Source organism: Marivirga salinae (assembly GCF_030503855.1).
Taxonomy (GTDB): Bacteria; Bacteroidota; Bacteroidia; order Cytophagales; family Cyclobacteriaceae; genus Marivirga; species Marivirga salinarum.
Genome location: NZ_CP129971.1, coordinates 814,170 through 1,044,855 on the forward strand (window position 1 = coordinate 814,170; position 230,686 = coordinate 1,044,855).

The 230,686-nt window shown below is 34.4% G+C and carries 198 protein-coding genes and 1 tRNA gene (2 of these 199 only partly in view); 107 read left to right on the plus strand and 92 right to left on the minus strand.

Features of this window, described 5'->3' with window-relative positions; all coding sequences use genetic code 11:
• The 5 genes from QYS49_RS03475 to guaB all read right to left on the minus strand — a co-directional run.
• Positions 1-270: the 5' portion of a M3 family metallopeptidase gene (locus QYS49_RS03475; RefSeq protein WP_308350246.1), read on the minus strand. It extends 1,773 nt beyond the left edge of the window; 270 of the gene's 2,043 nt are visible here — the first part of the coding sequence; it begins with the start codon at positions 268-270; its stop codon lies beyond the left edge, outside the window.
• Positions 271-635: 365 nt separating this feature from the next.
• The gene (locus QYS49_RS03480) at positions 636-1,055 is read right to left on the minus strand and encodes a nuclear transport factor 2 family protein (RefSeq protein WP_308350247.1); all 420 of its coding nucleotides are present in this window, start codon (positions 1,053-1,055) and stop codon (positions 636-638) included.
• An 85-nt stretch (positions 1,056-1,140) separates the two neighbouring features.
• Positions 1,141-2,055: a hypothetical protein gene (locus QYS49_RS03485; RefSeq protein WP_308350248.1), complete on the minus strand. Its 915-nt coding sequence runs from the start codon at positions 2,053-2,055 to the stop codon at positions 1,141-1,143.
• Between the two features lie 14 nt (positions 2,056-2,069).
• A complete protein-coding gene (locus QYS49_RS03490; RefSeq protein ID WP_308350249.1) occupies positions 2,070-3,278 on the minus strand; it encodes a hypothetical protein in 1,209 nt (402 codons plus the stop codon).
• A 184-nt stretch (positions 3,279-3,462) separates the two neighbouring features.
• Positions 3,463-4,935, minus strand: a complete 1,473-nt coding sequence (gene guaB / locus QYS49_RS03495; RefSeq protein ID WP_308350250.1) for an IMP dehydrogenase — start codon at positions 4,933-4,935, stop codon at positions 3,463-3,465.
• Between the two features lie 111 nt (positions 4,936-5,046).
• Between guaB and QYS49_RS03500 the strand changes: the two genes are divergently transcribed.
• Complete coding sequence (locus QYS49_RS03500) at positions 5,047-6,675, plus strand: carbon starvation CstA family protein (protein WP_308350251.1); 1,629 nt, start codon at positions 5,047-5,049, stop codon at positions 6,673-6,675.
• A 28-nt stretch (positions 6,676-6,703) separates the two neighbouring features.
• On the opposite strand, the gene QYS49_RS03505 is transcribed toward QYS49_RS03500, so the two are convergent.
• The 11 genes from QYS49_RS03505 to QYS49_RS03555 all read right to left on the minus strand — a co-directional run bounded on the left by QYS49_RS03505 (position 6,704) and on the right by QYS49_RS03555 (position 21,133).
• Positions 6,704-8,137, minus strand: a complete 1,434-nt coding sequence (locus QYS49_RS03505; protein ID WP_308350252.1) for a hypothetical protein — start codon at positions 8,135-8,137, stop codon at positions 6,704-6,706.
• Positions 8,138-8,427: 290 nt separating this feature from the next.
• Positions 8,428-10,239, minus strand: coding sequence for a tetratricopeptide repeat protein (locus tag QYS49_RS03510; protein ID WP_308350253.1), 1,812 nt, complete (start codon positions 10,237-10,239; stop codon positions 8,428-8,430).
• A gap of 349 nt (positions 10,240-10,588) precedes the next feature.
• Positions 10,589-12,514, minus strand: a complete 1,926-nt coding sequence (locus QYS49_RS03515) for an Ig-like domain-containing domain (RefSeq protein WP_308350254.1) — start codon at positions 12,512-12,514, stop codon at positions 10,589-10,591.
• Positions 12,511-13,395, minus strand: coding sequence for a class I SAM-dependent methyltransferase (locus QYS49_RS03520; protein WP_308350255.1), 885 nt, complete (start codon positions 13,393-13,395; stop codon positions 12,511-12,513). The genes QYS49_RS03515 and QYS49_RS03520 overlap by 4 nt, the downstream gene beginning before the upstream one ends.
• A gap of 2 nt (positions 13,396-13,397) precedes the next feature.
• Positions 13,398-15,263, minus strand: coding sequence for a tRNA uridine-5-carboxymethylaminomethyl(34) synthesis enzyme MnmG (mnmG, locus tag QYS49_RS03525; protein WP_308350256.1), 1,866 nt, complete (start codon positions 15,261-15,263; stop codon positions 13,398-13,400).
• A gap of 91 nt (positions 15,264-15,354) precedes the next feature.
• Complete coding sequence (gene ybeY / locus QYS49_RS03530) at positions 15,355-15,783, minus strand: rRNA maturation RNase YbeY (RefSeq protein WP_308350257.1); 429 nt, start codon at positions 15,781-15,783, stop codon at positions 15,355-15,357.
• On the minus strand, positions 15,783-16,184 hold the full coding sequence (locus QYS49_RS03535) for an ATP-binding protein (protein ID WP_308350258.1): 402 nt from the start codon (positions 16,182-16,184) through the stop codon (positions 15,783-15,785). The genes ybeY and QYS49_RS03535 overlap by 1 nt, the downstream gene beginning before the upstream one ends.
• Positions 16,181-19,594: a DUF4175 family protein gene (locus QYS49_RS03540; protein ID WP_308350259.1), complete on the minus strand. Its 3,414-nt coding sequence runs from the start codon at positions 19,592-19,594 to the stop codon at positions 16,181-16,183. The genes QYS49_RS03535 and QYS49_RS03540 overlap by 4 nt, the downstream gene beginning before the upstream one ends.
• 51 nt (positions 19,595-19,645) lie before the next feature.
• The gene (gene xth / locus QYS49_RS03545; RefSeq protein WP_308350260.1) at positions 19,646-20,413 is read right to left on the minus strand and encodes an exodeoxyribonuclease III; all 768 of its coding nucleotides are present in this window, start codon (positions 20,411-20,413) and stop codon (positions 19,646-19,648) included.
• A gap of 23 nt (positions 20,414-20,436) precedes the next feature.
• The gene (locus tag QYS49_RS03550; RefSeq protein ID WP_308350261.1) at positions 20,437-20,790 is read right to left on the minus strand and encodes a hypothetical protein; all 354 of its coding nucleotides are present in this window, start codon (positions 20,788-20,790) and stop codon (positions 20,437-20,439) included.
• Positions 20,783-21,133 (minus strand): carboxymuconolactone decarboxylase family protein, encoded by a 351-nt coding sequence (locus QYS49_RS03555; RefSeq protein WP_308350262.1) that lies wholly within the window; start codon positions 21,131-21,133, stop codon positions 20,783-20,785. The genes QYS49_RS03550 and QYS49_RS03555 overlap by 8 nt, the downstream gene beginning before the upstream one ends.
• 202 nt (positions 21,134-21,335) lie before the next feature.
• Between QYS49_RS03555 and QYS49_RS03560 the strand changes: the two genes are divergently transcribed.
• On the plus strand, positions 21,336-21,893 hold the full coding sequence (locus tag QYS49_RS03560; protein WP_308350263.1) for a ComF family protein: 558 nt from the start codon (positions 21,336-21,338) through the stop codon (positions 21,891-21,893).
• A 30-nt stretch (positions 21,894-21,923) separates the two neighbouring features.
• On the opposite strand, the gene QYS49_RS03565 is transcribed toward QYS49_RS03560, so the two are convergent.
• The 3 genes from QYS49_RS03565 to QYS49_RS03575 all read right to left on the minus strand — a co-directional run bounded on the left by QYS49_RS03565 (position 21,924) and on the right by QYS49_RS03575 (position 24,105).
• Positions 21,924-22,781 carry a substrate-binding periplasmic protein gene (locus QYS49_RS03565; RefSeq protein ID WP_308350264.1) on the minus strand — a complete coding sequence of 286 codons (858 nt, stop codon included), beginning with the start codon at positions 22,779-22,781 and terminating at the stop codon, positions 21,924-21,926.
• A gap of 327 nt (positions 22,782-23,108) precedes the next feature.
• A complete protein-coding gene (locus QYS49_RS03570) occupies positions 23,109-23,474 on the minus strand; it encodes a hypothetical protein (RefSeq protein ID WP_308350265.1) in 366 nt (121 codons plus the stop codon).
• 10 nt (positions 23,475-23,484) lie between these two features.
• On the minus strand, positions 23,485-24,105 hold the full coding sequence (locus QYS49_RS03575; protein WP_308350266.1) for a nucleotide-binding protein: 621 nt from the start codon (positions 24,103-24,105) through the stop codon (positions 23,485-23,487).
• A gap of 86 nt (positions 24,106-24,191) precedes the next feature.
• Here QYS49_RS03575 and QYS49_RS03580 point away from each other — a divergent pair, with 86 nt between their 5' ends.
• The 6 genes from QYS49_RS03580 to QYS49_RS03605 all read left to right on the plus strand — a co-directional run bounded on the left by QYS49_RS03580 (position 24,192) and on the right by QYS49_RS03605 (position 29,792).
• On the plus strand, positions 24,192-24,782 hold the full coding sequence (locus tag QYS49_RS03580) for a nitroreductase family protein (protein ID WP_308350267.1): 591 nt from the start codon (positions 24,192-24,194) through the stop codon (positions 24,780-24,782).
• Positions 24,783-24,980: 198 nt separating this feature from the next.
• The gene (gene pheS / locus QYS49_RS03585; protein ID WP_308350268.1) at positions 24,981-26,006 is read left to right on the plus strand and encodes a phenylalanine--tRNA ligase subunit alpha; all 1,026 of its coding nucleotides are present in this window, start codon (positions 24,981-24,983) and stop codon (positions 26,004-26,006) included.
• A 25-nt stretch (positions 26,007-26,031) separates the two neighbouring features.
• Positions 26,032-26,889 (plus strand): 3-hydroxyacyl-CoA dehydrogenase NAD-binding domain-containing protein, encoded by an 858-nt coding sequence (locus QYS49_RS03590; RefSeq protein ID WP_308350269.1) that lies wholly within the window; start codon positions 26,032-26,034, stop codon positions 26,887-26,889.
• A 34-nt stretch (positions 26,890-26,923) separates the two neighbouring features.
• On the plus strand, positions 26,924-27,340 hold the full coding sequence (locus QYS49_RS03595) for a Rieske (2Fe-2S) protein (protein ID WP_308350270.1): 417 nt from the start codon (positions 26,924-26,926) through the stop codon (positions 27,338-27,340).
• 194 nt (positions 27,341-27,534) lie between these two features.
• Complete coding sequence (locus tag QYS49_RS03600) at positions 27,535-28,323, plus strand: CPBP family intramembrane glutamic endopeptidase (RefSeq protein WP_308350271.1); 789 nt, start codon at positions 27,535-27,537, stop codon at positions 28,321-28,323.
• 122 nt (positions 28,324-28,445) lie between these two features.
• A complete protein-coding gene (locus tag QYS49_RS03605; protein ID WP_308350272.1) occupies positions 28,446-29,792 on the plus strand; it encodes a deoxyguanosinetriphosphate triphosphohydrolase in 1,347 nt (448 codons plus the stop codon).
• A 1-nt stretch (position 29,793) separates the two neighbouring features.
• Here QYS49_RS03605 and QYS49_RS03610 read toward each other — a convergent pair whose 3' ends face one another.
• The 4 genes from QYS49_RS03610 to QYS49_RS03625 are packed head-to-tail and all read right to left on the minus strand — an operon-like array spanning position 29,794 to position 32,865.
• A complete protein-coding gene (locus tag QYS49_RS03610) occupies positions 29,794-30,717 on the minus strand; it encodes a Brp/Blh family beta-carotene 15,15'-dioxygenase (RefSeq protein ID WP_308350273.1) in 924 nt (307 codons plus the stop codon).
• Between the two features lie 42 nt (positions 30,718-30,759).
• A complete protein-coding gene (locus tag QYS49_RS03615) occupies positions 30,760-31,203 on the minus strand; it encodes a hypothetical protein (protein ID WP_308350274.1) in 444 nt (147 codons plus the stop codon).
• A 2-nt stretch (positions 31,204-31,205) separates the two neighbouring features.
• The gene (locus QYS49_RS03620; RefSeq protein WP_308350275.1) at positions 31,206-31,871 is read right to left on the minus strand and encodes a hypothetical protein; all 666 of its coding nucleotides are present in this window, start codon (positions 31,869-31,871) and stop codon (positions 31,206-31,208) included.
• Between the two features lie 40 nt (positions 31,872-31,911).
• The gene (locus tag QYS49_RS03625; protein ID WP_308350276.1) at positions 31,912-32,865 is read right to left on the minus strand and encodes a threonine ammonia-lyase; all 954 of its coding nucleotides are present in this window, start codon (positions 32,863-32,865) and stop codon (positions 31,912-31,914) included.
• 92 nt (positions 32,866-32,957) lie between these two features.
• Here QYS49_RS03625 and QYS49_RS03630 point away from each other — a divergent pair, with 92 nt between their 5' ends.
• The gene (locus tag QYS49_RS03630; protein WP_308350277.1) at positions 32,958-34,214 is read left to right on the plus strand and encodes a hypothetical protein; all 1,257 of its coding nucleotides are present in this window, start codon (positions 32,958-32,960) and stop codon (positions 34,212-34,214) included.
• 45 nt (positions 34,215-34,259) lie between these two features.
• Positions 34,260-34,673 carry a response regulator gene (locus tag QYS49_RS03635; RefSeq protein ID WP_308350278.1) on the plus strand — a complete coding sequence of 138 codons (414 nt, stop codon included), beginning with the start codon at positions 34,260-34,262 and terminating at the stop codon, positions 34,671-34,673.
• A gap of 10 nt (positions 34,674-34,683) precedes the next feature.
• On the opposite strand, the gene QYS49_RS03640 is transcribed toward QYS49_RS03635, so the two are convergent.
• From QYS49_RS03640 to QYS49_RS03650, 3 genes are all read right to left on the minus strand, one after another.
• Positions 34,684-35,343, minus strand: a complete 660-nt coding sequence (locus tag QYS49_RS03640) for a Tll0287-like domain-containing protein (RefSeq protein WP_308350279.1) — start codon at positions 35,341-35,343, stop codon at positions 34,684-34,686.
• A gap of 3 nt (positions 35,344-35,346) precedes the next feature.
• Positions 35,347-37,266 (minus strand): GAF domain-containing protein, encoded by a 1,920-nt coding sequence (locus QYS49_RS03645; protein ID WP_308350280.1) that lies wholly within the window; start codon positions 37,264-37,266, stop codon positions 35,347-35,349.
• Positions 37,267-37,362: 96 nt separating this feature from the next.
• Positions 37,363-37,881: a YfiR family protein gene (locus QYS49_RS03650; protein WP_308350281.1), complete on the minus strand. Its 519-nt coding sequence runs from the start codon at positions 37,879-37,881 to the stop codon at positions 37,363-37,365.
• 256 nt (positions 37,882-38,137) lie between these two features.
• Here QYS49_RS03650 and prfA point away from each other — a divergent pair, with 256 nt between their 5' ends.
• The 3 genes from prfA (at position 38,138) to QYS49_RS03665 (ending at position 42,058) form a co-directional block, all read left to right on the plus strand.
• Entirely contained in the window at positions 38,138-39,208 is a 1,071-nt protein-coding gene (prfA, locus tag QYS49_RS03655; protein WP_308350282.1) for a peptide chain release factor 1, read from the plus strand.
• A complete protein-coding gene (locus QYS49_RS03660; RefSeq protein WP_308350283.1) occupies positions 39,177-40,577 on the plus strand; it encodes a beta-helix domain-containing protein in 1,401 nt (466 codons plus the stop codon). Before prfA ends, QYS49_RS03660 begins: the two co-directional genes overlap by 32 nt.
• Before the next feature lie 341 nt (positions 40,578-40,918).
• Positions 40,919-42,058: an acyl-CoA dehydrogenase family protein gene (locus QYS49_RS03665; RefSeq protein ID WP_308350284.1), complete on the plus strand. Its 1,140-nt coding sequence runs from the start codon at positions 40,919-40,921 to the stop codon at positions 42,056-42,058.
• Positions 42,059-42,156: 98 nt separating this feature from the next.
• Here QYS49_RS03665 and QYS49_RS03670 read toward each other — a convergent pair whose 3' ends face one another.
• Genes QYS49_RS03670 through QYS49_RS03700 form a run of 7 tightly spaced genes read right to left on the minus strand, consistent with a single transcriptional unit; the run spans position 42,157 to position 51,965 of the window.
• A complete protein-coding gene (locus QYS49_RS03670; RefSeq protein ID WP_308350285.1) occupies positions 42,157-43,257 on the minus strand; it encodes a hypothetical protein in 1,101 nt (366 codons plus the stop codon).
• Between the two features lie 7 nt (positions 43,258-43,264).
• On the minus strand, positions 43,265-44,821 hold the full coding sequence (locus QYS49_RS03675; RefSeq protein ID WP_308350286.1) for a GH3 auxin-responsive promoter family protein: 1,557 nt from the start codon (positions 44,819-44,821) through the stop codon (positions 43,265-43,267).
• A gap of 5 nt (positions 44,822-44,826) precedes the next feature.
• On the minus strand, positions 44,827-45,573 hold the full coding sequence (locus QYS49_RS03680; protein ID WP_308350287.1) for a hypothetical protein: 747 nt from the start codon (positions 45,571-45,573) through the stop codon (positions 44,827-44,829).
• A gap of 18 nt (positions 45,574-45,591) precedes the next feature.
• Positions 45,592-47,247 (minus strand): B12-binding domain-containing radical SAM protein, encoded by a 1,656-nt coding sequence (locus tag QYS49_RS03685; RefSeq protein WP_308350288.1) that lies wholly within the window; start codon positions 47,245-47,247, stop codon positions 45,592-45,594.
• Positions 47,244-48,296 carry an aromatic ring-hydroxylating dioxygenase subunit alpha gene (locus tag QYS49_RS03690; protein ID WP_308350289.1) on the minus strand — a complete coding sequence of 351 codons (1,053 nt, stop codon included), beginning with the start codon at positions 48,294-48,296 and terminating at the stop codon, positions 47,244-47,246. The genes QYS49_RS03685 and QYS49_RS03690 overlap by 4 nt, the downstream gene beginning before the upstream one ends.
• A 2-nt stretch (positions 48,297-48,298) precedes the next feature.
• Positions 48,299-49,153 carry a fatty acid desaturase family protein gene (locus QYS49_RS03695; RefSeq protein WP_308350290.1) on the minus strand — a complete coding sequence of 285 codons (855 nt, stop codon included), beginning with the start codon at positions 49,151-49,153 and terminating at the stop codon, positions 48,299-48,301.
• 34 nt (positions 49,154-49,187) lie between these two features.
• Positions 49,188-51,965, minus strand: a complete 2,778-nt coding sequence (locus QYS49_RS03700; protein ID WP_308350291.1) for an FG-GAP-like repeat-containing protein — start codon at positions 51,963-51,965, stop codon at positions 49,188-49,190.
• 921 nt (positions 51,966-52,886) lie between these two features.
• Here QYS49_RS03700 and rpsU point away from each other — a divergent pair.
• From rpsU to QYS49_RS03725, 5 genes are all read left to right on the plus strand, one after another.
• Complete coding sequence (rpsU, locus tag QYS49_RS03705) at positions 52,887-53,078, plus strand: 30S ribosomal protein S21 (RefSeq protein ID WP_013454531.1); 192 nt, start codon at positions 52,887-52,889, stop codon at positions 53,076-53,078.
• Between the two features lie 80 nt (positions 53,079-53,158).
• The gene (locus QYS49_RS03710; RefSeq protein ID WP_308350292.1) at positions 53,159-54,040 is read left to right on the plus strand and encodes a tyrosine-type recombinase/integrase; all 882 of its coding nucleotides are present in this window, start codon (positions 53,159-53,161) and stop codon (positions 54,038-54,040) included.
• A gap of 24 nt (positions 54,041-54,064) precedes the next feature.
• A complete protein-coding gene (gene hpf / locus QYS49_RS03715; RefSeq protein WP_308350293.1) occupies positions 54,065-54,364 on the plus strand; it encodes a ribosome hibernation-promoting factor, HPF/YfiA family in 300 nt (99 codons plus the stop codon).
• Between the two features lie 174 nt (positions 54,365-54,538).
• A complete protein-coding gene (locus QYS49_RS03720; protein WP_308350294.1) occupies positions 54,539-55,708 on the plus strand; it encodes a tetratricopeptide repeat protein in 1,170 nt (389 codons plus the stop codon).
• A 138-nt stretch (positions 55,709-55,846) separates the two neighbouring features.
• Positions 55,847-57,040 carry a hypothetical protein gene (locus QYS49_RS03725; protein WP_308350295.1) on the plus strand — a complete coding sequence of 398 codons (1,194 nt, stop codon included), beginning with the start codon at positions 55,847-55,849 and terminating at the stop codon, positions 57,038-57,040.
• 3 nt (positions 57,041-57,043) lie between these two features.
• On the opposite strand, the gene QYS49_RS03730 is transcribed toward QYS49_RS03725, so the two are convergent.
• From QYS49_RS03730 to QYS49_RS03750, 5 genes are all read right to left on the minus strand, one after another.
• Positions 57,044-59,476, minus strand: coding sequence for a TonB-dependent receptor domain-containing protein (locus QYS49_RS03730; RefSeq protein ID WP_308350296.1), 2,433 nt, complete (start codon positions 59,474-59,476; stop codon positions 57,044-57,046).
• The gene (locus QYS49_RS03735) at positions 59,473-60,807 is read right to left on the minus strand and encodes an HTTM domain-containing protein (protein ID WP_308350297.1); all 1,335 of its coding nucleotides are present in this window, start codon (positions 60,805-60,807) and stop codon (positions 59,473-59,475) included. Before QYS49_RS03735 ends, QYS49_RS03730 begins: the two co-directional genes overlap by 4 nt.
• Positions 60,797-61,912, minus strand: a complete 1,116-nt coding sequence (locus tag QYS49_RS03740) for an imelysin family protein (protein ID WP_308350298.1) — start codon at positions 61,910-61,912, stop codon at positions 60,797-60,799. Before QYS49_RS03740 ends, QYS49_RS03735 begins: the two co-directional genes overlap by 11 nt.
• Positions 61,913-61,918: 6 nt before the next feature.
• The gene (locus QYS49_RS03745) at positions 61,919-63,016 is read right to left on the minus strand and encodes a DUF4856 domain-containing protein (RefSeq protein ID WP_308350299.1); all 1,098 of its coding nucleotides are present in this window, start codon (positions 63,014-63,016) and stop codon (positions 61,919-61,921) included.
• A 313-nt stretch (positions 63,017-63,329) separates the two neighbouring features.
• The gene (locus QYS49_RS03750; protein WP_308350300.1) at positions 63,330-63,467 is read right to left on the minus strand and encodes a hypothetical protein; all 138 of its coding nucleotides are present in this window, start codon (positions 63,465-63,467) and stop codon (positions 63,330-63,332) included.
• Positions 63,468-63,676: 209 nt separating this feature from the next.
• On the opposite strand from QYS49_RS03750, the gene fumC reads away from it, so the two are divergent.
• The 5 genes from fumC to QYS49_RS03775 all read left to right on the plus strand — a co-directional run bounded on the left by fumC (position 63,677) and on the right by QYS49_RS03775 (position 69,069).
• Positions 63,677-65,077 (plus strand): class II fumarate hydratase, encoded by a 1,401-nt coding sequence (gene fumC / locus QYS49_RS03755; protein ID WP_308350301.1) that lies wholly within the window; start codon positions 63,677-63,679, stop codon positions 65,075-65,077.
• Between the two features lie 74 nt (positions 65,078-65,151).
• The gene (locus tag QYS49_RS03760) at positions 65,152-65,802 is read left to right on the plus strand and encodes an SPOR domain-containing protein (protein ID WP_308350302.1); all 651 of its coding nucleotides are present in this window, start codon (positions 65,152-65,154) and stop codon (positions 65,800-65,802) included.
• Between the two features lie 132 nt (positions 65,803-65,934).
• Positions 65,935-68,400 carry a bifunctional UDP-N-acetylmuramoyl-tripeptide:D-alanyl-D-alanine ligase/alanine racemase gene (locus tag QYS49_RS03765; RefSeq protein ID WP_308350303.1) on the plus strand — a complete coding sequence of 822 codons (2,466 nt, stop codon included), beginning with the start codon at positions 65,935-65,937 and terminating at the stop codon, positions 68,398-68,400.
• A 102-nt stretch (positions 68,401-68,502) separates the two neighbouring features.
• Positions 68,503-68,721: a hypothetical protein gene (locus QYS49_RS03770; RefSeq protein ID WP_308350304.1), complete on the plus strand. Its 219-nt coding sequence runs from the start codon at positions 68,503-68,505 to the stop codon at positions 68,719-68,721.
• A 12-nt stretch (positions 68,722-68,733) separates the two neighbouring features.
• On the plus strand, positions 68,734-69,069 hold the full coding sequence (locus QYS49_RS03775) for a hypothetical protein (RefSeq protein ID WP_308350305.1): 336 nt from the start codon (positions 68,734-68,736) through the stop codon (positions 69,067-69,069).
• Between the two features lie 4 nt (positions 69,070-69,073).
• On the opposite strand, the gene QYS49_RS03780 is transcribed toward QYS49_RS03775, so the two are convergent.
• The 5 genes from QYS49_RS03780 to QYS49_RS03800 all read right to left on the minus strand — a co-directional run bounded on the left by QYS49_RS03780 (position 69,074) and on the right by QYS49_RS03800 (position 74,081).
• Complete coding sequence (locus tag QYS49_RS03780; protein ID WP_308350306.1) at positions 69,074-69,559, minus strand: endonuclease/exonuclease/phosphatase family protein; 486 nt, start codon at positions 69,557-69,559, stop codon at positions 69,074-69,076.
• Positions 69,537-70,133 (minus strand): endonuclease/exonuclease/phosphatase family protein, encoded by a 597-nt coding sequence (locus QYS49_RS03785; protein ID WP_308350307.1) that lies wholly within the window; start codon positions 70,131-70,133, stop codon positions 69,537-69,539. The genes QYS49_RS03780 and QYS49_RS03785 overlap by 23 nt, the downstream gene beginning before the upstream one ends.
• Positions 70,134-70,282: 149 nt before the next feature.
• A complete protein-coding gene (locus QYS49_RS03790) occupies positions 70,283-71,611 on the minus strand; it encodes an ABC transporter permease (protein ID WP_308350308.1) in 1,329 nt (442 codons plus the stop codon).
• A gap of 18 nt (positions 71,612-71,629) precedes the next feature.
• Positions 71,630-72,559, minus strand: coding sequence for an ABC transporter ATP-binding protein (locus tag QYS49_RS03795; protein ID WP_308350309.1), 930 nt, complete (start codon positions 72,557-72,559; stop codon positions 71,630-71,632).
• Positions 72,560-72,692: 133 nt separating this feature from the next.
• Positions 72,693-74,081 carry a GAF domain-containing protein gene (locus QYS49_RS03800; RefSeq protein WP_308350310.1) on the minus strand — a complete coding sequence of 463 codons (1,389 nt, stop codon included), beginning with the start codon at positions 74,079-74,081 and terminating at the stop codon, positions 72,693-72,695.
• 276 nt (positions 74,082-74,357) lie between these two features.
• Here QYS49_RS03800 and QYS49_RS03805 point away from each other — a divergent pair, with 276 nt between their 5' ends.
• From QYS49_RS03805 to QYS49_RS03830, 6 genes are all read left to right on the plus strand, one after another.
• Positions 74,358-74,915, plus strand: coding sequence for a YceI family protein (locus QYS49_RS03805; RefSeq protein WP_308350311.1), 558 nt, complete (start codon positions 74,358-74,360; stop codon positions 74,913-74,915).
• Between the two features lie 30 nt (positions 74,916-74,945).
• Positions 74,946-76,241 carry a hypothetical protein gene (locus QYS49_RS03810; RefSeq protein ID WP_308350312.1) on the plus strand — a complete coding sequence of 432 codons (1,296 nt, stop codon included), beginning with the start codon at positions 74,946-74,948 and terminating at the stop codon, positions 76,239-76,241.
• A gap of 196 nt (positions 76,242-76,437) precedes the next feature.
• Positions 76,438-77,013 (plus strand): YceI family protein, encoded by a 576-nt coding sequence (locus QYS49_RS03815; protein WP_308350313.1) that lies wholly within the window; start codon positions 76,438-76,440, stop codon positions 77,011-77,013.
• A 53-nt stretch (positions 77,014-77,066) separates the two neighbouring features.
• Positions 77,067-77,588, plus strand: a complete 522-nt coding sequence (locus tag QYS49_RS03820; RefSeq protein WP_308350314.1) for a hypothetical protein — start codon at positions 77,067-77,069, stop codon at positions 77,586-77,588.
• A 3-nt stretch (positions 77,589-77,591) separates the two neighbouring features.
• Entirely contained in the window at positions 77,592-77,798 is a 207-nt protein-coding gene (locus QYS49_RS03825; RefSeq protein WP_308350315.1) for a helix-turn-helix domain-containing protein, read from the plus strand.
• A 32-nt stretch (positions 77,799-77,830) separates the two neighbouring features.
• The gene (locus QYS49_RS03830) at positions 77,831-79,024 is read left to right on the plus strand and encodes a DUF4221 family protein (protein WP_308350316.1); all 1,194 of its coding nucleotides are present in this window, start codon (positions 77,831-77,833) and stop codon (positions 79,022-79,024) included.
• An 87-nt stretch (positions 79,025-79,111) separates the two neighbouring features.
• Here the strand turns inward: QYS49_RS03830 and cysQ are convergent, their stop codons facing one another.
• Positions 79,112-79,879: a 3'(2'),5'-bisphosphate nucleotidase CysQ gene (gene cysQ, locus QYS49_RS03835; protein ID WP_308350317.1), complete on the minus strand. Its 768-nt coding sequence runs from the start codon at positions 79,877-79,879 to the stop codon at positions 79,112-79,114.
• 177 nt (positions 79,880-80,056) lie between these two features.
• On the opposite strand from cysQ, the gene cysC reads away from it, so the two are divergent.
• The 4 genes from cysC to QYS49_RS03855 all read left to right on the plus strand — a co-directional run bounded on the left by cysC (position 80,057) and on the right by QYS49_RS03855 (position 84,391).
• Positions 80,057-80,653, plus strand: a complete 597-nt coding sequence (cysC, locus tag QYS49_RS03840) for an adenylyl-sulfate kinase (protein ID WP_308350318.1) — start codon at positions 80,057-80,059, stop codon at positions 80,651-80,653.
• 104 nt (positions 80,654-80,757) lie between these two features.
• Positions 80,758-81,663, plus strand: a complete 906-nt coding sequence (cysD, locus tag QYS49_RS03845) for a sulfate adenylyltransferase subunit CysD (RefSeq protein WP_308350319.1) — start codon at positions 80,758-80,760, stop codon at positions 81,661-81,663.
• Positions 81,664-81,723: 60 nt separating this feature from the next.
• The gene (gene cysN, locus QYS49_RS03850) at positions 81,724-83,016 is read left to right on the plus strand and encodes a sulfate adenylyltransferase subunit CysN (RefSeq protein WP_308350320.1); all 1,293 of its coding nucleotides are present in this window, start codon (positions 81,724-81,726) and stop codon (positions 83,014-83,016) included.
• 358 nt (positions 83,017-83,374) lie between these two features.
• Positions 83,375-84,391, plus strand: coding sequence for a peptidase associated/transthyretin-like domain-containing protein (locus tag QYS49_RS03855; RefSeq protein WP_308350321.1), 1,017 nt, complete (start codon positions 83,375-83,377; stop codon positions 84,389-84,391).
• Between the two features lie 135 nt (positions 84,392-84,526).
• Here QYS49_RS03855 and QYS49_RS03860 read toward each other — a convergent pair whose 3' ends face one another.
• From QYS49_RS03860 to QYS49_RS03870, 3 genes are read right to left on the minus strand one after another with little or no spacing between them, the layout of a single operon-like run.
• On the minus strand, positions 84,527-85,000 hold the full coding sequence (locus tag QYS49_RS03860) for a regulatory protein RecX (protein ID WP_308350322.1): 474 nt from the start codon (positions 84,998-85,000) through the stop codon (positions 84,527-84,529).
• Between the two features lie 25 nt (positions 85,001-85,025).
• On the minus strand, positions 85,026-86,174 hold the full coding sequence (locus QYS49_RS03865; RefSeq protein ID WP_308350323.1) for an aminotransferase class V-fold PLP-dependent enzyme: 1,149 nt from the start codon (positions 86,172-86,174) through the stop codon (positions 85,026-85,028).
• 45 nt (positions 86,175-86,219) lie between these two features.
• A complete protein-coding gene (locus QYS49_RS03870; RefSeq protein WP_308350324.1) occupies positions 86,220-88,568 on the minus strand; it encodes a glucosidase family protein in 2,349 nt (782 codons plus the stop codon).
• A gap of 325 nt (positions 88,569-88,893) precedes the next feature.
• Between QYS49_RS03870 and QYS49_RS03875 the strand changes: the two genes are divergently transcribed.
• Positions 88,894-90,336, plus strand: a complete 1,443-nt coding sequence (locus QYS49_RS03875; protein ID WP_308350325.1) for a hypothetical protein — start codon at positions 88,894-88,896, stop codon at positions 90,334-90,336.
• 55 nt (positions 90,337-90,391) lie between these two features.
• Here the strand turns inward: QYS49_RS03875 and QYS49_RS03880 are convergent, their stop codons facing one another.
• Entirely contained in the window at positions 90,392-90,712 is a 321-nt protein-coding gene (locus QYS49_RS03880) for a hypothetical protein (RefSeq protein WP_308350326.1), read from the minus strand.
• A 186-nt stretch (positions 90,713-90,898) separates the two neighbouring features.
• Here QYS49_RS03880 and QYS49_RS03885 point away from each other — a divergent pair, with 186 nt between their 5' ends.
• The 4 genes from QYS49_RS03885 (at position 90,899) to QYS49_RS03900 (ending at position 100,127) form a co-directional block, all read left to right on the plus strand.
• The gene (locus QYS49_RS03885; protein ID WP_308350327.1) at positions 90,899-92,659 is read left to right on the plus strand and encodes an AMP-dependent synthetase/ligase; all 1,761 of its coding nucleotides are present in this window, start codon (positions 90,899-90,901) and stop codon (positions 92,657-92,659) included.
• 140 nt (positions 92,660-92,799) lie between these two features.
• The gene (locus tag QYS49_RS03890) at positions 92,800-93,915 is read left to right on the plus strand and encodes a PQQ-dependent sugar dehydrogenase (RefSeq protein ID WP_308350328.1); all 1,116 of its coding nucleotides are present in this window, start codon (positions 92,800-92,802) and stop codon (positions 93,913-93,915) included.
• Between the two features lie 224 nt (positions 93,916-94,139).
• Complete coding sequence (gene gltB / locus QYS49_RS03895; RefSeq protein ID WP_308350329.1) at positions 94,140-98,663, plus strand: glutamate synthase large subunit; 4,524 nt, start codon at positions 94,140-94,142, stop codon at positions 98,661-98,663.
• Positions 98,664-100,127: a glutamate synthase subunit beta gene (locus tag QYS49_RS03900; RefSeq protein ID WP_308350330.1), complete on the plus strand. Its 1,464-nt coding sequence runs from the start codon at positions 98,664-98,666 to the stop codon at positions 100,125-100,127.
• Positions 100,128-100,204: 77 nt separating this feature from the next.
• Here QYS49_RS03900 and QYS49_RS03905 read toward each other — a convergent pair whose 3' ends face one another.
• Complete coding sequence (locus QYS49_RS03905; RefSeq protein WP_308350331.1) at positions 100,205-101,146, minus strand: TlpA family protein disulfide reductase; 942 nt, start codon at positions 101,144-101,146, stop codon at positions 100,205-100,207.
• A gap of 370 nt (positions 101,147-101,516) precedes the next feature.
• Here QYS49_RS03905 and QYS49_RS03910 point away from each other — a divergent pair, with 370 nt between their 5' ends.
• Positions 101,517-101,921 carry an STAS/SEC14 domain-containing protein gene (locus QYS49_RS03910; RefSeq protein ID WP_308350332.1) on the plus strand — a complete coding sequence of 135 codons (405 nt, stop codon included), beginning with the start codon at positions 101,517-101,519 and terminating at the stop codon, positions 101,919-101,921.
• Here QYS49_RS03910 and QYS49_RS03915 read toward each other — a convergent pair.
• The gene (locus tag QYS49_RS03915) at positions 101,914-102,405 is read right to left on the minus strand and encodes a hypothetical protein (RefSeq protein WP_308350333.1); all 492 of its coding nucleotides are present in this window, start codon (positions 102,403-102,405) and stop codon (positions 101,914-101,916) included. The genes QYS49_RS03910 and QYS49_RS03915 overlap by 8 nt on opposite strands.
• Positions 102,406-102,602: 197 nt before the next feature.
• On the opposite strand from QYS49_RS03915, the gene QYS49_RS03920 reads away from it, so the two are divergent.
• The 3 genes from QYS49_RS03920 to QYS49_RS03930 all read left to right on the plus strand — a co-directional run bounded on the left by QYS49_RS03920 (position 102,603) and on the right by QYS49_RS03930 (position 109,565).
• The gene (locus tag QYS49_RS03920) at positions 102,603-103,886 is read left to right on the plus strand and encodes an acetyl-CoA hydrolase/transferase family protein (protein WP_308350334.1); all 1,284 of its coding nucleotides are present in this window, start codon (positions 102,603-102,605) and stop codon (positions 103,884-103,886) included.
• Positions 103,887-104,100: 214 nt separating this feature from the next.
• Complete coding sequence (locus tag QYS49_RS03925; RefSeq protein ID WP_308350335.1) at positions 104,101-106,272, plus strand: bifunctional alpha,alpha-trehalose-phosphate synthase (UDP-forming)/trehalose-phosphatase; 2,172 nt, start codon at positions 104,101-104,103, stop codon at positions 106,270-106,272.
• A 296-nt stretch (positions 106,273-106,568) separates the two neighbouring features.
• Entirely contained in the window at positions 106,569-109,565 is a 2,997-nt protein-coding gene (locus QYS49_RS03930) for an endonuclease (protein WP_308350336.1), read from the plus strand.
• A gap of 406 nt (positions 109,566-109,971) precedes the next feature.
• Here QYS49_RS03930 and QYS49_RS03935 read toward each other — a convergent pair whose 3' ends face one another.
• The 6 genes from QYS49_RS03935 to QYS49_RS03960 form a co-directional block, all read right to left on the minus strand.
• Positions 109,972-110,187 (minus strand): hypothetical protein, encoded by a 216-nt coding sequence (locus QYS49_RS03935; RefSeq protein ID WP_308350337.1) that lies wholly within the window; start codon positions 110,185-110,187, stop codon positions 109,972-109,974.
• On the minus strand, positions 110,187-111,731 hold the full coding sequence (gene gltX, locus QYS49_RS03940) for a glutamate--tRNA ligase (protein WP_308350338.1): 1,545 nt from the start codon (positions 111,729-111,731) through the stop codon (positions 110,187-110,189). Before gltX ends, QYS49_RS03935 begins: the two co-directional genes overlap by 1 nt.
• A gap of 106 nt (positions 111,732-111,837) precedes the next feature.
• Positions 111,838-112,338, minus strand: coding sequence for a DinB family protein (locus tag QYS49_RS03945; RefSeq protein ID WP_308350339.1), 501 nt, complete (start codon positions 112,336-112,338; stop codon positions 111,838-111,840).
• 59 nt (positions 112,339-112,397) lie between these two features.
• Entirely contained in the window at positions 112,398-113,063 is a 666-nt protein-coding gene (locus QYS49_RS03950; RefSeq protein ID WP_308350341.1) for a hypothetical protein, read from the minus strand.
• A gap of 26 nt (positions 113,064-113,089) precedes the next feature.
• Positions 113,090-113,776: a DUF2490 domain-containing protein gene (locus QYS49_RS03955; protein ID WP_308350342.1), complete on the minus strand. Its 687-nt coding sequence runs from the start codon at positions 113,774-113,776 to the stop codon at positions 113,090-113,092.
• 69 nt (positions 113,777-113,845) lie between these two features.
• Entirely contained in the window at positions 113,846-114,736 is an 891-nt protein-coding gene (locus tag QYS49_RS03960; protein WP_308350344.1) for an SMP-30/gluconolactonase/LRE family protein, read from the minus strand.
• Between the two features lie 57 nt (positions 114,737-114,793).
• Between QYS49_RS03960 and QYS49_RS03965 the strand changes: the two genes are divergently transcribed.
• Positions 114,794-115,486, plus strand: coding sequence for an arylesterase (locus tag QYS49_RS03965; protein WP_308350346.1), 693 nt, complete (start codon positions 114,794-114,796; stop codon positions 115,484-115,486).
• A 52-nt stretch (positions 115,487-115,538) separates the two neighbouring features.
• Here QYS49_RS03965 and QYS49_RS03970 read toward each other — a convergent pair whose 3' ends face one another.
• Positions 115,539-115,862 (minus strand): DciA family protein, encoded by a 324-nt coding sequence (locus QYS49_RS03970; RefSeq protein ID WP_308350348.1) that lies wholly within the window; start codon positions 115,860-115,862, stop codon positions 115,539-115,541.
• Positions 115,855-116,955, minus strand: coding sequence for a DNA replication/repair protein RecF (recF, locus tag QYS49_RS03975; protein WP_308350350.1), 1,101 nt, complete (start codon positions 116,953-116,955; stop codon positions 115,855-115,857). Before recF ends, QYS49_RS03970 begins: the two co-directional genes overlap by 8 nt.
• 109 nt (positions 116,956-117,064) lie before the next feature.
• Here recF and pdhA point away from each other — a divergent pair, with 109 nt between their 5' ends.
• From pdhA to QYS49_RS03995, 4 genes are all read left to right on the plus strand, one after another.
• Positions 117,065-118,084 (plus strand): pyruvate dehydrogenase (acetyl-transferring) E1 component subunit alpha, encoded by a 1,020-nt coding sequence (pdhA, locus tag QYS49_RS03980; protein ID WP_308350351.1) that lies wholly within the window; start codon positions 117,065-117,067, stop codon positions 118,082-118,084.
• 170 nt (positions 118,085-118,254) lie between these two features.
• The gene (locus QYS49_RS03985; protein WP_308350352.1) at positions 118,255-118,953 is read left to right on the plus strand and encodes a tetratricopeptide repeat protein; all 699 of its coding nucleotides are present in this window, start codon (positions 118,255-118,257) and stop codon (positions 118,951-118,953) included.
• An 81-nt stretch (positions 118,954-119,034) separates the two neighbouring features.
• Positions 119,035-119,523 carry a 6,7-dimethyl-8-ribityllumazine synthase gene (gene ribH, locus QYS49_RS03990; protein WP_308350354.1) on the plus strand — a complete coding sequence of 163 codons (489 nt, stop codon included), beginning with the start codon at positions 119,035-119,037 and terminating at the stop codon, positions 119,521-119,523.
• Positions 119,520-120,839: an aspartate kinase gene (locus QYS49_RS03995; protein ID WP_308350355.1), complete on the plus strand. Its 1,320-nt coding sequence runs from the start codon at positions 119,520-119,522 to the stop codon at positions 120,837-120,839. The genes ribH and QYS49_RS03995 overlap by 4 nt, the downstream gene beginning before the upstream one ends.
• A 57-nt stretch (positions 120,840-120,896) precedes the next feature.
• Here QYS49_RS03995 and QYS49_RS04000 read toward each other — a convergent pair whose 3' ends face one another.
• From QYS49_RS04000 to QYS49_RS04010, 3 genes are all read right to left on the minus strand, one after another.
• Positions 120,897-121,904: a potassium channel family protein gene (locus tag QYS49_RS04000; protein ID WP_308350357.1), complete on the minus strand. Its 1,008-nt coding sequence runs from the start codon at positions 121,902-121,904 to the stop codon at positions 120,897-120,899.
• Positions 121,905-121,931: 27 nt separating this feature from the next.
• Positions 121,932-122,213, minus strand: coding sequence for a DUF427 domain-containing protein (locus QYS49_RS04005; protein ID WP_308350359.1), 282 nt, complete (start codon positions 122,211-122,213; stop codon positions 121,932-121,934).
• A gap of 115 nt (positions 122,214-122,328) precedes the next feature.
• Positions 122,329-122,565, minus strand: coding sequence for a hypothetical protein (locus tag QYS49_RS04010; RefSeq protein ID WP_308350361.1), 237 nt, complete (start codon positions 122,563-122,565; stop codon positions 122,329-122,331).
• An 83-nt stretch (positions 122,566-122,648) separates the two neighbouring features.
• On the opposite strand from QYS49_RS04010, the gene QYS49_RS04015 reads away from it, so the two are divergent.
• The 5 genes from QYS49_RS04015 to QYS49_RS04035 all read left to right on the plus strand — a co-directional run bounded on the left by QYS49_RS04015 (position 122,649) and on the right by QYS49_RS04035 (position 129,231).
• A complete protein-coding gene (locus tag QYS49_RS04015; RefSeq protein ID WP_308350363.1) occupies positions 122,649-124,697 on the plus strand; it encodes a protein-disulfide reductase DsbD family protein in 2,049 nt (682 codons plus the stop codon).
• A gap of 60 nt (positions 124,698-124,757) precedes the next feature.
• Positions 124,758-126,554 (plus strand): ABC transporter ATP-binding protein, encoded by a 1,797-nt coding sequence (locus QYS49_RS04020; RefSeq protein ID WP_308350364.1) that lies wholly within the window; start codon positions 124,758-124,760, stop codon positions 126,552-126,554.
• Between the two features lie 7 nt (positions 126,555-126,561).
• On the plus strand, positions 126,562-127,473 hold the full coding sequence (locus tag QYS49_RS04025; protein ID WP_308350366.1) for a lysophospholipid acyltransferase family protein: 912 nt from the start codon (positions 126,562-126,564) through the stop codon (positions 127,471-127,473).
• Between the two features lie 78 nt (positions 127,474-127,551).
• Positions 127,552-128,283, plus strand: a complete 732-nt coding sequence (locus QYS49_RS04030) for an LOG family protein (protein WP_308350367.1) — start codon at positions 127,552-127,554, stop codon at positions 128,281-128,283.
• A 24-nt stretch (positions 128,284-128,307) separates the two neighbouring features.
• Positions 128,308-129,231 carry a lytic transglycosylase domain-containing protein gene (locus QYS49_RS04035; protein WP_308350368.1) on the plus strand — a complete coding sequence of 308 codons (924 nt, stop codon included), beginning with the start codon at positions 128,308-128,310 and terminating at the stop codon, positions 129,229-129,231.
• On the opposite strand, the gene QYS49_RS04040 is transcribed toward QYS49_RS04035, so the two are convergent.
• Entirely contained in the window at positions 129,228-129,854 is a 627-nt protein-coding gene (locus QYS49_RS04040; RefSeq protein ID WP_308350370.1) for an outer membrane beta-barrel protein, read from the minus strand. The two genes, QYS49_RS04035 and QYS49_RS04040, sit on opposite strands and share 4 nt — an antisense overlap.
• A 43-nt stretch (positions 129,855-129,897) precedes the next feature.
• On the opposite strand from QYS49_RS04040, the gene gldB reads away from it, so the two are divergent.
• Both gldB and QYS49_RS04050 read left to right on the plus strand, forming a co-directional pair.
• Positions 129,898-130,911 (plus strand): gliding motility lipoprotein GldB, encoded by a 1,014-nt coding sequence (gene gldB, locus QYS49_RS04045; RefSeq protein ID WP_308350372.1) that lies wholly within the window; start codon positions 129,898-129,900, stop codon positions 130,909-130,911.
• Positions 130,912-131,021: 110 nt separating this feature from the next.
• Positions 131,022-132,275, plus strand: a complete 1,254-nt coding sequence (locus tag QYS49_RS04050; RefSeq protein ID WP_308350373.1) for a hypothetical protein — start codon at positions 131,022-131,024, stop codon at positions 132,273-132,275.
• Here the strand turns inward: QYS49_RS04050 and QYS49_RS04055 are convergent.
• The 5 genes from QYS49_RS04055 to rfbB form a co-directional block, all read right to left on the minus strand.
• Entirely contained in the window at positions 132,272-133,240 is a 969-nt protein-coding gene (locus QYS49_RS04055; protein ID WP_308350374.1) for a TerC/Alx family metal homeostasis membrane protein, read from the minus strand. The two genes, QYS49_RS04050 and QYS49_RS04055, sit on opposite strands and share 4 nt — an antisense overlap.
• A 279-nt stretch (positions 133,241-133,519) precedes the next feature.
• Complete coding sequence (locus QYS49_RS04060) at positions 133,520-134,092, minus strand: collagen-like triple helix repeat-containing protein (RefSeq protein WP_308350375.1); 573 nt, start codon at positions 134,090-134,092, stop codon at positions 133,520-133,522.
• A gap of 478 nt (positions 134,093-134,570) precedes the next feature.
• Positions 134,571-136,319: an ABC transporter ATP-binding protein gene (locus QYS49_RS04065; protein WP_308350377.1), complete on the minus strand. Its 1,749-nt coding sequence runs from the start codon at positions 136,317-136,319 to the stop codon at positions 134,571-134,573.
• A gap of 60 nt (positions 136,320-136,379) precedes the next feature.
• Positions 136,380-137,249, minus strand: a complete 870-nt coding sequence (rfbA, locus tag QYS49_RS04070) for a glucose-1-phosphate thymidylyltransferase RfbA (protein ID WP_308350379.1) — start codon at positions 137,247-137,249, stop codon at positions 136,380-136,382.
• Between the two features lie 91 nt (positions 137,250-137,340).
• The gene (gene rfbB / locus QYS49_RS04075; RefSeq protein WP_308350380.1) at positions 137,341-138,396 is read right to left on the minus strand and encodes a dTDP-glucose 4,6-dehydratase; all 1,056 of its coding nucleotides are present in this window, start codon (positions 138,394-138,396) and stop codon (positions 137,341-137,343) included.
• A 122-nt stretch (positions 138,397-138,518) separates the two neighbouring features.
• Between rfbB and QYS49_RS04080 the strand changes: the two genes are divergently transcribed.
• Positions 138,519-139,598 carry a hypothetical protein gene (locus QYS49_RS04080; RefSeq protein WP_308350382.1) on the plus strand — a complete coding sequence of 360 codons (1,080 nt, stop codon included), beginning with the start codon at positions 138,519-138,521 and terminating at the stop codon, positions 139,596-139,598.
• On the opposite strand, the gene rfbC is transcribed toward QYS49_RS04080, so the two are convergent.
• The gene (rfbC, locus tag QYS49_RS04085) at positions 139,566-140,117 is read right to left on the minus strand and encodes a dTDP-4-dehydrorhamnose 3,5-epimerase (protein WP_308350383.1); all 552 of its coding nucleotides are present in this window, start codon (positions 140,115-140,117) and stop codon (positions 139,566-139,568) included. The genes QYS49_RS04080 and rfbC overlap by 33 nt on opposite strands.
• Positions 140,118-140,196: 79 nt before the next feature.
• Between rfbC and QYS49_RS04090 the strand changes: the two genes are divergently transcribed.
• The 7 genes from QYS49_RS04090 to QYS49_RS04120 all read left to right on the plus strand — a co-directional run bounded on the left by QYS49_RS04090 (position 140,197) and on the right by QYS49_RS04120 (position 146,490).
• Complete coding sequence (locus tag QYS49_RS04090) at positions 140,197-140,862, plus strand: heme exporter protein CcmB (protein WP_308350385.1); 666 nt, start codon at positions 140,197-140,199, stop codon at positions 140,860-140,862.
• A 3-nt stretch (positions 140,863-140,865) separates the two neighbouring features.
• Complete coding sequence (gene ccsA / locus QYS49_RS04095) at positions 140,866-141,531, plus strand: cytochrome c biogenesis protein CcsA (RefSeq protein WP_308350387.1); 666 nt, start codon at positions 140,866-140,868, stop codon at positions 141,529-141,531.
• A complete protein-coding gene (locus QYS49_RS04100; protein WP_308350388.1) occupies positions 141,518-141,772 on the plus strand; it encodes a CcmD family protein in 255 nt (84 codons plus the stop codon). The genes ccsA (QYS49_RS04095) and QYS49_RS04100 overlap by 14 nt, the downstream gene beginning before the upstream one ends.
• Positions 141,773-141,822: 50 nt before the next feature.
• Entirely contained in the window at positions 141,823-142,224 is a 402-nt protein-coding gene (locus QYS49_RS04105) for a cytochrome c maturation protein CcmE domain-containing protein (RefSeq protein ID WP_308350389.1), read from the plus strand.
• A gap of 15 nt (positions 142,225-142,239) precedes the next feature.
• Complete coding sequence (ccsA, locus tag QYS49_RS04110) at positions 142,240-144,771, plus strand: cytochrome c biogenesis protein CcsA (RefSeq protein WP_308350390.1); 2,532 nt, start codon at positions 142,240-142,242, stop codon at positions 144,769-144,771.
• Entirely contained in the window at positions 144,768-145,553 is a 786-nt protein-coding gene (locus QYS49_RS04115) for a Rossmann-like and DUF2520 domain-containing protein (protein ID WP_308350392.1), read from the plus strand. Before ccsA (QYS49_RS04110) ends, QYS49_RS04115 begins: the two co-directional genes overlap by 4 nt.
• Positions 145,554-145,635: 82 nt before the next feature.
• The gene (locus QYS49_RS04120) at positions 145,636-146,490 is read left to right on the plus strand and encodes a geranylgeranylglycerol-phosphate geranylgeranyltransferase (protein ID WP_308350394.1); all 855 of its coding nucleotides are present in this window, start codon (positions 145,636-145,638) and stop codon (positions 146,488-146,490) included.
• A gap of 1 nt (position 146,491) precedes the next feature.
• Here QYS49_RS04120 and QYS49_RS04125 read toward each other — a convergent pair whose 3' ends face one another.
• On the minus strand, positions 146,492-148,159 hold the full coding sequence (locus QYS49_RS04125; RefSeq protein ID WP_308350396.1) for an AsmA family protein: 1,668 nt from the start codon (positions 148,157-148,159) through the stop codon (positions 146,492-146,494).
• 84 nt (positions 148,160-148,243) lie between these two features.
• Positions 148,244-149,236, minus strand: a complete 993-nt coding sequence (locus QYS49_RS04130; RefSeq protein WP_308350398.1) for a M28 family peptidase — start codon at positions 149,234-149,236, stop codon at positions 148,244-148,246.
• A gap of 429 nt (positions 149,237-149,665) precedes the next feature.
• On the opposite strand from QYS49_RS04130, the gene QYS49_RS04135 reads away from it, so the two are divergent.
• Entirely contained in the window at positions 149,666-149,800 is a 135-nt protein-coding gene (locus tag QYS49_RS04135; protein ID WP_308350399.1) for a hypothetical protein, read from the plus strand.
• 81 nt (positions 149,801-149,881) lie between these two features.
• On the opposite strand, the gene QYS49_RS04140 is transcribed toward QYS49_RS04135, so the two are convergent.
• From QYS49_RS04140 to QYS49_RS04150, 3 genes are all read right to left on the minus strand, one after another.
• Positions 149,882-150,346: a MaoC family dehydratase gene (locus QYS49_RS04140; protein ID WP_308350400.1), complete on the minus strand. Its 465-nt coding sequence runs from the start codon at positions 150,344-150,346 to the stop codon at positions 149,882-149,884.
• Between the two features lie 151 nt (positions 150,347-150,497).
• Positions 150,498-151,220, minus strand: a complete 723-nt coding sequence (locus QYS49_RS04145) for an SIMPL domain-containing protein (RefSeq protein WP_308350401.1) — start codon at positions 151,218-151,220, stop codon at positions 150,498-150,500.
• 138 nt (positions 151,221-151,358) lie between these two features.
• Positions 151,359-152,363 carry a hypothetical protein gene (locus QYS49_RS04150; protein WP_308350402.1) on the minus strand — a complete coding sequence of 335 codons (1,005 nt, stop codon included), beginning with the start codon at positions 152,361-152,363 and terminating at the stop codon, positions 151,359-151,361.
• A 119-nt stretch (positions 152,364-152,482) separates the two neighbouring features.
• On the opposite strand from QYS49_RS04150, the gene QYS49_RS04155 reads away from it, so the two are divergent.
• The 5 genes from QYS49_RS04155 (at position 152,483) to QYS49_RS04175 (ending at position 158,007) form a co-directional block, all read left to right on the plus strand.
• Positions 152,483-153,409, plus strand: coding sequence for a M20/M25/M40 family metallo-hydrolase (locus tag QYS49_RS04155; protein ID WP_308350403.1), 927 nt, complete (start codon positions 152,483-152,485; stop codon positions 153,407-153,409).
• A gap of 69 nt (positions 153,410-153,478) precedes the next feature.
• Positions 153,479-155,266, plus strand: coding sequence for a glycoside hydrolase family 15 protein (locus QYS49_RS04160; protein ID WP_308350404.1), 1,788 nt, complete (start codon positions 153,479-153,481; stop codon positions 155,264-155,266).
• A gap of 113 nt (positions 155,267-155,379) precedes the next feature.
• Positions 155,380-156,081, plus strand: a complete 702-nt coding sequence (locus QYS49_RS04165; protein ID WP_308351568.1) for a zinc-dependent peptidase — start codon at positions 155,380-155,382, stop codon at positions 156,079-156,081.
• A gap of 131 nt (positions 156,082-156,212) precedes the next feature.
• On the plus strand, positions 156,213-157,100 hold the full coding sequence (locus QYS49_RS04170; RefSeq protein WP_308350405.1) for a YihY/virulence factor BrkB family protein: 888 nt from the start codon (positions 156,213-156,215) through the stop codon (positions 157,098-157,100).
• A gap of 244 nt (positions 157,101-157,344) precedes the next feature.
• Positions 157,345-158,007, plus strand: coding sequence for a tetratricopeptide repeat protein (locus QYS49_RS04175; protein WP_308350406.1), 663 nt, complete (start codon positions 157,345-157,347; stop codon positions 158,005-158,007).
• Positions 158,008-158,223: 216 nt separating this feature from the next.
• Here the strand turns inward: QYS49_RS04175 and QYS49_RS04180 are convergent, their stop codons facing one another.
• From QYS49_RS04180 to QYS49_RS04190, 3 genes are read right to left on the minus strand one after another with little or no spacing between them, the layout of a single operon-like run.
• The gene (locus tag QYS49_RS04180) at positions 158,224-158,820 is read right to left on the minus strand and encodes a lipoprotein signal peptidase (protein WP_308350407.1); all 597 of its coding nucleotides are present in this window, start codon (positions 158,818-158,820) and stop codon (positions 158,224-158,226) included.
• A gap of 2 nt (positions 158,821-158,822) precedes the next feature.
• A complete protein-coding gene (gene ileS, locus QYS49_RS04185; protein WP_308350408.1) occupies positions 158,823-162,185 on the minus strand; it encodes an isoleucine--tRNA ligase in 3,363 nt (1,120 codons plus the stop codon).
• 2 nt (positions 162,186-162,187) lie between these two features.
• Positions 162,188-164,626 (minus strand): efflux RND transporter permease subunit, encoded by a 2,439-nt coding sequence (locus tag QYS49_RS04190; RefSeq protein ID WP_308350409.1) that lies wholly within the window; start codon positions 164,624-164,626, stop codon positions 162,188-162,190.
• Positions 164,627-164,782: 156 nt separating this feature from the next.
• Between QYS49_RS04190 and QYS49_RS04195 the strand changes: the two genes are divergently transcribed.
• Entirely contained in the window at positions 164,783-165,910 is a 1,128-nt protein-coding gene (locus QYS49_RS04195) for an NAD(P)/FAD-dependent oxidoreductase (protein WP_308350411.1), read from the plus strand.
• Between the two features lie 204 nt (positions 165,911-166,114).
• Here the strand turns inward: QYS49_RS04195 and QYS49_RS04200 are convergent, their stop codons facing one another.
• Positions 166,115-168,346, minus strand: a complete 2,232-nt coding sequence (locus QYS49_RS04200; protein WP_308350413.1) for a M1 family metallopeptidase — start codon at positions 168,344-168,346, stop codon at positions 166,115-166,117.
• A 149-nt stretch (positions 168,347-168,495) separates the two neighbouring features.
• On the opposite strand from QYS49_RS04200, the gene QYS49_RS04205 reads away from it, so the two are divergent.
• Together QYS49_RS04205 and QYS49_RS04210 are read left to right on the plus strand one after the other, a co-directional pair.
• Positions 168,496-170,844, plus strand: coding sequence for a TonB-dependent receptor (locus QYS49_RS04205; protein ID WP_308350415.1), 2,349 nt, complete (start codon positions 168,496-168,498; stop codon positions 170,842-170,844).
• An 83-nt stretch (positions 170,845-170,927) separates the two neighbouring features.
• Entirely contained in the window at positions 170,928-171,494 is a 567-nt protein-coding gene (locus tag QYS49_RS04210; protein WP_308350416.1) for a hypothetical protein, read from the plus strand.
• 128 nt (positions 171,495-171,622) lie between these two features.
• On the opposite strand, the gene QYS49_RS04215 is transcribed toward QYS49_RS04210, so the two are convergent.
• Entirely contained in the window at positions 171,623-172,798 is a 1,176-nt protein-coding gene (locus QYS49_RS04215) for a PAS domain-containing sensor histidine kinase (protein ID WP_308350418.1), read from the minus strand.
• A gap of 577 nt (positions 172,799-173,375) precedes the next feature.
• Positions 173,376-176,612 (minus strand): VPS10 domain-containing protein, encoded by a 3,237-nt coding sequence (locus QYS49_RS04220; RefSeq protein ID WP_308350420.1) that lies wholly within the window; start codon positions 176,610-176,612, stop codon positions 173,376-173,378.
• 407 nt (positions 176,613-177,019) lie between these two features.
• Here QYS49_RS04220 and QYS49_RS04225 point away from each other — a divergent pair, with 407 nt between their 5' ends.
• Positions 177,020-180,310 (plus strand): T9SS type A sorting domain-containing protein, encoded by a 3,291-nt coding sequence (locus QYS49_RS04225; protein ID WP_308350421.1) that lies wholly within the window; start codon positions 177,020-177,022, stop codon positions 180,308-180,310.
• A gap of 7 nt (positions 180,311-180,317) precedes the next feature.
• Here the strand turns inward: QYS49_RS04225 and QYS49_RS04230 are convergent, their stop codons facing one another.
• The 6 genes from QYS49_RS04230 to rimP all read right to left on the minus strand — a co-directional run bounded on the left by QYS49_RS04230 (position 180,318) and on the right by rimP (position 187,994).
• Positions 180,318-180,794, minus strand: coding sequence for an SgcJ/EcaC family oxidoreductase (locus tag QYS49_RS04230; RefSeq protein WP_308350422.1), 477 nt, complete (start codon positions 180,792-180,794; stop codon positions 180,318-180,320).
• An 84-nt stretch (positions 180,795-180,878) separates the two neighbouring features.
• Positions 180,879-181,664, minus strand: coding sequence for an SH3 domain-containing protein (locus tag QYS49_RS04235; RefSeq protein ID WP_308350423.1), 786 nt, complete (start codon positions 181,662-181,664; stop codon positions 180,879-180,881).
• Positions 181,665-181,827: 163 nt separating this feature from the next.
• Entirely contained in the window at positions 181,828-183,009 is a 1,182-nt protein-coding gene (locus QYS49_RS04240) for an extracellular catalytic domain type 1 short-chain-length polyhydroxyalkanoate depolymerase (protein WP_308350425.1), read from the minus strand.
• Between the two features lie 172 nt (positions 183,010-183,181).
• Positions 183,182-186,226, minus strand: coding sequence for a translation initiation factor IF-2 (infB, locus tag QYS49_RS04245; protein ID WP_308350426.1), 3,045 nt, complete (start codon positions 186,224-186,226; stop codon positions 183,182-183,184).
• Between the two features lie 51 nt (positions 186,227-186,277).
• The gene (nusA, locus tag QYS49_RS04250; RefSeq protein WP_308350428.1) at positions 186,278-187,519 is read right to left on the minus strand and encodes a transcription termination factor NusA; all 1,242 of its coding nucleotides are present in this window, start codon (positions 187,517-187,519) and stop codon (positions 186,278-186,280) included.
• A 1-nt stretch (position 187,520) separates the two neighbouring features.
• On the minus strand, positions 187,521-187,994 hold the full coding sequence (rimP, locus tag QYS49_RS04255) for a ribosome maturation factor RimP (protein ID WP_308350429.1): 474 nt from the start codon (positions 187,992-187,994) through the stop codon (positions 187,521-187,523).
• A gap of 192 nt (positions 187,995-188,186) precedes the next feature.
• Here rimP and cysS point away from each other — a divergent pair, with 192 nt between their 5' ends.
• The gene (gene cysS / locus QYS49_RS04260) at positions 188,187-189,674 is read left to right on the plus strand and encodes a cysteine--tRNA ligase (protein ID WP_308350431.1); all 1,488 of its coding nucleotides are present in this window, start codon (positions 188,187-188,189) and stop codon (positions 189,672-189,674) included.
• 252 nt (positions 189,675-189,926) lie between these two features.
• Here cysS and QYS49_RS04265 read toward each other — a convergent pair.
• Positions 189,927-190,000 (minus strand) — tRNA-Asn (locus QYS49_RS04265).
• A 267-nt stretch (positions 190,001-190,267) separates the two neighbouring features.
• Here QYS49_RS04265 and QYS49_RS04270 point away from each other — a divergent pair.
• The 4 genes from QYS49_RS04270 to QYS49_RS04285 all read left to right on the plus strand — a co-directional run bounded on the left by QYS49_RS04270 (position 190,268) and on the right by QYS49_RS04285 (position 194,570).
• Complete coding sequence (locus QYS49_RS04270; protein WP_308350433.1) at positions 190,268-190,708, plus strand: Hsp20/alpha crystallin family protein; 441 nt, start codon at positions 190,268-190,270, stop codon at positions 190,706-190,708.
• A gap of 122 nt (positions 190,709-190,830) precedes the next feature.
• Positions 190,831-192,309, plus strand: a complete 1,479-nt coding sequence (locus tag QYS49_RS04275; RefSeq protein WP_308350435.1) for a trypsin-like peptidase domain-containing protein — start codon at positions 190,831-190,833, stop codon at positions 192,307-192,309.
• Positions 192,310-192,504: 195 nt separating this feature from the next.
• On the plus strand, positions 192,505-194,055 hold the full coding sequence (gene amaB / locus QYS49_RS04280) for an L-piperidine-6-carboxylate dehydrogenase (RefSeq protein WP_308350437.1): 1,551 nt from the start codon (positions 192,505-192,507) through the stop codon (positions 194,053-194,055).
• 107 nt (positions 194,056-194,162) lie between these two features.
• On the plus strand, positions 194,163-194,570 hold the full coding sequence (locus tag QYS49_RS04285; RefSeq protein WP_308350438.1) for a response regulator: 408 nt from the start codon (positions 194,163-194,165) through the stop codon (positions 194,568-194,570).
• A 74-nt stretch (positions 194,571-194,644) separates the two neighbouring features.
• Here the strand turns inward: QYS49_RS04285 and QYS49_RS04290 are convergent, their stop codons facing one another.
• Positions 194,645-195,064: a nucleoside-diphosphate kinase gene (locus tag QYS49_RS04290; RefSeq protein ID WP_308350440.1), complete on the minus strand. Its 420-nt coding sequence runs from the start codon at positions 195,062-195,064 to the stop codon at positions 194,645-194,647.
• Positions 195,065-195,258: 194 nt separating this feature from the next.
• Here QYS49_RS04290 and QYS49_RS04295 point away from each other — a divergent pair, with 194 nt between their 5' ends.
• From QYS49_RS04295 to QYS49_RS04365, 15 genes are all read left to right on the plus strand, one after another.
• Complete coding sequence (locus tag QYS49_RS04295; protein WP_308350441.1) at positions 195,259-196,302, plus strand: DHH family phosphoesterase; 1,044 nt, start codon at positions 195,259-195,261, stop codon at positions 196,300-196,302.
• Positions 196,289-197,224: an FKBP-type peptidyl-prolyl cis-trans isomerase gene (locus tag QYS49_RS04300; protein WP_308350442.1), complete on the plus strand. Its 936-nt coding sequence runs from the start codon at positions 196,289-196,291 to the stop codon at positions 197,222-197,224. The genes QYS49_RS04295 and QYS49_RS04300 overlap by 14 nt, the downstream gene beginning before the upstream one ends.
• A 1-nt stretch (position 197,225) precedes the next feature.
• On the plus strand, positions 197,226-197,765 hold the full coding sequence (locus QYS49_RS04305) for an FKBP-type peptidyl-prolyl cis-trans isomerase (protein ID WP_308350443.1): 540 nt from the start codon (positions 197,226-197,228) through the stop codon (positions 197,763-197,765).
• A 15-nt stretch (positions 197,766-197,780) separates the two neighbouring features.
• Positions 197,781-198,287 carry an FKBP-type peptidyl-prolyl cis-trans isomerase gene (locus QYS49_RS04310; RefSeq protein ID WP_308350444.1) on the plus strand — a complete coding sequence of 169 codons (507 nt, stop codon included), beginning with the start codon at positions 197,781-197,783 and terminating at the stop codon, positions 198,285-198,287.
• A 4-nt stretch (positions 198,288-198,291) separates the two neighbouring features.
• Entirely contained in the window at positions 198,292-198,870 is a 579-nt protein-coding gene (locus QYS49_RS04315; protein ID WP_308350445.1) for a non-canonical purine NTP diphosphatase, read from the plus strand.
• Positions 198,871-198,899: 29 nt separating this feature from the next.
• Complete coding sequence (locus QYS49_RS04320; protein ID WP_308350446.1) at positions 198,900-199,517, plus strand: uridine kinase family protein; 618 nt, start codon at positions 198,900-198,902, stop codon at positions 199,515-199,517.
• Positions 199,514-200,206, plus strand: a complete 693-nt coding sequence (locus tag QYS49_RS04325; RefSeq protein WP_308350448.1) for a potassium channel family protein — start codon at positions 199,514-199,516, stop codon at positions 200,204-200,206. The genes QYS49_RS04320 and QYS49_RS04325 overlap by 4 nt, the downstream gene beginning before the upstream one ends.
• 155 nt (positions 200,207-200,361) lie before the next feature.
• Positions 200,362-200,787 (plus strand): hypothetical protein, encoded by a 426-nt coding sequence (locus QYS49_RS04330; protein ID WP_308350450.1) that lies wholly within the window; start codon positions 200,362-200,364, stop codon positions 200,785-200,787.
• Between the two features lie 112 nt (positions 200,788-200,899).
• Entirely contained in the window at positions 200,900-201,814 is a 915-nt protein-coding gene (locus QYS49_RS04335; RefSeq protein ID WP_308350451.1) for a patatin-like phospholipase family protein, read from the plus strand.
• A complete protein-coding gene (locus QYS49_RS04340) occupies positions 201,792-202,409 on the plus strand; it encodes a class I SAM-dependent methyltransferase (protein WP_308350452.1) in 618 nt (205 codons plus the stop codon). Before QYS49_RS04335 ends, QYS49_RS04340 begins: the two co-directional genes overlap by 23 nt.
• A gap of 178 nt (positions 202,410-202,587) precedes the next feature.
• Positions 202,588-204,276, plus strand: coding sequence for a sensor histidine kinase (locus QYS49_RS04345; protein WP_308350453.1), 1,689 nt, complete (start codon positions 202,588-202,590; stop codon positions 204,274-204,276).
• A gap of 51 nt (positions 204,277-204,327) precedes the next feature.
• Positions 204,328-205,806, plus strand: a complete 1,479-nt coding sequence (locus QYS49_RS04350; protein ID WP_308350455.1) for a glycine--tRNA ligase — start codon at positions 204,328-204,330, stop codon at positions 205,804-205,806.
• 119 nt (positions 205,807-205,925) lie between these two features.
• A complete protein-coding gene (locus QYS49_RS04355) occupies positions 205,926-206,237 on the plus strand; it encodes a thioredoxin family protein (protein WP_308350457.1) in 312 nt (103 codons plus the stop codon).
• The gene (locus QYS49_RS04360; RefSeq protein ID WP_308350459.1) at positions 206,218-206,475 is read left to right on the plus strand and encodes a DUF6952 family protein; all 258 of its coding nucleotides are present in this window, start codon (positions 206,218-206,220) and stop codon (positions 206,473-206,475) included. Before QYS49_RS04355 ends, QYS49_RS04360 begins: the two co-directional genes overlap by 20 nt.
• A gap of 242 nt (positions 206,476-206,717) precedes the next feature.
• Entirely contained in the window at positions 206,718-207,584 is an 867-nt protein-coding gene (locus QYS49_RS04365; protein WP_308350461.1) for a substrate-binding periplasmic protein, read from the plus strand.
• Between the two features lie 92 nt (positions 207,585-207,676).
• Here QYS49_RS04365 and QYS49_RS04370 read toward each other — a convergent pair whose 3' ends face one another.
• The gene (locus tag QYS49_RS04370) at positions 207,677-207,985 is read right to left on the minus strand and encodes a hypothetical protein (RefSeq protein ID WP_308350463.1); all 309 of its coding nucleotides are present in this window, start codon (positions 207,983-207,985) and stop codon (positions 207,677-207,679) included.
• 609 nt (positions 207,986-208,594) lie between these two features.
• On the opposite strand from QYS49_RS04370, the gene QYS49_RS04375 reads away from it, so the two are divergent.
• From QYS49_RS04375 to QYS49_RS04385, 3 genes are all read left to right on the plus strand, one after another.
• On the plus strand, positions 208,595-209,914 hold the full coding sequence (locus QYS49_RS04375) for an NAD(P)/FAD-dependent oxidoreductase (RefSeq protein WP_308350464.1): 1,320 nt from the start codon (positions 208,595-208,597) through the stop codon (positions 209,912-209,914).
• Between the two features lie 91 nt (positions 209,915-210,005).
• A complete protein-coding gene (locus QYS49_RS04380) occupies positions 210,006-211,040 on the plus strand; it encodes a sensor histidine kinase (RefSeq protein WP_308350466.1) in 1,035 nt (344 codons plus the stop codon).
• Positions 211,041-211,059: 19 nt separating this feature from the next.
• Positions 211,060-211,779: a LytR/AlgR family response regulator transcription factor gene (locus QYS49_RS04385; protein WP_308350468.1), complete on the plus strand. Its 720-nt coding sequence runs from the start codon at positions 211,060-211,062 to the stop codon at positions 211,777-211,779.
• On the opposite strand, the gene hemW is transcribed toward QYS49_RS04385, so the two are convergent.
• The gene (gene hemW, locus QYS49_RS04390) at positions 211,776-212,906 is read right to left on the minus strand and encodes a radical SAM family heme chaperone HemW (RefSeq protein WP_308350469.1); all 1,131 of its coding nucleotides are present in this window, start codon (positions 212,904-212,906) and stop codon (positions 211,776-211,778) included. The two genes, QYS49_RS04385 and hemW, sit on opposite strands and share 4 nt — an antisense overlap.
• On the opposite strand from hemW, the gene QYS49_RS04395 reads away from it, so the two are divergent.
• From QYS49_RS04395 to porN, 8 genes are all read left to right on the plus strand, one after another.
• Positions 212,890-214,548 carry a BamA/TamA family outer membrane protein gene (locus QYS49_RS04395; protein ID WP_308350470.1) on the plus strand — a complete coding sequence of 553 codons (1,659 nt, stop codon included), beginning with the start codon at positions 212,890-212,892 and terminating at the stop codon, positions 214,546-214,548. The two genes, hemW and QYS49_RS04395, sit on opposite strands and share 17 nt — an antisense overlap.
• 30 nt (positions 214,549-214,578) lie before the next feature.
• Positions 214,579-215,664, plus strand: a complete 1,086-nt coding sequence (locus QYS49_RS04400; RefSeq protein WP_308350471.1) for a DUF4271 domain-containing protein — start codon at positions 214,579-214,581, stop codon at positions 215,662-215,664.
• 25 nt (positions 215,665-215,689) lie between these two features.
• Positions 215,690-216,469, plus strand: coding sequence for a uroporphyrinogen-III synthase (locus QYS49_RS04405; protein ID WP_308350473.1), 780 nt, complete (start codon positions 215,690-215,692; stop codon positions 216,467-216,469).
• Positions 216,470-216,582: 113 nt separating this feature from the next.
• Positions 216,583-217,539 (plus strand): PorP/SprF family type IX secretion system membrane protein, encoded by a 957-nt coding sequence (locus tag QYS49_RS04410; protein ID WP_308350475.1) that lies wholly within the window; start codon positions 216,583-216,585, stop codon positions 217,537-217,539.
• Between the two features lie 169 nt (positions 217,540-217,708).
• Entirely contained in the window at positions 217,709-218,746 is a 1,038-nt protein-coding gene (gene porK / locus QYS49_RS04415; protein WP_308350476.1) for a T9SS ring complex lipoprotein PorK/GldK, read from the plus strand.
• 58 nt (positions 218,747-218,804) lie between these two features.
• Entirely contained in the window at positions 218,805-219,617 is an 813-nt protein-coding gene (gene porL, locus QYS49_RS04420) for a type IX secretion system motor protein PorL/GldL (RefSeq protein ID WP_308350478.1), read from the plus strand.
• Between the two features lie 30 nt (positions 219,618-219,647).
• On the plus strand, positions 219,648-221,231 hold the full coding sequence (porM, locus tag QYS49_RS04425; RefSeq protein ID WP_308350479.1) for a type IX secretion system motor protein PorM/GldM: 1,584 nt from the start codon (positions 219,648-219,650) through the stop codon (positions 221,229-221,231).
• Positions 221,232-221,252: 21 nt separating this feature from the next.
• A complete protein-coding gene (porN, locus tag QYS49_RS04430; protein WP_308350481.1) occupies positions 221,253-222,140 on the plus strand; it encodes a type IX secretion system ring subunit PorN/GldN in 888 nt (295 codons plus the stop codon).
• A gap of 34 nt (positions 222,141-222,174) precedes the next feature.
• Here the strand turns inward: porN and uvrC are convergent, their stop codons facing one another.
• From uvrC to porW, 3 genes are read right to left on the minus strand one after another with little or no spacing between them, the layout of a single operon-like run.
• On the minus strand, positions 222,175-223,983 hold the full coding sequence (uvrC, locus tag QYS49_RS04435; RefSeq protein ID WP_308350483.1) for an excinuclease ABC subunit UvrC: 1,809 nt from the start codon (positions 223,981-223,983) through the stop codon (positions 222,175-222,177).
• An 11-nt stretch (positions 223,984-223,994) separates the two neighbouring features.
• The gene (locus QYS49_RS04440) at positions 223,995-226,277 is read right to left on the minus strand and encodes a penicillin-binding protein 1A (RefSeq protein ID WP_308350484.1); all 2,283 of its coding nucleotides are present in this window, start codon (positions 226,275-226,277) and stop codon (positions 223,995-223,997) included.
• Between the two features lie 46 nt (positions 226,278-226,323).
• A complete protein-coding gene (gene porW / locus QYS49_RS04445) occupies positions 226,324-228,927 on the minus strand; it encodes a type IX secretion system periplasmic lipoprotein PorW/SprE (protein ID WP_308350485.1) in 2,604 nt (867 codons plus the stop codon).
• Positions 228,928-229,041: 114 nt separating this feature from the next.
• Between porW and QYS49_RS04450 the strand changes: the two genes are divergently transcribed.
• The 4 genes in view from QYS49_RS04450 to QYS49_RS04465 are tightly spaced (at most 23 nt apart) and all read left to right on the plus strand, a layout consistent with a single transcriptional unit that may run on beyond the window.
• A complete protein-coding gene (locus QYS49_RS04450) occupies positions 229,042-229,893 on the plus strand; it encodes a M23 family metallopeptidase (protein ID WP_308350486.1) in 852 nt (283 codons plus the stop codon).
• A gap of 23 nt (positions 229,894-229,916) precedes the next feature.
• Positions 229,917-230,357: a bactofilin family protein gene (locus QYS49_RS04455; RefSeq protein WP_308350487.1), complete on the plus strand. Its 441-nt coding sequence runs from the start codon at positions 229,917-229,919 to the stop codon at positions 230,355-230,357.
• Positions 230,335-230,547, plus strand: coding sequence for an AtpZ/AtpI family protein (locus QYS49_RS04460; RefSeq protein WP_308350488.1), 213 nt, complete (start codon positions 230,335-230,337; stop codon positions 230,545-230,547). The genes QYS49_RS04455 and QYS49_RS04460 overlap by 23 nt, the downstream gene beginning before the upstream one ends.
• Positions 230,548-230,553: 6 nt before the next feature.
• Positions 230,554-230,686, plus strand: partial view of a DUF6168 family protein gene (locus QYS49_RS04465; protein ID WP_308350489.1) — the 5' end (the start) only. Its footprint extends 248 nt past the window's final position; the window shows 133 of its 381 coding nt (coding positions 1-133); the start codon lies at positions 230,554-230,556; its stop codon lies off the right edge, out of view.

Consider the following 230,686-nt stretch of genomic DNA (forward strand, 5'->3'; position numbering starts at 1 on the left):
GGCTACTTCTTGAATTTTTTTATTGGTTTCCGCGCTGTTGAGGTTGAATAAAATGGAAGTTACCGAGCTTAATTTTTCACCTGCTAATTCCATTGCTTCCAAAGTATTTTCAAAAGTAGGCGCTGAACTTTGTGAGGTGATATCCTCAATTTCTTGCTTGGCTTCTTTAATGGCAACTTCTATAGCCGGCATAAAATACTCGGACTTTATTTTATCAAATGGTGGTGTTTGATGGGGAGTATCAAAGTTTTTTAATAATGGGTTATCCATAAATATATTTTCTTGTTAGAATTTCGAATGCAAACTTAAGTTGTTTATTACGGAATTGGGGGATGAGAAGATTAAATTATAGGGATTGATTTAATGTTTTTCCTCTTGCATTTGTGAAAACAAGTCTGCACATGCTGTCAGAAATTCAAAACTAATATATGAGTATTATTTTCGCTAAAGCGAAAAACCTTTTGTTTTCTTTTGTCTCTTTTGTGGTTAAATAATTATGTTTTTTAGTCCCATTATAGGTAGCACTTTTCCACCACAAAAGTAACAAGAGAACTCAAAAGAAAATAACCAAGGTTATTTTTTGAGGATTTCAGTAAATGACTCGTGTTTAAAATTTCATTAATCAACTTGAGTTTCTACTTCGACAATTTCTTTTTTATGGTTCGGATAATGGCTCCCAAAACAGGAATGTTTTCGTAGAACAGCTCCCCGGTATCAAAATAATCTCTTTGTCTGATTATTTTATCTTCAATTATTAGGACTGAAATACCTGATGCTTTCACATTCTTTTTCGGTCTTTTTAATTTGAGATTCATTTCCCAGCTTAAATAGGCTTTATTGTCAACAATGGATTCATCGGTAAATAGAAATGAACCTTCAATTAGATTTTCATTTAGTTTGTTGAAGTATGCTTTGAGATTTTCAATTCCATGAATTTCGTGAATTGGGTCTTTTAAAACTATATGATCTGAATAGATTTCATTCAGAACAGAATTATTTGTGAAATCTATTTGTGAGAAGTAATTCTTAAACTTTTCAAGGATTATAGCTTTCATGATTATTTGGTTAAAGGAAGTCCTTAGATTAGAGCTATTTACTATAAATCTAACAAAATTAATTTAAAGATTAGTGCAAGAAATTTTACTCCTTAACCAATAACCACTCAATTAAATCATCATTATCCACTATGCTCCAGGAATGGGGATGCCTTGAATTGTTTGGTTTTCGATACCCTTTGTTTTCTGTTAAAATAAGATCTGCTTTCTCGTTTCCTAGTCTATTGAGCTCATTAATAAAGGCTGAACATTCGGTAACATTCATACTAGTTAAATCTGCATCTCTTTTTTTTAGCCACCATTGAACATCGGGTTCTGAATAAATTCTGAGTGGTATATTCCCAAATTTTTTAACTGCTGATTGGGCGGTATCGGAAAATGAATAAGGAGAAATTTTATGGAAATTGGATAATGCTGTGTTGGGTGTTCCATCGAATACTTCTTCTATTCTCTTCACCATATAAACATTTTCTTGGCTGGGTTCTTTATCAACGGAAAGCCTAATATCTCTTTTGCTAGAATTATAAAATCGTTCAAAATCTAAAGGTGGGTCAATTCCAAAGACCGCCTTTGGTTTTACGGTTGCATTTTGTGCATATTTTATGGCAGCGCTTCCGCCAATTGAAAATCCCCCGATATAAAAGTTTTGTCCTTCGAGATAATGTGTGTTTTTTACATCCTGAATTATATTCTCCAATGATTTTTGGCTTGAATTGTCCACACCAAAAGATAGCACACCATCTTGCAAAGTTGGGATAATGGTAAGCAATCCATTTTGGGCTGTTAGTTTTGGTAAATTGGTTTGCTCTAAAACTCTTTCAGCATTTTGTCCAAAGCCTGGGAGAATTATAATGTATCCTTTCCAGTCTTGCTCTGCTGGGTAAATTATGGTGTAGCAATTTCTAGAAGAGTCGTTTTTATCGAGATATACTTTCTCCATTTCCTGTCCACATAAATTGGTCAGAATGAAAAGGGTTAAGATGGATAGTATAAGTTTCAATTTTGGTGAATTAGTTATTCCACTACTCTTTCAAATTTGAACGATTTAAGTTTATTAGTCACCACAATTTCATAAGCTCCTTTTTCTAAGGCAAGATGAGCGTTTTCTTTTTTATCCTCTATTTCCGTAATATCCATTGGAACCGCCATATTAATATCTTCTCCTTTTTTGTAAGCCAAAACCATAACCGGAAACTCAATTGGAATATCCTTTAATTCTAGTGAAATATTTTTGTTTCCATTTTCAAATAACCAATTAGGTCTACCATCAACGTAATCAGTATTTGGATGCAGAACTGCAATGTCAGCCCAAGCTTCATCCTTTTCATACTTTAATGGATTATCATCTTTATCTATCAAAACAGACGATTCTTTAATATCAAGTGCCTTTAAAAGTGGGTGGTTATATTCTGCTTTACTTCTTTCGCTATATTCAACTTGATTTATCGTTAATGGATTGATGCCTGTATATTCAGTCAATCTTCCAGCCATTGCTTTTTCCCATCCGCTATAATTCCCCTCCATCAGATGAGCAAAACCACAATGAATTAGAAATTTTTCGTTTGGTTTTGATTCAATTACTTTCTGTATGTTTTTAGCTTGTCCAATTTCTCTATTTTTTCCAAAATCAGTTCCAAGTCTTTCATAGGCAAATACTTCATAACCAATCTCTATTGCATCTCTTATCAAATCTCCAAATTGAGGGTCTTGAGTATAATAGCCTGTTTTTTGAACAGGGTATCCGCGTCTATTAAGTGCTGAATCGAGATTGTTCCCAATATCTAAAGCTTCTAAGCCGAGATTTTTGTACCCATTATCGAATAGTCTTTGAAGCAGTGATTTAGTAAAAGCTCTATGCATGGAATTATGATGCGCTTCATTAATCATCACCACCTGATTTTTCTGAGCCTCTTGAATAATATATTCCGTTGCATTTACAACAGAATATTTTGAATTGATAGAATCAATTTCTGATTTTGTGTAATTCCTATCTTGAGTTGGCATTCCCATATCCCAGTGAATTAAGGCATTTTTATAATCTCCTTTTTTAGCAAAGTCAGCAGCTGAAATTTGATATTTCCACGGAATAGTATCCGTTAGTATTTGCTCTTCTATTTCAGAAGAAAATTTATAGTCTGTGGAAAAATCAATTTGTTGAATTTCTCTTTCTGTACAGGAAACCAATAAATAAATGCTTATTAATAGTGCGATTGATTGTTTCATAATTTTGTAAACTTTAAGCTTTTTCACTTTTAAATCCATCGAAAAATAATTTACAATCTAACCAAAAAATTAGTTATTTTAAAATGGTCAAAAAAATAGCGTCAGTTTCCCAACGCTATTTTTAATATTTTATTTACAAATGGCGCAAGCAACAATAGCGCAAGCGTCTACTTGTGCTAAAGTTTTATTTCCTACTATAATTCGGTGCTTCTCTCGTTACATGCACATCATGCGGATGACTTTCGGCTACTCCTGCTGCGGTGATTTTTACAAATTTCGCTTCTTTCAATTGTTCAAGGTTTCCTGCTCCGCAATATCCCATTCCAGCTTTTAGCCCGCCTATCATTTGGTGCAATACTTCAGAAACCAATCCTTTAAAAGGAACTCTACCAGTAATTCCTTCTGGCACTAATTTTTTGATATCATCTTCTGCATCCTGAAAATAACGATCTTTACTTCCCATATTCATAGCTTCTACAGAACCCATGCCTCGGTAAGATTTGAATTTTCTTCCTTCAAATAAAATCATTTCGCCTGGTGCTTCTTCTGTTCCCGCTAAAAGCGAACCAATCATGACGCTATCAGCACCACCGGCTAAAGCTTTCACTATATCACCGGAAAAACGAATACCGCCATCGGCAATAATTGGAACTCCAGTATCTTTTATAGCTTTATAAGTTTCATAAACTGCTGATAATTGCGGTGCTCCCACTCCAGCTACTACTCTTGTGGTACAAATACTTCCTGGACCAACACCCACTTTTACGGCATCTGCTCCAGCTGCCACCAATGCTTTGGCTGCTTCTGGTGTAGCAATATTTCCTACTATCATTTCCAAATCAGGATATGCCTTTTTGATTCGGGTTGCGGTATCAATCACTCCTTTACTGTGCCCGTGAGCAGTATCAATGGTCACCACGTCTACTCCGGCCTTCACCAAGGCATCAATTCTCTCTTCGATGTCTCCTGTAACTCCAACTGCTGCGCCTACTCTCAGCCTTCCGAATTCATCTTTACAAGCATTGGGTTTATCTCTTTTTTTAAGGATATCTTTATAAGTAATCAAGCCCATTAAAATTCCCGATTTATTAATGATCGGCAATTTCTCGATTTTGTGCTCCTGCAATACTTCTTCAGCACCTTCCAAATTAATGCCCTCTTCTGCGGTAATTAAATTACCGCTGGTCATTACTTTTTCTACCGATACTTTTCCGTCTTTCTGGAATCTTAAATCACGGTTGGTCACAATGCCTAATAATTTCTTATCGGAATCTACTACCGGAATACCTCCGATTTTATTTTCCCTCATAATTTTTAAAGCATCTCCTACTGTGCTGTCGATATGCAAAGTGATAGGATCTAAAATCATCCCACTTTGAGACCGCTTCACTTTTCTAACCTCCATCGCTTGTTGCTCAATGGTCATATTTTTATGAATAAATCCAAGACCACCTTCTAATGCAATAGCAATAGCCAAATGATGTTCCGTTACAGTATCCATCGCAGAGGAAACCAAAGGAATGTTAAGCGTTATATTTCTGGTTAATTTTGTGGAAGTGTCAGTGTCTCTCGGTAAAACTTCTGAATATCCAGGAAGCAATAATACGTCATCGTATGTTAAAGCCTCGTAAACGAATTTGGATGTGTCTAAGCTCATAATGCAAATAATTAGCTGTGATTATTTGCAGGGCAAAAGTACGAACATACTTTCATTATCGGAAATTTGTTGTTAATATTATTTTCTTAAGTGTCCATAAATTTTATCTATATGAGTTTACCGCTTTTATTACTTCTTTCGGCAGTTATTCTGATAGTAGCTTATTTCACTTATGGTCGATTTATTAGTAGGAAATTTGATATTAAGAATGATAAACCTACTCCAGCTCATGCTCATTCAGATGGAGTAGATTATGTGCCTTCTAATAAACTGGTAGTTTTGGGTCATCATTTTGCCTCCATTGCAGGGGCTGGTCCTATAGTCGGACCCATTATAGCCGTTACTTTTGGTTGGATTCCAGCTGTTATCTGGATTTTAATTGGTGGAATTTTCTTTGGAGCTGTGCATGATGTGGGAAGTATGGTCGCTTCTTTGCGACATAAAGGAAAATCAATAGGCGTAATTATTCATCAATATATCGGAACAAGTGGAAAAAGACTTTTTTTAATTTTTAGTTTTTCCACCTTAATTCTCATCATTGCTGTTTTTGCGGATATCATCGCCAAAACTTTTGTGAAAAATCCTGGAGTGGCTTCCACTTCTGCTTTCTTTATTTTGCTAGCTGTGGTTTTCGGTTTTTTCAATAGAAAATTCGCTCACAAAAAATCAGCCTTTGTTTGGCTTTCCATCATTGGAGTTTTCTTGATGTATTATTTTGTGATTCTTGGAAACAACATACCTTTTGAACTCAATTATGTTTTTTGGGTAGGATTATTACTGGCTTATGCATTTGTGGCATCGGTTACCCCCATGTCGGTTTTACTTCAACCCAGAGATTATCTTAGCAGCTTTTTATTATACGGTTTAATTTTATTGGCAATTGTGGGTGTAGTAGTAGCCAATCCTGAAGTAAAAATGGACAATGACATTATATTCAAAAGTGAAGATATTGGCTATTTATTTCCAGTGTTATTTATAACCGTGGCTTGCGGTGCCATTAGTGGGTTTCATTCTTTGGTAGCTTCAGGTACCACTTCCAAACAACTCAATAAAGAAAGCGATGCAAAAGTGGTGGGCTATGGTGGAATGTTGATTGAATCATTTTTGGCTATAATTTCTGTTTGTGCTGTGATGGTGATTAGCAGAACCGATTATGCCAGCAGCTTAAATGCGGATGGGCCCGTCAATATGTTTGCCGATGGAATGGGTTTTGTAATTTCATCATTGGGAATTGAAGAAGGCTTGGCCGTGAATTTTGTGGCGCTTACGATTTCAGCTTTTGCTTTAACGACTTTAGATACTTGCACACGCTTGGCGAGATTTACTTTTCAGGAATTTTTTGAGGAAACCGAAAATCAAAAAGTTCGAGACATTACTCAAAATAGATTTTTATCTACCACAGTAGTGGTGGTTTTATCTTCTCTTTTTTTATTATCTGGCGAATTCACTACACTTTGGCCAATCTTCGGGTCTGCCAATCAATTGCTAGCTGCATTGGCATTATTGGCCGTGTCGGTTTGGATGATAAAATCGGGCAAGAAAGCGGGTTTTTTGTTAATCCCGATGTTTTTCATGTTTGTTGTTACGCTTAGTTCATTATTTGTTTTGGCTTTTCAGAATTTTGAAAAAGGCATTTACAGCATTTCTATAATTGCAGGATTATTATTTGTTCTGGCAATTGTATTGCTTGTATTAGCTAAAAGATGTTTAAAAAAGGAGGATGAGGCTTTAAATGTTTAGCATGAGCTTCAGTGTTAGTACAATTTCTTTACTCTTCTTTTTCCTCATCATAAACAATATTGATTATCCAGTTATAGTCTTTTTCCAAAATTGCTAATTTTGTCCAAGCATCTTCTGAAGGGGGCCCTACTATTTCATCAAAAGTTATATTACCTATACTTATATACCCATTGATCCTGCCACTTGCTATTACTGAGTTATAGATAGGTGTAATAATTTCATCTAAATCTGCTGTTGATATTTGATTAGGCCCATCCATATCTAATAAGATGACTACATTATTATTTTTAAATTTGATCGTCTTCAGAGGGTGGCAAACCGAAACATCAATTTCCGTCAGTTTTGGATTATTTAAAAAGTTCAAAACCTCTGGACAATCGCTGAATCCATTTCGATAACTCTCTAAATTTGGTAAGTGCCAAAGGTTGATTTCCTTAATGGGGCCGTCACCATAATAGGAAGTAAAACCTGTAATTTTATCAATATCCCCGGTGATACTGACAAAATACTCTGAATTATCACCATATTTATGAGCAAAACTTGCTCCGTAGGAATTTGATGTTTTGGTTTCAATTTGGCCATTTCCCCAATCAATAGTAAGCTCACCCTGATAGTTAAGTGTAAATTGAAAATCGAACTCAGCCTCATCGTCCCCATATGAATTAGGTAATGCAATAAAAGTTAATGCAGGCTCTAATTGGATGTTGAGCAGGCCGTTTTCGTGAAGATTGAATAGGCTTTCAATGGTAAAAGTTTCGCTGTACTTAGCATATCCCTTTTTAATGAGCAACAAGGTAAATTCTTCGTTTCCAAGATTGGAAAGGGCTACAGTGTTGATTTCGGGTTTTGCGGTGAAGCTCTTAATAGTATCTTCATTATGAATGATATATCCTTTTGCATAGGTTAAACTACTACCTTTTGAATCAAATTTAAAAACGCTCAAAAAGAAAAAGTCTGTGACTGTAAATGGAAAGGATACGTAACCGATATCATCGGGAAGCAACAGGGACACATTGATGACCTCTAGTGGCAACTGAAGCGAACTACTTTCCGCTATTTCAAAATGAAGAGGCAGGGAATTACCCACTAAATCAGCTTTAGGTGATTCTGACATTGGCGTTGCATAGAGCACTTCATCTTCAGGGCTGATTACCATGAATTTTGTTAAGGAGTACTCACCCACACTTACCTCTAGAGCTTCGCTTACATAATTCCCATTGAATGATAAAATTTCTATAGTTTCATCTTCAAGCACTGGTTCCCCTTCTACTGTTTCTATACTAATATGCAAATAGGACCCGGCCGGTATGGCTAGAACTTGGCGCGACTGACCATTTTCATTGCTTAGGGATAAGTTAAAATTAACTTTCCCTATCAGGTCATCTTTTACATTTTCTGGTTCAGGGCTGCAGCCTATTAATAGCAGAGCAGCGAAAAGTACTGCGGTTGATAACGTTTTCATATTATTTTAAATTAAGGTTCATTAGCCTTAACGGAAGAAATACTTTTTTGTACTTTTTTAATAGAACTATTATTATTTATCGGAAAAGATCTACACTGATTGGATTTAATAGTGTTTTTGGCTATTAATAAGAAAAATGATTTGCTTAATTTTTTCTTTTATAGGTAATTAGAAATCTGGGTGGGTTGATAAAAATATCTAATGAAATGATTTCAAATTAGGTATGTAATCTGTTGAAAAGTTTTAAACCATGAAATTTTGAAGAATGGAGATATTAAACTTATAAGTAGTTATTGATTCACAAAATCACCTCTAAGATTTCGAAATCTTTTTCGCGCTTCGGCAACAAAAATGCTACCCGGATAATCTGTTAGTAATTGTTGGTAATATTCTTGGGCTTTTGCAGGGTCTTCAATTAATTCTTCATAGATCAATGCCATTTCAAAAAGAGCATCATCAGTTAAAATACCATAAGGCATATCAAAAACTATTTGATTCAATAACTCAACCGCTTCCACGTATTTCCCTTGTTCTTTATTCATTTTTGATTTTAACCATAGAAATTCATCAAGAATTGGATGTTCTTCATATTCTCTGATTAATGAATCAAGTGTTTGATTGGCTTTTTGTTTCTTGTTCTGATAAAGCATTAAATCCACATCCGCATAGGCGCGAAGCGCCTTTTGCGTACTATCGAGTATCGTATTATTTTTTATCAAAATACTTAGATCCATTGCGTCATTGGCAATTTCACGTCTCGTTGCTTTTTTCAAAATATCTAGATGTTCTTGAGCTAATTCGAACTGTCCTCTGTAAAAAGAAAGCTTTGCATTTTTCAATTTAGCTTCTTCCCCTAAATTTTGATTTTTATGGCTTTTCTCAACTTGGTAATAAAGCAAAACGGATTCCCAAGGTTCTTCCTTAATAATATATATATCTCCTAAGTTCAATTTTGCTTTGGCAATAAGATTTTGCTCAGCATTGGGATAATTAATAATTTTCTTTAGCATTTCAACTGCTTTATCGGTTTCATCTAGATAAAGAGCATGAAGCAAAGCTTTTTGTCGATAGGCTTCCAAAGTATAATTTGATAATCCAATTTGATCAATTAAATCTTGATATGAAACAGTTAAATTTCTTATGGCGGAAGTATCTATTGGGAAATGATTTTTGATTTTCATTTCCTGCGTTTTTATCAATTGCTGTTTTGCTTGGATGAAATTTTTGGAGTTAGGAAAATTATCAACAATATAGGAAAATATCATTTCTGCTATATCATATTCTTTGTTTTCAAATGCCAACTGACCAATTTCCATACTATTCTCTCCTTCTAGTTGATTTCTTTTATCAATTGCCCTAGCTTGAATAAATGCAGCATAGAAATTTTCAAGCTGTAGATTTGCCCAAATTAAAAGATCACCGTATAAATCTTTATCATCATTTTTTTGCATATTTTCCATCACCATTGCTACAAAAGATTCCAGCTCATCTCTTTCCTTTAAAGACATTTGAAGCATATTCTTGACATATCTTAAATTACCGGGTCGTTCTTTAGCATATGTTAAGTATTCTCTAACCATTTTATCTTTCTGGTTATTATACCTATAAAGTGTAGCAAGCTGAATAGCAAATGCATTTGGATCTTGCATTCTTTCCCTTGCAGATAAATACAATCGCTCCGCAAATCTTCTGTGTTGTTTATTAATAAAAAATTGAGCTGCTGATCTGAGATAACCCAAATTTTGAAGCACTTTTTCTTCTACTTCTTCATAATATTTTTCTGCCGTGGAACTATCATTAACGGTTATATAATAATCGATTATATCCACATCATATTTAATATTGCTTGATGACCATCGCCTAACTTTTTTTAGATATTTTTCTGTCTCCTTATTAAGTTGTTTGGTATATAAAATTTCTAAATAGTTATTGTGAATAAATGAGATGTTTTGCGGGTCGTCAGCCAACTCTCTATAAATTGTTATGGCTTTATCCAATTCACCTTTTTGATAATAAGCATTAGCCAAAGAAATTTTTTGATTGCTTTGAGAAAATGCCAATAACGACATAAAGAAAAAATATGTAAAAAATATAATTCTCATTTCAATTCATTTAGATATCCACTTTCTCCACACACATAATAATATATTATTTAACTATATATAAACTATTATCTATTGTTAAGGCTGTGGATATGTGGATAAAACCTCATTCATTACTTCACTTTTATTTAAACTTAAATAAATGTGCATTACTTTTAACGTTGTTAACTTATAATCAATTGAAATTTAATCAATTAACAATCTAAGCTCTTTATGTTAATAAGTATTCCATCTTTTTATTTTTTATTTTCTCTGTGGATTAAGTTGTCGATACTTTAGACTTATCCTAAGTTATGCTCAGACTTTTGTTACTTAGCTAAGGATGTTACTAATTGATGTTAGTGAATGTTTATAAATCACTAGTTTCTTCACCTTCATCCACATCGTTATCCACACTAAAATCAAAGTTTTTATCTATCACTTCCCAGTTCGCTTTAACTGTTATTAATTCATCTAGATAGTAAATATTTTCAGCTGGCTTTAATGTTAGTGGATTACCAGCATCCCATATACCGTTTCCATTTTCATCTTCTATTAACCTTATTCGATAATTGCCAGGTTCTACATAATTAAATTGAAATTCATTTTGATTTACTAGCGTGTCTTTAAGTACATACTTTTCAGATATAAGTTGAATAATAAAATCTGATTCCATATTGATTACCTTTCCTTTTATTATTCCGTAATCTTCTGGTTTTTTAAAACTTAGTTTAGTGGTATTTTGAGAAGTAGAATCTTCTTCTATTCCAATGAATGATCCTTGTCCAATATATATTTTTAGATCATATGAACTTATATTTTGATTGGAATTTGAATTTCCACGTGAAACATTTGAGTCATTTGGTAAAGAAGATTCAGGAGATTCATTTTTTGTTTTTTTGTTTTGAACTCCTTTTCTATCTATTCCTTTTTGATTAAGTAATGAGTCTTTATCTGCTATGTCAATACTGTCCTTACGGAGATTTATACTATCAGAGAAACTTTGTACGGAGTCTTTGTAATTTTGTATGCTGTCTGATATTGATTTAAGACTGTCAATTATTTCATTAATATCTGTTTGATTAAGGATCGTATTCAGATTTATTTCTTTTCTATTAAAACTGAAACTGATCTCTTCCTTTGTAAATTTTTTAATTGGTATTGTATCTATTCTTAATTGAATTGAATCATAATTAATATCTTTAACAGGTTTACTGAAAGTATATTTAAATTCTTGTGGACCAGTTAGTATTTTCCCATTTGGTGTATTCGTAATTTTGATATCGTCATTTGTTATTCTACTTTCTCTTGTCATGAAATAAATTGTATCAAGTCGACTATGATTAATAGAATCCTTTACTTCCATGAATAATTTTATTGAATCTGTTTCATAACCTAATTCAGGAAAATTTTCTTTATAAATTTTTATGTATTTGGAATCTTCCACATCATTTGCATATATATGTTGGCTACTATCTTGTGGATTTGTAATGAAATAGTTTGCTATTCCTTTATTATATTGAATTATAAAATCCTTACCAACAGGGCTGTACTTTTTTAATTTTAATGTGTCTTCGTTTCTTTGATAAGTTGAAATGGATAATGATGGTAAACTATCGTATAGATTTAAAGTATCAGGATGGAAACCAAATGCTTCAGACTCAGAGTTATTGATTAAATTATCATTCTTGTCTTCAAACGCATATAAAAGATAATTACCTGCCTTCAAATTTTGCATCTTGAAAGTTCCTTCTTCATTTGTTGTAGTAAAATAAACAGGCTTTCCTTGTCTTAAGTTAGCAGTATCTGCTTTAGCGTCATAAAGACCAACCACAAAGGAGTTGGCGGGTTCTTGATTCATCAGCTGAGTTACATTTCCTTCAACTGTTAGTGAATCAAGATAACTCCCAGTACTAAATGCAATTATAGGACTTTCCCATAAGTTACCTTCAGTTATATCTTTTAAAGCTTTTCTAAAATTGAATGTATATGTAGTTGAATCTTTTAATGGCTCATTCAATTTTATAATTAATTCTTGTTTCTTTAGTGTTGATTCAAATTTAATATCTTCTCTAGGAGTGATGATCAATTCTTGATTAAGTTGTTCAAGTTTCATCCATTCATTAAAGTAAAGTTTTATTTCTTTTCCTTTAAAGTTTATAGATTGATCTTTCGGATTAGATTCATATAGAATAGGTGCTTTTTCATCCTTTTCCCCTCCTGTTGGGCTCTGCACAGTTGCACATGCATAAACTATAATAAGAATGAATAGTAAGGATAGGTATTTTCTAATCATTTTTTGATGATATAAATTAAACTTGAGTAATTATTTTTGTTTAAATTAGCATAACTATTTGATTTATAACCAGTTATGAAAGAATTTAAAAATTTATTTTTATTGAATTTATATTTATTACTTAAAAGACTGACATAATAGGAATCCAATTTCATAGGATATATCTTTTTAATCTTAAGCCCATGTTTTAGCATAAGTGTATTCATTGTATCCTGACTAAAATGGTATAAATGACGTGGGACATCATATGCAGCCCATTCTTCTTCAAACACTTTCTGTTCGTAACTTTCTATATTAGGAACAGCAATTACGATTTTTCCTTTTTCTTTGAGAATCGTCTTTAGAATCTTGATTGTTTCATTTAAATTATGGATATGTTCTAATACATGCCAAAGTGTAATTACATCAAACTTCTTATTCTTTAATTTTAATTCTTCAATACTTTCCTGGACTTTGCCTTTAGTGTTAGCAATTTCTCTAGCAGAATCGTTTGGTTCTATACCATACGTTTTCCAACCATTCTTCTGCATTGTTTCAAGAAAATATCCTGTACCACAACCATAATCTAGTAATCTTCCTTTTTTATCTTTTGTTATTGAATTGATCAATTTTCTTTTTGAAGCTAATGCATATTTTCTAGCTACTTTATATATAAAGTTTATAGGAGAATTAGCTTTATCAGAATGTGATATATATTCATCCGATTGATAATATTTAGCTATTTCTTCTTCGTTAGGTCTTGGATTAGTAAATTGAAAATTGCAATTATCACAAATCATTATGTTAAAGCTTTCTTGACTTACAGAATGATCCTTTATTACCTTATGATTTTTTAAATTGGAAGCACTACAAACAGGGCATTCGCTAAGTTTTTCGTACATATTTATCTACCTAAATAAACCATTAAAATTGAAATATCTGCTGGAGTTACTCCACTTATTCTAGAAGCTTGTCCTAATGTTTGTGGCCTAACTTTTCTAAGCTTTTCTTTTGCCTCAGCTGATAATGCTGGAATTTGATTGAAGTCTAAAGAATCTTTAATTTTTAGATCTTCAAGATTCTTCATTTTTTCTATCATTTGATTTTCCTTTTCTATATAGCTTTCATACTTGATATGAATTTCAGAAGCTTCAATTACCTCTTTGCTATATCCATTTATCATTTGATTTAAATCCTCTTCTATTTGTTGTAATTCTTTAAAGCTTATTTCTGGCCTTTTTAATATGCTATATGCATTGGTCTTTTCTTTGATAGGAGATGAATTTACTTTACTTAAATTTTCATTAACAGTAGTTGGTTTAACTTTATGAGATTTTAAGTTGTCAATGAATGCATCTATTTGTGATTGTTTCTTTTCTACGTGCTTCATCCTTTCATCCGATGCTAGACCAATTTTGTTACCTAGCGGAGTTAATCTAACATCTGCATTATCTTGTCTCAGTAAAATTCTATGCTCAGCTCTAGAAGTAAACATTCGGTATGGTTCCTCAGTACCTTTATTAATTAAGTCATCAATTAGTACTCCGATGTATGCTTCAGATCTACTTAATATAAATGGATCCTTTTCATTAATTTTCAAATGAGCATTTATTCCTGCCATCAATCCTTGACAGGCAGCTTCTTCATAACCAGTAGTTCCGTTTATTTGACCAGCAAAATATAAGTTTTCGACTAATTTTGTTTCAAGAGTGGTCTTTAATTGAGTTGGTGGGAAGAAGTCATATTCAATTGCATAACCAGGACGAAACATTTTAACGTTTTTAAAACCTTCAATTTCTCTAATTGCTTTATGTTGAATATCTTCAGGAAGAGAAGTTGAGAATCCATTGACATAGACTTCTACTGTATCCCAGCCTTCAGGTTCTACAAATATTTGATGCCTGCTTCTCTCAGCAAATCTATTTATTTTATCTTCAATAGAAGGACAATATCTCGGACCTAAACCTTGAATTCTGCCATTGAACATGGGAGATTTTTCAAAGCCTTCTTCCAATATTTCATGCACTAGAGGGTTTGTATATGTGATGTGACAACTTCTTTGCCTCTCCAAAACTTTAGTCTCATTTGAGAAGGAGAATTTTTCAGGATGCTCATCCCCTTTTTGTTCTTCTATATTTCTGTAATCGATAGATCTTCCGTCTACTCTTGGTGGAGTACCGGTTTTCATTCTACCTGACTCAAAGCCTAATTCTTCTAATTGTTCGGTTATACCTTTAGAGGCTCTTTCCGCAGATCTTCCACCACCGAATTGTTTCTCCCCTATATGTATCAAACCATTAAGGAATGTTCCATTGGTTAAGACTACAGATTTAGCCTTTATCTTCAAACCCATGCTAGTTTCAATGCCCACTACCTTATGGTTTTCTACTATTATTCCAGAAACCATTTCCTGCCAAAAATCGAGATTTGGAATTCTTTCGAGTTGTAATCTCCACTCTTCAGCAAATCGCATTCTATCGTTTTGTGTCCTAGGACTCCACATTGCAGGGCCCTTAGACTTATTCAGCATTCTAAACTGAATCATAGATTTGTCTGAAATGATCCCTGAATATCCGCCTAAGGCATCGATTTCTCTAACTATTTGCCCTTTTGCAACACCACCTACGGCTGGATTGCAAGACATTTGTGCTATGGTATTCATATTCATGGTGGCTAGTAAAACCTTCGAACCCATATTTGCAGCCACAGCCGCTGCTTCGCAACCTGCGTGCCCTCCTCCTACTACAATTAAATCGTAATCTTGAAACATATTAATGTTTTATTATTGAGTGTTCCACGTGGAACATTTCATATTTGTATTTCCTTTTTTATTAAGTGTTCCACGTGGAACACATAAATATCTATAATAATTCTATTGCTTTATCTTCAGCTAATCTCATTTCCTTTTTTTCTTCATCGGTTTTATCTTTGAAACCAATCAAGTGTAACAATCCGTGTGCCATAACTCTTGCTAGTTCTTCTAAGAATTTTGAATTTAAGTTATTGGCGTTTTCTTTGACTCTCTCTATGCTGATGAAAATATCAGATTCTATATTGTGACTTTCGTCAGCTTCTTCTTGCAAATCAAAAGTGATTATATCAGTATAAGTATCATGATCTAAGTATTCTAAATTGATCTTATGCAAGAAGTCATCTGAACAAAATATGTAATTCAGTTCTAAAATCTCATAATTATAGTGGTTTGCTAGCCTATTAAGCCAAGCTTTATGTTTTTTTAGTTTCCTTAAATCAAACTGGCAATCCTCTTTAAAAAAGTAAATGTTATCCATTAATTAATGTAGAAGCTTAATTTTACTTTTTTACCATCATCTTCAAAGGTAAGTTCATCGCTTAATGCTTTCATTAGGAATATTCCTCTTCCACCAGGCTTGTCAATGTTTTCTGGCGCTGTTGGGTCAGGAAGTGAGTTGTAATCAAAGCCTTTGCCTTCGTCTGAAATATTAAAGACAATAGAGTTGTTTTCCATATTTAATGTTAGAAAAACATTTTTATCCTTATTGCCTTCGTTGCCATGGATAATAGCATTATTGACAGACTCAGTTACAGCAATCATAATGTTGCCATAAATGTCATCATTTAACTCAAACTTCTCTTTGGCATTGTCAATAAAGCTCTCAACTATTCTGATGTTCTCACTAAGAGACGGAATACTTATACTGATTTCACTCATCGTATTAGGTTTTCTTTAGATTTTAATCGATTATAATACTTATTAATTTCATTCTTGTAATAGGGAGTGAAATTGGGCGGTACATTTCTTAACTGCTCAATTTCTTTTTCTTTCTCTTTTATATACTCTTCAAAAGCATTTGGGATTCGCTCTCTCTCATATTCTGTAGCGGTTTCTCCTTTTCTTTCATCCTTTTCTTCTTGTTCTTCTCTTGCCTTTTCTGATTCTAACAATCTTGTTACAATCTTTTGTTGTCGTTCTATTAACCTGCGATCTAGTCTTTTATTTACCAAATCTTCCTCAATTTTCTCCATTTCCTCTGAAATATCGCCAGCATTCCCTCCATTTTCTTTTCCGCTTTCTTCCCCGTCCTTGCCTAATTGCTTCTCAAGCTCTTCCATCATTTTTCTGATCTTGGCTTGTTCTCCTGCTAATTCACCAAGTTTCTCAGAAAATTGTCTACCCTCCTTTTGTCCTTGGCTAAGTTCTTTGGTTTTTTGATTAAGGGACTTCTGCATTTCTGAGAGACTTGGGGTTTGTTGGTTTCCTTGTGATTGTTGCCCCATTCCCATGGAAGACTGCATTTGCATTTGCATCTGTTCTAAAACATCATCTAACATGAGCGCAAGATTATTCATGGATGTCATGGCAAATTGTTGCTCTCCAATGGCCTTTCCATTTTCTCGTTCTCTTAAAGCATCTATACTGCTTTGCATAGATTCATTCATCTTACCCATTTCTTTCGTGATAAAAGACTCCAGTTGAAATACTCGTTGAGCTAAAGCAGTTAAACTATCTTCAATGATTTTAGCATCATCTTTCATAGCTAGTTGCTTTTCTGATAATGTAATAAAGCGAGGATCGCTCGGATTTACTTTCTTAAAGTTATTCATCAATTCTTCTTGTCTAAAAGAGAGTTTCAATAAATTGTCTACTATATCTTTTAAATCGTCTATGTTTTCTTGCAGCATCTCCATTTCCATGCCCATTTCCATAGAAGAGAGCATTTCAGACATTTTTTTCATCTCTTCAGATGATTTCTTTTGTTGCTCACTAGCTCCGCTTTTATTATTTTCTTGTATTTCTTGTAAGCTATTTTGCTGTTTTAAATCAATTTCAGATTCTTGCTCTTTAGTGTCGTTTAATGGGTTTGGTTGTTTTAAAGACTGATTTCGTTTTTCTATTTCTCTAAGTTCTTTTTGTATTTTCTCGAATTCTTCATTGACCTTTTTCTGCTCTTCTAAAGCTTTTTGTCTTTCCTCTTCTGAAGAAAACTCACCATATTCTTTATTATCTGACTCACTTTCATTGGAATTTGATTCCTCCTTTTCTTCAGAATCAGTATTTTTCTCTTCTGAAGTATTTTCTTCAGCTAATTCTTTTTGCTCCTTTTCTAATTTTTTTAGACTCTCCCCTACTTGCTTCATGTCGTACTGAATCTCCATTCTTTTAAATAGCTCCATCATACGTTCCATTTCCTTAAGCTTATTCTTTTCTTGTTTTTTAAGGTCTTCTACAGATTTTCTAAATTCATCAGATTGGTCTTGCTCTTCTAAAAGGGATTTGATTTTTTCCATCAGCTCCTCATTCTCATCTTGGAGCATTTCTTCCATTAAACTTTCCAATTGCTCGGATTTTTCCTTCAAATCTGGATCATTTTTGTTAAACCGATCTCTCTTAGCTTGGTTCTTTTCTAATTCTCTTTTAATATCTTCAAGTTGTTTCTTTCTTCTTTCTTGTTCTTTTAGTATCTCCTCTAATAGCTTTTTATCTTCCCAGTTTAAATTTCTTTTGCTTTTAAGAATTTGTTCTAGTTCTTCTAGTTTTTGATTTGATCTTTCAGAAGACTTAATACTCATATCTAGTTGATCTTCAGTGTTTTGTCTTGTATTTTTTATTTCCTCTTCTACTTCAGATTCATTGGGTAATTCAAATCGAAAGGTTGCGCTTTTTGAAGTTTTAGCCCCATTGAAACCATCATTGTCTGCAACTTGTACATAGTATTCTAGAATACTCCCTTCTTCGTTTAACAAAGAATCTACTTCCCAAACTTTGAAATATTTCTGATTTCTGGCATCTGAATTAAAAGAAATTGGAATTCTTCCTGTTTGTTGAATTTGATTGCCTTTCCTTTTGGTATAAATCAAATTTAAACGAGAAAAACCATAATCATCACTTATTTCCCCAGCTATTGCTACTTGACGGAAATATATGCTGTCATTAATAGGTTGTAAATTTATCTCAGGGTATTTATCTTTAATTACTTCAATTGAATAGTCAATTTTTTGAATATATGAAGCTTTGTCATTAAATAAATTCAATTTATAATAACTTGATTCTGTCAGACTTTTTTGAAGTCTAAAGGTATTTTTACTAGCCTTTTCAAATAAAAGACTGTCGTTTAATAATTCAATACTGATTTTATCACTAGAAGCACTTTGGATTAGCCATTCTGCTTGGGTTCCTTCTGGAACAATCAAATTTCCAGAATTATTAATTCTTTCGGAAGTAGTGCCTATATAATCAGGATAATCTAAACTGATATTCATATTTTGAATTCTTGGCTTCTCAAATACTAACAATTCATATTGAGCAGAATTGAATCCGGCAGCTTCCAGTTGAAATTCCATATCCTTTTGAAGATTTTTCAAATTGAATTGGAAACGATTATTACTAAGCTTTTCAAACTTTTGCTTTACGCCATCTTTTTGAATGAATAATTCATTTGGTAATTCATCCCCGTTTAGTTCTGCCGTAAGCGTAAAATTTTCTCCTTTAAAAGCTTTTAATTCATTATTTTTAATTGAAAAGCTAAATGGAGCTTTTGGAATAAATTCCTCATTAAATTTAATGATCCTGTAACTTCCTTCTGTGATCATATAAGGGGCAAACATCAATATTAAGCCCACAATAATTGCTGGAATTACTACATAAGGCAAATAGTTAGCATTGGTGGATTTTATGCTAATGCTATCCTTAAAATTAAGAATGGAAATTTTTTCTGACTTTTGAATTATACTAGCCGCTATTAAACTGTTCTGCTGACTGCTCAATTCATTTAACTGAATGATATTCAGAAGCTTATCATCAATTTCTGGAAAGTATTTCCCAATTTGTTGGGCAGCTTGTTTATCACTTAATGCTTTGCCATTAGTGAGTAAATGATAAATGGGAATGAAAATGTATCGACTTATGAAATAGAGAAGAGTTATTCCAATAACACTAAAAACAATGGTTCTTGAAATACTGCTCATTTGCAATTTGTATTCAAGCCAGCTAGCAGTTAGGAGCACAAAAAGAAAAATAGCCAAGCTGATCAATAAACCTTTTATCAATTTATTGACATAGTATTTCCTTTTATACTCATTGAGTTTTTTAAGGATTTCAGCTATATGGTAATTTTCGCTCACTTTTCTTGTAACGTGAATTTGAAAACAATGATTTCCAATATTTTATGGATTTTATGATACATCCAATTCCACTTTAATTGGACAATGATCTGAATGTTTTACATGCTGTAAAATGTTGGCTGATTTTAATTGATTCTTCATGTTTTCTGTAATCATATGATAATCAATTCTCCAACCTTTGTTCCTGTCCCTAGCTGCTGAGCGATAACTCCACCAACTATATTGATCGGGTTCTTTATTTAAATGTCTAAATGTATCAATAAAGCCATCACTTAAAAAATCAGTCATCCACTCGCGTTCTTCTGGCAGAAATCCAGAACTGTTTTTGTTCCTTACCGGATCATGAATATCAATTGCCTGGTGGCAAATGTTATAATCACCGCATATTAAAAGTTTGGGAATATCTTTCTTTAAATCTTGAACATAGTTTTTGAAATCGGCTAGCCATTTCATTTTAAAATCTTGTCGTGGGTCACCGCTTGATCCGCTAGGCATATAAGTGTTCAGTACGGAGAAATCTTCAAAATCTGCTCTTATAACTCTTCCTTCTCTGTCGTAAATATCCATATTACAACCTATCTCTACATTTTGCGGCTTTACTTTCGTAAAAATACCAACTCCGCTATATCCTTTTTTCTCTGCCGAATGCCAGTGGATATGGTACCCTAAATTTTCAAAAACAGAAAGATCTACATCAGATTGATTAGCTTTTAGTTCTTGCAAACAAAGAACATCAGGGTTTTCCTCTTCCAGCCATTGGCTTAGCCCTTTTCGCTCTGCTGCCCGGATTCCATTTACGTTATAAGAAATGATTTTCATAATCTATAAAGATAAAACAATTTTTATAAGCCTATTTCTTCCTCAAAATAATCAATTACATGCATTTTAAGTAATTTTTCTTGTTCCAACAGATCAAAATGAGGAAGCGGCTTCACCAATTTCCAATGTGGCCAGCCCGCTTCATCAACTCCTTCCAATTCGTAAAAACCAGAAAGGCTTAATACTTTGCAAATTGCAATATGCATTAAGTCTTGTTTTTCTTCCTTGCTGAAAGTGTGAGGACCTTTGCCCAGTTCCTGCACCCCAATCAAAAACAGCACAGCATTCATATCCTTTGGCTTTTTGCCTAAAGCATCTTTAAGCTGCAGCCTTAATGCTTGCCATTTTCTTTCGAGTTCAAGATCTTTTTTAATCATTGCCGTTTTCTTTCAAATATTCCCAATATTCTACAGCTCTTCTCAAATGAGGAATAACAATAGTGCCACCAATTAAATTGGCTATCGAAAATATTTCAAATACTTGATCATCGTTCACTCCCAATTCAAAGCATTTGCCTAAATGGTAACGAACACAATCATCACACCTCAAAACCATGGAAGATGAAAGCCCTATCATTTCCTTGGTCTTTTTATCTACACTACCTTCTGCAAAAGCATTGGTATCAAGATTAAATATGCGCTTGAGAATTTTATTATTGCTCCCTACAATTTTATCATTCATTTTTGCGCGATACTCGTTGAACTCTTCTACTTTATTCATATATTAACCTATCAATCAATAAATAGTAAATTAACCTGCAAAGTTAGCCGTTGTGAAGCTACGAACCCAAAACTTTTACGTAATAGTGTCGGATTTTCTGTCATTATTTTTCCCTAACTACTGTGCTGCCTGTAATTTAACTCTCAGTAAGTCTGAAAATCTAGTTTGCAGCCATTGTTTATCCTCAATTCATCAAACTTTTATGCATAAAGATCAGCCAAATCAATTGCATAGACGCTTTTTTGAAATTCCTAATTTGAAATATGCCATGGCTTATGCCTGGTTTCAAAAGGGAAGCGTTATTCAGCAACTTTTACATCAGCTGAAATATGAGGGAAACGAAGCTATGGGTGTTTTGTTGGGCGAAATTTATGGAGATCAACTATTAGATTTTTATGCGGGAAAATGGGATCTGATTACCGCAGTTCCCATCCATATTAAAAAACATAGAAAAAGAGGTTTTAATCAAAGTCACAGAATAGCTGAAGGCTTGAGCCAAAAACTATCCATTCCATTTATGCCTTTATTAGAGAAATCAGTTCATAAAAAAAGCCAAACACGGAAGCACCGAATTCAACGATTTGAAAATGTTGATTCTACTTTTCATTTGAAAAAACCATCCACAAGCTTAAAAGGCAAAAGAATTTTACTTGTGGATGATGTTTTAACAACAGGCGCTACAGTTCAAGCTTGCAGTGTGCCGCTTCAAAAAGCTGGAGCTGAAATTTCTATTGTGACAATTGCAGCTACTAGAAATTAGATGACAAGAATTCCATTTGGACTTTAATTACTATTCATTAATAGCATCTAACATGGAAACCACATGATTACCCAATGAATTGGCCACTATCTTTTTATATTCTGTTGTATTAGTAAAGCCACCGTTTCTATTGAAAAATTCATTCATCACGGGCCCCCAATCACTATTTTTTGGCATAATAAAACCAAATTCTTCGCCTGTTTTATCACCTGCTGGATGTCTCTTAATATTTCTCGCATCCTCAATTGCTGATAGATAGGATGAGAAATCTAGATAGGTAAAATAATTATCATTTTGATTTACCATTTCATAGCATTCTTTAAATGAATTAACAGATTCGATTTTTAAAGAAGGAAATGAGCTAGCTTTTAATTCTTTAGCTCTTTTTTCATGTGTAGTTCCACTTTGAACAATTATAGTCATTCCACTAAATTCAGAGCCTATGTTATTAAAATCGCTTAGATCAGGAACAGCTTTATTGGTTAATAAAATAGATACATTGGAAAAGAATGAAGGGCTAAATTGAACCTCACTTTTTCTGGCTTGGGTAATGGTGACATCAGCTAATCCAAAAACACCACCTTTTCCGTTTTGAACACTATTGTAAAACTCGGAAAAATCCACCGCATCTTTGGGCTGATGTACATTTACTTTTAAATCTACATTATGTGTGTTTTCTACATATTCCACAAACTTATCCCATATTTTGATGCACAAACCATCTAATTCATTTCCGTTGTCATAGATAAATTTACCTGAGTAATTATAAGTAATAGTGACTTCCCCACTACCCTTAGATTTGGTGGCCTTCCAACTATCCCCTGATAGTTGAGCACTAGCCGTGATACTAATAAATATTGCTGCGAGTAGTAATATTAAATTTTTCATATCTGTCAGGTTTAAAAGATTATTCTGAATATTAATTATATTCAATTTAAACAATTCTATTTTTAACTAAAACAGATATTAAATTCTTTTTGTTCTATATATTGAAATTATCCGCTTTTTTGTGACTTAGAAAAATCTAATTTTATGTAAGTTATAAAGAGTTATTTCTATTTCAAAAAGGCAAATATTTTTCTTAAAAGAAATAAATATGACGTTGGTGTGTCAAAATGTTAAGATAGTCGAAATCACCTCTAATTTTAGATTGCGTGATTTTGATAGAAAGATAGCAGAAAAGAAATTATGATAATGTGAGCTCTACGGAATGATCTATTTAAGCTTTTCCATTATTAAATCTTGATGCTGGAGATAGAGCACCATATTTTCAAGCATAATATCTGCGCCTTCTTTACTTTCTAATTGATCCAAGACTTTTTCACAAACTTTATATAGAACTTGTCTATCACTAATTTGATGGGTATTGGCTACTTTTTTAATGAAACTTGCAATTTCATCTTCATTTAAAGATCCGTCAGGAAGCGTATTTAGTTTTTGAACTTCAGATTTTAAAGATTCCACTTCTGCCAAATTTGTTGGTTTTTTGCTAATGAAGTCCTTGCTATCACCCTCTTCTTGAGGCGATTGACTTTTCATAAATTCATTTAAATCTTTTAAGGTATCTTTTTTCTTAGCCATTTCAGTTAATTTAAATATGAGAAAGGATTGCTTTTGCAATAGGTAAAAATTCTTTTTCAGCTAAAATCGTACTGAAATTAGCAAAAATATTTTTTGCTGGTACTTTAACTTCTAAAATCTTTGCATCCAATTCAGATAAAGCTTCTTTAACAGTATCAATTTTAGTGGCAGAATGCACCCTGTTAGGTAAAACCAAAATCTTCAACTTTTTATTTTCATTCAAGGCAGGCTTAATATCTTCTACTGTTTGATAAGTCACCAACAAATCATTAGGTGTTAAACTAGTAGGCACAATGACTAAATCACTTTGGATGCTCAATCTTTTTATATGCTCATCAGTGGTTTTACCCGCACTGTCAACTATTATAAAATCAGGTTTTTTAGCTTTAATTTGCTCAATATCTTCCAGAACACGGTGATCTTCGGAACCAATAATTGGAAAAACAGCTGATTCTTTTGCTCCGGTTTTATACAATTCCATTTTTCTCAATGTATTGAGAGTATAATTGGTATCAGTTTCCAGCATCACCAGTTTATGTCCTAAACTGTGTAACATGGTGGCAAAATGAATAGCGCTGGTGGTTTTTCCAGTCCCGCCTTTTCTTGAGATAAATGAAATTATTTTCGTCATAGCAAAAATTGAATATCAATAAAAATACATAGCTGTAACCCTTTTTCCAAATGTAGGTTAAATTTGCAAAAAAGATAATCATAAAAATGTATAATACTGCGGAGATTAATAAGCTAATTCAAACAAGAAGATCAATTTATCCTGCTCAATATTCGGGAGAAAGAGTGGATGATAAAATCATTCAACAAATGTTGGAAAATGCTAATTGGGCACCCAACCATAAACATACCGAACCTTGGCGATTTATTGTTTTTACTGATAAAGGGCTTGATCAACTAGGTAAATTCCAAGCTGATATTTATAAAAAGGTAAGTACAGCTAAAGGTAATTTTGATGAATCCACTATGGAGAAATTAAGGAATAAACCACTTACGGCTTCTCATGTAATAGCTATTGGCATGAAAAGGGATGAAAAACAAAGTATTCCTGAAGTAGAAGAAGTTTCAGCCGTAGCAGCAGCAGTTCAAAATATGCAACTAACCGCAAGTGCTTATGGAGTTGGTTGTTATTGGGGATCAGGAGGAATTACTTATATGGAAGAGGCCAAAAAAGCTTTAGCTCTTGAAAAAGAAGATAAATTATTAGGCTTTTTATATGTAGGAATGCCCAAAGAAGGATTTTGGCCAGAAGGAAAACGCAACCCAATAAATGATAAAATTAATTGGGTTAGAGAGTAAACCACAAAGTAACAGCTTAGCCTGAATTTAACTTTGTGCATCTTAGTGAAAGCCTTTGTTAAACTCAGTGGTTAAAACAATAGTAGCCTTTGGCTACCTTTTGTTTTCTTTGAAGTGTTGATGTTACGTTGGTTTATTTAAAATTCCGCCATTTTCGTTTAACTTTGTTTTTTTAGAATAAAACTGATTCGAAATTCAATGTCTGAAAAGATAAAAGCATTAAAAGCTGAAATATCAACGGCAACAGCAAAAACTCAGGAAGAGTTAGAGGCTTATAGATTAAAATTTATAAGTCGCAAAAGTGTATTAGGTGATCTTTTTGCCGACATCAAAAATATAGCTCCGGAAGACCGAAAGGCTTATGGACAAGAAGTGAATGAAGTAAAGCAATTAGCAGAAGAAAAATTTCAAGAGCTGATTGCCGGATTGGAAAGTACTGATTCAGGAAGCAAATCTTCTGCTCCTATTGATTTGACACTTCCACCAAATATTAACTTAGGGACTGTTCATCCTTTGACTTATGTGCATAACCGCATAGTGGAGATTTTCCAAAAAATTGGCTTTAACGTAGCAGATGGTCCAGAAATAGAAGATGATTTCCATAATTTCACAGCTTTGAATTTCCCTGAAAATCACCCAGCTCGTGAAATGCAGGACACTTTCTTTATTGAAAGTAATCCAGATATAGCCTTGAGGACGCATACTTCTTCCGTGCAAATAAGGGTAATGGAAAACCAGAAACCTCCATTTAGAACATTGGCTCCTGGACGAGTTTATAGAAATGAAGCGATTTCAGCACGAGCTCATTGTTTCTTCCATCAAGTAGAAGGCTTTTTTGTAGATAAAAATGTGGGTTTGGTAGATTTGAAACAGACTTTATATTATTTCGCAAAAGAGCTTTTCGGACAAGACACTAAAGTTCGTTTTCGTCCTTCTTATTTTCCTTTTACTGAGCCAAGCGCAGAAATGGATATTTCTTGCAACATCTGTAAAGGGAAAGGCTGTAATATTTGTAAATATTCTGGTTGGGTAGAAATTTTAGGTTCAGGTATGATTGACCCAAATGTGCTAGAAAATTGCGGAATTGATTCAGAAGAATATACAGGCTTTGCATTTGGTATGGGAATTGAACGAATTGCTATGCTAAAATTTCAAGTAAATGATTTAAGGTTGTATTCCGAAAATGATGTTCGATTCTTGAATCAGTTTAAGCATTTGAGTTAATCAAAATCAATATTTAAAAAAGATTATGCAACTAAAAGACATCAAAAGTATAGGAATAGTTGGCGCAGGAACTATGGGTTCTGGAATTGCCCAAATGAGCGCTATGGCCGGTTATCAAACCATTATTTTTGATATTCAAGAGGATGCTTTAGATAAAGCCAAAACTGCCGTTAGCAAAAACCTGGAAAAAGGAATTGAAAAAGGCAAAGTAAGTCAGGAACAAAAAGAGGCTTGTCTTCAAAACATTAGTTTCATATCTAAACTGGAAGAGCTAAAAGCAGATGTCATCATTGAAGCGGTAGTGGAAAAACTACAGGTGAAAATTGATATTTTCAGTCAGCTCGAAAAAATCAATTCTGTAAAAACCATCTTAGCAACCAATACTTCTTCTATTCCTATCACGCAAATTGGCGCAGGACTTCAAAATCCTGAAAGATTGGTAGGCATGCATTTTTTTAATCCTGCTCATATAATGAAATTGGTAGAGGTTATTTCTGGAGCCGCTACAAATCCTGAAATTGCGGAAACTACCAAGGCTTTAGCTGAAAAAATGGGCAAAAAAGCCGTGATGGCAAAAGATTCGCCTGGTTTTATCGTTAACCGTGTGGCACGTCATTTTTACGTGGAATCCCTAAAAATAGCTGAAGAGAATGTAGCTGATTTCGAACAAATTGACAGATTAGTGGAAAGTTCGGGATTTAAAATGGGACCTTTTCGGTTAATGGATTTAATAGGTGTGGATACTAACTTTTCAGTAACCAAGTCTATGTTTGAATCATTTTACTATGACAGCAAATTCAGACCAAGTAGAATACAACAACAAAAAGTGGATGCCGGCCACCACGGAAGAAAAAGCGGCAAAGGATTTTATGACTATAATTAAGAAATTATCTTTTCTATTATTTTTTCCTCTAATAATGCTTTTAAGTTGTGCGGAAGAAAATCCAGAGGTCTATGTGGATGAGTTGCCATTACCCGATCCTTTTCAATTATCTCTTAATTTGGATTTAGTTAGCTATCAAAGTTTGCAGTTTGAAAAAAATGTGATTTTACCGGATGTCGGTTTAAAAGGAGTGATTGTAGTTAAAAGAGCAGAAAATGACTATGCGGCATTTGAAAGAACCTGTCCTTTTGAGCCTGAAAAAGACTGTTCCATTATTTCCATGAATGCAGGCCAACAATATTTGGAATGTGAATGCGGAAACTCTTTCTATAATTTAAGTGGTTACCCCACCAATAGTCCTTCCCCCAGAAAATTAAGGGAATATTATACTAGCCTTTCAGGAAGAAATTTATATATCGATAATACTATCACTAGAAGTGAGAATAGATAGTTATAATAGCTAAAAGTGAGTCGTTTGCTCAAGAATTTTAGGTCTAATGAGGACAGAGCACTAGCTGGAAAGCTCTCACCTTAAATCGTAAACCATACATATTCCGAGTGAAAAACATATAATTTCATATTCTCAGTATTTTTTAATCATAAATATATATTATTGCTTTTCTGTGAATCAACCTTAATTGAAGTATGAGTATTCTTAAGGCTCTATTATATACTATTCTGCTTTTTGTTATAGGGGTAATTTTATCAATTGGTTTTCAATCTGTAATCTCAATTTTAGATTTAAATCCAGAACATTTAATTCATTATAATTCTGTTGCCAGAATATTGATGAAAATATTACAATATTCTATTATTCTTTTTTTAGTCTTTAAACTGTGGTTTACGCCAAGCGATCTTTTAATAAAACTAAAGAAGATTAATTGGGAAACGCTACTCTTGATACTTATAATAAGTATCGGTTTTGAAATTTTCACTAAGATATTTTTAGATATAAAATTACTTATTAACACGTATGAACCTGAAACTATTAATCGTTCGGATTATAGATTTAAATATTTATGGACTTATGACTTAATACGTGCTGTAATTTTTGCGCCCATTTTAGAAGAATTATTTTTTAGGAAAATCTTATTCACAAGATTGTTAAAAAAACATTCATTTGGAGTGTCTGCAATTGTTTCTAGCGTACTTTTTGCCTTAATTCATATCCCGAATTGGCTAAACTTATTCCCAATATTTTTATTTGGTATTATTTCTTGCTGGATATATGTAAAAACAAAAAACATCCTATATCCAATTCTATTCCATTTTGCAGGAAATCTGATTGTTTCACTATCATCGTTTTACAGTCAACAAATATCCAGCTTCTTTCAGGAATTAAATTATAATTGGGTTTATGGGTTAATACTTATATTCGGAGTTGGAATAACTCTATTTGGATTAAGAAAACTAAAAAAAGCTCCCATAGATTAATTAGATTGATCGGCATGTGTTTTGAAAAGCGAACTGACTATTATTTTAGCCTTTTATCTTAAATCTCTAAGTCTTAAATCAGTACTTTCAATTCTTTCCATTAATTTTAAGCTATGGAAAAAATGAACTGGCTAAAATTACTGAACCCCAATCGACTAGGTCAAAGCACCAATACCAACCAATCTTCTGCACGCTCATTTTTTGAGCAGGATTATGACCGAATAATTTTTTCTCATCCATTCCGTAGGCTGCAAGATAAAACTCAGGTAGTTCCTTTACCCGAGGAAGATTTTGTGCATACAAGGCTTACCCACAGCTTGGAAGTCAGTAGTGTCGGAAGATCTTTGGGTAAAAAAGTAGGAGAATCCATAGTGGATAAATACCAGGAATTAAAAGAATCAGGCTTTTCATCTTTTGATTTTGGGGCAATTGTAGCAGCCGCTTCCTTAGCGCATGATATAGGAAACCCACCATTTGGTCATTCAGGTGAAGATGCCATTTCAGCATTTTTCAAAAACACGCCATTAGGCAAATGGATTCAATCTCAAGTTTCTGTAGAAGAATGGGAAGATTTAATAAATTTTGAAGGAAATGCTCAGGGCTTTCGCTTATTCAACAGACCCGATAATCAAGGTATAAAATTAACCTATAGCACTTTAGCGGCATTTAGTAAATATCCTCGAACCGCTCATCTTTTTGAAAAAGACAGCAGCAGAAAAAGCCAAAAAAAATATGGCTTCTTTCAAGCGGAAAAACAATATTTTGAAGAATTAGCTAATGAATTAGGCTTAATTCGTTTGTCTAATGAAATGAGCTGGGTTCGCCACCCGCTTACTTTTTTGGTGGAAGCTGCAGATGATATTTGTTATCATGTAATTGATTTGGAAGATGGTTGCCGATTAGGCTGGGTTCCTTATGAGCAAGCCCGTGATTTGCTGGCTAATGTATTGGGGGATTCATATCTGCCCGAAAAGCTAGAAAAAACGAAAGGCAAAAATGAAAAAATAGCCTATTTACGCGCATTATGTATCAATAAACTCATTAATGAATGTGCGGAAGTATTCATGGAAAATGAAGATGATATTTTGAGTGGAAAATTTGATTCCGCACTAATGAGCAAGGTTCCTTCAAAAAGGGTTTTGAGTAATATCATAGAAGTTTCCATTCAGAAAATCTATCGGTCTCATTTGGTATTGGAAACGGAAGTGGTAGGCCACAGAGTTTTAGAAGGCTTATTAGAAGAATTTCTCGGAGCAGCTATAGCCCAAAAAGGCATAGAGGAATCCAGCAAAAAAGATTTAACGGTTTTTAGATTATTGCCGGAGACCTATCAAGAATTGATTACTGATACAGCAAGCCTTTATGAAATCAGCTTGTTATGCATTGATTATATCAGCGGAATGACCGATCGATATGCCATTAATCTTTATAGAAAGCTAAAGGGCATTAGTTTGCCAGGAATGAAATAAATTAGGCTTTGTTTTGAAATTTTTGGTACCAATTATCCATTACTATGCTATGGGGTAATGTTAAAACCGATAGAAAAATAATGGTGAGGAAAAAGGGAGATATATTAAATTCAAAATAAGAAAAAGCAAAAAGTAAAAGAGAAGCACCAATTATGCTTATAGCTGAAAATGGAAGCAGTTCTTTTATGAATTTGCTAAAATCAAATTTCTTACGCTTTTGATCCAAAAACACATATTCTTGATAGAGCACTTTTAATGAATGCCAAATTGCAAAATAAAGTGCAAAAGCTAATAATGGTGGAATGGTGAAGAAAGCCAGATGTAGAAGCAGAAAAATCATCAGTTCTGTACCAAATCGGTTTTTGTTTTTTGTTTTTCCTATTAATAATAATACCATAAGTGTAATCGTAATTGCACTGCTTATCAGGAAAAAATATTTTAAATTATTAAGTGTAATTACTGAAGATGTTGCTGCAAAATGAGAGGTTTCTGAAAAGAATCCAATCAGTCTATCGTAATGATGAAAAAACAAACCGCTGATAATTGAACCTCCCCATGACAGATAAAGTAATTTTTTAATCGTACTTTTTTCTGGAATATTAACATCGCTAAACTGTGATTGTCCGAAATGATAAAAGGAGATTAAAAAGAATAAGGTTAAACTCAAATAAGGCATAAAAACCCATAACCCCACATAAACTCCTATGAGGCCAAGATAGAAGCTATAAAATTTGAATTGATCTTTTTTGGTCTGATGTTTTTTTCGAAGCAAAACATGATCGATAGCTCCATGGGGAATTCCTAAAAGAAAAATCATGGCTAAAGTAATTTGCAATTGGGTTTCAAATGCTAAGGTTTCTAACCAAGGGTAAATAGATATTAGAATTAGAGTGATAACGATATGTAAAAAATTGGTTTTAAGCATCTGAAATGATAAAACCTAAAATAGGTTAATTTGTTTTTTTGCTTACTCTACTTCCTTTATCAAAATACTTTTTCCATTCCAAATAACCTCATCTCCTTCTATTTTATTGATCATTTGTTGAGCTAAAGGAGTGATAGCGGAAATCATAAAAACATCCTCTTTTCCGTCAGAAACTTTACCATATGAGATAGATATAAAGTAATTAGCGGCTGACGTTTTAACAATCGAACCTAGTCCAATCTTTTCATGCTTCATACTAGGGTTTATTTTGCTCAAGGTTTCCAATTGTTGATTAAGGACGGACATTTGTGATTGCAATTTGCCCTTTTCCTGGTTCATCATTTCTCGACTCGTTTCATACTTATCGCCAGCAGAGCTTTTTGTTTCTGCTCCTAAAGAGGTTTTTAGATTTTCCATCTCTTGATCAATGGCTTCTTTCTTGGCAAATATCTCAGCTTTACACTTTTCGATTAGGTTTATTTTCATCCTTATTTCTTAATACGATCAAACATTGATTCTAATTGCTGACGGTTTTTTCTTAAATCTGCCAGTTGGCATTCATAACTTTTTAAGGAAAGGATATTGGGAAAACTTAATTTACCCATAGCGATAGAATAGCTTATGGTGATTGGTAAATAATTTAAAAACATGATAATTTTTTGAAATGATTTTGTGTGCACTTTCTTAAAACCTAGCCGGGATGCCGTATGAGGATTGATAAAATATGCATTAGCCTTAATTTTTAAATCGTCATTATTTTTTCCAAAACTATCTAGTAAATTCAATAATCCCTCCATATAGCTATATAGAATGGTTTTTTTGTTGCGGGACTCACTTTTTTCTATGCTTAAAGTATAATAATAATCGAAAAGTGTTCCACCATGTAAATGAATGCTATTATTTTTTTCTGCTGATGATAATAATAAAGGTGAATAGTAAACAATTTGACCCTTCCTTCTTCCTGTAGGCACATCAATAAATGGAGCAAAAACCGAGAGAACTGGTTGTATTAAGATTAAAAGTATCCAAACTTTAGTGCTCCAAGCCATGAATACAATCACCGCAATAATGATCAGCAAATTGAAAACGAAAGACCATAACTTTCTTTTTTGATCTCTTTCAGGAAGAATATAATAGCGGTGTACGACTTTCATATATTTCTAAAATAACTTGAGTACTAAAAATTAGAAAAACTCAAAAAGGGAGTTTTTTTAAATCGACATTTCCACCACAAAGGATTACCCCTACTTTATTTCCTTTATATTTTTCTGCGATTTTCATCATTGATGCAAAAGGTACAGCACCTGATGGTTCAACCACTAATTTTAAATAATTAAAGATTAAACGCATTGCTTCAATTATTTCCGTATCACTTACCGTTACGATGTCTTGTATATATTTTTGAATAATAGGAAAATTTCTTTCTCCAACAGAAGTTCTAAGCCCATCCGCAATCGTATCCGGATTTTCCATCGGAATCAGTTTTCCAGCCTTCCATGATCGGTAAGCATCATCGGCACCTTGAGGTTCTGCCCCAATAATTGGAATTTTATGACCAAAATATTGAGCTGAAAGTAAGGTTCCGGCCATTAATCCGCCCCCACCAATAGGTGCGAAAATGGCTTTTAAATGGTCTGTATCTTCTATCATTTCTTTGGCACAAGTTGCTTGTCCGGCAATCACATCATAGTTGTCATACGGATGTATAAAAGTAGCGCCCGTTTTTTCTATAACATCATTCAAAGTATCTTCCCTAGCTTTCAAATTAGAGTCGCAAAAAATAACTTCTGCACCGTACTTTTTTACAGCTTCAACTTTCACTTCAGGAGCATTTTGTGGCATAACAATATAAGCAGGTATTTTAGCCAATTTTGCAGTTAATGCCACTGCTTGCGCATGGTTTCCAGATGAATGTGTAGCTACTCCTTTTTTCAATTGTGATTTACTTAAGGATAAAACGGCATTTGAAGCCCCACGCATTTTGAAAGCGCCAACTTTCTGTAAATTTTCACATTTAAAATAAACGTTTACCCCTAACATTTCATTCAATTGGTTCGATGTGAATACAGGCGTACGGTGTACGTAATCATGTATTCTTTTTTCGGCTGCAAGTATATCCTCTTTTTTAGGTGTTTCTTGAAGGAGCATAATGTTAAGTTTATATTATTTTAATATATTGCTTAATAATTTTGATAGCATGATTTTATTCATGCATTTATTTTTGAAAACAACACACAATTATGCAATCTAATAAGTTTCTACGATTATTTTTCTTCTTTTCTTTACCTCTTTTCTTTTGGGCTTGTGATAACAATGAAATAGAAGATGAATTAGAAAATGAATTTGAATTCCAACATGTTGTTAGCTATGAATTCCTAGATTCAATATCATCGGAAGAAATATCGGAGCGATTTGGCGGAAATAATTTAGCAGGTGGCTTTATTAATTTTGATATAACCGCTCATAGAATTACTTATATGACTGAAAATTATGATGGAACTGAAGTAGAAGCTTCTGGATTAATTTTGATTCCTATCGTACGAGGGTCTGCAAAATTAACGAGTTTTCAGCATAGTACTTTAGCAAAAGATCCTAATCCCCAAAACGACCAAGAAGACAGAGCACCATCGTACCTACCAGAAAACAATTCAGAAATTTATCTTTCAGCAGCATTATATGCATCAAATGGGTATTATATTTCTGCTCCTGATTATATTGGTTATGGTAGCACTGGAGATATGTTTCATCCTTATGAACATGCTCAAACTACCGCTACTACTAGCTATGATATGCTAGTTGCGGCTAGAGAATATGCTGACTTTTTAGAGGTTAATATCAAAGTAGATAATGATACTGATGAAGAAGAATTATATCTTTTAGGATATTCACAAGGTGGAAATTCTACTATGGCTTTGCATAAATATATTGAAGAAAATAAAAGTGATGAATTTACCATCACTAGAAGCGCTATGGGTGCAGGAGCATATCATAAATCAGCCGTTGGAGATTACATTTTCAATTATGACGGTGAGTTAGGCTTTTCCATTAGCCTTTACTTATGGGTGATGGATACTTACGATAGAGTTTATTTGCAAAGAGGGTTGGGTTACTACTTAAAAGAACCGCACGCAAAGGAAGTAATCGATGGTGGATATTTTGCTTTGAGCAATACAAACCCTCAGGAAATATTTACAGAAGAATTTATAACTGAAATTAATGATCCTAATAGTGAGTTTTCTGCTGCACTAGCAGATAATGATATTCATGATTGGAAAGCAGAAGCGCCAATAAAATTATTTCATAGCGAAAACGATCAGTTGGTTCCTTATTTTAATTCTGTTGATGCCTATAATAATATGACAGCAAAAGGTAGTACAGAAATATTATTTGAGACCTATACTTTTGGTGCTGATGTTAATCCTTCCGATATTCATGGTGCTGCTGGAGCTCGTTTTTTTGGTGATGTAATTTCACTTTACTTTAGGTCTGGTATTTAATTTAGAAAGGATAAAGATTCAACCAAAAATTTAAAATGCTTTAAAATGTCTTTACCTAAACAAAACTTCGAGGTTTTAATTGTGGATGATGATGACATGACTGTGTTTCTTCATCAGGTTTATGTAAAAGAAAATGAATTTCATTTAGACCCCAAAAGTTTTTACAATGGTAAAGACGCGGTTGAATATTTTGAAACTTATTTTAATGTCAATAAACACTATTGTGTCCTATTGGATATCAATATGCCGATTTTGAATGGTTGGGAATTTATGGATCTCATTATCAAAAAAGGAATGAGCCAGAATGTTTCTATCATAATTCTTACTTCTTCTATTAATACTGCTGATCGGAAAAAAGCTAAAGATTATGATATTGTAATAGATTATATTGAAAAGCCTCTTTCTGCTGGTTATTTGAGTCAATTAAAAACGGCAGATAAAATGAAAGCGTATTTTTAGTATTAACAAATTATAACCCCTGAACGATCTCTTTTTTCAAAAACTTAAGGCTCCACATTCCTCTAAGATCACCTACTTTGTAGCCTGTTGCTTTATCATTTGGATATTCCGCTTTTAAAATGGTTTTAACTTCCTCAGAAATTTGACTCGGACTTCCATGACAGTTGAGACATAGTTCGGAAGGGATTCGTATTGGTTTATTGTAAAGAATGGTATCACCGGGCCTTATGAATTGAACATTAGCCCCTATTTCATCACCATGTTCAATGGAATATTCATAAGCTTCTAAAACTTGTCGTTCTAAATCTGATGGGGCATTTTCAGGGTTTCTATATTGCTTGCTAACTCTTTTCAGGAAAACTTTATACTCTTTAGCCAAACTATCGGTTAACGGATAAGCATTCATACTACAAAATTTGGCTGCAGCTTCGTAGCCTCCTTCTGTATATTTTTCTGAAATTTTACCCATAAAAACGGCACCTACTTTTTGGCTAATAGAATCGCCTAGTTTTTTGGTTTCATTAATAATATCCGCTTCCGATACTTTTTTTACTTCTCGTTGGTCATGAGTTTCCTCAATCTTATCAGGTCTTCTTTTTTCCGTAGAGAACCCACAAGCCCAAGCCACCATTATCAATATACCAAACGTAAATTTGATTGATGGCGACATATTTTAACTTAATTCTTCATTTGAAACTATAGCTCCTATCATTAAGTAACTGCTTCCACCAGAATCTTGGCTACTTAATGGTCCACATGAGAATTGAGCATTTACAATTTCCCCAGATTTGTTTTTCATTTTAACAACCCCAGACCAAGTTTTACCTGCTTCTAAAGATCCTTTCAATGATTTTAAAGAATCCTTAGACTCTACAATTTTCGATAATTCGCTTCCATTTAAATCAGAAGAAGAATACCCTAATTTATCGGAGACCACATTATTTATGCTATTGATGTAGAACGAACCATCTAACTCTACCATCATATTGGTATAATTAATGATTTTTTCTTTGTCTTCTCTTTCACGCTGTGCACGTTCCATTTCTTCCTGAGTGGCCTGAAGCTCTTCCATGTTTTGGCGCATCTCTTCTTCTTGAGAACGCATTTGCTCAGTCATTTCTCTGGACTCTTCTAATAACTTAGAAGTCCTTTCATTGATTTTTACGGAAGAAATAGTAGAAGCAATATTTTCAGCAATTTTCTCCACAAACTCTCTTTCATGTTCAGCAAATTCATTGAAAGAGGCTAGTTCAATTATACCATAAATCTCATCATTAACTTTCAATGGAACTATTAAAACACTGTTTGGATTTGCTTCACCTAATCCAGAAGTAATCATTACATAATCCTGTGGTACTTCCGTCATGTAAATAGTCTCACCCTCTAACCAAGCTTGACCTGTTAATCCTTCTCCTTCATAGATTTTTTGTTCTAAATATTTCTTTTTATCCCACGCATAACATGCGGTTAATTCTAAGAATGGATCATCATCATCTTCTCTGTTAATTACAAATATTCCACCTTGATTAGACTTAGTATATTTCACTAAATTTGAAATAATATCATCTGAGAGAAGAGAAATATTATCATTATTCTTTCTTAAAATATCGCCAAACATAGCCAAACCTTCAGTTGACCAATTTCTTTTCTTATCTTCTTCAGCTACTTTTCTTAGGTTGCCTCTCATGTTAATTAGGGCATTACCCAATACATCCTCTTCACTTAATGGCTCATAATCAGAGTCATATTTTCCATTTCCAATGTTTTCAGCAAAATATGAAGTGTCTTTTAAGCCGTCTACTAATTGACCAACTGCTACAGCCATTTCACCAATCTCATCATTGCCAAATTTCCGATCATTATTCTCTGGAAGTATTCCTTTACCTAATTTTACAATGATGTCTTTAATATAATTAACCGGTTTTGTAATAGAAGTCGCTAACCAGAAAGCACCTATTAATCCTAGTACCACAAAAATTATCCCCAAAATAATTGAAGTGTTTCTCAAGCTATTTGAGGATTCTAGTACCTCTGCTTCATATTGCTCCGATTCATTTTGTTTTTCGACTAATATTTCATTTAGATGTGCAATTACGGTATCAGTTCTCGGAATCACTTCTCTTTCAATTGATTCAGAAGCCATAAATTTAACAATTGGATCCTCGTAGTCTTCGAAAGTCACCAAACTTTCCATTATTTCTTTCTGAACGCCCATCAATTCCTCAAATTCCGTGAAAACGGTATCCATTTCAAGCTTCTGCTCCTCATCTTCCCAGTTTTCCTTCAAAGCGCTAATTTTTTCTTTCATAGCAGGATATTCTTCCTCATGAATAGCTTGCAAACTTTCTTTATCTGTTTCGTTGCTTTGAAGATATACCCAATTGGTTACTAGCATTTTTGATCTGATGATCAAAAGGTTGAAATCTTTAATGCTAGTTAAGGAAGGCTTAATTACATTGGAATTAGTTGCGGTTAAATTACTGTTTTGAGAAACAGTAAATATAGTAATACCCGCGTAAACAATAAATATTAAAATAAGGGTTATAAACCCACCTAATATTTTATTACCAATCGTAAATCGAAAGTTTTTCATCTTATGAACTTTAAAAAATTATTCTTTTTAAACTTAATGAAAATTATTGAATTATAAATTTAATCCAATAATTCTGCATCTGGTTATATGTAATATTTAATTTATTTCTTCTCCAAAACGAGTAAGTTCCTGAGACATTTTTAAACCAGCACCTTCCAGCTTTTTAGTATTTACTTCGAATCTTAGCTTACCATCTACATCCTTAAAATTTATCATCGAACCATTTCTTGCCATTCCCTCAGATTCTGTTACTAACAAACAAGGCTGGTTATTAAGTGTGCTTTTAATTGTAGCAAAATTTTGATTTTGATCAGCAGGCACAAATAAAATATGATAATTATCACCTTTATTAACCTGTTCTAATTGAACTACTTTTATACTTCTGTCTCCCACTTTTTTTATCTCAGCCATTTCTTTTAACAAAGGAGTAATCTCGGAATTTCCCATTACGGCAATTACGAAATCCCCTTTCTTCTTCTCCTCAGGCCATTCAATATATTTAGTAAAACTATAGAAAAAAACCTTGTGAAATCTATAGTTCTGCTCTTGGGCAATAATGTCCTTGGCAACAAAAAGGAATACAAAAAAAAGGGCAACGATTTTTAAGTGACGCATCCGTAAATAAATTTCTTTATTTCTTTAATTTTTTATGCAAGATAAATTATCAAGTGTAATTTAACCTACTACTATTTATTTTTAAAGTGAAAAAGTAGTCATTTTTCACTAAAAAAAGAAGTAATAATCGCTGAACACCCTTGAAAATCCTTTGAATTACTATTCCAACTTAAATCTGTAATGAAATATGATACATTTTGGACTTTAATCTATTGATTAATATTTAGTAGTTTTGCACATATAAATTGATTGCTTGATGTTAGACAGACTAGAACGTATGAAAGAGCGCTTTCAGGAAGTGGGCCAACTAATGGTTCAGCCTGATGCTATGGCGGATATGAAAAAATTTACCGAACTCAGTAAAGAATATGCTGATTTGGAGAAAGTTGTAGAGGTTTATGATGCCTACACCAAAGTATTGGATGACATTCAACAAGCGAAAAATATACTAGAAAATGAAAAGGAGCCAGAGTTTAGGGAAATGGCCAAGATGGAATGGGAAGAGTTAAAGCCCGAGAAAGAAAAGCTCGAGGATGAATTGAAAAAAATGCTGATTCCTAAAGACCCCAATGATTCTAAAAATGCTGTATTAGAAATCCGTGCTGGAACTGGAGGAGATGAGGCTGCAATTTTTGCAGGTGACCTTTTCAAAATGTATCAGCGCTTTTGTGATAAAAATGGATTAAACTTAACTGTACTCGATTTAACTTTTGGTACAGCAGGCGGGTATAAAGAAATTATTAGTACCGTAACAGGCAAAAATGCATATGGCACCTTGAAATATGAATCAGGAGTGCATAGAGTGCAAAGAGTTCCTGCAACTGAAACACAAGGTAGAGTGCATACTTCAGCTGCAACAGTGGCGGTTTTACCGGAGATTGATGACGTAGAGGTGGAAATTGACATGAATGATGTCAGAAAAGATACGTATTGTTCTTCTGGACCAGGTGGTCAGTCTGTAAATACCACTTATTCTGCCGTTCGATTAACACATGAACCTACTGGATTGGTGGTGACTTGCCAAGATCAAAAATCTCAACTTAAAAACTTTGATAAGGCACTAAGAGTATTGCGCTCTCGTTTGTATGAGATAGAATTAGCAAAACAAAATGAAGAAGTGGGTGCGCAAAGAAGAAGCATAGTTCGAAGTGGAGATAGATCAGATAAAATCAGGACTTATAACTATCCTCAAGGAAGGGTTACCGACCACAGAATCAACTATACAGTACATAATTTACCCAACATCATGAATGGTGAAATTGAAGACCTTATCGAAAATTTACAGATTGCCGAAAATGCCAGCAAATTGGATGAAACGGCTCAATAAGGGCTTTTTATTTGTATTTTGTGGCTTATCTATTTTAGGATTTGCCTCTTGTTCCTATGAGCCAGAACCAACTACAGAGCCCATAAACCTCTCGTTCTCTACGGATACCTTGCAATTTGATACGCTTTTTGCAGAGAGATTAAGTATTACCAAAAGACTAAAAATTAGGAATCCTTCTAATAAGGCTGTAAATATTTCAAATATTGGTTTTAGAAACCAAAGTCAAGCCTTTCAATTGACTTTAAATGGTAGAACCCAAGCATCATTTTCTGACCAATTACTATTGCCAGAAGACAGCTTGCTTTTATTGGTTTCCGCCAATATTGACCAAGGAAATGAAAATAATCCGTTTGTGATTAGAGATTATTTGGAAGTAGTAAACCAAAGTAATTCCCAATCGGTTGTTTTTGAAGCTTGGGGTCAAAATGCAAATTATCTTTCTGATACAATATTAGATTGCAACACTAGATGGAATTCCGATAAGCCTTATGTTTTATCAGGTGTAGTTCAAGTGGATTCTTCTTGTGTATTAAGCATTGAACCTGGAACTCGAATTTATAGTGCCACTGAAACATTTCTAATTATTAATGGAAGCTTGCAAGCCGAGGGAAATCTTGAAAACCCCATTATTTTCACTAATGACAGATTAGACGAACCATTTGCTAGCGCTCCGGGACAATGGGGCGGAATTGTTTTTTTGGAAGACAGCAAAAACAATTATTTTAAATACACGACTATTAAAAATGCTCTTTTTGGTGTTAACTTAAATATTTTTAATCCAGATAATGAGCCGGATTTAACTATGGAAAATTGTTTTGTGGGAAACATGGCGATATCATCTGTCATTTCCTTAAACAGTGATTTTGCTGCAGTAAACTCGCTTTTTTATAATACTGCTACGCGCACAGTTTCACATACAGGTGGAGGAAGTGCATATTATACCCATTGCACAATTGCCAATTATTTTAATACTACTAGAGAAGTTCCGGCTGCTTTCTTTTCTGACTTAGATTATGATAATGATGAAAATGAAATTTTAGATCCAATGGAAGTTCAGCTATTGAATAATATCATTTATGGAAGGATCAACGATGAAATCCAGTTTTTTGAGCAGCAAACAGGTAACTTAACTCTTTCTTTTTCCCATAATTTATTCAAAAGCAGCATTGAAATATTAAGCGAAAACAATTCAATCAGAAACCAAGACCCTTCTTTTGTAGAAATAGCTAATGAAGATTTCCGCTTAGGAGAGGGCTCTCCGGCAATTGATGCTGCATTATCCACCGAAATCATGAGTGATATTCAAGGCGAATCTCGCGGAGCTGCTCCAGACATTGGAGCTTTTGAATATGTTGAAATTGAAGAATAACGGTATTATTTGCTCTGTTAAATTTTGTTTTCTTTTATCATCAGCACATTAAATTCCGAAGAATTCACTCTTTACTAACTTTATCTACAAAAATTTAAAGACTATTTTTTGATTTTGTCATTATGTATGGAGTGTTAATAAATTAAATCATTTCGCTTTTAATAAGCTTAGAACGTAATTTTTACACCAAAAGTATTAAAGAATGGCCTGTTATACCATTGAATTCAACCATCAAAGAGGATTTCACACAACCTTTTCAACCTAACTAATGTTAGTTGGGTTAATAATACAAACTTGATTATCTTTGTCATTATTTCAGGAAACGACTAATTAAAATATTTATGGATTTTGGATTGAATGAGAATCAACAAATGATCGCACAAATGGTGCGTGATTTTGGAGCAAAAGAAATTACACCACAACGCGACCAATGGGATGAAGAGCAATATTTCCCTGTGGAAGTCATGAAAAAACTAGGCGGCTTAGGCTTAATGGGGGTTTTAGTGCCTCAAGAATATGGCGGATCAGGTTTTGGATATGAAGAATATGTAACAGCTATTATGGAACTATCCAAAGTAGATCCTTCTATTGGTTTATCAATGGCTGCACATAATTCATTATGTACTGGTCATATTTTGCAATTTGCCAATGATGAACAAAAGAAAAAATGGTTGCCAAAATTAGCAACAGCCGAATGGATCGGAGCTTGGGGCTTAACGGAACCTAATACTGGTTCAGATGCTGGAAATATGAAAACCACTGCTGTTCAAGATGGTGACTATTGGGTAATCAATGGTGCTAAAAACTGGATTACACACGGTATTTCTAGAGATATTGCGGTAGTTATTGTGAGAACTGGTGAAACAGGCGATTCACATGGTATGACCGCATTTGTTGTGGAAAACGGAACGGAAGGTTTCAAAGGCGGCAGAAAAGAAAATAAATTAGGAATGCGTTTATCTGAAACGGCAGAAATGATTTTCGAAGACTGCCGTGTTCATAAAGATAATATGTTAGGTAATGTAGGAGAAGGATTCATTCAAGCTATGAAAGTGTTAGATGGCGGAAGAATTTCAATTGCTGCATTGTCATTAGGAATTGCTGAAGGTGCTTATGAAGCTGCTTTAGCTTATAGTAAGGAAAGACATCAATTCAACCAACCAATTTCAAGCTTTCAAGGAATTGCCTTTAAGTTGGCAGACATGGCTACGGAATTGGAAGGAGCTAAATTATTGACCTTCCAAGCTGCTGATTTAAAGAACAAAGGAAAAAGTGTTACTAAAGAATCTGCTATGGCAAAATATTATGCTTCTGAAGTAGCAGTAAGAAACTCTGTGGAGGCAGTACAGATTTTTGGTGGATACGGATATACAAAAGACTATCCTGTTGAAAAGTATTATAGAGATTCTAAACTATGTACGATTGGTGAGGGAACCTCTGAAATACAGAAATTGGTAATCAGCAGATCAATATTGAAGTAAATTATTAACAATATTAAATATATTTGAGAGCCCATGAAATGCAACATTTTATGGGCTTTTCTTATGAAGGGCTTTTAAAATTTACTCCCCTTAATTTATTAAATCCTGGCTCCTTCCAGATAAAAATCTTTGCTTTTTAAAATTTCAGTAATAGACGACCCATTATTTACTAAATAATAATTTCCTTTGATCTTTCTAGTACGTTTCCTTAACTTTAAAACTTCCTGTAAAGAATCTTCTTTGCTTAAACTACAAAGCAGATAATCATATCCTTGATCTTTATAAACATACTCAATATGATTAATTAATTTCTGAAATATGGCGGGGTTCTTTTCCTTAATAAGTACACTATGTAAATTCAAATAATTTAAAGCTGAGCCTTTTACAGGCAGTTTAACATTACCCACAAAAGGAGCTAATAAATTGTAAATAGGTTTTATCAATTTATATAAATTGCTATAGCCTAATATTCGAGTTTGCTTTATTTCTTTTTGGTTCCAAACCCCACAAACCCCAACTAATTGCTTTTCATCAAATGCTAGAAAGAAATCATTTATAACTAACCCACTATAATAGGATTTATGCAACTCCTTAAAATTGTAATAAGGGTAGAAATTAGTTTTAGAGCCTTCCTTATCAAAAAAAGCCTGCATATTTTCAATATCATCATCTGTTGCTCTTCTGATGTTTAAGTTAGCCGTTTGTTTTTTGGGCGGATTAAATCCGAACATGTAAGTAACAAGTTTACCTACAAAATGATAATAGGGAAGCTGAGAAACTTTTTTTCTTTGAGACAGCTTTTCAATTATAGTCAACATTTTATGGTTATCAGCAAAAACCACTGTTTGAGCAGGTAAGACATCCTTTTCCGTAAGTTCACGGAATTTTTTAATGATCTGATAAAGCACCGAACTTTGTTGTTTTTCAGGATGGATCCTTAAATCGCATAAGTATCGTGCTGAAATAATTTGATTTTGATACCAAAGTTTTCTGCTTCCCACATTGAAAACCGCCCAAACTTTTTGAATCTCAAGGTCAACAGCTACATATATTTCAGGATTTTCACATTGTATATATGCTCCTTTTAAATAACTGGGCTCCCGCTCTAGGGCCAAAGAGATATTACCTGAAACAGGAATCCGGCAAAGTGCTTTTATTCCCTCTTCAAATTGTGGCTCATAAGGAAGTATTTTTATCATACAATATTCATTTAAGAATAGGTGCTAAAAAGTTTGGTGGAAAAAGCAGTGGAAGCTTTAAATCTCCATCTTTAATTTTTTTAACTGATTGGTAATGTTGTGTTAGTTTACGAGTGAAATTCTTTTCCACTTTAAAAGTAGAAATACGGCCGAGTTGTCCTGAATCAATGGCCTGTTTGTAGTAAGGATTATTAAACAGCTCTGTTTCTACAAAACTCACAATCTGTTCAGTTTCCACAGCCAATGGGCTTTCTATTATCAGCAGATAATTCGCTTTACTTTGATGTTGCTCAGGATATAAGTACAATGCTTCGATATTGGGAAAAATTTTCAAAGCTTGCTCAAAAATTTCCGCCAAACTGCTTTCTGCAATTTTTTCTCCTACTAAATCGCTCACATTTCCTGAACGCCCAAGAAATTCCAGACAAGGAACACTTTTATGGAAACCACTGCATTTCACCAAATCATGTGTGTTATAGCGGTACAAACCTCCTCCAGTAGTAATAATTACTTCATAAGTTTCGCCATGCAGGATTTTATCTGCCCTATAAACTTCTCCTTTTTCGTTTTTAAATTCATAAAAATGGGAAGTATAAGCCAGCAGATGCTTATCCAGTCCTATTGAAATACTTAGCACTCCTTCAGTAGACAATAAACCTTTGCCTTGCACCGGAATATTGCCAGATATGTCATAAAGCTTTTTCAGCCATATTTTAGATTGCCCCGCTGTCCAGCAGCTAATCAATCTTAGGGAAGGAAAAAGCATTTCAAGATTGAGGTTTTTATCAAAAACAGCCTTTTTGATCATTGTTTCTCTGGACAAACCACAATTACTGAGAGACAATATCTCTACTAGATTTTCTATCAAAAAATCTATCAGCCGGATCAAAAATTGGGGACTCCAAACGGAAATAAAAGTTAAATTCGAATTGTGTAAAAGATGCTGCCATGTTTTTACATAAAATGAGTGAGAGTCGGTAATTTTATGAAGTTCAGAAGGAACCGCAAATATTTCTTTTAATAACAAAGCGGTGAAGGGATCGAAATAATCTGAATCATCAGCTGTTCCAACAGCTATTCCGCCCGAAGTTTTATCCAACTCTTTCATTGCGGGCGATAATGACCAATAGGCTTTTCCAGAAAATATTTTTGGATCGAGGCGATATAAATCCCACATCCACACCGCCACGGCAGCCTTGAATTCATTCTTTAAATCATTGTTATAAGGAATAAATTTAGGAGAAGATCCAGAGCCTGAAGTGGTTTCGAAAAATGAGGGTTTACCAGGAAACAGCACATTCTCTTTGCCCTCCTTCATGTTTTCGATATAAGGCTCAATGTCAGAATAATCTTCTATAATGGGGACTGCTTTAACATATTCCTGATAGGATTTTATGTTCTTAAAGTCATACTTCTTTCCAAATTCTGTGTCAGCATTCTTTTTTAAATATTCTGTTAATTTAGCTTCCTGCACTTTTTTACAATCATCAAGCAGATGGTGAAATTGCTTTGATAATTTTTTTTGGCTAAATAACCATGCGCTATTTATAAGCAAAGCCTTCATTTTTGCTAAATATTCAATTGAAGGGGTTGATTCATTCCGTCCAAAACCAGGTCTTTTGCAGATCGAAGAAAATTATCGGGATGTAATCTTGCTATGCAAACCAGCTCCTCTCCTTTATAAAAGGCTGGGTTTTTTTTCAGAAAAAACTGCACAAATTTGCTGCCCTTTTTCTGATAAGAAGCCTGAATTAATTCCTGTTTCAATTCTCCTTGGCTTTCTTTAAACCTAATCACTCCTTCTTCTTCTTTCCAGCAATCCCCATAAAGTTTAAAAGAAATTTCAGATGCAATTTTTTTGAGTTGACTCTCAGATTCACTCGGCTCAATAGAAGGAAAAAAGTCCTTGAAGAATAAGGGTAAAAACATATAGGTTCTATGACCTTTCGATAAAAGATACCAATACCAAGGCTTGGTCGTATCTGAAGCAATAATACTCCCAACTGCTTTGCACCAACCATATTTCATTACTTGGGTGCCCCAATATTCCGGTGCAATAATAGTGTCACCGGAAAAAAGGACATTGTAATTGCTTACATTCGTGCTATTAGGATTGATGGCGAAAGTGGTAAATCCCTGTACCATGTTGTCTTGATCTTTAATTAGACCAACATATTGTTTTTTATTAAGGTCAGTATTAAAAGTGTCTTCAGTAATTTTATTATAGCATGAAAACATCAATTCAAACATCCGTTTTCGGCTACTGAAGTTGATATCCTTTATTTCTACTAACTGAAAACTAAGATCAAGATCCATTCTAATTTTTACTTTTAATTATTGTAGTTGTGTTTCCTTTGCAGGGAAAACTTTTTTTATATCCTTTAACAACTTTACATCCACTTTATTATTTAGCCAATTAAACACCTTTTTAAGGTAAACATTTTCTTTTACCAGTGATTGTTGATAGTCAAGAAAAGCTTCTTTTTGTGAAGGTACATAGCTTAAAATATTTTGATAAAACAAGGAACCTTCAAGTGAGATTCTTTCTTTACAAAGTTGCATTCCCAATTCCCGAACGTGCTTGCCAACTTGCGAGCAACTCATAGTATCATGTCGCCAATAGGGAGCAAAACTATAAGGATTATCCATCTTTTCTAACCCAAATCTTTTTCTATTATGCTCTTTAAACATTGGCACATCTTCTATCCGAACACTAAAAGTAGCCAAAAAATGAAAATCAGGACGGGCTTCACGCATAAATTCCAAAGTGTCTTTAAGCGTTTCTTCTGTTTCTCCAGGATATCCTACGATTAAAGAAACCAAAGTGGTTACTCCATGCTTACGACAGTTTCTTATGGCCTGTAGGTTTTGCTCAACGGTACATCTTTTATTCATTTGATCAAGCATATGCTGATTACCTGACTCTAAGCCAATCTGCACTTGGGCAACACCTGCCATTTTCATTAACTCCACCACAGATTCGTCTGCTAGGTCATCTGCTCTGGCGTAGCAAATCCATTTCACTTCAGTTTTTTGGGCAATAAGCAAATTGCACAATTCTACCAGACGTTTTTTGGGCATGGTAAAAAGTGAGTCAAGGCAGGTGATATATTTCACTCCTAATTCCTCAAAATAAAACTTCCAGTCTGCGGCTATTTTTTCAGCACTTTTAGTTCTGAATTTTTTATCATCAAACAAGAAAGGATAATTGCAAAAACTACAGCGGTAAGGACAGCCTCGTACACTTTCGTAATAAATATGCTCAAAATTCTGCTGATGATAAGCTTCCGCCACCCGCCAGTCTGGGGTAGGGAGAAAATCCAAATCCCGACTTTCCGGCACACCACTGAATAAAAACAAGGTGTGTTTATTCTCAATTATTCTTCCCTGTTCAGGAGGATGGATTTCTTTATATGAAGATTTAATCCAGTCTGCAATTTTAGGAATCAGAAATTCACCATAGCCAACAGCCATTATATCAATTAGAGGATCACCTTTCCAATGGTTATAAAGGCTGCCACATAAAGCTCCTCCAAGAATGATTTTATTATGGTCCCTTTTAAGCATGCTTATTAAAGGAAGCAACTCACTCAAATCATGTAGCAAGGTGGAAGAAGCTAAGACCACTTCCGTATTATTCAGTAATTGATCTGCTTTTTTAGGGTTGGAGTATAGCAAATCATAGTTCATGCATTCAAAAGGAATACCTTCTCTACTTATCAAATCAGCAAGTACAACTTCTGTTAGTTCTGGAATGGCTTGGGGTTCTTTTTGGAAATATTCTTTTAGCTTTCCGTTCTTCTTTTTAAGCTTATCATAAACGAGCAATTCGGCTGTTACCAATTTTATTTTCACTTCCAGCCAATGGGATTTAGCAGCTCGCACTTGTTTAATTTGCTTTTTTAGCGCATTCCACATGGATTTTTCTCCTGCACTCAAGAGCCCACCAGTCACAATTAAAACTTTTGGCAGCTCGGTTTTTTTTTTCATACCCAAAATTCAATATCCTTTATAATTGGCTCAGGAGATAGTTTCTTGCTATCCTTTACTGCATGCTCTCTTAATGACTCTATGTATAAATGCATAAAATCACACTGAGTAGAATGGTAATCCGTTTCGCCAAATTTTCGGATGTTTTTACCATGTATATCCATTATCCACACATCCTGGTTAATTACTTTTCGAGTGTAGGCAGATAGCCCCATTTTAGCAATTGGTGTGAGCCATCCAAATTTATAACTGATTAAGGTATAAACCATGGTTTCATCTGGGCTTATGGGCGTGCAGGTACTTGTAATGATAAAACCTCTTTCATTTTCCCCAAAAATATAATCTACCCTGGTAATATTCGGCATATAAAAATTGTCTGTATGTTTCATAGGAAGCCCTTTCGGATTAACTAACCAACCAGAAAAGCCAATAGAGTCATTAGGCTGATCATAGCTAACCAGTACACTATCAGCTGTGCGTTCTACTTTTGCATTTATGCAAATTTGCTTCCTATCCCTAAACCAGCCCTTGTGCACAAAAACAGTATGAGGAACGTCCATAAAATTCTCCACCAAATCAGTAACGGTATTGCTGAATTTAGTCTCCATATAATAGCTATGCCATCCCTGCTCTTTCATAACAGGCATTTCAAATGGTTCTGAATTCGGAGATTTGTCCTTACCCATCCAAACCCAAACCAAACCATAGGCTTCTTTTACAGGAAATGACACTATCTTTTTATTCGGAATTCTTTCGGAATGAGGTCCTTCTGAGGGTATTTCAACACATTGTCCTTCCTTATTATATGTCCACCCATGATATGGGCAAACCAAACAATCATTTATTACTCTGCCTTTGCTTAAGGGAGCATTTCTATGGTTGCAGCGGTCTAGCATTACTGACAATGAACCATCTTTCAATCGCCAAATCACCAAGGGTTTTTCAAAAATAGTGACCAGTTGAGGCTTAGTTTTTTTAATTGCTTTTGATTGACCCGCAGCATACCAATGATTAACTAATTCACCTGATGATTCGTACATTTTACTCATTTCTATACTATTAAATTTTGAAGGGATTCTGGGGTCTTTTGCTTTAATATCTTTCCATTTCTACTAAAAAGTAGACGGATAAAATAATAGATAAAATTATGCTCATTCAAATCCACATCAATTTTATGCTGAATTAAAAGATGCATTTTTTCGTATTCACTCCAATGCGCTGATGGAAAATGGTGGTGGACAGTATGATATCCATTATTAAAATTCAAAAAGTTAATAAGCTTGCCCGTGAAGTTTCTAGAATGGTTATATTTTGAAAATGGATCGCAACCGGCATGTTGAAAGTAATTAAAACTAACCAATACAAGTTGACCCAAAAAATGAGGTAATATAATATACAATATAGTCGCCTCAAATTTAAAAATCAGCATCAATATATAGGTGCAAATAATCACCCGGCTTTCAGTTTCTCTAACCACTACTCTTTTTTTATTCACAGTATTTTGTAGCCATTTCCTTTTTGATTTCAAAAATTTTATGGGCGTAATACAGGCATATCTTATAATATTAATGGCTTCGGATTTATGGGTAAATTGATTTGTATTTCCCCAATCATTAGATTTATTGTTTTCTTTATGGTGGTTTACAAGATGAATGACATAAGCACCGCTCATACTTGTGCCAGTAAAAACCCCTAATATGTTTTCATAAAAACGATTGAGAACCTTGGAATTAAAAACTGAATAATGGAGGTGGTTATGTTTGATGCTGTAAAGTATAAATACTGAAATTATAATGAACGGAAGCCAGAATAGGTAGTAGCTTGGTTCAATCCACCAAAGCAAAATCCTTACGGCTATTATTATCAGCAGAAAAAAAAGTGTCCTTATGTCTTTAGTGTTTTTCAATATTTTAATTTTTCATGCTTAATGAAAAAGTTCTTTACATTTTAAGGCCTTGATCAATCTCAATATATTTATTCAAATCATTGATTGAAAAAACCTGCTGTTCACCATTGTGCCATTGAACTTTGACTTGTAAATTTTCAATTTGATGCTTTTTATGCCCTAGACCAAAAAGTAAGCGGCTATCTCCCATAGCACTAAACCCATTTACCAATCTCATTTCTCGGTATTGTTCCTGTTGGCCGCCATTCACTTCGTAGATAATCCATACTTTAGACCCCACGGCTTCAGAATTGGTTGTATGGCCATTTCCTTTAAGTCTTAGTCCCACCCAATTATGGTTCTTCAATTCATTTTCATAAAGAATTGGTGCTCCAAACTGATCAGTAATTAAAATATCTAGATCCCCATCGTTGTCGAAATCGACTAAGGCAACTCCTCTTGTATTTGCTTGATGATTAAAGTCCAATTGTTCAGCAATATCTACAAAGCCTTTACCGTAATTATTAATTAAAATTCTATCCGGTTCATTAGGGTAAATATAGCAGCCTCGAATATCAGCCCATTTATCAGCAAAACTGTGAATCTCAGGGCCAGTTCTTGCTATTTGGGCTTGGTAATACCAATAATCTGCAGGTTCCTCAAACTTCGGATCCCAGGAGGCATCAACCATTCCGTTTGCTTGCACAATATCTTGCCAGCCATTTAAATTCAGATCACCGATAGCTGCTCCCCAGCCAAACCGATTTGTATTGAGCGCATTGAGTTGTGATGCTTGTTCTTCAAAATCTGCTTTAAGCGCATCTTTTTCAGTGTAATTCATCCAAAGCAAACTTCCTTCAGCCTGCATGGCATGGTGGACATTACTGATATAGACATCCTCTTTTCCATTTTTATCCAAATCACCCACTGATACATTCATACCTTTATAGGTGTCTAATCCTAAATCACCATAAAATTCGCCTTCTTGTCTTTTAAAATATTTACCTCCCATGTTCAAGTAACAATCATCACGTCCGAAATCATTGGCAATGTATAAATCAGTAAAGCCATCATTATTAATATCCACAGTTCCTACCGCAAGACTCCATCTGGTAGCTCCTAATCCTAAACTATCACTATTCAAAAGCGAAAAAGCAGAAGAGTCACGATTGTTCTTTAGCAAATAATTTAATCCGCCATTATTGGCATTATGCCAGCTTTCATGCATAAATTGAAACATTCTGTCATCTCCTTCATAAGCGGGTTCAGGAAGTTTAAAAATGTTCAATTCCTCCCTCTTGTCTTTATAGGCAGGCAAATGAGTTTGAAGTGTGTTGGTTATTAGTAAATCTAGGTACCCATCATTATCATAATCAAATGCATTGGCTGCAAGGCAAACGGTGTGTTGATTTTCTAGAAAAGGAACCTTTACTTCCTTAAAAATGATATCTTCTTTGGAAGTACTTAAGTTTTCGAAAAGATGGGATTTTCCAAACCCAAAGCCTACAAATAAGTCCTTGTCACCATCATTATCATAGTCCATAAAGAAAGCAAAACCGGGCACTCCAAATTTTACAGGATCATCCAAATAATGGTCTAAGTCAGGTATATTGATTTTTTCAAAGCTTAAATTTCCTTTATTAATATATAGCTTGGCTTTCCATTCAGAAGCTTTGAGTGGCTGGGTAAGAAAAATATCCGGCAGTCCATCCTTATTTATATCAGCTACAGCTGAAGCATCACCCACAGAAAGTATCCATTTGGCCACATGTGCCAGACGGGGATCAGTTTGCTCAAGTAAGCAGCTTTTAGCCCAACCCAAGCCGCTGTGCTCGGAGGTAATCCTCTTTAAGTTCATGGTATCCTCTTCTGGGATAAGCGACTCTTTATTATTAATATTAAAAGCCAATAAAACGGGAATGGAAAAAATGAAAAGCAATACGGCATGTGGGATTTTAGCTTTAATTGCCCATACTGGAGAAAGTCCACCTTCTGTCCAAAATTGTTTTCCCAAGAAATATAAATAACGAATTCCGGCCACTGTGATACCCGCAAAAAAGAAAGTGTACAGACTGAATTTTAGGTGAAAGAGCAAATCAAAGAAGGCAATCAATAACCCGACAATTATCTGATCAGACTTCTTGGAAGGACTTGTTGCAGGATCAGTAATCATATAAAATGTAAAGAGATAAAATGCAGGAGAAGTAAGGGAGCCAATAAATAAAGTTTCCCATGGAATAATATGCTCCATAATGTAGGCCCGTAAGATTGTTTGCAGAAAAAACGCCAATAAAAATGAGCCAATTAACCAACCTCTATTTATCTTAAAATAGAATAAGAAAAGTGCTCCTGTTACAATAAAGAAACCCATTAACCAGGCTGTTTCAGCGCTACCATACCATTGGTAGGCAGGTGCTAAGGTTACATATTCTGAACCTAATAAAATGCAAACGCAAATGGCGAATAGAGATGGATTAAAAAAATGTTTGCCTTTTAGAGTAATCAGGTATTTTGAAGCAATACAAATAAATACTGGTAGCCATAAATTATGCATACCGAAAGACCAATTGAGAATAAGGGCCAGAGAGCTACAAGAAATCATAGCCGAGAGTGGGAATATTTTCCGTCCTCTTAATAAACCGCTTAATACTACATCAAGCAAAGCACCAGCCGCAATTAAAATGAAAATATGCATAGGCTGACGACTAAAGCCCAAAACAGTCATCCCTAAAACAAGGTAAAGGAATAGTAAACCGAAAGCACGCCAGCGCACATCAGATCGTGCAGGTAACTGATAGGTTCCTGTCCATGTTGAGGGCTTAATATTGATCATAATAGAACATTAAAGTGATTAATGCGATACTTAAAAAGCTGAAAAAAATATTATTTCGAGATGTAATTCGGTTGATTCTGTTAAATTTTATATCATCGGAAGCATACCAAATTGCTTTTTTTCCTTTTGTATTATTTCCAACTAGCGTTTTAAAATTATGCGCATAAAAAGTATCGGTAAACAATATTAATATCAATTTAAAAAGAAATAGTGAAAGAAGAAGCAAGCCATTTTCATCAAATGCATTAAAAGTAATGTAGAGTTTAAATAGTAAGCTAAAAATAATAATTACACTGATTATATTATATAAAATCCCATAAGATGGAGTCCAGTTTTTGCTGACGAACATCAAATAAGATTGTATTAGCATCCGTAAATAAAAAAGGCAGATGATTAAAATTAAGACCAATTTTAATGTGCTATTCTCCAGAAAAAAATATAAGAAAACCGGAAAAATAAAATAATTGAATAACGCATAACCTAACCAAAATGCTTTAGCGGCTGATATTTTACCCCCAATCTTTGCCTGCTTATTCTGATTGAAATAATAACTTGCAGTTATTGATGTGGTAATTGTCAATAGTCCAAAAAAGATAAATACCATTTACGTTTATTACGGTTTAGGAACGATTGTAAATATAATTTATTTTAGACTGCTAATCATAGCCACGAACCACCATTTTTTATAGTTCGTTGAGTGAGAAAATAAAAACTGAGAATCAGGCTAGGTTCAATAGATGTTTATCTTATTTTAAACATAATTTGTAATTCCACTTAGGAATCTAAAAATGGGAAGTGGCTAAACATTAGGTTTTTCAAAACTATCCTTCTACCTTTGCAGTCCTCAAAACGAGTAGTTAAAATATTGATTAACAAATAGCTACTCTTTTGGGAGAATATTCACGAGAGGAGGTGTAAATTATGATCGTAGTAAACGTAAAAGAAAACGAATCGATTGACAAAGCTTTAAAACGCTTTAAGAAGAAGTTTGAAAAGACTGGTGCTTTAAAAGAAGTACGTTCTCGTCAACACTTTGTAAAACCTTCTGTTGCAAGAAGAAAAGAAGTTATCCGTGCAGCATATAGGCAAAAAATGAGGGATTTAGACAGCTAATTTTATTTAGCTTTTATCAAATAATTTTACTAAGTTAGTATTCACACGCTGAATTGCGAAGTTGAATACTAACTTTTTTTATGCTCGATACTTTCTTCAAATACATACAGTTTGAAAAACGATACAGTTCTCATACCTTAGTTTCTTACCAAAACGATTTAAATCAATTTTCAAAGTATTTATTAGAGCAATACCAAACCACAGATTTATTAAAAGCAGAACATCGCCACATCCGATCTTGGATTGTCAATTTGATGCAAGAAGGAGTAAAACCAAGAACCATAAATAGAAAAATTATTGCGCTTCGCAGTTTTTATAAATTTGCCATTTCTCGAGAAGCAATTCTCCAAAACCCAACCCAAAAAATTAAGGCTTTAAAGTCAGCAAAAGAATTGCCTCAGTTTGTTCAAGAAAAAGAGATGGATAATTTATTATCTAATATAGATTTTCCAGATGGATTTGAGGGAAATCGTGATGCTTTGATCATGGAATTGCTTTATGGAACTGGGATGAGGCTAGCAGAATTGATTGGTTTGAAGGAAGATGATTTCAATCGACAAGCCGGTACCATAAGAATTTTAGGAAAGGGAAATAAAGAAAGAGTTGTGCCGTTTCACATAGAAATAAGTAGGAGATTGGATAGTTATATTTTTCATAAAAAAGAATTGTTTTCACACAACGGACAGAGCCCATTAATCGTTTCTAATAATGGAAACAAAGCCTACCCTATGTTGATAAATAGGATAACCAAAAAATATTTAGATCAGGTCACAACGATCAATAAAAGAAGTCCTCATGTTCTGAGGCACTCTTTTGCAACACATTTATTAAACAAAGGGGCAGATTTGAATGCGGTGAAAGATATGCTAGGGCATAGCAGCTTAGCCGCAACGCAAGTCTATACCCATAATTCGCTTGACAAACTCAAAAAAGTGTTTGATCAGGCACATCCTAAAGCGTAAGTTTAACCGTAAAACACAAAAATCATGAAGCTACAAATGCATTCGATCCACTTTGACGCAGACGCAAAATTACTTGACTTCATTCAGAAAAGAATTGACAAACTGGAAACTTTCTATGACCGGTTTATTGATGGAGAGGTTTTTTTAAGATTGGATAAGGACTCAAGTAAAGAGAATAAAATAGTTGAAGTAAAGTTAAACATTCCTGGTAACCAGTTGTTTGCAAAAGAAAAAAGTGATTCTTTTGAGGCTGGTGTGGACAACGCTTCTGAGGCATTAAGAAGACAGATTAAAAAGTTTAAGGAAAAACAAATGGCACATTAATTGCCAACACATATTTATTAAATAACAAAGCCCGGTTTCGATCGGGCTTTTTATATGTTCTAACTTTACAAATAAAAATTATACCCTCTATCAATTAAAATTAAATACTAAGCCTAATCTTAAAGCAAAACCATAAAATTCACGTTGTTTTGTAAAGCAATTTTAATTATTCTCATGAGCAATAAATTTATCCTTTTCATATTTTCGATTTTATTGACATTTGGAGCAAAAGCTCAATACGTAATGGAGCAAGACAGCTCTATTTTACTAAATAATATGTATATCCAAATGGAAGTAAATGCTTCTGTTAATGCAATTTATAATGCTGAGCATGATAGAGTAGAAAAAGATTTTAAATGGTTGCGTTATCGTTTTCCTAATCACCCTTTGCCGTATTTTTTATATGGTCTTAATGAATGGTGGAAAATTGTACCAGAACCCTACCTTCATCCAGATAATGAAAAAATGATTGCCTACTTGGATACAGCTCAGTTTTATGCGGAAGCTAGATTTGATAGAGATGAAGAGGATATGGAAGCAGCTTTTTTCTTAGCGGCAATTCATGGCTTTAAAGGCAGGTTTTATGCGGAAAATCAAAGCTGGACGAAAGCAACATTTGCAGCAAAAAAAGCTTTGGATTTTATGGAAATTAGTAAAAACCACAAAAACCTGAGCCCTGAATTTCTTTTTGGAGATGCTTTATATAATTATTATGTAGAATGGGTGCCAGAGCACTACCCTATTTTAAAACCTGTTTTAAGGTTTTTTGAGGATGGCGATAAAGAGTTGGGGGTAAAACAATTAACCAAAGTTGCTCAAAATGCATTTTATACCCGAACAGAAGCACAATATTTTTTAATGAGAATTTGGGCATTAGATGAAGGGGAATTAAAAAAAGGCTTACAACTATCAGAATACCTTCATGAAACCTATCCGCAAAATGCTTATTTCCACCGGTTTTATGCAAGACTGCTTTATACTGCAGGAAAAATAAATGATGCAGAACGAGAATGTTTAGAGATTTTTCAAAATATTGACAGTGCAAAAACGGGCTATGGAGGAACATCAGGACGCTATGCAGGGTTTTTCTTAGGTCAAATCTATGAACGGAAACAAAACTTAGACGAAGCAAAGCATTATTATGAGCGAGCAATGTTGGCATCTGAAAGTATTGAAGAAGAGGAAGCGGGCTATTATTTGTTTAGTATTTATCATCTTGGATTAATAGCAGAAAAGCAAGGTAATGAGGAGCTGGCTAAAGAATATTATAAGAAAACTAAAAGGAAAGCTAGTAGAAAGCAAGGCGTTCATCAAAACGCACGAGATAAGCTAAAAGATTTGTAGTTTTGGAAAGTGAAATCCATTGATTTAATTATAGCGCCCCTAACATTATTTGTGTTATTGCTTTTGGGTTATCTCATAAGAGAAATTTCAGCTAGTAAAGAGACTAAAAAATATTTTTTCCCGGCACTATTATTAAAAATGATTGGAGCTATAGGAGTTGGTCTGATTTATCAATTTTATTATGGGGGCGGTGATACTTTTAGCTACTATACACATGGAGCAGCACATATTGTGAATGCATTCTATGAAAATTTTTCAGCAGGTTTAAAGTTGCTTACCGCAAATGGAGAGTTCGATGCTGAAACCTATAAGTACTCTTCCAAAATTTGGATGTACCGTGACCAGACTTCATACTTTATAGTTCGAATAGCGGCTATATTTGGAGTATTAACTTATAACACCTATTCTTCCGTTGCCTTATTTTTTGCATTTTTCTCTTTTTGGGGATTATGGTTGATGTACCAATCATTTTATAAAATTTATCCTGAATTGAAAAAGGAGTTTGCTATTGCGATCTTTTTTATACCTACTGTTTTTTTCTGGGGCTCAGGAATTCTAAAAGACACTGTTACTTTAGGAGCAACAGGCTTTCTAGTCTACGCTTTTATACAATTAGTTTTTGAAAGAAGAAATATAATATGGAATACAATACTACTGACTGTATCAATTTACATCATAATTTCAGTTAAGTTATATATTTTTTTAAGTTTAATGCCAGCCTTGATTCTCTGGTTTTTCTTATACAGAATAGGTAGAATCCAATCTGCAGTTGCAAGAGTTATGATTGCACCAATTTTGTTAGTTGTGGGAGGCTTTTTAGCATATTATGTTGCTTTAAAGGCGGGGGAAGACAACAAAAGATATGCTTTGGATCAGATAGCTGAAACCGCTCAGGTTACGGCTTATGATATCCGCTATTGGACAGGTAAAGATGCGGGCTCTGGATATTCTTTAGGAGAACTGGACGGAACCTTTGCAAGCATGATAAAGCTAGCGCCACAAGCAGTCAATGTCACATTATTTCGGCCCTATTTGTGGGAGGTAACTAACCCACTTATGTTATTGTCTGCTTTGGAGGCACTTTTTTTATTAGGCTTAACTATTCGGATTTTCTATAGAAACAAATTATCTCATATTGGTCAAAGTATCCGATCTCCCATTATACTTTTTTGCCTGGGCTTTGCAATTATTTTTGCTTTCGGGGTAGGGATTTCAACTTACAATTTTGGTACTTTATCTCGTTATAGAATTGTAATGGTTCCATTCTTTTTGATGGCACTTTTTCTATTAGATTTTCATGCCCAATCTAAAAAAACAGGAAGTATAGAATAAGTTTTAAAACTTAAGGTCTAATGTGACATAGAAATTTCTTCCAGCTGAAGGAATAATTCCTGGACCAGGATAACCTGTTGCCCTTCTGGTGAAATAATAATTATTGGTTAAGTTATTAATACCTGCCTCCAGTTGAGCAAATTTATATTTGTATTTAGCGCTTAAATCTAAAACATGAAAGGAAGGAATAATACCGTCTACTCCTGTTGCAGTTCTTTCTGCATTGGTTGCTTCGGTATATTGTTCACTTAAATAGGTAAATTGTAAAGTAGATGAAAAGCTTTTCCAGTTGTAGTTTATGCCTGTTTTGATATTCACATCAGGCACTAATTCAACTTTATTTCCTGCAATAGAGCTTTCCATATTGTCTTCTCCATATCGACCTCTTATAAAAGCAGCATTCAAAAATGTAGAAAACTCATGTGTTGGATTTGGGTTTAGAAATTTACTCCAATTCATTTCAGTATAAGATTCAACTCCTGCTATGGCCGCATTACCTACATTAGTTCTATATCTGTAAACTCTTGGAAAACCATCAATGGCATCATCATAGCGTAAAAGTGCTCCTAACCTGTCATTATAAGCTAAATAGAACAAACTCCAATCAAAATTTAAGAAGTCACTATAGTTTCCTCTAAAACCTAAATCAGCATTATAACCACTTTCATCTTGAAGATTTGGATCAACCAATATGTTGGTATTATTTACTCTCAAATCATTAAAGTTTATGCCTCTATAGTTCATCGAGATATTTCCATAAACCTCTAAATCCGCTTTAGTTTTATAGCTAACTCCAAGTCCAGCAAGCATAAATGAGCGATCTAAGTTTTTAGATTCATAAATAGTAGTATCAAAAATGACATTTCCTGCTAAATCTTCTACCATATTTCTATAATAGCCCGTACTATTGGTGCTAATGTATTCCCATCTTAAACCAGGAGTAATACTCAGATTATTATTAATGTTGAATATGTTTTCTGCAAATAAAGCCACATTTTCTGAAGGATATCTAAATGATAGATCTTCTAAATTGTTAGGGTTGTTGTATTGGAAATCTGCATCATATCCAGCAGGACCAAGCCCCTGTTGTTGTTGAGTGTTGCCTTTAAAATACCTTGCCCCTACCGCTAGTGCTTGAATTTGACCCACAAAATCGTATCGATGCAAAAGGCGTAATTCAGAACCAAAGTTTTCGTAATCATCCCACAATAAATTTCTTTCTTCTTCTGGGAAATCAACTTGCGTAACTCTTTCCAAATTTCCTAAAGCCTTTCTCGAACCAATTAATCCAAATGTTTTCCAATTTAGCTTTGTCTTATCATTGATTCTATAATCTAAAATCAATGCGGGAATGTTCCATTCAATTCCGAACCAATTACGCTCTCTTACTGATTGCCTAGGGTCCTCTTCAAACATTCTGTCTGTTAAACCACCTGCTTGTTGAGCCAAATAGTCCATATGGGTGAATTCAAAACAGAGATAGAGTTTATCTCCTATATCAAAATTGACATCTGTAAAAAATGTGTTGGATTCAAAAGATTCATTATCTCGAAAACCATCACCTTGTTTTCTTTGATAGTAAACGAAATAATCCATCTTTCCTGTATTTCCAGAAAGACTATTATATGAGCTTAATAAGCCAAAAGACCCTGCTGTATTTCTGGTGTGGAATTGAATAGGAGTTTCTTTTGGAGCTTTCTTGAACAAGAAATTTATCATTCCTCCAAATTGAGAACCGTACTGAAGAGATGCTGCTCCTCTCACTACTTCAATTTTAGATAGCGCCTCAACAGGTGGGGTGTAGTAGCTTTCAGGATAGCCTAATGGATCAGCTGAGATATCGTAACCATTTTGTCTGGTGTTGAAATTTGAAGTTCGGTTAGGGTTTAGTCCTCTTCCACCTATTCCTAACTGCAGGCCACCACCATCACTTTCCCAAATATTTAAACCTGGAACTTTCGCAAATACTTGTCGTGCATTATTGGTAGCAAGGTTTCCGTTAATTTGGTCAATTGAAATAACTTCGTTCTTCTTGGCTTCATAAATTAAAGTGCCTTCAACAGGATTAAGCCTTGTAACATTAAACACCTCTGATTTTTTTCCAATAGCTTTAACTTCTTCTAAAGTTTCTAATAATGGGGCCAAAGAAAAGTTGATAGTTTCCCAATTTTTTTTGATTCGAACCTCTTTGATTTGACTTTGTCTTCCTAAATAAAATGCAGCAATTTTATATTTGCCCTCAGGTAGATTTAATTGGTAATTACCTTCAGAATCAGAAACAGATTTATACTGACTATCCAAAACAAAAATTTCTGCTAATTCAATTCCTTTCTTGCTTTCTGAATCGATCACCGTTCCCTTAATTCCCTGAGCGAACAATGAATTAGAAAAAATACTAATCAATAAAATGATTATATGGATATACTGTTTCATCATTGATTATAGGGTAAAACCCAGTTTTTATGTTGATAACCTCTTTTAATTGAAGCCAAATTCACTTCTGGATTAATAAATGGACGGCTCCCTTTTCCATTTATAGTGGCATAACTTTCTACAAACACCTTTACTTCAGCATCAAATTCAGTTTGATATTTATCCCTTAAAAAATGAGCAAATTGTAAAACCATATCTGGTTGAGTATTCATCATTTTTTCCTGAACTGGGGTTAAATATTGCTGTGGAAATACTTCAAATGATTTTTTCTTTTCAGGTATATTGACCGAGAATTGTGAATAACCTACTTTTTCCATCAGCATTACTCTCCAAGAGAATCTATATCCTTGCTCTGTCCAAAATAGGTTACCAGGATAAAGTATGTAGCGGAATGGCAATAGAACCTGCAAACTGAAATAGAGGATAAAGAAATATTTTAAAACAACTGGATTTGCAAACCCAACCGAATTGGGCAACACCTCTTTTCTTTGAGGGATTAGCTTAGCCCATAATTTTTTATGAAAATCTTCTGAGAAAAAGATTAAAGTGCTAACTACCATTATGAACGGAAACATTCCGATTTGGAAAAGGGCGGCAGTCATAAAATGAAAGGCAATGACGGTTAAATAAGCAATAACTCTTGTCCTTTTCCATAATAGAAAAAATGGTATTGTTAAATCATAAAATGCCCCGAACCAACTGAATATAAACGCAGTTAATTTATAATCCAAAAGCGAACCAATGATAGGAGTATCGGCTCTTGAAGGCAACCATATTTTTAAAGGCAGAGCTTCCAATAACCAATCGGGTTGTAATTTGGCTAATCCTGCAAAGAAATAAACGAGGCTTAATTGTAAAATGATAACATGTATGCTCCATGCCGGCACATAAAAATCCTGTTTTTTTCTGCGCCAAGCATCAATGGAATAAGCCTTATTGGCCGGCACTAAAATCAATAGAAAAGCAATAATGCTTACAAAATAGTAGTGATTGAGGTAATTGGTTTTATCAATTAGCTCCACATAAGTAAAACTTAAGAAAAATAGCGTAGCGCTAAATCTATAGAAAGCACCTAAGGCAATCCCAATAGCTGCAATTCCCATTATGGCAAAGAGGATATACATTCCAGGGTTTCCCCATGATTGTATCCACTCAAAGCCGTAGTAGGGAAAATAGAATTCAGGTTCAATATATTGTTTTGCTATCCATCCATTAGACCAAAAACGGATAATGGAGGCTAGCATCATAACACCAAAAGCTACTCGAAAAGTAGCTAATGGCGCAATGTGTTTTGCTTGATTAAATCGATATGTAGGTAACCAATTAGTCACCATCATTATCTTGAAATGTAATTGAAACTGATAAAGCAGAAGTCATGTCTACTTTTATTAATGGAATAACTGCTTGTAATGCATTGTAAACATTAACTAATTGACTTCCTTCTGCTGAAGCAATTTCACTGTAGGGTGCTTCAATTTTTTCCATTTCTTCTAATGCGGCAGTTGATTGATTTATGATGGCTCTACTTAATAGCTCATCATTTCTATCTCTTGCATCCAATGCATCTAGATAATCATCTAAACCGAGACCATCTTCAGAGGCATCAAAATGTTCACCTTTGAAAACAGCAATTGAAGATTTTACAGCTTCTTCTGCTAATTCACCTGACCAGCCAGAAAAGTAAGCTTCTACATTTTCTGGAGAAAGAACACCGCCCGTTCTAGGGTTTCCTCCTGAAGGAAATCCTATTTTGGCATTTTTAATTCTGATATCAAATTGAAAATTGTATTCATTAACTAATAAGCTGGTTCCACTTCCAACATCGGTTCCAGTGTTTCCAACAAAAGTTGATCTGTAATCAGGCCATCCTTCTGAAATTAGATTGGAAGTAGTTTGAATATCGGTTACTAAATCTGTTAAATATTGCAATCGATTTTCTCCTAAATCTGGATCTGCATAATAAGATAAAACTTCTTCTTCAGTGTTCCCTGTTCCGAATAGTAGATAATCCAAGGCTGGAAAGCCTTTAGCAGCTACATTGGCAGCTGATCCTAAAACATAATTTTGAGAAGCTATATTTTCTTCAATTAAAGCAGCATCAGTAGGAAATATATTTACTCTATCTCTTAAGTTAACACTAGATACAGGCCCTACATGAACAAAAGCTAGATGTTGGTAACTTAGCCAAGCTTCTTTTAACTCAGATCTTAAAACGTTTAAGCTCTCTATAGAAAGATTAGCATTAAAAGAGTTAGTTGCAACAGTAATTCCTTCAGCATTAAAAGCGAAATTCTCAATGGATGGTTGGATTACATTATCCGCTATGTTAACAAGAAATGCTTCCCTGTCAAAATCCACTTTTTCACTGCCTGTTTTTTTATCGCAGGCAGTGAAAAAAGTGATAAACAATATGAAAGAAGAAAATTTTAAATATCTCATTATGTCTTATAATTGGTCTTGAATATCTTCAAATCCGTAAGCTTCAACTAAAGTTGCTTTTGCAGCATTAATGTTGTCGGTAGAAATAGTATAAAAATTATCACCTAGTTCATCTAATACCTCACCAACTTCAGCATTACTTAATTTTTTATTTGGATTGTATCTTAATGCATTGATAAATGCCCAGGCTTCTGATAATGTATGGTTTCTGATAGCATCATCTGCAAAGCCAGCAATTGCTTCATTTAAATAATGAACGGCAGTTCCAGCTGATACTTTTTCCCATTCATCTCTGATGATTGTGATTTGCTCATCTCTAGTATCTAAGTCTTTATTTGAAATTGCGGCTCTTCCTTTGATGAAAGCATTCATTATAGCTTCATTTGAGCCTAATAATGCATCTCTTCCATTGGCATATTTACCCCAGAATCTCGCCCCGTCAGTAGTTGTAGGAAAATCATTTGGAACGCCAAAATAACCGAAAGCCTCATCCCAGTGATGCTCCATGGCCGTTCCTTTGCCGTCTTCAATGGTTTCATTATCCACATCCATTTTGCCTGAAGCTAAATAGATTGAAACTCCTTGAAAATAAAAACAAGAGCCCATTAAACCTTTTTCAATTATTTGAATGTGTTCAAAACCATTGATATCAAAGAAATATTGTTTTGAGCCATCGTTTGAAGTAACAACCCCAGCAGTTCCATCACTTCCTTCACCGCCATTAGCTTCAACAGTAGCGGCTGCAAAGTCTCTAATAAAACCTTGATAAAAGTTGATTTCAGATTCAACTGTTTTGTTCTCTAATTCTTTACTGTCTGCCGCATTTAATTCAGCATTTTCAAATGGATTATTTTCGTTGGCATACATGTCCAACATTACTTGAGCATCTAAAACTGCACCATTATTGGCTGTTTTCATATAAGCAGTCAATTCTTCCATCATGTCCAAACGTTGTGTTTGACCAGTATAACTCACATTTTCGAAATCATAAGTTAATGGAATTTCATAAGTTTCCTCTTTTTCTTCAGCTGTGTTTTCATCCTCACATGCTGTAAAAGCAAATACTGCTAATAGTGCTAATCCTAGTAATCTTAAATTTTTCATTTGTGCAAAATTAATATTTGTATTTAGATTGATTCTAATGATGATGCAAAATTAATTTTATTTAGATTGGTTACAAATAAAAAAGCAATTTTATTTAGATTAGATTTAAATAAAGATCAAAAACTTTGTTTAAACTATTATAAGAAAGTCTTTACGGAGCCTTTTTGTGTTTCTTATATCATTTATTAAGTAAAGAAACAGAGTAGTTTAAAGCACAGAAGTATTAGGCAGGCAAATTTTATCTGAAAATTAAATATAAGAACTCTAATGCTCTGTGCTGATTTTGTTTAGGTAACTGGGAAAATGGCGGGGTTTAAGGAAATACAGCATATGCTGCAGAAACATCTGATATGTCCTTTATGGATGACATTGCTTTTTCTCCCCCTCTTTTCAATTGATGACAATAGCTTACTGATAAAACACAAACGAATATCATAAGTAAACTTATCATCAGCCTTCTATATAAGCTGTTCATTAAAACTTTGTGTTGTTGTTTTGCAAAAGTATTGGAATTTTACATGAAAAGCTATTATATTATAAACTAAATAATATATTATTAAATTATATTTATTTTTCCGTCCCTCTATTTTATCATTTAATCTTCGCTATTCATTTGATTAATTGTAATTTTACACTATTAATCGAAAAAAGCATTTTGTAATGGAATATAGGATTGAAAAAGACACAATGGGCGATGTAAAAGTGCCCGCTGATAAGTATTGGGGTGCCCAAACGGAAAGAAGTAGAAATAATTTTAAAATAGGCGCTGAAGCAAGCATGCCTTTGGAAATAGTGCATGGATTTGCATATCTTAAAAAAGCGGCTGCTCACACTAATTATGAGCTAGGTGCTTTAAGCCAAGAAAAAAGAGATTTAATCTCTAAGGTTTGTGATGAGATTTTAGATAATCAGCATAATGATCAATTTCCTTTAGTGATTTGGCAAACGGGTTCTGGTACTCAATCAAATATGAATGTAAATGAAGTAGTATCGAACCGAGCACAAATAATAGCGGGTAAAACATATGATGATGAAAAAATTGTGCATCCTAACGATGACGTAAACAAATCGCAATCATCAAATGATACTTTTCCAACAGGGATGCATATTGCTTGTTACAAAATGGTAATTGAGACCACAATTCCTGGAATCGAAAAATTAAGAGATACCTTAAAAGAGAAATCAAAGGCTTTCGAAAAAGTAGTAAAAATTGGAAGAACTCATTTAATGGATGCTACTCCTTTAACTATAGGACAAGAATTTTCCGGCTATGTTTCTCAACTTGATCATGGCTTAAAAGCCTTGAAAAATACGTTAGACCATTTATCTGAAATTGCCTTAGGTGGAACAGCTGTAGGAACTGGAATTAATACTCCTGATGGATATTCGGAATTAGTGGCTAAAAAGATCGCTGAATTTTCAGGCTTACCTTTCAGAACTGCAGAAAACAAATTCGAAGCTTTAGCAGCACATGATGCCATAGTGGAATCACACGGAGCTTTAAAACAAATTGCAGTTTCTTTAAACAAAATAGGAAATGATATTCGTTTATTGGCTTCAGGCCCAAGGTCTGGTATTGGGGAAATCATAATACCGGCTAACGAACCAGGTTCTTCCATCATGCCAGGTAAAGTAAATCCTACTCAGGCAGAAGCCTTAACAATGGTTTGTGCGCAAGTTATAGGTAATGATGTTGCGATCACCGTGGGCGGTACTCAAGGTCACTATGAATTAAATGTTTTTAAGCCTCTTATGGCGGCAAACTTTTTGCAATCTGCTCGATTAATTGGGGATGCTTGTGTTTCATTTAATGACAATTGTGCAGTAGGAATTGAGCCTAATTATGAAAGAATTAAAGAACATTTAGATAACTCTTTGATGCTTGTTACGGCATTAAACACAAAAATTGGTTATGAAAAAGCAGCTAAAATAGCTAAAACAGCTCATGAAAATGGCACCAGGCTTAAAGAGGAGGCGATTAACTTAGGATTTTTGACCGCAGAAGAGTTTGACGAATGGGTAAAACCTGAAGATATGATTGGAAGTTTGAAAAAACAATAAATAGTATTATTTGTCTTTATTGTAGTTATTTACTTACTTTAGTTATACAAATTTGAATAAACCGAATCGATAATATGAAAAGCAAGATAAGTTTAATTGCCATCCTTATGATTTTTTGCATGGCTTTTTCAGTTTCCGCTCAGTTGAGTAGAAAAGAAAAGAAGGAAATGAAGAAAATGGCTAAGGAGCTTAAGAGAAATCCTGAGCAGATGAAGGCTATGGTTGAAGAAAATGAAAGCCTTAAAAGTTCTGTTGCTAGTTTAAATTCTCAAGTTGAAAATTTAGAAGGGCAGTTGAGCAATAAAAATGCTGAAATTGCTGCTGCTAAAGCTGAAGCTCAAGAAGCAAAAGCAATGGCTGAAGCTCAAAGGCAAAGAGCCAATGAAATGGCTAAAAAAGCAAAAAATGCTCAAAATGAAGAACCAGAAGCATTGGATGAGAGCGGAACTTGGTTTAAAGTTCAAGTTGGAGCTTTTGAAAACATTGATATGTCTGAGTATTTCAAAAATAATCCTAATTTCAGCGGAGAAGAAACGGAGGACGGATTACAAAGAATTACTTTAGGTCGATTTAGAGATTATTGGGAAGCTGATAAATTCAAAAAGACGCTAAGAAAAATGGGTGTTAAAGAAGCATGGATCGTGCCTTACAAAGAAGGTGTTAGAGTTCCGCTTAAAGAAGTTTTAGAAAGTCTTTCTGCTAAGCCAGAAAGTGCTGGAAAGTAAAATTATTCAAGCTTGTTTAGAAGTTAAAAGAACCAAATTGGTTTTTAATACTGTTTTCTTTCAATAGAAACAGTAAACTTTTAAACAAGCTTTTTTTATAGTACAAAATTAATAATTCACCCCTATCCATCCTTGAAAATTGCATTCTCATCGCTACCCAATATCTTGAAAGGAGAAATTTACCAACTCCGGAAAGATTATACTATTGAGAATATTTTCATAGACAGTAGAAATACTGTTTTCGATATCAAAAATTTATTTATTGCCATAAAAGGTGAGCGACATGACGGTCATTTTTTTATAGATGAACTTTATTCTAAAGGAATTAGAAATTTCATTATTGATCAAGAAATTGAAATCAATAATTATCCAGAAGCTAATTTTTTTAAAGCAAATGATAGCATTAATGCCCTCCAAGCTTTAGCTGGCTACAAAAGAAATAACTTCAAAGGCAATTTAATTGGAATCACAGGCAGCAATGGTAAAACCATAGTAAAAGAATGGTTAGGAAAACTAATAGAAGCGGTTTATTCGGTTTACAGAAGCCCAAGAAGTTATAATTCTCAGGTTGGTGTTCCACTTTCCCTTTGGCATTTAAATCATTACCAAGATTACGCGATAATAGAAGCAGGAATTTCCAAAATGAGAGAAATGGAAAAACTGCAAGCCATTATTAAGCCTAAAATTGGAATTTTTACTAATTTAGGAACGGCTCATGACGAGGGTTTTCCAAGCTTAGAAGAAAAGGCAAATCAAAAAGCACTATTATTTAAGGATTCTTCCACTATTATTTTTTGTAAAGACTTCCCTGAAATTTCAAATGCTTTACACAATCTACCTAAATTAGAAGAAAAGGAGTTTATAGGTTGGTCTTTTGAAGATAATACTTCCAACTATTTTGTGGAAACAGAAGAAAGATACAATGGAACAGCTATAAGAATACCATTTGATGATCATTTCCATATTTTTCAAGTCCCCTTTCAAGATTATGCCTCATTAGAAAATATTACACATTGTCTCTTGCTCTTGTTGCATGAAGGATTACCGATCAAGGTAATTCAAAACACTCTAAATGATATCAAGCCTCTCAATATGAGGTTGGAAACTAAAAAGGGTAAAAACAGTACGTATTTGGTTGATGATTCCTACAATAATGATTTAGTCGGACTTGATACTGCTCTTCAATTTTTTTCTCAGCAAAAACAATTTCAAAAAAGGATCCTCATATTATCTGATCTTTTAGAAACTGGATTAACATCTGAAGTTTTATATCAACAGCTTGCAGATAGAATTGCATTGGAACAGTTAAGTTTAGTAATAGGAATTGGCAAGGAAATCTCAATCTTAGAGAAGTTTTATGAAGGCGATTTAAAGATTTTCCCAGATACGATTTCATTTTTAGAATACGAAAAAGAAAATGCTTTCCAAGAGGCATTAATTCTGATAAAAGGTGCAAGAAAGTTTAATTTCGAATCCATAGTTCAGCGCTTGGAGCAAAAAATACATGGAACGATATTGGAAATTGATCTCAATAAAATCACTCATAATTTAAATTTTTACCGATCTAGACTTAAGCCCAATGTAAAAACTATGGTGATGGTAAAAGCTTTTGCTTATGGGAGCAGTAGCCATGAAATTGCCAATTGGCTTGAGTTTCAGAATGTAGATTATTTGGCCGTAGCTTATGCGGATGAAGGTGTTGTTTTACGTCAACATGGAATTCAACTTCCGATTATGGTGATGAACCCCGATCCTAGGTCATTTGAACTTTTACATCAATATAATCTAGAACCAGAACTTTATAGTTTGACTATTTTTAAGGATTATGCCAACTATACTCGTAATCATCCTCGACCACTAAACATCCATTTAAAACTGGAGACAGGAATGCATAGGCTTGGTTTTGAACCTCGGGAATCGGAGCTATTAAAATCATTACTTAAGGAAAATCCTCAACTGAAAGTAGCCTCTATTTTTAGTCATTTAGCGGCTTCTGATGAGGCTGCGCATAATGGTTTTTCAGCTCAGCAAGCAATGTCATTTAAGAAATCAGCTGATGAAATCATCGATTTTTTAGGATATAGACCTTTACTACATTTATTAAATAGCCCAGGAATCAGTCGATTTCCAGATTATCAATTTGATATGGTCAGACTCGGTATAGGATTGTATGGGGTAGATCCTACTGGTCTGTATTCAGAACAATTACAATCAGTTTCTAAATTAAAAACGGTTATTTCTCAGGTAAAACATATCAGAAAAGGAGAGACTATTGGCTATGCCAGAAAAGGAGTAGCAAATGAAGATATGAAAACAGCTACCATTTCAATAGGCTATGCCGATGGGTTTAACCGAAAATTTAGCCAAGGAATTGGAAAGGTAGTGATCAATGGAAAAGCGGCTCCTGTAATTGGAAATGTATGCATGGATATGACCATAGTGGAGGTTACCCATATTGATTGCAAAGCAGGAGATGAAGTAATTGTTTTTGGCGATGATCCCAACATTTCAGATATGGCAAAAGCTATTGATACAATTCCTTATGAAATACTCACTAATATTAGCGAAAGAGTAAAAAGAGTATTTTACACAGAATGACACCCTCTCTCAATTAATTTAAACCCACTTTTTCAGAAAAATACCCATAATTAGGTATTGCCTTTAAAGAAAAATACATCCAACTTTATTAAAATTTAGGGGATGAAGTTTTTCTTAGTTATATCAATTTTTGCCTTTTGGTGGATTCCTATGAACTCACCAGGCAAAATTGGTATTTTAAAAAACACTAACTCTATATCATTATTACAACCTAAAATCGCAATCCCCAATTCTTCTAAAGGTTCTAATGGAATCGCGACTAAAAGAAAAATGGACCATGTTGGCTTTCAATACAGAAAGCATTTGATAAAGAAGAAATAAATTAAGATGGAGGTGAATAATCACAATTTACTAGAAGTTATCCAAGGAAAGTGGAAATGCTTTAAAGCAAGCAATCAGATAACTGAAAAACCATTAAATGCAGACTTTTCCTTATTAATATCTGAAAATTTAATTTCAAGGATGGGTGAAGGGAACGAATTCTGGCCAAGAATATGTAATTTTGAATTAGTAGGGTCTATAAAAGATGGTTATTTTTATAGAGAAGATGGTTGCTTTATGCAAGTGAAACCTTCATCAAATGAAGGCTTAGTAATTGAATTGTCACATAAAAATTCACTAGGTAAACTTAACACTTATATTTTTCAATTTGAAAAAGAGCTGGAATAGTAATTTAGTCTGTACCATATTCTATTTTCTCATTAGACAATTCTTTTTCCTCCTCTGTTACTTCCAATTCATCACTATCATCATCTGTTTTAGCCAAATGCAATTGAAGTAATATCGGAAAATGATCAGATCCAATACTTCCCATTCTTTTCATTTTTTGTAATCGAAAATGCCCCGAACAAAACACATGATCTAAAGGCCAGCGGGCATACCAATGTTTTGCATGAAAAGAACTAAAAAGGCCTCTTCCTCTCCTAGGGTCTAATAGGCCACTTATTTTTAAGAATAATTCCGAAGTATAACTCCAAGCCACATCATTTAAATCACCCGCAACTATGGTAGGCATTTGGTCAGCTTTTGTTTTTTGCCCAACTAATAAAATTTCCGCATCACGAGCTGTTGATTTTGGGTTTTGAGAAGGAACAGGCGGCTCAGGGTGAATTGCATAAAGCTTTATTAAACGATTATCAAGTTTTATATTCTGTTTCAATAGATGGAATTTCATCTTTTATCCAATAGTGGATTTGTGTGTTTTTTAATTCCAATTTTGAGAATAAAAGCATCCCATAAGTGTTTTCTCTATCTTCTAGAACTTTAAAAGAATATTCATTCCCAAAGGCATCACAACATTTATCTTTCCACCATTTGTTGGTCTCTAACAACAAAACAATATCAGCCTGTTCACCTTGAACCATATCGACTAATTTTTCCCATTCTCTGTTTTCTTGATAGACATTTGCAATTAGCAGTTTGATTTTTGGCCTTTTATTCTGGCTAACAGAATCCATTTGCTTATTTGCGAAGGGCAAATATGGATATATCTGATAGCTTAAATAAAGTTGATTAGCAAATAGTAAGATGATAAACCCAAAAGAGAAATAGGCATCAGAAGGAAATAAGATTATAGACGCAATAAGTATGATAAGATTTATTACCCACTTTTGAGTTCTAGGAAATTCAAAAACTCTAAAAGTCCAATAATCATTTCGAATCAAAGGAAGTAAGCTGATGAAAACTATAGCACCACCCAATATGTAAAGCACAATTTGTAAAAAGCTTATCAATATATTTTTGTCTTGTTCTGGATGAAGTTAGACAAAATATAAGGTAAGAAGCTATTAATAATGAAGTTTTAATGGAGAGTAAGAAAGATAAATCCGCCATGCTTAAATTAAATTTATTTATAAGCATGGCAGATTCGTTTTTTACTAGGCTAACTATTTGTTTTAACCCATTTCAACAAAGTCTTGTAGTTTACTTTTGTTCCGTGCATCAAGATTCCAATTCTGTAGATTCTTCCAGCCATCCAGATGGTGAAAAGAAAACCCACAACCATTAAACCCATACTCAAGGCTAATTCCCACGCAGGAACTCCAAAAGCAACTCTTGCCATCATAGCAACTGGAGCTGTGAAAGGAATAATCGACAACCAAAAACTCACATTACCATCAGGCTCAGGCATCACAAACATAAATGTTCCTAAAAACCCAATGATCATGGGCATAGTGATCGGCATAGTGAATTGCTGTGCGTCAGTAATATTGTCCACTGCAGAACCTACTGCTGCAAATAATGCCCCATAAAGTAAATAACCACTTATAAAGAAAAATGCGAAAACTGAAATATAATAACCATATGGAATGTCATAAATAATGTTTAAAATTTCTCCTGCTTTGGAATTTTCCATCATCGCTTGTGCTTCGGAATTTCCACCATTCATTCCCGACATACTTTGTTGGGCAGTTTGCATATCCGCTGGGTTTAAATCAAACATGGCAAAAACACCGGCAGAAAGAGCAAATATTAAAACTACCCAAATTGCAAATTGAAGCAAACCAACAGATGCTACTCCAATTACTTTGCCTAGCATCAATTGAAAAGGTTTTACAGATGACACTATGATTTCTACAATCTTACTCGATTTTTCCTCAATCACCCCTTGCATAATCTGCGTTCCGTAAATGAGGACAAACATATAAACAAGAAAACTGAATGCATAGGCTATCCCATAAGCTACACCTGCACTACTTGCTTTTTCCTCTCCGGATTCGGAAACATTTATAGTGCTCAAACTTATATTGGTTTTCAAGCTTTCAAGTTCTGCTTCATTTATCCCACTTTCTTTTAATTTTTCATCTCGAATTTGTGATTCAATTTGGTTTTCAAAATAGGAGCTGGCTTGAAGGCTTGGATTCTTTTTAGCATACATTATTATGCCTTCAGGATTTGCCAAATCAAATTTAGGGAAATATAAAAGTGCATAGGCTTCACTTTCCGTAAAGATAGTTTTAGCTTCTTCCAAACTAATATTTAATTCTTCGAATGCATATTTTTTATCATCTTCGAAATTGAAACTTCCAGCTTCATCCAACACATATACTTTCTGTTGCTCTGAATTTTTGGATTCTTCTATCGCAAAATATATCATCCCACCAATAATGGCAGGAAATAATAAGGGCACTAAAATGGTGGCTAACAAAAAGCTTTTCTTTTTAACTCTGCTGTCAAACTCCCTTTTAATTACTAAGCCGATCTTACTCATCTGTTCGTGTTTTTAAGGTTATGAAGTGGGTATGGATTGTTTGTCTCCTTGTACCAATTGAATGAAAATATCATTGATCGAAGGAATTTCCTCTTGGAAAGAAATGATATCAACTTTTTGGTTGATCAGTTCCTGCAATAATTGATTAGAAGAAGCACCTGATATTAATTTTAAGGTAGATTTATGAAGTCCTTCGTCCAATTCGGCTTTCTTTTCTAAATTGAAAGTTTCATTAGTAGAAATTCCATTCCCTCTATGAACTAATGTATATTGATTGGATTTGAAATCATTTTTGATTTTGGATTTTTCTCCATCCAAAATCTTTTCTGATTTATTAATTAAGGCAATATAATCACACATTTCCTCCACTGATTCCATTCGGTGTGTACTGAAAATGATGGTACTGCCTTTATCTTTTAATCTAAGGATTTCATCTTTTATTAAATTGGCATTAATTGGATCAAACCCAGAAAAAGGTTCATCTAAAATAATTAATTCCGGTTCATGCATCACAGTAGAAATGAATTGCACTTTTTGTTGCATCCCTTTAGAAAGGTCTTCAATTTTCTTGTTCAACCAGTCAGAAGCCTCAAATCTTTCCAACCAGGCTTTAATTTTTTGAACGGCTTCTTTTTTAGATAATCCTTTGAGTTGAGCTAAATACAAAAGCTGATCACCCACTTTCATTTTTTTGTACAAGCCTCTTTCCTCAGGCAAATATCCAATGGTTCCTATATGCTTTGAGCTTAAGTCTTCTCCATTGATTTGAATTTGTCCTGAATCAGCATTGATGATTTGATTAACAATTCTTATGAAAGTGCTTTTTCCAGCTCCATTAGGGCCTAATAAACCAAAAATTGATTGCTTTGGGATCTCTAAATCCACATTATGAAGCGCAACATTTTCATGAAACGTTTTATTGAGGTTCTTTGCAGTAAGTATATGCACGTTGACAATTATTTTTTTACAAATGTATTTTAAAAAATCAAAAGTGCAATAAAGTAATTTTTTATTGAATAATTTTTGTGATGGATGGTATCTTCGATAGAATAAATTATTTTTTTATTCCTTTTGCTTTCTTCTACATTAAACCCAATTTCTTTTCTAGTTTTTCCTTTTCTTTTTTAACGGTATCCAATTCCGCTCGAAGATCACGTTCTTGCCGTTCTTGCTGTTCTTGTGTGGCTTGGAGTTCCTCCATATTCTGTCTCATTTCTTCTTCCTGAGAATGTAATTGCTGCGATTGCTCCTGCATTTCAGCCAATAGGTATTTTGTTTTTTCATTAGTCTTGATGCTGTTTAACTGCATGGCGATATTTTCCCCCATTTCCAGCATAAAATCAATTTGGTATTGTTCAACTTTATTGAAAGAGGCAATTTCGAAGATTCCATATACTTCTTCATTTACCAACATTGGACTTATCAAAATTGATCGGGGGTTTGCGTCTCCCAAACCACTTCTAATATTGATATAATTATCAGGTACTTCAGTAAGGTATATATAATCCTTTTCCAAATAACATTGACCAACAAGCCCTTCGCCAATATTTACTTTCTGGTTTAATTGTTTTCTTCTTTTAAAGGCATATGCTGACTTAAGCGTGAGTTGCAGATCGTCTTTATTTTCATCATCCAGTAAAAATAGAGCACCTTGATTTGCATCTAAATATTTAACAACGAAGGCGATTATTTTCTCAGTGAGTATTTTAAGGTCATCTTCTCCTCTAAGTATAGAGCCAATTTCTGCTAAACCTTTTGTAACCCAAGCTCTTTTCTTTTCTTCTTGTTGGGCTTTTTCCAATTGTCCTAAAGAGTCTTGTAGTTCTTTTTCCTTTTCAACTGCTTTCTTATTTTCTTCGGCAAATTGATTGGTCAACTCTTGAGCTTTTGCAAACTCTTTTTGGTTAAGCCTTTGTAAGAAAACAAAGAGGAACCCTCCTAAGAAAAAAGCTCCAAATAAAACAGAATTTCTTATCCAGGCCTGCTGGAAAGTTGAATTATCAAATGAAATACTGAAATAATCGTTGAACTCATAAATAAATACAACAGGCAAAATAGAAATGATAAACGCTGGAAGCCAAAACTGAAATCTTTTAAAATCAAATAGGCTAAAAGCTATTAATGAACCAACAATTTGAAAAGCATAGACCTCTTTCAAAACAGGATCACCAGTTTGCATAATTACACCGTGAAGCATACCGATCACTAATGCTGGTAGAACTGACATCAAGAATCGACTCAAAAACGTGAGTCCTAAATAGGCGAAAAATAAATTGATTGTATATGCTGCCAAACCATACAAGCAAAAGGGAACTATTTCAGGAATTGCAATCGCAGATATTATGGCATAAAAGCAGATAATGACAATAAGTGCAAAATTTAAAATATTACTTAGTCGAATTTTGGTCTTTACAGAGTCATCTAATTTATTTTCAATTCCGAATTCTACAATCTTAGTAAAAAAGCTCATTTCCGATGTTATTTATTATAGTCATTAACTGGTTCTTATTACTTTATAATAATAATGAAAAATTATTCTACATGAGCGAAATCTGACTAATAATTGTCAGAAGAAGAGAATTAGTGCAAAAATGGAGATTTTACAGGCTTTATAAAATAATTAAAAACCACAAAAAGAGTCTTTATTTTACCTGAGGGCATCAAATCATACTTTTCCATGACCTAGATCATGGTTTCCCTAACATTTACCTACCACCTTTACATCATAATTAAAAAGTCAAAAGCTATGAGAAATTTAATGATCATAATGATGCTGTTTTTCGCACCCTTGGTGTATGGACAGCAATTAACGGTAAACGAAAGTAATACTAAATTAAGTGTAGATGGAACTTCATCGGTTCACGATTGGACAATTGAAGCAGAGCAGTTCAATGGTAAGGCTGATGTAAAAATTGAAAACAATACTTTACAAAGTATCAATAGCTTGAGCTTCAACATTCCAGTGGAAAGTTTAAAAAGTGGAAAATCCGGAATGGATGATAACACTTATGAAGCTTTGAAAGCAGATGATCATCCAGTGATCAAATATGAGTTCCGTTCAATGGATAATGTGAAAGTGGAAGGAAATACAACGACTATGAGCACAAAAGGAGCGCTAACTATAGGGGGGGTGACAAAGATTGTCAATATGAATGTGAAGGCAAATGCGAGTGATGGTGTAGCGTTTAGCGGAGATATCACTTTCAAAATGTCTGTTTTCGAAATAGACCCTCCTACTGCGGTATTTGGTACCATCAGAACTGGAGACCAAGTTACAATTAAATTTAATGTTCAATATAAATAAATCAAAGACAACAATTTAAATAAAAAAGCCATGAAAACGTTTTTTAGATTCACAATGATTGCCCTCTTAATGGGCTTTGCACAAGTGCTTTTCGCACAGGACAGTAGAAACTTACAGTTTTTTAGACCGGTAGGACAAGAAGGTTTGAACGTATTTGAAACCTCAAAAGCTGACACAGCAGAATATGACGGAGTAAAAGTAAGAGTAGGTGGTGATTTTGCCTTGCAATTTCAAGGATTAAGCCAAAGTAATAATGCTGAAGTTGGTTCTGGCTATGAATTAGTAGAATTAGGAAACAACTTCAACTTACCTACAGCAAACTTAAACCTTGATGTTCAAATGTATGATGGAGTGAGATTGCACTTACGTACTTATCTTTCTTCTCGTCACCACGCTGAGGCTTGGGTTAAAGGTGGACACTTGCAAATTGATAAATTAGACTTCATAAGCGAAGGGTTTATGGAAGGCCTAATGGAGTATACTACTATAACTGTAGGTTTGGATGAATTCAACTATGGTGATGCACACTTCAGAAGAAGTGATAATGCGAGAGCAATTTACAATCCTTTTGTAGGTAACTACATTATGGATGCATTCTCTACTGAAGCATTTGGTGAAGTAACTGTACAAAACAATGGACTGCTTGCAGTAATTGGTGTTACCAACGGTAAATTAAATCAAAGTGCTACAGCAGGACCAAATAATAAGCCTTCTTTCTATGGTAAACTGGGATTTGACAAACAATTTAGTGATGATTTCAGAGCTCGTTTAACTGGTAGCTGGTACATAAATACTGGAACTGGAACAGGTGGCTACCTTTATGGTGGTGATAGAGCAGGTGCAAGATATTACAATGTGATGCATTCTGTAGGAAATGATGACTTAGGTGTAGGTGCAAAAGAAGGTTTTGCTGATCCACAATATAACCCTAGATTTTCTAAAATAGGAGCCTTTCAAATTAACCCGTTTATTAAGGCTGGCGGATTTGAGTTCTTTGGAATTTATGAAGTTGCGAATGGATTGAACGAAGGGGCTGACGATGGTTCTTTAACTCAAATAGCTGCAGAAGCACTTTACAGATTTGGTGCTAATGAAAGATATTACATTGGTGGTCGTTTCAATTCCGTAAAAGGTGCAAAAACAGCAGATGCAACTGAAGATTTGGACACTAACAGAATAAACTTTGGTGGTGGTTGGTTCTTAACTGACAATATCATGACAAAAGTTGAATACGTAAACCAACAGTATAATGGTGATGCTTGGGGAGGACAATATGCAGGAGCAGGATTTAAAGGTCTAATGCTGGAAGCAGCAATTAGTTTCTAAGTTGAAAAACAACTTGTTTAGTTTAAAGCGATGGGGTAATTCTTCATCGCTTTTTTTATAATAATTCCTAACAAGCGATTAAAGTGGAAGTTGTGGTATTTTTCAGTATTCAATACCAATAAAATTTTGTGTAATTGAGTTTTAGCACCCATATAATCTTAAATTAAATGTAATTTACCATCTTACTGTTTTTTTTATGAAAGTCCTATTCTTACATATCGTAATCATTTCGCTTACTGGGTTTAATGCTGCTATTGGACAAGTCAAAAAGTTGGTTAAAATTAATACCCAGACATCCTATGTTGAAATTCATGGAACTACTAATGTTAATAGTTTCAATTGCAGTTATAACGCAAAACTTCCTGAAAATGAATTTGAAGTAACACTTATAAAGAAGGGTAATGTTATTGAAATTGAACATGAAGCACTCTTTCTAAAAGTGCTAAATTTCAAATGCCCAAACCCACAAATGACAGATGATTTACATGATTTATTAGAATATGAGAATTATCCTTTTATAATTTTTCAGGTAAAAAAAATCACCAATAATAAAACTGGCCACATCATGATTGAAATGGCTGGTGAAACGCATTCTTATACAGTAAATCTCAATAATAGCCTACAAAATAATCAGCTGATTTCTAATGCTACAATGGAATTATGCATTACAGATTTTGGATTGCAAGCACCTGAAAAATTCTTCGGGATGGTGAAAGTAAATGAAAATATAGAAGTGGAATTTAAAATTGATTTGAATATTTACGATAAATAATTATTGATTAACAATAATTTAATATAGTTTTGCGATTATTAAAATCAAAAGCTATGAAAAAGAATGTCATTTTATCCGCTAGTGCGATTATCATGCAAGTATTTCAAGGTTTAATTGCGTTAGTAGCATCACTACAAATTTTAATTTTTATAGGCTCCTTACTAAACAACCTTTCATTGGAAAAATTAATAATTCAATCACAAGAGCTGGTATCAAATCAAAGCGGGCTTAGCATCATTGATTTAACCACAATTAGTCCTTGGTTAGCCTTCTTCATAGTTTTGCAAAACCTTACAGTTCTTGTATTGCTCTTTAATATTCTTGGGTATGGAATTGATATTGTAAAAAATATTCACAGCCTTAAAACATTTACAAAAGATAATATTAGTGCTTTTTATAAAATCAGCCAGCTTTCAGTTCTACTCGTTATTATAAAATTCATAAAGCTTAGCCCCAATAAAATTGGACTTGGTATTGAATTTAATTATGTGTTTTTGGCATTTGGCGCCATTATTTTGACTCAAGTTTTCAAAGAGGGGCACCGATTGCTTCAGGATAACGAATTAACCATATAAGCCATGCCGATAGTTGTTAATGTTGATGTGATGTTGGCTAAGCGAAAGATGCAATCAAAAGAATTAGCAGAAAAAATTGGGGTTACGGTAGCCAATCTCTCCATTCTTAAAACAAGTAAAGCCAAAGCTATCCGCTTTTCCACTTTGGAAGCCATTTGCAAAGCTTTAGATTGTCAGCCTGGTGATTTGTTAGAATATAAAGAGGAATAAATAACCTCTTTTTAATTTAATATCTTCTATTTATGAATATCAGCTTAATAGAATCAAGACTTAATTACCTTCATAAAGCTGTGCTTTTCAGTTTGATTATCTCTTACATTTTCTATTCCTGTGAGTATGGAAAATCCACAGAAGGTGATATTCAAGATTATCAGATACAGGAGATTCATTTTTCGATTGACTCTACCATTTCCAAAGAATCCAATACCATTCAATATTTTGAGGCGGAGAATAATAGGTACTTGATCGTCTTTAATAAGCCCACAAATGAAATCATCTGGTATGATTTTGACAAGGGAACTCTTGATAAGAAAACCAAACTCTACACTCAAGGTCCAAATAATATCGGAAAACCATATGGTATTCACATAAAATCAATGGATTCAATATTCGTACTCAGTAGTGCAACTTATAATTTAGCTTTAATTAATAGAGAGGGCGAGCTCCTTCAAAATTATAAATTGTTCCAAGGAGAATTAGATTTCACTGGACGTCCGAAAGGTGCAGACAATAGCATTAAACCAATTTTGCAGTCTACAAATCCATTATTAATTCTTTCTGACTCTATAGTTGCTTTGGCAGGACTACCAGATGTCAATCCGCTCAACACGGATTTTTACGATTCAAAAGTATATATAAAACTTAATTTGAATTCAGGATCTATTGATTATCAAATTCCTTATCCAAAAAGATATCAAGGTAAATTATGGGGACTATATCACAGCTTTCCGTATCATACTTATAATTCAAACACTGGAAAGGCAGTAATTTCATTTCCCGCTTCCAAAAAGGTATATCTAACAGACTTCCAAGAAATTGACTCAATTTCTGTACCTTCCCAAAACGTAGAAGAACCTGCTTACTGGAAAGATCCCGAGGCTAATGGATTCAAAATGATGAAGTTTTTTATAAGCACTCCTTCTTTCTACCGAATAGAATATGACCCATACAGGAAATTATATTACCGGTTTTCTCAATCACCATCTTCAGCTGATTTATCAAAAGTGGATATAAGCCAAATAAGCGTCTTCAATTCCAAAAACACTTATATTTCAATCTTAGATGAAGACTTCAATCTATTGCAGGAATTGCCTCTCCCAAAGAAATACGACCCTCGATTTATTCTGATTGCTCCGAATGGTTTATTTATTGTAAAAGAAAATCAGAATGAAGATAGATTGACTTTTGCTGTCTTTAATTTTAAAAATGAAGATTGATTCTTCTGTAAATTTTTAATAAAAAAGTTAAAAACCCTCATCCAAGCCAATCAACTTCCTACTCCTGACTTCTAACTTTTAACATTTTCAAAACCCCAAACACAAAAAGCTTCCGTTCAAAAGATTTTCCTTGTTATAATTGAATCGTTCCTTTTCTTCATTTCCTTTATAAACCTTTCCACCTGCAGCTTCCAAAATGGCTTGGCCTGCACCTGTATCCCACTCCATTGTTGGCCCATGTCTATAGTAAATATCTGCTTTACCTTCCGCTACCATGCAAAATTTTAAGGAGCTCCCTTTAGAAATACTGTCTTTCACATCATATTTAGCCAATAATTCATCCTCTTCAGGAGATGCATGTGATGCGCTTCTTACGGCTATTCTATCTGTGTTTTTATTATTTACTTTCAATTCAGTTTTTTCTCCCCCCTCTTCTTTAAAAGCGCCTAATTCGCTCCCATAATAAAAGGTATCAGTTGCGGGTACATAAATGACCCCCATCATGGTGAAATGGTCTTTTATCAATGCAATATTTACTGTAAACTGCCCATTTTTTTTGATGAACTCTTTAGTTCCGTCTAAAGGATCAACAAGCCAGAAAGTGTTCCAATCTTTTCTTTCTTCATAAGACATTTTTTTGCCTTCTTCTGATAAAATTGGATATTGAACTGAAAGTTCTTCCAAGCCCTTTTTTATGACCTTGTCTGCGGCCTCATCTGCTAATGTTAATGGACTATCATCTGCCTTGTAATCTACCACTTTACTTAGATCCGCATCTGTATAAATATCCATGATGGCCACCCCCGCATTTTTGGCAATAATTTTAACTTCTTCTACTAAATTCTCAATTTTCATACCCATTCTTCTTGATTTTCAATTCCTAACCGGAATTTTCTAAAATTTTTTTTCTTCAAAACCGCCCTCTATTAGCCTACAAACCCAATAGAGTTTAAATATTTATAGACAGATGCAAAATTACGTAAGAAATGCTTATAACTATAATTTTATCCTATTAACTTTGCTTAAAATTATATGAGTTTGAAAAATATTTATCCGATTTTTGATACTATTTTGAGCCGTTCCGACAAAGAAAAAATGCTCAATCAAAAGGCCATTGTCATTTGGATGGTAGGCTTGTCCGGATCAGGAAAAAGCACCTTGGCAAGAGCACTTGAAAACAGCTTGCATGAAGAGGGTTTTCTTACGCAATTGCTTGATGGTGATAATATTCGAACGGGTATAAATAATAATTTAGGATTTAGCCCGGAAGACAGAACAGAAAATATCAGAAGAGCTGCTGAAACAGCTAAATTGTTTATGAATGCGGGCTTGGTCACGATCTGCTCTTTTATTAGCCCAACTGATGATATCCGTAAAATGGCAAAAGAAATCATTGGTGATGGTTATGTGGAGGTTTATGTAGATTGTCCTGTGGAGGTTTGTGAAGAAAGAGATGTGAAAGGGCTCTATGCAAAAGCTAGAAAAGGAGAAATTCCTGATTTTACAGGAGTAAGTGCTCCATTTGATGTGCCTAAAAGCCCAGATGTATCAGTGGATACTGCTAATCAAGGTTTGGAAGAAAGCCATCAAGAATTAGTTAAAGCAATTATAGAAAGAATTAAACATTAAAAAATGCCTTTTAGCAATTAATAGAGAAATCTATTGAGTTGTTGGAAAATCCGAACCAAAAGGTAAATCATCTTAGAAGAAATAAATTTTTGAAGAAATAAAATATGTCATCTTACAATTTATCACATTTAGATCAATTAGAATCAGAAGCAATTTACATTTTTCGTGAAGTAGCAGCTCAATTTGAAAAACCTGTCATTTTATTTTCCGGTGGGAAAGATTCCATTACGATGGTACATTTAGCACAAAAAGCTTTTTGGCCAGCTAAAATTCCTTTTCCACTATTACATATCGATACAGGGCATAATTTCCCTGAAGCATTGGAATTCCGAGATAATTTGGCGGAAAAATATAAAGTGAATTTGGACGTAGGACTGGTTCAAGACTCAATTGACAAAGGAACTGCAGCAGAAGAAAAAGGTCTAAACCCAAGTAGAAACACCTTACAATCCATTACTTTATTGGAGAAACTAGAAGAAGGTCAATATGACGCTGCTTTTGGTGGAGGAAGAAGAGATGAGGAAAAAGCTAGAGCTAAAGAAAGGTTCTTTTCGCATAGAGATGATTTCGGACAGTGGGATCCTAAAAATCAGCGTCCCGAACTTTGGAATCTATATAATGGAAAGAAGGCACCAGGAGAATCTTTCCGAATTTTTCCGATTAGCAACTGGACAGAAATGGATGTTTGGCAATATATCAAGAAAGAAAAAATTGATTTACCAAGTATATATTTCTCTCATAAAAGAGATGTAGTAAAAAGAAATGGAACTTTGATTGCTAAATCTCCTTACAACCAACTATTGGATGGCGAGCAATATGAAGAAAAAATTATTCGCTATAGAACCTTGGGTTGTATGACCATTACAGGAGCTGTTGAATCAGAGGCAGATACTTTAGATAAAATTATCGAGGAAGTTGCTGCTGCCAGACAAACTGAAAGAGGCGGAAGAGCAGATGATAAAAGATCTGAAGCGGCTATGGAGGATAGAAAAAGACAGGGATATTTTTAGAAAGAAACTAGAATCTAGACTGAAGAATTCAGACATAAGATTTTATAACATTATTTATAGATGAGAGATACAGAAGAATATAACAAAATAGACACAGCAGGTTACTTGGACATGGACTTATTGCGATTTTCCACTGCAGGTAGTGTAGATGACGGAAAAAGTACACTGATCGGTCGTTTGATGTACGATACCAAATCCATATTTGAAGATCAGATTGAAGCGGTAGAACAATCAAGTAGAAACCGTGGTGATGAACACGTAAATTTGGCTTTATTAACAGATGGTTTGAAAGCGGAACGTGAACAAGGGATTACCATTGATGTTGCTTACCGATATTTCGCTACACCTAAAAGAAAATTCATTATAGCCGACACTCCTGGCCATGTCCAATATACTCGAAACATGGTAACAGGAGCCTCTAACGTTAACCTTGCCATTATTTTGATTGACGCAAGAAAAGGGGTGATCGAGCAAACCAAAAGACATTCGTTTATTGCTTCTCTTTTACAAATCAAACATGTCATTGTTTGTATCAATAAAATGGATTTGGTTGATTATAAAGAGGAGGTTTTTGAACAAATCAAGAAAGACTATTTAAGCTTTGATGCTAAATTAGAAATCCCGGACATCCGATTTATTCCTATATCTGCCTTGAATGGAGATAATGTGGTGGATAAGTCTGAGAATATGGACTGGTACAAAGGACCATCTTTATTGTGGACTTTGGAAAATGTACAAGTAGCTTCTGATAGGGATTTAATTGATGGAAGATTCCCAGTTCAGTGGGTAATTCGTCCGCAGTCCAAAGAACACCCTGATTTCCGAGGATATGCTGGTTTGGTTAGTGGAGGAATTTTTAGAAAGGGAGAGGAAGTAGTCGTGTTGCCTTCTGGGTTTACCACTAGAATTAAATCCATTGAAACAATGGATGGAGAATTGAAGGAAGCATTTCCTCCAATGTCTGTTGCGATGACCTTAGAAGATGAAATTGATATAAGTAGAGGAGATATGTTGGCGAAGGTTAATAATCAGCCTACAATAGGTCAAGATATTGAATTGATGGTTTGCTGGTTGAATGTAACCCCTTTAAAATTAGGTGGAAAATATACTGTAAAACATACCACCAATGAAGCAAGGGCAATCATTAAAGAAGTGAAATATAAGGTTAATGTAAATACGCTTGAAAAGAATGAGGAAGACAAAGAAGTGGGCGCTAATGACATTGCCAGAATCACATTAAAAACGGCTAAGCCATTATTATATGATGCTTATCGTAAAAACAGAAATACGGGTTCATTAATTATTATTGATGAGTTCACCCAGCAAACTGTGGGTGCCGGAATGATTATCTAATTTTTATTTTCAATAATATAAAACATGCTATGACTCCTGTTATAGCATGTTTTTTTTTGAGCTTTTCTATAAATTAAAATCCCTACAAATTAGTCCATTGATCTTTCAAATAAAATTCTCATTTAAATCGGAAGAGGGATGAACATTTTATAAATTAATGAGCTGAACTAATAGACATTGATAAATGTAGGGACATTAAATTATTCAAAAATTATATTTTTCTTGATTTATTTATGTGAATGGCGGTGTACCTTAATTTTTATTTTCAATTGATTATAATTTTTATCAGACGCACTTTATAGTGAATATTAATTTCTTAGGTTTGCGATTATTTTTCAGATCATAAACCTATAATTTAATGAAAGAATCATTACTTAATCCTTTTCTAAGTTTATTCCTAGGCCTAATCCTTTTCACCTCTTGTCAAGATGACGAAATAGACAGTATCTTTTTAAGAACTGATGGTGGAATTTTAACAGTACTTAAAGATGCGGATGGTCAGCCTATCTCAGATGCAAAAGTAGCACTTTACAATACGAGAACTGAAAATAGAATTGATGTTAACTATACAGATGAAAATGGTGTAGTTAATTTCGGAAGATTTGAAGCGGGTGAATATTTTATTGTCACAGACTTTAATCATAATGACGAATATTTTCAAATAAATGAAGAAGTCCATATTATTAGTGGAACAGATACTCAGCACGAGATCAACGTTGCTGATCATTATGGTGAATTGTTAGTTAGAATTTTAGATATCAATACAGGCCAGCCAATAGAATTTAATACTGATGCGATGATTGGTTTAATTCCAACAGACGAAGCCTTTTCTGAAACAACAACAGCAGATGGATTAAGAGATTTAATAAAATATACTTATGAGTCTGAAAGCCAACTTTCAATTACTGATTTGCCTCAATCTAGTTATCTTGTAGTAATGTATAATGAAGAAAGTATTTTTTATACAAACTATGCAACTGTTGATCCATACGACAAGGCTTATGTAAACTTTAATGTGAATCCAATGACGCTTTTACTAACTAGCAAAGCTACATGGGTGGTAAGCAACATTACTGCTGATTCAAATATAGATAACATTATGCCTATTAGTAGTATTTCATTCGGGCAAAATGAAAGTATGGAAGTTACGTATGTAAACGGAGATACAGTTGAGGCATATTTTTATATGAATAGCGGTGGTGGTTTTGACTGGTATAATTTAGGTTCGAGTAATTATTACTTTAATTTCAATGAAGATAATTATGAAATAAATAGTGATGGAAGTATTACATTCAATTTTTACTATTGGGAAACTTATAACAATAATGACGGTACTTGGTACTATTCCGATAATGTTTCTATAACACTTAATTAATTAATAAGTCTTTTCCGAGTTTATATACTTGGAAAAGACTTATTTCTTTTTTCAATGCAGGGATTTACATTACTGTTACTTCTCGAATTTTTAAGGTTAAATTACCACCTTCCTAAATATTAACTTGACCATTATTCAAGCTGTCAACTTATTAATCGCCTCCCAAACCAAATCCGCTTCGTAGCCTTTCTGCAATAAATAGCGTACGGCCTTTTGTTTTTTAATGTATAGGTTAGATTCTTTAAGTGTTCTCCACTTTTTTTCTAATAAAGAATTAATGGTGCTTTGATAATCTTCATCATCAATCTCCTTCATTCCTTTTTTGATACAATAATCAGAAATTTTCTTCTGCTCTAAGCCTTGTTTTATCTTTATTTTTCCCCACTTTTTCAGGTTAAAATGGCCTCTTACATAGCTTTGTGCAAAACGCTCTTCATTGATAAAATCTTCTGATATCAACCATGAAATCACTTCTTCAACTTCATCGCCATATAAACCCCAGTCGTACAGTTTATCTCTCACCTGTTGCTGGCTTCTTTCTTGCAAAGAACAATATTTTGCACCTCTAGATTTCCCCTCTTTAATCGTATAGATTAGTTGTTTTGCCATTGATTTTAATTCTTGAACTTCAAACCTAAAAATGCTTATCCAAAACGTTTATTAATGCATTAATATCTTCAGCATCATTATAAATATGGGGCGAAATTCTAATGGATTTTCCTCTCGCAGATATGTGAATATTATTAGCTTTTAAATCTTCCATTAAGTTTTTTAAATTAACATTTTCAGGAAGAAACAATCCGTATAGATGTGCACTTATTAAATAGTCATCATCTTTATCAATATTCTTATCTACCAAATACTTTCTTAATGGTTTCAGCAATTCAAAACAATAATTTTGAATGTTTTCTGGCTTCCAGTTAAGGATTTGTTCTAGTGCAGACTTTATCATAGGCAAAGCGATAAAATTGCTAAACTCGCCTACATTGTAGCGCATAGCATTTGCTCCAAATTCTTCTGGGTAAGTGGTAAGTTTACTGAAGTCGTGGCTGTCTTTTCTGGTCATCCAGGAATATTCAATAGGTTCGCCATCATTATATTTTTCATTATAATAAGCTAAACCGGATGAATAAGGTCCCAACAGCCATTTATACGATGCACATACCAAGGCATCAATTTTAAAAGCATTTACATCAATAGGTAAAGCCCCAACCGATTGAGTTCCATCCACGATAAAATAAGTATAAGTTGCTCTGCATTTTTCACCTATTGCTTTCAAATCAAATTTTAAGCCTTCCATCCAATGTATGGATGACATTACTACCACTGCAGTGTCTTCGTTTATACTGTTAATTATTTTTTCTGTCCAGGCTTGAGTTCTACCTTCAATTAATTCTGGTGGTCTTATCACTTTTAATTCCGCCTCATTATCTTGACAGAATTTCCTTAAAGTCAGATGATCACTTGGGAATTCTTCATTCACCGTAATGGCATGCTGACCTTTTTTAATCGGTACATTTCGAATAGCATTCATTAAGCCATAAGAAGCTGATGGAATTAAGGCAATTTGCTGAGCAGAAGCATTAATTAGCCTACCAAAAAGTGATTTTACTTCTTCAGCAGGTTGAAAAAAATCTGTTTCTGTAATCGAAGTAGGGTTTGTTTTGCGTTTTACTCCTTCTAAACCTGCTTGTTCAACGGCTTTTAAATTTGGTGACATATAAGCACCATTCAAATAATGAATTTCCTCAGGTAGATTGAAAAGGTGTTTTTGGTTTTCCATTGTGGAAGTTACAAAAAATGAAGAATAATTTAATTCGAACTTGGACTAAAACTCTACTTTTAAATTATGAAGCCTGTCATATAATTCCACTTTACTACCCTTAATTCTATTTCCATCATAAATGATATGTTTTGCTCCCTGAAACTCAAAAACCATTTTCCAATTATGCATTTGAGAAATGCGAAACTCCATAACATTATCAATTCTTTTGGCTGAAATATCCAGTTTATTATCTTCTATTTTAATATTATCTAGACTAACATTCGTCCATGTTGTAGGTAAATTGGGCTTTATTACTATCTCATTTTTCCAAGCTTTGGGCTGAATGCCGAAAAACTCCTCTACTACAGGAACTGCCACTGCATAACTGTTCCATGCTTGAGTCATCATGCCAAAATCAGGACTCACTTCATACATCGATCCAGGCAAAGCATAACTAAATGAATGCTGCAACATTTTCAAATATTCTAAAGCCTTGTCTGCATTTCCGTATTTAGCTTCCGCTATAGCTTGTACTCCGGTTGGTAAGGTCATCACCGCCCCCACATAACTAAAAGATTTCCATTTTGAGGCTTTTTCCTGTTGTTCATCCCTGTCAATTCCCGTAACAAACATTCCAAATCGGTTTCGATAATTCTCCGCGGTTTTTAATGCTTTTTCAGCTTTTTCCTGATCCGCTGCGCCAACCTCCATTGGTGTGTTTACAATCCAGTTATGGTGAACAACAAAAGGACTTGCACCAGTTATTTCTTGATTTTGAATGGTTTCTAATGTATTTCTCAATTCCTCAACAGACCATGGTTTCTCAATACTATCCGCACGAATAATGGCATTTTCTGTTAATCTTATTGCTTGTAATTTATCAGATCGAAAGTCTGCAAATGAATTAAATTCAGGCACCCACCAATCGGTATTAATTTTCATTTTAAGGTTTTCAGCTTTTACCCTATATTCATCAGCCAATACATTTTCGTTTTGAACTTTAGCAAAATTCGCAGCAGCCAAATACATTTCATACTGATAAGAAACCACATCTATCATTTCACTATCTAGCCCATGAATTTCCATCATACCCGCTCCATCTGGATAAGTGTTTCCATCCATGTCTTGTGATTCAAGCCATTCTACAGATTTTTTCACTAAACCGTAATAGCCCAGTAATTCCTTATCTCCAGTCCAAGCAAAAGCTTTCCAAAGCATGCTAACAAATTTCGGTGTTGTATTGAGATTGCCTGGGTTAAAAATAACTCCATTAGTAGAAGCCTCATGCATTATTCTTCCATTCTCGCCATTTGCTTTCCGGGAAAGATCAACTATCAATTCAATAGTTTGCAATGCTTGTTTGTGCATGCCGGAAGCCAATAAGCCTTGTAGCGCATAACCATTATCAGTACCAAACCACCAAGGATAATCTGGGCTCCCTGCCGTTAATCCAGTACCAATTCCAGGAACATCTTGCATTAGCCATTCCGAGTTATATTTCAACCATCGATACATTTGATTAAAGCCTTCATCTTGGGTAATTAGTTTATTGCTTTGCTGAATTCTTCTGTAGTTAATGATTTTATCTTCTAATAACTGTTCTACATTTTTGGATAAAAAATTATACGTTTTAATTGCAGATTTTTCGCTTTCATCTGAACCACTCACTATGAAATAAATAGTTTTTTTCTCTCCACTTTTTAAGTTGATGGAATTACTAAGTGCTTGGTCAAATCCCAGACCTTTTCTTGTCACTTTGCAAGAATTTTCCGAATCAGAAGGCTCAAAGCTTTTCCCTCCAAAAGCAGTAAACCAATTATTCTTTTTGTCTTTGGCCAAATAGGCTGACCACCTTTTTTTCCACTCTCCTTCGTCTTGTCCATCTTCAATATTCAAAGAATCAGCAAGCCATACAGGTCGTAAATCAATGTAGGCATTAAAAGTAAATTCAAACTGGGTTTCTTTTGTAAGCGTATTTTCTATTTGATAAGCTATGATTAATCCATTTTCATTTTCAGGCACAAAATGAAATTGTGAAACATTAAGTCCTAAACTCTTTAAATTAAAAACTTGCTCACTTCCAATTGGATAATTAAAAAACTGATTGGCTTTCGTTAAGCATTCTTGGGTCTTATTATTTCTTATTTCAACCTGATAACCATCAAGTAATTTTATTGGATGAAGCCAAACACCACCCATTTCTCCTTTTACATGCCAGCCCAGGTCAGGAAAGGAACCATTTTGGTGACCCACTACATAAAGTCTTTTTCCGGCACTTAAAAATGGACTTTTCATATATTCTTCCTTACCTTCGATTTTCTCAAGATTATTTACTTGAGTATAAAAATTTAATGGGTTATCATTTTGGCAGCTAATCAAAAAGATTAGTAATAGAGGAAAAATATATTTCATAAAAGATGGAGTCGTCAAATTTTTGATTAAATTAAATGTAATTGTTTATATGCTCAAATCTTTAAAAATCATGGATTAAATATGGCTTTAAATAAAATAATTAGCCATAGATGTAAGGTTTTTTGATAAATATTGAACTTTTTTATGTGAATTTCATCTAAATAATTAACTTTCATCGGAATTGACATTAATATATTCTGATAAGAATATTACATTACCTGAGGGTGAATTTTTAATTAAAGATTCTATCCCGACAAATAAGGGGCTAGTTGTGCCAATTTTAATACTTTTATTATATACATGAAATTGCTGAATAAATAAGAATATGGCGAAACTCAAGAATATTATCATGCAGCTTTCAGACGCGGATTATCTAGCTGTCCATGAAAGTCTATCTACAGGTGGAGCAGAGAAATCTGCATATTTGCTAAAATCAATGCGTGAAAGTTCTTCCAGTGACCACGCCATCATGGAAGAGCTTGAAGTAAACACAAATGCTTATTATACATTAAGGTCAAGGCTTAATCAAAAAATAGAAGAATATCTTTTGCAACAAATGGAAAACCCGAGAACGGATATTCTTAAGAAAGTTGCAAATATTAATGAGATAATTTTCACAAAAAAGAAAGCCATTGCTATCGCTACTTTGAAGAAGCTAGAGAAGGAATTGATAGACTATGATCTTTCTAATGAATTAACAATTGTTTATAAGGCATTAAAAAAACTACACCAAAATACAGAAGAATATTTTCAATACAGCCAATTATATAACCGTCATGTAGCTTATATGTTGGCTGTCGATAAAGCAGAAGACTTACTAAGCAACTACTTTATCAAATTCGGTAATTATTCGTTAACAGGTGATGAAATCAATAAGTTAGAGCTGGTTTTGCTCAATAAGGAAATGATAAATACATGCAGGATTTACGATTCTCATCGTCTTTTTATTTATAAAAACTGCTTGAATATTTTTCATCGATTATTTGTGGAGGAAGATGAGACTAGTGCTGACTTAGATCCAATTGAAGATATTTTGGCTAAAGCAGATGGAATTTTTGAATTATACAGTTTAGATTCTATTTATTTTCATCTAACACTAGTCTATGAGTTTTTGAAATTAGAATATTATAATCATTATAGATTACATAGAAAAGCAGAAAATTATTTTGAGGAAGTAAATGAGTCTTGCGCAGGCTTTCTATCTAACTTTAATTTATTTACTTACCCGGCTCAATTTTTAATTACAAAATTGCAACGAGCCAAAAGGTTGCCGGAAAAAGCCATGCTTTCTGAAGAAAACACTGCTTTATTTCAAGATTTTGAGCCAGACAAGGATGACATCCCTCAATATATTACTTATGCGACTTACCGTTCATTAAGCTGCCACTTTGATCAAAAGTATGAGGAGGCTGCCAAATGGTTGAATAATTTATTGAATGATGTAAGTCTTAAAAAATATCAAAATGCTCAGCTTGAAATCAAAACTCTTTTGGCTTTGGAGTATTGCTTAGTAAAGGACTATGAATTGTTTAATCAGCTGATAAATAGTATCCAAAGGCAAATACGGATCATAGGGAAAGAGAACTGCATGAATATTCAAGTGTTGAATAAGATCATGAAAATCTCTCTGAGTGAATCTAAAAGAAACAAAGAAGAAAAAATAAATGAATTGGTTAAAAAGTTCAAAACTCTTGAGCCTATTCAACATTTTGCACCAACCCTATTGCTCGAGTTTAATGATGACATGATTAAAAAGCTTGTAGGGTAATCAAAAAAATAAAAATCAAAAAAGGCATCTGCTAATTAGTGGATGCCTTTTTCATTTAATTCGTTACAATCTCAGATGCACCCGGAGAATCAAATATCTCTTTAAAACTGTATCTGTAAATTACTTGGAACAGTATATTATAAGACATGGAAGACATAGAACTCGGGGTATGATGCTTGTTCTGATTTAGGCTATCTTTTACTATTACCTTTTCTCTTAAGTTGTTTAATGAATCTGTTTTATTACACTTTTTTTTCTCAGGTTCAGTTTCAACTTTTTCTTTCTCCTTATTGTCCTTCTCTTTGGCTGTAACATCAAATGCACAAAATGCACCTAGTAGCAAAATAATAATACTGGTTTTTTTGAAATCAAACATGGTTATTACATTTTGATGTTATCAAATATATTGAATAAATATGTAATTATATCAACAACCTATTGATAACTTCCTTTATCTTGTAAGGTTTAAACTTATTTCGTGCCAAAAAGTAAAATTTTCTATTGTTAGAATGGCTTTAGCTCATTTTTCATTTATATTAATGGCAAATTCTAAAACATTACTATGGAACCTACTCGACTTTTTGATTTATTGAACTACCAAAAAGCCAATTTACCACTTACAGATACCTTCTCTTATAAATATGATGGTATATGGAAAAACTACAGTACTGATGACGTCATAAATATAGTAGATTCAATCTCTCGTGGTTTTCTTAAATTAGGCTTAGCAAAAAATGATAAAGTAGGAATTGTTTCTTCCAACCGACCTGAATGGAATTTTATTGATTTAGCTTTACAACAAATTGGGGCTGTGAGTGTGCCGATGTACCCTACCATTACACCAAAAGATTACAAATTCATATTTGAGGATTCAGGATTGAAATATGTTTTTGCTGAAGAGCAGGAGCTTTATGACAAAGTTAAAAAAGCATCAGAAGGGCTGGATTTTATTAAAAATATTTACTCCTTCGATAAATTAGAGGGTATTCCGCATTGGACGGAACTAAAAGAAAGTGGCGGAGCGGACCAAACTGATTTACAGCCATATCGTGATGAGGTAGACCCAGAGGATTTGGTCACTTTGATTTATACTTCTGGAACCACAGGTAATCCTAAAGGTGTAATGTTAACTCATCATAATGTTTTAAGTAATGCCAAAGCTGTTTCAGAAAATTTAGATGTGGAAGGGATAGGTAAATCCTTAAGCTTTTTACCTCTCTGTCATATTTTTGAAAGAACTAGCGTTTACTTTTATCTGTATAGAAGTGTTTCTGTTTATTATGCTGAGAATCTTGAGAAAATAGGCGATAACCTAAAGGAGGTTCAGCCCGATATGTTCACAACTGTGCCTAGGCTTTTGGAAAAAATCTATGATAAAATTGTAGCCAAAGGAATGGAGCTTTCAGGAATTAAAAAATCATTATTTTTCTGGGCTTTAAATTTGGGGCACAAGTATGACCGTAATAAAGACCAAGGAGCTTGGTATAACTTCCAGTTGAAATTAGCCAATAAACTAATTTTTAGTAAATGGAGAGAAGCAGTTGGTGGAAATATTAAATTAATTGCTTCTGGTGGTGCAGCATTACAACCACGCTTAGCTACCATTTTCTGGTCTGCTCAAATACCTGTTTTGGAAGCCTATGGATTAACTGAAACTTCGCCTGGAATTGCTTTCAATAGATATAATAAAGAAGATATGCTAATTGGAACTGTTGGTCCAGCTTTACCAGGAGTACAGATTAAAATAGCAGAAGATGGAGAAGTCTTAGCCAAAGGACCAAACATTATGAAAGGCTATTATAATCAACCTGAAAAAACTGCAGAAGTAATTGATAAAGATGGCTGGTTCCACACTGGTGATATTGGTGAAATGGTTAATGGAAAATTCCTAAAGATCACTGACCGTAAAAAAGAGATGTTTAAAACATCAGGCGGTAAATATATTGCACCACAATTTATAGAAAACAAATTGAAAGAATCTACACTAATTGAAATGGCAATGGTGGTAGGTGATGGACAAAAATTCCCAGGTGCATTAATAGTTCCAAATTTTGAGGCTTTAAGAGAATGGTGCCATCATAAAGGCATAGCTTATTCTTCTGATGCAGAAATGGTGAAACAGCAAAATATCATTGATAAATATCAAAAAGAGATTGATAAAGTCAATGAACAATTTGCTCAATACGAAAGAATCAAAAAAACTGTTTTGTTGCCAACTGCTTGGACGGTTGAAAACCATGAACTGACCGCTAAATTGAGTTTAAAAAGAAAAATCATTGAAAATAATTATCAAAAAGAGATTGAGAGTATTTATAATGGGTAAATAAAATACCATGTATTAAAACCTTATTCTAGAGCGCGTTTTTAACGCGTTCTTTTTTTGCTTAAAAATCTTATTCAATATCCATCCCCAACAATATTCCCTCAAAACGGTATAATAACTTGAATCAAAAATCTTTGACTATGAAGAATTCGATCATTTTATCCACATTTATTTTCAGCTTTTTGTTAGTCATATCATGCCAAGCTGAACCTGATAAAGAAACTGTAGCAGTTGATTTTGAAGTCGTAACTATTGCAGATGGATTGAACAATCCTTGGGGAATGGCTTGGTTGCCCGATGGCAGAATGTTGGTGACAGAAATAAAAGGAGAAATTTTAATTATTGAAAATGATAAATATTCTGGCAAAAAATTAAAAGGGGTACCAGAAGTTTATGCGAATAACCAAGGGGGCTTATTAGATATCCAATTACATCCGGATTATGAAAGTAATGGCTGGATTTATTTCAGTTTCTCCAAACCTGGAGATGGTGGCGGAAGCACAGCTATTATGAGAGCAAAATTAGAAGGTGAGAATTTGGTTAATAAAGAACTCATTTACGAATCATTTCCAAAAACACGCTCTGGAATTCATTTTGGCTCTCGAATAGATTTTAAAGATGGTTATATCTTTTTCACCATAGGCGAAAGAGGCGAAATGGATAATGCACAATCCGTAGGAAATCCTTATGGAAAAGTACACAGACTACATGAAAACGGGGATGTACCGGAAGATAATCCGTTCGTCAAAATCCCGGATGCAGTACACAGTATTTGGAGCTATGGTCATAGAAATCCTCAAGGCATGCAATTTCACCCTCAAACCGGTGAATTGTGGTCACATGAGCACGGACCAAAAGGTGGTGATGAATTAAATATTGTGAAAAAAGGAAAAAATTACGGCTGGCCTGAAATAAGTTATGGAATTGATTATGATGGAAGCATCATTACAGATGAAACTGAAAAGGAAGGTATGATGCAGCCTGTTCATTATTGGGATCCTTCCATTGCCCCCTGCGGAATGACCTTTGTGAGCAGTGATCGCTATCCAGAATGGAAAAATAACATACTAATGGGCTCACTTAAATTTCAATATTTGAATAGAGTAGTTTTAGATGATAAAGGAAATTACGTGGAAGAAGAAAAACTACTTGAAGGCATTGGCAGAGTTAGACATGTAGCGGAAAGTCCTGATGGATTTATTTATGTAGCAGTTGAAGGCCCGGGGAAAATCGTGAAACTGATGCCAAAAAAATAAAAAAATTTTTCTGTCCCTAAAAACAGCCCTATCTCTCTCAAAACCGACAGGGCTGTTTTTTATACCCAATTTTCTAAACTCCTCCACGAACTTAAATTTGCATATGAAAGTTGCTTAGTGTAAATTAGACACTAAGTATCTACACTAAATTCCATTATTTTTTACTTTTTTGGATTAGTATTTATCAGTAAATTATACTTCACAATTGACTGACTATCATATTTATGCGCAATAATTCTCTTTACAACTCAGCTTTCGAACACGATGCCTGCGGAATAGGCACAATCGTTAATATAAACGGAAATAAAGAATTTCAACTCATTCAGGATGCCTTGGATATGTTGGAAAACATGGAGCATAGAGGCGGAACCGGTGCTGATAAGCAAACTGGTGACGGGGCCGGAATTATGCTTCAGATTGATGAACATTTCATTAAATGGACGTCAGAAGATGCTGGAATTTCACTCGAAGAAAATAAGCCTGTTGGAACCGGTATTTTCTTCTTTCCGAAAATGCAAAAAGTAGCAGACGAATGTAAAGCTGTAATTGATGATCATGCAAAAGAATTAGGCTTAAAAATATTAGGATATAGAGCCATCCCTGTTAATGAGAAAGTACCTGGCTCTGGAGCCAAACCTGTAGAGCCTTTAATAGAACAAATATTTGTTCAGGCTGAACAGGATTTGAGTGTTGATGAATTAGAACGAAAGTTATTTGTACTGAGAAATTACAGCACTCATTTTATTGGCCATAACGTCCAAGGAAATAACAAAGCCTTTTACGTCTGTAGCCTTTCCACCAATACAGTTATTTATAAAGGGCAATTAAGAACCAATCAATTACGGGAATATTTTGATGATTTAAGAGACGAACGTTTCAAATCCGCTTTTGCCATTATTCATTCACGATTTTCTACTAATACCTTCCCGAATTGGAAATTAGCTCAGCCTTTCCGATTTATAGCTCATAATGGGGAAATCAATACCATTAGAGGTAATGTAACTAAAATGAAATCGAAGGAAGCCAACTTCAATTCTAAGGTTTTCTCTAAAGATGAATTAAATAAATTACTACCAGTCACCAATCCTGAACATTCCGATTCCGCCAATTTAGATGGAATAGTGGAAATGTTGGTTTTAGACGGACGTCCATTGGAACATGTTTTGATGATGCTAGTGCCCGAAGCTTGGCAAGATAATACCATGATGGATAAAGACCGTAAAGCATTTTATAAATATCATGCTTCCATTATGGAGCCTTGGGATGGCCCTGCTGCATTGATTTTTACAGATGGCAAAAAAGTAGGCGCCACTTTGGATAGAAATGGTTTACGTCCATCTAGATTTTGTATTACAAAAAGTGGTCGTTTGATTGTTTCCTCAGAAGCAGGAGCTTTGCCAGTTGCCTCCGATGATGTGATTCAGAAAGGAAGATTGCAACCTGGCAAAATGCTGATGGCTGATATTGAGCAGAAAAAAGTTTTGTTCGATGAAGAAATTAAGCAAGGAGTTACCGCTAATAAATCCTATCAAGATTGGATTCTAGCTCACAGAGTGAAATTAAGAAATTTACCAGCTCCAGAAATTAAGACTGAGAAATTATCAGGGGAAATCCTATTGAGAATACAAAAAGCTTATGGTTATACTTCCGAAGAGCTTAAAGTAATTTTAGCTGATATGGCGGTTCGTGCAACAGAACCAATTGGCTCTATGGGAGCTGATACTCCATTGGCAATCTTAAGCAAGCAAAGTCAACACATTGCCAATTATTTCAAACAGCTTTTTGCACAGGTAAGTAACCCGCCTATCGATCCTATTCGTGAGCGAATGGTGATGTCACTTTTCACCAGAGTGGGTGAAAGTTTGAATATTTTGGAGGAAACTCCAGCTCATGCCAAGCAAGTACATATTTCTCAACCTGTTTTGCTCCAATCCGATATTGCGAAGTTTATGTATCTGAAAGACATTGGCTTCGGTTATGAAATTATAGATTGCGTATTTAATGCAGACGGTGCTCCCGGAAGATTGGAAGAAGGCTTAAATACGATTTGTGCGAAAGCAGAAGAAGCTGCCAATAACGGAAAAGTGGTCTTAATCCTTTCAGATAAAGCGATAGATGAAAATCATGCCCCAATTCCTTCTTTGTTATCAACAGGAGCGGTGCATCAGCATCTGGTTAAAAAGAATCTTAGGACAAAAACCGGTTTGGTAATAGAAGCTGGAGATGTGCGAGAAACCCATCATTTTGCTACCATTATTGGATACGGGGCAAGTGCTATCAACCCATATTTGGCAATTAAATCCATTGAAGATTTACATGATAAAAAGCTGTTGGGTGAAGATATCACCAAAGAAGAGGCCGTTGCCAATTATCAAACTGCCATTGGTTATGGATTACTGAAAATATTATCCAAAATGGGGATTAGCACACTGCAATCCTATCAAAGTGCACAAATATTTGAAGCTTTAGGGCTGCATTCTACTGTAATTGAAAAATGCTTTACAGGTACCATTTCCAGAATTGAAGGAATTGATTTTGACGGTTTAGCCAGAGAAGTTTTAGTGAGACATCTTCAGGCTTTCCCTAAAAATGAGCAAGTGAAAAAAGGCTTGGAAGTAGGTGGTGTTTACCAATGGAAATTAAGAGGTGAAAAACACCTTTTCAATCCTGAAACCATTCACTTATTACAGCATTCTACTAAGACTGCAAATTTCTCTTTATATAAAAAATACGCCTCGAAAATAAATGATCAGGTTAAAGATACACTGACCTTAAGAGGTCTTTTCGATTTTAAAAAGCGAGTGCCTATTTCATTATCTGAAGTGGAACCAGCTGAGAAAATTATGAAAAGATTTGCCACTGGCGCCATGTCATTTGGCTCAATTTCTCATGAAGCCCATTCTACATTAGCTATTGCCATGAATAGAATTGGTGCTAAAAGTAACAGTGGAGAAGGCGGAGAAGATGAAGTGCGATTTGAAGTAAAACCCAATGGTGATTGGGAGCGCTCGGCCATCAAGCAAGTTGCTTCCGGTAGATTTGGAGTAACCAGTTATTATTTGACCAATGCCGATGAATTGCAAATTAAAATGGCACAAGGAGCTAAACCTGGAGAAGGCGGTCAACTGCCAGGCCATAAAGTGGATGAATGGATCGGACGCGTAAGGCATTCAACACCAGGTGTAGGCTTAATTTCACCTCCTCCGCATCACGATATTTATTCCATTGAAGATTTAGCTCAGTTAATTTTCGATTTGAAAAATGCCAATCGTGCAGCCAGAATTAATGTAAAATTAGTTTCTCAAGCAGGTGTTGGTACGGTAGCGGCCGGTGTTTCAAAAGCCAATGCAGATGTTGTATTGATTTCGGGAGCAGATGGCGGAACGGGTGCTTCACCGTTGAGTTCTATTCGCCATGCAGGTTTGCCTTGGGAATTAGGCTTAGCTGAGGCACATCAAACATTGGTAAAAAACAATTTGAGAAGTCGAATTACGGTTCAGACTGATGGTCAGATGAGAACGGGCAGAGATTTAGCCATAGCAACACTTTTAGGTGCTGAAGAATGGGGGATTTCTACTGCCGCTTTAGTGGTGGAAGGCTGCATCATGATGAGAAAATGTCATACCAATACATGCCCAATAGGAGTTGCCACACAAAATCCTGAATTAAGAAAATTATTCACAGGAGACCCAGAACATGTGGTGAATTTCTTCAAATTCTTAACTGAAGATTTAAGAGAAATTATGGCTCAACTAGGTTTTAGAACTATAGATGAAATGGTAGGTCATTCTGAAGTACTAAAAGTTAGAAATGATGTGCCATTTTGGAAATTGAAAGATTTGGATTTACGTCCGATTCTATATCAGGAAAATATACCTGAGCAAGTGGGCGTATTTAAGCAAATTGAGCAAGAACATGAATTGGAAGAAGTATTAGACTGGAAATTATTGGAAGTTGCTAAAGAGGCAATGGAAAATCAAAAACCGGTTAGAGAAACTTTCCCAATTCGAAATATCAATAGAGCGGTTGGGGCTATATTATCCAACGAAATCAGTAAAAAATATAAAGGAGATGGTCTTCCTGAAGATACTATTCGATATAAATTTGAAGGTTCTGCGGGACAAAGTTTTGGTGCCTTTTTAGCTAATGGAGTCACTTTTGAAATTGAGGGAGAATCCAACGATTACTATGGAAAAGGACTTTCAGGAGGAAAACTAATTATCTATCCTCCTAAAAATTCAGACTTTGATGCTTCTAAGAATATTATTATTGGAAATGTGGCATTTTACGGTGCTACTTCTGGTTATGCCTATATCAACGGAATGGCTGGTGAGCGATTTGCAGTAAGAAATTCAGGTGTTAGTGCTGTGGTTGAAGGGGTAGGTGATCATGCCTGTGAATATATGACCGGTGGAAGAGTTGTTGTGCTCGGTGAAACGGGCAAAAACTTTGCTGCCGGAATGAGTGGAGGTATTGCTTATGTATTGGATGAAAAGAAAGCTTTCAAAGATAATTGCAATAAAGCAATGGTGAGTTTGGAAAGCCCTTCCGATGAAGATACTGAAGAATTGAAAACTTTGATTAGTTATCACGCTCAAGCCACAGGCAGCCAAAAAGCGAAAAAAATCTTAGAAAATTTTGAGGAATATTTACCACAATTCATCAAGGTAATCCCTTATGATTTCAAGCGCATATTGGAAGCCAAAAAAGCAGAAGAACAAAAAGAGAACGAAAAAATTGTAGCATAAATGGGACAGCAAGACGGATTTTTAAAATTTGATAGGGAGTTGCCCGATAGCAGATCCCCAAAAAAGAGAGTAGAAGATTTCAAGGAAATATATCAGCCTTTTCCTGAAGTAAAAACCAAAAAGCAAGCAGCTAGATGTATGGATTGTGGAATTCCATTCTGCCATTCTGGATGCCCGCTAGGTAATATCATTCCTGAATTTAATGATGCAGTTTATCGAGAAAACTGGGAGGAAGCAGCTGAAATTTTATATTCTACTAATAATTTCCCAGAGTTTACAGGAAGAATTTGTCCCGCTCCATGTGAGGCAAGTTGTGTTTTGGGAATTAACAAACCACCTGTAGCTATTGAACATATCGAAAAAACCATAGCTGAAAAGGCTTATGAATTAGGCTATATAAAACCTAACCCGCCTAAAGAAAGGACAGGTAAAAAAGTGGCTGTTATCGGATCTGGTCCTGCCGGATTAGCGGCTGCTGATCAATTAAATAAAGCCGGACATTGGGTTACCGTTTTTGAAAGGGAAACTAGAATTGGCGGATTATTGCGCTATGGTATTCCTGATTTTAAACTGGAAAAGCAATATGTGGAGCGCAGAATCAACATCATGGATGAAGAAGGGGTTCGGTTCAAAGTAAATGCTGAAGTTGGCAAAAATATCAATCCTGATATGCTGAAAGAGGATTTTGATTCCATTGTGATTTGCACAGGCTCTACCGTTCCAAGAGATTTACCTATTCCGGGAAGAGAATTAAAAGGTATTCATTATGCAATGGATTTCTTGACCATGCAAAACAAGGAAGTTGCTGGTGACAGTATTGAAAATAAAATTTCTGCTGAAGGAAAACATGTAGTGGTAATTGGTGGTGGTGATACTGGTTCTGATTGTATTGGAACCTCTCATAGACAACATGCAAGCTCTGTATTGCAATTAGAATTAATGCCTAAACCTCCTCAAAACAGGGGAGAAAGTGACCCTTGGCCGCTATGGCCCATGACCTTAAGAACTTCTTCTTCACATGAAGAAGGTGGTGAAAGAAAATGGGGTGTGTTAACCAAAGAATTTAAAGGAAACGAGAAAGGTGAATTGACTCATATCAAATTAGTGGATATTGAGTGGGTGAACCAAGGTGGAAGACAAAATATGGTGGAAATTCAAGGGACAGAAAGGGATGTTCCATGCGAACTGGCATTACTGGCCATAGGCTTTACACAGCCAGAAAACCATTTATTGGATAGTTTAGGAGTTAATAAAACAAAGACTGGAACCGTGGAAGCCAATAGCTACAGAACAAATGTGGAAAATATATTCACGGCTGGAGATGCCAGAAGAGGTCAGTCATTAGTAGTGTGGGCCATTTCTGAAGGAAGAGAAGCCGCTAGGGAAGTTGATCAATATTTAATGGGCAGAACTGAATTGCCTGCTAAAGACGATTCTTTCTTTAATGTGGCAGAATTGGGCTAAGCTTTTTCCTATTATGGGAGAATAAGCACACCTCTTTTCCAAAATACTAAACTTTGGAAAAGAGGTGATATACTCTATTACTCAGCCAGTGCTTGCTCTATAGCATCAATAAATTTTTGCTTTTCCTTTTCAACCTTCTCTTCACCAATAAGCTCCTTTGCTAAAGTGATCTCAGGCATATAAGTTAATTTGTTTTTCTTCGAAATTACCAAGCTTTTTGGAAAAGCATATACTCCTAATTTGTTCGCTACATAATCCGCATGATATGCTATTTCATAATCAAAGGGTTTAAGAGCTTTGTAATGACGAAGAGTAGCAATATCATCAGTAGCAAATGCAATAAATTTGACTTTTCTACCTTCGAATTGTTTCTTTATTTCATTTAAAACAGGGATTTCCATTTTACAGCCAGGGCACCACAACCCCCAGAAATCATAAACTTTTACATAACCTTCCCAATCTGAAGCATTGTATTCAGATCCATCAATTAAATATGCTTTAAAATCAGGTAAATCTTCTCCCACGCTTATCAAAGAATTACTTCTTTGCTTTAAGGCTGAAGCCCATTTTATATCTTCAATAGGCAACCAACTCTCAGTATATTTTTTAAGATTAGGTAATTCTTCTATCTTTTCTTCCTTCAAAATTTCACTTTCTATATATAGCTTACCTTTCATAAAAAGCTGATAACTCATTACGAAGCCTGGTAAATTATCAAATATTAATGGATACTTTCCGCCAGCATTGTGTTTTGCATTTTTGAAGGGGTAAACAGTAGTTTTGGCATTGATTTCATTGTTTACCCATGCCAAAAGTCTCATTTTCTTATAGGTTAGTTCTACTTCCTGAGCTTCATAACCTAAAATATTCTTCTTTCTTCCTGTATTCTCAACTTTAGCAGTAGCCATTGGATATTCATCAAAAAAATATCCTAATTCGTCATAGGAGTCATTTGTTTCATTTGTAAAAAAATAGGTTAATTGATTTAAGGATTTATGATGCCTGAAAGCATATTCCAAATCATCAGCCCAGACATATACACTATCATCAGAAAGTGCGATTCAATGTTTAACTTGATAAGCATAAGGTTTTTCTAGGCTCTCATTAGCATATCCCTTTTGTTCAAAAATAAAAGATTGATACTGGGCAAGAGAAATTTTTGGTAATAGGATTACCAAGATAATAATTACAACTTTTTTCATAACACAAATTTTATTTAAAACATGGGAAATTAAATAAAAACAATACTAATGTAAAGGAATTTGCTAGAACTATAATTTTCCAAAAAATAGAAACAAAGGAATCCTTAAATTGCTTAGCTATCAATCTAAAATTGAAACATTCATTAATTTTCATAGTTTAAAACTTATTTATAATAATACTTATAAAATGAAGCCCTACGCTATTGTTGATACTGACAAAATGCCAATTGTGATAGTTACTTTCACTGGAGCGCACAGCACGGATGAAAATTTTCAGCAATATTTAGATGATCTGGAAGGCTGCTATGATGACAGGAAAACAATTGCCATAATCTTTGATGCCAGTAATGCTGTTATCCCCAAATTATCTCTCCAACGTAAGCAAGCATATTGGATTAGCCAACATTGGAAAATGATTCAAACTTATTGCAAGGGCACTGCCTATGTAATTCCTAATATGGCCATAAGAACTGTTCTAAAAATGATTTTTTCATTTCAAAATCAGCCGGCACCATATAAAATCTTTTCCAATATTGAAGAAGCAGAGATTTGGATAGGAGATTTAATCAGTAAAAAAAAGGTGCTCAATTAGTGTAATCAATAATCTCAGTCTTTAGAAAATCTGATAATTCCTTCAATTTACTTTGAACCGTTTCTTTGTTTTTATGCTCATACAAAAATAAAGTTTCTCCATTTTCAAACTTCAAAAAAGCTTTATAAACAACATTTCTAATAGTTGAACTTTGATTAGCTCTGCCATATAATCTCTGACTGACTTTAATCTTTTTAATAAATATCTTTTCCACATTTTTTAAAGGCTCCCACTTGCCATTTTTTATGAAAAAGAAAGAATTGTATTCTCTAAATTTATCATTTTTGAATTCAACTCCTGAAAAAGCCGAAACTATTCCACCTCCAAGCAAAACGAAGAGAATACTAGCCCATATATTAATAACTATAAGTGCTAGCCCTGCAAATAGAAGTACATAGCCTAAAATTTGAAATTGAATAGGAAATAGTAGTCCGTTTTTTAAATTTAAATAGGGTTTTGACATTGAAATAATGGATGTTTCCATACCAATATAGAGATTATTTTAAAAAGTATTAAATATACACTTTTATAAACTATTGGTTTCAAGATAAAAAAGCGTTTAGCAATAACTGATAATTCAGACTTCACAAACCATGACATTAATCATTCTTTTCATTGGTTTTGATCAAGCAATACCTAAATTATGAATAGTAAATTTGCTATCGCATAACAAAAGGAAATATGAACAATTCATTAAAAATAGTGACAGCCCAAGAAGCTGTTTCACACGTAAAATCAGGCGACAGAGTATTTATTCAAGGAGCGGCTATGACTCCGGTTACTCTAATTGATGCTTTGGCTAATAGACATCAATCGTTAGAAAATGTAGAGGTAATGCACTTGCACACAGAAGGCAGAGCTGCCTATACAGAAGAACCCTATTACAAATCCTTCAAAATCAATAGTGCTTTTGTAGGTGGAAATGTGAGAAAAGCTATCCAAGCCGGTAGAGGAGATTATATTCCGATATTTTTGAGTGAGGTGCATTGGCTTTTCAGACGAAATATTTTGCCGTTGGATGTTGCATTTATTCAAATTTCTACCCCTGATCGCCACGGCTATTGCTCTTTAGGCGTTTCTGTTGATGTTACAATTCCTGCCATTCAAACCGCAAAATTGGTGATCGCGCAAGTCAATCCAAATGTGCCAAGAACACATGGAGATGGTATCATACACATAAATCAAATTGATTATGCAGTGGAGGTTGATCAGCCTATTCATGGACATGAAATTGTGGTAGCTTCAGAAATTGAACAACAAATTGGAGCTCATGTTGCCGGATTAGTGGATGATGGAGCAACCTTACAAATGGGAATTGGAGCTATTCCAAATGCAGCTTTACAAAATTTGGGAAACCATAAAAACTTGGGCATTCATACCGAAATGTTTTCTGATGGTATTTTACCATTAGTAGAAAGCGGTGTAATTAACGGTAGCAAAAAAGAAGTGAAAACAGGGAAATTAGTGACTTGTTTTGCGGTAGGTTCACAGAAATTATACGACTTTATGGATGATAATCCTTTGGTTCATATGAAGGAAGCTGCTTACACTAATGACACAGCCATTATCAGAAGAAACCCAAAAGTAACTGCTATTAATTCCGCCATAGAAATTGATTTAACTGGTCAGGTTTGTGCGGATACAATTGGTAAAATGCAGTTTTCAGGAGTTGGGGGACAAATGGATTTCATCAGAGGAGCTTCATTATCTGAAGGCGGAAAAGCAATCTTGGCAATGCCAGCTGCCACCAAAAAAGGGGTCAGCAAAATCGTTCCTTTTTTACAAGAAGGAGCAGGAGTAACCACCACAAGAGCTCACGTTCATTATGTAGTGACTGAATACGGAGTGGTTGACCTTTATGGTAAAAATTTGAAACAAAGAGCCAGAGCTCTGATTTCTATTGCACATCCAGATGCAAGAGAAGAATTGGAAAAAGCTGCTTTTGAGCGATTCAAAGCAAAATAATTTACTTAAATCTAGCACGCGTATAAGAACGCGTGCTATTTCTTTTTATAAGGAATCCCCTCCAAAAACAAAAAAGGTTTAAAGATAATTAACCCCCTCTTTTAATTATTTATCCCCTTTAACTATTAACTTCCAATATTATTGGTAAAACAATTCCTCTTCTTTTATGATTTAAAAGGCATATCTCTTAAATTGGTTGTAAACTATCTTAAGCATGTCAAAGACTATAATTGTATCCAACAGATTGCCCATTAGAATAGAAAAAGAGGACGGGCAGAAAGTATATAAAACAAGTGAAGGCGGATTAGCTACAGGACTCGGTTCCATTTACAAAGAAGGTAAAAATATTTGGATTGGCTGGCCAGGCATTTCATTAGAGCATGAGGAAGAACAAGAAGTTGAAAAAGAATTAATAAATCGAAACATGCGACCAGTTTTTTTAACTGAAGATGATGTGGAAGATTTTTACTTAGGCTTTAGCAATCAAACTTTATGGCCAGCATTTCACTATTTTATTCATCACATGCGATTCGTAGATGAAGAGTGGGAGGCTTATTACAATGCCAATAGAAAATTTGCGGATGCTGTTTCCAAATGGCTGGAGCCGGATGACATCATATGGGTACATGATTACCAGTTAATGTTGGTACCTGAAATGATCCGAAAACAATTCCCTAATGTAACGATCGGCTTTTTTCAACATATTCCTTTTCCTTCTTATGAAGTTTTTAGAATGATTCCATGGCGGAAAAAATTACTGAATGGAGTTTTGGGTGCGGATTATATTGGCTTCCATACCTATGATGATATGCGCCATTTTTTGAGTAGTTGTCACCGTTTGGCAGGTTATAGTTACGAAAGAAATCAAATCTTAGTAAAAAATAGATTAGTAGAAGCCGATTCACTTCCGATGGGAATTGATTATGGTAAATATTTGGAATCAGCTACAAGCCAGCTAGCCAAAGCAAAAGAAATCAGTTATCGAGATTCTTTAGGTAGTCAAGAATTAATTCTTTCAATGGATAGGCTGGATTATTCTAAAGGCATACCGGGAAGACTTCAGGCTTTTGATAAATTTCTTGAGAAATATCCTGAATATCAGGGCAGGGTTTCGCTCTTTTTAATAGTAGTGCCTTCAAGAGATCAGGTTGCAAGTTATAAAGCCTTAAAAGAAAAAGTGGAGTTTTTAGTAGGACATGTTAATGGAAAATACGGGACTATCAATTATGTGCCGGTTCATTTCTACTACAGAAGTTTCCCTTTGGATGATCTTTCTGCGTTCTATCGAATGTGTAAAATTGCAATGATTACTCCTAAAAGAGATGGGATGAATTTAGTCTGCAAGGAATTTATAGCCAGTCGAGAACATGAAGATGGTGTGCTTATTTTAAGTGAAATGGCTGGTGCTTCCAAAGAGCTTTCTGATGCTATTTTGGTAAACCCAAATGATCAGAATGAAATGGTAGAAGCTATTAAAAAGGCTTTAGAAATGCCGCTTAATGAACAAAAGCGCAGGATGAAAATCATGCAGAGAACAGTGAAGAAATATACCATCTTCCAGTGGGTTGATCTTTTTATGAACAATTTAAAAGACCTAAAAGAGCGTCAACAATCAATGGCTACTAAAAAGCTAAATGATAAAATTAAAAGCAATATTACAAAAGATTTCAAGAAGGCTAAAAACCCAATAATCTTCCTTGATTATGACGGAACCTTAGTGCCATTTCATGAAAACCCAGATGAATGTGCTCCAGATGCTGAATTAGCACAAATTCTACATCAATTAGCGGTAAAAGCAAAATTAGTAGTGATCAGTGGAAGAAAAGCTGCCACCCTGGAAGAATGGCTAGATGAATTTAACATTGATTTAATTGCAGAACACGGTATAAAAACCAAAAGGGCTGGAGCTAAATGGAAGGTAAACGGAGATTTGCAAGATGACGGTTGGAAAAATGAAGCCCGTGATATTCTGGAATTCTATATACAAAGAACTCCTGGCTCTTTCTTGGAGGAAAAAGAGCATACTTTAGTTTGGCACTATAGAAAAGTAGAAAAAGGCTTGGGCAGCTTAAGGTCTAGCGAGCTATCCAGCCATCTGAAACATTTTATGACTAACAAAGGCTTAGATGTTATTGAAGGAGATCATGTAGTGGAAGTTAAGCCTTCCATCATTAATAAGGGGAAAGCAGCAACAGAAAGATTAAAAGGAGAAAAAGTAGATTTCATTATGGCATTTGGAGATGACCGAACAGATGAAGATACTTTTGAAGCGCTCCCAAAAACAGCTTTAACTATTAAAGTTGGTAGCGGTTTTTCTTATGCAAAATATGCAGTGGAAAATAATGAGGAAGTTAGGGCACTATTGCAATCCTTTGTGCAGGAATAATCGGTGGTTAATGAAAATACCCTCAAACCTAATATAGGAAGAGCAAGCGTAGATAATGAAAATTATCTGCGCTTTTTTTATATCCAAAAATTGTACTTAATCGGTAAGCCTATATAAATTACATTTTGAATAATTCTAATATTATCAAATCATTAACATTCCATAATCACTTCATTAAAAGAAATATACTTACTTTATTTGCGACATTAATTTCCAAGAAATATAAATCAACCATGAGAAGTTGTAGGGAATAAGGGGTTGATAGATTTGTACTAAACCAACTTAACTAAACCAATATGCTAATTAATTTTAAATCCCAAAACTTCATCAGAGGCATAATACTTTTGCTTTTGATGGGGCTAATTCATCCCTTGCAAGCACAAATTCCTGCTGGTTATTACGATGCCGCAAATGGTAAAACAGGAGAACAACTCAAAGCAGCATTAAATGATATAATTAGTGGACATACTACTTATCCCTATAGCAGCTCTAGCACAGATGTATGGGACATTTTAAAAGAAGCAGATAGAGACCCGAATAATTCAGCCAATGTAATTGGAATTTATTCGGGTTTTTCAATGGATGCTACCGCAGAATATAATAATGGTGACGGATGGAACAGAGAACATGTATGGGCAAAATCAAGAGGAGATTTTGGTACTAGTGAAGGAGCAGGAACCGATTGTCACCATTTGGCTGTAGCGGATATTTCCACTAATGGAGCTAGAGGAAATATGAATTTTGACTATGGCGATACTTATTATGTAGATACCCAAGGTTTTTATTCTGGAAGTACTTTATCGAAAACAAGCAGTACAGCGGATGTTTGGGAACCTCGTGATGAGGTAAAAGGTGATGTAGCTCGAATGATTTTTTACATGGCAACGCGCTATGAGGGAGAAAATGGTGAACCAGACCTTGAATTAACCGAGTCACTTTTATCAGGTACAGATAAGTCACCTTATCACGGAAAGCTATCCGTATTATTAGAATGGCACCAACAAGACCCGGTAAGTGCAACAGAAATTCAAAGAAATGATATCATCTATAGTTATCAGAATAATAGAAATCCTTTCATCGATCATCCTGAATATGTATGTGAAATTTATAGCTGCTCAACTTCAGGTGGAAATAATGCTCCTTACTTTACTTCTAGCCCTGTAACATCAGTAGCAGCTGGAACTAATTATTCATACTCAATAACCACTACAGATCCTGAAGGAGATAATGTGAATATCTCTGCATCTTTACTTCCTACTTGGATGAGTTTTACAGATAATGGAAATGGTACAGCAATAATTAGTGGTAGTACTCAAACTTCAGGCGATTACTCAGTTTCTCTAAACGTTTCAGATGCAAGCGCAAGTAACGCTCAAAATTTTACTGTTAGTGTAACAAGTTCAGGCGGAGGCACTGGAACAGCAAGTGAACTTATTTTCTCTGAATACATTGAAGGTTCTTCTTACAATAAAGGATTAGAAATTGCCAATTTTACTGGTTCATCAGTTGATCTATCAGCTTACTCCATAATGAAGCAGACCAATGGTTCCGGTTCATGGACAGGCGAATTAAGCTTGAGTGGCTCAATTGCAAATGGAGATGTATTTGTTGTGGTAAATTCAAATGCTGCTTCAGCAATGCAGACCGAAGCTGATTTAATTTCAAGTAGTGCTGCATTGTCATTTAATGGTAATGATCCAATTGGACTATTTAAAAATGGACAACTAATTGATGTAATTGGAAATTTCAATAGCAGTTCTAGCTTTGGACAAAACACCACTTTGGTAAGAGGCGAAACGGTAACGGAACCGACTACCACTTATTCCACATCAGAATGGGATGGATATGCTTCTGATACTTTTAGCTTTTTAGGAAGTCATTCTATTGCGGGTTCAGGTGGAGGAGACACGGAAGCACCTTCAACTCCTTCTAATTTACTAGTAAGTAATGTGACCGAAACCTCTTTTGACTTAAGCTGGGATACCTCTACAGATAATCTAGGAGTTGATCAATATGTAATTTATTTAGATGGCAGTTTTTATGCTAATTCCATTTCTACAACTGCAACTGTAAATGGACTGTCCGTATCAACGAATTATGTGGTGAACATTTCCGCACAAGATGCAGCTGGAAACGAATCTAACCAAAGCTCAAATGTTGGGGTTACGACTTCTGCTCCATTACCAAGCTTAGATTGCCAAAGCAGCATCAATTCCTTTCCTTATCAGCAAGGATTTGAAAACGGAAATGATTGGGTTCAATCAATAAGTGATGATTTTGATTGGACGGTAAACTCAGGTGCAACGGGTTCTTCCAATACTGGTCCTTCCAGTGCTTATGAAGGAAATTATTATTTTTATGTAGAAGCTTCAAGTCCAAATTATTCCTATAAAACAGCCACTATTGAAAGTCCTTGCTTTGATTTAAGTAATGAAAACCAGGCGTCATTTAATTTTAATTATCATATGTATGGTGCCAGCAATATGGGTTCTTTAATGTTGCAAGTCACCACAGATGGAGATAATTGGAGTACCTTATGGTCAAAATCAGGCAATCAAGGTACTTCTTGGCAAGCAGAGAATATAGATTTATCAGCCTATTTAGGTGAAACAATAAAACTAAGAGTTGTAGGTCAGACAAGTGACACTTGGCAAGGAGATATGGCAATTGACAATTTAGAATTATCCACTGCTCAACCAGTTGTTGAAACGACACTTAACTTATCATTGACTTTTGATAACTATCCAGAAGAAACCACATGGGAAATTTTAGCGGGTTCAACTGTAATTGCTGAAGGTGGCCCTTATGGAAATTATGCAGATGGAAGCACTATTAATGTTTCTATTACAGTTCCTGAAGGTTGTTACGATTTCAATATTTATGATAGCTATGGAGATGGAATTTGCTGTTCTTATGGCAGTGGTTCTTTTACCCTAAGCAATGGAAATAATGTGATTGTTTCAGGAGGAAGTTTTGGGAGTGGAGAAAGCACAAACTTTTGTGTAGGCAACAATCTTAGAAGCTTAACTAGAACTGAAAGCATTTCTTCAGAAATAGAATCAGCTGGATTTAATGTTTATCCAAACCCGGCTATTACTGAGCTTGAAATATTTACAGGAAAAATGGATGCTACTGCTTATCAAATCATTTCACTTTCTGGGAAAATAGAGCAAAGTGGAAATTTGAATGCAAAATCTAGCACTATTGATGTGACAAATCTAGAATCAGGACTATATGTTTTAAAAGTACTTGATTCAGAAAATGTAGTAGTCAAAAAAATAATGGTCAAATAGGCTACTCTTGATTAATACTACAACCCTTTAAAACCAAATAATTTTTGCTCGAACAGGGCGGGCAGGAGGACAAAAAGGCGGGCCAGCGTTGGGATGTAGCGATGAAGCCAGCCAGAGGCTGGTCAGCCTTTGGCTGACATCTTTTTGTCTTGATTTTTTCTTTCTTTTTGATCAAACAAAAAGGAAAAGTAGAAACTACAAAATATAAATTCGAGTATAAATCTAAATTTAATATCTAAAACCTCAGATTTCCTCTAAATCAAAGCTTTTTGAGGTTTTAGATTTAGTAAAATTTCAGACTAAGGACTTTATATTTGCTATAATGAAAATTAGTGTTTCATTTTAATTTCCAAGAGAACCCAAAAAAATAATCCCAAGAGCGATTCAAATAGCTCTTGGAATTATTTTATTCTTCCTCGTCTTTCTTTTTTATATCTTTAAGATCATCCCTATCCTTTAGCTTTTTATCTTCCACTTCTTTATTCAAAAACTGGTTGATTCTATCAATATCAAAGCTAGTTTGAATCTCACCAAAGGAATCGATTTTTACATCAAACCCCTCAAGCTTAGGGTTTACACTAGGTTTTTTATCTTTTTTTTTATCTTCTTTCTTTTTAGACATTATTCAGAAATTTGATCCTTTAGCTTATCTAACGCTAAACGAATCCTTTCTGTTATTTCTTCCTTGCCTAATATTTCGATAATTTCCATTAAATCAGGACCTCCAGCTTCTCCAGTAATGCTCACTCTTAGAGATTGCATCACTTTTCCCATGCCAATTCCTTCTTGCTCCAACACAGCAGCAAAAGTTGCTTTAGCATTTCCAGCATCCAAATGATCTACTTTATCAAGGGCATCAGCATATAAACTTAAAGCTTTATCAACCTCGGCATTCCATTTTTTTCTTACTACTTTTTCATCATAGCTATCTGGCTTTTTGAAAAAATATTGACCTTGTGTCCAAAGTTCGGTTGGGAAAGTCACCCTTTCTTTCAAGGCATGAACAATACGTTCTAATTTCCCTTGAGAAACCTCAATTCCATTTGCTTCAACATCCCTTTTAAGATATTCAGCTAATTCTTGATTAGATTTATTCTTTAAATACTGCTCATTAAACCACTTCGCTTTTTGGATATCAAATTTGGCTCCAGCCTTTCCAATTCTCTCTAAAGTGAATTCTTTGATTAATTCCTCTACATTAAAAAGCTCTTGCTCACTACCCGGATTCCAACCTAAGAATGCTAGAAAGTTCAATAATGCATCCGGAAGATATCCCTCTTCTTTAAAGCCAGCTAATAATTCACCTGAAGCTGGATCTTTCCATTCCATCGGGAAAATAGGGAAGCCATGCTTTTCTGCATCTCTTTTGCTTAATTTTCCATTTCCATCAGGCTTTAATAATAATGGCAAATGCGCAAATTCTGGCATGGTATCTTCCCAGCCAAAAAACTGATAAAGCAAGACATGTAAAGGAGCAGAAGGTAACCATTCTTCGCCACGGATTACATGCGTGATGCCCATCAAATGGTCATCTACCACATTGGCCAAATGGTAAGTCGGCATGCCATCCGATTTCATTAATATTTTATCATCTATCTGAGTAGAATGTACCATTACCCAGCCTCGAACTTTGTCATTTAAGCGCACCTCTTCTTTTCTAGGTACTTTTAAACGGATTACATAAGGCTCACCTGCATCCAATTTTGCTTTGACTTCTTCTTTGGATAAAGTCAAAGAGTTTTTCATTTGCAAACGCGTAATGGCATTGTATTGTGGGGTATCCACTCTTGCTGCTTTCAGACGCTCACGCATTTCATCCAATTCCTCAGAGGTATCAAAAGCATAATATGCCTTATCATCGTCTAATAATTGCTGTGCGTATTGCGCATAAATATCTTTACGCTCACTCTGTCTGTAAGGGCCAAATTCACCAGCATCATTCCATGGGCTTTCATCAGGCGTAATATTTAGCCACTCTAAGGTTCTTTTGATGTAATCCTCAGCACCGTCTACATAGCGGTTTTGATCAGTATCTTCAATTCTTAGAATGAATTGACCGCCTTCTTTCTTGGCAAATAGATAATTATATAAAGCCGTTCTGACTCCTCCAATGTGGAGTGGTCCCGTTGGACTTGGGGCAAAACGTACACGTACAGCTTGACTCATGAGATTCTTTTTTATTGCAAATTGGGCTGCAAAATTAATGAATTAAGTTGAAAAGTTGCGTAAGATGTAACTTATGTCCTGTGAAAGTTTAATGAAATGTAAATTTTTAATATTGTCCGTCTTTGACATTCTGCCTAACCCACTCAATATAATCGGTTTTAGGGATGTCTGTTATTCCGAGTTGACGCATCATTATCACCAATTGGCCCCGGTGATAGTTTCCGTGAGTGAAGACAGTTTGAGCAATTTCACGGATGGGAATTGAATAACTCTCGTCTTTATGATCAAATTGGATCTTTTTTTCTAAATCTGTGTTCTCTATGAAATTTTTAAAATTCACAGAAGTTTTCTGCCATAACTTAAATAGCTCACTCGGGGTTCCTGAAAAATTAGTGACTTCCGAGACGTCCCAACCATTCCCCTGAAGCCTTGAAAGCCAACCATATTCGGCCATCAACATGTGATTTGCTGTCTTCAAAATACTAGGAAAACTAGCTTCAATCTTTTGGTTTAGCAATTCTTCCTCCACTTCCGAAAGTGCATCTATAAATTTATTATTTGCCCAGATATTATAGTTTGCAAAATCGATATATCTCTTATTTTTCATTTGGTTTTAATTATGAGTAGAAAAAATGTAAAAATTGACTTTAATAAAAAAACAGACCGTCAACCTTCCTTATCCAATTCATTTATTATTCTGCTGCTTGGGTGATTTAAAAACACTAGTTCAACGGATTTTTCTTTATGTTTTTTATCGAAATCCAGCACTTCTCTTATTAGGTTTTCAGATTGACGACCATGATAAATAGTCCAAAAAACCACTATAGTTATGTCCGCTTTAGATTCAGGATTACTTTCATAAGGATTTCCTTCAGCGTCTTTAATGACAGGAATTAAGTCCGAAAATTTCAATTCGTGATGGTATTTTTTGACAGAATTATCTTGTGGTGGATATTGATTGAAAGTTCCTAAATAATTCCACTGCCAATCATTATTTTTCCTTTTTGTGTTACAGTTTATTTGATAAGAAATGAGGCTGTCATTTGAATCAAAAACCATCAACATATGCCATTGACTTAAATCTTTCGCTAACCTTCGATTGTTTTCTATATACCCTCTCACTATGCCAACATAATTTTCAAAGTCTATGATATACAAAGACTCATCAGGAACCTCCCATTTCTCGGAATAAGTTTTAACGGTTTCTAAGTTTCTAACTTCATCAGAAACATATCCATAATCCTCTTCCGCTTCAGCTCTTCTTTGTTGAGATGACTTACATGCAGTTAAAAAAATAATGATCAGTAGTAATGATAAGGTTAAGTTCTTCATATTTAAGGTTCTTTTGAAATTGGGTTTTAATTTACTTGAAAATTATGATGCAATGAAAACTGTAATTGGGTTTTGCTATAATTGCTATTGAGCGTTTGCTCCATTATCCCCACTTGAACTCGAAGGTTTTCTTTCCAAACATAACCTAAACCACCATAGAGACGGTTTCTGTCAAAATATTCTATGTCTTCCGTTTTTTCACCATTTATGAAAACTTCATTGTAAATGGGAATATAAAACGCCCCTGGACTAAATTTTTTATCTGATAATGGAATGTTGATAAATAATGCATATCGTAAACGCGTTTGGAAATCTAGATTATCCACAAATCGCTGCTCATATCTGAAGCGGTGATTTAAGGCAGCTATTGACACATTTTGCTTTAATAAAGCTTCCTGATAAATCCTGCTTTCATAAAATGTATTATTGGGTTCTCCAACAGATTCTGATGTAATATGCCCATAGCCTAAAGTGAAAGTGGCAGAGCCGTCTTTCAAATGATATCGCATACCTGTTCTTAATAATAATTGCTCCAAATCACCAATAATATTGTGATTCCGGTATTGAGATTCAGCATGAATTCCAAATTGGCTATTTTCAAATTCTACTCCACCAAAATACATATACCAAGCACCTAAATCCGGATCATCTTGAGCTAAGGAAGGTGTAAAAGAAAATAAAAAAGCTAAGGCAATTACTGTTCTGAAAATCATGTTGAAGAATTTGAAAAATTTAAAAATCAATGCAAAACTACAGGTGGGATTCCATTATGCAAAGCTTTTTCAACGAACGGTTTTCACATTGGTTTTAACACTGTACAATGATTTGGATGCTGTAATAAATAATTGGTCAAAGTTTTCACCTCCAAAACAAATGTTGGCTGTCCAATCTTCAGGAATGTCCAGATGTTGTAGAAAATCACCTTTTCTATTATAAATATCCACTCCATTTCCTGTCAAATATAAATTTCCTTCAGAGTCTAAAGTCATTCCATCGGATCCTTGTTCAACGAATAGCATTTTATCCTTCAGCACTCCCTTTTCATTAATTTTATAGCGATAGGTTTTATTATCTCCAATATCTGCCACAAACAGCAAGTTCTCTTCCGAATTACCAACTACTCCATTGGCTTGAACTAGAGTTGAATCCAACAAAATGGGCTTTCCATTTTTCAATAAATAAACAGATTGATGCCCAACTGTATCGTGCACATTTTCCCAATAAGGTCTTTGGTAAATAGGGTCTGTAAAATATAAATTTCCATTCTTGTGAACCCAAACATCATTAGGTCCATTGAAAACTACATCTCCTGAAGGATTTAAAATTATCTCTTTGCTACCATCCAATGAAAATTTCCACAATTGATTTTGACCATCAGCGCATGCCCATAGATTTTGATTATGATCAATATATAATCCATTTGATCTGCCAGAGCTATCTGTAAATACACTTAACTCTCCATAAATAGAATACTTATAAATACGATTATTGGGTTGATCAGTGAAATAGACATTTCCTAAACTATCGGCTGTTGGACCTTCTGTAAAATCAAAATCACCAGCAATTTTTACTACTTCAGTATTTTCTGAAACGGGCATTTTTGGCTGTTGATCACAACCTGAAAATAAAAATGCACTAAAAATTAGCACATGAAATCTTATTAAATCAATCATTTTATAACATTTTGCGTAGATTAAACTTTCTATTACTAAGCTTAATTTATGCAAAATATGAAATTCTCTTTCAATCATCTATTGGCAATACTAATTGTTTTTATTACAGCCTGTAATTCAAATCCTAAACAAGAGGAAGAAAAAACAACTGATAAAGAAGTAGAGGAAAAAGTTACTGAAAAAGAAGAGCAACAAAACAATATCATTTTCTTTGGAAACAGCCTAACCGCTGGATATGGAGTTGAAGCGGAAGAAGCTTTTCCTGGTTTAATTCAGAAAAGATTAGATTCTTTGGGCTATGACTATAATGTAATCAACGCAGGTGTAAGTGGAGAAACCACCGCCAGCGGTTTGTCCCGAGTGGAATGGGTAGTAAAACGCCAGCCGGTAGAAATATTTGTATTAGAATTAGGCGGAAATGATGGTTTAAGAGGTATTGAACCACAGGAAACCAATAAAAACTTAAGAGCCATAATTGATAAAGTGAGAGAAATCCATCCTGATGTTAAAATTCTGCTTGCTGGAATGATGGTTCCACCCAACATGGGTCAATCTTATGCCTCTGAATTTCAAGAGTTATATCCAAAAATAGCAAAAGAGAAAAATGTAAACCGCATTCCTTTTTTATTGAAGGATGTGGGCGGTGAAGCGGAGTTAAACCTACCAGATGGAATCCATCCAACACCAGAAGGTCATAAAATCGTAGCAGAAACTGTTTGGAATCATTTGCAGGAAATACTTGAAAAGTAAATCAGAAACTAAACACTTCATCATCTCCCCTTTGGGGATTAAGGGGCTACACTTATAACAGCACTATATCCTTCACTACCTCTTTGCCTAGCTCTTGTCTAAATAAATGAATGATTCTTTCTTTGCTCATGAGTAATTCTTGCTTCAAAGCACTAGATTCTACTGTAACAAAAAGCTTACTATCTTTCATGAAAACCCCTTTGGTTCTGCTGGCGATAGCCTTCCCCATTAATTTTGGCCACAAATTCACTACTTGTGTTTGGTCAACCTTTCTGTTTAGATGATAAGCATCAAACATTTCATTGATTACCTGTCCAAGCGGAGTAGCTTCGGATTTTCTGACGCTGGCGGGATGTGGATTTTTCTTTTTATACATTTTCTTGTGGTGTTAGATCCAGTTCAAAAAATTTCTTTTCTGTATCAATATCTTTTAAATATTCCTTACTTCTTTCGGGTCTGGCATCGGTCAGAAATATTTGACCAAATCTGCCGTCTGCCATCATCTTTAATAAATAAGCAATTCTTTTATCATCCAATTTATCAAAAATATCATCCAACAAAAGAAGTGGCTTTTGATTTTTAGATGATTTTAGAAGTTCAAATTGCGCTAATTTTAGGGCAATAACAAATGATTTCTGTTGTCCTTGAGATCCGAATTTCTTTACTGGCTTTCCTTCTGAAAGAAACACATAATCATCTTTATGTATTCCCATTGTAGTCCTTCCTTGTCGGAAATCTTTCTGATGCTGTGCTTTAAACTCAGTCTCAAATGAATTTACTACTCGGGTATTATAATTTATGGTTACCTCCTCCTGATTATCCGACAAATCTTTATAAAACTCCTCAAAAATCGGTAGGAAATTTTCCATTAAGGCCTTTCTTTCTTCAGCAATTTTAATGGCCAATGGAAACATCAATTCATCATAAGGAGCCAATTGATCAGCGGAAAATCTATTTTTCTCCAAAAATGATTTCAGCAATGCATTTCTTTGTTTTAAGAGATGATTATAATTCACCAATAATTTCAAATATTCCTGATCGAGCTGGCAGAGTAAATTGTCAAAAAACTTCCTTCGCATTTCACTAGCCTCTCTTACGATGTCAGTATCCTGCGGAATAATCATTACCAAAGGCAATTTTCCGATATGCTCGCTTAATTTTTCATATTCTTTACCTCCCCATCTCACCATCTTTTTTTCGCCCAAACGCACCGCGCAAAGCATTTCGGTGGTTTTATCCTCCACTTCAAAATTGGCTTTGATGGAGAAAAAGCTTTCTTCATGCAGAATGTTATCTTTATCCACCGAATTGAAAGCACTCTTGGTGAAAGCCAGATAATAAATGGCATCCAGTAGATTAGTTTTACCAATTCCATTTCGCCCTAAAAAGCAATTAATTCCATCCACAAAGGAGAAATTTGCTTGCGGATAGTTTTTGAATTGAGCTAATCGGATATTTTGGAGCTTCATTTTTCGCACTTGTGGGTTTTTTCGTTATTTTCGCATCCCGTAACAAGAGAAACAAAGTTAAGTTATTCTTTTGTGACGAAAGAAATTCACGGAAAAAAGTAAAAACAATATGGCTACAAAGAAATCTAAAACTGCCAATAAAAAGAGTTTCGATAAAGAAACCTATATGGAATGGTTCAGATCCATGTCTTTAATGAGAAGATTTGAGGAGAAAGCCGGTCAATTATATGGTCAGCAAAATATCAGTGGTTTTTGTCACCTTTACATTGGACAGGAGGCTTGCGTAGCCGGTGCTGTTAGTGCATTGAAAAAAGGCGATAAATACATTACTGCTTATAGAGACCATGCGCATCCAATCGGTTTAGGAACTGATCCTAAAGCTGTAATGGCTGAATTGTTTGGTAAAGAGACTGGTGTTTCCAAAGGAAAAGGAGGCTCCATGCATATGTTCGATAAAGAAAATCATTTCTTTGGAGGCCATGGGATTGTGGGTGGACAAATTCCATTAGGTGCTGGAATTGCTTTTTCTGAGCAATATAAAGGAACTGATAATATCTGTATCACTTATATGGGTGATGGAGCAGTTCGTCAAGGTGCTTTCCACGAAGCTTTAAATATGGCCATGAGTATGAAACTGCCTGTTATTTTTGCCATTGAAAATAATGGTTATGCGATGGGGACTTCCGTAAAAAGAACTTCTAACGTAACAGAATTGCACACTTTAGGTGAAGCATACGATATGCCTTCCAAAGGTGTGGATGCCATGAATGTAGAAAATGTTCACAATGCAGTGGCAGAAGCAGCTGAAAGAGCAAGAAAAGGTGATGGTCCAACTTTATTGGAGTTCAGAACTTACCGATATAAAGGACACTCAATGTCTGACCCAGCTAAATACAGAACAAAAGAAGAATTAGAGGAATACAAAGGCAAGGATCCTATTGAGCAGGCCAAGGAAGCTATTTTGAAAAATAAATATGCGACCGAGGATGAGTTGAAAGAAATTGATAATGAAGCAAAAGAGCAAGTGAAAGAATGTGTGAAATTTGCTGAGGAATCTGATTTCCCTCATGTAGATGAAGTTTACAGAGATGTTTACGCACAGGAGGATTACCCTTTTATCGTGGATTAAAACTTTCTGCTTTATACCGGTCTGTGTGCCACCGATCGGTATATAAGTTAGATAAACCAGCAAGATCTATAGCTTTAATAGTTTAAATCCCAAAGCTTTAAACTATTAAATGATTGAATTGGGTATTAATAAATAAATTTTTATAGCTTTGCGGTCTTAAAATAGTGGCAATGGCAAAAACAAAATCAAAAGAGAAACAAGGATCTGAGTTTTATGAAAACCCTGAGGTATTAGCTCAGCAACTTTCTAAAACAGAAGAATTCATTGAAAACAATAAAAAAATAGTATTTGGATTAGGGGGAGTAATCGCCTTAATTATTGTAGCCTTTTTCGGTTACCGATACTATATGAATAATCTCAACCAAGAGGCTCAAAAGGAAATGTTCCAAGCAGTTTATTGGTATGAAAATGGAGAGTATGACTTAGCCTTGAATGGTGATGGAAATAACTTCGGATTCTTAGCTATTGTTGAAGACTATGGTGCTACTGATGCCGGAAACTTAGCAAGCTTCTATTTAGGAAATATTTATCTTAAACAAGGTCAATTCGAAACCGCAATTGATTATTTAGAAGATTTTAGCAGCGATGATTTGTTGGTGCAAGCAAGAGCTTATGCCTTAATCGGTGATGCTTATATGGAATTAGGAAACTATTCAACAGCAGCAGATCAATATGGAAAAGCAGCTGACTATAAAAGCAATAAAGAATTCAGCCCTGTTTATTTGATGAAACAAGGATTGGCTTATGAAAAAGCAAATGACTTAGAAGCCGCTATAGGAAGCTACCGAAAGGTGGTTGAGGATTTCAGTGATTCCAAACAGAAGACGGAAGCTCAAAAATACCTATCCCGACTAGAAGCTCAAAAATAATTAACAAGAAAAAATTAATTAAGGAAAAAGGGATAGGTTTTTAAAGCCTGTCCCTTTTTTTATTGAAAAACACTAAAGAATATGGCATCAAATCTTAAAAACCTTAGCGATCATTCAGGAAAAAACATGAAAGGATTGCAAGACAATAAATTTGCAATCCTAGTCTCAGAATGGAATGAAGAAGTAACCGAATCTTTATACAATGGCGCTTACGAAACCTTAATTGAAAACGGAATTCCAAAAGAAAATATCCAAAAGCATTATGTACCAGGAAGTTTTGAATTAAGCTTAGGAGCTCAATGGATGGCAGAAAGAAAAGAAATTGATGCCGTTATTTGCTTAGGCTGTGTAATTCAAGGAGAAACAAAACATTTTGATTTTATCTGTGACGCAGTAGCTCACGGCATTACCAACGTCAGCCTAAAATATAACAAGCCTGTTATTTTCGGTGTTCTTACTCCCAATACACAACAGCAAGCTTTGGACAGAGCCGGAGGAAAGCATGGAAACAAAGGAGACGAAGCTGCATTTACTGCATTAAAAATGTTAGGATTAGCAAAAGGATTATGATTGTATTAAAATTTGGTGGTACTTCCGTAGGCACGGCCCAAGGAATGAATCAGATTCGTGAAATCATCACGAAAGACCATAATAAAAAATTAGTAGTTCTTTCCGCACTAAGCGGAGTAACCAACACTTTGGTTGAAATTGGTGAAAGACTACGCAAGAAAGAACATGAGCAAGCTGTTAAAGTCATCAAGAAGCTTCAAAAGCGTTATGATGAGTTTTTAGAAGAACTCTTTGAAACAGAATCTTTCAAAAATAGGGCATCTGATATCATTGCTGAAAGCATGAATTTTATCAAATCATGCTTAGAAAAACCTTTTACTAATTCGATTGACAAAGAATTATTGGCTCAAGGCGAATTAATGTCCACCAATATTTTTAATCTACATTTGCAAGAGCATGAATTAAACAGTGCTTTGATCAATGCCTTAGATTTCGTGAGAACGGATGCTTTTTCAGAACCTGATGAAGCATTCATCAATAAAGAATTGTCGGATATTTTAGTGAAGCAACCTGCAGACACTACTTTGATTATCACTCAGGGTTATATTTGCCGAAATGCGGATGGTAATATCGATAATTTAAAAAGAGGAGGTAGTGATTATACCGCTTCTTTGGTGGGAGCAGCTTTAAATGCAGATGAAATCCAGATTTGGACGGATATTGATGGCATGCACAATAATGACCCGAGAGTGGTGGATAAAACCTTTAGCATTCCGCAGTTGTCATTTGAGGAAGCCGCTGAGTTAGCTTATTTTGGGGCAAAAATATTGCATCCTTCTTGTATAAGACCAGCTCAGAAAAAAACCATTCCGGTTCGTCTGAAAAACACCATGAAGCCGGAAGCGCCTGGTACTTTGATTCATACCAAAGAAGGCAGTGGCGAAGGCATCAAAGCCATAGCTGCTAAGGATGGGATAGTCGCTATCAAAATAAAATCCTTGCGGATGTTGATGGCTTATGGCTTTTTAAGAAGAGTGTTTGAAATTTTCGAAAAGTACAAAACACCAATAGATGTGATTACTACTTCTGAGGTAGCCATATCCGTAACCATCGATAATATTTATTACCTGGATAGCATTTTAAGTGAATTACGCCCTTTCGGTGAAGTGGAAGTAGACCAAGAGCAAAGTATTATTTGTTTGGTAGGGAATATGGTGGCTGAAAGACCAGGTTTGGTCAGCAAAATTTTTGCCTCACTTCAGGATACGCCAGTACGTATGATTTCTTATGGAGGTAGCCGTCATAATATATCTATAGTGGTTGATACTCAGTACAAATCTGAGGCATTGAAACGGTTGAATGATGGAGTTTTTTAGGAGTTTTAAATAATAGCTTTTAGGTTTTTAGCAATAATGCAAATGCCTAAAACTTATTTACTCAATAAACGCCTCTTTAAAAGCCTTTAATGACTTTTTATCTCCCAATAAAATAATGACATCACCTTCATCACATACCACATCAGAATTAGGATTAAATACAAAGCCTTTTTCTTTGTCTTTAAAGGCTAAAACAGTAGCTCCTGTTTTATTTTTCACATCCATTTCACCTAAAGAGAGGTTTTTGAATTTATCTTTAAGCAGGTTGTGATTTATTTCCTCCAATGAATATTCCGAATTTTGATCACCATTGAGTATTTCTAAAAATTGCACTACACTTGGTCTAGTAACTAATGAGGCCATATAGGAACCTCCTACTCTATCGGGCATTACTACATGGTTTGCGCCAGCTCTTTTTAATTTCTTTTCCGTATTTCTCTCTGTTGCCTTGGCAATGATTTGAATTTGTGGGTTGAGCTCTTTTGCTGTTAAAGTGATAAATACATTATCTGCATCGCTTGGAAGTGTGGTGATAATAGTACTCGCTCTTTCAACTCCTGCTTCCACCAAGACAGATTCAAGAACTGCATCTCCATGCAATAATTGATAGCCTTTTTCATTATTGTAATTATTGATGACATCAGCATCTTTTTCTATAAAGAGAATATCCTTTTTAGAAACATCTAATCCATTTCCAGCAATTTCTCCGTTTTTCCCAAAACCACAGATAATGATATGATCAGTTAATTTTTTCAATGCTTTTTTGTCTGTATAGGTTTTATAAATTTCCTTAAATCTCCCTTCAAATAAGAATGATGAAATTACGGAAGCTGTATAAGCAAATAAACCTAAATTTACGATAATATAAAATATTGTAAATAGCTTTCCGTCATCACTTAAGGGTTGAACTTCCTTGAATCCAACGGTAGAAAATGTAATAACGGACATATAAACTCCATCCCGAAAATCATAGCCTTCAATTAACATAAAGCCCAAACTGCCAAGTATTATGCTGGCTAAAATCATCAAGAAAGCATAAATAAGTTTCAATAAAGCTGACTGCATGCTTAAATTTAGCTAAAAAGAAATAATTTACTCTGTTACCTCCACACCTTTCCAGAATGCTACATAATTTTCAAACTTTTTAGCCATCTCCTTAGTGTCGGGATAATACCAAGCGGCATCTTTATTTTCTTTGCCATCCACTTTTAAGCTGTAATAAGAAGCAGTTCCCTTCCAAGGACAAATAGTATGATAATCAGTTTTTTCAAAATATTCATCTTTGATTGACTCAGGTGGGAAATAGTGATTGCCTTCTATTACGATGGTGTCATCACTTTCTGCTACTACATGATTGTTCCAAATTGCTTTCATATTTAAGAAGTTTATCGTTTATTAACTGCTTTAAACCTGTCAGGTTTTAAATTATTAAAATCATATATTTAATTATGAATATTGCCGCTAGAATCTCACGAAACCTGATAGGTTTTTAAGAACCTTTACTAAGCAATTTTTCAAGCTTCACTTTATAAATAACCCCTTTCCCAAAACAGCAAATCCCAGAATTAAAGACTACCAAGGCAAAAGTTCCATAGTAAATCCAGTTCCAACCTTCAGGGTTTTGCAAGCGGTAAAAACCAGCATCAATTGCTAAGCTTAAACCCGCTCCAATTAAAATTAAACCTAAAATTGTGAAAAATAACCATTTTTGCTTTATCGACTGCATGACATAAGTAACATTTGTTCCAACAAAATTTAACTATCTTCGTGTTTTAGTTTTGTAAGACGAACAGGCGTTATTAAAAGTTTATGAGATATTTAGTTTACAGCCTACTTTTGGTGGGTTTATTTTTGCAAAACACTTTTGCCCAAGTAATTAAACCCATCAGTTGGGAAAGCTCCATTTTAGAAGAAAACTTAGAAGTAGGTGATACGGCTACTCTTTCTTTCCGAGCAGAAATAGATGAAAATTGGTATTTGTATTCATCAGATTTTGATCCGGATTTAGGACCAATGCTTACTGAATTTGATTTTGAAGAGGATGATTCATATCAGTTGGTTGATAGCATAATTCCAATAAATCCCTCAAAAGGCTATGACGAAATTTGGGAAGGAGACTATACATATTTCAAAGGAAAAGGAGAGTTTCAACAAAAGGTAATCATTAAGGAGATACCGTTTAAAATTGAGACTAGCAATAGCTATCAAGTCTGTTCTGATGTAGATGGAAAATGTATTCCGTTCAGTGATGATTTCTCATTTGGAGAAAAAACTAAATCTGCTACTAGCTCATCAGAGTCAGATCAGAAAGAAAAAGAGGAAGCATCAACCGATAAATCCGAAAAAGAAGGTAAAAAAAAACTAATTGATCTTAAGCAAAAGGATTCAAACTCTCCTTATTCTCTATTAGCCTTCATGCTAGTGGCTTTTTTAGCCGGGTTAGCCGCATTACTAACGCCTTGCGTTTTTCCAATGATTCCTATGACGGTTACTTTTTTCACTGGGAAAGCAAAAAACAGAGCTGGAGCCATTCGTCAAGCAGTAATTTATGGGTTGTCTATTATTATAATTTATGTGGTTGCAGGAACTATTATAGCTGTAATCAACGGTCCTGAATTTGCCAATTGGCTGAGTACTCATTGGATTCCGAATGTATTCTTCTTTTTAGTATTCTTCATTTTTGCCTTATCATTTCTCGGGCTTTTTGAAATCAATTTGCCTTCAAGTTTTGTGAATAGAGTGGATGCCAAAGCTGATAAAGGAGGTTTAGGAGGCGTTTTCTTTATGGCTTTTACTTTGGTTTTGGTTTCATTCAGTTGTACTGGTCCAATTGTAGGTAGTATTTTAGTAGAATCTGCTGGTGGAATGGTGATCAAACCACTTTTGGGCATGTTTGCTTTCAGTTTAGCTTTTGCAATACCTTTTACCCTATTTGCTATTTTCCCAGAATGGTTAAATAGTTTACCGAAATCAGGCGGATGGTTAAATTCTGTAAAAGTGGTTTTAGGGTTTTTAGAATTGGCTTTAGGTTTGAAATTTTTAAGCATAGCCGACCAAGTTTATCATTGGGGAATATTAGACAGAGATATCTATTTAGTGTTATGGATTGTCATTTTTGCAATGCTTGGGCTTTATTTATTGGGTAAACTGAGGTTACCAGGCGACAGCCCAATCGAAAAATTGTCTGTAGGAAGGTTGATGTTGAGCTTAGTGACTTTCAGTTTTGTATTATATATGATTCCAGGCCTATTCGGTGCTCCATTAAAAGCACTTTCTGGTTATCTTCCACCTATGAGTTCTCATGATTTTGACCTCCCAACTCTTATTCGTGAAAATAGCGGAGGCTCAGGAGCCATTAGTTCTGAAGATCAATTATGTGAAGAACCAAAATATGGGGATATGCTACATTTTCCACATGGAATAAAGGGCTATTTCGATTATGAACAAGCTTTGGATTGTGCAAAAGAGCAAGGAAAACCTATTTTTGTTGATTTCACTGGCCATGGTTGTGTAAACTGCCGTGAAATGGAAGCCAGAGTATGGTCAGATCCAAAAGTGCTGAGCAGATTAAAGAATGATTATGTGATGTTGGCATTATATGTAGATGAAAAAACAGAATTACCTGAGAATGATTGGTACACCAGCGAGTATGATGGAAAAGTGAAAAAATCAATAGGCAAACAAAATGCTGATTTTCAGATTACACGTTTCAATAATAATGCGCAACCGTATTATGTCCTGTTGGATACTAATGGCGAATTATTGATTGAGCCAATCGCTTATGAAAGAAGTATTAGCAAATTTGTGGATTTTCTAGATGAAGGAAAAGAAAAGTTCGAAGCTAAAAACAAGCCTTAATTAAAGAACTATCGTACCTTTGCGGGGTTATAATCATTTCAAAAGATATAGTAATTAAGAATGGCAAAAAGAAGAAAAAGCGAACCGCTTAATGAGGAAGAGAAAAAGCCACTCAACAAAGAAAATTTTAAAAAGCTTACGGGAGTTTTTCAATTTATAAAGCCCTACAAAGGCTACTTTATAGCTGGGCTATTTTTCTTACTAATTTCCAGTACAACACTTTTAGCCTTGCCTTATGTAATGGGTAAAATTGTGGATGTTGCTCAAGGGAGGACTTCTGGAGTTTTTACTGGAATAAACAGAGTAGCTTTAATCTTAATCGGTATTTTGGCTGTCCAGAGTTTCTTTTCATTTTTTAGAGTTTATTTATTTGCTCAAGTAAGTGAAAGAGCAATGGCAGATGTACGTGCTAAGCTTTATACTAAATTGATGAGTTTACCCATGACCTTTTATGACAAGAGCAGAGTGGGTGAATTGGTCAGCAGAATAACATCTGATGTGTCCTTGCTACAAGATACTTTCTCTATCACTCTCGCAGAGTTTATTCGTCAGGTTTCCACTTTAATAATTGGGGCAGGTATTATATTTTACTTTACTCCAAAACTTGCTGCTTTCATGATTGCCACTTTTCCTGTGCTAGTAATAGCAGCCATGGTGTTTGGTAAATTTATTCGAAAACTATCAAAAAAGACGCAATCTGAGCTGGCTTCAGCTAACATTATTGTAGAGGAAACTTTGCAATCAATTAACATAGTTAAAGCTTTTACTAGTGAATTACTAGAGGTAATGCGTTACAGAAAATCATTGGATAAAGTTGTAAAAGTAGCCTTGAAATCCGCCACTTTTAGAGGGGCATTCATATCCTTCATCATATTTGCCATGTTTGGTGGCATAGTGGCAGTATTATGGTACGGAGCTACTTTAGTACAAGAAGGCACTATGACGGTTGGTGATTTATTAAGCTTTGTGCTATATACCACTTTCATCGGAGCGTCAATTGCAGGTTTAGGAGATTTGTATGGTCAAATTCAGAAGGCCATCGGAGCCTCAGAAAGAGTGATGGAAATATTGCAAGAGGAGGAAGAGTTTAAAATAGAAGAGAAAGAGAAAATACATTTACAAGGAGCAATCCAGTTTGAAGATGTTAAATTTTCTTATCCTACTCGTAAAGATGTACAGGTATTAAAAGGCTTGAATTTAACTGTAGGCGCTGGAGAGAAAGTAGCTCTGGTAGGACACAGTGGAGCTGGAAAATCAACTATTATTCAATTGTTGATGCGCTTTTATCCTTTAGCTTCTGGTCAAATTAAGGTAGATGATCAGAATATTGAATCTTTGTCCATTACTGGCTACAGACAAAATATAGGGATCGTGCCGCAAGAAATCATATTATTTGGGGGTTCTATCCGTGAAAACATCGCCTATGGAAAACCTAATGCATCGGATGAAGAAATTATAGCTGCTGCAGAAAAAGCTAATGCTTGGCTGTTTATAAAGGATTTTCCAGAAGGATTGGATACTTTAGTGGGGGAAAGAGGCGTTAAATTATCTGGAGGCCAAAGACAAAGAATAGCCATTGCTCGAGCTATTTTGAAGGATCCTAAAATTTTAATTTTGGATGAAGCCACTTCCTCACTAGATGCAGAATCCGAGAACTTAGTTCAACAAGCCTTAGATGAGCTCATGAAAGACCGAACCACTATAATTATTGCACATCGATTGGCTACTATCCGTAAAGTAGATAAAATTTTTGTGTTAAAAGAAGGGCAAATTTCTGAGCAAGGCTCACACCAAGAACTTCTAGAATCAGAAAATGGAACATACAGTAACTTGGTGAAACTCCAATTACAAGACTAATTTAATTATGAAGTTTAAATACTATTTTTTAAAAGCTGTTTTCTGGCTGTTGAGTAAAATTCCGTTTTGGTTTTATCACGGACTTTCTACTTTGATTGGATTTTTATTTATAAAAACTAAAATCTATCGATACAAAGTGGTGATGGACAATTTGAGGAAATCTTTCCCTGACAAATCAGAAAAGGAAATCCAGAAAATTGCCAATAAATTCTATTACCATTTTGTGGATTTATTGATTGAAAGCATTAAAGCGTTTAGCTTTTCAAAAAAGACTATTAAAAAGCGATATAAAATCAATACCAGTCCTGAAGTTCAAAAACTATTGGACGAAAAACGGGATCTTGCTATAATTCTTCCGCATTATGGCAATTGGGAATGGTCGGCACAAGGTTTTAATTTTATGACGGAACGAAATCAACCTTTTGGTTTAGCAATTTATAGACCTCTAAAAAACAAGTTGATGGATACGCTTATGAAAGAAAATAGGACTCGCTTTGCCGGAAGCAAGATGATAGCAAAAAGTGATGCTTTTAAGGAAATTACAAGACATAAGGATGAACATATCATTGTTGGCTTTGCTGCAGATCAATCTCCTGGCAATTCATATAATGCCTATTGGATGGAATTTCTTGGAAGAGAAACAGGTGTGTTTTTTGGGGTAGAAAAATTTAGCAAGCAATTTAACCTAGCGCCTGTATACGCACATGTTAAAAAAGTAGCCCGTTCGCGATATGAAATTGATTTTGAATTAATTAATGAAGAGCCAAATGAAACGCCATATGGCTACATCACTGAAAAACATATGAAATTATTAGAGGCTGATATCCACAAAAAACCTCATTTATGGCTCTGGACACATAAAAGATGGAAACATAGCAAACCCCTTGATTATGAGCAAAAAAGACCTCAAAAGCAATAAGAAGACCTTAATATAAAAAATGAAATGAGCATTTTTCAGTAAATAAAATGCTAAATTAACCTTAAACATAAAATTAAAATGAGCGAATCAAACAACGAAGATAAATTAGAATTAAATAAAATAAGGAAGGCTTTTAAAGATAGAGATTGGAATGAAATCAAGAGCTCGGATTCTTGGGCAATTTTCAAAATCATGTCTGAGTTTGTAGATGGTTTTGAAAAATTATCGAAAATTGGACCTTGCGTTTCTGTTTTTGGATCGGCTAGAACTAAGCCCGATCATAAATATTATAAAATTGCAGAAGAAGTAGCTGCTAAACTAGTGCGCCACGGATATGGAGTAATTACTGGTGGTGGTCCTGGAATAATGGAAGCTGGTAATAAAGGAGCGAAAAGTGAGAATGGAAAATCAGTAGGATTAAACATAGTGCTTCCTTTTGAGCAATTCAACAATATTTATATTGACCCTGACAAATTAATCACTTTTGATTACTTCTTTGTGAGAAAAGTAATGTTCGTGAAATATGCTCAAGGCTTTGTAGTGATGCCGGGTGGTTTCGGCACTATGGACGAACTTTTCGAGGCATTAACGCTTATTCAAACCCATAAAATTGGGCGTTTCCCAATCGTTTTAGTAGGCAAGAAGTTCTGGTCTGGATTAATTGATTGGATTAAAGACACACTTATTGAAGCTGAAAATAATGTGAGTGCAGAAGACATGGATTTATTCACGGTTGTGGATACTCCTACCGAAGCAGTTAAAGTAATAGATAATTTCTATTCCCAATTTATGCTTTCTCCAAACTTCTAAAGCTAATAGTAGTTAACATTTTATATGACAGACGGCAAATTTGCATTATACATTTCAATAGCATCATTAGTTACATTTTTAATTGTGGCCATTTATGGGAACCAAAATCGGGTGGAAACACATAAACCGGTATTGGAACCCAGTGCTCCAATAAGCTTCACAAATGCCAAAACTATTCCTATACCTGAGCGAATTGATTTAGCAGGAGAAAAAGTGCCACTTGAAATAGCAGATGTAAAAGAGCGTTTGGATAAGGAATTACATATTAATTCTTATTGGCATAATAATACTATATTTTTATTTAAAAGAGCTAGTCGTTGGTTTCCAGTCATTGAACCTATTTTAGAAAAAAATGGAATTCCAAATGATTTTAAATATCTAGCATTGATCGAAAGTGGTCTAGAAAATGTAGACAGTTATGCTGGTGCGGCAGGTTTCTGGCAAATCTTGAAAAGTACCGGCAGAGAATATGGCTTAGAAATCAATAGAGATGTGGATGAACGATATCATCCGGTATTATCTACAGAAGCAGCCTGTAAATATTTAAATAGGTCTTATGATAAATTTGGAAATTGGACTTTAGTGGCGGCATCTTATAACAGAGGTATGAGAGGAATGCAAAATGCATTAGATCATCAACAAGTAGATAACTATTATGATTTAAAGCTGAATGATGAGACCTCTAGATATGTCTTTAGAATATTAGCTATAAAGCAAATTTTTGAAAGCCCTGAAGATTATGGATTAAATATTGATCAAGAACATTTATATAAACCCTATACTTATCGTTATGATACTGTTCGCAATTCAACTGATTGGGTGGAATATGCTAAAGAGCAAAAAACCACCTATAAAACCCTAAGAATTTATAATCCTTGGATTCAAGATGAGGATATCAGAGTTGGGAGAAATGAATACTATGTAATGAGTTTACCTGATAGGGATTAAAAAATTACACCTATTTCAAGAGCCACAAAATCATTTCTTAAACTAAAATTATCTTCATAAATATTTTCTTTAATCACATCTAGTAAGCCTCTTTGGTAAACGAGCCCTCCAAATATTTTGGTGTTTATTCCTATGCCATATTCTAAACCTACCGCTAATAATGAGTTCAAATCAATAAACCTAAAACTTTTAACAATGTTCTCTGGCTCTCCTTCACTATTCGTCATAAAATCAATCGTTCCTCCGAACTGGAAATAAATTTTCTTGTCCAATCCTATTTCTTCTGTAAAAAGCTTTAATGTAATCGGAACTTGTAAGTACTGAGGGCTATAATCTTCAATCTTTCTTTGAGTTGTTGCGGATGAATCAGCAGAAAAAGCAGATCTTTTTGAGGTGAATATTATTCCTGTACTGAAATAATGATTTTCTTTAAACTCAATATCAAATACTGGCCCTAACTGAAAACGTAAACCCACGCCCTCCGTATTGAAATCAACATTATCTACTTCTGAGTCTATTCTATTGAAAGAAATATTGGGTGCGGCTTTAAATCCAAATCTAACTTGTGCCTCAGTTATGTAAACTGAAAACAATAATATGACAGAAAAGAGTAATTTTTTCATTTATTTTGGGTTTTAGAATAAGTACAAATATAATCAACGACTTATGCAAAGTAATAGATGTAAGATATTATCTTTTTTTATCTTCTTGTTTGTTTTTTCCGCATGCTCTGATCAAGAGAAATATTGCGAAGAAGCTCCTAATGTTAATAATATTAAAATAAATATCCCACTAAATGACTTAACAGATGATATGGTGGGCTTAAGAAGTCAAGAAGAAGCAATTCAATTCATTCAAGAGCATCCTTTCGTAGCAGATTATTTTTTTGAAAGAAGAAGATATGGAGCAGATTCAATTGTTGCTAAGAACATGATCAACATTTTTTCTAACCCTGCTTATAAAGACACACTTTATCAACAAGTAAGAAACACATTTGGAGACTTTACCAACTTACAAGCTGATTTTGAAAGTGCTTTTAAATATTATAAGCATTATTACCCTGATGTAACTACACCAGAATTAGAAATTGTTTTAGCTGGTCTACAGAAAGATCTTTTTGTATCGGATAGCATGGTTAGCATAGCAGCAGATTATTTTTTGGGGCCTGATGCTGCTTATGTACCTAATGGAGTTCCTGACTATATTTTGATGCGTTATGAAAAGGAATATATAGTTCCGATGACTATGCTTTTGCTTACCCAAAAGCAAAATAAAACAGATCAAAGCGATCAAAGCCTACTAGCCGATATGATCTTTTACGGGAAATCTTATTACATGACCAAGATGACAATTCCATGTACACCAGACTCCTTAATAATAGGATATACCGCTAAAGAAATGGAAGACATCAATAAGAATGAACATATCATTTGGGCAAACTTTTTGGAAAATGACTTACTCTATGAAACTAGTCATTTCATGAAGAATAAATTCATAGGAGAAAGACCTAAAACATTTGAAATAAGTCAACAATGCCCTGGTAGAATAGGAATATGGGTAGGTTGGCAGATCGTAAAATCTTATATGGAAAATAACCCAGAAGTAAGCCTTCAAGAGCTAATGGAAAATACAAAAGCCCAACAAATCTTCAGTCAGTCAAAATATAAGCCAAAAGGTTAAGTTTTAATCTTAGGAAGTAAGTAAATAATCGAAAAATACAATTTCTGTATTCCTTTTGTAGAATTAATTAGCTAATTTATAAGCAATTACAAAAAGCTAAATTCTATATTATGAATCCTGCAGAAAAAGGTTGGCTTAAAGAATATATAAAATTTAGGGGTCCACACCCTATAGATTTAGATCAATATCATATTAAGGATCAGGATAGTCTACTTTACAAGATTGTTCAGCCCACAGGATTAATTTATGGCCACCCTATTCATGCTCCAGGCATAAGGCATCCAAAAGAGCAAAGATGGAATAGCTTGGGTAAAATGAAGATTGTGCTGTTAGAAAGTTTTTTACACAGTGCCAGTTTGAAACAAAACAATTTACCTGAAACTGAAAATGATTGGCAGGATTTCTATTTGGAAACCAGCCAATCAATTGGTCAGTTTTATTCTGTTTTAGACCCTCAAATAACGAAAAAAAAGCTATTCATATTTAGTAAGCCAAAGATTGAAGACTCTCGTTTCACAGAGCAAATTCTGCATAGAAGGTTGTTTCTAAAATCACGATGGGACAATTTCTGGGCTAGTCTTTTTCAAAATAGTCTTCTTTTTCTGGATACCTATTATTTTGGTGAATGGCGTGCTGGCAAATTTCATAATATGAAATGGCATAAAGACTCGATGAAAATGCTGTTATTAAAAGTAATTGCTTCGGCTGCTCATGCCAATCAAATTATTGAAAGAGAAGAGCGCAATATGTTTTTCACTTTCCTTAGCTCTTCAAATCTATCTAAATCACAAAGTAAAATAGCTAAAGAAGCTTTTCGAGATGGGATCACTTTAGAACAAATAGATCTAAGACAAGCTGACACCTGGCTTTTGAAAAAGTACGTTTTAGAGCTTGCAATTTTGATGATCTGGGCCGACAAAGTTGTAAGCGTGGAAGAACGAGCCTTTTTAAATCAATTAGCAACGCGTTTAGGTTTTTCTGAAGAAGAACTTGATATAAGTTTAATTGCAATTGAGTCTTTTGTAATAGAAAATTGGAAAGAAGTTTATTTTCTTCAAAGTAAGCATTCTTTTAAGGTAATTAGTGAAACCATCATTCAACGGATAACTTTTGTATTAAAAAAACATAAAGAAAGCATAAGCCAAGAAATCAAAGAAAGTAAGGAGTTGTGGTATTTGTTTGAAAAATCTAAAACACAGCCTTTAAATGAGGAGGAAAAAGAAATAATGAGAGTTCAATTGATAGATATTCTTAAGTCAATTCCAGCTTTTGTAATAATAGCTTTACCCGGATCATTTTTAACACTACCTCTATTGTTAAAAGTCTTGCCAAAAAGTGTATTTCCGTCTGGATTTCAATATTAAACCAGGTCTTTTAGGCTTTTATTACGTTGTGGAATTAATAACGAAAGTAAAATAGAAAGCAGTAAAGTAGAGAATATCACGCTAAATGAAACAAGAGTGTTGATGTGAATATGAACAAACTCAAGTAACATTTTTGCACCTATAAAAATCAAAATAAATGACAATCCTTTTTGCAATAAGTAAAATTTATCAATAATTCCTGCAAGGATAAAGAATTTTGCTCTTAAGCCTAAGATTGCAAATATATTGGAAGTATAAAGTATAAATTCGTTTTGAGTAATTGCGAAAACTGCCGGGATTGAATCAACTGCGAATATCAAATCAGTAGATTCAACTAAAAGAATCACTAAAAACAGGGGAGTAAATAAAATCATTTTCCCTCTTTTGATTACAAATTTTCCACTGAAATTACCTTTTGTTATGTTAAGATATTTTCTGGCAAATTTGATAATAACATTTTTCTCTGGGTCTAGGTCATCTTCCTCTTTCTGGAAAAATATTTTAACTCCGCTATAAACCAGAAAAGCACCAAATATATACAATATCCAATGGAATTCGGCAACAAGAAAAGCGCCTAAGAAAATGAAAATTGCCCTAAAAACAATTGCTCCTAATACCCCCCAGAATAGTATCTTATGATAGTAGGTTTCCTCAACTTTGAAATACCTTAAGATTAATAATATTACAAAAATATTATCTACTGATAGAGCATATTCAGCTACATAAGCAGAAAAGAATTCTAACATTAAAACAGTGCCGCCATAAAATTCATATATCAAGTATCCGAAGGCAACTGAAATTACTATCCAAAAAATTGATTGGTATGTAGCGGACTTTAAGGATACTTTTTTTGCATCCTTGTTAAAGAATCCTAAATCAAAAATGAGGAATATTATGATAACTGCCCCAAAAATAGTGTAGAGAACATGTTCTGTGTCATCAAAAAAACTTAAAATACTATCCATATATTATTTAATCCCCATTCTAGTGGAAAGATAATTTATTTGTAACTTTTTATTAAATATTATAAAGAAAATTATGAAAATTTTATCAAAATCAATTATTAGGTTACGATAAGAAGGATATATACAGAAGTTGTTAATGTAAGGTTTTTGTAAGAGTTGAAGTCTTTATGGCTTAATTTTTAGATCAATTAATAAATCGCAGAGATAGGTCGGGTATTTTAAAAGACAAAGGGCAAGTTAATTTTTTAACTTGCCCTACATATTTTTATATAGATTTCACTATTTAACTGTAACAATGCTCTGATCAGACAAATTATAATGTTCCATCACTGCATTATAGTCTTTATAATCAACTGAACTTTCTGTTCTTCCATTTTGAAATTGACCAGGAACTACCACTACTCTGGCAATCCAGTTATCAGTGAAATTGGCACCTAATAAGTTTAGGTCAAAATCAGAATCTAAAAACAGTGCCACATCAAACATTGTAAAATCATAATTATAGATCAACGTCCCATGATCAGTAAATTCCGTTTGAGGTAAAGCTCTCCACACATCTAAATCATCTTGTTCTAAATAATCATAAAGAAAGTATACTAGCACCTTGTCGGACTCCAGCATGTTAAAGGTTTCAGGAATTTCTAAAATGACACTGTACTCATTAGTGGCTGAAAATGTTATATCTACATATTCAAACACATAGGCTTCTTGGCCATCCATTCCATCTTGACCATCTTGACCTGCTGGGCCTTGCGGACCTCTTGGACCCGGTGCACCATCTTGACCATTGAAGGTGCAACTACCTAGTAAAACTATACTTATCGCGAAAATAAAATTGAAAAGATTTTTCATGGCTATTAATTTTTGATTACTCAAAAGTAACCAAAAAATATGCCAAAGCTGATAATCCTTGAGATAAGAACTCTAAATAAGTTCTATTAAGAGTCTCAAAATTTATTTGCTAAGAAATGACTTAATTAGCATTCCTATAAAAAGTAGAATAAAAATCGAGCCCTTAATGAGGTTATCATTAATGCGAGAGTTTTTCAATAATTTAAATACATTAAATATCATGAAACAAATATAACTTGCTGACTACAAAAGTGCTAAAACAGCTTTTTTACTAAGCGTAATATTTAAATCATAATCTCTTTTTACCTTAAATTTGATAGGTTTTATACTAAAATACTACAGCGAATTTTTTTAAAAAAACTGATATTAAAATAGTGCAAACAAGCAAAATACACTCTAAAACTATATGTTAACAACAAATTCAGGGTGAAGAGTATAGTTTTAATACATAAGTAAAATAGAAATAGAATTCCTTAAATCAAATTCTTGCTTGATAGGTATAAAGGTCAAAATACCTTCCTTTTTTATCAATCAACTCATCATGCTTCCCTCTTTCGCTTATTTCACCATCTTCGATCACTAAGATTTGGTCAGCTTGTCTGATGGTGCTTAATCTATGTGCAATCACAAAAGTGGTTTTTCCTTTCATTAATTCTTTCAAACTTGATTGAATGTAATGCTCACTTTCGGTATCCAAATTGGAAGTAGCTTCATCTAAAATTAGTATTTTGGGGTCTGCTAAGATGGCTCTTGCTATGGCTATTCTTTGTTGTTGACCACCTGAAAGCTTCACGCCTCTTTCACCAATTTGTGTATCCAAACCATCTTCAAATTTATCTGTAAATTGATTGACATAAGCAGATTTTACAGCATTTAATAACTCCGTTTCTGTTGCATCTGGTCGTGGAAATAGAATGTTTTCACGAATTGTACCTTCAAACAGAAAATCTTCTTGTAAAACCACGCCCAATTTGCTTCTATAACTTTCTAAGGTGATTTCTTGCAAATCATGGCCATCTACCATGATTTTTCCGTCATCAGGATTTAAAAAGGATGAAACTAAGCCCGATATAGTGCTTTTACCAGAACCTGAAGTCCCTACAAAAGCTGTTACAGAACCAGGGATTGCCTCAAAACTGATGTTTTTAACTACATCTTTGTTTTCTTCATAAGCAAAAGAAACATTTTCAAATTGAATATGTCCTTTAACATCTTTTAACTCAATTGTCCTGTTTGGATTATCTGTTTCCACAGGTGTATTCATAATTTCCTCTGTTCTGTCTAATCCAGCAAATGCTTCTGTCAATTGGCTTCCGATATTGCTCATTTGAATAATTGGTGCAATCATAAAACCAAGATAAAGTGTGAAAGCAAGAAAATCACCGAAAGTAAGTTCCTCATTCATGATCATCCAACCTCCAATCCCCATTATTCCTGCTGATGCCAAACCTAAAAGTAAGGTGGCGGAGCTCGTGATTAAACTGGTAGCGGTTAAACTTGATTTTATGTTTTTGAACAACCTATCTACTCCTTCTGCAAAAACTCTAATTTCTTGGAGTTCGGCATTAAAGCCTTTAATAACTCTTATTCCTCCAAGAGTTTCAGTTAGCCTACCAGTAACTTCTGCATTAATTTTCCCTCTTTCTCTGAAAATAGGTCTAATTCTGCCAAAAGCTTTTAAAGAGATGACTCCAAAAATAGCTACAGGAACTAATACATAAAGTGTCATCATAGGGCTAATGGTAATCAGAATAATTAAACAAACAACGGAAGTCAATATTCCACCTACCATTTGAGCCAAGCCTGTCCCCACTAAGTTCCGAACTCCTTCCACATCCGTCATAATTCTAGAAACCAACTCTCCTGTTTTGGCATTATCAAAATAACGGATAGGGAGTTTTAGGATATGAGACTGAACTTTCGAACGTAGTTGAGCAATTAGGTTTTGGGCTTCAACACTTAATATTTGAGTTAAAGCAAATGATGTGACTGCTTGAATTACAATTGCTCCTACCACTGCAAATATCAAATATTTCAACATTTCCAGATCCCCATTCGGCACAATTTCATCTACCAGAATCTTGCTGGAACCAGGCAAAACTAAAGAAGCTGCCCTACTAATAATAATAAGAATTAAGCCAATTAGAATATATTTTCTTCTTGGCCATATAATAGTCTTAAATGCCGATGCTAAAGTAGTTTTTGAGGATTGATCTTGTTGTGCCATAAAATATTAGGAAAGCCTTTGTTTACGGTCAACCCTTTTAAAAGTTCTTATGATTAATAATTATTTTGATTGTTTAATTAATCTCATCAAATATTCACCATAACCACTTTTCACCAAAGGCTCTGCCAATTTCTCTAACTGAGATTTATTAATAAAGCCCATCCTGAAAGCTACCTCTTCGATACAGCCTATTTTTAAGCCTTGTCTTTCTTCTATTACACGTACAAATTCAGAAGCTTGCATTAAGGAAGAAAAAGTTCCGGTATCTAACCAAGCAGTTCCTCTGTTCAGTAAGCTTACTTTTAATTTTCCTTCTTCCAGATATTTTTTATTCACATCCGTGATTTCCAATTCTCCTCTATGGCTTGGCTTAATGTTTTTGGCTATATCGATCACTCGATTATCATAAAAATAAATCCCCGGAACTGCAAAAGATGATTTCGGATTTTCCGGCTTTTCTTCTATTGATATTGCCTTGCCTTCATCGTTAAATTCTACCACACCGTATCGTTCTGGATCATGCACGTGGTAGGCATACACTATTCCTCCCTCTGGCTGGCTGTTAGATTGCAATAATGTGGACATGCCCGAACCATAAAAGATATTATCCCCTAATATCAAGGCTACATCATCGTCTCCAACGAAATCCTCTCCTATGATAAATGCCTGAGCCAAGCCTTCAGGTTTTTCCTGAACAGCATACTCGAAATTACAACCAAGTTGAGAACCATCCCCTAATAATTGCTTGAAAAGTCCGGTGTGTTCCGGAGTTGAGATAATCAATATATCCTTTATTCCGGCCAGCATCAGGGTTGAAAGTGGATAATAAATCATGGGCTTATCGTAAACCGGCATGAGTTGCTTGCTTAAAGCAATGGTTAAGGGATGTAATCTAGTGCCTGATCCTCCTGCTAATATTATTCCTTTCATATTTATAATTTTTAGAGTCTAGAATCTAAATCCTAGACTGGTTCTTTATTTATCTGAATTCTAATTTAATCTAGATTTTATTCCCTAGCTTCTAATCTCTTTTCTCGTACATTTCATCATAATACTGCTGGTAAGCGCCTGAGGTAACATTCTTCAACCATTCCTCATTTTCCAAGTACCAATCAATAGTTTTGGAAATCCCTTCCTCAAATTGGAGGCTTGGTTTCCATCCCAGTTCGTTCATGATCTTATTAGCATCAATTGCATACCTTAAATCATGGCCAGCCCGGTCTTTTACATAAGTGATAAGCTTTTCAGAAGTTCCTTTTTCCCTTCCAAGCTTCTCGTCCATCACTTTGCACATGACTTTAATCAAATCCAGGTTTTTCCATTCGTTAAAACCACCAATATTATAAGTCTCTTTATTTTTTCCTTTATGATATACCAAATCAATGGCGATAGCATGATCGATTACATAAAGCCAATCCCTAATATTTTCACCCTTTCCGTAAACAGGTAATGGTTTATTACTTCTGATATTATTAATAAAAAGTGGTATAAGTTTTTCAGGGAATTGATTCGGCCCGTAATTATTGGAGCAGTTGCTTATTACAATAGGTAATCCGTAAGTATTAGCATATGCTCTTACAAAATGGTCGGATCCGGCTTTGGAAGCAGAATAGGGAGATTGTGGGTCATAAGAAGTTTCTTCAGTAAAAAAACCACCATCATCAACAGAGCCATAAACCTCATCTGTCGAAACATGATAAAAGCGCTTGCCTTCATAATTGTCTTTCCAGCTTTCTTTTGCGGCATTAAGCAATATTACCGTGCCGAATATATTGGTTTTCAAAAATTCAAGTGGGTTACTGATTGATCGATCTACATGAGATTCTGCAGCCAGATGAATCACTCCATCGAAATCGTATCTTTCAAAGAGATTGAAAATGAATGCTTCATCCGTTATATCTCCTTTTTCGAATATGTAATTTGGTTTATCCTCAATATCCTTAAGGTTTTCCAGATTACCTGCATAGGTCAATGCATCAAGGTTAACAATTTTATAATCAGAATATTGGTTGACAAATAGTCGAACAACATGGGAGCCTATGAAACCAGCTCCTCCGGTAATTAAGATAGTTTTCAATGCTAAGGTTTTTTATATAAAGTCAAAAATAGAAATTGTCAAATACAAATTAGAATTCATTACAGCTTTTATTTCATTAGTTTCTAAAACTTCTGTTAATTTGTAAAAATTTTCAAAAAATCATGTCAGAGACAGAAAAAAATCAAAACAGTAATCATAATTCAGACGAGATAGATTTAAGAGAGTTGTTCTCTGCAATAGGTAATTTCTTTAGCAACATATTCTTCAATTTCATTTTGTTTATTGTAGCAATAAAAAATGCTATTGTAAAGAATATAAAGTTGATAGTGATTTTGGGTCTAGTTGGTGTGATTCTAGGAATAGTTACACATTTCTTTACTCCTGACATTTATAAAAGTTCTATTTTATTAAGATCTACTCACTTAAATGCTAGGTTGATGGAAAGTTCAATAGATAAACTCCAACTTCTAGCACAGGACGAGAATCGCAAACAACTTGCCATTACGCTTAAAATAGACACTGCAATAGCCAGTAATATTGTTAGTTTTAGTTATGAGCCTTTTGTTTCTGAAGAAGAGATTATAGAACTTGAAGTGTTTAAAGAGCAATTAAAATCTGAAATTGAAGACGAGGAGATTATTAATCGTTTTGTAGAAAGATTAAGGATGGAGAATAAATCTACTTACAGGATTTATATTGAAGTTTTGGATAGAACTTTAATTTCTGATTTAGAGGAACCATTAATTAATTATTTCAAAAACAATCCTTATGTCTCCAAAAGGCTAGAAATTCAAGAACAACACTTAAAACTTGAAAGTCAAAATATAGAAGAAGAATTGGCAGAATTAGATAGTTTGAAAGAAATTCTCTTTAAAAACTTTAGAATGGTAGGTAAAAGAGATAGAGATGGTTCAAATAACGTGATTTTAGCTGATGAACAAACCACCAATCCAATTTCCGTTTTTAATGAATCAAGGAAAGCATATGAAAAGAAACTAGAAATTGAGAAAAAACTATATTTACAAGCTGAATTCGAATTAATAGATGGTTTCACTGTTTATTCTCAACCTGCTAGTGCTGGATTGATAAAATTAGGTTTTTATGGCGGACTAATTGGATTAGGATTAGCGTCATTAATTATAATTATCAGTTCATTCCTTCAATATTTAGACATAATAGAGCAAAAAACCAGAAATGCTAAAGAAGGTTTAAAAAGGAGAGTTGAAGCTAGAAAAAGTTAAATTTTTCTGATCTTTATCAGAAATAATTCTTTTTTCAACATCTATTTTCCAATCAATATTTAAAGAGGCATCATCATACATGATGCCTCTTTCATTTTCTGGGCTGTAATAATTATCACATTTATAAAAGAATTCAGCTTCGTCACTGATTACTGCAATTCCATGTGCAAAACCCCTAGGGATGTATAATTGCTCCTTATTATCTGCAGAAAGATGAATTGAGAATGTTTTCCCGAAAGTTGGCTTGTCTTTTCTTAAATCTATTGCAATATCCAAAACTTCTCCTTTTAAAACCCTTACCAATTTGGCTTGAGCCATTGGAGGAACTTGCATATGTAATCCACGGATTACCCCATAAACTGAGCGAGACTGATTATCTTGAACAAATTCACATTCTATTCCAGTAGCATCCTCAAATTTCTTTTGGTGAAAACTTTCAAAAAAATAACCTCTTGCATCTTCAAAAACAGTTGGCTTAATGATGTATAAATCTTCAAATTCGGTTGGTGTAATATTCATGTTCAAGTTTTTATGCAAATTACGCACAACATTCGGTTTTTACCATGTCTTATTAGGCTTTATCTATTAAATTTGCAGCGTGATAAAACAAGTGATATCCATTTTTGAAAAAGAAGTGAAGTTAGAGTGGCGAAATAAAACCGCTTTCAATGGAATATTGCTGTATTTAGTAAGTACAATTTTCATCTGTTACCTAAGCTTCAATGTAAAAACAGGGCAAATGCAAACTGTAACCTGGAATGCACTTTTCTGGATTATCATTGTGTTTGCCAATATCAATGGAGTAGCCAAAAGTTTTTTACAGGAAGGCGAGGGCAGGATGCTGTATTATTACACCTTATGTAAACCGCAAGTCATCTTAAGTGGAAAACTTATTTTCAATGTATTGCTTTCAGTTTTGATCGCTGTGATTGGCTTTTCAGTTTATGCGCTCATTCTAGGAAATCCTGTTTCGAATTATGTTTATTTCCTTTTGACGATATTGTTTGCTTCAATTGGATTTTCAGGAGTTTTAACTTTGGTTTCAGGAATAGTTTCCAAAGCCAATAACAGCACGGCTTTGATGGCAGTGTTGAGTTTTCCGATTTTATTGCCCATTTTATTGATGTCGGTCAGGCTTTCTAAAAATGCAATAGACGGGATTAACATTAGCTTAATGAATGACAAACTGTTTACTTTAATATCCGTAGATGCAATTGTTATCACTACGGCATTTATATTATTTCCTTTTATCTGGAGAAATTAAGAAATGAGAAAAACTTGGTGGAAAATTATAGGGGTTGCGCTGGTGTTCTACACACTTATAGCTGGATTGCTGATGGATGCCCCCCGACTAGCAATTTTAAATGAAACTATCCGCGCCATGCATTTCCATGTACCCATGTGGTTCGGAATGGTGATCATGTTGACCGCTTCGGTTATTTTCTCAATTCGCTACTTAAGAACAGGCAATCAAAAATTCGACACTTATGCCATAGAGTTAGTAAACACTTCTATTCTATTTGGAATATTAGGCTTGGCAACGGGTATGATTTGGGCAAATTACACATGGGGAGCACCTTGGAGTGGAGACCCAAAACAAAATGCTTCTGCAATTGGGATGCTGATTTACTTTGCCTATATCCTTTTACGAAATTCCATCACAGACCCGCAGCAAAAAGCTAAAATTGGTGCAGTTTATAATATTTTTGCCTACGCCACATTAATCCCATTATTATTCATTTTACCAAGATTGACAGATTCTTTACATCCGGGAAACGGTGGTAATCCTGGCTTTAATGCTTATGAATTGGATGGGAGATTAAGAATGGTGTTTTACCCTGCCGTTATCGGTTGGACATTATTGGGCGTTTGGCTAACTGAATTAAGAATTAGATTATCATTTATAAAATCAAAAATTGATGAAGAAGATTAAATATATCTTGGTTTTTTCTTTACTGATGATGAGTTTGGGGCTTTCTGCTCAGAAAACTGAAATAGTAGAGGAAGACTATGCCAATGACAGAATTGAAATGGCGGACACAATGAGATCCGAAGGAAAAATATATGTTTTGGTTGCAATTATCGTGACACTTTTTATTGGTTTCACACTTTACGCAATAATGACAGAGCGAAAAGTAAAAAAATTAGAAAAATCCTTAAAAGAGAGGGAATAAAGAATTATTTGGGTAGTACCTTTGTTCCAATCGGAGAATAAATTTTAGTTATGAAGAAATCGTATATTTTTGGCATAATTGTAATTGCAGCCGCTATTATGATGATTGTTTCCACAGCAGGAGATGCCAGTTCCTATGTTACATTTAATGATGCTCATGATATGGCATTGGATGGGAATAATACAAAAATCCATGTGGTAGGTGAATTAAAGAAAAGTGCGGAAGGTGAAATCATTGGTTTGAATCCTTCTGATGATAAACTTTCATTCACTTTCATGATGGTAGATGAAAATGGAATGGAACAAGAAGTATTTTACAATGAACCTATGCCAGCTGATTTTAAGCGCTCCGAGCAAGTGGTAGTGATTGGCTCATTCCAAAAAGGGACTTTCGTGGCAGATAAGATTTTAATGAAGTGCCCGTCAAAATATCAAGAAGAAACTGTTATTTAATTTGATTCCAAAAATATGATACATACTACAATAGGTGACATTGGTCACCTTTTTGTTATTATAAGCTTTGTAGCTGCCCTCATTTCCATTTTCAATTTCTATAAAGCAGAAAAAAGCCCATTGCCTGAAATGCAAAAAGGCTGGATGAAAAATGGGCAAATTACCTATATCATTCATGGTTTAGCCGTTTTCGGCATCGTAATCACGCTTTTCACCATAATTTCTAATCATTATTATGAATATTTCTATGCTTGGAGCCACTCTTCTAAAGTACTTCCAGTAGAATATATCATTTCCTCTTTTTGGGAAGGTCAGGAAGGTAGTTTCTTGCTTTGGTCATTCTGGAATGTGCTTTTAGGCTTTATTATATTGTTGACCAATAAAAAATGGGCTCCATCTGTAATGGTAAGCTTTTCAGTGGTTCAAGCTTTCCTTGCTTCCATGATTTTGGGAGTGGTTATAGGTGATTTCAAAATCGGTAGTTCTCCATTCATTTTGTTAAGAGATGCAATGGATGCTCCAATTTTCAATATCAATCCTGATTATGTTCCAGAAGATGGAACGGGCTTAAATCCATTATTGCAAAACTATTGGATGGTGATTCATCCACCAGTCTTATTCTTAGGTTATGCTACCACTTTAATTCCTTTTGCTTATGCCATTGGTGGTTTATGGAAAAAAGATTTTAAAGGATGGGTTCGGCCAGCATTACCTTGGGCATTATTTTCTGCTGCTATTTTAGGAGTAGGAATTTTAATGGGAGGTTATTGGGCTTATGAAACTTTAAACTTTGAAGGTTTCTGGAACTGGGATCCAGTTGAAAATGCTTCTTTAGTGCCTTGGTTGGTATTAGTAGCGAGTATCCACACCATGATTACCTATAAAAAGAGTGAAACGGCATTGAAGGCTTCCATCATTTTGGTACTTTCCGTTTTCCTAATGGTCTTATATGCCACTTTCATGGTAAGAAGTGGAGTACTGGGAGAATCATCTGTACACTCATTCACTGATTTAGGATTGTCAGGTCAATTGCTATTATACCTTTTAAGTTTTTTAATTGTCTCCATTGTTTTAGCAGTTGTTCGATGGAAGCATATTCCATCCACTGAAAAAGAGGTCTCGACCTATTCCAGAGAATTCTGGATTTTTATGGGAGCTACATTGCTATGCTTGATGGGATTTCAAATTTTATTACCTACTTCTATTCCGGTTTACAATTCAATCATTCAATCATTTGGAGGGATTTCGAATTTAGCTCCACCAGCTGATCAGATTGAGTTTTACACCAAATGGCAAATGTGGTTTGCTGTAGGTTTAGCTATTTTATCTGGAACAGGACAATTCTTTTGGTGGCAAAAGATGAAGAAATCAGAAGTGAAAGAATCGCTTTTATTTCCAATTTTGATCACTTTAATGATTTCTGCTTTAATTATTGTTTTAGCAGGAATGAGCAATATTCCTTATATAATTTTAGTGATTGCTTCTATTTACACCATAGTGGCAAATGCTAAAATATTTTTCAAAATAGTTAAGAGCAATTATAAACTTTCTGGCGGTGCCATTGCGCATATGGGCTTAGGCATGATGCTCTTGGGAATACTATTTTCCACTGGTTATTCAAGAACTATTTCATTGAATGAAACCGGGTTATTATTAACCAATTCGGAAGAAGTTGAGGATAATTTTAATCAGGAAAATATCCCACTATTCATTAACGATCCACAAACTATGGGGGAATATACCCTGACTTATAAAGGACGTTTTTTCGAAACTTATGATGGGGGCTATGTAAAAGCAACTTACTTGGATGAAACTCCAGATGAAAACTCTAAAATTGTAAAAAGAGAAATCAAAAGAGAAGATGAAAGCTTGAAAAAAGGTGATACTTTGAGAGTTTATGGAGCGAATCATTACTACAAAGTAGATTATTTGCATGCTAGCGGTGACAAATTTTCTCTTTTCCCTCGTGCACAAATTAATGCTGATATGGGTGGACTGATTTCCTCTCCTGATATCAAAAGGAAATTCATGAAGGATTTATACACTCATGTTTCTTCCGTTCCTGACCCAACTCAAGAAATTGAATGGTCGGAACCTAAGGAAATGGAAGTCACTTTTGGTGAGAAGTTCTTCCTGAATGACTTTGTAACCGTTTTGGAAGATGTAAAAAGAGTGGATGAAATAGAAGGTGAGAAATTAAAAGGAGAGGATCTAGCAGTAAGAGCTACGATAAAGGTGTATGGAGATGGAGAAGATTATATTTTGAACCCGTATTATTTAATTCGTGATAATATGGCAGGCAGAATCTCTGATGAAAACAGGGAGATTGGGGTGAAACTGAATATAGAAAACATCAAACCTGAGTCCAATACTTTTACACTCTCAGTAAGAACTACTCAAAAAGATTATATCATTCTGAAAGCACTTGAAAAACCATTAATTAACCTCCTTTGGATTGGTACTTTGGTGTTGACTTTTGGTTTTGGAATGGCAATTTTCAGAAGATATTCAGAATTTTATAAAATGAAGCGAAAAGGCTTAGAGTGAAAAATGTAGCTTACCATATCAGTTTTATAGGAGCAGGAAATGTAGCCTGGCATTTAGCGCCTGCTCTTGAAAACGTGGGGCATTTTGTTAATGAAGTCTATACACCTGATGGGAAGTCAGCTAAAAAGTTGGTTGGTAATTTATACAATGCCCATGTAAAAGACAGCTTGGATTTTTCAGACAGCCCATCTCAAATTTTCATTTTAGCAGTTCCAGATGATGCTATCCAAAGTATTGCTCAGGAGATTAAATTACCCGAGCAGAGTTTGATGGTTCATACTTCAGGAAGCAAAGGACTAGATGTGCTAGAATATTCTTCGGCAGCCGCTACAGGGGTTTTCTATCCTTTACAGACATTTTCCAAAAGCAAAAAACTAGATTTTGAAAAAGTCCCCTTTCTTCTGGAAAGTGAAAATAAAGAGGCTTTAAAAATCCTTAATAATCTTGCGAAGTCATTAGGCAAGAATGTTCAAATAGTTTCTACTGCCCAAAGAAAGCAGATGCATTTGGCAGCTGTATTTGCCTGCAATTTCACAAACCATATGATGAGCATTTCAGAGAAAATCATGAAAAATGCTCAATTGGATTTTGCTCTTCTTCATCCACTGGTTTTGGAAACAATTGAAAAAGCACTAAAACATTCTCCAAAATCTGTACAAACTGGTCCCGCTAAAAGAGGCGATTTGGAAACTTTGGATAAGCATATGGAAATGCTGCAAAGTGATGGAAACGTGCAGGAAATTTACAGATTGATTAGCCAGAATATATTGGATAATCAATAATTTCCGAAAAATAAAAGACACCCTATTAGGACAAAAGCAATTGATTGGTGAAATTTAAATCAAAATCAGTTGAAGCTTTAAAATGACACAGCAGTTGCCTAAAAACTTTTCATTTCCCGGGTTTGTCAAGCTGATTCGTATTCAAAATCTGCTTATCATTGTGCTTACACAATACCTTACGGCACTATTTTTATTGGATGGAATACATATCTTCAATCTTGAGCTTTTTCTATTGAGTCTGAGTACTGTATTTTTAGCTGCAGCTGGATATATCATCAATGATTATTATGATGTAAAAATTGATTACATCAATAAGCCGGAAAAAGTAATTGTAGGGAAAGTAATCAAACGAAGAGTAGTTCTTTTCTGGCATACTTTCCTGAATTTTGCAGCCATTATTATCGGTACATTTCTGGATTGGAAAATAGGGGCTATTCACTTTGGAGCAGCTTTCATGCTGTGGTTATATTCCAATCAATTAAAAAGATTGCCATTGATCGGAAATATAATAGTAGCTGGACTCACAGGCTTATCGATTTCAATAATTTCTCTTTATTTCGGGCAAAAACCCATTTTAGTCCATACTTATGCGCTTTTTGCTTTTGCTATTAGTCTTATTCGGGAAATTATAAAGGATATGGAAGATTGGAAAGGAGATGCCAATTTCGGATGTAAAACACTACCGATAATTTGGGGAATCCGCAAAACGAAATTGCTTTTATATATTCTTATTTCTGTGTTTTACTTCCTGATTTTTTATATGACCCAGTTTCTGGAAAATGATATTTTATATTTCTATTTCTCAGGATTGACGCTTTTTGTGATTTATTTTATTCATAAATTAAGTCTTGCGGATACTATTAAGCATTATCATTTTCTGAGTAACTTCTGTAAAGTCATCATGTTAAGTGGTATTTTAAGCATGTTGTTTTTTTAGTCTATTCTTCATCATTTCCAAAGCCCAATTTTTCCCATAAATTTTTATCCTCATCTTCGATTCTCTCTTTCATTTTCTCAACCTCATCAATACCAAAAGTGGCTTTAAACCCTGCCACAACACTTTTCGCCCAAAAGTTGAACATTGACTTCCGAGTATCTCTTTCATGTTCAAAACGACCGATTTCTATTTCATCCTCTCCTGATTTTGGATTATTTTGTGCTAAAACCCAATTGCCAATTTTAGTAACGGCTTTATCTAGCAATTTTCCTTCTTTATCCTTAATTTCTGATTCAAGCTTTAAGTCTGAATAATAAAACCTGAGTTCCCCTTTTGAATTTATATTGTCTCCAGAAAAGTCGAATTCTACCTTATCAGTTTTACCTGATTTGACTTTTACGGGATAAATATTTTGAATGAAATTATTAATAGGTGCAATCTCCATTTCGGATAAGCTTCCTTCAATGTGGAATGCTGGAGATTCTAAAGAATAATTCATGGTGGTCTCTAATTTACCTTTACCATAAAAATTACCTGAAGCTTTAATGGTAAGACTATTTCCACTTTCTTTAATGCTATCATTTACATTACTGATATTGGTGATTTCTCCTTTAACCTTATCAAAATGTAACTTTCCAGTCTTATTCTTACCCTTTGAAAGCTGTTCGTACTCTATAAAAGAGTCTTCAATTTTTACGTTTTTAATATAGATAGGAATATCTGATTTTCTTAGTTCTTCAGTTATAATCGGGACAAATCTGTCTTCAGGGAGTGGATAGTTTTTATCTTTATAAACATATAAATCCGCAGAAATAACATTGATCTCTTCTACAAAGACCGCATTAAGGTCTTTCCATTTCCAACCTAAAACGGCAATACTGTCAACACTTATTTTCACATAAGATTCTTCAACTCCTTTTCTTTTAGCAAATATGGCTTTACTATCTTTTGGTTTGAAAACCACATTCTTCAATGCAATATTTCCTTGTGTCAGATTAAAATTAATTAATTCAATTTCAGCACGGTGATAATTATCCTTAAGTGGATATTTTACATTAAATAAAGACACACCTAATTTTGCAGGAGAAAAATTCTCCAAAGAAAAGTTTTCATCTATCAATAAACTGTCACATTCTATCTTTATTCCAGTAGTTAAGAGTCCAATTTTTTCATTGGGTTTATCATATAAGGCAATTTTTCCGCCATTCAACTTAAAGGTTTTAAGAAATATGGCTATCTGTTTATCTCTTTTCTCTTTAGATTTCTTCAACCGTATTTTCTTAGTATCAATAGGAAGAAATGCTTCTGGTTTTTCTAGATTTAAAGATTTGATAGAAAGTTTTTCAAGCGATAGAAAATCAAAATAACTATTGTCTAATTGAATTGAAACCTCTTCTAAACTAAGGTGTGCGATCGTATCTTCTAGATTCCCCTTTTTAACTAAAGAGAATTTTATATTTGATATGTCAGCTGATTTATTAAAAAAATTAACACTTAAATCTTCATAACTGAAAACTACACTATCTTGAAGTTTGTTACTTATTTTCTCCTGAACTAAGGGTTGGATTTTTGGTTTTAAATTATTTTTAAAATAAAAAACACCTGCTATCAATGCAATTGTGAATAATAGTATTGCTGAGGCGGAAAACCATTTGAAAAATTTAAGCACGGTATCAGTTTAGTAAAAAATTGGGTTCTCAGTTACTAACTGATATAAGAAGTATAGGTTTTTAAGCTATTGTATTCCTCATAGTTACTCTTCGTAAATAACCTGCAATAAAGTTTGTCCCACTGCCTTTAAGGTCTCTTGAGAGATGATATCCATATTGTCCTTATGAGTGTGGTGAAAATCAGGAAAGAAATCTCTGGAGGTTGGCTCATGAGCGATGATATCTATCATTGGGATTTTACCTATTTCATTAACAAAATAATGGTCATCTGTGATAGGGGCTACCTGATTGTTGATGAAATAATTTCCATACCCAATTTGGTCAGCCGTTATCCAAACTTTTTCTACTATGCTAGGTGCATATTTCATAGAATATCCCTCTTTATGAAACTGTGCATTATTTCCGCCAACCATATCCAATAGAATTCCATAATATGCTGAATAACCAGGAACGTGCTTGTTTTTACTCCAATACTGTGAGCCCAAACACCACCACGTTTTAGATGGATCATTTCTAGAAAGTCCATAAGGCTCTCCATTATCTTCTCCATCAAAAAATATAACATCTATCCCAACATTAGGCTTATTATCCGCTTTTTGAATGGCACTAATGACTTCTAAAATTACACCAACTCCACTACCACCATCATTTGCTCCATCGATTGGCTCATTTTTTCTATCAGAATCTTTATCAGCAATTTTTCTAGTATCCCAGTGTGCCGCTAATAAGATTCGTTTACTTTTCTCTGGTTGAATGGAGGCAATGATATTAGTTAAATTCCATACTTCTCCATCATAAGTGTCTGCTTCAAATTTTTGAGTTTGAACTTTTGCGCCAAAACCCTCTAATTGATTAATTATATATTCTTCAGTTTCTGCATGCGCAGGAGTGTTCGGCACTCTAGGTCCATATTCTACTTGCTTTTCTATAAATTTATATGCTTGTGCGCCACTAAAAGCCGGAACGTGTAAGTCTTTCTTTTCTGTTTCTTCTGAAAGATCCTTTTTCTTTTCTTTTGAGGAATCACAAGAAACAATCAATAAGGCAATAAATATGGACGAAATGATGTTTTTCATAAAGAGAATTTTTTCAAAAATACAGATTAATCCGGACATTTTTTGCCAGAATTGTCTTTCCTTCGGAGGAAAAATCTGTATAAATTTTAGGTTGTAAGAAGGTCTTGAAATATATTGTTATTCAAAAAAAACGAATTTAGTATGTAATTAGCAATTAAATAACACTTGCTTCGATGTATTATTTTATGCACAAAAGTAAACTTTATTAATGTGGCTACAGTTAAAAACTCAAACTTACAAGGAAAACAAGAGGAAGTAATATTTTAATCTTAAGATTTCGACCCTTTAATGATATTTTTTTACCGTTGATCGATTATAGTTTCCATCAGACATAATAAATAGAACGAAGTACCAAATGAGACGATCCGTCTTTTTTATCAATTAATATCAACCTAAATTTGTAACATCAATAAATTAAAAAGAACCCAAATGAAAAAGTCAATAAAATTATTTGCAGCAATCTCAGGTTTAATACTTTTCGCTTCTGCATGTGCACAAAGAACTTGTCCTACTTACGCTTCTGAAGAAGTAAAAAAAGACAGCACTATAGAAGCTACTGTCTAATTTTTGTTTTTCAAACTTATGCCCAAATTACCAATTGGGTCATTTAGGTAATATTTATTTCAATAAAAATTTGATTCTATCTTATTTATTGAAATGATATAAGAATATTAGAGATGCGGTATATGCATGTTTTTTCTCATCTTTAATTTCCATCACTATATCAATTTGGGCTTTGCTCACTCCTCTTAAATCTATTATAGAATTTAAGCTTGCCTTCAACCTGACATCAGAACCAACTTTCACTGCCTGATTGAATTTCATTTTTTCAATTCCATAGTTAATCATCATTTTCAGATTAGTGACATTAGCAATTTGTTCCCATAAATAGGGCGCTAAAGATAAAGTCAGATATCCATGAGCGATAGTGCCTCCGAAAGGACTTTTAGCAGCTCTTTCTTCATCTAAATGAATCCACTGGTGGTCAAGCGTTGCATCTGCAAACATATTCACCTGCTTTTGATCAATGGTGTGCCAATCCGAAACGCCTAATTCCTGTCCTTCATAGGCTTTAAAATCTTCATAGCTACTGATTTCAATTGGTTGCATAGTATAGTTCTTTTATATAGACTCTAAAGTATAATTAGAAAAATCTCAAATAGTGCTATCTAATGGGCTATAAACAAGTATTTCTAATTATTACCTAATTGCCTATTAGGCACTATTTAAATCAGCTGCAATATATAAGCTTATTTACAATTTACTGAATCAAAAAGACAATATGTACTTCTGCTTTCAATTTGATGTTCTTAAAATCCAGGTTAGATTCCATTGAAGCATTTGCATCAGCCGATTCAGACAACATGCGGTTATTTTGATAAGATTTGTAATAAATGGGTTGAAAATTCTGCTGATTTTCAGATACTTCCAATACTTTCCCTACTTTTTCATCGAGTGGTTTTAATAATGCTTCTGCCTTTGCCTTGGCATTTTTTACAGCCTCCACTTGCAATTCCTGATTGAGTTCTTGCAATCGAGAATGTGTATATTGACATACTCTTGCATATTCTATAGCCTTTGGATCAATCTGTGAAAGAATAACATTTAATTTTTTTGCATCGGGCAATTTGAGCTGGAACTGCTTTCTTGCCATAAAATCTTTGTTTTCAGTCTTTTTGTTCCAGCTATAGTTATATCCATATACATTTTCAACCGTTAAGTTCTCTTTATCAATACCTGCTTTTTCAACTGAATTTACCAATTGATTTTCCAGTTCGCTCATTTGGAACTTGCTTCCTGTTTTCAACTGATATTCTTTCAAAGAAATAGTGAAATAAATGATATCTGGTTCAACCTCCTTTTCTGCAACTCCGCTTACGGAAATAGTTCTTAGTTTTTTATGGTCAGATTTTTCTTGCGCTTTTAATTGAGGCAAAATAGAAATAATTAAAATGGCGAGAATAAATACACTTAGCTTTTTCATATTCTATAAAATTAATTTTAAAATGGTAAATCAGTATTATCAAATCTCGTGCCTTTTTTACATTTCAAATAGAGGAAGAAGCATCAAGATTAAATTGTATTAAAAAACCAAGTGAGTATATTATCCTGAAATTCTAAATCATTTTTTCAATTTAGCTTTCAAATTTTCCACGTGGTTAATCAGTGCTTCTTGCCAAGTTTTTCCACTATCCCAATTATCCCCCAAGTAAATGTCTTTAGTGTAAAGTTGTTGTATATAATATTTATGGACATGCTCATCTATTCGGTATTTCATTACCTTATCATTCTCACCATTTCTCACCGAAATCAATATCGTCTCGCCCTCTGATAAATCATAGCCTAGCATCCTTCTTAAACTTTCACCATTGTTTTCCAGTTTTTTGAGCACTAGCAAATAGCCTTCATTTATCATTTGCTCTGCACTCATACCAGGATCTACCAGACCGTATTTGAACGGATAATGTTGGCTCATGATAGAATCCAATTCGGCATTGGCTTTTTCAACATCTACATCCATCATTATATTATTTTCAAATTTAGGCACTGCCAACTTATCTATTCTAATATCGGGATTAAAATTAGCCACCCTTCGGGATTTGATCACATTGGTCCTTTTGAAAGTCTCAGGTACATCAATGATAAGATAATTTTCTCTTTCCAAATCTGATTTATTAACCCGCGACTGCAAATCACTACCTAACTCTGTTAAAGATGGTGCTTGCATAAAAAATGCCTTCATATCATTTTTAAAGAATCCTCCTTCCTCAGGAATTTTAGTAGCATAAAGCTCAAATCCATTGTTAGCTTGATGGACGATCAGCATGTTTTCGATACTTCTTTCAGTGATGTCAGAATAGAATGCAGTTGTAGCATCTGCCCCTGACATGATATCAGATAGAGCATAATAAGCTACCGCATCCACTCCAATTTCAATAAAACTATTATGAATTTTTTGAGCTTCTTCATCCCATTTTAGGGAATTAACATTCATAAAAACTACTGCTCTTTTACTCAGCAAGTCTTCTGGAAGTTGATTGCTTTTATTTAGAAATGGAAAAGCCTCTTGTGAAAACCCTTCAAGGCTTGCAAAAATCAATAAAAATGAAAGTATGTAGTGTCGCATAAAAGTAAATTCGCAGGAAATTTAAAGATTTTTGAATAATCGGCTGAATCTTAACGTCATTATCTATAAATTTATTCTTTATGATTCAAATTGAAACTATCTAAAGAACCCATACCCAGATGAAAACTTTGAAATTTTGCCTTGTTTTTATTGCATTGTTGACTACTCAACAATCCCTTGCCCAAAAAGACTCTACTTTAGTTTTTCCTGATTCAGCCAAGGTCATGAATGATCTCTACTTTCTCTCATCTGATTCTTTGCAAGGCAGGAAAACAAATACTGAAGGAAATGAAATAGCTCAAAATTTCATTATTGAAAGAATACAAAAAATTGGGGTTTCCGCTTATGTTCAGGATTATACTCAGCAATTTACCTTTGGAAAAGATACAATTCCAGCTGTAAATATTTTGGGTTTTGTGGAAGGATATTCTGGAAAACACTTTATTGTAATTTCTGCCCATTATGACCATGTGGGTATGAAAGACAGTACGGAAATCTTTAACGGAGCGGATGATAATGCCAGTGGAGTAGTAGCTCTTTTAGCTTTAGCGGAATATTTTAGAGAAAATCAACCAGAAAATAATTTACTATTTGCCTTTTTTGATGCAGAGGAAATGGGGTTACAGGGTGCAAAACATTTTATGCAATCTGTAGTGATGGACACCAGTCGAATTAAAATGAATGTTAATTTGGATATGGTTAGCCGTGGAGATAAAAACGAATTATATGCGGTTGGCACTTATTTCACACCATTTTTAAAACCTTTGATAACAGAAGCATCAAAAGATAAAAGCATTAAAATTTTATTTGGAAGGGACGAACCTAAGAAAAAACCAAATTGGGTAAGTGCTTCAGATCATGCACCATTTCATAAAGCTGAAATTCCTTTTGTCTACTTTGGGGTTGATGATCATGAAGATTATCATAAAATAACAGATACTGCAGATAAAATAAATCCAGATTTCTATTTAGAAGCCATTCGCCTGATTAAAGATGCCATTGAGAATTTCGATGCTAATTTGGGTGAAATTGTTTATGGCAAATGATGTTTTGAGGCATTTTATTTTTTTCCCTCATAATTATTTTAAAAATTAAAGACTTTAAGAAATAAGAATATGCAAGAAAGACATACCTACGACCTCGGAATGATTGGAAACTGTGCTTACCTGGCGCTAATTGGCAAGGATACCAATATCAAATGGATGTGTATGCCCCGATTTGACAGTTCCTTTATTTTCGGAAGTCTAATTGGAGGAGAAAAAGGTGGCGAGTTTTCTATTAAGCCTACATCAGAAGATTTTAAAATAACCCAAACTTACATACCCAACACCAATGTATTAGAAACCATAGTGGAAACTGATGAGTTTGCTTATAAAATCACGGATTGTGCCCCGAGGTTTCGGCAATTTGACCGTTATTATAGACCACAGATGCTCATAAGAAAAATTGAGCCTTTAAGAGGACTGCCTCAATTACGAGTAGTATGTGATCCCGTTGGTGATTATGGACAGAAAAAACTGACTAGAGAGAGAGGAAGTAGCCATATTCGTTACTTTGGTTTGCCTGAAACTTTAAGGCTTACCACTAATATCCCTATTAATATGTTGATGGACAGCAGTCCTTTCGTGCTAACGAAAACCCGTTACATGGTAATGACATATGGCGCGCCTTTGGAAGCAGAATTACAAGAAACAGCAGAGAACTTTATTAATAAAACCGTTTTTTACTGGCAAAATTGGGTGAAATCCACCAGCATAGGACAACATTATCAGGAGCAGGTTATTCGATCTTCCTTGGCATTAAAAATCCATCAATATGAAGATACAGGTGGAATTATAGCTTCACCGACTATGTCATTGCCGGAATCTCCAGGAAGCACCCGAAACTGGGATTATCGCTATTGCTGGATGCGGGACACCTATTATACACTGACTGCATTCAATAATATCGGACACTTTGAAGAGATGGAAAATTATTTTCTATACCTCACCAATATTCCTATGAAGGGAAAAGAAAGAATTCAGCCACTTTATAATTTGGTGGGAGAAGGAAGCATTATTGAAAAAGAATTGGATTTACCTGGTTATATGGGAAATCAACCTGTTAGAGTCGGAAATGATGCCTATACACATATTCAAAATGATGTATATGGACAAATATTACTTGCTATTCTACCACTTTATACGGATAAGCGATTTGCAAATATGGAGAAATCACAATCTTCCTATTTACTAAAAACCATTTTGGATAAAATTGAATTCACTATGGATGAGGCAGATGCAGGGCTGTGGGAATTTAGAAATTTAAAGCAAAAGCATGCTTATACTCACCTTTTCCAATGGGCGGGAAGTCACGCGGCCATGAAGATAGCCAAAGAAATTGGCGAAATAGAACTGGGGAGAAAAGCAGAGAAATTATTAAAACAAGCAGCTGCACATCTGGAAAAATGCTATGCACCAAACCGAAAAGCCTATGCCCAAGCTGAAGGTGTGGATAGAATGGATGCCAGTACACTGCAGCTCATCATGATGAATTATATTCCACATGATAGCCAAAAAGCCAAAGACCATTTGAAAGCATTGGAAGAAGATTTGAGAGTGGGTAAGGGATTATTTTATCGTTATAAACATGCAGATGATTTCGGTGAACCAGAAACCACCTTTCTGATTTGTGCTTTTTGGTATGTTGAGGCTCTAGCTTGCGTAGGTAGAACAGATGAAGCAATGGAAGCATTTGAGGAGATAGCTGGATATTCGAATCACGTTGGCTTATTGAGTGAGGATGTTAAATCATCGGATGGCTCAATGTGGGGAAATTTTCCGCAAGCCTATAGTCATGTGGGTTTAGTGAATGCTGCTTACAGAATTAATAATAAATTGGATAAGCCTGATTTTTTACCATAGTTTTGGCTGACATAATTGGGTTTCTTATACTTTTTACATTTCTAGGGTTACTCTTTGGTGCATTTTTTAAGATAATATGGGATGTTGCAAAAGTCACTTTAAGATACTTTGGAATTTACAGCTTAGGCCGGTTAAATCAGGAACAAGTTCGTAAGCTGAAAAAGTATTCTCCATATTTTAGAACACTCAAATTGAAGCACCAAAAAGAATTTCTGAGAAGAGTAGCTCATTTTATTGCTGCCAAACAATTTATTTCGCGTGGTATGTCGGAAGTTACAGAAGAGATGAAAGTAGTGGTAGCTGCTTTATCTGTTCAAATAACTTTTGGACTTCCTAGAGTTTACCTGTCTCATTTTAAGAAGATATTGATTTATCCAGATAATTACTACTCTAAAATTAACAACCAATATCATAAAGGTGAAGTAAATCCTAGATTTGGAATAATTGTGTTGTCTTGGAAAAACCTAGTAGAAGGTATTGTAGAAGAAAAGGATGGGATTAATTTGGGTATTCATGAACTAGCGCACGCCATTCATCTAGAAAATAGAATTTCAAATCATGAGTATGGTTTTATAGATTCGAAACTTTGGAAGAAATACTACGACATGGCTGAATATGAAATTTTTAAAATAAAGGAAGGAGATACTTCCATGTTCAGATCTGCAGCTGCCATTGATCACCATGAATTTTTTGCCGTGCTGCTTGAAAACTTTTTTGAAAGACCCAAAGCTTTGAAAGAATACAGTCCTAATTTATATAAAAAGACTACTTTGCTGTTAAGGCAGGATCCTATAAAATTGTTGGGGCAAATGTAATCTCGAATTTTTATTTAGGATTTGTCCAAAGTAAAGTCATAAAATCAGCTTAAGCATGTTAGCAATACTAATCTTATTATTATTTCACCCGTTTGCCTTATTACTCAAAAACTAATCTGAGAATAATAAATATGACTAAATTTTTAAAAAAGTGGTTTCAAATATTTAAGAATTCGGGCATTAAATTCTTTGAAGAAAATCCTTTTAAACACAGCGCTTCAACGGCTTATTTCACCATATTTTCTTTGCCTGCTATTGGCTTAGTCGCTATTACTCTTGCAGGATATTTCTATGAAGATGATGTGGTTAGAACCCAGTTTTTGAATCAAATTAACCAATTAATGGGAGAAACCAGTTCTGAGCAAATTGATAGTTTATTGTCCTCAGCCACAGTGCAAACTGATCGCGTGCTATTTCAAATAATTGGAATAGGAACACTGCTTTTCAGCGCAACCACAGTGTTTATTTCTTTACAGGATAGTTTGAATACTATTTGGAGTATTAAGTCAAAACCAGGAAAAGGGGTGTTAAAATTTATTATTAATAGATTACTTTCCTTGGCGATGATTGCGGCATTAGGCTTTCTATTACTTGTTTCTTTGTTAGCTGATACTGTAATTAGCTTCATTCAAACACATCTAAAGAATATTTTAGAAGGTGCGACCATTTACATAATCCAGGTAATGAATATTGCGATTTCCCTTGGTTTTATAACCCTAGTTTTTGCCATTATATTTAAAGTACTTCCTGATGCCAAGCTTAAATGGAGAGATGTTTGGGTGGGAGCTTTTGTAACTACCGTTCTTTTTGTAGCCGGTAAATTTGCTTTGGGTTTCTATTTGGGAACTGCCAACCTCACCGATTCTTATGGTGCGGCCGGTTCTTTTGTAGCCATTTTGGTTTGGGTTTACTATTCTGTCCTTATTTTGTTATTTGGTGCGCAGGTCACTTTTATTTATTCAAAGGAAATGGGGCGTATAATATTGCCAACAGGGGGCTGTTGCAGTGAGTGTTACTGAAGTTGAAAGGGAAAGGGGCAAACCAGATTGAAAATTATTCACTTAATTTCTAATGTAAACCCCTGAAGCTTTGATGCAAATTGCATGAAGTAAGTTTTCAACCAAATGAATTCATAATAGAATTCCATATTTCCTTTACATAAGCTTTAGTATTCGTACCTTTGCATTTCAACTGAATAAGTATCCAAAAACATTGGGTCTTAATAATTCTTAGAATATATAAAAATTAGGTAAAGAGGAGAAAATGAAGGAGGAAAATAAGAATACATTCGAATCACTTAAAGCTTTATATTATTCAGGTAAGGTAAGACCTTCTCTCAATAAAGTTACTGCAGAATTAGATAATGATTCTGAAAATTTAGAACTCACCCTTTTGGCTTGTCAGATTCTGGAAAGAACAAAAGAATTTGATCGTTTATCTTCCTATGCTGATGCTGTCATTAAATTGTCACCTGAAATTTCTGATGGGTACTATTATAAAGGTGTGGCCCTACAATTCGTTAAAGGAAGAGAGCAAGAAGCCCTACAAAACTTAAATAAAGCTCTAAAAATAGAGCCAGAAAACACGCTTTACCTAAAGACCAAAGCGTCTACTCATCTTTCACTTTTTAAAGATTTTGATCTACCCTTAAAGTTTGCCGAACAACATAGAGTAAAATCTGAAACATCTTTATTAAAAGTAATTGAGCTAATTGAGAAAAAGGAAAACCCTAGCTATAAGGAATTCTATATACTAGCTGAAGTAAATATGATGATAGACCTAGCTTTAAATGCCAAAATGTATTATTTGAAAGCAGTAAATGCTTATGAAGAAACAGATGAATCAGAGCAGAACAAGAATATTTATAAAGACATCCTCAAAGCTCAAAAGAAATGTATTAAGCAGTTGGAGAAATTTACTGAGTAATCAAAAACACACTTCAATTATTATTAAAAACATTGCTCTATTTCTTACAACCTCATGTGCTCAAGCGCCCGTTTGGACCTATTAAATACTGGGCAAATTTTGATAATTAAACTTATTTGGAATTTATATCCGTATTAATTTGCACAAGCGGGCGCTTGCGCAATTCAGATATTTTAGATGTAGAATTTATTAATTAAAAAATTACTTATTATTAATTCAATCCGTAGTTTCATTCTTAACCGCCTTAAAAAACTTCTTTTGAAAAATTAAAATTACGGCTACTCCACAGAAAATAGCAGCATCTGCTACATTGAAGATCGGCCAGAGAGAAATATAATCCCCACCCCAAAGTGGGACCCAATCTGCTACTCTTCCTTCCCAGATATCGACATAGAACATATCTACTACCTGACCATGAAACCATGGGGAAATGGCATTATAAGGGGCATTGTCCAACCAAACCCCATAAAAAATGCTATCTATTAAATTGCCTATAGCACCTGCTAAAACCGCTGCCATACTCCATAAAACCCCTGGATGTGTTTTTTCTTTAGCTAATTTGTAAAGATAGTAGGCAATGAAAAACATGGCTACCAAACGAAATAAACTTAAGCCTAATTTACCGTATTCAGAACCAAACTGCATACCGAAAGCCATGCCCGGATTGAGCGTATAATATAATTTGAACCAGTCGTCAAAGACCTCAATTTGTCCGGCTATGCCCATTTCCATATTATAATGAACTAGCAGCTTTACGGCTTGATCAAGGGCAATTAAAAAGAAACTAAATAAAAAATATTTTGCGTATTTCACTTTTATAGGTTTTTCACCACTAAAGACAATTCAACTTTTAAATCATCAATTTCTATTTCTGTGGTTTCGGTTAAATTTTCAGCCAAATCTAATGAAACTGCCTGAGTTTCGGAACAAATGTAATCTTTGTTTTGCGAAATGGCTTTGTCCACTAATTCATTTCCTTGTTTTACGGCTACTGCAATCTTATCCTGAACCTCCAAACCTTTCTCTTTTCTTAGGTTTTGAATTCGGTTCACCAAATCTCTTGCAAAGCCTTCTCTTCTTAACTCATCATCTATGCTAATATCCAAAGCAACAGTTATGCCAGCCTCAGAAGCTACTGACCAACCCGGAATATCCTGTGAAGTGATTTCAACATCTTCTAAAGTCAAAGTATGCATTTCGCCATCCACATCTATTTCATAAGCATTATTTTGCTCTATTTTAGAAATTTCTTCCTGTCCCCACTGGTTGATGATTTGCGTTACCGCTTTCATTTTAGGTCCAAAATGCTGTCCTAGTTTACGGAAGTTTGGCTTTATATTTTTCACTAAAACACCAGAGGCATCATCGATATACTCTATAGATTTCACATTCACCTCAGAGATAATCAAATCCTCCACCGCTTCAATTTGCTTGCGTGTTTTATCATTTAAAACAGGTACCAATATTTTATGAAGTGGTTGCCTTACCTTGATTTTCTGAGCTTTACGGATACTGTGCGTTAAAGAACTGATATGTTGAGCCAAAAACATGCGCTCTTCCAAATCTTTGTCAATAATGCTTTCATCTGCAGCTGGGAAATCAACCAAGTGGACAGATTCAAAATCCATTCTTCCGCTTACTTTATTTAAGCTTTGGAATAAATTATCCATATAGAAAGGAGCAATTGGCGCACTTAAAATGGCAATACTTTCCAGACATTCATAAAGCGATTGATAAGCCGCTTTTTTATCTTCATTGTATTCGCCTTTCCAGAAACGCTTACGGTTCAACCTGACATACCAGTTACTCACATCATCCTGAACGAAGTCCTGGATTAGACGAGCGGCACGAGTTGGCTCATAATCGTCATAAGCAGCATCTACGGCTTTCTTAAGTGAATTCAATTTAGATAAAATCCAACGATCACTTTCTGTACGCTTTTCTAATGGTATGCTTTCACCTTCGAAAGTGAATCCATCCAAATTGGCATAAAGCGCAAAGAAATTATAAGTGTTTTGAAGGGTTCCGAAGAACTTACGTTGCACTTCCTCCACACCTTGCAAATTAAATTTAAGGTTGTCCCAAGGATTTGCATTAGCGATCATATACCAACGAGTGGCATCAGGACCATATTTTTTTAAAGTTTCGAATGGATTGATGGCATTTCCCAATCTCTTGGACATTTTATTGCCGTCTTTATCCAAAACTAATCCGTTGGCAATTACATTTTTGTATGCCACAGAATCGAATAACATACCAGAAATAGCATGCAAAGTAAAGAACCAACCACGGGTTTGATCTACTCCTTCAGCAATGAAATCAGCTGGATAGTTTTTATCGAAAGTTTCGTTATTTTCAAAAGGATAATGCCATTGTGCATAAGGCATTGCTCCTGAATCGAACCAAACATCAATCAAATCGGGCTCGCGGAACATTTTCTGACCTGATTCACTGGTTAAAATCACATCATCCACATAAGGACGGTGTAAATCGAAATCTTCGGCCAGTTCTTCTTTCATGAAACCTGCTTTCACAGATTTATTCACTTCATTTCTAAGTTCTTCTAAAGAACCGATGCAAATCTGTTCTTTACGGTCTTCGGTTACCCAAATTGGCAATGGTGTTCCCCAATAACGAGAACGACTTAAATTCCAATCCACTAAATTTTCCAGCCAGTTGCCAAAACGACCTTCACCGGTAGAAGCGGGTTTCCAGTTGATGGTTTTGTTCAATTCCACCAATCTATCTTTCATGGCAGTGGTTTTGATAAACCATGAATCTAGCGGATAGTATAATATTGGTTTATCTGTTCTCCAGCAATGTGGATAGGAGTGTTCGTATTTTTCTACTTTAAAAGCTTTATTATCTTCCTTTAGTTTGATGGCAATCAAAACATCAGTCGGCTTGAAATCAGGATCATTACGAGTTGCATCCTCAAAATATTCTTCTTTCACATACAAGCCAGCAAAATCTGTTACCTCAGTAACAAATCTCCCTTTTTTATCTACCAAAGGCGTATCTTTTCCTTGATCATCTTTCACCATAACAGCCGGCACATTGTTTTGCTGAGCCACTCTAAAGTCATCAGCACCAAAAACAGAAGCGGTATGAACAATACCTGTACCGTCTTCTGTGGTCACAAAATCACCAGGAATCACTCGAAATGCATTTTTCTCCAATTCCTCAGAAGTGACATAAGGCATCAATTGTTCATAGCGAGTTTCCACTATATCTTTTCCCTTGAAAGTTTGTGCAATTTCAAAAGGAATTAATTTGTCGCCAGCTTTATAATCTTCTAGTTTTAAATCCTTCGCTTTGGCATTAAATTGTTTACTTACCAAATCTTTGGCCAAAACAACAGATACTGGTTCGAAGGTATATTGATTGAAAGTTTTCACTTTCACATAGTCAATCTTTTCACCTACAGCTAATGCACAGTTTGAAGGCAAAGTCCATGGCGTGGTAGTCCAAGCTAAGAATCGAACATCTTCCTCCTCATTTTCAAAAAGGAAAGCTGATTTACCATCTTTCTTCACTGTAAATTGAGCAGTAACGGAAGTATCTTTTACATCACGATAGCAACCCGGTTGGTTAAGTTCGTGGGAGCTTAAACCAGTTCCAGCAGCTGGAGAATAGGGCTGAACAGTATAGCCTTTATATAATAAATCTTTATCGTAAAATTTCTTGAGCAAATGCCACAGGGTTTCCATGTATTTGCGGTCGAAAGTGATATAAGGGTCATCTAAATCTACCCAATAGCCCATTTTTCGAGTCAAATCATCCCATTCGCCTTTGAATTTCATGACGGCTTTTCGGCATCTGTCATTATATTCGGCTACAGAAATCTTCGTTCCAATGTCTTCTTTGGTGATGCCTAATTCTTTTTCAACCTGCAATTCCACTGGCAATCCATGGGTATCCCATCCGCCTTTTCTTTTTACCTGAAAGCCTTTTAGGGTTTTGTATCTGCAGAAAATATCTTTTACTGCACGCGCCATCACATGGTGAATACCAGGAGTACCATTTGCTGAAGGTGGCCCTTCATAAAATGTGAAAGTGGGTTTCCCTTCACGGGTTGTCATTGATTTTTGGAAAATGTCGTTTTTATTCCAAAACTCCAGGACTTCATCTGCCAGCTCGGCATAATTCAGATTTTTGTATTCTTTATATTGACCCATTTTTATGATTCTTTCTGATCCTCTGGCTTATAAGGAACTTTCGGTTCTGCTTTTTTAATTCTTTTAATATTAATTTCTTCATCTTCAGCTTCCATATAGAAGTCTTCATCATATTGCTCAATTAGAGGATGACTACCTTTTCTTCGCTTTCCATCATCAAAAGTGAGCAATAGAGAAGGTAAAACTAGCAAATTGGTAAGCATTGCCACCAAAAGTGTGGTAGAAGTTAATGCTCCCAATGCTACTGTACCTCCGAAACTTGAAGTCACAAAAATAATAAAGCCAGCAAAAAGTACAACTGATGTATAAATCATACTTTTACCGGTTTCTTTTAAGGTTTTAGTCACTGCCAACGGAACGAAGAAATTATTGGCAAATAATTCTTGTCTGTATTTTGCTAAAAAGTGAATGGTGTCATCAACGGAAATACCAAATGCAATACTAAATACTAAAACAGTACTTGGCTTTAGAGGCACACCCAGATAGCCCATTAATCCGCCTGTAATTAATAATGGAATTACATTCGGGATTAAAGAAATGATGATCATTCTTAAGTTTTGGAATAGAATACCCATAACAACAGCTATAATTCCAAAGGCAATCAACAAGCTAAACCTTAAGTTTTCTACCAAGTATTTATTTCCTTTTATGAATATTGGGGTAGTTCCTGTTATACTTATATCATAATCTTCGCCTTCGAAAATCTCATTCATTCGAGGTTTAATAGATTCTTCCAGAAGCGCATTCATTTTATCCGAACCTATATCGGCTATTTTTAATGAAATTCTCATGGTGGAGAGCTCCTCATCGGTGAAATTATTCATCACAGAAATATTATCCTCATCTTGCTGAAGATATCGCATAATGAAATTATAGTCTCGGGAAGTTGGCAAATCATAAAAAGCAGGATTCCCATTATAATAAGCTTGTCGAGCAGCTTTCACCATACTAACAACTGAAATTGGCTGACTGATAGAAGGTATGCTATCTAAAAATTGCTCGAACTGATTTACTTTTCTTAAAGTATTTCTTTGAACAATTCCACGTTTTTTCTTTGTATCAATAATTATCTCCAATGGCATTATTCCATTGAAATTCTCTTCGAAAAAACGTAAATCTTGTATGGTTTTCCCGTCTTTAGGTAGATCGTCTACCATATGACTGATTGAATTCAACTGAAAACCACCTATAAAAGCAAAAATTACAATTATGCCAGTTACGAAATAAATAATGGTTCTGTGGTAGTGTACAGACTGATTTAGCCATCTTAAAGCATAATCAGTCATTTTGAAGTTCATATGCTTCAATTGCTTTCTACCAGGCTCAGGCAAATAGGAGAAAACAGCAGGAATTAAAATAATACTTACTATAAAGGTGGCAAAAATGTTGATCCCCGCTACTATACCAAATTCAGTTAAAAGCTTGATATCGGTAAAAGCCAAAACTAAAAAACCAACAGCGGTAGTGAAGTTGGTAATCAATGTCACAATCCCAATTTTTCGTGTGATAGTGCTTATTGCTTTTATTTTATTACCGTGCTCCTCAAATTCTTGATGGTATTTATTCAATAAATAAATACTATTTGGAATTCCGATGACGACTATAATAGTAGGTATTAAACTGGTGAGAATAGTGATTTTGTATCCCAGTAGGTCTAGAGTCCCTACAGACCAAATTACCACTGAGAAAATTACCAATAAAGGGAAAAGTACGGCATCCCAAGATCGGAAGAAAGCTAATAAAATAAGAGCTGTTACAATTACTGACAATACCAGCAATTGGATTATTTCCTGCCGAACTTTGCTCATCATGGTAGAGCGTACAAAAGGCAAACCTGCATAATGTAATTCTATACCCGTAGATTCTTCAAAAGCATCGCCAAGTTGAGTGATATCAGACATTAATCTTTCACGCTCAGGAGAATTAAAGATATTTTCGTCTAATGTGATAATTACTGCAGTCGCCCCATTTTCCTTATTCAATAATTGAGAAGAAAAGAATTTCTGGTCTTTTATTTCCTTTAATAAGCTATCGAGAGTTGCTTGCTCTTCAGGAAGTTCCTTGATTAAAGGGGTCATTTCGAATTTACGCTCCTCGGTGTTTTTTTCCAGCTTCTGTAAATTTCCAATGGAAAGAATGTTATTCACTCCTTTTACATCTTTCAATGCCTCAGAGAAGTATTGCAACCTTGCAAAACTTTGAGGGGTATAAAGGGAACTATCTTTGATTCCCAAAGCAAGAATATTATCGTCAACACCGAATTGGGCCTCAAATTCTTTTAATGCTTTATAATCCTCATCGGTTTCAGGAACCAATTTTGCCAGATCATAATCAAGCTCAACATTCCGGGCACGGTAACCCATAAAAATGGTGATTAAAACCAAAATGATGATTAAAGGCAGTCTATATTTTATTACGTTATGCGCTAGTTGTGTCCACATATTTTTAAACAAGCCACAAAGGTAATGATTTTTCCAGTCGAGTCACTCCGAAAATCATGCTTTTCAGCTTAAATGTAGTATTTTAATGAATTTTAAATTTAGATTGTAAAACTACTTGACGAAGAGAGTGTTTAAGAGTTAGATAAAGTTTAGATTTTGGATAAAAATAAGATTCAGGTAATAGTGGTTGGTGGCGGATTGGCAGGATTGATTTCTTCCATTTGTCTGCAAAAGTCAGGTGTGAATACGCTCTTGATTGAAAAGAAAAGCTATCCTTTCCATAGAGTATGTGGTGAATACATTTCCAATGAGGTTAAGCCTTTTTTGGAAAGGATGGATTTATACCCAGAAAATCTAAACCCATCAGAACTTAGTCGCTTTAAATTATCAGACATTAAAGGAAATTTTGCAGAAGTTGATTTGCCTTTAGGTGGTTTTGGAATCAGTCGCTATCAGTATGATAACTATTTATATCAAAAAGCTTTGGATGCAGGCGTGGAAGTCAAAACCAAAACCGAAGTGAGTGATATAGCATTCCATGAAAATGAATTTACCGTTAGCTTGAAAAGAGGAGAAAAATTAACTTCAGAATTTGTCATCAACGCTTACGGCAAAAGGTCAAAACTTGATAAAGCCTTTGACCGAAATTTCATCAAAAAAAAATCCCCCTTCTTGGGAGTGAAGTATCATGCAAAAGTAGATTTTCCTAAAGATGTGATTGGGCTTTATAATTTTAATGGAGGATATTGTGGAGTAAGTCATGTTGAAGAGGACAAAATCAATATTTGTTATTTAAGCAGAAGGGAAAATTTGAAGGGTTTTGGTGGAATTGCTGAAATGGAAGAGGCTATTTTGTATCAAAACCCAATATTGAAAGATATTTTCGGAAATGCTGAAATGCTTTTTGACAAGCCAGAAGTTATTAATGAAATCTCTTTTGATCGAAAAGCTTCCGTTGAAAACCATATGCTAATGGCGGGAGATACTGCCGGTCTCATTACTCCACTTTGTGGAAATGGAATGGCAATGGCGATTCACAGTGGATATATAGCAAGTACTTCTATCATAAAATTCTATGAGGGGAAATTAAAGAATCGGCAAGAAGTGGAAACGGAGTATAAAAATATCTGGGAAAAGAATTTTTCGAAAAGGTTATGGGTGGGTCGTAAAACCCAAAATTTATTTGGCAATCAAATGCGAGCTGGGTTATCTGTTGGGTTTGTGAAAAACTTTCCTTCATTAGCGAAAAAGTTGATACAGCAAACGCATGGAGAGGTTTTTTGAAAATAGGCGAATGCTGATTGTAGACGGCTAATTTGCTCAGCAAGTTAAATCCGTCATTCCTGCGTAACCTGTCCCGTACTTTAGTCGGGAGGCAGGAATGACGGCTAGATCTGAGTATGTACGTTTAAAAAAGTCGTTGAAAACAATAAAAAAAGCCCTTTCGGATTATCTCCAAAAGGGCTTTCTCTCTAATTAGAAATATTTTTACTCACCTTTCTCTTTAAACTCATCCAATTTGGTTTTGCTTTCTTCCTTAGGGAAAACGTTATTAGATTTATCAGTATCTGCTAATTCTCCTTCAGGATCAAAAACAATTTTCGAAACTTCTTTATCTAAAATTAGCATCTTACGAGTTTTACCTTCATTCTTTCTCCAAATCTCTGCAGGAATATACTTTTCCTCTGTTTCACCGTCTTTATATTCGATAGTGAATAACAAAGGAGATACTAATCCGCCTTCATTACTTAAGGTAATTTCATAGAAATGCTTATCTGCATATCTTGCTTTTATAGCTTCATCATCAACTTTAGAGCGATATTCCCCAAACCAAAATTCTGGTGTTTCAGAAACAGAAATATAGGAAGGCCCATCACTGAAATCAGTATTTAACTCTTCCTCTTCCTCTTCACCTAAATCACCTTTTGGAGCTTTAGCATTTTTCTCCATATCAGCTTCATCTTGAGCAATACGGAAATATTTAACCTCATCCACGCTGATGTCAACATGATCAGTGGTATAGAACCATCCTCTCCAGAACCAATCTAAATCTACTGCTGAAGCATCTTCCATAGTTCTGAAAAAATCTGCAGGAGTAGGGTGCTTGAACTTCCATCTTTGGGCATAGGCTTTAAATGATTCATCAAAAAGCTCAGGTCCCATGATAGTGTTTCTCAATAAATTTAAAGCAGCAGCTGGTTTTGAATAAGCATTAGGTCCTAATCTTAATACTTGCTCAGGGTTAGTCATGATCGGTCTTTGCTGATCTTTACTACTTTTCATATAACCCGTAATGGCTTGCGGAATATTATCTGAATAAGGTAAATCAGGATAATATTCAAACATCACGTTAGACTCTAGGAAAGAATTCAACCCTTCGTCCATCCATGCCCACTGACGCTCATCAGAATTTACAATCATTGGGAAGTAATTATGTCCAATCTCGTGAACAATTACATAAGTCATTCCTAATTGAGTTCTTACAGAATACTCTCCATTTTTATCTGGTCTTCCGAAGTTGAAACAAATCATAGGGTACTCCATTCCGATTGAAGCAGCATGAACTGATGTTGCTTGTGGATATGGATAATCAAATGTTCTTTCAGAATATAAGACCAATGTATTTTTTACAGCTTTGGTAGACTCTTTTTCCCAAAGCGGGTTTCCTTCTTTAGGATAGAAAGATTGGGCGAATGGCTTAGTAGATTCTAATTCTACCATTTGACCATCCCAAATGAATTTTCTAGAAGCAGCAAAACCAAAATCTCTTACGTTTTCTGCTTTGAACTTCCAGGTTTCATAAGAAGTAGATTTTTCTTTTTCATTTTCAATGGCTTCTTCTTCTGTTACAATGAAAGTTTGTTCAGTAGATTTTAAAGCTTTCTCATACCTTTTGAATTGGTCTTTAGTTAAAACCTCTTTAGCATTTTGCACCATTCCGGTTGCTCCAACAATGAAATCATCTGGAACGGTTATTTCTACATCATAGTCTCCAAAAGTTAAAGCAAACTCACCCGCTCCTATGAATTGTTTGTTTTGCCAGCCTTCTACATCATTGTAAACTGCCATTCTTGGGAAAAACTGCGCTATAGTGTAAAGTGAATTTCCGTCTTCTTCGAAATATTCAAATCCACTTCTTCCTCCACCTTTCATTCTGTCATTAATAAAGTAATTCCAGTCAATTGAAAAAGAAATGTTTTCACCCGGCTTTAAAGTTTCAGGCAATCGAATCTTCATCATTGTTTTTTGAACCAAATAGTTCATGGCTTCTCCATCAGCATTTTTTACTGATTCAATATTAAAACCACCTGGGAAGTCATAGGAATTACCTCCATTGGCTACATATTGCTCCAAATATTTGGCAGGGATAGTATCATTAAAGAAAGTAGCAGTACTTATCAATTCACTGTCTGAACCCTCTGCTCTCATGTTTTGGTCTAATTGTAACCAAAGATAGTTTAAAGGATGTGGTGACTGGTTATAATAAGTAATGGTTTCAGAACCTGTAATTTTATTGGATGATTCGTCCAATTTAACTTTGATAGAGTAATCAGCTTTTTGTTGCCAATAATCCTCTCCTGGCGCTCCTGATGCAGTTCTATAAACATTTGGAGTAGGCAACATGCTACCTAGCTGTTCGAACCGCTCGTTATATTCTACATCTTGTGCAACTGATAAAAATGGAGCACAGATTAGAATCATGATTAATAGTTTCTTCATAGTAGTTTTATATTATTTAACTTAAATATACCTCAATACTACTAAAAATATGCGTGGCATCCATTTTTAGCATTTCAAAATTACACTAAAGGACAAAAGAATTTTTTAAAGGGTATTTTTATTAACGCAACTTTTATATATTTGCAACAATGTTGCGTTTAGGAAAAATAGTATTCATAATCTCTTTCGTTTTAACACCGGGATTTATTTTAGCTCAAGAGAATTGTGTTGTCACCTTTTCGGGTCAAGTGTTATCTGAAGGCGAACACCAGCCTGTTTCTTTTGCAAGTGTTTATATGCCTGGATTGGAAAAAGGAATTCAATCCGATGAAAATGGTAATTTTTCCATAAGCATTCCTTGTCATGAGAAATATGAAGTCATGATAAGCCATGTAGAATTTCAATCTGCTAGCACTTTTATATCTATTGGAATTAATGACTTTGAAAAGGATTTTTATCTAAGTCCAAAAGATAATGTATTATTAGCTGTAAGTGTTCATTCCCATAAAAGAGAAGAAGTATTATTAAGCAATGTGGAAAGTGTATTATCCACCAGAGAATTAAGAAAATTAAAGGGTAAATCCTTATCAGAATCCGTGAGTACTTTGCCGGGAGTTTACAATATTAAAACGGGTCCTGGCATCAATAAGCCGATGATTCACGGTCTTTATGGAAGCAGAATTCAAGTTGTTAACAATGAAGTGGCGCAGATGGGACAGCAATGGGGAGTGGACCATGCTCCGGAAATTGATCCATTTGTGGCATCACGAATAACAATCGTAAAAGGTGCTTCCTCCGTAAAATATGGCCCTAGAGCAATTGGAGGTGCATTATTATTAGAACCAGAACCACTTTTACCTGATTCTGCATTACATGGAAGTTTGGATTTAGTCGGATTCACTAATGGAAGAGGGGGAATAGGTTCAGCGATGCTTTCAGGGAGTTTTTTATTGAATAAGGAAGAATCCATTAATTGGAGAATTCAATCTTCAGCCAAGAAATCAGGTGATCAACAAGCAGCTAACTACAATTTAACTAATACGGGTAGTGAGGAATTGAATTTCTCTGCAGCTGCCAATTATATCAAAGACGATCTGCAGGCTGATCTTTTCTATAGCAGATTTTCCACAGAGATAGGAATTTTGAGAGGAGCTCATATCGGGAATGTAGATAATTTCTTTGAAGCATTAAATAAGCGTCCACCATTCTTCACAGAAGATTTTTCCTATAAAATCAATAACCCAAAGCAGAATGTTGTGCATCAATTGGTGAAAGCCAAGGTGCACATAGACCGCTCTGATTATGGAGATTTTGATTTCATTTATGCCTATCAGCAAAATGCTAGACAAGAATTTGATATCCGAAGAGGAGGAAGAAGCGATAGACCTTCTGTTGATTTACAATTGGATAGCCATGTAGCTAAACTTCTATTTCATCATGAACCAATCTGGAATAATTTAAGCGGAGAAATTGGCTTAGATTACGAATATCAAAATAATAAAAATGTCCCAGGAACAGGTACAACACCTTTAATCCCTAATTATTCTAGCTTTCAAACGGGTACATTTTTAAATGAAGCCTGGGCTGCCGAAAATTGGAATTTAGAAGCTGGATTAAGATTTGATGCCATAGCCATTGATGTTTTAAAATTTAATACAGAAGGTGACTTAATCAATCCAAAGCATCAGTACAATATGTTCTCAGGAATAGTTGGAGGGAGTTATGATATCAGTAAAAATTTTAAGTATAAATCCAATTTAAGTTGGAGCCAGAGAGCCCCCAGCATTAATGAATTATATAGTCAGGGTTTGCATCATAGTGTAGCCGCAATTGAGGAAGGTGATGATCAACTTTCTCCGGAAACCTCATTGAAATGGTTGCATAGTATTCAGTTTAGCCAGAATGAAAAATTTAAACTGAATGTGGATGCATATGCAAGCAGAATACAAAATTACATCTATTTAGAACCAGAAGAGCCAAGATTAACTATTAGAGGGGCTTTTCCTGTATACCGATATAAACAAACCTTAGCGGATATTTTCGGAACAGACATTATAGGTAGTTATGAATTTTTCCATCATTTTACTTTAAACACCAAGGCTTCCATCATCAGAGGAAATGATATTTCCAATGAATTGCCTTTGATTTTCATGCCCGCGGATAGATGGGAAAACACTTTAAACTGGAGATTGTCCAATAAACTGGGCTTTAAGGAAATTGATTTCAGTTTAAGCGGTTTAAAGGTTTTTGAGCAACATAGAGCTCCAATAACAGAAACGGAAGCTTATGAACAAGCTACTGTTCCGGTGCCAGAAGGCTATTTTATTACGAACTTTTCATTGGACACCACTCGAAAATTAGAGAACGCTCAGCTCAATATTGGCTTTAGCATTTACAATGTATTGAATACAGATTATACTGATTACCTGAACAGATTGCGTTTTTACGCAGCCGAAACAGGCAGGAATTTTGAATTAAGAATTAATTATATCTTTTGATTAGAGCCTATTAGACACACAATACCAAACAACATAATAATATATATATCAATAATTAGTAACCGTATAAATAGAAATCAAAAATGAAAACCCAAACAATGAGTATTCTAAGAAGTATGTTACTGCTAGTGGCAATATTACTTTTTTCACAGTGCAACACCGAAGATCCAGAGCCGGAAAATGAAGAAGAATTAATCACCACTTTAGAAATGACTTTCAGCCCAGTTGGTGGAGGAGATGATATTATTTTTTCTGTATATGATGAAGATGGAGATGGCCCAATGGAGCCAGAATATACCAATGGAACCTTAACAGCAAATACAGATTACAATGTTAAAATTGAAGTTAGAAATGATGTAGACAATGAAAACATCACAACAGAAATTGAAGAAGAGGATGAAGAGCATCAATTTTTCTTTGAATCTTCAGTGAGTTTGTATTTAGAATTTGCCTATAATGATACTGATGAAAATACTGATCCTGTGGGACTTAATACTATATTCTATGCTCAAGAACCAAGTACTGGAACATTGACTGTCACTTTAAGACATGAGCCAAACAAATCCGCAGATGGCGCCATAGATGGTGACCCAAGCAATGCTGGCGGAGAAACTGATATTCAAGCTACTTTTGATGTAGTGATTGAGTAAAAGAAATGATATTTTGGTTTGATTAAAGCAGTGATTCGAGAGGGTTGCTGCTTTTTTTCCATACGAAAATTCATCAATTACAAGCTAAGCAAACGTCTAAACTGACAGCCTGCCCTATTATTAAATTTTTACTGTGAAAGAGGGAATCGAACTGTAAACTCAGTACCTACTCCCTCCTCGCTAGTGGCCCAAATTTCACCTCCGTGTCTATCTACAAATTCTTTACAAATCACCAATCCTAAACCTGAACCTTTTTCTCCTGCAGTTCCTAGTGAAGTACTAATTTTAGTGATATCAAAAAGATTCCTTATCTGTTTCTTATTCATACCTACTCCAGTGTCAGAAACAGAAATTTCTACATAATCATCCTTATGATCCGTTTTAATATTTATATACCCTCCCGCATCCGTAAATTTTATGGAATTTGAAATCAAATTTCGCATTACTAAACGAAACATATTATTATCAGCATATACTATCAATTCGTGGGACGGCTTATAATTGATAGAAATATTTTTAGGCACTAGAAGTGGGCGTTTAAGCTCTATAATATCTTTGATTATCTCTGACAGGATAATCTTCTCAGGCCTAAAGCTTAGGTCACCTGTTTGGGCTTGTGCCCATTGCAATAAGTTTTCTAGTAAGGTAAGCGATCGTTTAGCGGATGACGCAATTAAGCCAGCATACTCTTGCGCTTTTTCTATATTATTTTGAGCTAATCTGGTGATAATTAATTCTGCTAGCCCTTTCAAATTGTTAAACGGCCCTCTTAAATCATGCGCTACAATGGAAAAAAGCTTATCTTTTGTGGTATTTAATTCTTTCAGTTTCCTCTGCTTATCTTTGAGCAAACTTTCCGCCTTTTTCCTATCTGTGATATCTCGTACAATCATACTTGTGCGAAGAAGTCCTGTACTGTTGGTGAAAATTTTACTTGAGTATTCCCCTATAAATCTGGTCCCGTCTTTTTTTTTGAAAATTAATTCCCCTTCAACATATCCTGATTTTTGCCTCTTCTTTAATGCCTCTGGAAGTGATTTGTCCGTAAGATCTACCAATAAATTTCTTCCCCCCTTACAGATTTCCTCCTCCGACCAACCAAATAACTTGCAGCCGGCAGGGTTAACGGTATGAATACCTCCATCCGGGGAAGTAATTAATAAAGCATCAGAACTATTTTCATAAAATAATTGGAAGCTTGTCTGCTTATCTTCATTTCCCTTCTGATGCGCAGTTTTTAAGTCGCTTTTTAAACGAACTAGTTCTCGCTCCAATTCCTCGTAGCTTGGTTTAGTATCCCCCATTTTCGCTTTCTCTTATTATATTACAGTCTTAGCTATCATTTACATCAAATTGTTTGAAGATTAGATATACCGCACAACATACACTTAACGAATATATAAAATACTTTAACGAAACTGTGCTACTTTATAATAATTTTCTTGATCCCCCATTCTAGCATCTGCGGAGGATCCGCTAGTACCTTTTTCTACCACCAAGGTGGTCCGTTCCCAGTTATTACACTACGATTTGTTTGCATGGTAAAATATCTCACTGTTTACTCTAAGCAATCTACAGGTAGCCATGAGGCTTTCTTTTGTACGATTTTGTATGGTCCAATGGGTCAGATAAATGCTTTTTTCTGATAGGCATCTTAAATTCTTCCTCTCTAACAACTTGCAAATTAGAAAGTGTAACTGTTACCTCGCTGAGTTCGCTTAACATGCTGATTCTCAAATTTTTCTTTCATAACATTACCTTTTGTGTAAGGCTATTTCAGGACAGGACTCCCTAAATATAATAAAAAATGATAGCCTCTTATGAACAAAAAAAGGCCTTCGGTTCAAAACCGAAGGCCTAGCTGAATCATTAAAATTTAAATTATTCTTTTACTTCAATAGCTTCATACTCTTCAAAAAGGGAAAGGTCCAATTCACTTATGCCTTCTTGATACTCTTTCCAATCTTCTGCAAAAAACAGATTTAAGGCTTCCAAAGCAGGTCGAAGTGCTTCTTCGGCTTGTTTTTTCAATCGCTCTTGAGTTGGACCTGGCTTATCAAATTTAGCTGAGGCATAATAATAAGCATTACCAATTCTATCTCCTATATCTGGAATTGGAGTTCGAATAATGCCTTGCTTTTCGCTGAAATCTTCGCCTACAAATGGCTCAAATAAAACTTCCAAGGAATCTTTGATGGCTTTGCTCTTTTTGATTTGCTCTTTAAAGCCTTTCTCATCTTTTTCCTTCATCCATTTGATGTAGTGATCCGCTGTTTCCTTCGCTTCTAAAATTCTTTGGCTTGCTTCATGTGCTACAGTTTGCATGCTTTCTATAGATTTCAAGAAATCATATCGAGCTTGCAAAACATCTCCAGAAAGATTATATCGAGGATCAAATTTCACTTCGATTTGAGTAGAATCTTTATGCTCACCAAAGCTTAATACTAATTTATAATTGCCTGGTAAAACATCAACTCCACCAGGTTCAGGAGTCTCTTCTTTGGTTTTGCTTCTGCTTGGTCCTCTTGCTCCTGCTTCATCCATTCTCCAATACATACGGTGAACACCATTCTTCTCCGGAGTTTTTTCCTGTAGCGTTCTGATTAGTTCTCCTTTCATATTGTAAACCTGAAGTTGAAGTGAATCATATTTTATTTTATCCTCTTCTTTTTCTTCATCCTTCTCCGCTTCTTTCTCAGATTTGTCTTCCTCTTCTTCCTTTTCTGGTATATTTACCAAATAAGAAATCATGGCATTTGAGCTTCTGTTTTCTCCATTAAAAGTAGCATTAGCTCCAAACCTTAAGCCTGTTGGCTGCTGAGTAACTACCTGATAAGCAGTTGGCGGCTCAAAAAGAGCTAATGGTTTTTCCAGTAAATCCTTGCCATCTGTAGCTAGTTTTCTTAATGGTCGGATATCATCCATTACATAAGCTGATCTACCGAAAGTCCCAATTACCAAATCATGCTCTCTTGGGTGAATCACCATATCTCGAGTAGGTACATTAGGATAATCATTTGTCCACTTTTGCCAATCTTTTCCTTTATTTATACTGAAATATAAACCGCCATCTGTTCCTAAAAACATTAAATTTGGTTCAAGTGGATCTTGCACGAAGCTTAAGGTAAAAGTCCATACCTGCTCTTCACTCACCAAATTAGTCCAGCTTTTACCGTAATTTGTTGTGTGGAATAAATAAGGCTTGAAATCAAAATTTCTATAATTATTCACTACTACGAAAGCCTCTCCGGGATTAAAAGTAGAAGGTTGGATTTGAGCAAACCAAGCCGCTTCAGGTAAGCCTTTGATGTTATCGCTCACTTTTCCCCAGCTTTTTCCGCCATCTTGCGTAAGCTGTAAGTTTCCGTCATCCGTTCCTACCCACACCACATCTTCTTTCACTGCTGAAGGTCCGATAGAAATAATGGTGGTATTATTTTCCGCCCCAGTGGCATCATAAGTTAAACCACCACTTTCAAATTGTTTTTGTTTTTCAGGATTATTGGTAGTCAAATCTGGAGAAATGATATCCCAATTTTGACCTTTATCAGTTGATTTATGCAAAAATTGACTTCCAAAATAAACCGTGCTATTGTCAAATGGGTCTTGGGCAATGGCTGCATTCCAGTTGAATCTTAACAAAACATCTTTATCTGGATGTGTTGGTCTAACGATCTGTTGTTTCCCGGTTTCTCTATCGTAGCGAACCACAAAACCTTGCTGCGATTGTGCAAAACCATATCTGGAATCATCTTTATCAGGTATTACATCAAAGCCATCCCCAAAAGCTAATTCTTGCCAATAAGAATTTCGAATTCCCTGAGATTTCCAAACATAAGCAGGACCTACCCAGCTTCCGTTGTCTTGCATTCCGCCATAAACATTGTAAGGAAATTCAGTATCAACATTAATATGGTAATACTGTGCGATAGGTAAATTCTTAACAAATCGCCAAGTTTCTCCTCCATCATAAGTTATATTTAAACCACCGTCATTTCCGTCCAGCATCATTTTAGGGTTTTCAGGATGGATATACCATGCATGGTGATCAGGATGAACCCCTACATCAGTTCCATAAGCGGGCATTAATTCTTTAAAGGACTTACCGCCATCTTCACTTACATTTACATAAGTGAAAATGGTATAAAGCCTGTTTTCATTTTTCGGATCGGCATATAATTCATGATAATAAAAAGGACGATTTCCGATTTCCCCCATATCATCATTGATTTTTCCCCATTTATATCCTCCATCATCAGAGCGGTAAAGAGCGTTCTTTTTGGATTCCACTAAAGCATAAACCCTTTTAGAATTAGCGGCAGAAATTGTAATGCCTATTCTACCTAATTCTCCTTTTGGTAAGCCTTCTTCTTCACCTAATTTCTTCCAATTTTCTCCGCCATCAACTGTCATGTAAAGTGCAGATCCCTCTCCACCAGAATTAAAAGTCCATGGTTTTCTTCTGTGCTCCCACATGGCAGCAAATAATTTATTTGGATTATTAGGATCCATGATTAAATCTGCTGCACCCGTTTTTTCATTTACGTACAAAATCTTATCCCAGCTTTTTCCACCGTCATTGGTTTTAAATACCCCTCTTTCAGGATGCTCTCCCCAAGGAGAGCCAATAGCGCCCACATAAACTGTATTCGGATTTTTAGGGTCAATTCTAATTCTGTGGATATTTCGGGTTTTTTCCAAGCCCATTAATTTCCAGCTCTTTCCTCCATCTAATGATTTATAAAGGCCATAACCACCATTTAAACTGTTTCGAGGATTCCCTTCACCAGTTCCTACCCATATTACATCCGGATTGTCCTGTTGAATCGCCACAGCTCCGATTGATAATATTTTTTCATCATCAAAAACAGGCTTCCAATCTACTCCTCCACTTTCAGATTTCCACAATCCTCCTGAAGCTGAGCCTACATACATGATGTGAGGTTGATCATGAACTACATCGATAGCAGTAACTCTACCACTCATGCCAGCAGGGCCGATGCTTCTTACATCAATCCCTTTTAATTTTTCTAGATCTATTTCTTGAGCTGAAACTGATAAAAAGCAGCTTAAAGCAAGAAAAGTAAAAATCCATTGTTTTATAAATGATTTCCTCATATTACGAATTTTAAGTTTCTTCAATCTCGCAACAGGAAGTTTCAGATGCAAACGAATTTTATTTCAAGGGTCGAATTTATATTTGATAAATGCTGCGGCCTTAGTTCTCTCAGCTCATCATTAGTAATGCTCTGAAAACCTCATGTCAATTTTATGCTTCTTTTCCTGTCAAAAATTACATGTTGTGAAGGCTTCAGAAAATTGTTTTAAGTATTTTCCTTTCCAGAGGAAGCGGATTCTAAATTTTAGAAACAAATATAACACAGTCAAGATTATGACTTTCTTTTGATCTTCAACATATTTTTTGGCGTGTTGGTCGAATTAATGTAAGTAAATAGCTTTATTTTTAAGATTTACGAGCTATTAATATTACTTTTCGGGTTATTAAGGAAACAGATTTAAATATTATGAATCTTACTAAAATTGTATTTTTTAAATGGGTGCTAAGTTTTTGTAAAAAAGAATTTTCCGCAAATAGACAGTTGAACTATATTTTCTTATTAGTTTGTGTCCTGTTCTTTAGTACAAATAGTGGTTTTAGCCAATTTATAATACATGTTCAAGATTGGGAAGGTGTTGCTGGCAGTGGTGATTGGATACGTGATGAGGCCCCTACAAACAAATGGACAAGAGGAACAGATACAGATGGAGTATACTGGGGTTCTAAGGGCACTTATATTTCAAATGATGATACAAACTTTGCATATACAATTGGAACTACCTCAGAAGCCTTTGCCTATAAAGATATAGAGTTTCCTGCCTATACGGATGGTTTCTACCTCCACTTTTATTGGAAGTGTGTTGGTGATGTTGGCGCAACGACAGCTTATGATTATATGCGTGTGTTTCTGGTGCCAACAACTACTGGTTTAAATGAGACCGATTTAGAGACTGCAGCCAATGGTGCCAATGGCTTCGAAATTTTAGGGCCGGGCTTACAAGATCGCTTTGTGCAACAGCCTTCCTTTGTACTAGAAAATTATCCGCTGACTACAACTCAGAATGATTTAGTCGAAAACAAAACGTACAGACTAGTGTTTTTGTGGAAAAATGATAATGAATTTTCAGACGGGATTCCCGCTGCTTTTGATAATGTCATTATCTCCGATGGAGACGCCAGTCAACCATTATCCGGAACTTACCAGATAGGGAAAAATTCAATAGGAACACAAAGATTTGATAGCATTATGCATGCCACGGCTTTATTAAATATGAATGGAGTCGCTGGTAATGTGGTTTTTGAATTGACTGATGAAGACTACCCGATAAAAACAGGTGATCTACCCCTTCGAATAAAAGATTTTAATGCAAATCCTAATTCCACTGTTTCAAATGCTGAGTTGTTAATGCAACCAGTTCAGGATGGGAGCATAACTCCTATAATAAGTGGTAGTAGAGCAAATAATGCAATCATATTCATAGACCAGGCTGACAATGTAACAGTCAATGGCGATAATGGAGGTACATTATCGAATGATTTAATAATCGAGAATAACAGTACCTCCACACCAAACGGAATTTACCTGGGCTCAGAAATAGCTACTTCATCAGCCACAAATAATATAGAAATAAATAATGTTAATATCAATCTTAGCATCTCTGATGGCATAGGATTACGTGTAACTTCAGCAGCGGACTATTCTGCAGGATTATTTGATAATATTAGTATATCAAATAATAGTTTTTCTGGTGGACGGATGGCAATATATGTTAACGGCAATGACGGAACAGCCAATGGATCACGGCTTACCATTGCCAATAATTCAATAAATAGTACCACCAATCCCATAGGCCTACGTGGCATTGAAATCTTCGGAACCTCTACTATCAGTATTTCCAATAATCACATTGGCAATATCACTTCAGGGCTAGGGGGCAACGTAAGGGGTATTCGCCTGGGAGGCAATTGTTCTGGAGCTACAATTGAAAAGAATGAGATTTATAATTTGTCGCACACATCTGACTACGGGGCACACGGTATTTCTTTGGCAACCGCTTCTACGTCTGCTAATACTGTAATTAAGAATAATATAATTTACAATATTTCTGGGGATGGCTGGAATTACACGGATACTTTTATTGATAACTCATCAGGGATTGCACTGCAAGGAACACAGTCAGGCATCTCTATTCTTAATAACTCCATATATTTAAAAGAAGGCGGCAGTAATATAGTTGCTGCAAGCGCAAGTTCTTATACAGCCTGCCTTGCTATTGAAACAGGCAGTGTGGTTAACGTTTTAAAGAATAATATCTTAATTAACACGCTGGGAGGGACTAATGGAACGGATCCTGCAGGATATTCTGCTATCGCCTATCAGGGGACATTTACTAATCATTTCCCTGATATTGATTATAACTTTTACTACACCAGAGTGAACAGTGGATCGGGTGCAGGAGAGTCTCTGGCCACCGACTTTACAAGTTCTGCTTCTTCATTAGCTGACTTAAAAATCCTGAGTGCAAATGACCAGAGTTCAATAGGAGCCTCTAGTGGTGATATTGCAACATTTAATGGGCCCGGATTTACATTTTCAGCTGAAAGATTGTTTGATGCATCAAATCAAGGACAAGGGACTTTTTTAAAGATAGATGAAGCTCAGCAAGAGTCATGGTTGCTCAATGCCGGTGGAACTCATTTGCCGGATGTTACAGAAGATTTTGACGGAGTAGCAAGAAATACCGCTATCACAGCCGTGCCTCCATGCATGGGCGCCTTCGAATTTACCCCTGCTGTGGAACCTGTGGCAGCATATCAGGCTGGTGCTATTACAGATGCCGGAACTTCTGAATTTTATGTGGCAAACCGAAAAATGTTAGCTATTACATGGAATCAAAATGGCGGGACTCTTCCTAGCAGTCTTGACGTAAAATATTATCCTGGCAACTTACCACCGGATACTGATGGATATCCTGTTTTTAATGGATATGTTCAAATTCTTGCACCTGACGGAAGTGGATTTAACTACGATATTGAATTAGCCTACGAACCAGCTCTGCTAGCTGGAATTCCTGCAACTGATATTAAGCTGACAAAAAGATCGGATGCTGTAAATGACTGGTATGCCTGGCCTACTACTGTAAACACAACGGACAGAATCTTTTCGGTGGTGAATATAGATACTGAGTTTAGTTATTTTACCGGTACCAACCAGGAAAATCCACTGCCAGTGGAACTGCTTTCATTTACAGCGCAGACAATGAGTGGAAGAATTGAGTTAGAATGGGAAACAGCCACAGAGAAAAATAACGAGCATTTTGATGTTGAGAAAAAAGGCGTTAATAATGATTGGCACACTATATCAACTGTAGCAGGTGCGGGAAATTCAAATGCATTAATTCAATATTCCATTTCAGATTTTAATCCAATTTCAGGAACGCAATATTACCGACTCAAACAAGTAGATACAGATGGTAAGTTTGAATACTCTTCTGTTTTAAGGGTTGATTATGGAACCAATGGACAGGAAGTTTTCCCTAATCCTTTTATGGACAAAATCTTTGTTAAAACTAATGGAGAAGATTTAGTGGAAAGAATTGAACTGAAAAATATTACGGGTAATGCCATCAATATTTCAAAAGAATATTTAGGTCAAAACAAATGGAAAGTCAATACACATTCTCTAGAAACAGGGACTTATATCCTTTACATATACTCAGGTAATCAAGTGGAAGTACGGAAGGTAGTGAAGCGTTAAGAGCTTTTCATGAGCTCCTGTAATCCACCGCATCCATATTTCCTTCTTCATCAATTATATGAGTTTCTTTTCCAGGAACTATATCGGTATTCTGAGCTGAGGCACAGCTCCAGTTTCCGTAATCATTTTTATGTACCACAAAAGTAAAGATGGTATTTCTTGCTTGTGCCTTTTTTCCATTGATGGAAGTTTGCCCTTCCAAATGAACTCGTGCATTGACGACCGCAATAGTTTCTGATAGGTATTTGACTTTGCTTTTCCTTAAAGACAATTCTGAATCTTTAAAGATAACTTTTAAACCATAATCATGGGCTTCAAATATTGATTCTCTATTATGCCACCACAAGCCCGTAACATTGATGAATTCTGCATCTTCATCAAAAATGGAGGCCAGCATTTTGGGGTCTTTGAGATTCCATGCTTTTATAAAAGTGTTAGGAATTTCCTGAGGTTCTGGGATATTTAAAGTGGTAAAATCAGTCATTATTTTCATTTAATTAGTACAACTCATTAAAAAACAAAAAAGCCACGTTTTCTGTGGCTTTTTTAATTTGAGCAATACAATAAATTACTCACTCATTACTTCTTCTGTTTCAGCAACTTCTTCTTCCATTTCCACACTGTCCATTTCTTCCGTTGGCTCAGCCATCAATTCCTCTTCATCACTATTTAGGTCATTCAGTTCATCTTTTAAATCCACCATAAACTGAGATGAGGTGAATGATTCATTTTCCAAGATTTCTTGTATTGCTTCAATACGCTTTTCCTCTTCTTCAATAGCCAATGCTTTTTGAGCATAAACAGCAACTGCAATATCCACTTCATTATCAGATAAGTCAGTTCGCTTTACCCATCCAGAAGAAAACCACTTGTCACCTTGTCTTTTTCCTTTTACTTCAACCCATTCGTCTTTAGTATCTATTAAAGCTAATACATCCATAGGGTTGAAGCTTTTGTCCGTTTTAGTTAATAAATCAGGACGCTTAAAAATCTGAGCTTCTCTCACGGCTGCAACTGCAGTTCCCTCTACTACAAAACCACTCACAACCCAACCTTGCTTATCATCTCCTAATTTAATTTCAACATATTCTCTGTTATCCTCTGAAGAATCAACAGCGGTTTTTCCCGTCATCAATACTTTCTCTCCTAAACTTATAGATGATATCCATTTTCCATCTGATGAAGGTTCTTTTCGGACAGAAATACCATCCCAAATAGATACAGCATCAACTTTTTTTGGAGCTTCTTCCTTGGCTGTAGTTTGCTCAGTTGTTTCTTTATTTTCATTTCCTGAGCAAGAGATTAAGCCGAAAGCCATAATTGCACAGGCTAAAGTGTAATAATAGTTCTTCATAGTTAGTTTTTTTGGTTTTGAAATTTCAGACTAATGTAAGTGTTTTTAAAAAGTTAGAAAATAAAAACTTTGGATATTTTAATTATTATCGGTGTGTCCTGCAACGACTAAATATTAGTATGCTAGTAGCAATTCTTTATATTTCGACTCGGAAGTAGCTTTATTAATCTTCTTTTATGATTTTTACTGATCGATCTCCAATCCTCAATACATAAACATCAGCTTCAAGATCAGATAAATCAATGCCTTTATCTTCCGCTTTTAATTCACCCTTTAATACCTGCTTACCAGAAACAGTTGTTATCTGATAGCTTATAGATGCATTATCCTTTCTTTCAACTGTAATAAATGAATTACTTGGATTCGGATAAATTTTAAGGTTATAAAAGACTTTATCAGCTGTGCCAGTTGGGATTGAGCCAGTATCATCATCTTCTTCATTATCGTCTGCATCTTCTTCCGTTTCACATTCCGATTTTCCATTTATATCGAATTGAGAAATAAAATCCCATACTATAGCACTGGCTTTTATATCCATATTGCCCCATGCACCCGGCCAGGTATGATCTCCACCTTTCACTTTATAATGAACAACCGAGCTGCAACTATCACCTTGAGTGAACATTATTTTTTCAACTTTACTTCCATCGTTTGTATTGATATCATCAATGTCTGTGGTATCAGCAGATGCAGTGGTGTTATTAAAATCCACCCAATATTCCACTACCTGTTTAATAGATTTTGTCCAGCTTGCACCTGAATAAGGCACAGTACCATCTGCGTTGCCGTGTATTTGCAATACAGGAGTAGGATGCTGGGGATCACAATCGTTAAAAATTTCAGGAGTCATAGAGCCTGTAACCGAAGCTACTGCCGCTATCCTTTCACTTAACTGGCATGCCAATAGAAAACTCATAAACCCACCATTTGACATTCCAGTACTGTACACTTTAGAGCTATCTATGGTGTATTCTGCAGAAATCGAATCAAGTAATGCATTAGTAAATCCTACGTCATCAGCTGTACTGTTTAAGGTCCAACCTCCTACATTCCAATGGGTATTTCCATTTAACAAGGTCCCTTGTGGATAAACAACAATAAAATTGGCAGTATCGGCAATTTGATTAAAACCAGAGTATGACATTATAGTATTGGCAGAGCTGGTATAACCATGAAAGCATAAAACTAAGGGTGAAGCAATAGTCGGATCATAAGAAGCTGGTATATACATGATGTACTCCCTTTCCTCGTTGTCATGAATAATGGTGCCAGTGATTGTTTCCTGAGCATTACAAATTATGGAAAACATAATAAGTAATAGCATCATTAATAGATAATTTTTCATTTGGTTCTTTTGGTTGTGTTTTTAATTCTAGGATGATAGCAATGCTAATTAAACAAGGTGTTCATTTGCATAGGGGAAGTTAACTATTATTATAGACAAATCTCTATTAAACAAAAAAAGCCGATTAGAATTTCATCTAACCGGCTCTTATCTTTATGTATTAACTTTGAATTTACTTCAAAGTTCTTTTTACTTCTCTTTCTTCAAATCCTTCAATAACATCACCTTCGACAATGTCATTGTAGCCTTTGATACTGATACCACATTCATAGCCTTTCTTCACTTCCTGTACATCATCTTTGAAACGTTTCAATTGATCAATTTCTCCTTCATACTTCACAATTCCATCTCTAATCAACCTGATTTTATTGTTTCTTTTCACATATCCGTCAGTCACCATACAACCTGCTACAGTACCAATTTTAGAGATTTTGAATATCTCTCTAACCTCAATATTACCAGTAATAAACTCTTCTTTAGTCGGTGCTAACATACCCTCCATGGCATCTTTCAACTCATTGATAGCATCATAAATAATAGAATATAATCGAATTTCGATTTCTTCATTATCAGCTATTTTTCTAGCATTTTGAGAAGGTCTAACTTGGAAACCTAAAATAATGGCATCCGATGCTGATGCTAGCAATACATCAGATTCTGAAATCTGTCCTACCGCTTTATGGATTATATTAACCTGAATTTCTTCAGTTGATAATTTCAATAATGAATCAGAAAGTGCTTCAATAGAACCGTCAACATCACCTTTAACAATTACATTCAGCTCCTTAAATGAACCAATAGCCAATCTACGTCCAATTTCATCAAGTGTAATATGCTTTTTAGTTCGCATACTTTGCTCTCTCTGAATTTGCTCACGCTTATTAGCAATATCCCTTGCTTCACGGTCTGTTTCCATCACGTTGAAACGGTCACCAGCTTGCGGTGCTCCATCCAAACCTAACATTAGAACCGGAGTAGACGGGCCAGCTTCTTTCACCTTTTGTCCTTTATGGTCAAACATAGCCTTTACTTTACCGTAATGAGCGCCAGCTAAGACTACATCTCCTATTTTTAATGTACCTGCCTGAATCATGATAGTAGTTAAATAACCTCTACCTTTATCCAATTCTGCTTCGACCACAGTTCCTACTGCTGATTTATTCGCATTTGCTTTGAGCTCTAATACTTCTGCTTCAAGCAATACTTTTTCTAATAAGTCTTCAATACCTTGACCTGTTTTTGCAGATACTTCTTGGCACTGATATTTACCTCCCCAATCCTCAACCAAAATGTTGATATTGGCTAATTGTTCTTTAATTTTTTCAACGTTAGCATTTGGCTTATCCACTTTGTTAATGGCAATCACCATAGGCACGCCAGCTACTTGTGCATGATTAATAGCTTCTTTTGTTTGAGGCATAACCGCATCATCAGCTGCTACAACAATGATGGCAACATCTGTTATTTTAGCACCCCTAGCACGCATGGCTGTAAAAGCCTCGTGACCTGGAGTATCCAAGAAAGCAACTTTCTTGCCTGACTCAGTCATCACATCATAAGCACCAATATGCTGAGTAATACCACCGGCTTCACCTGCTGTTACTTTAGATTCACGAATAAAATCTAGTAATGAAGTTTTACCATGATCAACGTGTCCCATAATAGTAACAATCGGAGCTCTGTCCTTCAAGTCTTCTGGGTTATCTTCCTCTTCAAAAACCTCTGTTTCATCGTCTGCTTCAGTAAATTTCACATCATAACCGAATTCATCAGCAATGATAGTGATGGTCTCTGCATCTAATCTTTGGTTGATGGATGCAAATATTCCTAAATTCATACATTTAGCGATGACATCATTTACGCTCACATCCATTAAAGATGCTAAGTCATTAGCTGATATAAATTCAGTTGTTTTAAGAAGTTTAGATTCTTGTTCTTGTTGTTGTATGTCTCCCTCTCTTTTATCAGCTTGAGTTTGACGTTTTTCTTTTCTATATTTTGAACGATTACCACTAGCTCCTGGTGATTTACCACTCAAGCGAGCCATGGTTTGCTTAATTTGTTCTTGAATTTCTTTTTCTGTAGGCTCCGCTTTTTCTACTCTACCTCTTCTGCCTCTGTTTCTATCGCTTCCGCCACCTCTATTTTGTCCTTGCTGACCTGAACCTGGTCCTCTGTTTTGACCTGGGCCGCCAGCTCCACCACCTGGTTTAGAATCCTGTGGTTTATTAGGGGCAATTCTCTTTCTTGGTCGTTTTCCTCTTCTTGCTTCTTTCTTATCATCTGAAGAAGCTACTGGTTTAACACCTTTTTTACCTTTTCTTTCCTTCTCTTTAGGTAAATCTATTTTACCTAATACAGTAAGGCCTTTCAATGAATCTGCCTTAGCAGAAATAGTTGAATCTTGTGCCTTTTCTTGAGTTAATGGAAGTTTTTCGGTTGGTTTATCCTCCGCTTTTTTATCCTCTTTCGGAGCTTCCTCTTTAACTTTCGGAGTATCAGCTTTTGGCTGTTCTTCTTTTTTCTCTTCTTCTTTTGGCTTTTCAGCTTTAGGAGCTGTTTCTTCCTTTTTCTCTTCTGGCTTTTTCTCCTCCTTTTTTGGCTCTTCTTTTTTGGACTCCTCTTTCTTAGGCTCTTCTTTTTTCTCCTCTTTCGCTTCTACTTTTCCTTTTGGAGCTTCTTCAGGTTGCTTCTTTTCTGCAACAGGTCCTTCCTCCTTTTTAGGTTCCTCTGCAGGTTTTGGAGTTTCCTGCTTCTTACCTTTTTTATGTTCGTCTAAATCAATTTTGCCTAAAACTTTAGGCCCCGATAATTTAGGACTTTCAGATTTATAGACATCCTCTTTAGGCTCTTCTTTTTTAGCAGCTGGTTTATCTTCAGGTTTTTGTTCTGATTGAGCACTTTTTTCTTTGCCCTCACCTGCATTTTTAATCAAGACTTTTTCTTCGTCATCACTATCATTGCTATCCCCGTCTGAATCGATAACTACATTGCTATTATGTTTTTTACCAATGGACAAACTGGATGCTTCCTCTTTCTCTTGTGCAGAGGAGGCAAACTCTTTTGCGAGCATTCCAAATTGCTCTTCAGTAATTTTTGAGTTTGGCTTGCTATCCACCTCATATCCTTTTTTGCCCAAGAAATCTGTGATTGTAGATATTCCTACATTCAATTTCCTTGCCGCAAGGTTGAGTCGCATCATTTTTTCTTCTGACATAAATGCTTTGTATTCTGCTAAAAAATTATTGAACCTGAGTATTAAAAATGTTTACTCAAATTCCTGACTAAATATTTTAAATATCTCGTCTATTGTTTCTTCTTCTAAGTCGGTCATTCTAACCAACTCTTCTTTTCCTAATTCCAACACTCTTTTGGCAGTGTCAAGCCCAACTTTCTTCAATTCTTCAATAACCCAATCTTCCAATACGTCACTGAATTCATCGATCAATACATCTTCTTCCTCAGCATCAGTTAATTCGCGGAATACATCTATTTCCATTCCGACTAATTTACTTGCCAATTTGATATTTTGACCTCCCTTACCAATAGCTAAAGAGACTTGATCAGGTTTCAAATATACTGAAACTCGTTTATTCTCTATATCTATTTTCATAGAACTTAATTTCGCAGGGCTTAAAGCACGCTGAATATAAAGCTCCATATTTTCAGTAAAGTTAATTACATCAATGTTTTCATTCTGTAATTCTCTTACAATACTGTGAATTCTTGATCCTTTCATCCCAACACAAGCACCTACTGGGTCAATTCTATCATCATAGGATTCAACTGACACCTTAGCTCTTTCACCAGGCTCTCTTACAATTTTCTTGATCGTGATCAATTCATCATAAACTTCTGGTACTTCTTGTTCGAACAAACGTTCCAAGAAAACCGGAGAAGTTCTCGAAAGAATAATTTTAGGATTTCCGTTTTGCATTTCCACTCTGTGGACAACCGCACGAACTGAATCTCCCTTTCTAAATCTATCTTTCGGGATTTGCTCAGATTTCAACAAAACCAGTTCATTACCATCCGAATCCGTCAATAAAGTTTCACGGCTTAGGATTTGGTAAACTTCACCGGCAATGATTTCTCCTACAAGCTCACTGTATTTATTAAATAAAATATCTTTCTCAAGGTCTTTTACCTTTTGAATAAGCGTCTGACGAGCAGTAGTTACAGCTCTTCTTCCAAAGTGCTCTAGCTCTACTTCCTCAGCAACCTCTTCACCAATTTCAAAATCGGGCTCAATTTTTCTCGCTTCAGTTAAACTGATTTTATCATGATCCCAGATATCCTCAGAATTATCGTCAACGATTTCTCTAAAACGCCAGATTTCAAGGTCACCCTTGTCAGCATTTATAATAATGTCAAAATTATCGTCCGTTTCGTATTTTTTACGAATCATGGTTTTAAACACATCCTCCAGGATGCGAATCATGGTGGGACGGTCGATATTTTTCTGCCTTGCAAAATCGGCAAACGATTCTATTAAATTTGTAGTGTCCATGTTACTTAAATGAAACCAAGACTTTAGTTTTGTCTATATTTTCGAATGAAACTTTCGTTTCCTCCAACTTTATTTTCTTCTTTCCTTTTTCCTTTATTTCTTGATTTACAAGAATGAAATCTTCTTTTGCTTCCAAAAGTTCTCCTCTGATGGCTTTTCCATCTGTAGTATCTACTTTAACCTTCCTGCCAATATTTTTCAAGTATTGCCTAAGGTTAGTAAGCGGATGATCCAATCCAGGTGAAGAAACTTCCAATACATATGCATTTTCCAATACTTCATCTTCTTCCATTCGATGCGCTAATTGACGGCTAACACTCGCACAATAATCAATCGACACGCCTTCATCACCATCAAGTAGTACAACGATTTTCAATTTATCGTTTCCACTAATCACAATTTCTACAATAAAATATTGTTCCTCTGTGATAATCTCTCCTAAATAAGCCTTTATTTTTTCTTCTAAACCTATCATTCTACGATAAAAAAGAGGGGACTTAAAAGCCCCCTCATGATGTTGTTTTACTAACTTTGTTGCAAATTTAGAGTAAATAATTGAGCAAAACAAATAGTGTGGGCTAACAGATTTACATATTATTAGTATAGAAGTATAAATTCAATCAGGAATTTGTGCCAAAAAAGAGAATCTTATTTATAATTTTGCCTTATGGACAAAGAATTAAAGATACAAAACTCGCTAACTCGACAGAAGGAAATCTTCAAACCCATCAATCCTCCATTTGTTGGAATGTATGTTTGCGGCCCCACTGTTTATAGTGATGCCCATATGGGAAATGTTAGAACGTTCATGAGTTTTGATGTCATCAATCGCTACCTGCGTCATTTAGGATATAAAGTTCGATATGTTAGAAACATCACGGATGTAGGTCATTTGGTGGATGATGCCGATGATGGAGAAGATAAAATTGGTAAAAAAGCCAAGCTGGAAAATGTGGAACCAATGGAGATTGTCCAGAGATATGCCAATGGTTTCCACAGGGTGATGGATATTTTTAATATTTTGGAGCCTGATATTGAACCCACTGCTACAGGACATATAGTGGAGCAAATTGAAATCAATAAAAAATTACTAGAAAACGGTTGGGCTTACGAAAAAAATGGATCTATCTATTTTGATGTCTCCAAATATAATGAAGCCCATGAATATGGTAAATTAAGTGGAAGAAAAATAGAAGATCTCCAAAGTAATACTAGAACATTGGATGGGCAGGATGATAAAAAGAACCCGCTTGATTTTGCTTTATGGAAAAAAGCTTCAGAGGAACATATAATGCGATGGCCTTCACCTTGGAGTGATGGTTTTCCGGGCTGGCACTTAGAGTGTACTGTGATGAGTACCAAATATTTAGGAGAGACTTTTGATATTCATGGTGGTGGAATGGATTTGAAATTCCCTCATCATGAATGTGAGATTGCGCAGGCGGTAGGTGCCAATGGAAAGAACCCAGTTAATTATTGGATTCATACTAATATGCTGACAGTAAATGGTCAGAAGATGAGTAAATCTTTGGGCAATTCTTTCCTTCCAACACAATTGGTAACTGGTAATCATGAAATGTTGGAGCAAGGCTATTCTCCTATGACTGTTCGCTTTTTTATGATGCAAACGCATTATTCAAGTACCTTGGATTTTAGCAATGAAGCACTTAAAGCGGCACAAAAAGGTTATCGAAGGTTAGCTAATGGTTTGAAAATCATCAAAAGCTTAAACTTCAAAAGTGATGAGGGCAAGAAAAATGAGAAAGCCATCAGTCAGATAGAGCAAGCTAGTGAAGGTTGTTACAAATCCATGAACGATGATTTTAACACGGCTAAAACCATTGCTCAGCTCTTTGAATTATTAAAGAAAATCAATTCCCTTCATACTGGTCAGCTTAAATTTGGGGAAATCGGGCAAGATGCTTTTGAAAAGCTTTCCAATACTTATCAGACTTTTATGGAAGAGGTATTGGGCTTGAAAGAAGAAACGCCTACCGAAGTTGATCCAATAATTAATGCTTTGCTTGAATTTTATAAAAAAGCCAAAGCAGAAAAGAATTATGATCAAGTAGATGAAATTAGAGCAATACTAAAATCTAATAAATTAATCATTAAGGATCTAAAAACTGGTGTTGATTGGGGATATGAAGAATAAGCTTCAGTAATATTTACACCTTAAAAAAAATAGGTGAATCAATTTAGAATTGGTTCACCTATTTTTTTGGAATACTTTTATTTTTAGAAGAAATAAATAGTGAATTGAAAGCAAATTCTTTGTTGAATTAACATAAAACGAATTTGTATTTTAACCGCTCTATTTAGGTTAAAGTTAACTTATAAATAATTGGTTTTATAAGTTCTCAAAAAATCAGACATAAAAAAAGCCTTACATTTCTGTAAGGCTTTGCTCCTCTTCTTGGACTCGAACCAAGGACCCTCTGATTAACAGTCAGATGCTCTAACCAGCTGAGCTAAAGAGGAATTTTTCCGTTTGGGAATGCAAATATGCAAGCCTCTTTTATTATTTCCAAACACTTCTTTTAAAAAAATTAAAAATATTTTTTCTAGTAAGCCTTGTCAGCTTCATAAATCAATAATTCTTGTAAATCAGCCATTATGACATAATATATTAGTATATATTATTAGAATAGTGCCATTATGTCTTATTCCCATGTAAAAAATTAATTGGTACAGATTTTTCTATAGACTCATTAAAATTAAATGTTAAACCTTAAAACAATAAAAACTATGACACTTATAAAATATAACCCAAGTTTACCTAATGTTGCAAACAAAAGTTTTTCAAGTGTATTAGACAGATTCTTTAACGAATCCTTCAATGGAATTGGTAAAGAAATGCAACATTTTGCTCCTCAGGTTGATATTGCAGAAAGCAAAAATGCTTTTGAAATATCACTTGCCGCACCGGGCATGAAGAAATCAGATTTCAACATCAATATGAATGAAGGTTCAATCACGATTTCTGGTGAAAGAAAGTTTGAGGAAAAGAAAGATGAGAAAAATTATCATTCAGTAGAAACACAATATGGTTCATTCTCAAGAACATTCCATCTTCCAGAAAATATAAAAGAGGATAAAATTGAAGCTTCTTATCAAGATGGAATATTGAACATTGTGATTCCTAAGGATGAGAAAAAAGAATTGAAAAGAACAATTCAGGTTAAATAATCATTTCGTTATGATTTAGATTGAAGGGGCATATTGCCCCTTTTTTTTGTGTATACAATAAGGATTAGAACAGAAGCGTTTATTCTTCGTTTTAAAGTCAAGTTTTAAAAAGATTTAGAGAGATGGAAAAGAAACAGTTTTTTATAGGAATTATCTTTGCCTCCATATTGAGCGCGTTAATTTCAGTTGGAGGGTATATTTATTTTAATCCTACCCAATCAGCAACAGACAATCAAAGTTTTGAAGAAATTCAATCCAACAACACACGGTTTTCAAGTTTCTTAGATGAAACAGAATATAATGTGCCTGAAGGAATTAATTTCATTCATGCAGCAGAGCAAGTCACTAAAGGGGTAGTACATATTAAGGCAGAAGTAGAAAGAGATATGCCGAAAGGAAGATCACCTTTTGAAGAATTATTTCGCGATTACTATGGAGATAGAAACCCACAGCCAAGAAAAGGACAATCCTCTGGCTCTGGTGTTATTGTTTCTCCAGATGGCTATATTGTTACCAACAACCATGTGGTTGAAAACGCTTCAAACTTAGAAGTAGTTTTACATGACAATAGAAGTTACAATGCAAAAGTAATTGGAACCGACCCAAATACAGACATAGCGTTATTAAAGATTGAGGAACAGGATTTAAATTTTGTGGAGTTCGGAAATTCCGATAATGCTAAAATTGGAGAATGGGTATTAGCGGTTGGTAATCCATTTAATTTAACCTCTACTGTAACGGCAGGAATCGTTAGCGCAAAAGCACGGAACATTAACATACTCAATAGACAAAACAGATATGGAATTGAGTCTTTTATTCAAACCGATGCTGCAGTAAATCCTGGAAATAGTGGTGGTGCATTAGTAAACTTATCAGGTAAATTAATAGGGGTAAATACGGCAATAGCAACTCCTACAGGAAGTTATGCTGGATATTCATTTGCAGTTCCATCCATTTTAGTTAAAAAAGTGGTTAATGACTTGAAAGAATATGGTGTAGTACAAAGGGCTGTTCTGGGAGTTAGCATAGTTGACTTAAATGACCCAAGATTGGGCGAAACGGACTTCCCTACAACTTCTGGAGTTTATGTTGATGGAACAACACCTGGAAGTGCAGCAGAGGAAGCAGGAATGAAAGGTGAAGACATTATAACTAAAATTAATGATAAGGATATTTCAAATGTAGCAGAATTGCAAGAGCAAATTGCAAGGTTCAGTCCAGGAGAAGAAGTGAAAGTAACATACTTAAGAGATGGAAAGGAGAGAATTGCTTCTGTAGAATTGAAAAGCTTGATGAATACAACTGAAGTAGTAGAAGCTAGTACTGCAAGGGTATTAGGTGGTGCAACTTTTGAAGATGTTAGTCAAGAAGAATTGGAAAGCCTTGGTATTAATGGAGGCTCAAAGGTAATTGAGATTGAAGCTGGCAAATGGAAAGAAATTGGAATTCAAGAAGGCTTCATTATTACCGCTGTTGATAAAGGAGCGATTAAAGATACCGAGCATTTAATAACAACACTGAGAGGAAAACAAGGAGGTGTTTTAATTGAAGGTGTATATCCGGATGGAACAAAAGCATACTATGGAATGGGAATACAATAACCCCCAACTTTAGTAAATAATTTTCAAAGGCACTCAAATACGAGTGCCTTTTTCTTTTGTTATCCTTTAAAAAAAGCCAATTTTGTGCCATTAAAAATTGGAGATGCCTGCTGAAATAATTGATTTTCAGTTGAAAACGTGCTTTAAACTATTTAAAGAGCCATTAACACTTATTTTTTATAATTATTGAATACTATGGATATTAAGAAAACTTACGGCTTAGCAGATGCCTTAAAAAAATTAGGAGTAAAAGACCATAACGGTGGTACTTCAACCGGAAGTAACTGGATGGAAGGAAGCGGAAAAATTAGTTCTGTTTCACCAGTGGATGGTAAAGAAATTGCTTCTGTAGGAATAACTACTGCGGAAGATTATGAAAAAACTATTCAAACTGCCGAAGAAGCTTTTAAAACATGGAGTAACATGCCTGCTCCTGCTAGAGGTGAAATTGTTCGTCAGTTTGGGAACAGATTAAGAGAATTAAAAGACCCATTAGGACGATTAGTTTCCTATGAAATGGGAAAATCTTTGCAAGAAGGATGGGGAGAAGTTCAGGAGATGATTGACATCTGTGATTTTGGTGTTGGCTTATCTCGTCAATTATATGGTTTAACCATCAAATCAGAACGTCCTGATCATTCAATGCAAGAGCAGTGGCATCCATTAGGGATTACCGCTATAATCTCTGCGTTTAATTTTCCAGTTGCCGTATGGAGTTGGAATACAGCTTTAGCTTGGGTTTGTGGAAACGTTACGGTTTGGAAACCATCTGAAAAAGCACCTTTAACTGGTATTGCTTGTCAGAATATCATTGCAGAAGTATTAAAGGAAAATGATATGCCTGAAGGTATTTCTTGTTTAGTAAATGGCGACTATAAAGTTGGAGAGATGATGACAAAAGATTCTCGCGTTCCATTAGTTTCTGCAACAGGTTCCATCAGAATGGGTAAAATCGTTGGGCAGGAAGTAGCTTCTCGTTTAGGTAAATCTATTTTAGAATTAGGTGGAAATAATGCCATGATCATTTCTAAAGAAGCAGATTTAAAAATGACCTTAATAGGGGCTGTTTTTGGAGCAGTAGGAACTGCCGGTCAGCGTTGTACTTCTACTAGAAGATTAATCATTCATGAAGATATTTATGATGAATTAATCGACAAAATGACAAATGCTTATAAACAATTGAGCATTGGCAATCCATTAGATGAGAAAAATCATGTGGGTCCAGTTATCGATAAGGATTCCGTTAACAACTATTTAAAAGCCATTGAAAAAGCAAAAGCTGAAGGTGGAAAAGTATTAGTTGAAGGAGGCGTTTTAGAAGGTGAAGGATATGAAAGTGGTTGCTACGTAAAACCAGCTATCATTGAAGCTGAAAATCATTTTGAAATAGTTCAAGAAGAAACATTTGCTCCTATTTTATATGTGATGAAGTATAGTGGAGATGTTGAAAATGCTATTGCATTACAAAATGGAGTAAAACAAGGCTTGTCTTCTGCAATTATGACGAATAATATGCAAGAGGCACACCGATACCTTTCATCAAAAGGTTCAGATTGTGGAATTGCCAATGTAAATATTGGAACTTCCGGTGCAGAAATTGGTGGAGCTTTCGGAGGCGAAAAAGAAACAGGTGGAGGCCGAGAATCTGGCTCAGATGCTTGGAAAGCCTATATGAGAAGACAAACTAACACCTTGAACTATGGAAATTCATTGCCACTTGCTCAAGGAATAAAATTTGATATTTAATTTTTTCGATGAAATGCACACGTTTATTCGTGTGCATTTTCTATATTGAATTGTTTTTAAAGAATATTGATTTTATTAACTTGTTCCAAAATTAAAAATTATTCAATATGAGTAAGTATCATTCTGTCATGTTAATCGATGATAATGAAATCGATAATTTGATTAACCAGAAAATGGTTGAAGCTGCAGGCTTGTCTAAATATATATACACACACACAGGTGCAAAAAGTGCCATAGAATTTTTAAAAAATATTGAGCAATTGGGAGATGATATTGTCTCCAGTGTTCTACCTGATATCATTTTCTTAGATATAGATATGCCATTAATGGATGGTTTTCAGTTTTTAGAGGAATTCAATAAATTGAAAGATAGCACTAGAGAAAAATGTAAAATTATAATGCTAACTTCTTCTATCAATCCACAAGACGTTAGCAAATCCAAAAAATATGATGCCGTTAAAAAATATCTGAATAAACCTTTGTCTCAGGAGAGCTTAACTGATTTATCTATTTAACTAAAAAAATTATCACAAAAAAAGCCATTTGAGTTTATCAAATGGCTTTTTTTATGGATTATCTAAAGTCTATATTAAAACTTTTCAATATCAGCAAAGAAGAAACTTCCTTCAATTTGCGCATTTTCATCAGAATCAGAACCGTGAACTGCATTTGCTTCTATAGAGGTAGCAAATATTTTCCTAATAGTGCCTTCTTCTGCATCTGCAGGATTAGTAGCGCCTATTAATTTTCTGAAATCTTCTACTGCATTGTCTTTTTCCAAGATCATAGCAACAATATTTCCTCCTGACATATAAGCAACTAAGTCTTTATAAAAAGGACGTTCTTTATGAACAGCATAAAACTGTCCGGCTCTTTCCTCGCTTAATTTGGTCATTTTCATAGATACAATTCGGAATCCACCTTCCTCAATCATTTTAGTAATTGCGCCTATGTTATTTTCGCCCACTGCATCGGGCTTAATCATCGTAAATGTTCTGTTTCCAGCCATTGTGTTAAATTTATTGATTTGAATATTTTATGATGCAAATTTAAAGGATTAATCTGATATGAAATATTATATTTCCTTAAACTCAAAATGAATTCATTTTTTTCACAATGACTCAGTCATTTAGCTGTTTGTTTTTCATGATTTTCTTGTCAACTTTGCAGATCAATTTAATCCCCTTAGGGTTAATCTGATTCATGCAGGATATATTAAAACTAAAAGAGGTATTAGAAACACCTCGAAATATTGTAATTACAACCCATCAAAAACCAGATGCAGATGCATTGGGAAGTAGTTTAGGGATTTATAATTACCTAATAAAGACTGGGCATAAAGCTACAGTGATTACGCCTACTGATTACCCGAATTTTTTAAATTGGATGAAAGGTAATGAGAATGTAATCGTCTACAATGAAAATGGCAACGAGGAAAAATCAAAAAAACTTGTGGCAGAGGCGGATCTTATTTTCTGCTTAGATTTTTCTAACCTAAAAAGAATCAATGAATTAGGAGAGGCAGTTGCAGCATCCAAGGCCAATAAAGTTTTAATTGATCACCATCGTGACCCTGATGATTTTGCTGAATACGTCTATCATGATGTAGATTCTGCCTCTACAGCTCAATTGATTTTTAAATTGATTAAGCTTTTTGGAGATAAAGAACAGGTAGATAACGATACGGCAGATTGTTTATATGCTGGAATCATGACAGATACTGGTTCTTTTAAACATCCAAATACCACACAGGAAGTCCATGAAATTGTAGCGGAACTAATCAGCTTAGGAGCAAATAATTCAGAAGTTTCACGATTAATATACGATACTAACTCCCTAGATCGTTTGAAATTCTTAGGCTTTGCTTTGAGTGAAAGACTCCAGGTTTTTGAAAAAGAACATGCAGCTTATTTCGCAATTTCAATGGAGGATTTGAAAAAATTTAATTCCAAAAATGGAGATACTGAAGGTTTGGTGAATTATGCCTTATCCATTGATGGAATTACAATGGCAGCTCTTTTTACGGAAACAGAAGATGGAACAAAGTTATCTTTAAGATCTATTGGTGATTTTGAAGTGAATGCGCTAGCAGGAGAATATTTTAAAGGTGGCGGACATAAAAATGCTGCCGGTGGAAAAGTTGAAAAGAGCTTAGAAGAAACTGTCAATTTATTTGAAAAAATCATTAAAGAATACGCAAAACAATTACAGAACAGAGAAAAAATAGAAGTTTATGAACAATTATAAGAAGTTATCATTCGTATTATTCTTATCGCTTACTTTAGTTTGGGCATGTAATAATGAGAAAAAATTAGAAACACCAGAAGGCGTTGAATATGTCTTGATTGACTCTAATGATGGTGAAAGTTTAGAAGAAGGAGATTATGCAATTTTTTCATTGCGTTTAGAAGACAGCAAGGACTCTGTTTTGCTTAATAGCGAAGAAGTGGGAGAATTACCTATTCTAGTTGAAGATTCAGTATTATCAACAAGAGGTCCTTTGTTCTCAATTTTAAAAGGATTAAAAATTGGAGATAGTATCAAAACTAAATTAACTGCTAGCGAGGTGTTTACTCAAGGCTTCAGGCAACCAGTTTCACCAGATATGGAAAAGACTGAGAGACTAACTATATATGCAAAAGCTATTCAAAAATTTGATACAGCTGGATTTATGGAATGGCAACAGCAAAAGAAAAGCGAAGCTATGCAAAGAATGCAGAAAGAAGCTGAAGAACAGAAAGGGATTGATGATGAGTTAATTAAGGATTTCTTGTCAGAAAATAATATTGAAGCAGAGAAAACGGAGTCTGGTTTATATTACATGATCACTAAAGGAACCTCTGGCGAGAAGCCAGAAGCGGGAGATACTGTGAAAGTAAATTATGTAGGTAAATTAATGGATGGAACTGTTTTTGACACTTCTTATGAAGATGTAGCAAAAGAAGCAGGTGTATATAATGAGCAAAGAGAATATGCTCCAATTGAAATTCCGATTGGAAAAGGAAGAGTTATTAGAGGATGGGATGAAGGTATCATGTTATTGAATGAAGGTAGTGAAGCTACATTGTATATTCCATCAGGCTTAGCTTATGGACCGAGAGCAGCAGGTGCTGCTATTCCAGCAAACTCTACATTGATTTTTGATGTTGAGCTAGTGGAGGTAAAATAATATGAAAAAAATATTTTTTTTAATGGTAATTGGGGTGGTTTCCACCTTGATTACTTCCTGCGATGATGATTGTGAAAATCAAAGAGGTGAATGTCCAGATGAACAATTGGCAGAAGATGTTGCGAAAATAGAAAATTATTTAGAAGAGAATAATTTAACAGCGCAACGAAATAACGCTTACGATTTATTCTATATTATTGAAGAAGAAGGAAATGGAATCAATCCAGAAAATGGCCAATTAGTTCAAGTGAATTATGTTGGCAGATTTCTGGATGGTGAAGTATTTGATACTTCCATTGAATCTGTGGCTAAGGAAGCTGGGCTTTATAGTGAGACAAGAGAATATAAGCCTTTCGAATTTACGCTTGGTGATCGCCAAGTAATTTTGGGTTGGGATATTGGTATAAAATTATTAGAAGAGGGCTCTAAGGCTACATTGATTTTACCTTCTTATTTAGGATATGGTTATAGAGGAAATCCTTCAATACCACCCAATACTGTATTGCTATTTGAAGTGGAATTAGTCAATATCGTTGATTAAATGAAAAACTCAGAAATGTTAAGAAATATATACCAATTTGCTTTGTGTCTGGTGGTCATAATGATTACTTCATGCGATGGAGGTCAAGTAGACTGTGGTAGTAGACCGGAATTAAATGTGGATCAAGGTCAATTGGACAGCGAGATCGCTGAAATTGAAGCTTATCTTGAAGGTCAAAGTATAGAATATGAAACTGATCCTTCAGGAATTAGATATACTGTGATTGAGGCTGGTACTGGTGAAGGGCCAAATTATTGTGCAACAGTTTCTATTGATTATACAGGTAGAGAACTGGGCAGTACAGAAAATTTTATATCAGGAATTGATGCTCAAATTCCACTTAGAAACAATAGTGTTGTACCTGGTTTTAAAATAGCTATTGCAAATATGAATAGAAATGCAGAGTATAAAGTGTATGTACCTGCTTCTTTATTAACAGTAAAAGGAATTAGCCAACCTCAGCCAGCAAATTTACCGTTAGGAGAAAATGTAGAATTCAGAATAAGGTTGACTAGTTATTAATTTTATGAAAATCTGTTTTGCGACAAACAATCCAAACAAAATTAAAGAAGTAGCTCAGCTTTTAGGGGAGGATTTCCAATTGGTTGGCCTTAAAGAGATAGGTTGCAATGAAGAGTTGAGAGAAGACCAAAGCACTCTTGAAGGTAACGCACAGCAAAAGGCTGAGTATGTGTTCGATCACTACAACATTAATTGTTTTGCTGATGATACTGGATTGGAGATAGAAGCTTTAAATAGTGAGCCTGGCGTTTTTTCAGCTCGCTATGCAGGTCCTCAGCGTTCAGATAAAGATAACATGGCGCTAGTTTTGGAAAGATTAAGTGCTTCAACTAATAGAAAAGCTAGATTTAGAACGGTAATTAGTGCTTTCATTGATGATCAAAAGCATTTCTTTGAGGGAATTGTGGAAGGAGAAATAGCAAATGAATACAATGGAGACAAAGGCTTTGGCTACGATCCCATTTTTATTCCAAAAGGATATTCACAAACTTTTGCTCAAATGAGCCTTGAAGAAAAAAACAAAATTTCCCATAGGGCAATTGCAGTGAGAAAGTTGGTCGATTTTTTACAAACAAATTCTTAAAAACAGTTTAAAACAGTAGTTTTGCACTCATGAACAATCCATTCATTGTAGGTATCACAGGAGGAAGTGCATCAGGAAAAACTATGTTTCTGAAAAGTTTACTCGATCATTTCTCTAAAGATGAAATCTGTCTGGTTTCCCAAGACAATTATTACAAAGATCGACATTTACAGCCAAAGGACGACAACGGAGTAGAAAACTTTGATACTCCTCAGTCTATTGAGTTTGATGATTACGCCCGTGATATCAAAATGCTCAAAGAAGGAAAACCTGTAAGCCGAAAAGAATACACTTTCAATAATCCTGATATTGTTCCCAAGATGTTAGAATTTAAACCTTCCAAAATTATAGTAGTGGAAGGTTTATTTGTTTTCTACTTTCCCGAACTAATTAAATTATTGGATTTGAAAGTATTTATTGATGCTAAAGACTATGTAAAGCTCAAAAGGCGTATTATGCGTGATAATACAGAACGTGGTTATGATTTGGACGATGTTCTATATCGATATGAAAAACATGTGGCGCCTACTTATGAGAAATATATCGATCCTTTTAAATATGATGCAGATGTTATTATCCCAAATAATAATAAATTTGATAAAGGCTTAGAAGTTTTAGTATCTTACCTAAAAAATATGAGTTCATGACCAATCGCTTTGCAGTAATCGGATTAGGACAGTTTGGAGAATCTATCGCCCGAACGTTGAGCGACAGTGGCGCAGAAGTTTTAGCCATTGATATTGACCTTGATAAGGTAGAGTCCATAAAGGATGATGTGGCCTATGCTGTAGCTTTAGATTCCACTGATGTTAAAGCCTTAAAGGCGCAAAACATCCAGGATATGGATGCGGTAGTAGTGGCAATTGGTGAAAATTTCGAAGGGCTTTTATTGACCACTGTTTTATTGTTGGAATTAGAGGTTGAGCGAATTATTGCGAGAGCAGCCAATGCTCAACAGCGCATGATTTTGGAGAAAATGGGGGTAGAAGAAATCCTTTCACCTGAAGAAACAGTAGGTAAAACTGTGGCGGAAATGTTGCTACACCCAAATATGAAATCCTTCCTTCCTTTGCCTGATGATTACGAAATAGTAGAGATTAATACACCAAGCAGAGTAGTAGACCAAACCATCAGCGAAATAGGATTAAGGGAAAAATACAACCTTAACTTGATTACAGTAAAAAGACTGTATGATGAAAAAGTAGAGGGTCAACTCCAGCAAGTAGAGCATATCATAGGTGTTCCTCGTGCTGATACATTCCTTAAAGAAACCGACATCATGATTCTTTTGGGCAAATCTAAGGATGTGAATAAGTTTATTGAGGTGAATAAGTAAGACTTTTTGGGTTACATTAATTGAGATTTATTGTGCATAAAGGTTTTTGTGGACAGATTTCAATCCATATCTCTTAATTTTTAAGTTGATTTTTATACTTTTATTGTACAGATATATAATTAACCTCCTTTAACTGTCTACCTGACCTTTGATTTATGAAAACATTTGTAATATTATTTTTCAGCTTTATAACTTTCCAACAATCTACTTCAACTATTGAAGGAAGATGGAAATTGGTTTCTTATGATGTAATAGAGATGATTCGACTTTCTCCTGGCTATGTTAATGGAGATGATTACACGAGAAGTCAAATTGAAAAGCAGTTTGATCTTATTTTATCAAAAGGTGAATACAATTTTGAAAAGGAGCAATTAGTTTACACTGATCTTGAAGGAGACAATATTAAGTATAGAAATGCAGAATATTCGATTAATGCTGACACACTATTTATAAATGAAATTGACAGAGATTACAAAAGGAAAGCCTTTATTCGTTTTATAAATACTGACTCTTTGGTTCTAGCACCAATTATTGAAGGAAAAGTTGGGAATTCTAATCTTATATTTAATAGAGAGCAGTAATTATTTAATTGTATTATCAGTTATTTTTTGGCAGATATAATCAAACCTCTATTTTTTTACTTTCTCACCTCTATTTTCCTTAAATTGCTCTTACCCAAATAATTTTTGAAGTATGAAACAAAAAGTAGCCTTAGTCTTAGGGAGTGGTGGCGCTAGAGGAGTTGCACATATTGGCGTAATTGAAGCTTTGGAAGATAATGGATTTGAAATTTCTTCCATTTCGGGTTCCAGTATGGGGGCTGTAATTGGCGGATTATATGCCGCTGGGAAAATGCAGGAATACAAAGAATGGGTCACTCATTTTGATAAAATCGATGTTTTTAAACTCTTGGATTTCACTCTTAGTCTACAAGGTGTGGTTAGGGGTGAAAAAGTGTTCAAAGAAATGCGAAAACTTTTGGGAGAATTTAATATTGAAGATTTTTCTATTCCATTTACAGCGGTAGCTTCCAACATAAGAACACAAAGAGAAGTACTTTTTTCTGAAGGAAATTTGATGGATGCTTTGCGTGCTTCCTGTGCGATTCCAACAGTAATGACTCCTGTATATCATGAAAATGAAGAAATTGTGGATGGTGGTGTACTAAATCCTATTCCGTTAAACAGAGTTAAAAGAAAAGAAGGTGATATATTAATTGCTGTAGATGTCAATGCTGCTATTCCATTTGAGAAAAGGGTGGCGGTAACAGCCGAAGAAGTACAGCAGGACGAAAAGAACAAACAGTTTTTGGATGATTTTACTAATAGAATTAAGAAGTTTTTCCCTTCCAACAGTCCAAAAGAAACCAACGCTATTCCTAAAAAGCTAGGTTATTTTGATCTTATGAATCGTTCTATTGATTTGATGCAAGAGAAAATGACCAATTTGCAGATGGAACTCATTAAGCCTGATATGTTGGTTCAGATTTCCCGAAATTCATGTGGCACATTTGAATTTTATAAAAGCAATGAGCTAGTAGAATTAGGAAAGGAAGCATTTGAGAAATCTTACAACCAATATAAAAATGGATTGGAAACAACTGAATAGTGAGCTGGGTAATATTGATCTTTATTGGTTAGATTTCATTCTAAAAGGATATTTGCCTGATGATGCTAAGGTTTTGGATGCCGGATGTGGTGAAGGAAGAAACCTGACATATTGCCTGAAAAATAACCTGGATATTTTCGGGATTGATCAAAATCCAGAAGCCATCAACTTTCTAAAGCTGATAGCCAAAAAATATAAACTGGGGGATTTAGATGCCCGATTCCAAGTCATGAAATTGGATAAAATTCTTTTTCCAGATTCTACTTTTGATATCATTATTGGCAGCGCTGTATTACATTTTGCTAAAAATGTAGCTCATTTTAATATGATGATTAACGAGCTTATTCGTCTTTTAAAACCAAATGGTAAAATCTTTATTCGTACAATGACCGACCGTTATTTCCCTGAAAACATTGTGGAGTTAGAAGAAGGTGTTTTCCAATTCCAAAATAAACAAATCCGATTTGTGATAAACGCAGATGTTTTTGTAGAAAATCTGAGAGATCGACAGCTAGAATTAATTGAGCCTTACAAAGAAGTTTTGGTTGAAAATAGGCATACTATGGGGACTTTTATGTTTCAAAAACAAATATAAAATACATCTTGTTTTATTACATCCATTAAAACAATCAATTAAGCTCCTTTGTTATTTAATTGTATTTAGATATAGCTAATCAGACAATTTTGGTTTAAACAATACATCCACAAAAATTAGTTACGTCTTGCATAATTAAAGAAATTTCGAAAAATAAGTATATTTACTGTTTATCAGTATGAAAAAATATTCATTTCGAAATATTATATTGGGTCAAGGGACTCGCATAAAATCTGAAGGAGATTATCGTAAGGCATTACTCGTTGGAGTATGCTGCTTAATTCTAACATTTATAAGTACTGTAAATGGCCTACTAAATGTTTTTTTGTGGGATATTTCTTTAACCCCATCCTTTATGGTGGGAATATTCGGTGGCGTTTTCGGATTTTTGCTAAATCGTTTTGGTAAATATGAATTAGCCAAACACAGCTTATTACTTATCGCTATATTTTTTGTTTTTATTTTCATGTCAAATGAAGGGAAATATTATGGCTCCCAACTATATCTTTTCCCAATCTTAGTAGCTTCTATTACCTTGTTTGGTTATAAAAATGTAAAAGTTTGGCTCTTTTATGGGGTAATTGCATTCGCTTGTTTTGTTATAAGTGAAATGACAACCTATAAAATTGTTTCAGTTGATACGATTAATGAAGCCAAAGAGGATAAAATTTATTTTCTCAACTATTTTTTCACTTTTGTTGGGCTTATAATAGTGATTTACTTCCAAGTTAAATTGCAATACAAGTCCGAACAGAAAATCTTGGAGCAAGACCGAAAATTAAAGGAAAGTGAAGAAAGATTTCGCTTAGCTGTAGAAGGCACTAATGCAGGAATTTGGGATTGGGAGAACATCAATAAAGATCAACAATGGTGGTCTCCAAAGTTGTACGAGTTATTAGGTTATAACCCAACTGAGTTTTCGCCAGATCAAAATAGCTTCAAAAATTTGTTAGCTGAAAAATCTGACTATCCCCGATTGGTAAGTGATTTTAAACGGCATCTTGAAAATAAAGAACCGTTCTCTGTTGAATATAAATTGAAATGCAAAGACGGAAGCTATCGTTGGTTTCAAGGATCGGGTCAAGCCAAGTGGTCTCATGATCAAAAGCCAGTTAGGATGGTGGGCTCTTTAGTAGATATCACGGATAAGAAAATAAAAGAAGAGGAAATTAAGGAGAAAAATCAACTTTTAGAGCAAACCAATGCTGAGTTAGATAGATTTGTATACAGCGTTTCACATGATTTACGCGCACCTTTAAATTCAATACAAGGATTAATTAATATTGGTGATACCACGGAAGACAGCCAAGAATTAAAGCAATTACTTGGAATGATGAAAAATAGAGTGAAAAAGCTTTATACATTCATTGATGAGATTATCAGTTTTGCTCGAAATACTCGTACGGAAATTATCAAACAACCTGTTAATTTTCATGACTTATTGAAGGAAACCTTTGAAAACACTCAGTATCGAGAACTTTCTGCGGATATTGATTTTAGAATGAGAGTTGATCAAGATTTAGTTTTAGAAACTGATCAAGGTAGGTTGGGTGTTATACTAAATAATTTAGTCGACAACGCTATTAAATACCATCGACACGCTCTTCCTGGAAAATATGTTGCAGTCCAAACTGAAGATTTGGGTAGAGAGGTATTGATTAAAATCATTGACAATGGCCAGGGGATTCCATTTGAAGCTCAAGCCAAAATTTTCGATATGTTTTTCAGAGCTTCTGAAAATTCCAAAGGCTCTGGTCTAGGGTTATATATCGTAAAAGATATGGTAGAAAGACTGGGAGGAAGCATAAATCTCGAATCTGAAAAAGGTGAGGGGACTACTTTTACGATAAAATTACCTAAATCTTAAATTTTTCTCATGTAATTGCCTAATAGGCTCTATTTAATTTATCTTTGCGGCATGGCAAAGAAAGAACAAACTCCCGAAAACACACTATTTAGAGATATAATTGCTCATGCGAAAGAATATGGTTTTGTATATCCTTCAAGCGAAATTTATGAAGGTTTACAGGCTGTATATGACTACGGTCCCTATGGAGCTGAATTAAAGAAAAATATTAAAGAGCTTTGGTGGAATACCATGACTCGTTTCAATGATGATATAGTCGGATTAGATTCAGCAATTTTCATGCACTCTGACACTTGGAAAGCATCTGGTCACATCGAAAGTTTCAATGACCCGATGATTGACAATAAAGATTCCAAGAAAAGATACAGAGCGGATGTTTTATTGGAAGAAAAAGCTGCAGAGTACGAAAATGCAGGTGATCAGGAAAAAGCAGATGCATTATTGAAAAAAACAGGTCAGTTATTGGAAGCGGAAGATTTGGAAGCTGTTCGTGAATTGATTATTGCTGAGGGAATAAAATGTCCGATTTCAGGAACAGATAACTGGACGGAAGTTCGTCAATTTAATTTGATGTTCTCTACTCAAATTGGTAGTGTTTCTGATGGTTCAGGCAAAATTTATCTTAGACCAGAAACAGCACAAGGTATTTTTGTCAATTTCTTAAATGTTCAAAAAACTGCAAGAATGAAAGTGCCATTTGGGATTGCCCAAATTGGTAAAGCTTTCAGAAATGAAATTGTTGCGCGTCAGTTTATTTTCAGAATGCGTGAATTTGAGCAAATGGAGATGCAATTCTTTGTTCGTCCAGGGGAAGAAATGGGCTGGTATGAAAAGTGGAGAGATATGAGATTAAAGTGGCATAAAGCTATAGGCATAGCAGATGAAGATTTGCGTTTACATGAACACGAAAAACTTGCCCATTACGCAAATGCAGCCGTTGATGTTGAATATAAATTTCCTTTCGGTTTTAAAGAAGTGGAAGGAATTCACAGTCGTACTGATTTTGATTTGAAAAGCCATCAAGAAGTTTCCAAAAAGAAATTGCAATATTTCGATCCTGAGGTAGGTAAAAACTATATTCCTTATGTCGTAGAAACTTCAGTCGGTTGCGATAGGTTGTTTTTAATGCTTTTCTGCAGTGCATTTAAAAATGAAGAAGTAGGTGAGGGAGATAATATTAAAACAAGAACCTATTTGAAATTGCATCCTGCATTGGCTCCAGTTAAAGCAGCGATCTTACCTTTAACTAAAAAAGATGGCTTACCAGAAAAAGGGCATGAAATATATAAATCTTTAAAAGGAGCTTTCAATGTGGTTTATGAAGAAGCGGCTTCTATTGGTAAGCGTTATACTCGACAGGATTTAATTGGAACGCCATTCTGTATTGCAGTGGATCATCAGACATTAGAGGATGATACTGTAACTATCAGACATAGAGACAGTACTGAGCAAGAGAGAATGCCAATCAGTGAATTGGAATCTTTTATTGCAAAAGCGACCTCTTTTAATCGAATTTATGAACAGTTATAATCAATTTCTATAAAGATAGATTTTGTCTATAATCATATGTAAACAATCAATTTAATTAATCGTAACCTATTCGTAATTTTGCGGTTCATTTAAGTATAAGAAATTTAAAGAATTGGATAATGATAGAATTAGCAGAAGATAATTTACAAGAAATAGTGGATGGTAATGAGTTGGTAATGGTGCAATATGGTGCTACATGGTGCGGCAATTGCAAAATCACTAAGCCTAAGTTTAAAAGACTCGCAGGTGAAAATGAAAACATAAAATTTGTTTATGTTGACGCTGAAAAATTGCCAAACTCAAGATCACTAGCAGAGGTTAAAAACTTACCTACTTTTGCCGGATTTAAAAATGGTAAATTAGTGAATTCAATTTCAGGAAATAAACCAAGTATCATAACAGATTTATTAGATGAGGTTACCAATAATTAAGCACGTAGTAGAGTTTATTGAGAAAAATGATGAAGATTATGTGGTAGAAAGCATGGATCTTCTAGAAGATTTGATTGAGGCTAAAGGAATAAAGGATGAAGAACTGGAAGTAATTGGTGAATTGCTTTCTAATTTGTCTGGAGCCTTAGAGGTGCATAAAGATGTTAGATCAGGTACTCCAAAAAAGGAAGCTTTGAATGGCTTCATGAAGAGAGTAATGGGATCAATAGATAGTTAAATATAAACACAATTTAAATATGAAAAGCACAGTTTCTTATGAAGCTGTGCTTTTTTTGTAATTTACTAAAATGTAGTAAATAATATACGAATAATTATATATTATAGCTTTTTAAGTTAATATTATAATATTCATTCCTTTATAAATTTTATTTTGTCGATAAAAGTATTTGATTTACAGAAAAGTACTTCCTATTTCAAATGGGTTTAAGTATTTTTCAAATTGGACACTAAATTGATATTATGAAAAAGCTACTATTCAATTCATTTTTTATCTTGCCTTTAATACTTTTAGGCTTTAAAGCTCAAGCACAGTTTTCAGGGGATACTTTTGAAAAAGCAAAGGAAAGTAAGACTGCAAATTTAACATATGTTTATTCAGAGGCACCAGGATTTGCTGCAAATATAAATGGTGAAGTTCAAGGAGTATGTGTAGACGTAATGAGTGATTTTGAGTTTTTCCTTTTAGACAATTATGGAATTACGGTAAATTCCACAATGGAAAAAGAGCATGCAAATAATTTCACTTCTTATTTAAATGCTATTAAAAACTCATCTAATGGAGTTTTTGGTTTAAGTAATACTACTATCACTCAAAAAAGAAAAGCATCTTATAATTTTAGCCCTCCATATATTACTAATATTGGCATGATGCTTAGCAATGAAGCACTTCCTACTCTTAATGACATCAGTAAAATTGCAGAAGTTTTTGCTGGGAAAAAGGCTGTTACCGTTAAAGGTTCCACTAATGAAGACCAGATTTTACAGATTAAGAAGAAGTATTACCCAAGCTTGACTATTGAATATGTAGATTCATTTGACGAAGCATTAGTCGCTATTACAAATAGTACAGATTATTTTACCAATATTGACTTTACTTATTATTTAGATGCAACTAAATCTAAGAAACCAATCAAACGACATCCTGCTGGTGATCAAACTGCTGAGGAATTTGGGATTGTAATGCCAAAAAATAGTGATTGGGATAAACCCTTTCAAGAATTTTTAACAGAATCTTATAGGACAAGTCCTAGTTATAGAAAAATTATTGCAAATCATTTAGGGCGTAATGCACTTCAATTATTGGACGCAGTAGTTCAAGAAAAGTAGTGAAACAAAAAGCCTCCTACTTTTCAGTACGGAGGCTTTTACTTACCAAAACATCAACCATTCACTATGAATTAAACTATACTATCCTAAGCTTAAATAGCAGGATTTAGTTCCTTTACTTTAATAAATATTTTTTGTGAGTTGATTTCCATTAATAAATCAGCATTTCTCATAGCTACAGGGTCAATATTTTCTTTCTGAAAGCTGTGAAGCAATTTCCCATCAATGTTGTAGATCAACACATCAGGTTCTTGTTCAATATCATTTATATAAAAAACAGACTGTTCCATTTCAGCCGTTACTTCCTTAATTAATTTTTCATCACTAGATACTTTCTCGTCATTTGCATTTACATTACCGAATGCAAAAATCAATGCTAAAATTACTATTGCCCTTTTCATAATATTTTGTTTTAGGTTCTTATATAGGGTTGACGCGGAATATTATGAAAAAGTTGCTTGCTGTATTTAATAAATAATTTGGCTAATGTACTTTAGATGTAATAAATAATTGTTAAAAAAATAATAATGTTTTTTTGATAAAATTTTGGGTTTTGTTTGTTATGCCTAATATTATTCTGTTTTACGATAAATGGTTTGTTTAAAAACAACAAATACTTGTTGACAGATTCAATTTTATTTCAGAATAGAAACTCAATAATTTAACAAAACATAAAATTCATAAATGGCTGTAAATCAGAATTATGAATTTGTATGCTGGGTAGATAAATGTTTAAATATTTCAAAGAAATTGGACTTAATTAAGTTGTTGTAAAAAGAATCTTGCTTTAGTTTATTTAAACATATAATTAATTCGATTCCATTGGTTTAATTTTGGATCCTTTCAAGAGGTTTCAAGAGGTTGTTTTGCGAAGTAAAATCATTTATAAAATTTGTAAACATACGTAAGAATAACTGAATGATAATACAAAATTATTGAAGGTTTAATCCATAAAACCTAATACTTTTAGATGAGTTAATACTGTATCTAATTTTTAAGAAAAGTCACTTATGGATAAGCCCAATTCGTTTAAAATTCCTAATACAAATCAAAAGAGAATAGTTATTATCGGTGGAGGTTTTGCCGGTATCACCATGGCCAAAAAATTCGCTGGTCAAGATGTTCAAGTAGTATTACTTGACAGACATAATTATCATACTTTTCAGCCTTTGCTCTATCAAGTTGCTACTGCTGGTCTTGAGCCTGATTCCATAGCAGGGCCTTTGCGAAAATTACTCGAGAATCATAAGAATATCTTTTTTAGAATGGCTACAGTGACTAAGATTGATCAAAGTGAGAATAGAATAATCAGTAATGTAGGCGAGTTATCTTTCGATTATCTCATAATAGCTGCAGGCTCCAAAACTAATTTCTTTGGTCAAAATGAAAAATTTGAGAAAGCATTTCCACTTAAGCAAATCCCTCAGGCCTTGGATTTCCGGAGTCATATACTGCAGAATTTTGAAGAGGCAGTGCTTAGCTCTGATGAAGATAAGATTGAGCGATTAATGAATATTGTAATTGTGGGTGGTGGTCCTACAGGTGTAGAGCTTGCCGGTGCTCTAGGAGAACTTAAGAAGCACGTCCTTCCAAATGATTATCCTGATTTAGACTTCAGCAAATTCAATATTTATTTAGTGGAAGGGATGGACAGATTGTTGGGAGGTATGTCTGAATTCGCTGACAAAAAAGCTCAAAAATATCTGAAAAAATTTGAAGTAAATGTAAAGCTAAACACTATGGTGAATAGCTTTGATGGTGAAAAGGTAGTTTTTAGTAATGATGAAACGCTACCTTCTTCCACATTGCTATGGGGAGCAGGAGTAATGGGCAATGTTATTGAAGGACTGCCTGAGGATAGTGTGAAGAACAGCAGATATAAGGTAGATCGATATAATTTGGTAGAGGGGACAGAAAATGTTTATGCAGTTGGAGATATAGCTTTAATGGAAACAGAAGATTTCCCTAAAGGACATCCAATGTTGGCGCCTGTTGCTATGCAACAAGGTGAAAGATTAGCAAGGAATATCATTTTATCCCTGAATGGAAAGGAACAGAAGCCTTTTAAATATTTAGATAAAGGCAGTATGGCAACAGTAGGTCGTAATAAAGCAGTGGTGGATTTACCAAAGAATCTTCATTTTGGCGGCTTTTTTGCATGGTTCATTTGGATGTTTGTGCACCTTATTTCCATTGTAGGATTCAGAAATAAGATTGTGATTCTTAGTAACTGGATATGGAATTATTTCACTTACGACAGAGGTACCCGGCTAATCATTCGTCCTTTCGTTCCTAAAGTGAAGGACTCAAAAAGCGAAGGTCAAAAATAATCATTTGACAAGCGGTTTCTTAAATCTTAAAAAAGAAGCTTATTTTGTGGCATAGTTATTTTACTTTCCATGAAGTGGATGCACAGATATAATGAATAAAAAGGTACTTTATTGGACGTTACAATTTATAGGTTGGTCTGCTTATGGCTTGCTCAATATTTTTTTAGCGTATTTTGGAGAAAATTTATCTAATCAGCAGATAATTATACAGCTTATTCTTGTCCCTTTTTACATTTTTCTGACCCATATCTATAGGAGCTTTATCATAAGAAATGGTTGGCTGAAAATCATTATTCAAAAACTGGTGGTTAGAGTAATTATTGCCTGCTTTATTCTCAGTGTTATTAATTACGTATTCTTATTCGGACTGTCGTCATTGTTGGGTTTTCTAGACCCTGCTTTTGATCTTAACCCTAGGGTGATTTTTCTAAATATTCTAGCCTATGTGATCTTGTTTTTTCTTTGGTCGCTGGTGTATTTCATGTATCATTATGTTGAAAACTACAATCGCTCACTTAAATATGATGCTGCAATGAATGAAATTGAGCTTAACAATTTGAAATCACAGCTTAATCCTCATTTTATATTTAATGCATTAAACAGCGTGAGGGCTTTAGTGGATGAAGATCCTGTAAAAGCAAAGAATTCTATTACACAATTATCCAATATTCTCAGAAACTCATTAATATTGGATAAGAAAAGATTGATTAACTTCAATGATGAATTAAATACAGTTATCGACTTTTTAGCATTGGAAAAGATAAGGTATGAAGAAAGGCTCACTACAGAGTTTGTGATTCACCCTGATTCTTATAAATATCAAGTACCGCCTTTGATGATTCAAACATTAGTTGAAAATGGGATAAAGCATGGTATTTCTAATTTAACATATGGTGGAAAGTTGTCAATTGAAACTCAAGTGGATGATAAAAAATGTTTGAATATCTTTATCAGAAATTCTGGGAACTTTAAATTGGATAAAAGAAGGAAACACAAAGGCTTTGGATTAGAAAATACAAAGCAAAGATTAAAGTTAATCTTTGATAAAGCAGCTTCGTTTAGTATCAAAAATGAACAAGAGGGAACGGTATTAACCATAGTGAAAATCCCTCAAATCAATTATTGAAAATTTTTAATTTATAAATATGAAGGTATTAATTATTGATGATGAAAGGTTGGCTCGTAAAGAACTTAGTAATTTATTAGCTGAATATAAAGATATTGAAATATTGGGTGAGGCAGCGAATGCAGACGAAGCCGAAGAAATGATTGATAAGCATAATCCAGACCTTATATTTCTGGATATTCAAATGCCAGGTAGAACAGGATTTGAATTATTAGAAACCTTAGAAAAAACCCCTAAAGTTATATTTACCACTGCCTATGATGAATATGCCTTGAAAGCCTTTGAATTCAACGCCTTGGATTACCTTCTAAAGCCCATTGAGCCAAAAAGATTAACAGAATCAGTTAATAAAATCAGGAAAGAAGTAGAAATTCAAGAAGAACAAAATATCAAGAGCAATCAACTTACTGTCAACGATCAGGTTTTCGTAAAAGATGGAGATAATTGCTGGTTTGTGAAATTGAAAGATGTTCGCTTATTTGAATCGGATGGTAATTATATCAAAGTTTATTTTGATAAAAACAAGCCTATGATTCATAAGTCCTTAAATGCCTTGGATGAAAAGCTCGATAACAAGCATTTCTTCAGAGTAAGCCGAAAGCATATCATCAATTTAGAATGGATAGATGAGATTGAAACTTGGTTCAATGGGGGCTTGATGGTAAAATTGAAAGGTGGAGATAAGGTAGAGGTAAGTCGAAGACAGGCCACTAAGTTTAAAGATTTAATGAGTCTTTAATTCACCAAAAATAAATCTGAAGCCAATTTATCTGCTAAAAGCCTTCCTTTTAAAGTAAGCTTCAAATGATGACCTTCTAAAATGCAAAGCTCTGAGCTTATCCATTGCTCAATTTGGGGTTTTGCATTTTTTATTAAATCATAATTCAGTTCATTTTTCAGATATTGAATATTGCAACCAACTGAGGTTCGTAAGGAAGTCATCAAATATTCATTAATACGATCTTCAGTTGTTAAAATATCCATTTCGGCAGGGATTTCATTCTTCTCAAGCGCCTTCAAATATTTTGCATTATTAGAGATATTGAATTGTCTGTTTTTGCCATCATATGAATGAGCGGAAGGACCAATGCCCAAATAAGGCTTTTGTTGCCAGTAGCTGCTGTTATGTTTGGAATGGAAACCCTTTTTCGCAAAGTTGGAAACCTCATAATGTTTATAATCCGATTTCAGTAAATATTCAGATAAATGATAGAATTGTTCTGAAGCATAGTCTTCTGAGGCTTCATTTAATTTTCCTTTTTGTTGCCATCTGCCAAAAACCGTATCGGGTTCAATAGTAAGGCAATAGGAAGAAATATGTGGCGGCTGAAAATCAACCAATGTTTTTAAATCCCTTTCCCAGGTCTCATGAGTAGAAATTGGAATCCCATAAATCAAATCTAGACTGAAATTATTGAATTCACTTTCTTTTATCCACTCCAAGCATTTAAAAGCTTCTTTGCTATTATGGGCGCGGTTCATCCATTTCAAAACATCTTCATCAAAAGATTGAATGCCCACGCTCAAGCGATTGATACCATTTTGAAATAGCATACTTAATTTGTCAGGTGTAATATCATCAGGATTGGCCTCAAATGTAATCTCAGCTTCTGAAGAAATATTATTATGTTTTTTGAGGGAGTTTAATATTAATTTTAGATGACTTTCTTCCAAAACGGAAGGAGTTCCGCCACCAAAATAAATAGATTCAATGAGTTCTCCCCCAAGATAATCTTGCTGCAGCTCAATTTCTTTGCGGATTGCTTCCACCATTTCGTTTTTAATCACCATATTGGTGGAAAAATGAAAGTCACAGTAGAAGCATGCCTGCTTACAAAAGGGAATATGTATGTATATACCTGCCAAAATTAATGCAAATCTAGCTCGAATTTTACAGAAGTACCTGCTACTGCCTCTCCTATATTTTATCATACCGACAATTTCATTTGCACAAAATTCAAGTGACAGCCTTTTCCAACAGAAAAAAGTAATTCAAGATTCCTTAATTAAGTCAGGTTTTTGGGAAGCACAAGTTGAAATTGATGAAAATGATAATCTTCAAATTCTTAAAGGAAGGCCATATTACTGGCATTCAATAAATGTGTCTGAAGATCAATTAACTTCTGATATTCCCTTCTTAAAAAAATTAAAAGGGGAAGTTGCAAATCAATTCGTTTTAAATATTCAAATCAAAGAGTACATAATAGAAAATTATCATAGAAATGGTTATCCCTTAGCGAAGGCAAGCTTATCAATTGATAATTTAAATGATAATCAGATTCAGGCTTCCATAAATATAATTGCACAAAATTATATTCTAAATGATTCATTAAATATAGAAGGAGATAGTCAAGTGGTAAATTCAACCTATTTAAGCAATGTATTGGACTTGGAATATGATAAGCCTTTTGATATAAAAGCATTTAATAATATTACAGATAAAATAAGCGAATTGGAATACATAAGTTTATCCTCTTTACCTCAATTAGCTTTCGCAAATAATAAAGCAATAATTAATCTAAAGATTAAAGAAGAAAGAGTCAATCAGTTTGATGCTATCATAGGATTAGTACCCGAAGGCTCTCGAACTAATTTGACTGGTCAGGTTGATGCACGATTAAGAAATTTATTTAAAAGAGGAGTTGGGATAGATATGTTTTGGCAAAAATATTCTGCTAATTCTCAATTCCTCAATACCAGGATTCAACAATCAAATGCATTCAGGAGTCCTTTAGGTGTTAATTTTGGATTTGAACTCCTGCAAGAAGACAGTACATTTCTACAAACTGAATTGCAAATTGGAACCTATTATCCTTTGTGGAACGCATTAAAAGTAGGATTATCCTATCAAAGATTCACTAATAATATATTGAGGGATTTTTCGGAAACAGAAGTTTTAAATATTGACCCATTTCGGAGTTCAATGGTTAATGCAGTCCTGCTCAATTTAGAATGGAAAAGACCCTTAACTTATCCTGAATTAGAAGACTATATTTTTGCGCAGTCAAATTTCAGTTTTGGGCAAAAAGAGATCATTAATTATTCAGCTTTGCCAATGGCATGGCAAAATGTTCCTGAAAATAGCAATACCATAAGAGGTGGTTTCAAAATTCATATGCAGAAAGTTTTGTGGAAGAGATTCTTGCTAGAAGTAATTCCACAATATCGTGCAATTCAGAACCCAGCACTTTCTCAAAATGATTTACAGCGCTTGGGCGGATTACAAAATCTAAGAGGCTTTGACAGAAATTTTTTCTATACCCGATATTTTGGACTATTAAATCTGAATTACAGATATTTCCTAGATCAAAAATCGAGTTTCTTCCTATTAACTGATTTTGCGAAATTGCTAGCCAATGTTGGATGGGTTTATGCCACAGGTGCTGGCTTAGATATAAAAAGCCAAAATGGCTGGTTCAGAATTATTTACGCATTAGGGCAAGAGACAGGAAATATGCCTGATTTTTCGCAAGGGAAAGTGCATTTTGGCTATATTGCAGTTTTTTAAAAAGAATATATATTAAATAATTAAGTATTAATGCAAAGGCTAGTATTCCTCTTATCAATATTTCTAATCTTTTCTTGTGAGCAAGAAAAACCTGAGAAGGAAAGCATTCAAGCTACTCCTGATAAGGAAGTTCGAAAATGGCACCTAACAGATACATTAATAACTTCAGTTAAATGGACTTCTGATAGTATAAGACAAGTGAATTTAGATTTAAACCACTTATCAGAATTATTTCTTGAAGTTAAATCAGATGCACCAGTCTATTTGTTTTATGGAGATAAGTTAATTGAAAAATCATCAGATGGATATTTACAACATTCATTTAATGATAGTATCAGAAATGATATATTCTTAAGCCTTGACAGAAATGTTCAGATGTTGACTTATGGAATTTATACTGTTGAAAAGACTAATGTTAACGGAGCTTATTCGAGTTTAGAAAATACAGAAAGGGAAAGTAAATGGATTTCAGATAATATTTTATTAATCCTTTTGATCGGAGCCTCTTTATTTATGGTCATTATAAAAGTGAATTACGATAAGCGATATCTAAACATATTGTCATTCAATAAAATTTTCACTACCCGCTTAAATGAGGGTGACCAATCTAGGATGAGAATTATGGATCAAGATAATTTCGTCTTTGCAGGTCTATACGCATTTCTAACAGCAGGTTTAATATATTTTTTGAGTTTGGGTAGAAATATTGGGTTTCTTGGGATAGAACCGAGTGGAGTTATTGAATTTTTAAAAATTTTAATAATAGTAGTAATAGGGTTGATTTCAAAAGTAGTTTTGGTCTCAATAGCATCTAATTTGTTTGGAAATAATAAGATATCGGCTTTTTATGTTAAAGAGATGTTAAATATTAATTTATTTTTTGTCATTATATTATTTTTTAGCTCTATTTCAATTTTCCTTTTTGAAGGAGCCATACCTGCCTTTTGGTTATCTACAGCCATATATGCTATGTTAGCCTTTTATATCATCAGGCTAATATTATTATATTTTAAAATATTAAAATTAAGCAGTTTCACTAATCTCTATTTATTTTCTTACTTTTGCACCACAGAAATATTCCCATTTTTAATTGGACTAAAATATTTCATGAGATAAAACTTTTCAAAGTAGACCGATTTATATGTCAACAACTGTAAAAGACCGATTTTATCCGGTAAAAAGTATCATGGTTTCACAGCCTGAGCCGGCAGATATTAGTAATTCTCCGTACCATAAATTGGCGGATAAGTACAAAATCAAAATTGATTTCAGGCAATTTATCAATGTAGATCCTATTGATTCAAAAGAATTTAGGAAGCAGAAGATTGATATTTTAAAACATACTGCTATCATATTCACTAGTAGAAACGCAGTGGATCATTTTTTTAGAATTTGTAAGGATAGTAAGATAGAAATGCCACCTGAAATGAAATATTTTTGTATTTCAGAGCAAACGGCTAATTATCTTCAAAAATATATTGTAGTTAGAAAACGAAAAGTATTTGTTGGGGAAAGAACCGCACAAGACATTTTGAACGTAATTAAAAAGCATAAGAACGAAAAGTACTTGTTCCCGTGTTCAAATATCAGAAAAGATGATATTCCATCTTTTATGACAGATAACGGATACAATTTTACTGAGGCTACGATTTATAAAACTGTTGCTGCTGATTTATCTGACTTAGAGCATATTACTTATGACATTTTAGCGTTCTTTAGTCCTTCAGGAATTAATTCATTATTTGTGAACTTCCCGGAATTCAAACAGAATAAAACAAGAATTGCTGTTTTTGGACCTACAACTGCCCAAGCAGCTAGAGATGCAGGTTTGATTATAGATATTGAGGCTCCGCTGCCAAATGCTCCATCAATGACAGGCGCATTAGAACTTTATATAAAAAAAGCTAACGGTCTTAAGTAATTGAATAAAAGGCATTTAAATGCCTTTTATTATATAATAGCTTTAAATTTATTACATAATAGCTTGAACAAAAGTTATTTTTATTATATTTATCCTTCTAAAGTGTTGAGGATATGAAAAAATTAGTACAATTAGCATGTGTTTTTCTTTTGATTCTGAGCTTCCAAAGGCTTAGTGGACAAGATGTGCAATTTTCACATTACATGTTCAATAATCTATTTAATAATCCAGCTTATTCGGGTGTGGAAGGTTATACAAAATTAACAGCAATGCACAGAACTCAATGGGCTGGCTATACTCCAACTAACGGATCTCCAGGAGGTATAAACTCTCAATTAGTTTCATTAACTACTCCCATTATGCGTTACAATAGTGGTTTTGGGTTTTATGTTTTGAATGATGATATAGCAGAACACAACTTCATTCAAGTACAAGCTTCAGGAGCCTATCATTTAGGAATTAAAGAATCAAAAATTAGTATTGGATTTAGAGGAGGAGTTATTACTCATAATATTAACAAAGATGGTTATGTTCAGATTGATGATGATGATCCAGTAATCGAGAATCTACAGCCTACTCAAGTTCGTCCAGACTTTTCAATAGGGGTTAATTTTCAGCACAAAGACTTCTATGTAGGAGCGGCATTTAATCATTTGATTGAAGCTGAATTTGGGTTTGGAGCAGATGAAACTAGAAATCCATATCCTAAAGATCTTTTGTTAACAGCAGGATATACATTTCCAATTAATTACGATATTAATTTAACACCGAGCTTTTTGGTAAGAACAACTGAATTTAGTTCTTATACTTTTGATGTTTCAGCTATTGCGACATATAAGGACAAAATATGGGGAGGAGTTTCCTTTAGGCAACAAGAAGCAGTAATTTTAATGGCAGGGTATAGCTTCTTTAAGGAGAACACATTAAAACTTGGATATGCATTCGATTATACTGTTAAAGCCCAAAGTGCAAAAAGTGCAACTTCTCATGAAGTTATGCTAAGTTACAGGTTGCCAGCAATATCTACATCGGGTAAAAAGGTAGTGCGAACGCCTAGATTTAGACATTAATCGTAAAATGTTTGCTTAATAGATCTTTTTTGTGAAAATTGTGAAGATATTTCTATAAATTATTTAAAATACAATAAAACCTTACAATTGGAGGTTAAATTAGTAGGTGTAAAAAATATATTAGACAATTAATAATATATTAGCGTTTAGTTAGAAACAAATAGGTGTTATGAATAATAAAGGTGTTTTGAAAAAACTAACCCTATCAGTTGTGTTTGTTGCTTCTCTCTTCTTAGAAGGCTGTGGTCTTTTTGGAGGTGGTGCAGGAGACGGTGGCAATTTGGTAGGAGTTGCAGGTAGAGAAGGATGGTATATGGCCACTCCTTATGGTATGCGAGCAGTTCCAGCAGGAACGTTTCATATGGGGCAAGCTGATGAAGATGTTGCTGCCAGTCAAATTAATTTCAACAGACAAGTGACAATTGGTGGGTTTTATATGGATGAAACCGAAATCACTAATAATGAATATCGTCAGTTCGTCCAAAGAATGATGGAGGATTCTGCATCTACATTGGGAAGAGATTATATTAAGAATGAAATTTATCCAGACACAACTGTTTGGATGAAAGATTTCACTAACCACATGGGAGATCCAATGCAGGAGTATTACTATATGCACCCAGCATTTGATGATTATCCTGTAGTGGGGGTAGATTGGGAAGCAGCTAAAGTATTTTCCCAATGGAGAACTGATTATTTAAACTCGTATAGAGAATCTATGGGAGAATTTCCAATGCCAGCATTTAGATTGCCTTCCGAAGCTGAATGGGAATATGCAGCTAGAGGTGGTAGAGATATGGCCAAGTATCCTTGGGGAAATCCATACATTAGGAATGCTAAAGGATGTATGTTAGCTAACTTCAAGCCAGGAAGAGGAAATTATTATGATGATGGAAATGCATATACCGCAGAGATAATGTCTTATTTCCCAAATGATTTCGGATTATTTGATATGTCAGGTAATGTGTCTGAATGGTGTGAAGATGCATTTAATCCAGCATCAGTACCATTAGTATGGGATTTGAATCCAACGTTTTTTGACGAAAGTGAACCTCGCAAAGTAATTAGAGGAGGATCATGGAAAGATATAGCTTACTACTTGGAAACAGGTACTAGAGCTTTCGAACATAAAGACTCTACAAGAGCATATATAGGTTTCAGATGTGCAATGACATATCTAGGTCGTTCATCAGGAGCAGAATTTTAATTGACTTTTTAAAAAAATTAAACAATATTTAGAGCACAAACCATTAAAAACTACAAACATGAGTAATAAAAAAGGCGGATTTCAAGAGTTACTATTTAAAACCATCATGCCAAAGGTATATGGTATTGGAGCGGCTATCGTAATTATCGGTGCCATGTTTAAAATTCTTCACCTTCCAGGTGCAGCATTGATGTTAGGGATAGGTTTAACAACAGAAGCAATTATTTTCTTGTTAAGTGCTTTTGAACCTGCGCATGAAGAAGTTGATTGGAGTAAAGTTTACCCAGAGTTAGCTGAGGAATTTGAAGATGAGACAGCACCAAGAAAAAAGCAAATATCATCAGCTTCAGGTGGATCTACTTCTCAGCAATTAGATAAAGTTTTAGAAGAAGGAAAAATAGGCCCTGATTTAATAAAGAGTTTAGGAGATGGAATGAAAAGCATGGCTGATTCAGCTAAGCAAATGTCTAGTCTTAGTAATGCTGCAGTTGCAACTAATGATTATGCGAATAATGTGAAACAAGCTAGTAAATCTTTATTAGAGATGAATAAATCTTATGACAGTACAGTGAAAGCAATGTCTGAGATGTCAAATGCTTCTATTGATGCTAAGTCTTATCATTCTCAAGTACAGGCGGTAACAAAAAACTTGACTGCTTTGAATCAAGTTTATGAAATGGAATTGCAAGATTCTCAAAACCATGTTAAGGCTATGAATAAGTTTTATAAAAACTTATCTACTGCCTTAGACAGCATGACAGAGGCAAGTAAGGATACTGCACAATTTCAAACTGAAGTTAAAAACTTAACAACTAATCTTTCTCAATTGAATAAAGTATATGGCAACATGCTATCTGCTATGAAAGGTTAATTCGTTTATAAAGCATAAAAATTAGAATCTATGGCTGGAGGAAAAGAAACCCCAAGACAGAAGATGATCGGCATGATGTACCTCGTACTGACTGCCCTTTTGGCGCTTAACGTTAGTGTTACGGTACTCGACAAATTCATCGATATTAATAACTCTTTAGAGGTGTCTGTTGATGCCGCAAAAGAGCAAAACGGCAATACATTACGTAGAATTGAAAATGCGGTTGAAGAATCTGGAAGCCGTCCTGATGACGTAAAGATTTTGGATAAGGCTAAAGAAATCAGAGAGAAAACCAGTGCTATGGTGGCTGAATTGAAAACGTATAAAGAAACTTTCATTGAAATTACAGGAGGTTATTCTGAGGATGGAGAGATGGAAGGGAAAACCGATTATGATAAAGTCGGTAATTATATGATGCCTGAAAACCAAAACAATGGTATAAAGTTGCAAAAGTCATTAAATGCATATGCACAATCTGTTGATGAAATGGTAGCAGATTCTGCTGTTAGTTTTCCACCTTTAGCATTGGATGCTAATAATAATCCGCGTTTTAAAAATGACCCTAACAAAAAGGGTATGGATTGGGCTACGTTGGAATTCATGGGAGCACCAACTCCAGCTGCCATGGCAACTATAAGTGATTATCAAAATAAAGTGATGGCTTACGAAGCAAAAGCTCTTGATGTTTTGGCTAGAAGAGTAGGTGCAGGAGATCTGAAATTTGATTTAATTCAATTAGTCGCTTTACCTGAATCAAAAGTGGTAGCTGCTGGAGCAAAATATAAAGCTGATTTAATTGTGGCTGCATCTTCATCAGCAGAAGATCCGGAAATGACTTTAAATGGTAAGGAGCTAACAGTTGAAAATGGTTCTGGTAAAATTGAATTTACTGCTACTCCAGGTGCTTATGGTGAAGATGGGACAGTTAGAAAGACATTTGAAGCCACTGCTAAATTAAAAGACAGTGTTTATAGAGATGAAATAGAATATTTCGTTGCTAAACCTGTTATACAAGTTCAATCTGCTTCCCTTAGCACATTATATTTAAATTGTGGAAATAAATTGAATGTTGGCGTTCCAGCTTTAGGTACATCCTACAATCCTAATTTTTCTGTGAAGGGAGGAACCTCAATCCAAGGTAAGGAAAGAGGATTAGTTACCATTATACCAAGTGCACCAAAAGTTACTTTAGGAGTTAGTTCTAATGGAAATAAAATCGGGAATGTTGAGTTTGATGTTCAGCGAATTCCAAAACCTGAAATCAAGGTTTTTAATGGTTCTAAACCTGTTAATTTGAAGCAAGGAGAAAGTGCGAATGCTTTAAGAGTTCTTAGGGCTCAAGCGATTCCTGATGAGAATTTTAAAGCACAATTACCTGATGATGCAAGATATAAAATTAGTAGATGGACGATTACTTTAGCTAGGGGGCCTCGTGCTATTGGTCAACCAATTAAAGCAACAAGTGAAACTGTTAATTTGTCACAATTAATGGGTAATGCTAGAGCTGGAGATCGTATAGTTGTAACTATTGATCAGGTATTAAGGATGAATTTTAGAGGTAATACCGAAGAGGTAAATATTGGTGAACAAGTTATACCAATTACTCTAAATTGATGAGAATATAAAATTAAGGTTATGAAAAAGTTTGTGTTATTAATTATTGGAGCTTTACTTATGGTATTTGTAATACCTGTTAAAGCTCAAGAATCCTCGAATGATGGGTATAATCCTAACTCGGTTTATCCAATTCATGAGGATAATATTATGTTCAAAAAACGAGTTTGGAGAAGAATGGATTTGCGAGAAAAGCAAAACATACCATTTTTCTCTTCTGGTAATGAAATTACTAAGCATATAATCGAATCAGCTACTGCTGGTATAATTCCTATTTATGAAGATGATTCTTTGCAAAACAGGAAAACTAAAGAGGAATTTTTGGAAGCTTTAGAAAACCCTGCATTACAAGATTTAAATGCTGGTGGCGGTGACGATGCCTGGGGAGACGCAGGCGGTGGTGATGGCTGGGGTAACGATGACGGCTGGGGCAATTCAGGCGGAGGTGATGATGCTGAGCCAGAAGATGACGCTGCTGATGAAGTTGATACTAAATTTACTGTAAGGGATGTGTCTTTACTTGAAATTGTAGAGGATATGATTTTTGATAATCAGCGTTCTGTTTTGGTTTGGGATATTCAAGCAATCAAGCTTGTTATACCAGCTGATAATTATACATCAGGAATTGAAAAGGTAGTGGGTGTCTTTAAATACAAAGATTTAGTCGATTTATTCAGAAGCAATCCTGAGCAAATGATTTGGTTTAATCCGCAAAACAGTGCAGAACACAAAAACTTAGCGGATGCTTTCGCTTTAAGATTATTCAGCGCTAGAATTGTTAAAGTTGCGAATCCTCAAGACAACATGATTATTGATGTTTATAATGAATCAGCAAAACAAGGCATTATGGCATCACAATGGATTGAATATGAATTAATGGAAAAAGAGCACGAGTTGTGGTCTTATTAATATTTTGAAAATATTATTTTAGAAAGGAAGGCTGTTAGTCTTCCTTTTTTTGTTTAAAAGCCTTTATGATTTGTTCTGCTTTGCTTGTTCCTATTACTGGGCTTAGTTCTTCAAATGATGCTTCCTTGATCTTTTTTACCGATTTGAAATGTGTTAGCAATTGGTCGATTGTCTTTTCTCCTATACCCTCAATTCCTTCTAGTTCACTAGTAAATGAATTTTTACTTCTTATTTGCCTATGAAAAGTTATTGCAAATCGATGGGCTTCATCTCTAAGTCTTTGTAGTAGCTTAAGAGATTCACTCTTCTTACTGATGTGTACTGGATACGGGTCTTCTGGAAAATATATCTCTTCTAATCTTTTTGCTATCCCAATAATTGGAATTTTCCCATATAAATCTAATTCTCTAAGAGCTTTAACTGAGGCGCTTAATTGGCCTTTACCTCCATCTATTACTATTAAGTTTGGAAGTTCTTGCTGTTCATCAATCAGTCGTTTATATCTTCTTCCTACAATTTCTGTCATTGAGGCAAAATCATCTGGACCAATTACTGTTTTAACATGATAATGTCTGTATTCACTCTTTTTAGGTCTTCCATTTTTGAAATGAACCATTGAAGCTGTGGGATTTGTACCCTGCATATTGGAGTTGTCAAAACATTCAATTTTAATAGGAAGCTCCTTTAATCTTAAGTCATTTTGAAGTTGTTTTAGAACTCTAAGCTCTTTTATTTTACTTGATTCATTTTGATTAAGCTTTTCCTTTTTAAAGAATAAAGCATTTTTTAAACTCATCTCCACTAATTTCTTTTTATCCCCTATTTGTGGTTTGATAAAGTGAAAGGTCTCTGGTAGGTTTTCAATATCAATGTTAGTTAGAATTTCATTTGTAGTGCTTTCATATAGCTTCCTGAGATCTATTAGGGCTAATAATAACAATTCTTGGTCTGTCTCATCCAATTTTTTCTTTAATTCAATAGTTTTAGTAACATTAATGCTTCCGTTTTTTATTCGCATGTAATTAACAAAAGCATATTTGTCTTCAGAAATGATACTACAAACATCTATATCTGTTAGTCTAGGATTTACCACTAAAGATTTACTGTGGAATTTCTCAAGTAATTCAAATTTCTCTTTAAATTTTTGTGCTCTTTCAAAATCTAAATCTTCAGCAGCTTCTTGCATATTTTCTCTGAAATGATGCTTGGGTATATTCAAATTACCTTTCAGAATTTCGGCTGCTTGGTCTATATCCTTTTGATAATTTTCATGTTTTTGTAGGCCTTCGCAAGGACCTTTGCAATTGCCAATATGATATTCGAGACAGACTTTAAATTTACCTGCTTTTATGTTTTGGTCGGTCAAGTTTAATTTACAAGTTCTAATTGTATAGAGCTTTCGAATTAATTCCAAAACGTTGTTCATTGCTCTTACACTTGCATATGGCCCGAAATAAGTTCCGTTTCTAGCTATTCTTCTTCTCGTAGATATAATTCTTGGGAAAGGCTCATTTGTAATGCATAGATAGGGAAATGATTTATCATCCTTTAATAAAATATTATACTTTGGTTGAAGTTCTTTTATTAAGGAATTCTCAAGCAGTAGCGCATCAAATTCAGAATTGACAATAGCAATTTCAATCTTGTCAATTTCTCGAACCAACCTTATGGTTTTTCTATTATGATTGGCTGATTTATTAAAGTAACTAGTAACTCTGTTTTTTAAATTCTTTGCTTTTCCTACATAAATGATGACTCCGGATGAATTATGAAATTTATATACACCGGGAAACTTAGGTAACTCATTTATATCTTGTGGCTTAAAGAAAACCGCATCGTACATCTCACTGACTTTTATTGTATGCCATCAACATCAAATTTTTGTATTTGCTCAGTTGAATCAGTCACATTCCCTTGTTGCATTCTATATTCCTCACAATCTAATTCTATTGATAGATTTGATGGCTTTTTGAATGCTCCCTTAGAAACAGGTAAACTTTCATCTTCATATACCTTTTTCATGAATTTCTCCCAAATTGGCATAGCCATTCTAGCACCTTGGCCTAATCCAATATTTCTAAAGTGAATGCTTCTTTCATCACCCCCTACCCATACGCCAGCGGCTAAATCTTTTGTTACTCCAACAAACCAACCATCAGAGTAATTTTGAGTGGTTCCTGTTTTAGCACCTATTTCATTATCCTCTCTCAATTCTCTATCTAAACCCAAGGCAGTCCCTCCTGAAATTTCAGTGGATCCTTTTAACATATGTAACATTGCATAAGCTGTTTCGGAACTTAATGCTTCACCTGTTTTAGGCACAAATTGTTTTAATACCTTTCCATTCTTATCTTCAATTCTTTCAATATAGAATGGTTTTGTATAAAAGCCTTCATTAACAAAGGTGCTGTATGCCCCAATAAGTTCATAAATAGATACATCGGATGTTCCCAAACATAGTGATGGAACAGCTTGTAATGGACTTTCTACTCCTAACCTTTTAGCATAATCCACTACAGTTTGAGGACCAACTTTTTGCATCACGTAGGCAGTGCCTGAATTTAATGAACGGGCCATTGCTTGACGAAGGGTCATGGTTTCACCAGAAAATTTACCACCTGAGTTGGAAGGTGTCCATGTTGGGGGATCTCCTGGAACTTCAAAGGTTACGGGTACATCTTGAATTTCATAACAAGGAGAGTAGCCATTATCTATAGCGGCTGCATATACTAAAGGCTTGAAAGTTGATCCGGGTTGCCTTCTTCCTTGTTTAACATGATCGTATTTGAAATACTTATGATTAATGCCACCTACCCAAGCTTTAATATGGCCATTATTAGGATTCATAGCCATAAATCCAGCATGTAAAAATTGTTTGTAATATCTTATTGAATCAAAGGTGCTAAAGGTAGTGTCAATATCGCCATCCCAACTAAAAACTGTCATTGGCTTTGGCTCTTTCAATTTTTTGAAGATTTTATCTTCATCATCACCATATTGATTTTTCCAAAAGCTATAGGCTTCCGTTCTTCTTGCTTCATTTTTAAGAAAATCTTTTATTTCACGACCACTCTCATCTCTCCAAGGAGCTTTTCCTTCCCAATGTTCATCAAAAAGTTCTTGCTGATATTTCATGTGCTCTTCTACTGCTTCTTCAGCATATTTTTGCATTCTACTATCGATAGTGGTATAAATTTTTAAACCATCTTCATATAAATCATACCCATTTTCCTTTGACCAAGCTAATAAATCCCATAATATAACACCTCTAAAATAAGTAGCTAGCCCATCATTATGATTTTCCACATCATAATCCAACTCAATAGGTTTTGATGATAATGAATCGTAAGCTATGTCATCTATATAGCCATACTTTCGCATTTGATTCATAACAGTATTTCTTCTGTGGAAAGAATTTTCAGGTTCGTAAACTGGGCTATAAAGATTTGGGTTTTTGCATAGACCAACTAGCACGGCTGCTTCAGGGATAGTTAATTGGTCTGGAGTGGTATTGAAAAATGTTTGAGAAGCTGTTTTGATTCCAAATGCATTACTTCCAAATTCGAAAGTATTCAAATACATGGCAATGATCTCTTTTTTGGTATAGGATTTTTCCAATTTAACTGCCACAATCCATTCTTTCATTTTTGCTATAACTAAGCCTAATATAGGCACATCATTTAAACTTCCATTTGATAAATCGCTTCGGGTTCTGAAAAGTATTTTTGCCAACTGCTGGCTGATGGTACTTCCTCCGCCACCACTTTTATCAAACATTAAAATTGATTTAAAAAACACCCTCCCAAGTCCATATAAATCAATACCAGAATGATTTGAATATCGGATGTCTTCAGTAGCAATTAATGCATTTACCACATTTGGAGAGAGTTCATCAAAGGTGATTTGACTTCTATTGTAACGATAATATTTCCCCATTTCTTTATTGTCTGCAAAATATAATACAGATGATAAATCACTTTTTGGGTTCTCTAATGACTTTAAACCAGGTAATTCTCCATACCATCCGTTAAAATTTATACTGATGCTGTAAATAAATATTGAAAAGCCGAGTATAGCCAAAAAGAAGATTGACCATAATGCAGTTATTATTATTTTAAATTTATTTGAATTTTTCATATTCAGTTTATACTATTAATTATTGGGAAGATTCAGCAATTTAATTCTATTGAGTTATTTCATAATTTAATTTAAAGAAATCAGTATAACTGTCCACCATTTTAGCTTGATAGAAAATCTGAAAGTTATCCTTAGAAATAATAAAATTACTAAAATTTAAGCTGCTGAAATTCTTTAATGGAGACAAATCGCTATTAAACTTTTTGTAAAATGCTTCGGCTGTTTCTTTATCTTTAAATTCACTTAATAAGATCATAGAATTTTCATCATCAAAAACGAGATTTCCAGCATTTAGATCTTCTTCTGGGAAGAATTTTTCTCCGAATGACTCAATTTCTTCTGGTAGTATACCCGATAATGCTTTATTATTTTCATAGACTACTACAAAATAGTGAGCTTGTTCGAAAAACGGAATATATTTTATCTTTTCTTTTTGTTGCTGTTTTTTATCATAATCATCAATTGCTGCTAGTAAACCTTTCGCAAATTCATATAGTTCACTATTAGGGTAATCTTTTAAGAAGGATTGTAATTTGAATTTATAAGAATTTTTACCATCTGTCACTCCTGTGATAAGTGCTTCTAATAATTTTAAATTGTCCTCGTAGTCATTTTCAGGGTAGTTATCCAACCCCTTATTTATTTCATTTGTTGCAGCCTTGTAATTTCCACTTTCGTAAAGCCTATACGCATTTTCATATATAACTTTAACCTTAGCACTTGCCATGTTACTCTCTTCGCGATAATTTGGGTTTTCCACTAATTTCGCAAATATGCTATTGGGGAATTTCGCTAATAACTCCGATGAATAGGTTTCCGCAATTGCTTCATCTTTGTCTTTATAATATATGTAGAGTAGATAGAGAAGTTCCGCTTTGTATTCAGTATCAGGGTATTTTGAAAGCAAAGTTTCATAAGTATTTACAGCTTCCTTTTTTTCTTGCAAATCAAAATTATAGATGTTTCCTAATTTGTAGTAAGCCACTTCCATTTCCTCTTTAAGATTCAATTGCTTTTCAGCTTCAAACGGTATAGAGGAAAAAAACTGATCTCTTTCCTGAGTTAATAATTCCTCTTCACTCATTTGACTTTTCTCTTCCTGTTCAGCAACTATTTCCTTATTAGGTTCATCACTTTCTTCCGAATCAAAAATTTGTCCACTTTCAGTCCTCCAATTATCTTGCAAAGATCGATCTCCCCATGTTCTTTTAAATGTATTTCTTCCCTGCCCTACTGTTGAAGCATCATAAAAATAGAAACCACCACCTGGCGCTGTATTGGTCTGTAAGTTGGGCTCATCACCAAATGAACTGACAGTAGCATTAGTATTAGCAGATTTTATTCTCTTCGCTCTTTTTTCTCTTTCTGCTTCTTCCTTTTCTTTTTGAAGCCTTTCATCCCTGAGCGTTAAAAACATTTCATTTAATGAGGTACTATCCATTTTAGCCAATGATAATAGGCTGTCATTTTCATTTATTGTGTTAATTTGTTTTATAAAGTCTGATAATACAGACTGTCTTGTCTCTACTTGAGGATAAATTTCTTCATCTTTTGGCATAATTTGATATGCACTATCATAATAGGCTTGAGCTAAAGTATATTCTTTTAACTCATCAAAATATAACAATCCTAATTTGTGATAAGAGAAGGATTTTTGTCTTTCATTATCCACACTTTCTTTAACAGATGATTTATAATAAGGAATGGCTTCTTTTATATTCCCTTGCTTTAATTCGAATTCAGCCATTTCATAATAAATTTTATCTCTGAATTCTATATTTTTCCCATCCTTTAAAAGCTGCTCAAAGTATTTTCTGATTTTTTTAACATCTTCACCTTTTGACAGCTCTGTAACTTGAGCCATATTTAAACGGGCATAAAAAGACAATTCATAAGGAGGCCTGTTATTTAAAACTTCCTTATAATTTTCGTACGCAAATGCATCTAACTTCGATTTTTGAAAAAGTTGACCTAATATAAAATGGTGTTTTGCCTTTTCAGGTCCACCTCGCATCAACTCTGTTGCCGCACTTAAATATTTAATTAGGTTGTTAGGGTTATTAGCAACTTGATTATAATATGCAGCTTGTTGATAAAATTTCCTTTTAGTAGATTTTGATAATTTTTGTCTGTTAAGAAAATCAATAACCGCTAATGCATTATTTAATTCACCATATTCTGTAAATGTTCTTATAAGATATGTTAATGCAACATAACGTGTTTGCTCATCTTTACTATTTACATTTACATACTTAAAAGTTTCAATAGATTCTTCGTATTCTTGATTTAACATTCGAGCAATTCCTACTAAAATGTAGCTATCATCAACCCACTTACTTACTTTATGCCGTTGAATGGCAATGGAAGCTTTTTTAATGACATCTTCAATTTTTTCTTTATTGGCATTAACTATTGTAGTGTCAATAGGAGCTTTTACTTTTAAAACCCTGTTGAAATTATTCTGATGTGCTTCCTCAATTTCTAGTAATACCTCTTGCAATTTTTCGTTAGCAATAAAATAAGCATTGTATTTGGCTGTAATATTGTGATAGCTATAGCCTATTAAACCTGAGTTTTCAGGTGAACAAGCCGCTAAAGGCAATATAAAGCCTATTATTAGGATTCTATATAGTATTTTCCTCTTATTCATTATTCTTTGAAACGACCAATTTAATCGATTCATATAAGAAAAGTATTGAGAGTTGATGATATTATGTATTTTTGTGTCAAACAATAATTTACAAAGTTGCGAATTAGAAAAACAATGTCCAATTGGCTTACCACTCGTTATCAAATGGTGGTAAGAAACGAAGAAAACCTAGCTGAAGTATCTACTTTTAACTTCACTTATGCAAAAGTAGTAGTTATTAGCTTATTAACATTTGTTTTGATATTTATTGGTGCATTATATTTATCACAATCCTTATTGGCTCAGTGGTTTGATCCTAGGCACACTACCATGGAGTATAATCAAAAGTTATTGACACTTACAATGGAGATGGATTCTCTGAAATCGAGATTAAGAGCTCAAGACCGCTTTATTGGGAATGTGCAAACTATTTTGAAAGGGGATGTTCCTGATGGACAAACCTATCGAGAGCCGGATCAAGTTGAAACAGATGATTTAAATCAGGATATGAACCCGCAAAGTATGAATGCTGGGGACTCCATTATTAGGCAAGAATTTGAGGAACAAGATTTTAGCTTAACTAGTTATTCAAGCAATAATTATTCGGAAGAATTAAAGGATATTTTCTTTTTTCCTCCTTTACAAGGAATTGTAAGCTCGCCTTACAATATGAATATAGATCATTATGGGATCGATATTGTTGCAAAAACTAATGAACCTGTAAAATCTATAGCTGACGGAACCGTTATATTATCATCATGGACTCAAGACGGAGGATATGTAATTGCAATACAGCACAGGGCTAATTTAATATCTGTAGTGAGACATAATTCTGCAATATTAAAAAAAGTTGGTAATTTTGTGAATGCAGGTGAGGTAATCTCCATAATTGGTAATTCTGGGGAACTAACTTCAGGACCACATGTTCATTTAGAGATATGGTATAATGGTAATCCGGTGGATCCGGAAGAATTTATTACTTTTTAATTATATAGAGAAAGGAAACGGAAATGTTTAACAACAAGCAAGAAAAAATACAAATGGCACAAGATATCACAAGTTCCAGTAATACTATTGGAAAAGGAACTACTATTAACGGAGATTTAGAAACCTTTGGTAATATTAGGATAGACGGAAAGGTAATTGGAAACATTAAAACTAAATCTAAATTAGTTTTAGGGAATACTTCTCATATTGAAGGTAATGTGTTATCACAAAATGCTGAAATTGAAGGAGAAGTTAAAGGAGTTGTTGAAATTACAGAATTATTGATATTGAAACCATCGGCAGTAGTACATGGTGACATTATAACCAATAAACTTATTGTAGAATCAGGAGCTACTTTTAATGGCGAATGTAAAATGGGTGTTTCTAATAAAACTATCAAAATAGGTGAGGAAACCGCTAACGGACAATCAAATCCAAAAATTGAAAAAGCAAAAGCCGTATAATAGTTATTTAAAATATTCAGGTCTTGCCATTCAAATGGCAGGAACCATATATTTGGGTAATTTATTAGGTAAATATATTGATAAAGTTGCCGAAAGCGGTTCGGATATCTTCACTAAGATCATCACCCTTTTGGCAGTTTTCCTTTCTATGTTTGTCATTATTAGGCAAGTGATAAAATCCCAAGAATAAATTTTAATGATCAAAAGACTTATTTTTTTTACAATTGCTATAGTGATAGTGGCAACTTCTGTTCTTTTTATTCAAAAATGGTATTTATCATCTCAAGGAGAAATTCTATCATATTCTCTTACTGCAATTTATATCTTTC

Bases quoted from the DNA above. Each gene is read 5' to 3' on its own strand.
- rfbC (WP_308350383.1), bottom strand. From the start codon at position 140,117: ATGAATATTACACCAACCGAATTTGAAGATTTATACATCATTAAGCCA.
- QYS49_RS04300 (WP_308350442.1), top strand. From the start codon at position 196,289: ATGAACAATTATAAGAAGTTATCATTCGTATTATTCTTATCGCTTACT.
- recF (WP_308350350.1), bottom strand. From the start codon at position 116,955: ATGAAGCTCCAAAATATCCGATTAGCTCAATTCAAAAACTATCCGCAA.
- QYS49_RS03640 (WP_308350279.1), bottom strand. From the start codon at position 35,343: ATGTCGCCATCAATCAAATTTACGTTTGGTATATTGATAATGGTGGCT.
- QYS49_RS04410 (WP_308350475.1), top strand. From the start codon at position 216,583: ATGAAAAAATTAGTACAATTAGCATGTGTTTTTCTTTTGATTCTGAGC.
- QYS49_RS03830 (WP_308350316.1), top strand. From the start codon at position 77,831: ATGAATATCAGCTTAATAGAATCAAGACTTAATTACCTTCATAAAGCT.
- ccsA (WP_308350387.1), top strand. From the start codon at position 140,866: ATGAGAAAAACTTGGTGGAAAATTATAGGGGTTGCGCTGGTGTTCTAC.
- QYS49_RS03520 (WP_308350255.1), bottom strand. From the start codon at position 13,395: ATGTACGAAAAACTTAGCGAATGCCCTGTTTGTAGTGCTTCCAATTTA.
- QYS49_RS04225 (WP_308350421.1), top strand. From the start codon at position 177,020: ATGAATCTTACTAAAATTGTATTTTTTAAATGGGTGCTAAGTTTTTGT.
- QYS49_RS03985 (WP_308350352.1), top strand. From the start codon at position 118,255: ATGGCAAAAACAAAATCAAAAGAGAAACAAGGATCTGAGTTTTATGAA.
- QYS49_RS03910 (WP_308350332.1), top strand. From the start codon at position 101,517: ATGAAGCCCTACGCTATTGTTGATACTGACAAAATGCCAATTGTGATA.
- QYS49_RS03565 (WP_308350264.1), bottom strand. From the start codon at position 22,781: ATGAAAAATTTAATATTACTACTCGCAGCAATATTTATTAGTATCACG.
- rimP (WP_308350429.1), bottom strand. From the start codon at position 187,994: ATGATAGGTTTAGAAGAAAAAATAAAGGCTTATTTAGGAGAGATTATC.
- pheS (WP_308350268.1), top strand. From the start codon at position 24,981: ATGTCTGAAAAGATAAAAGCATTAAAAGCTGAAATATCAACGGCAACA.
- QYS49_RS04210 (WP_308350416.1), top strand. From the start codon at position 170,928: ATGAAAACCCAAACAATGAGTATTCTAAGAAGTATGTTACTGCTAGTG.
- mnmG (WP_308350256.1), bottom strand. From the start codon at position 15,263: ATGTTTCAAGATTACGATTTAATTGTAGTAGGAGGAGGGCACGCAGGT.
- QYS49_RS04380 (WP_308350466.1), top strand. From the start codon at position 210,006: ATGAATAAAAAGGTACTTTATTGGACGTTACAATTTATAGGTTGGTCT.
- QYS49_RS04310 (WP_308350444.1), top strand. From the start codon at position 197,781: ATGTTAAGAAATATATACCAATTTGCTTTGTGTCTGGTGGTCATAATG.
- QYS49_RS03720 (WP_308350294.1), top strand. From the start codon at position 54,539: ATGAGCAATAAATTTATCCTTTTCATATTTTCGATTTTATTGACATTT.
- QYS49_RS03670 (WP_308350285.1), bottom strand. From the start codon at position 43,257: ATGATAAAAATACTTCCTTATGAGCCACAATTTGAAGAGGGAATAAAA.
- QYS49_RS04120 (WP_308350394.1), top strand. From the start codon at position 145,636: ATGACACAGCAGTTGCCTAAAAACTTTTCATTTCCCGGGTTTGTCAAG.
- QYS49_RS03965 (WP_308350346.1), top strand. From the start codon at position 114,794: ATGAAATTCTCTTTCAATCATCTATTGGCAATACTAATTGTTTTTATT.
- QYS49_RS04440 (WP_308350484.1), bottom strand. From the start codon at position 226,277: ATGAAAAATTCAAATAAATTTAAAATAATAATAACTGCATTATGGTCA.
- QYS49_RS04365 (WP_308350461.1), top strand. From the start codon at position 206,718: ATGAAAAAGCTACTATTCAATTCATTTTTTATCTTGCCTTTAATACTT.
- QYS49_RS04150 (WP_308350402.1), bottom strand. From the start codon at position 152,363: ATGCGACACTACATACTTTCATTTTTATTGATTTTTGCAAGCCTTGAA.
- QYS49_RS03615 (WP_308350274.1), bottom strand. From the start codon at position 31,203: ATGAAAATAAACCTAATCGAAAAGTGTAAAGCTGAGATATTTGCCAAG.
- QYS49_RS03560 (WP_308350263.1), top strand. From the start codon at position 21,336: ATGCATAAAGATCAGCCAAATCAATTGCATAGACGCTTTTTTGAAATT.
- QYS49_RS03510 (WP_308350253.1), bottom strand. From the start codon at position 10,239: ATGAGAATTATATTTTTTACATATTTTTTCTTTATGTCGTTATTGGCA.
- ccsA (WP_308350390.1), top strand. From the start codon at position 142,240: ATGATACATACTACAATAGGTGACATTGGTCACCTTTTTGTTATTATA.
- QYS49_RS04100 (WP_308350388.1), top strand. From the start codon at position 141,518: ATGAAGAAGATTAAATATATCTTGGTTTTTTCTTTACTGATGATGAGT.
- QYS49_RS03970 (WP_308350348.1), bottom strand. From the start codon at position 115,862: ATGTATAAAAAGAAAAATCCACATCCCGCCAGCGTCAGAAAATCCGAA.
- QYS49_RS03725 (WP_308350295.1), top strand. From the start codon at position 55,847: ATGATTGGAGCTATAGGAGTTGGTCTGATTTATCAATTTTATTATGGG.
- porK (WP_308350476.1), top strand. From the start codon at position 217,709: ATGAATAATAAAGGTGTTTTGAAAAAACTAACCCTATCAGTTGTGTTT.
- QYS49_RS03630 (WP_308350277.1), top strand. From the start codon at position 32,958: ATGCAATCTAATAAGTTTCTACGATTATTTTTCTTCTTTTCTTTACCT.
- QYS49_RS04200 (WP_308350413.1), bottom strand. From the start codon at position 168,346: ATGAAGAAACTATTAATCATGATTCTAATCTGTGCTCCATTTTTATCA.
- QYS49_RS03815 (WP_308350313.1), top strand. From the start codon at position 76,438: ATGAAAGTCCTATTCTTACATATCGTAATCATTTCGCTTACTGGGTTT.
- QYS49_RS03805 (WP_308350311.1), top strand. From the start codon at position 74,358: ATGAGAAATTTAATGATCATAATGATGCTGTTTTTCGCACCCTTGGTG.
- QYS49_RS04080 (WP_308350382.1), top strand. From the start codon at position 138,519: ATGTCAGAGACAGAAAAAAATCAAAACAGTAATCATAATTCAGACGAG.
- QYS49_RS03610 (WP_308350273.1), bottom strand. From the start codon at position 30,717: ATGCTTAAAACCAATTTTTTACATATCGTTATCACTCTAATTCTAATA.
- QYS49_RS04290 (WP_308350440.1), bottom strand. From the start codon at position 195,064: ATGGCTGGAAACAGAACATTTACGATGATTAAGCCCGATGCAGTGGGC.
- QYS49_RS04360 (WP_308350459.1), top strand. From the start codon at position 206,218: ATGAGGTTACCAATAATTAAGCACGTAGTAGAGTTTATTGAGAAAAAT.
- QYS49_RS03625 (WP_308350276.1), bottom strand. From the start codon at position 32,865: ATGCTCCTTCAAGAAACACCTAAAAAAGAGGATATACTTGCAGCCGAA.
- guaB (WP_308350250.1), bottom strand. From the start codon at position 4,935: ATGAGCTTAGACACATCCAAATTCGTTTACGAGGCTTTAACATACGAT.
- QYS49_RS03890 (WP_308350328.1), top strand. From the start codon at position 92,800: ATGAAGAATTCGATCATTTTATCCACATTTATTTTCAGCTTTTTGTTA.
- QYS49_RS03915 (WP_308350333.1), bottom strand. From the start codon at position 102,405: ATGGAAACATCCATTATTTCAATGTCAAAACCCTATTTAAATTTAAAA.
- QYS49_RS03900 (WP_308350330.1), top strand. From the start codon at position 98,664: ATGGGACAGCAAGACGGATTTTTAAAATTTGATAGGGAGTTGCCCGAT.
- QYS49_RS03535 (WP_308350258.1), bottom strand. From the start codon at position 16,184: ATGAGTGAAATCAGTATAAGTATTCCGTCTCTTAGTGAGAACATCAGA.
- QYS49_RS04375 (WP_308350464.1), top strand. From the start codon at position 208,595: ATGGATAAGCCCAATTCGTTTAAAATTCCTAATACAAATCAAAAGAGA.
- QYS49_RS03490 (WP_308350249.1), bottom strand. From the start codon at position 3,278: ATGAAACAATCAATCGCACTATTAATAAGCATTTATTTATTGGTTTCC.
- QYS49_RS04370 (WP_308350463.1), bottom strand. From the start codon at position 207,985: ATGAAAAGGGCAATAGTAATTTTAGCATTGATTTTTGCATTCGGTAAT.
- QYS49_RS04030 (WP_308350367.1), top strand. From the start codon at position 127,552: ATGAGCGAATCAAACAACGAAGATAAATTAGAATTAAATAAAATAAGG.
- QYS49_RS04215 (WP_308350418.1), bottom strand. From the start codon at position 172,798: ATGGGGGATACTAAACCAAGCTACGAGGAATTGGAGCGAGAACTAGTT.
- QYS49_RS03665 (WP_308350284.1), top strand. From the start codon at position 40,919: ATGGATTTTGGATTGAATGAGAATCAACAAATGATCGCACAAATGGTG.
- rfbA (WP_308350379.1), bottom strand. From the start codon at position 137,249: ATGAAAGGAATAATATTAGCAGGAGGATCAGGCACTAGATTACATCCC.
- infB (WP_308350426.1), bottom strand. From the start codon at position 186,226: ATGTCAGAAGAAAAAATGATGCGACTCAACCTTGCGGCAAGGAAATTG.
- rpsU (WP_013454531.1), top strand. From the start codon at position 52,887: ATGATCGTAGTAAACGTAAAAGAAAACGAATCGATTGACAAAGCTTTA.
- gldB (WP_308350372.1), top strand. From the start codon at position 129,898: ATGCAAAGTAATAGATGTAAGATATTATCTTTTTTTATCTTCTTGTTT.
- QYS49_RS03855 (WP_308350321.1), top strand. From the start codon at position 83,375: ATGAAAGAATCATTACTTAATCCTTTTCTAAGTTTATTCCTAGGCCTA.
- QYS49_RS03645 (WP_308350280.1), bottom strand. From the start codon at position 37,266: ATGAAAAACTTTCGATTTACGATTGGTAATAAAATATTAGGTGGGTTT.
- pdhA (WP_308350351.1), top strand. From the start codon at position 117,065: ATGGCTACAAAGAAATCTAAAACTGCCAATAAAAAGAGTTTCGATAAA.
- QYS49_RS04015 (WP_308350363.1), top strand. From the start codon at position 122,649: ATGAGATATTTAGTTTACAGCCTACTTTTGGTGGGTTTATTTTTGCAA.
- prfA (WP_308350282.1), top strand. From the start codon at position 38,138: ATGTTAGACAGACTAGAACGTATGAAAGAGCGCTTTCAGGAAGTGGGC.
- QYS49_RS04275 (WP_308350435.1), top strand. From the start codon at position 190,831: ATGGAAAAGAAACAGTTTTTTATAGGAATTATCTTTGCCTCCATATTG.
- QYS49_RS03950 (WP_308350341.1), bottom strand. From the start codon at position 113,063: ATGAAGAACTTAACCTTATCATTACTACTGATCATTATTTTTTTAACT.
- QYS49_RS03675 (WP_308350286.1), bottom strand. From the start codon at position 44,821: ATGAAGGCTTTGCTTATAAATAGCGCATGGTTATTTAGCCAAAAAAAA.
- hpf (WP_308350293.1), top strand. From the start codon at position 54,065: ATGAAGCTACAAATGCATTCGATCCACTTTGACGCAGACGCAAAATTA.
- QYS49_RS04450 (WP_308350486.1), top strand. From the start codon at position 229,042: ATGTCCAATTGGCTTACCACTCGTTATCAAATGGTGGTAAGAAACGAA.
- QYS49_RS03750 (WP_308350300.1), bottom strand. From the start codon at position 63,467: ATGATAAGTTTACTTATGATATTCGTTTGTGTTTTATCAGTAAGCTAT.
- QYS49_RS03685 (WP_308350288.1), bottom strand. From the start codon at position 47,247: ATGAAAAAAAAAACCGAGCTGCCAAAAGTTTTAATTGTGACTGGTGGG.
- QYS49_RS03880 (WP_308350326.1), bottom strand. From the start codon at position 90,712: ATGTTTGATTTCAAAAAAACCAGTATTATTATTTTGCTACTAGGTGCA.
- QYS49_RS03925 (WP_308350335.1), top strand. From the start codon at position 104,101: ATGTCAAAGACTATAATTGTATCCAACAGATTGCCCATTAGAATAGAA.
- QYS49_RS03740 (WP_308350298.1), bottom strand. From the start codon at position 61,912: ATGAGATATTTAAAATTTTCTTCTTTCATATTGTTTATCACTTTTTTC.
- QYS49_RS04305 (WP_308350443.1), top strand. From the start codon at position 197,226: ATGAAAAAAATATTTTTTTTAATGGTAATTGGGGTGGTTTCCACCTTG.
- QYS49_RS04315 (WP_308350445.1), top strand. From the start codon at position 198,292: ATGAAAATCTGTTTTGCGACAAACAATCCAAACAAAATTAAAGAAGTA.
- gltX (WP_308350338.1), bottom strand. From the start codon at position 111,731: ATGAGTCAAGCTGTACGTGTACGTTTTGCCCCAAGTCCAACGGGACCA.
- QYS49_RS03945 (WP_308350339.1), bottom strand. From the start codon at position 112,338: ATGAAAAATAAGAGATATATCGATTTTGCAAACTATAATATCTGGGCA.
- QYS49_RS04175 (WP_308350406.1), top strand. From the start codon at position 157,345: ATGAAGGAGGAAAATAAGAATACATTCGAATCACTTAAAGCTTTATAT.
- QYS49_RS03745 (WP_308350299.1), bottom strand. From the start codon at position 63,016: ATGAAAAATTTAAGATTACTAGGATTAGCACTATTAGCAGTATTTGCT.
- QYS49_RS03810 (WP_308350312.1), top strand. From the start codon at position 74,946: ATGAAAACGTTTTTTAGATTCACAATGATTGCCCTCTTAATGGGCTTT.
- QYS49_RS04065 (WP_308350377.1), bottom strand. From the start codon at position 136,319: ATGGCACAACAAGATCAATCCTCAAAAACTACTTTAGCATCGGCATTT.
- porM (WP_308350479.1), top strand. From the start codon at position 219,648: ATGGCTGGAGGAAAAGAAACCCCAAGACAGAAGATGATCGGCATGATG.
- QYS49_RS04345 (WP_308350453.1), top strand. From the start codon at position 202,588: ATGAAAAAATATTCATTTCGAAATATTATATTGGGTCAAGGGACTCGC.
- QYS49_RS04405 (WP_308350473.1), top strand. From the start codon at position 215,690: ATGTCAACAACTGTAAAAGACCGATTTTATCCGGTAAAAAGTATCATG.
- QYS49_RS03690 (WP_308350289.1), bottom strand. From the start codon at position 48,296: ATGAGTAAAATGTACGAATCATCAGGTGAATTAGTTAATCATTGGTAT.
- QYS49_RS04330 (WP_308350450.1), top strand. From the start codon at position 200,362: ATGAAAACATTTGTAATATTATTTTTCAGCTTTATAACTTTCCAACAA.
- QYS49_RS04385 (WP_308350468.1), top strand. From the start codon at position 211,060: ATGAAGGTATTAATTATTGATGATGAAAGGTTGGCTCGTAAAGAACTT.
- QYS49_RS04040 (WP_308350370.1), bottom strand. From the start codon at position 129,854: ATGAAAAAATTACTCTTTTCTGTCATATTATTGTTTTCAGTTTACATA.
- QYS49_RS03920 (WP_308350334.1), top strand. From the start codon at position 102,603: ATGAACAATTCATTAAAAATAGTGACAGCCCAAGAAGCTGTTTCACAC.
- xth (WP_308350260.1), bottom strand. From the start codon at position 20,413: ATGAAAATCATTTCTTATAACGTAAATGGAATCCGGGCAGCAGAGCGA.
- QYS49_RS03995 (WP_308350355.1), top strand. From the start codon at position 119,520: ATGATTGTATTAAAATTTGGTGGTACTTCCGTAGGCACGGCCCAAGGA.
- QYS49_RS04155 (WP_308350403.1), top strand. From the start codon at position 152,483: ATGAAAACTTTGAAATTTTGCCTTGTTTTTATTGCATTGTTGACTACT.
- QYS49_RS03955 (WP_308350342.1), bottom strand. From the start codon at position 113,776: ATGATTTTCAGAACAGTAATTGCCTTAGCTTTTTTATTTTCTTTTACA.
- QYS49_RS04000 (WP_308350357.1), bottom strand. From the start codon at position 121,904: ATGCAGTCAGCTTTATTGAAACTTATTTATGCTTTCTTGATGATTTTA.
- cysS (WP_308350431.1), top strand. From the start codon at position 188,187: ATGGACAAAGAATTAAAGATACAAAACTCGCTAACTCGACAGAAGGAA.
- QYS49_RS04005 (WP_308350359.1), bottom strand. From the start codon at position 122,213: ATGAAAGCAATTTGGAACAATCATGTAGTAGCAGAAAGTGATGACACC.
- QYS49_RS04060 (WP_308350375.1), bottom strand. From the start codon at position 134,092: ATGAAAAATCTTTTCAATTTTATTTTCGCGATAAGTATAGTTTTACTA.
- QYS49_RS03650 (WP_308350281.1), bottom strand. From the start codon at position 37,881: ATGCGTCACTTAAAAATCGTTGCCCTTTTTTTTGTATTCCTTTTTGTT.
- cysD (WP_308350319.1), top strand. From the start codon at position 80,758: ATGTCATCTTACAATTTATCACATTTAGATCAATTAGAATCAGAAGCA.
- QYS49_RS04340 (WP_308350452.1), top strand. From the start codon at position 201,792: ATGGATTGGAAACAACTGAATAGTGAGCTGGGTAATATTGATCTTTAT.
- QYS49_RS03570 (WP_308350265.1), bottom strand. From the start codon at position 23,474: ATGGCTAAGAAAAAAGATACCTTAAAAGATTTAAATGAATTTATGAAA.
- QYS49_RS03660 (WP_308350283.1), top strand. From the start codon at position 39,177: ATGCCAGCAAATTGGATGAAACGGCTCAATAAGGGCTTTTTATTTGTA.
- QYS49_RS03555 (WP_308350262.1), bottom strand. From the start codon at position 21,133: ATGAATAAAGTAGAAGAGTTCAACGAGTATCGCGCAAAAATGAATGAT.
- QYS49_RS03590 (WP_308350269.1), top strand. From the start codon at position 26,032: ATGCAACTAAAAGACATCAAAAGTATAGGAATAGTTGGCGCAGGAACT.
- QYS49_RS03635 (WP_308350278.1), top strand. From the start codon at position 34,260: ATGTCTTTACCTAAACAAAACTTCGAGGTTTTAATTGTGGATGATGAT.
- fumC (WP_308350301.1), top strand. From the start codon at position 63,677: ATGGAATATAGGATTGAAAAAGACACAATGGGCGATGTAAAAGTGCCC.
- QYS49_RS03860 (WP_308350322.1), bottom strand. From the start codon at position 85,000: ATGGCAAAACAACTAATCTATACGATTAAAGAGGGGAAATCTAGAGGT.
- QYS49_RS04140 (WP_308350400.1), bottom strand. From the start codon at position 150,346: ATGCAACCAATTGAAATCAGTAGCTATGAAGATTTTAAAGCCTATGAA.
- QYS49_RS04355 (WP_308350457.1), top strand. From the start codon at position 205,926: ATGATAGAATTAGCAGAAGATAATTTACAAGAAATAGTGGATGGTAAT.
- QYS49_RS03875 (WP_308350325.1), top strand. From the start codon at position 88,894: ATGGCGAAACTCAAGAATATTATCATGCAGCTTTCAGACGCGGATTAT.
- QYS49_RS03580 (WP_308350267.1), top strand. From the start codon at position 24,192: ATGTATAATACTGCGGAGATTAATAAGCTAATTCAAACAAGAAGATCA.
- QYS49_RS03620 (WP_308350275.1), bottom strand. From the start codon at position 31,871: ATGAAAGTCGTACACCGCTATTATATTCTTCCTGAAAGAGATCAAAAA.
- ribH (WP_308350354.1), top strand. From the start codon at position 119,035: ATGGCATCAAATCTTAAAAACCTTAGCGATCATTCAGGAAAAAACATG.
- ybeY (WP_308350257.1), bottom strand. From the start codon at position 15,783: ATGGATAACATTTACTTTTTTAAAGAGGATTGCCAGTTTGATTTAAGG.
- QYS49_RS03790 (WP_308350308.1), bottom strand. From the start codon at position 71,611: ATGAGTAAGATCGGCTTAGTAATTAAAAGGGAGTTTGACAGCAGAGTT.
- QYS49_RS04145 (WP_308350401.1), bottom strand. From the start codon at position 151,220: ATGAAAAAGCTAAGTGTATTTATTCTCGCCATTTTAATTATTTCTATT.
- QYS49_RS04035 (WP_308350368.1), top strand. From the start codon at position 128,308: ATGACAGACGGCAAATTTGCATTATACATTTCAATAGCATCATTAGTT.
- QYS49_RS04055 (WP_308350374.1), bottom strand. From the start codon at position 133,240: ATGGATAGTATTTTAAGTTTTTTTGATGACACAGAACATGTTCTCTAC.
- QYS49_RS03935 (WP_308350337.1), bottom strand. From the start codon at position 110,187: ATGTCTAAAAAGAAAGAAGATAAAAAAAAAGATAAAAAACCTAGTGTA.
- QYS49_RS03480 (WP_308350247.1), bottom strand. From the start codon at position 1,055: ATGAAAGCTATAATCCTTGAAAAGTTTAAGAATTACTTCTCACAAATA.
- QYS49_RS03770 (WP_308350304.1), top strand. From the start codon at position 68,503: ATGAAGTTTTTCTTAGTTATATCAATTTTTGCCTTTTGGTGGATTCCT.
- QYS49_RS04320 (WP_308350446.1), top strand. From the start codon at position 198,900: ATGAACAATCCATTCATTGTAGGTATCACAGGAGGAAGTGCATCAGGA.
- QYS49_RS03865 (WP_308350323.1), bottom strand. From the start codon at position 86,174: ATGGAAAACCAAAAACACCTTTTCAATCTACCTGAGGAAATTCATTAT.
- QYS49_RS03575 (WP_308350266.1), bottom strand. From the start codon at position 24,105: ATGACGAAAATAATTTCATTTATCTCAAGAAAAGGCGGGACTGGAAAA.
- QYS49_RS04395 (WP_308350470.1), top strand. From the start codon at position 212,890: ATGTATATACCTGCCAAAATTAATGCAAATCTAGCTCGAATTTTACAG.
- QYS49_RS03515 (WP_308350254.1), bottom strand. From the start codon at position 12,514: ATGATTAGAAAATACCTATCCTTACTATTCATTCTTATTATAGTTTAT.
- porN (WP_308350481.1), top strand. From the start codon at position 221,253: ATGAAAAAGTTTGTGTTATTAATTATTGGAGCTTTACTTATGGTATTT.
- QYS49_RS04350 (WP_308350455.1), top strand. From the start codon at position 204,328: ATGGCAAAGAAAGAACAAACTCCCGAAAACACACTATTTAGAGATATA.
- QYS49_RS04105 (WP_308350389.1), top strand. From the start codon at position 141,823: ATGAAGAAATCGTATATTTTTGGCATAATTGTAATTGCAGCCGCTATT.
- QYS49_RS03600 (WP_308350271.1), top strand. From the start codon at position 27,535: ATGAGTATTCTTAAGGCTCTATTATATACTATTCTGCTTTTTGTTATA.
- QYS49_RS04235 (WP_308350423.1), bottom strand. From the start codon at position 181,664: ATGAAGAACTATTATTACACTTTAGCCTGTGCAATTATGGCTTTCGGC.
- QYS49_RS04230 (WP_308350422.1), bottom strand. From the start codon at position 180,794: ATGACTGATTTTACCACTTTAAATATCCCAGAACCTCAGGAAATTCCT.
- QYS49_RS04170 (WP_308350405.1), top strand. From the start codon at position 156,213: ATGACTAAATTTTTAAAAAAGTGGTTTCAAATATTTAAGAATTCGGGC.
- porL (WP_308350478.1), top strand. From the start codon at position 218,805: ATGAGTAATAAAAAAGGCGGATTTCAAGAGTTACTATTTAAAACCATC.
- QYS49_RS03960 (WP_308350344.1), bottom strand. From the start codon at position 114,736: ATGATTGATTTAATAAGATTTCATGTGCTAATTTTTAGTGCATTTTTA.
- porW (WP_308350485.1), bottom strand. From the start codon at position 228,927: ATGAATAAGAGGAAAATACTATATAGAATCCTAATAATAGGCTTTATA.
- amaB (WP_308350437.1), top strand. From the start codon at position 192,505: ATGGATATTAAGAAAACTTACGGCTTAGCAGATGCCTTAAAAAAATTA.
- QYS49_RS03500 (WP_308350251.1), top strand. From the start codon at position 5,047: ATGAGTTTACCGCTTTTATTACTTCTTTCGGCAGTTATTCTGATAGTA.
- gltB (WP_308350329.1), top strand. From the start codon at position 94,140: ATGCGCAATAATTCTCTTTACAACTCAGCTTTCGAACACGATGCCTGC.
- QYS49_RS04325 (WP_308350448.1), top strand. From the start codon at position 199,514: ATGACCAATCGCTTTGCAGTAATCGGATTAGGACAGTTTGGAGAATCT.
- QYS49_RS03680 (WP_308350287.1), bottom strand. From the start codon at position 45,573: ATGGATCTTGATCTTAGTTTTCAGTTAGTAGAAATAAAGGATATCAAC.
- QYS49_RS03710 (WP_308350292.1), top strand. From the start codon at position 53,159: ATGCTCGATACTTTCTTCAAATACATACAGTTTGAAAAACGATACAGT.
- cysQ (WP_308350317.1), bottom strand. From the start codon at position 79,879: ATGAAAATTGAGAATTTAGTAGAAGAAGTTAAAATTATTGCCAAAAAT.
- QYS49_RS03885 (WP_308350327.1), top strand. From the start codon at position 90,899: ATGGAACCTACTCGACTTTTTGATTTATTGAACTACCAAAAAGCCAAT.
- QYS49_RS04135 (WP_308350399.1), top strand. From the start codon at position 149,666: ATGAAAAAGTCAATAAAATTATTTGCAGCAATCTCAGGTTTAATACTT.
- QYS49_RS04220 (WP_308350420.1), bottom strand. From the start codon at position 176,612: ATGAGGAAATCATTTATAAAACAATGGATTTTTACTTTTCTTGCTTTA.
- QYS49_RS04190 (WP_308350409.1), bottom strand. From the start codon at position 164,626: ATGTGGACACAACTAGCGCATAACGTAATAAAATATAGACTGCCTTTA.
- QYS49_RS03605 (WP_308350272.1), top strand. From the start codon at position 28,446: ATGAACTGGCTAAAATTACTGAACCCCAATCGACTAGGTCAAAGCACC.
- QYS49_RS04205 (WP_308350415.1), top strand. From the start codon at position 168,496: ATGTTGCGTTTAGGAAAAATAGTATTCATAATCTCTTTCGTTTTAACA.
- QYS49_RS04020 (WP_308350364.1), top strand. From the start codon at position 124,758: ATGGCAAAAAGAAGAAAAAGCGAACCGCTTAATGAGGAAGAGAAAAAG.
- QYS49_RS04240 (WP_308350425.1), bottom strand. From the start codon at position 183,009: ATGAAAAATTATCTATTAATGATGCTATTACTTATTATGTTTTCCATA.
- QYS49_RS04270 (WP_308350433.1), top strand. From the start codon at position 190,268: ATGACACTTATAAAATATAACCCAAGTTTACCTAATGTTGCAAACAAA.
- QYS49_RS04025 (WP_308350366.1), top strand. From the start codon at position 126,562: ATGAAGTTTAAATACTATTTTTTAAAAGCTGTTTTCTGGCTGTTGAGT.
- QYS49_RS04335 (WP_308350451.1), top strand. From the start codon at position 200,900: ATGAAACAAAAAGTAGCCTTAGTCTTAGGGAGTGGTGGCGCTAGAGGA.
- QYS49_RS03730 (WP_308350296.1), bottom strand. From the start codon at position 59,476: ATGATGAAACAGTATATCCATATAATCATTTTATTGATTAGTATTTTT.
- cysN (WP_308350320.1), top strand. From the start codon at position 81,724: ATGAGAGATACAGAAGAATATAACAAAATAGACACAGCAGGTTACTTG.
- QYS49_RS04160 (WP_308350404.1), top strand. From the start codon at position 153,479: ATGCAAGAAAGACATACCTACGACCTCGGAATGATTGGAAACTGTGCT.
- uvrC (WP_308350483.1), bottom strand. From the start codon at position 223,983: ATGTACGATGCGGTTTTCTTTAAGCCACAAGATATAAATGAGTTACCT.
- ileS (WP_308350408.1), bottom strand. From the start codon at position 162,185: ATGGGTCAATATAAAGAATACAAAAATCTGAATTATGCCGAGCTGGCA.
- QYS49_RS04400 (WP_308350471.1), top strand. From the start codon at position 214,579: ATGCAAAGGCTAGTATTCCTCTTATCAATATTTCTAATCTTTTCTTGT.
- QYS49_RS03870 (WP_308350324.1), bottom strand. From the start codon at position 88,568: ATGAAATATATTTTTCCTCTATTACTAATCTTTTTGATTAGCTGCCAA.
- nusA (WP_308350428.1), bottom strand. From the start codon at position 187,519: ATGGACACTACAAATTTAATAGAATCGTTTGCCGATTTTGCAAGGCAG.
- QYS49_RS03595 (WP_308350270.1), top strand. From the start codon at position 26,924: ATGCTTTTAAGTTGTGCGGAAGAAAATCCAGAGGTCTATGTGGATGAG.
- QYS49_RS03825 (WP_308350315.1), top strand. From the start codon at position 77,592: ATGCCGATAGTTGTTAATGTTGATGTGATGTTGGCTAAGCGAAAGATG.
- QYS49_RS03550 (WP_308350261.1), bottom strand. From the start codon at position 20,790: ATGATTAAAAAAGATCTTGAACTCGAAAGAAAATGGCAAGCATTAAGG.
- QYS49_RS03930 (WP_308350336.1), top strand. From the start codon at position 106,569: ATGCTAATTAATTTTAAATCCCAAAACTTCATCAGAGGCATAATACTT.
- QYS49_RS04010 (WP_308350361.1), bottom strand. From the start codon at position 122,565: ATGCAGTCGATAAAGCAAAAATGGTTATTTTTCACAATTTTAGGTTTA.
- QYS49_RS04130 (WP_308350398.1), bottom strand. From the start codon at position 149,236: ATGAAAAACATCATTTCGTCCATATTTATTGCCTTATTGATTGTTTCT.
- QYS49_RS04285 (WP_308350438.1), top strand. From the start codon at position 194,163: ATGAGTAAGTATCATTCTGTCATGTTAATCGATGATAATGAAATCGAT.
- QYS49_RS04295 (WP_308350441.1), top strand. From the start codon at position 195,259: ATGCAGGATATATTAAAACTAAAAGAGGTATTAGAAACACCTCGAAAT.
- QYS49_RS04050 (WP_308350373.1), top strand. From the start codon at position 131,022: ATGAATCCTGCAGAAAAAGGTTGGCTTAAAGAATATATAAAATTTAGG.
- QYS49_RS03700 (WP_308350291.1), bottom strand. From the start codon at position 51,965: ATGATCAATATTAAGCCCTCAACATGGACAGGAACCTATCAGTTACCT.
- QYS49_RS03505 (WP_308350252.1), bottom strand. From the start codon at position 8,137: ATGAAAACGTTATCAACCGCAGTACTTTTCGCTGCTCTGCTATTAATA.
- QYS49_RS03760 (WP_308350302.1), top strand. From the start codon at position 65,152: ATGAAAAGCAAGATAAGTTTAATTGCCATCCTTATGATTTTTTGCATG.
- cysC (WP_308350318.1), top strand. From the start codon at position 80,057: ATGAGTTTGAAAAATATTTATCCGATTTTTGATACTATTTTGAGCCGT.
- QYS49_RS04455 (WP_308350487.1), top strand. From the start codon at position 229,917: ATGTTTAACAACAAGCAAGAAAAAATACAAATGGCACAAGATATCACA.
- QYS49_RS03820 (WP_308350314.1), top strand. From the start codon at position 77,067: ATGAAAAAGAATGTCATTTTATCCGCTAGTGCGATTATCATGCAAGTA.
- QYS49_RS03735 (WP_308350297.1), bottom strand. From the start codon at position 60,807: ATGGTGACTAATTGGTTACCTACATATCGATTTAATCAAGCAAAACAC.
- QYS49_RS03800 (WP_308350310.1), bottom strand. From the start codon at position 74,081: ATGAGCTTTTTTACTAAGATTGTAGAATTCGGAATTGAAAATAAATTA.